Raw genomic sequence first — 225,427 nt, 5'->3', positions numbered from 1 at the left:
GGCCGGGCGGGAGGGCATCGACGAGCTCATCGAGGCCACGCTGGGGCCGATCCTCGACCATGACCGACGCCGCGACGGCGACCTGGCCCGCACGCTCGACGCCTACTTCGAGGCCGGGCGCAGCCCGACCAACGCGGCCGAGGCGCTGCACATGCACCCGAACACGGTGGCGCGGCGGCTCGAGCGGGTGAAGCGGCTGCTCGGCCCGGACTGGCAGCGGCCGGGGCGGGCGCTGGAGATCCAACTCGCGCTGCGCCTGCACCGGATGCTCACCGAGCTCTGAACCGGCTCAACCGGGCGTCGCCCCGGCTCAGCCGGCATAAACCCGGCTCAGCCGGGCGTCGCCAAAGGCTCAGCCGGGCGTCGCCCCGGCTCAGCCGGCATAAACCCGGCTCAGCCGGGCGTCGCCAAAGGCTCAACCGGGCGTCGCCCCGGCTCAGCCGGCATAAACCCGGCTCAGCCGGGCGTCGCCAAAGGCTCAGCCGGGCGTCACCAAAAGGCTGAGCCGGGCATCGCCAAAGGCTCAGCCCGGCGTCACCAGCGCCCGGCGGCCGCGCATCTCGCCGTCCTCCACCATCTGGTGCGCCTTCGCCATCGCCGACAGCGGGAAATGCACCACCTCCCGGGACCGCAACCGGCCGGCGGCCAGCAGCCGGTTGATCGTCCCGGCCGCCTCGGCGAGCTCGGTGGTGGTGGCGTGCGAGATGACGAAGCCGGCGATCGACCGATCCATCGTGTACAGGTCACCGGCCGGCAGCACCGGCCGGGACCGGGCGCCGGCGAGCAGGACGATCCGGCCCCGGGCGGCGAGCCGCGGGACGGCCATCTCCAGGTCGTTGGCGCCGGAGGTGTCCAGATACACGTCGATGCCGGCGGGACAGACCGCCGACAGCCGCTCGCCGAGGTCGTCCGCCGCGTAGTCGATCACCTCGTCGGCGCCCAGGGACCGGCAGTACGCCTCGTCCCGCGGCGCCGCGGTCGCCGCCACCCGGGCGCCCAGCGTCACCGCCATCGTGATCAGCGCGGCGCCGACGTTGCCGCCGCCCCCGCCGACCACCACGGTCTCGCCCGGCCGCAGCCGGCCGTGCACGGCCAGCGCCAGGTAGGCGGTGGCGGCGGGATGGAGCATGGTGACCGCCTCGTCCGGCGCCGCGGGGGGCAGGGGATAGAGCCGGTCGGCCGGCACCACCGCCGCCTCGGCCGCGGCGCCCTGCCGGCCGTCGTGCCCGAGGCTGTTGCACCAGACCCGGTCGCCGGGGCGGAAGCCGGCGGCGCCGGGGCCGGTGCGCGCGACGATGCCGACCAGGTCCCGGCCGACGATCAGGGGCAGCGGGACGGGCGTGCGGAACGTCCCGGCGCGGACGAAGGTGTCGACGTGGTTGACCGTCGTGGCGGTCACCTCGACGAGCACGTCGGTCGGTCCGGGCGCGGGCTCGGGCAGATCGCCGTAGCGGATCTCGCCCGCCGGGCCGAGCCGGTCGACATAGGCGGCCCGCATCCCGGTCACGAGCGACCCTCCGAAAAAGACGAGCGACCCTCCGAAAAAGACGTGCGACCCTCCGAAAAAGACGCGAAAGGCGTGGCATCCGCGCGGAAGAACGACATGCGCATCGAGTCGTCCGCGAAGCGGCTCGGCTCAGGCGGCGCAGCCAGGACGATGCCGAACCGGGTGCGGTAGGCGGCCAGCACGGCGTCGTCGTCGGGCAGGATCTCCACGGTCTGCCGGCCGCCGGCCAGGACGGTCAGCCGGTTGCCCTGCAGCGTGACCCGGCCGTTCTCGGTCGGCAGCGAGCACCACATGTTCTTCAGGAAGGTCGACGCCGGGCTGGTGCGGTACCACCACACGTTCTGCCGGAAGTCCGCGAGCTCGGCCGGCTCGTCGTAGAAGCGGTACTGCAGGACGTCGTTGCGGTACACATCGGTCGCGCCGGGCGAAGGGCGTCGGGTGGTGAACCGGCCCTGGGGATCCTCCGTCGGATCGGGCGTCTCCAGCCGTACGGGCGAAAGACTGCTCTTGCCGAAGCCGATGTCGACCAGCCAGCGATCGCCGGCGCCCGGAAAACGTACGGTCATCATCAGGTGGTTGTGCGGCGCCGTGAACCGGTCGGCGATCCACACCCGGCCCTGGTGCAGGGTGATCGGGAAGCCGAGCGCCCGCAACAGCAGGTAGAAGGCCGTGTTGATCTCGAAGCAGCCGCCGCCGCGCCGCTCCCGGACGATCTTGTCGAGGACGCGCTCGTCCATGTAGATTTCGCGCCCGAGGTGGTAGTCGAGGCTGTCGAACGGCACCGTGAACGAGTGCCTCCGCTGGAGGTCGCGCAGGGCGGCCAGATCCGGCCGGGCCGGACGCTCGGCGCCGATGCGGGCCAGGTAGTCGTGGATCATCTGGTCGGAGAGCACGGCTCAATCCTGCTCGTACGTCATGCGCATCGTGCTGTTCGCGTGCGGGCTCGGCGCCGGTGGGTGGTCGAGCTTGATGCCGAAATGCTTCTCGTACGCGTCCAGGATCGCCTCGTCGCCGGTGAGCCGTTCGATCGTCCGCTCGTCCCCGTCGATCACCACCAGCTTGTTGTCGCGCAGGATGACCCGGCCGTTCTCGGTCGGCAGCGTGCACGACAGGTTCTGCAGGAAGGGGGAGTCGGGCGACGTCCGGTACCACCAGACGACCTGCGCGCCGTCGGCCGGATCGACCGGCTCGTCGTAGAAGCGGAACTGCAACCGGTCGGCCCAGAAGACGTCGGTGGCGTCGGCGGCGACCCGCTTGGTGGAGAAGGTGCCGTGCGGGTCGTGCTGCGGCTCCTCCGACTCGAGCAGCAGGGGGTAGCGGCTGCACCGGCCCAGGCCGACGTCGACCAGCCACCGCTCGTCGCCGATTCGCACCGAGCTGACCGAGTGGTTGTACGGGGGTGTGAACTCCCGCCCGAGCCAGACCCGGCCCTGATGCATGGTGATGTCGAAGCCCAGCGCCTCGAGCAGGTAGTAGAACGAGTTGTTGATCTCGCCGCAGCCGCCGCCCCGGTGCTGGTACACCACCTTCTCGACGACCCGCTCGTCGATGTGGATCTCCTTGCCCAGGTGGTAGTCGATGGTCTCGAACGGCACCGTCAGCGTGTGCCGGGCGTGCAGCAGCCGCAGGGCGGCGGCGTCGAGACGCTCCGGCCGCACGGCGCCGATCCGGTCCAGGTACGCCAGCACCGTCTTCTCGTCGAGCATGTCCTCACCTCCGGATGAGAGCGAATCGGGGAAACAGCCGCGCCGCGTTGGCCCGGTTGACCGCGGCCCACTCGGCCGGGTCGAACGCGCCGAGCCGGGCCACCTCGTGCCCGTTCGCGGCGCCGAACGACTCCGGCATGAACGGGTAGTCGGAGCCGACCAGGATCCGGCCGGCGCCGGCGAACATCCGCAGCGAGGCGAGCGTGTGCCGGCCGCCGCACATCGCGACGTCGAAATGCAGCCGGCGCAGCGCGCTCAGCGGATCGGCCGGCAGCCGGGCGGCCAGCCCGCCGTTGATGACCGGACCGTAGGTCAGCCGGTCCGCGTAGTAGCTGATCCCGCCGCCGCCGTGGGACAGGATTATTGGCAGGTCCGGGAACCGTTCCAGCGTGCCGTTGTAGAGCAGCTGGGCGGCCAGCCGCACGGTCTCGAACGGGAACTCGTACAGGGAGAGCGGCAGGCCGAAGGCAGGCTGCCCGCTCGACGGCGGAATCCCCGGGTGGATGAAGATCGGCGTACGCCGCCGGTCCGCCTCGGCCAGCACCGGGTCGAGCACCGGGTCCCCCGGGTAGAGGCCGTCGTGGTTGGTGAGCATGCCCAGGCCGTCGAGGCCGAGCACGTCGATCGCGTACGCCAGCTCCTCGAGACAGTCGTCCACGTGCGGGATCGGCAGGACGGCGAACGCGCCGAACCGGCCGCCACCGGACGCGACGAACTCGGCGAGGTACTCGTTGAGCCGGCGCGCGAAGGCGCGGGCCCGCGACCGCTCCAGCGGGGGAACGCCCGGCCACAGGTTGACCACGGCCGCGCGAATTCCCTGCCGGTCCATCATCGCCCGGCTGCCGGCCGCGCTCCATTGTGGCCGGTCGACGCCGGTCAGCACCGTGGCGGCGCCCATTTCCCGCAGGGCGGCGGCATAGAAGTCCGGAATGATGTGGTGATGAACGTCGACCGCGTCCGCCCACGGCGGCGCGGATGGCGTGTTCACGGGATTGACATTCACGCACCCATTCTTTCGGCGCGGCAATGCGTTGCCAAGCGGGCCGCGGTTAATGTGTCACCTTTCCGGGGCCGGTTGCCCCGCTCGCTCCGGGTGCCATACATTCGATTCGCTTTATCCGGCCGCAGAGCGGTGAAGAATGGACATTCCGAATGCTGACATTCGAGGGTGACAATCGGCGGATCGGTGTGCTGGGCACCGGTTCCTATCTGCCCGGTCGCGTGGTGACCAACGACGAGGTGGTCGAGCACGCCGGGGTGACCGGCGACTGGGTGTTCCAGAAGACCGCGATCCGGCGCCGGCGCTGGGCCAAGGACGACGAGGCGACGTCCGATCTCGCGATCGGGGCGGCGCGGCTGGCGCTCGCCGACGCCGGCGTCGCCGCGTCCGAGCTCGCGCTCGTGGTCGTGGCCACGTCGACCCCGGACTCGCCGCAGCCGCCCACCGCCAGCGTCGTCGCGGACGAGATCGGGGCGGGCCGCGGCGCCGTGGCGTTCGACGTCAACGCCGTCTGCAGCGGCTTCAGCCACGGCCTGTCCGTGGCCGAGCGCCTGGTCGCGGCCGCCGGTGACGCCCCGGCCCTGGTGATCGGCGCGGACGTCTACTCGCGCATCCTGTCCCCGCGCGACCGCCGGACGGTCGTGCTGTTCGGCGACGGCGCGGGCGCCGCGGTCATCGGCGCCGGCGGGACGCACCGCATCGTGGGCACCCGGCTGGTCGGCGTGGCCGAGGCCCGCGGCCTCATCGGGGTCGCCGCCGGCGGCAGCCGCCTGCCGGCCTCGGAGCAGACGCTCCGGGACGGCTCGCACCACTTCACGATGGACGGCCGCGGCGTGCGCGAGTTCATCGGCGAGCAGGTCACGCCGGGCATATCGGCATTCCTCTCGGCGTACGGGATAAAGCCCCGCGATCTGGCGCACGTGGTGGCCCACCAGGCGAACGGCCGGATCCTGGCCGAGATGGCGGAGAGGCTCGGGGTGCCGTTCGAGCGGTTCGCCACGACCTACGGCGACTACGGCAACACCGGGGCCGCGTCGGTGCCGATCACCTACGACCAGCTGCGCCGGTCGGGCGCCGTCGGGCCCGGTGACCTGATGCTGCTCACCGGGTTCGGCGGCGGGATGGCGATGGGCATGACGCTGCTGCGGGTGGCGGGCTGACCACCTCACGAGGTGTGCCGCAGGGCCGGCTCCGCGTAGCCGGGCGCGGCGAGGACGGCGTGGGCGGCGAGGACGGCGTGGGCGGCGAGGACGGCGTGGGCGGCGGAGGCCAGCGTGGCGTGCCGGTGCCAGCCGCCGTACGAGCGGCCGGTGAAGTCGCGCAGCCCGACCCGGTCCCCGGTCGTCTCCAGGTCCAGGCCGACCCGGCGGACCAGGGCCGTGAGCCGCACCAGCTCGGCCAGGGCGAGGTCGGCGAGGCTGGTCAGCCACAGCTGGGCCGGCGCGGGCGCGCCGCAGGCGGTGAGCTCCACCAGCATCAGCGGGTCGTGCGTCCGCGTGCTCGGCAGCCGCACCGCGACGGTGCCGGCCAGCGTCGGCCGGCCGGTGGTCAGGCCGAAGACCGGCCGCCGGCTCTGCCGGGCCGCCACCGCGAGGTCGCCGGCCGTCTCGACGACCGCACCCCCGGCGGCCGCGAGGCGCAGATCCGCCGGCACGCGGACGAGCACCGGCGCGCCGTTGGCCCGCAGCCGGCGGACCACCGTCTCGGCGTCCATCTCCCGCGCGTCGGCCAGGACCGGGTCGCCGCCCGCCGCGGCCTCGCCGCTCACCTCGAGATATGTCTCGACGGTGCACGCGCCGAGGGACTGCGCGACCAGATCGTCCGGTATCGCGGCCCGGCGCCGGCGCTTCTCGTCCGCCAGCCAGTCCTCGTTGAGATGCAGCCGCCAGTTGACCGGGGCCGCGAAGCCCTCGCCGGCGGCCCAGAGCCCCACCGCGTGCTGCGCGTTGAGCGACTGCCGCAGGCCGGGGGAGTACCGCCGGCCCACGCCCACCGAATGCGTGCCGGCCTTGCGGATCAGCGTCGGGTGCAGCACCCAGGCCCGCCGCGGCGCGACGCGCGAGACGTGGTCGAGCAGGGCGCGGCGGATCGGCATCCAGTCCCAGGTGGAATCGCTGACGAAATGGTGCAGCGCCTGCTCGGCCGCCGGTTCCGCGGATAAGGCCGCGATGTTCCGGATGGATTTACGGCCGGCGGTCATGAGAAGTCCTCGGATATATTCCCGGCCACGCCGCCGCTGATCACTTCGCGGCAGCCCGGCGAGGATCTCCGTGCACAATTCCGTGATCGCTTCGTCCAGGCGCATCGTTCCCCCTCGGCGTCGCCTGCCGCAAACACAATGAGCTTGTGGTGCGGCGCCGGAGATCGTCGAGGTGGTGACGGCACCAGCCTTAGGGCCCGGATGGTTGTCCGGGACGCACGGGCCCGGTTAAATGCGATTCGAGCGGCGAATATGTGACAGAGTTATTGCCTCATCCTCCGTCGGCGATCCACAATGGACAGAAGAGTCCCGTTCCGCTGCGGAATCCGAGGAGTGCGCCGGTGTCGACGACGGTTTCCGTGTTCATCTCCCGCGGAGACCCGTCATGACCGACCCCGGCGATGTGGCGGCCCGCATCGTGGCGCGGGTGGCGTCGCTCCCGGCCGGGCAGCAGCCCCGCTGGGAGGACCGTGCCCTGCTCGGGGCCGCGCGCGGTTTGCTGGCCCGCGGCCCTGCCCTGGTCCGGGTGGCCGACGTCGACGCGCTGCGCCAGGCGCTGGCCCGGGTCGCCGACGGCACGGCCCACGTCATCCAGGCCGGGGACTGCGCCGAGGACTTCGCCGGCATCGGCGCCGACGATGTGATCCGCCGGACCGGCCTGCTCGACGTGCTGGCCGGCACGTTGCAGATGACGACGCGGCGACCGGTCATCCGGGTCGGCCGGATGGCCGGGCAGTTCGCCAAGCCGCGGTCCCGCGCCCACGAGACGGTCGGCGGGCAGGTGCTGCCGGTCTACCGGGGTCACCTGGTCAACGGGCCGGAGCCGGACCCGGCCAGCCGGCGGCCGGACCCACGGCGACTGCTCCAGGGCTTCCGGGCCGCCGAGTCGCTGCTCGCGCACCTCGGGCGGCGCACGCCGCTCGGGGCGCCGCTGGCGGGCGCCCCGGTCTGGGCCAGCCACGAGGCCCTGCTGCTCGACTACGAGCTGCCGCAGGTGCGGGCGGCCGCCGACGGCCGCATCTTCCTGACCTCGACGCACTGGCCGTGGGTGGGCCGCCGCACCAGCCAGCTCGACGGCGCGCACATCGCCCTGCTGGCGGCCATCGCCAACCCGGTCGCCTGCAAGGTCGGCGCGACCACCACGGTGCGTGAGCTCGTCGCCCTGTGCGAACGGCTCGACCCCCACCGGGAGCCCGGCCGTCTCACCCTGATCGCCGGCCTCGGCGCCGGCGCGGCCCCGGACCGGCTGCCCGCGCTCGTGCGGGCGGTGCGGTGCAACGGGCACCCGGTGATCTGGCTGGTCGACCCGATGCACGGCAACACCGTGGTCACGGCGGCCGGCCTGCGAACCCGCTACGTCGAGGCGATGATGCGGGAGATGCGCTTCTTCCGCCACGCGGCCGCCGACGGGGGCGGCGTGGCCGGCGGCCTGCACCTGGCCACCACCCCCGACGACGTCACCGAGTGCGTCACCGACGCGTCCGAGGCGGGCGAGGTCGGCGTCAACTACACGACCCTGTGGGGCCCGCGGCTCAACCCGGCCCAGGCCCGCCTGCTGGTCGGCGCCTGGGCCGCCTGAACGGACCGGAGTCAGAGGCCGAAGCGCTGCCGCAGCAGCTCGCGGTCGACGAACTTGATGGCCGAGGTCATCTGCTCCATGCCCTTCTTGTACGCGGTGGCGACCTCGACCACGCGCAGCGCCTGGTACTCGATGGCGGCGATGTTGTCCTCGTGCACGTTGTTCGCCTCATGACCGGAGACGCTGCACGTGCCGTACGGCGCGCCGTTGTTGGGCAGGCCCAGGACCTCCACGCTCGAGCCGTTGGGGACGATCAGCGAACCCCAGTGGCACAGGCAGTTGTGCAGCGCGAGGATCGCCGCCTGCTGGCCGGCGTGCGGCATCGAGCCCGAGGCGAAGACGCTGACCACCTTGTTGGCCAGGTCGCCGGGAATGGCCCACGGCCCGGAGTGGTCGATGAAGTCGAGGATCTGCGGGGCCGGCAGGCCGAAGTGGACCGGCGTGCCGAACATGATGGCGTCCGACGCCACCAGGTCGGGCATCGTCGCCACCGGGACGTCCACCGTCTCGGCGTTGAGCTCGTCGTACGCCTTGCGGTCGAGCACGAGCGGGTTGGGCAGGTCGGGAACCTTGTAGAGCTGCGCCTCGGCGCCGGCCTTCTCCGCCGCGGCCGCCGCGGCGACCGCGAGCTGGTGGGTGTTCCCGCTGCGCGAGTGGAAGACGATTGCCACCTTGATCACAAGAATGCTCCTCACGGATGGACGATCTACCGGCATCCTGTCGGCGCCGGCCGTCCCCGCAAACGGGGCGATTCATAGTTAGTCATCTCGGCGCGGACCTGACATAGCCGGTCCGCCGCCGTTGACCGGCGCGACCGCGGTCGGCTGCGCTGGCGGGCATGTCGAACGCAACCGAGCTCGCCCAGCTGCTGCCCCTGTTCGAGCATGCCTTCAACTCCCGGGACGCCGACCTGCTCGAGGAGCTCTTCGAGCCCGACGCCCTGCTGATCCTGGCCCCCGGCGAGGTGCTGGCCGGCGACGCCCGCCGGGCCCGCAACCGCGAGGCGCTCCCGCACGCCCTGCCGGTCAAGGCCACCGTCCGCCACCAGTACGTGGCCGGCGACCTCGCCCTCGTGATCAACGATTACGTCCACGAGGGCGAGACCCCCGACGGTCAGCACGTACGCCTGGCGGGCACCGCCGTCGACGTCCTGCGCCGGAGTGCGGACGGCGCCTGGCGCTGCGTCATCAGCAACCCGGCCGGCGTCGGCGGCGCCGGGTAGCTCACTCCCCGCGGTCGCCGAAGAGGGCGGCGTAACGGTCGAGGTAGAGCGGCCAGCCCTGGTCGTGGCCGATGCCGTCGCGCACCGACTCCCAGCCCGGGCCGTGCCGGTCGAGATGGCGGTGCTCCAGCTCGACGCGGGTGCGGTCGGGCGTCTCGGCGGTGAAGGTCACCTCGACCTCGCTGCACCGCCCGGGGTCGGGGTCGACCTGCCACGTCGGGCCGATGTCCCAGCTGAACACCACCCGGTGCGGCGGCTCGTAGGCCAGGACGCGGGCCCACCGGCACTCGCTGCCGTCGGTGCCGCGGTCGTAGATGTGGCCGCCCACCCGGGGCTCGAACACGGTCTCGGCGATCGGCGCCCGCAACAGGTTGTGCTCCGGCGGCTTGAAGTCGCCGAACCGCTCGGTGAACACGGCGAAGGCCTTGTCGATCGGCGCGTCCACCAGGATCTCGCGCCGCACGACGGCGTCGGACTGGGTCATGGGGTCTCCTCTTCGATGACGTTCTGATAGCCATCCAGTGCTCGTCGCCAGAACGTGTCCAGCTGGTCCTTCAGCGCGGCCACGCCGGTGGGATTGAGCCGGTAGATCCGGCGGGTCCCCTCGGCCCGGTCGGCGACCAGGCCCGCGCTCTTCAGCACCTGGAGATGCTGGGACACCGCCTGCCGGCTGATCGGAAGCTCGGCGGCGAGCTCCCCGACCGCGCGCGGCCGCTCGGCCAGGCACCGCACGATGGCGAACCGGCTGGGATCGCCCAACGCTTCCCAGCCCTGATGCTCTCTGTAAGTCGCCACGAACGAAAGCTACGACTTACACAAGGAACGGTCAAGGGTTTCATTCGTCCCGGGTGAGGTGGGCGGGGGCGGCCACCGCCAGGCTCGGCGAGTGTGGGCACCCTCCTGAGCGCCGGGGTCATTCTCATCGCGTACGCCTCGATGTCCGCCGTCCTGGATCGGCGGGGCGTCACCTCGGCGATCGTCTTCGTGGCGGCCGGCCTGGCCGTCGGCGCGGCCGGCTGGTTCGGGACCGGGGCCGAGAGCGAGGTCGCCCAGCGGGTCACCGAGCTCGCCCTGGTGCTGCTGCTGTTCAGCGACTCGGCCCGGCTCGACCTGCGGGCGCTGCGGAACCACCTGGCCTGGCCGAGCCGGCTCCTGCTGATCGGGCTGCCGCTGACCATGCTCCTCGGGATCGGCGCCGGGCTGCTGCTCTTTCCCGGGCTCGGGCTCGCGGGCGCCTTCCTGCTCTCGACGATGCTCTGCTCGACCGATGCCGCGCTCGGCCAGCGGGTCGTGGAGGACCCGGCGGTGCCCGCTCGCGTGCGGCAGGCACTGGACGTGGAGAGCGGCCTCAACGACGGTCTGGCCGTCCCGTTCTTCCTGGTCGCCCTGGACATCTCGCTGGCCGGCGCGCACGGCGGAGTGCCGTCGGCGGTGGCGCGCAACGCCGCCGAGCAGATCGGCTGGGGTCTCGTCGCCGGCGTCGGCAGCGGCGTGCTCGCCGGCCTGCTGTTCCGCCTCGCCGAGCGGGCCGGCCGGATGCACGGCCAATGGGTGCAACTGTTCACGATCGCCACGGCACTGACCGGGTACGCGGCGGCGGTCACGCTCGGCGGCAGCGGCTTCATCGCGGCGTTCCTGGGCGGCATGGCGTTCGGGCACGTGTCCCGCGAGCACGGCCTCCGGGCAACCTCGTTCACCGAGGAGACGGGCAACCTGCTGGCCGCCGTCACCTGGATCGGGTTCGGCGCGGTGGCGATCCGGGCCGTCGGGCCGGACATCACCTGGCGGGTGCTGGCGTACGCCGTGCTCAGCCTGACGGTCGTGCGGATGCTCCCGGTGGCGATCGCCTTCGCCCGCACCGGCGCGCGGTGGCCGACGGTCGCCTTCGTCGGCTGGTTCGGGCCGCGCGGGCTGGCCTCGGTGGTGTTCGGCCTGATCGCGCTCGGGCACGGCATCCCGGACGGCGCCACGGTGCTCACCACGGTCGTCGTGACGGTGGGGCTCAGCGTCCTGTTGCACGGGCTGACGGCACTGCCGCTGGTCGCCGTGTTCCACCGCTGGTACGACAAGGCCGGGGCGGAGGCCGAGGACACCCCGATGCCGCGCGCCCGGCGCAAGGTCGCCGCGGTCTGACGGCTAGCGGCCCAGGTCCCGCACGGCGCGCATCTGGTCGGCCAGCGAGTCCATCACGTTCTGCGCGACCTGCGGATCGTAGGAACCGGGCACCGGCTCGTACCGGTACTGCCAGGACACCGTGTTGCTGAAGGCCAGCACGTGCACGGCGAGCTTGGTGCCATCGCTCGCTGTCAATACATAGGCCAGTTGTACGCGATCCCGCCGCACCCCGGCGAGCGGACCGGCCGCCGTGAACCGGCTCGTCACCGTGACCCGGGTGCCCCGGCAGCCGTCGAAGGCGCCGGCCAGGCGGGCGTACTCGCGGGCGGCGCCGGCCTCGTCGGCGAACCGGTAGCTGAACAGCGAGACGGCCGACGGGCGCAGCTCCCAGAACGTGCCGACTCCGTCGAGCGCCCCGGGCGGGGGCCGGTTGAGCACGCTCGCCTCGAACAGCGGCGCGCAGGCGACCGGCTCGACGCTCCCGGGCTCGGGGACGACCCGGGCGGGTTCGATGACCGAGGCGTCGTTGGTCCCGTCCGAGCGCACCATCCCCGCGTACACCCCTTGCAGGCCGGACCGGGTGAACAGCGGCGCCGGAACCGGCCGCAGTCGCCACGCCGCCAGGCCCCCGGCCGCCGCCAGCGCCACCACGATCAGGGCGACCAGGCCGCGCCGGGAGAGGCGCGGCCGGTCGGAGCCGATCGTGAGGATGTCGGTGGAGGGCTCGGGCGTCACGGACTCACGCTGCCACTAACGGCCGGAACTGGCCAGACTCGCGGCCCGGCCCAGACGCAGGGCCGAGACGAGGAAGAAGATGCCGCCGAGCACGGCGTACCCGGCCAGGTTGCGCAGCGAGGCGTTGTCGGCGCCGGCCTGCAGGGCGAACGAGGCGCCGGCGAGCACCGAGATGCCGCCGCTGAGGATCATCGGCCACGCGCCGCCGAGCGCGCGACGGCCGACGCCGACGGCGAGCTGCACGAGCCCGGCGACGATCGCCCAGGCGCCCCAGACGCGCAGGACGGCCGGGATCCCGGAGGATGCGGCGACGGCCAGGCCGATGGCGGCGAGCGCGCTGATCGCGATGTTGACGTAGAGGCCCCGGGCCCGCGACGAGCGGGCGTCGACGACGGCGGCGGCCACGTCGAACAGCGGGTACAGCACGAGCAGCGTGACGCTCAGCGGGCCGAGGTCGTCGGCCGACGCGAACAGCAGCGCGGCCCAGACGAGGGCGAAGGCGAAGCGCACGAAGTACAGCCGGCGGAGGGGCGCGGCGACGGCGGGTGCGGTGGTGGAGGCGACGGCGGTCATGGCATCCCCGATCAGGTAGACTAACTAGTAACTCTACGAACGAGAATCAGGGATGAGTCGGCCGAAAGCAAGGGGAATGTGAGGTCCGTATCATGGACGCCGTGACGACGCCGGTGCGGGAACGACTCATCGAGGCCGCGTCCGAGCTCTTCTACGCGCAGGGCCTGCGCGCGGTGAGCGCCGACCGGATCATCGAGCGGGTCGGCACCACGAAGGTCACCTTCTACCGCCACTTCCGCACCAAGGACGACCTCGTGGTGGCCTATCTGAACGGCCGGGCCGCGATCGAGCGCGCGGGCGTCGGCGGGGCCATCGCCCGGGCCGGCGGCGATCCCGAGACGGCGTTGCGCCTGATCTCCGAGGGTCTCGGCGCGGTCGCGTGCAGCCCCGGCTTCCGCGGCTGCCCGTTCATCAACGCCGCCGCCGAGTACCCCGACCCCGACGGTCCCGTGCGGCGGGTCGTGGACGAGCACCGGGCCTGGTACCGCACGACGTTCGAGCAGCTCGTCGCGCCGCTCGACCTGCCCGACCGGGCGGCCGTGGCCGACGAGCTGATGCTGCTGCGCGACGGCGCGATGGTCGCCGGTTACCTGGGCGACCCGGCCGCGGCCGGTGGCGCCTTCCTCCGCGGCTGCCGCGCCGTCATCCGAAAGTAGACGAAGTCGTCTACCTCGGCAGCGGCGGGTGGATCACGGCGTGGGCGTGTTCCCGGGCGCTCGCGCCCAGGGCCTGGTTCAGCTCGTGGAACAACTTCTCCGCGGTCACCCCGTTCCAGCCCGGCGGCAGCAACGCCAGCGGCAGGCCCGGGTCGCGGTAGGGCAGGCGTCGCCACTCGGTCAGCATCGGAACGTACGTGGTGAAGGCCTCGAGCCGGGTGAAGGAACGGCCGAGCAGCGACCGATGCTGGCGCAGGAACTCGGCGTACAGGCCGGACAGCTCGTCCAGATCCCACCAGGTGCGGATCTTCGAGCGCAGGTCGCCGAACGCGAGATGGTCGCCGGTGAAGATGTCCACATAGGCGGCGAGCCCGCGGCGCTCGAGGGTGTGCCGCGCCTCGGCCGCGACGTTGCCCGGCGCGATCCAGACGCCCGGCGCCGCCGTGCCGAAGCCCAGCCGGGTCAGCGTGGTGCGCAGCTCGTGCCGCTTCTCCCGCTCCGACTCCGGCACCGAGAAGACGACCAGCAGCCAGCCGTCGCGGGCGGTCGCCCGGGCGCGCTGGAAGATCCGCACGTCGCCCTCGGCCAGCAGCTCGACGGTCGAGGCGGCCAGCGCGTAACCGGCGGCGCCGTCGTGGCGCCGGCTGTCGAGCACGCCGCGGCGCTTGAGCCGGGAGACGGCCGAGCGGACGGCCTGACCGTCCACGCCGAGGTCGGCCATGAGGCGTACCACCGAGGCCACCGACAGCCAGTTGTGCTCGGCCCGGGCGTACAGCCCGAAGAGGGTCAGGATCAGCTGGGCGAGACGGACGTCCCGGCCGGCGGCTGGTGCTGGGGCCGTGGTGGCGTCCGCCGTCATGCGAGGCATATTACGGTCGCCAGCGGACGTGGACCGCGTCGCCGGGGGTGTCCGCGCGCAGCAGCGACAGACGGGGGCGGACGGCGTCGGTGCGGGCGGACGGCGGCCGGCGGCGGCCCGCGGCGAACTGCACCGGCCAGTCGGCGCCGGGGCCCCGGTAATCCTGCTCGGCGGCGGCGTGCAGCGTCCACTGTGGGTCGTAGAGATGGGTGCGACCGAGCGCGCAGAGGTCGGCGCGGCCGGCGAGCAGGAGGGAGTTGACGTCGTCGTACGACGAGATGGCGCCGACCGCGATGACGGCGGCGCCGGTGCCGGCCGCGGCCTCGTGCCGGATCCGGTCGGCGAACGGCGTCTGGTAGCTGCGGCCGTACGCGGGCTTCTCGTCCGCGGTGACCTGCCCGGTGGAGACGTCGATGCCGTGGGCGCCGTGCTCGATGAAGGCGGCGGCGATCCGGACGGCGTCGTCGGTGGTGGTGCCGTCGGGCACCCAGTCGGTGGCGGAGACGCGTACCAGCAAGGGCTTGTCCGTGGGCCACACCGCCGCGACCGCATCGAAGACCTCGAGGGGAAAGCGCAGCCGATTCTCCAGGCTGCCGCCGTACTCGTCGTCGCGCCGGTTGGCGACGGGGGAGAGGAACGACGACAGCAGGTAGCCGTGCGCGCAGTGCAGCTCGAGGACGTCGAACCCGGCCTCGGCCGCGCGCTCGGCCGCCGCCACGAACTCGGCCCGGATGCGCCGCAGGTCGTCGTGGGACAGGGCCCGCGGCGCCGGCGATCCCGCGCCGTACGGGATGGGCGAAGGACCCACCACCTCCCAGCCGCCGGCGGGCAGGGGTTCGTCCATGCCCTCCCACATCAGCTTGGTCGAGCCCTTGCGGCCGGAATGCCCGAGCTGGACGCCGATCCGCGCGGTCGACCGCTCGTGGACGAAATCGACGACGCGCTTCCAGGCCGCGGCCTGCTCGGGGTTCCAGAGACCGGTGCAGCCGGGCGTGATCCGGCCCTCCGGTGAGACGCACACCATCTCGGTCATCACCAGCGCCGCGCCGCCGAGCGCCTTGGAACCCAGGTGGACCAGGTGGAAGTCGTCGGGCAGGCCGTCGACGGCCGAGTACATGTCCATGGCCGAGACGACGACGCGGTTCTTCAGCCGCAACGGCCCCAGCTGGAAGGGCTGGAACATGGCCGGGGCGCCGGCGTCGGAGCCGTCGCAGCCGCGGTCGGCGAACCGGCTCCCGATCAGGTCGGCGAACTCCTCGTCGCGGGCCCGCAGGTTGTCGTAGGTGATGCGGCGGGACCGGGTGAGCAGGTTGAAGCAGAACTCGCTCGGGTCCTGCGCCGCGTAGATGCCGATGTTCTCGAACCATTCCAGCGAGGCCTGGGCGGCGCGCTGGGTCGACTCGACCACGGGCCGCCGCTCGGTCTCGTACGCCTTCAGCGCCGTGCCGAGGTCGGCGTGCTCGTGCAGGCAGGCGGCCAGCGCCAGCGCGTCCTCCATCGCCAGCTTGGTGCCGGAGCCGATGGAGAAGTGCGCGGTGTGCGCGGCGTCGCCGAGCAGGACGACGTTCCCGCTGGTCCACCGGGCGTTGCGGACGGTGGTGAAGCTGAGCCACTTGGAGTTGTTGTCCAGCAGGCGGTACCCGGCGAGCTCGGCGGCGAACAGCTCGGCGATCCGCTTCACCGCGTAGGTGTCGGAGCAGCCCGGCGGGAAGACGGTGCCCTCGGTGGCGTCGAAGCCGGCGGCGCGCCACACGTCCTCGTGCATCTCGACGATGAAGGTGGAGCCGGTGTCCGAGTAGGGGTAGCCGTGCACCTGCATGGTGCCCCACGGGGTGTGCTTGATGAAGAACTGGAACGCCTCGAAGACCTGGTCGGTGCCGAGCCAGATGTACTTGTTGCGGCGTTCGTCGAGCGTGGGGCGGAAGTCGTCCGCGTACCGGGCCCGCACCTGGGAGTTGAGCCCGTCGCCGGCGATGACCAGGTCGTAGTCGCGGCGCAGGTCGTCGGGGTCGGGGGCGGGGGTCCGGAACCGGGTGGTGACGCCGAGGGCGGCGCACCGCCGCTGGAGCAGGCCGAGCAGCTCCTGCCGGCTCATGGCGGCGAAGCCCTGGCCGCCGACGGTGTGGCGGCGGCCGTCGAGGTGGATGTCGATGTCGGTCCACCGGGCGAACCGCGCCGCCATCGTCGCGTAGAACTCGGCGTCGGCGTTCTCGATGCCGCCCAGGGTCTCGTCGGAGAAGACCACGCCGAAGCCGAACGTGTCGTCGGGGGCGTTGCGTTCCCAGACGGTGACGTCGTGGGCGGGGTCGAGCTGCTTCATGAGGGCGGCGAAGTACAGGCCGGCGGGCCCGCCGCCGACAACGGCGATGCGCATCTGCTACCTCCGGACGAGGCCTTCTTGGGCCACGGTGGCCAGGTGGACCCCGTCGCGGGTGAAGAAACGGCCGAGGCCCAGACCGCGGCCGTGCTCGGCGGCGACCGCCTCCTGCGCGTAGAGCAGCCAGCCGTCGGCCGGGCCGGGCCGGTGGAACCACATCGCGTGGTCGAGGCTGGCGGTGACCAGGCCGGGTTCGGCCCAGGGCAGGCCGAGCACGCGCAGGACCGGCTCGAGGATGGTGTAGTCGCAGGCGTACGCGACGGCGGCCCGGTCGCGGTTGGCGGCGCTCAGCCCGGGCACGTCGCGCAGCGCGTCGAACGGCTTGATCCACACTGCCTGGTGCGACGCGCGGCCGCCCTCGACGTCGAGGTAGACCGGGCCGGGCACGTGGCGCATGTCGAAGCTGCGGCCGCCCGACCAATAGGCCTTCGAGTCGTCGGTCATCGTGCCGGCGGCCGGGGCGCCGGGGGCCGTGTCGCGCAGGACGTCGGCGGAGGAGGGGAGATCCTCGGGGGCCGGGATGTCGGCGGGCATCATGCTCGCGTACGTGTCGCCGGGCTCCCCGGTGTGGAAGGAGGCCAGCCCCGCGAAGATCGGCTTGCCGTCCTGGAACGCGCGCACCTGGCGGGTGGAGTAGCCCCGGCCGTCGCGCAGCCGCTCCACCTCGTACCGCACGGCGGCGCCGATCCGGGCCGGGCGCAGGAAGTAGCTGTGCATCGAGTGCAGCGCGCGATCGTCGCCGGCCGAGCGCATCACCGCGGTGGCGGCCTGGGCCACGAGGTCGCCGCCGTACGCCTTGGGCCACGGGCAGGGCTGGGTCGTCCCCTCGTACGCCTCGTCGAAGACCTCGGCCGGGACCGGGGTCAGCGAGATCGCCGCCGTCAGCGTCGCGGAGGTCAGGGTGGTGATCACGCGCGCCGGTACCCGGTGAGCGTGGCGTCCAGCACGTCGGCCAGGTTGACCACCAGGTTCTCCGGCGTGCGGGTGGTGATCCAGGTCAGTTCCTCGGTGGTCGACATGTTGCACTCGACGTGCGGCAGGAACGGCGGCACGAAGACCCAGTCGCCGGTCGCGAGGTCGACGTAGCTGGTGAAATCCTCGCCGTAGTAGATGCGGGCCTGGCCGGACAGCACGTAGCCGCCGGTCTCGGCCTCGCCGTGGTGGTGCGGCAGCGAGCGGAACCCGGCCCGGTTGAGCACCTTGCCGTACCACAGCCGCTTGGCCGGGGTGTGCTGGATGCTCACGCCCGAGATGCGGACCGCGTCGCCGGAGGACATGGTCTGCACGTCCTCGTCGCCGGCCCGGGTCACCACCGGGCCGAGGCTGCCGTCGGGCAGCACGTAGGCGGTGGCGTCGCCCTCCAGTTGGTAACCCTCGTAGTTCATATAGCGATTCTGTCACTGCCGTCATGTAGAGTCCATACTGCCTTTTGTCCCCCCGGAGGAGATTCGCCGATGACCGCCGTTAATCCGCCCTCCCTACCGGCGCCGAGCGGCTACTCGCACGGCACGCTGTCGGGCAACACGCTCTACCTCGGTGGGCAGACGGCCCTCGACGCCGAGATGCGGATCGTCCCGGGCGGCATCGTGCCGCAGTTCCGGCAGGCGTTCGGCAACGTGCTCACCACCCTGCGCGCGGCCGGCGGCATCCCGGAAGACCTGGTCAGCATCACGATCTACCTCACCGACATCCCGGACTACCAGGCCCACGGCAAAGAGATCGGCAAGGTCTGGCGGGAGCTGGCCGGGCCGGTCTACCCGGCGATGGCCGGCATCGGGTGCACCGCGCTCTGGCAGCCCGAGGCGCTGATCGAGATCCTCGGCGTGGCCGTCATCCCCGCCGAGCGCCTGATCTCCTAGCAGCCGTCGTCGAGCAGGTGCTCGAAGCGCAGGCCCAGGTCGGTCACGGCGATCGCGATCGGGGCCAGCGCGGCCCGGGCGTTCGCGGCGACGCACGGGGTGGGCGCCTCCCGCGCCAGCTCACGCAGCAGCTCGTACGCGCGCAGGAGTTTCTGCTCCTCGTCGGTGAGCGGGTTGTTCAGCAGATCCACCGTCATGATCGCTCCGATACGGTCGTGTGCTCGGCGGCCGGGCGCAGGTCGGTGAGGCGTTTGGCCTTGAGCTCGAAGCGGGGCAGCTCGCCGGTCCCGGCCCGCTCGAGGATGAACCGCAGCCCCTCGTGCGCCTCGGCGAGCTCGACCACCAGCACGTCGGCGAGCACGACCCAGGCCGCGTCGTCGAACCGCGGGTGCGGCTCGACCTGGAGCACCACCTCGTCGCGGGCCCCGCGCCGCTCGATGCGGATCTGGAACTCCTCGATCCCGTCGTGCGTGCGCAGGATCGCCTCGATCGCCCCGGGATAGACGTTGGTGCCCCGGACCAGCTTCATGTCGTCGGCCCGCCCGACGATGCCGCCCTCGTAGAGATCCCAGGTGCGGCCGTTGCCGGCGAACGTGGCCGGACGGCGGACCACCAGGTCGGCCGTGCGGTACCGGAGCAGCGGGATCATGCTGCGGCCGAACGACGTGCAGACCCGCTCGCCGCGCTCACCGTAGCCGAGTGGCTCCGCCGTTTCCGGGTCGATGACCTCCTCGAAGAAGTGGTCCTCGATGATGTGGCAGCCGCCGGGCTGGTTCGCCGGCTCGAACATGAAGATCGTCGACACCTCGGTCATGCCGGCGGTGTCGAACGCCTTCGCGCCCCACAGCCGCTCGATCAGCGTCTTCGTCTCGACGATGGAGCCGGCCGGCTCGCCGGACAGCACGAGCCGCTTGACCGCGGACCCGGGCAGGTCGATGCCGAGGGCCTCGGCCTCCTGGGCCATGCGCAGCGCGTAGGTCGGGGTGGTCGCGACGACGGTGGCGCCGAAGTCGGCGATCTGCCGCACCCGGGCGGCGGTGGTCTGCGCGCCGCCGGGGATGGTCAGCGCGCCGACCTTCTCGAGGCCGTTGTGCAGGCCCCAGAAGCCGATGAACGAGCCGTAGCCGAACGCCACGTAACCGATGTCCTCGGGCCGCACGCCGATGCCCCACAGCGCGTACGCCCACATCTCGGCCGCCCACGACCAGTCCTTGCGCGAGTCGAGCGCCCGCAGCGGGGTCCGGCCCGAGGTGCCGCTGGTGGTGTGCAGGCGGATCGCGGCCTCGGGCCCGGCCACCGGCAGCTCACCGTACGGCGGGTGCGCCTCCTGGCTGTCCATCCACTGCTCCCGGGTGAGGAACGGGATGCGCCGTACATCGTCGAGGGTGCGCAGCTGATCGGGGGCGAACCCGGCCGCCGCGAAACTGCGCCGGTAGAAGGGGCTGCGGGCACGCGCCCACTCGGCCACCGCCCGGATCTTGGTCAGTTGCAGGGCGGCCAGCTGCTCCCGGGGCATGCACTCGGTCTTGGGGTTCCAGTACGGCCGTCCGTCGGTCATCACCACGGCACCCGTCCTCTCCGCGTCCCACGTGACGACCAATATTGCATTGCGAACGGTCGTCAGCAAGGCGCAATATTCGTTTGCGCCTCGCTCGGTGTCGCGGTGTGGCCGTACCTAGGGCAGCGGCGCGTCTCCGTTCCGCCAGGCGCCGGCGCCCGCGCTGACGGCCGTCCGAGCCCGGCGCCACTGCTGGCGGGCCAGTTCCGAGGGCGGGGTCTCCATCTGCTCGATGCGGCGGCGGGCGGCGGCGGCCGCGGCGATCGTGGTGATGGCCGCACCGGCGATGCCGATGATCCCGCCGACCACGGTGAGGGCGGCCCCGGTGACGAGCAGCGTCGAAGACATCGGCTTGGTCATCGCGTACCTCTTCCTGTCGGTCCTGGCGTCACTATCGTGCGTGCGACCCCGGCCCGGCCTCATTCCTGCCGGATGAGTCACCCCGCCGCCGCTCCGTCGTTGATCGAATTGATCAACCCCTTCGAGCGCCTTGGATCGACCGATGCGACGTCGTGTGCTTGCCGCCCTGCTCGTGGCTCTCACCTTTGCTTCCCTTGTCAGCCCGGCCGCTGCTGATCCTGCCCAGCCGGCCGTGGTGTCCGAGAACCCGGTCGGCTACACCCCGCATGTGCTGGACGGCGCCGTCTGGGCGATGACCGTCGTCGGCCGCACGGTGATCGTCGGCGGCGAGTTCACGTACGTCGCCGACAGCTCCCGCCGGCACACCTATGCGCGCCACAACATCTTCGCCTTCGACCTGCTCGACGGCACGATCCGCGCGTTCGCGCCGGCCGTCGACGGCGGCGTGCACGCGCTGGCCGCCGGCCCCGGCGACACGGTCTACGCCGGCGGCTCCTTCACCCGGGTCAACGGCGTGCCGCAGCGCGGCCTGGCCCGGCTGTCGCTGAGCGGCGACCGGGTGAGCGCGTTCCGGGCCCGGGTGAACTACGGCGACGTACGCGCGCTGGCGGCCCGCGACGGCCGGGTGTACGCCGGGGGCACGTTCACCGCCGTCGACGGCGTGCGGCGGACCGCCCTCGCCCGCCTCGACGCCACCAGCGGCGCGGTCGACCCCGGCTTCGACGCCCAGCTCTCGGCGCCGGGCATGCGCGACACCTTCGTCGAGAGCTTCGACCTGTCCCCGGACGGCCGGCGGCTGGTGACGGTCGGCGCGCTGCGGCTGGCCGGCCGGACCACCCGGGGCCGGATCGCCATGTTCGACGTCTCCGGGCCGCGGGCGGTGCTGACCGACTGGTACACCGACGCCTACGCGGCCCCGTGCGCCCCCGGCTACGACGCGTACCTGCGGCAGGTGAAGTTCTCGCCGGACGGCTCGTACCTCGTGGTCGTCGCGACCGGGGGCACCTCGTCGCCGCAGAAGCTGTGCGACGCGGCCGCCCGCTTCCAGTCCGGCGGCGCCGGCAAGCACGACCCGGTCTGGGTGCAGCGCACCGGCGGCAACTCGCTGTTCGCCGTCGCGGTCACCGGCACCGCCGTCTACCTCGGCGGGCACCAGCTCTACCTGGACAACCCGTACGGCCACAAGACCAAGCTGCCGGGCAAGCCGCCGGTCTACACCCCCGGGCCGGGCGCGGTCCTGCGCCCCGGCATCGGCGCGGTCGACCCCGCCACCGGGCGCGCGCTGCCGTGGAACCCGACCCGCTCGCGCGGCGTGGGGGTGCGCTCGTTCGTCGCCGTGCCGCAGGGCCTGCTGGTCGGCTCGGACACCGACGAGCTCGGCCACGAGTACCACGGCCGGGTCGGCATGTTCCCGCTGCGTTGAGCCCTCAGCCGGCCCAGAACCCGCACTGGTGCTCGGCGGCGATCCGCGTGCTGACCGTGTTGCCGGTCGGTCGCAGCACCAGCGCGCTCGTCGTGGCCGAGGTGAAGCGCGGCCACGCGGCCTGGCCGGCGACGTTCGGGTCGCCGGAGCGGGCGAACGCGGCCCAGTAGCGCATCATCTGCCGGGACAGCGCGGTCTCGGCCGGGGTCAGTGGCCGGTCGCCGAGGGTGAAGTCGAACAGGTACGCCAGCTCGGCGCTGTGCGCGTCGGACATGTCGATGCCGGGCGGCTGGAAGCCGTACAGGGTCGGCGAGGTGGGGTCGTCGAACTCGTACCGGTAGGTCGGCGTCTTCCCGGCGAGCAGTCCGGCCGTCCCGTCGACGGCGCAGGCGATGCCCGAGTCGGTGGTCACCGCGGCCAGCGCGTAGAACGGCGCCGGGTAGGCCGACAGCGGGTACCGGGCCAGCACCTCGTCGGCCCGGGCGCCGTACGTCGCCCGGATCTGCTCGATGTACTGGGCGGCGGTGAGGTGGGGCCGGTCGATGATGAACAGCTTTCCTTCATCCCGTACGCCGCCGATCAGCACCGGAACGCGGTTCCACCGTCCCTGCTGGATCGCGGTGAACGGCTGTTGCGGCAGCACGCCGGTGCCGTACGTCTCGCCGCGGATCACGACCTTCTGCTCGGCGGCGATGAGGTTGGGCGCCCACGCCGAGCGCAGGCAGGCCAGGACCGTCGCCGGGTCGGTGCAGCCGGCGGCCTCCGCGTACGCCCGCCCCTGCTGTTCCGCGGTGGCCAGCGGCTGGGTGGCGAGGCCGCACCCGAGGCTCTGCATGATCGCCCGCTGGAACAGGCCGCGGGCCGGCGGCGAGGTCATCAGCGTGCAGACCGACCCGGCGCCCGCCGACTGGCCGTAGATGGTGACGTTGCCCGGGTCGCCGCCGAACGCCCGGGCGTTGGCCCGCACCCAGCGCAGCGCAGCGATCTGGTCGAGCGTCGCGTAGTTGCCGGAGTCGAGCGCCGGGATCTCGGCGTCGAGCTGGGGGAGGGCCAGCCAGCCCAGCGCCCCGAGCCGGTAGTTGATGCTGATCACGATGCTGTGGGTGAGCGAGGCCATGGTCTGGCCGCCGTAGATCACGCCGGTGCCCTGGGTCCAGCCGCCGCCGTGGTACCAGACGAGCACGGGCAGCCGGCTGTCCGGCCGGGCGCCGGACGGCCGGTAGACGTCGAGGTAGAGGCAGTCCTCGCTGACCGCCTGTCCCTCCCGGACGCCGGTGGGCTGGAACTGCAGGCAGGCGGGCGCCTGGCGGGAGGCGTCGCGGGTGCCGGGCCAGGCGGCGGCCGGCGCGGGCGGCCGGAACCGCAGGTCCTTGAGCGGCGGGGCGGCGTAGGGCAGTCCGAGGAACCGGTCGGCGCCGGCCGCCGAGACGCCGCGCACCCAGCCGTCGGCCGTGCGCACGGTGGCGGCCGGGGCGTGCCGGTGCGAGGCGGGGACGGACGCGGCCGTGCCGATCAAGGTCACCGCCAATGTGGCGGCCGCCAGCGCCAGGTTGCTTCTGATCGCCATCGAAGCACCTCCGATCAGCTATCGATCAGAGCCTATGGATGCCGGGGTCGTGAACGCAATGGATGGGCCGCCTACTTCGCAACCAGGTAGCGCACGTGGGTGGCCAGCGGCGAGCTGTAGACCTTGGCCACCTTGAGGTCGACGTCGCGGTCGAACCCCTCGAACAGCCGCTTCCCGGCGCCGAGGATCACCGGCGCGGTCGAGATGACGAGCTCGTCGACCCGGCCGGCGGCCAGCGCCTGGCGGATGATGTCGGCGCCGCCGCCGATGGCGACATCGCCGTCACCGGCCGCCTCGGCCGCCCGGTCGAGCGCCGTGTCGAGGTCGTCGACGAACCGGAACCCCGTCTCCTCGGCCGGCTGATCGGCGGTGCGGTGGGTGAGCACGAACAGCGTCCCGGGGAAGGGGTTGGTCCCGCCCCACGCGCCGGACGCGTCGTACATGCCGCGCCCGACGACGCCGGACGCCAGCGTCGCGACCAGCTCGTCGTAGAACTCCTTGTCGGCGCCGTGCATCTTGAAGTCGTGGCCACCGTCGTACGTCCACGGCCCGCCCATCACCCAGTAGTGCAGGCGCTCGCCGCCGCGCCCGAGCCCGAGCTGCGGCCCGTCCCCGGGCCCGGTGACGTAGCCGTCGACCGACGTCGTGATGGATGCGATGACCTTGCCCATGGTTCCTCCTCGGTCGGATGTCGCCAGAACAGACCGGCCGCGGCGCCCGAACTCATCGCTCTAGTACCGGCCGTGCCGGCGGATGTGGTCGTCGAGCATCTCCAGCAGGGCGGTGGTCGCCCGGGGCGGCTCCGGCGTGGCGAGCCGGGCCAGCGCCAGCGTCCACGCGTGCGCGGGCGGGTCGAGGGCGACCGGCACGACCGCGGCGCCGGCCTCGGTGGCCAGGGGTGGCACCAGCGCCACGCCGATGCCGGATTCGACGTACGCGGGAATGGTGGTCACGTCGCTGACCTCGACCGTGATCATGCGGCTGAGGCCGGCGCCGCGGAAGTCGGCGTCGGTGCGGGCGCGGTTGCAGAAGCCGATCGGCAGGTCGATGAACGACTCACCGGCCAGCTCGGCCCGGGTCACCGCCGGGCGGCCGGCGAGCGGATGGCCGGCCGGCACCAGCAGCCGCGGCTGGAACGTGGTGATCGGCTCCAGCGTCAGGCCGGGCAGGTCGGTGCCCTCGACCCCGACGAACGCCACGTCGAGGACGCGCGAGCGCAGGCCGGCCAGCAGCCCGTCGCTGCCGGCGGCGTCGATCCGCAGGCTCAGGTGCACGCCCGGGTGACGGCGGCGGAACTCGCGGACGAGCGCGGGCAGGTCGACGGTGGTGAGGCCGGCCAGGGTGCCGATGCGCAGGCTGCCGGTGACGGCGTCGCGCGTGCCGTCGACCGCGGCGCGGGCCCGGCCGAGCGAGTCGAGGGAGCGGCGGGCCTGGGGCAGCAGCGCGCGACCGGCATCGGTGAGCCCGACCCGGGTGGTGGTGCGGTCGAACAGGGTTGCGCCCAGCTCCCGCTCGAGGGCCCGCACGCTCGCCGACACCGTCGACTGCACGGCGTGGGTGCGCCGGGCGGCCCGGGTGAAGCTCAGCTCCTCGGCCACCGCGACGAAGAACTCGAGCTGACGCTGCTCCATCGACCCACCTTATCGCCGACGGCGATTGAGTCAATCAACACTATTCGTTTCCGGCGAACGCTTGGCGGGGGTAGATCTTGAGGCATGAACGTTTTCCTGACCGGCGCGACCGGCTACCTCGGCTCCGCCGTCCTCTCCGCCCTGGCCTCCGCCGGGCACCACGTGACGGCCCTGGTCCGCGACGAGGCGAAGGCGCGCGGCCGCGGCGCCGAGCTGGTCGTCGGGAGCATCGACGATCACGATCTCGTACGCCGTCTCGCCGCCGAAGCCGACGCGGTGATCGCCACTGCCTCGCCCGGCGACGCCACCAGCGCGACGGTCGAGTCCGCCTTCGCCGACGCGGTCCTCGAAGGACTGCGGCCGGGCGCCACCCTCGTGCGCACCGGCGGGGTCTGGGTGCACGGCTCCGGCGCGGCCATCACCGAGGACACGCCCCGCGACGCGCCCGCCCTGGTCGCCTGGCGGGAGGCGCTCGACACCCGGGTGCTGACGGCCGAGGGCATCCGCTCGGTGCTGATCGAGCCCGGCGTCGTCTACGGCCACGGCGCCGGCATCGTCGGCCTGGTCGTCGCCGCCGCGCGGGACGGCCACCTGGTCGGCCCCGGCACCCAGCACTGGACCACGGTCCACGTCGACGACCTCGCCGAGCTGTACGTGGCGGCGCTGACCGAGGGCGCGACGGGGTCCGTCTACCTCGGCGTGAGCGGCGACAACCCGACCACCCGGGAGCTGGGCGAGGCCGCGAGCCGCCGCCTCGGTCGCGACGCCGGGGTGACGCCGGAGGACCCGGCCGCGCTCGTCGACCGGCTCGGCGGGTTCGGTCAGGCGCTGCTGCTCGACCAGCGGGCGACCGGCGAGAAGGCGCGCCGCGAGCTCGGCTGGAAGCCGTCCCGCCCGACGGCGCTCGAGGAGATCGCGAGCGGCGGCTACGACCGGTCCTGACTGTCCGGATCCTTACCGAGCACGGCGGTGAACGGACCACGCGCTGTTAGCGTGGTCCCTACCGTCCGGCGACGTGGAGATCGGCATGACGACCGAGGTCATCCTGAGAATCGATGAGCGGGACGCCGATCCACAACGGCTTCGCGCCCTGACCGACGCCCTGCGCACCGACCTGCTGATCGACGGCGTCGACGATGCCCGGCTCGTCCGGCGGGACGGCACCGCCGTCGGCGCGCGGGGGTTCGACCCGGAGTCGCTCGGCATGCTGCTGGTCTCGATCCAGGGCTCGGCCCAGGCGCTCCTCCAACTGGTGGCTTCGGCGCGCTCCTGGCTCGGGCGGGGCGACCGGCAGCGTACGGTCGAGTTGACCGTCGGCGATTCGACGCTGATGTTGTCCGACGCGTCCGAGGACCAGCAGGACCGCTTGATCGACGAGTTCATCCGGGCGAGTTCGCGGTCCTGATTCCCGCGCTCCTGATCACCCCGCGGCCTCATCCCGCGCCGAAGCAGACGAACGGCGCCAGGGGATCGGCGCTCGACGCCTCGGCCAGGGCGCGCGCGGGCGAGGTGCCGGCCGCGACCGCGTGGTGGTACTGGGTCATGACCGCCACCGCGCCGGGATGGCTGACCTGGGCCACGCTGGAGACGACGCTCTCCGCGCCGGCGTAGAGCAGCGCCGCCGTGAAGCCGAGGATCTCGTCGCCCGGCCGTACGACCGCCCGGCCGACGTCGCAGGCCGAGAGCGTCACCTGGCGCGGCGCCGCGGCCAGCTGCTCGATGTCGTAGGCCATCAGCGGGCCGTCGACGAGGTCGAGGCAGGAGAACAGCACGTTCTCGCGCTCGTGGTGACCGTGCGCGGCCAGGTGGGCGATGGGCGCGCCGTCCAGCCCGCGAAGCGTGGCCGCCACCGTGGCCTCGGCCCCGGACAGGGTCCGGCTGCCCCGATGGGCCCGCGCCGTCTCCTCGATCTCGATCTCGGCGTACTGGAGTCCGGGCCCGGCGACCAGCAGCGGCGGCGCCTGGGTGTCGCGGGCCGTCGTCTCGGGGGCGACGTGGCGGGCGGCGAGCCAGGCCGAGGCGGACGCCGCGACGGTCACCGGCCGGCCGCGCAGCGGGGGCAGCAGGCCCCACGGAATCGACGACAGCTCCATCGTCGGCACCACGACCAGCTCCCGGTCGGCGAGGCCGAGCGGGAGCACGACCTGCTCGCTCACGGTGGTCACGTTGCGGCGCAGCGATGCCAGGATCACGTCCTCGATCGCTTTGGGCAGGCCTCCCGCGGCGAGCACGTCCAGGTCGGCCACCAGCCGGGCGGCGGCCTCCCGGACGACCGCGTACGGGCCGAGATTGACCAGGCGGACGTCGCGGCCGTCGAGCAGCAGCGCCGTGAGCCGGCCCCGGTGCACCAGGAAGCTCACCATCGCCCGATCCGTCGTGCCCAGCCCGGCGAGCACGGCGGGCAGGCTCGCGACGCGGGTGCTCCGGCCGGGCCCGCCCACCCGCCAGGTCCGTTCCCGGATCAGCCGCTCCAGCTCGGCGCAGCGCGCCCGGGCGGCGGCGTCGGGCGGGCGCTCGGCCGCCGGGGCCCGCATCGTGTAGCGCAACTGGCGCAGCTCGGCCAGGGCGTCGGCGGTCTCCGGGTCGGCCGGCGGGTGCACGGGCGGGATCTGGAACGCCTGGGCGCGGGACCGTTCCGACCAGGCGAAGACCGTGCCCGGCGAGCCGTGGTCGAACGCGGTCTCGAGCCCGGCCGTGGCGAGCTCCCGGCCCAGCGCGGTGACGCCGGCCCGCAGGTCGACGCTGCCCAGGCGGCTGCGGTGCTGCTGCAACGTGGACAGGCCGGTGCGCACCTCGGCGAGGGCCAGCCGGCGCGCGCCGCGGGCCTTGGCCAGCTCGGTGCGGGCCAGGCGGCGCATCAGGGACAGCTCGATCGGCACCGGCGGCGGGACCCGGGGAATCCGCGCCACGAGATCGTGCGCCCGATCGACGTGACCGCCGGCGATCAGCGCGCGCACGCCGACCAGATCGGCCATCTCGGCGTCGGGCAGCAGCTCGACGGCGCGCAACCCGCCGGCGACCTCGAGCGCACGGGTCGCCAGCATCGCCGGGCGGCGGGCGTGCGGCAGGTCGGCCCGCAGCTGGGTCAGCGCCGCCATCTCGGCCCAGGCCAGATTGGACCGGCGCCGGAACCGCCGCTTCGCCCGGCGCGCCCAACCGCCCGCGGCGAGGTGGTCGCCGGCGTGCAGGGCGGCCTGCGCGCGCAGCAGCTCGGCCTCGGCCAGCTCCTGGGTCAGCCGCTGCCGCCGCGCGATGGCGATCACCTCCTCGAGGGTCCGGCCGGCCTCGGCGAAGAGCCCGGCGGCGAGCAGCGCCCGGGCCTGGGCGGCGTGCAGGACGGGGAGGAACCCGGGGGCGTGCCGGAGGTAGAGCGTCTCGGCCTCCCCGAACGCCGCGAGCGCGTGCGGCAGGTTGCCGGCGAGCAGGTCGCAGTAGGCGAGGTTGTGGGTCGCCTTGGCGGCGAGCATGCCGAGCTCGTGCTGGCGGGCCAGCCGCCGGCACCGGCTGAGATCGTCGCGGGCGGCCCGGACGCGGCCCGAGTGCAGGTGGACGGAGGCCCGGTTGAGCAGCGTCGAGCACAGCACCGCGGCGTGCCGGTCGGCCCCGAGCAGCGGAATCGCCCGGTCGAAGCAGGGGATGCTCTCGGTGTAGCGGCCGGTGCGGTAGAGCATGAGCGCCCGCTGCTGGAGCAGGACGCCCTCGTCCGCCGGGTCCACCAGCCCCGCCGCCGTGTCGAGCAGGTCGAAGCCGTACCGGGTATGACCGAGCTCGGTCTCGGCGTAGGCCAGGCTGATCAGCAGGCGCGCCACCAGGGCGTCGCGGGCGGCCTCGGATGCCGGCTCGGCCGTCGCCGGGGGCCAGCCCAGCAGCGTGAGGCCGGCTCGCAGGTGGCGGGCGCCGTCCGACGGGCGGCCGTCGGAGGTCGCCCCCACGCCCTTGGCGTGCAAGCCTCGCGCGACGACGGCGACGTCCACTCGTGTCCCTACAGCTCCACCGCCGGGGTGGCGAAGAGGTTCCCGGGGCCCGGCGCGTGCCCGGCGATGCCGACGAACAGCTGCGCCGAACCGGCGGGCATCCGCTCGACGACGAATCGTCCCTCGTCGTCGGCGGTGCGGTTGAGCCGGTCCGCGCCGACCCGCACCATGATCCGGTGCGCGGCGGGCGGCGCGAGCCAGCCGTCCATCCGGACGGCGTCCTCGGCGATGCCGACGACCCTGATCATCAGGGTGACGAGGGGCGCGGCGAACGTGAAGATCCGGCTGCGATCCTCACCGCGTACGCCCACCTGCAGCGGCGTCTCGTCGACCAGGCGCATCATGTCGAAGTCGATCGCCTCGAGCGCCACCGCGAACCGGATCCGCTCGACCAGGTCGTCCGGTACCGGATCGACCATCGCATACAGCTCGGCGACCTCGTCGAGGACCGCGACGTCCGTGCCGTCGATGGCGCCGCCCGCGTCCGGGGCCGCGAAGTTGGCGTTCATGGCTGACTCCAGTCTGGTTGGTCCGCGAGCAGGGCCCGCAGCTTGGCGAGGCAGCGCCCGCGGGTGGGGCCGATGCTGCCCTTGGGCATGCCCAGCGCGGTGGCGATCGCGGCGTAGTCGGCCCGATCGTGGAAGGCGATGACCTGGATCAGCTGCACACAGCGCTGCGGCAGCTGGTGAACCGCGCGCCAGAGGACCCGGCGGCGCTCGTCCGCGAGAAGGGCCTGCTCGACCGGCGGGCTCCCGTCCGCCAGCGGCTCGAAGACGTCGTTCGTCGCGGGGCGCATACGGCTCTGCGCGGTCGACAGCCGGATGGCCTCGCGGCGGGTGACCGTGGTCAGCCAGCCGAGCAGCGCCTCCGGCGCGCGTACCTGATCGAGGCGGTTGAGCAGCGTGAGCCAGGCGTGCTGGACGACGTCGGCGCAGCTGGTGGCGTCGAGCCCGGTCGATCGGGCGACGCGCCACAGCGCCGGCGTGAACTCGACGATCAGCTCGTCGAAGGCTTCGCGGTCGCCGGCGAGCACGTCCCGGTAGAGCCGGGTGTGGTGCTCGGCCCTCGTGGTCATCATTGGCCCGGGCCCTCGGGTGCGACCGTGTAGCGCGGGTCGCCCTTGACGGTGTTCCACGCCTCGCGGAGGCGCTCCCCCCGGGCTTCGCCGTTGCCCGGCCCGTCCCGCAGGCCGGCGTCGGCACACAGGTTGTCGGCGATGGCGCCGGCGACCGCGGGAGCCGCGAACGAGGTGCCGCTCCAGACCGCGTACATGCTGGTGAAGTCGTCCGGGTCGAAGGTCTGCCGGTCGACGGTGCCGGCGAATGAGTTCTGCGCGCCCAGGAACCTGGGGTAGCTGCTGACCATGGCGACGCCGGACGCGTAGCAGCTCACCCAGGGCGCCTCGTCGCTGAACCGGGCCTTCGACTCGTTCGGATTGAGCGCGCCCACGCTGATCACCGGGGTGCCGTGGGGGTTGTCGAGGCCGGGGGCCAGCGCGGCCGGGAAGAACCGGCGGCTGGTGGAGAAGTTGCCGGCGGCCATGACCACGGCGACGCCGGCTTTGGCCAGCCCTCGCAGCAACGGCTCGAGGGCGGTGGTGACCTTCACTTCCTCGTCGGACTCGTGGAAATAGCCCAGCGAGAGCGACAGGATGTCGATGGCCAGGGAGCCGCTCTCCACTTCCTCGAGGATCCTCGTGAGGGCGAGGAGGAGATCGGCCTCGTGGGCGAAGCCGTCGGGATGCATCACGCGTACGGCGTAGACCTGCGCGCAGGGGGCGAGTTGCCGGATGATGCCGGCGATGAACGTGCCGTGCCCGGCGTGCGTCGAGATGTCGCCGAGCAGCGGCTCCTCGATCGACGGTTTGTCCGCGTAACCCGCGATCGGCAGCCGGGGCACGCCGTTGGCGCCGCCCCGGCGCCCGTCCTCGGCGATCAGGTCCTGCAGCGCCTGGTCGACGATGACCTTCTTCCCCGGGTTGAACGGCCCCTGGCGCTCGTCGACGGGCTTCAGCCACGGGTGATCCGGATCGGTGGCGATCCCGGTGTCCAGAACGGCGACGACCGGGCGCCGGGTGGCGGTCTCGGGGATCGGCGGCCAGGGCAGGTCGGCCAGCGGAACAGTGACCGGAATGCGGCCGCTGATGCCGGGGACCGGCCGGCCGAACAGGTTGCCGAGTTCCGGGCTGCCGTTGCTGGCCGTGTTCGCGCCGACGAGTATCGCGCCGCCGCCGTCCGTGGCCGACCCCACGAGCAGATGGTCCAGCGTCGCGGTCTCCACCACCCGGCGCAGCACCTCGGCCCGTTCCCGCTTCTCGTCGTCGTCCGCCGTCCGGGCCGCCTCCAGTGCGCCCGCCCGCAGCCGCTGGAGCACCGTCCACGCGTCGACGGCCGTCCCGAGGAAGCCGCTCGCGGGCACGATCTCGATCGCGCGGGGCATGCCGGCGAGCGACTCGAGCCGGTCGTACTCCCCGCCCAGCGGCGGTGGCGGCTCGAGGCGGACCCCGATGTCCTTGAGGACCCCGTTGACCGTCTCGGCCGCGTCCGGGCCGATCAGGTTGCCGGGGATGAGCAGGGCCCCGTAGCGGTAGACCGTCGGGCGAAGCTGCGGCTGATCGGCCACGACGGCGGCGTCGGACGGGCGGAGAACGCGGGCGCCGTGCCGTTCCAGGACGGCGTCGGGGATGGCCGGCAGGATGTAGCGGCTCAGCGGGTCGGCCCCGGGACCCTCGGAGGTCTCCGTCTCGCCCGCGGGCGGCGGGACCACGATTTTGATCATCACGACTCCTCGGCCTTGTCTCCGGATAGAGCGATGGAGAGGCTCGCCTGATACACCGTGAGCGCCGATCGTCGAGGCCGAGACCCCGGACGCGCTCATGGTAGGTCGGCCCGGCGCCGTTCCGCCTCCACCGGAGCGGGGTTATCCGGTCGCGAAGTCGCCTATCCGACATCGCCGGGGTGGCCGGCGGGAACATGATCGGATCCGTGCGAAACGGCCTGCGTTACGGCGCTCATCTGCCGCTCATCGACTTCGACGGCCGGGGCTGGCGGCCGGGCAGCATCGGGGCCTATGCGGGGACCGCTCGCGGGCTCGGCTACGACGCGCTCTCGGTGAACGACCATCTCGTGTTCCAGCGGCCGTGGCTGGACGGCCTCATGGCGCTGGCCAGCGTCGTCGAGCAGAGCGGCGACATGCGGCTGGTCACGACCGTGGCGTTGCCCGTCGTGCGCGGGCCGGTGGCGGTGGCCAGGGCGGCGGCCGCCCTGGACATCCTCTCCGGCGGGCGGCTCGTGCTCGGCGTCGGGCCCGGCTCGTCGCGGCGCGACTACGAGGTCGTGGGCGTGCCGTTCGAGGAGCGGTGGTCGCGGTTCGACGAGGCCGTCCGCGTCCTGCGGGGGCACCTGAACGACGAGTCGGAGATCTGGATCGCCAGCTGGGGGTCGGACGCCGGCCTCGCGCGGGTCGCCCGGCTCGGCGACGGCTGGCTGGCGTCCGGATACAACGCGACGCCGGCCGGCGTCGCGAAAGCCCGGGTGAAGCTGGCCCGGCCCGACTTCCCCTGCGCGCTCGCGACACTGTGGACGTACGTCACCGAGGACGACCGGACCGCGGCGGCGCATCTGGCCGGCCTGGCCGAGATGCTCGGACGGTCGGTGGACCAGCTGGCGGACCGGGTGCTGATCGGGCCGGCCGAGCGGTGCGCCGCGCTGCTGCGGGCCTACGCGGAGGCGGGCGTCGGCAGCTTCTTCGTCTGGCCGGTCGCCGACGCCGAGGATCAGCTGGCGCTGTTCATGCGTGACGTCGTCTCGCTGGTCTGACCCCGGGCGATGTCCTGAAGGATCTCGGTCATCGCGTGGACGGCGGGGGAGGGGAAGCCGTCCGCCCGGTGGGCCACGCTGATCCGCCGCACGGGGGCGGCCCCGCGCAGCGGCCGGACCTCGACGCCCGGCATCGTGGTGGCGACCGCGAGGCCCGGGATCACGGCGACGCCCAGCCCGGCGGCGACGAAGGCCTGCACGGCGCGGTAGTCGTCGGAGGCCAGCGACGTCCGCGGCTCGAAGCCGGCCGCCCGGCACGCGTGGCGGACGATGGTGAACCAGGCGCCGGCGGGGTGGCCGCCCACCCACACCTCGCCGGCCAGGTCGGCCAGGCCGACGCCGGCGCGCCGCTTGGCGAGGCGGTGACCGGCGGGCAGCACCGCCCGGTAGACGTCGTCGAACAGCGGGACGTGCCGCAGGCCGGGCGCCTCGTGGTCGTACACCACGGCGAGGTCGAGCGAGCCGTCGGTCAGCCGCGGGCGAGGACGCGACCGGCCTCGGTCAGTTCGACCGGGCGGGTGCCGCGCTCGACCAGGGGCAGGCCGGCCTCCCGCTCCAGGGCCGCGACGTGCTGGCTCACCGCCGACTGGGTGAGACCGAGCGCGTCGGCCGCGGCCGAGAACGAACCGTGCGCCTGCACCTCGCACAGGGCGCGGATCACGAGGTCGGCGCCGCCCTGAACTGTGCGCTGGTCGTGATGGGGGACCGGCTGGGCTATTACCGCGACCTGGCCGAGCACGGGTCCAGCACCCCGGGCGAGCTGGCCGAGCGTACGAAGACCGAGGTGCCCTATGCGCGACGGCGGGCGACCGGGCGGCGGACGCCGGGGTGGCGGACCGCACGCGCTTCGAGGTCGCCGCCGCCACCGGCTTCTCCGGCTCCGGCTACGACCTGGTCACCATGTTCGACTGCCTGCACGACATGGGCGACCCGCTGGGCGCGGCCCGTCATGTCCGGGAGGTCATCGCCCCCGACGGAACGTGGATGATCGTCGAGCCGGCCGCCGGCGACGCCGTCGAGGACAACCTGAACGCGGTCGGGTACGTCTACTACGGCTTCTCCACGCTGCTGTGCACGCCGGCGTCGCTCTCCCGGCCGCCCGGCGCCGCGCTCGGCACCCAGGCCGGGCCCGCTCGCATTCGTGCCGTGACGGCCGAGGCCGGCTTCACCCGGTTCCGGCAGGTGGCGCAGACGCCGTTCAACCACGTCTACGAGGTGCGCCCCTGACCGTCAGAGCCACCCGGCGCGGCGCAGCAGCCAGTAGAGCGTGGCGGCGCCGACCAGCATCAGGAGCATCACGGTCGGGTAGCCGTACTGCCAGGTCAGCTCGGGCATGTCGGGGAAGTTCATGCCGTAGATGCCGCCGATCGCGGTGATCAGCGCGGCGATGGCGGCCCAGGAGGCGATCTTGCGCATGTCGTTGTTCTGATCGACGTTCAGCTGGGTCAGCCGGGCCGACAGCAGCGCGTTGAGCACGTCGTCGAGGGCGACCACCTGCTCGACGGCGGCGATGTGGTGGTCGGCGACGTCGCTGAAGTAGCGGCGGATGTCCTTGGGCAGGTACTGCTTGCCGATCAGGGCGTCGAGCGGGCGCTGCAGCGGGAGGACGGCCGCCTTGAACCGCATGAGCTGGCGTTTGAGCTGGTAGATCTGCTCGACCGTGACCGGGGTGCCGGACCCGAAGACGGCCACCTCGGTCAGGTCGACGTCGGTCTGGATGGCGGCGGCGATGTCGACGTAGACGTCGACGAGCCGGTCCAGGATCGCGTGCACCACCGACCACGGGCCCTGGGCCAGCATCTCGGGGTCGGACATCAGCTCGGTGCGCAGCGAGCTGAGTTCCATGACGGTGCCCTGCCGCACGGTGATGACGAAGTGCGGCCCGACGAAGAGCCGGACGAAGCCGGTGCTGACGATCTCGCTGGTGTCGGTGAGCCGTTCGTGCTCGACGTACTGCGCGGCCCGGATGACGAGGAACATGACGTCCTCGTAGAGCTCGGCCTTGACCCGCTGCTCGCGGTTCAGCACGTCCTCGACCGCGAGCGGATGCAGCCCGAACACCTCGGCGACGCGGGCGAGCGCGGCCCCGGTCGGCTCGTGCAGCCCGAGCCACACGAAGGCGCCCTCCTGGGCGCGGGCCCGCGCGTAGAGCTCCGGCAGATCGGCGGCCGAGCCCGGGCTCTCGACGGGAATCCCGTCGACGAACAGATCGCAGCCCACGATCGCCGTGTGGTCGGCGCGCCGCCGCCCGACCGGCTGGGGCGGCATCCAGGTGCGTCGGTCGTCCAAGGTTCTCGTCACCCCCAGGCCGGAGCCTACTTCGAGCCACCCTGGCGGGGTCACCTGACGGCCTCAGCCCGCCCTTCACGCGCTCGCCGCAAACGGCCGGGGGCCGTCGGCGGCCCTGAACCGCTACGCTCGGGGCCGTCGGCGGCCCTGAACCGCTACGCTCGGGGCCGTGGCCGGCCCTGACTGGTTTCTGCTCGGCGCACCCTGGGACTGCTCCGGCACGCGCCGGGGTGAGGAACGGGCGCCCGATGCGCTGCGCCGCGCCGGTCTCGCCGAGCTGGTCGGCCTCGATGTGGGCGACGCGGCGACCGTCATCTCCAGCGACCGGCGCGATCCGGCCACCGGCGTGCGGGCGCTTCCCGAGACCATCGCCGCCGCGCGTGCGCTGTCGGCCGCGCTGGAGGCCGGGATCCGCGCGCACCCCGGGCGCCGGCCGCTGGTTCTGGGTGGCGACTGCAGCCTGCTCCTCGGGGTCTTCGCCCGGGCCGGCACGCGCGGGCTGTGGATGGCCGACGGCCATCCCGACTACCTCGACGCGCCCTCCTCCGACACCGGCGAGACCGCCGACCTCGAGCTGGCCCTGCTCACCGGCGACGGACCGCCGAGCCTGACCGGGCCGGCGCCGATGGTGGCGGCGGGGCACGTCGCGCTGATCGGTCACCGCACCGCCGGCCTCGACGCCGCGGCCGCCGCGGAACTGGGCCGCCTGCCCGCCGAGGTGTTCACCATCGACGCCCCGGCGCTGGCCGGCGACCCGCACGGCGCCGGAAGCCGCGCCGCCGCGTGGGGCGACCGGCTGCGGATGCCGATGTGGCTGCACATCGATGTGGATGTCCTCGACCCCACGGCCCTGCCGGCGGTGACCTATCCGCAGCCCGGCGGTCCCGGCTTCGACCAGCTCGCGGCCGCGCTCACCCCGCTCGCGCGGTCGCCGCGCCTCGAAGGTGTCAGCGTCGCCGACTTCCGCCCCGACCTCGACCCCGGCGGCGCCGGCGCGAGACGGCTCGTCGGCCTGCTCGACCGCCTGATCCTCCAGCCGGCGTGACCCGAGCGGCGTGACCGGCGCCGCGTGACCCCCGCGGCGTGACCCGCGCCGCGTACGGGCGAATGTGGAACGTTCGGGGGAGATCTCACGTAGATCGCGGCGGATAGTGTCGGGCCGTGACACGGGCGGTGGATCGATGGACGGCCGGGCGGTACGTGCAGGCCGCCGCCGCCGTCGCCGCGCTCGGCACCGTCTGGTGCGTGGCCTATCTGGCCCTCGGCGTCGGCAGCGAGGCGGTCGGCTACGCCTTCATGCCGATCGGCGGCGCGATCGCCGTCGCCTCCGTCCATCACCTGCTGCGCGGCGGCCGCGGCGCCGATCCGGTCGGCCGGCGGTTCTGGCGGACGGTCCGGGTCGCCTTCGGCCTGATCACGATCGGCTACGGCTGGCTGGCCGCGGACATGTTCGCCCACGCCGCCGAGGTCCGCACCCGCAGCATTCCGGTGCCGGCGGCGGCCTTCATCGTCATCGGCATCGTGACCGCGATCGGGGCGGTGGCCCGGGTGCCGGTCGTCGCGACCGGCGGCGTCGAGCGGTGGCGCATGACGCTGGACCGGACGATCGCCTTCCTCGGGTGCTCGGGCCTGCTGTGGTACGCGGGATTGGCGCCGATGCTGTCGGCCCGCGAGCCCTGGAGCCGGCAGGCGATGCTCATCGTCGGGCTCGGTTTCCTGGTCGCGGTCGGCGCCGCGACCAAGGTGTCGTACATCGTGGGCGGTCCGGTCGACCGGGTGGCGATGCGGTTCATCGCGGCCAGCGGCGGCATCACGTCCGGCGTCGTCGCGGTCCTCGCGGTGCGGTTCGGCTACCTCGGCACGGTCCCGGCCCAGGGGATCGTGCTGCCGCTGGCCCCGGTGCTGATCGCGCTCGGCGTCGCCGCTCAGGACCACGCCGATCGCGGGCTGCGGCGCGATCCGGCCCGCCGCAGCGTGTGGCTGCCCTACCTGGCCATGCTGGCGGTGGACGTGCCGCTGCTGACGGTCGCGTTCGGCGCGCCGCTGCGCTGGCCGGTCCGCGTCGTGCTGGTCACCGCCGTCGCGGTGACGGCGCTGGTCGCGGTGCGCCAGTTCCTCGCCAACCGGGAGAACGCCCGGCTGCTGCAGAACACCCGGGCCCAGGAGGAACGCCTTCAGTACGAGGTCAGCCACGACGGCCTCACCGGGCTGGCCAACCGGGCGCTGTTCCGGAACCGGCTCGCGGCCGTGCTGGCCGAGAGTGGCACGGCGACGGTGCTGCTGGTCGACCTGGACGACTTCAAGACGGTCAACGATCTGCTCGGCCACGGGGCCGGCGACCGCGTGCTGGTCTCGGTGGCGCGGTTGCTGCGGGCCGAGACCAAGAACATCGGTCTTCCCGTACGGGTCGGGGGCGACGAGTTCGCGGTGCTGCTGGCCGGGGCCGACGCCGGCGCCGACGCCGAGCGGCTGGCCGAGCGCCTGCTGGACGCGTTCACCCGCCCGGTCAGCGAGCACCGTCTGCTCGTACAGGCCAGCATCGGCATCGCCGTCGCCGGGCCGGACGCGACCGTCGACTCGGTGCTGCTGAACGCCGACGTCGCGATGTACACCGCCAAGCAGCGCGGCAAGGCCGGCGTCGTCCGGTACGCGGACGGCATGCGCGAGCCCCTTCTCGCGCACATGCAGCTCGGCGGGGAGCTGCGCCGCGCGCTGGAGAACGACGAGTTCCGCGTGGTCTACCAGCCGATCATCCGGTTCGACGGCAGCCGGCTGATCGGCGTGGAGGCGCTGATCCGGTGGCACCACCCGACCCGCGGCGTGGTCGGGCCGGCCGAGTTCATCCCGGCCGCCGAACGCACCGGCCTGATCGTGCCGCTGGGCCGGTTCGTGCTGCGCGAGACCTGCCGCCAGGCGGCGGCGTGGCTGGCCGAGTTCGGGGCGGACGCGCTCGAGGAGGCCGGGCTGAACGTGTCCGCCCGGCAGCTGCACGACCCCGACTTCGTGGCCGAGGTGACCGGCGCGCTGGCCGAGAGCGGGCTGCCGTGCGAGCGGCTGGTGCTCGAGGTGACCGAGTCGGCGGTGCTGCGCGGCCAGCAGGTCTCCCGGGCGCTGTACGAGCTCGACGGGATGGGCATCCGCCTCGCCCTCGACGACTTCGGCACCGGCGAGTCGTCGCTGAGCCTGCTGCGCGCCTTCCCGGCCGCGATCATCAAGCTCGACAAGTCCTTCGTGGACGGCATCGAGATCGAGGACGGCCGGCCCGCCGACGCCGCCGCCCGGCAGGCGGTGGCCCGGGCCGTGATCCAGCTGGCTCGCGCGCTCGGCCTCGACACGGTCGCCGAGGGCGTCGAGAGCGCCGCCCAGGTGGCCGTGCTACGCGAGCTCGGCTACACCCTCGGCCAGGGCTTCCACCTGGCCGAGCCGATGACCGCCGACGGCGTGTCCCGCCTGCTGGCCCGCCAGCGCACGCCCTCCGGGGTCACGCGCGCAAGCGGCGCTCGTTGATCTCCCAGGTCAGCACGTAGAGGCGGATCATCTGGGCCAGGCTCTCCTCGGTGTTGAAGGTGAGCACGACGTGCCGGCCCGGGTCGCCGTGCGGGGCGTCGCGGACGGTCAGGACCGTGCCGGTGACGTCGGCCTCGCCCGGTGCGCCGAGCGAGACGGTGGCCCGCACCCGATCGCCGGGGGCCAGGTCCGCGGGCTCGTCGATCCAGCAGCGCAGGCCGCCCTCGCTGATGTCGAGCAGCGCGCCCTCGAAGTGTTCGCCGGCGGTCAGGCGGACCGCGGCGCCGCCCCCGCCGCGGACGTACTCGCGGCGGTTGCTCGGGCGCGGGGGACCGGCCGGCGCGAGCGTCCAGCGGAACGGGGCCTCGTCGGTGAGGGCGACGAGGCGGGCGGGGAGCACGATGCGGGTGCGCGGCGGCGCCCAGAAGACGTCGAACTCGTGGCCGGGCACGAGCATGGCCGGTCCGGTGGTCTCGAGCGGGGCGGCGACGGTGAAGATGTCGCCGTCCACCGACTCGAGGCGGGACCGGAAGTTCACGCCCTCGCCGAGCACGAGGAACATCGGCGTGCCGACGGCGGGCAGCTCGGTGGTGGGGGCGGCCGAGACGATCATGGTTGAGACACCTCGCGGAAGGGGGATCCGATCGAGTGCTCTAATCGGCCGCCGGTGCGGGGACCTGACCATTTCGGTTGCCATCGGGGTCGCGCGGGGGATCGGTCCGTGGACCGGCGGCCCGGGACGACTCCAGTGCGAGCAGCGCCAGGGCCAGCACGATCGGGACGTAGACGTAGGCGTCGGACGGGGCGAACCGCTCGCCGAGCAGCACGACCGAGATGACGACGAGCAGGACCGGCTCGAGGTAGGTGAGCAGGCCGAAGAGGCCGAACGGCAGCAGGCGGCTCGCGGTCAGGTAGAGCACGAGCGCGGCGCTGCTCACCACGCCCAGCGCGGCCACGCCGAAGAGGAGCGCCGGCCGCGCGGCGATCGTGGGGATGCCGGTGCCGTGCGCGAGCAGGAACAACGCCGGCGGGGCCAGGACCAGCAGCTCGAAGTAGAACGCGCCGCCGGTGTCAAGCCCCGAGCGCCGTCGCGCGGTGAAGTAGAGCGGGTAGCCGAGCGCGACCACGAGCGTGACCCAGGAGAGCCCGCCCGCCGAGACCAGGGCCGCGAGCACGCCGGCCGACGCCAGCGCGACCGCGGCGGCCCGCTGCGGCGAGAGCCGTTCGCCCTGGGCGAGGAGGCCGACGACGACCATGACCAGGGGCAGCAGCAGGTAGCCGAGGGCGGTCTCGAGCGCGTGGCCGGACTGCGACGCCCAGCAGAACAGCCACAGCTGGACGCCGAGCAGCAACCCGTCGAGGACGAGGACCAGCGCGAGGGCGGGGCGGCGCCGGAGGCGTACGCCCACGTGGTTGATCTCGCGCCACGCACCGGACATCGCGAAGATGGCCGCCACGATGAGAAGGCTCGTCACGATTCGCACGGCGAAGATGTCGCCGGCGCGGAGCGGCCGGAGCATCGGCGGGAGCAGGAACACCACGCCGAACAGGGCCGAGGCCGAGAGCGAGGCGAGAACGCCACGCCGCGCGTCGCCGGGGTAAGCTGCCATACAACTGATATATCAGAGAGGCGGCCATGAACGCCAAGCCCGGGCAATCGCTCGCCGAGTACGCGACCACCGTGCTGCGCGACCGGCTCATCGTGCTCGAGATCCCGCCCGGCGCGCCGATCAGCGACGAGCTCATCGGCCGGGAGCTCGGCGTCGGCCGCACCCCGGTGCGCGAGGCGGTCAAGCGGCTCGAGGCCGAGCACCTGGTCACCGTCTTCCCCCGCCGCGGCACCTTCGCCGCCGGGATCGACATCACCGACCTCGCCGAGATCTCCGAGATCCGGGCCGAGCTCGAGCCGCTCGCCGCGAGCCGGGCCGCGCGGTTCGCCTCGCCCGGCGCCCGCGAGCACCTCCGCGACCTGGCCGGGCGCCTCCACGCGCTCGACTACGCGGGCGCCTCGCCGACCGACCTGATGCGGCACGACCTCGAGGTGCATCGCGGCATCTACGCCGCCAACGGCAACGGCCACCTGGCCGAGGTCCTCACCCGGTACGACAACCTGGCGACCCGCATCTGGTGCCTGGTGATCGACCGGCTCCCGGACGTGGGCGACCACGTCGCCGAGCACGTCGCGCTGCTGACCCGGATCGCCGGCGGCGATGCCGAGGGCGCGGCCGCCGCCGCCCGCGCTCACGTCACGTCGTTCGAGCGGCTCGTCCGCTCGGTGATCTGAGGGCGGACCTGGGCGCCGTACCGATCGGCGCAGAACTCCGCGAGGCGGTCGGCGAGGGCGGCCAGCGTCGCGGCCGCGTGATGCCGGGGGTCCCAGGCCGCGTACAACCGGATGCGCACCGGGCCCTGCGGGCCGTCGATGGTCAGCGGCACGAGATCGAAGCGGGCGTCGTCGGTGACCACGGCGATCCCTCGTCCGGCCGCGGCGACCGCCTGCGCGACCTGGGCGTCGGACACCTCCACGACATCGCCGTAGGCGACCCCGGCGTCGTCGAACGCGGCATCGAGCAGCGTTCGCGGACGGAAACCCGGGGTGAGCAGCACCAGCGCGCGGGCCGCCAGGTCGGCGACGGTCACCGACTCGCGAGCGGCCCAGGGGTCGTCGGCGCGGACGTAGGCCCACAGCGGCAGCACGGCCAGGGCCCGCGACGCCAGCGACCGGTCGGGTGGACGGGTCACCACCGCGAGGTCGGCGCCCGCGCGTACGGCCGCAAGTGCCCCGCCCGCGCCGAGCTCCCGCACCATCGGCACCGGGTCGGACCGGCCCAGGGTGGCGAGAAACGGCGCCAGCACGTCGGTCAGGGTCGTCGCCGGCACCGCGACGTGCAGCGCGGAGAGGCGGCCCGCGGCGAGGTCGCCGGCCACCCGCTCGAGCTGCTCGGCCTGGCGCAGCAGCGCGCGGACCTCGGGCAGGAAGTCCTCCGCCGCCCGCGACAGCCGCAGCTGCCGGCCCTCCCGCTCGAACAGGCGCAACCCGAGCTGCCGTTCGAGCTGACGCAGCTGCCGCGAGAGCACGGGCTGGCTGACGTGCAGGATCGCCGCCGCCCGGGTGGCCGAACCGGCCTCGGCGACCGTCGCGAAGTAGCGCAGCAACCGCAGATCCATGCTCACGGGGCATGAGAATAGTGCCGAATGAGTCTTGGACGGCAATAATCGCGTGACGCACGCTGGGCCGATGACGACACCTCGGGTCTTCACCGTGGAGAACCCGGCGACCGGCAAGCCGATCGCCGACGTGGCCGACGGCACCGCCGCCGACGCGACGGCCGCCGTCGACGCCGCGGCGCGACGGCTTCCGGCCTGGTCCGCGACCCCGCCGCGGGAGCGCGGCGAGCTGCTCACCCGGGTCCGCGAGCTGATGCTGCGCGACGCCGGCGAGCTGGCCGAGCTGATCACCCGCGAGAACGGCAAGTCGCTCGCCGACGCGCGCGGCGAGGTGACCTACGCCGCCGAGTTCTTCCGGTGGTACGCCGAGGAGGCCGTCCGCCCGCACGGCGATTTCGGCTCCTCGCCCGCCGGCGGCACCCGGACGATCGTGACCCATCGCCCGGTGGGCGTCGCCGCCCTGGTGACGCCGTGGAACTTCCCGGCCGCGATGGCGACCCGCAAGATCGCCCCGGCCCTGGCCGCGGGCTGCACCGTGGTGCTCAAGCCGGCCGCCGAGACGCCGCTGACCGCGCTCGCCATCGCCCGGCTGATCGCCGAGGCGGGCGTGCCCGACGGCGTCGTCACCGTCGTGCCCACCACCGACGCGGCCGGCGTCGTGACCGCCTGGCTGACCGACCCGCGGGTTCGCAAGGTCTCCTTCACCGGATCGACCGGCGTCGGCCGCACGCTGCTGCGCCAGGCCGCCGACCGGGTCGTCAACACGTCGATGGAGCTGGGCGGCAACGCGGCCTTCATCGTGACGTCCACCGCCGACCTCGAGGCCGCGGTCGAGGGCGCGATGATCGCCAAGTTCCGCAACGGCGGCCAGGCGTGCACCGCGGCGAACCGCTTCTACGTGCACGCCGCGGTGGCCGCCGAGTTCACCGCCCGGCTCGGCGCCCGCGTCGAGGCGCTGCGGGTCGGGCCCGCGGACGACGGCAACGACATCGGCCCGCTCATCTCGGCCAAGGCGCTGGCCGGCGTCTCCCGGCTGGTCGACGACGCGGTCGCGCGCGGCGCGGTCATCACCCACCGCGCCGCCGCGCCCGGCGGCGACGGCCACTTCTACCCGCCGACCGTGCTCACCGGCCTGCCCGGGGACGACCCGCTGCTCGGCGAGGAGATCTTCGGGCCGGTCGCGCCCATCGTCGTCTGGGAGGACCGCGCCGACCTGCTCGCGATGGCCAACGACACCGAGTACGGCCTGGCCGCGTACGTCTTCGGCGAGCTCGGCGAGGCGCTGAAGATCGCCGAGTCGCTCGACGCCGGCATGGTCGGCGTCAACCGCGGCCTGGTCTCCGACCCGTCGGCCCCGTTCGGCGGCGTGAAGCAGAGCGGCATCGGCCGCGAGGGCGCCCGGGCCGGCCTCGAGGAGTACCAGGAGGTCCAGTACTTCAGCGTCGTCTGGTGAAACCTCCCGGGGCCGCCCGCAGCAGGGCCCAGACGATCTTGCCGTCGGCCAGCTCGACGTGGCCGAAGTGGGTGGAGAGGGTGGCGATGATGTGCAGCCCGCGTCCGCCGGTACGGGTGGTCACGCTCGCGGCCGGGGCGGGTGGCAGGGCGTGGCTGCCGTCCTTGACCGCGACCCGCAGGTAGGTGCCGGTGAAGCTGACGGTGACGTCGAAGTCCGTGCCGGCGTGGCAGATGGCGTTCGCCGCCAGCTCGGAGGCCACCAGCCGGGCGCCGTCGCGCAGATCCGGCTGGCCCCAGGTCACGCAGGCGTCGCCGACCACGTTGCGGGCGATCCGCACGTTCGCCGGGATCGGGGCGAAGCGCTTCCAGATCCAGAGGGGCGCGGAGGCCTGGGCGGCCAGCGCGGAGCTCTCGTACACGGAGACGTGCTTCCGGAAGGCGGCGAGACCGCCTCGCACCTGCGCGTTCGGAGCGCAGACCAGCAGGGGTACGCCCCAGGTGCGCCGCGCGTCGAGGGTGGCGGTGGCGAAGACGCTCAGCAGGGACGGCACCGCGTTGCCGAGCCCGGACAGGTCCAGCAGAACGGCCGCCGGGCACTCCGCGGCGGCGTTGCCGGTCGCCGTCCGGATCGGCGATATCGCCTCGGCGGTGAGCACGCCGTCGAGCTCCAAGGTGGTCATCCCACTGCTGATGTTCCTGTGGGTCGCAATCCGCATCATCTGTGGTGACTCGCCGTCCTCACCAAACAGCCCGATCCCACCAGGAAACTCCGCGCGGGGCCACACGGCAATCCGGCGTCCCCCGCCTGCGGTGGGCAATTCCAACAACTCCGACAATTCCGTCGCCGAGCGTCCGGGCGCGGGCGCTCGACCCGGTAATAGGGTGGCGGCCATGTACACGATGACGGTGAGCCGGCGCATCAACGTTCCGCGATCCGTGGTCTACCAGGCCCTGCTGGATCCGGCCGCGATCGCCGCGTGGCGGGTGCCGGCGGGGATGACCAGCCGGATCCACGAGTTCGACGCCCGCGAGGGCGGACGTCTGCGGATCTCCCTGACCTATGACGCGCCGACGGCGGTCGGCAAGACCGCCGCCCGGACCGACACCTACCGCGGGCACTTCGCGCGGCTGATCCCGGACGAGCAGATCGTGGAGGTCGACGAGTTCGAGACCGACGACCCCGACATGGCCCGGCCCATCACGGTGACCACCACCCTCACCGACGCCGGCGAGCAGGGCACCGACGTCACGCTCACCTACGAGGGGCTTCCCGACGGCATCCCGCGGGCCGACAACGAGACCGGAACACGCATGGCCCTGGACAACCTGGCCCGGCTGCTGGAGAAGCCCGCGGGCTAGCCGATACGCTCACCGCTCATGGCGCTCCGGATCGACCTGACCTTCGACGCGCGCGACGCCGAGTCGCTCGCCGAGTTCTGGAAGCTGGCGCTCGGCTACGAGGACGAGCCCCCGCCCGCCCCCTTCACGACCCGCGCCGAGTGGGTGGCGTCGTTCGGCGAGGACCCGGACGACGAGGGCGGCGCCGCGTGGCTGCGCGACCCGGACGGCATCGGCCCGCGGCTGGTCCTGCTCGACGTGCCCGAGCCCAAGGTGGCGAAGAACCGGTTGCACATCGACGTCCGCGTGGGCACCGGCCCCGACGCGTGGCCGCGCATCCGGGCCAAGGCCGGCGAGCTGGAGCGGGCGGGCGGCCGCGTGCTCGCGACGTTCGAGGGCCACCACATCGTGATGGCCGACCCCGAGGGCAACGAGTTCTGCGTCGGTTCCTAGGGTCCCCGGCCGGGACTATCGTGGAGATCCGGGCGCAGGCGTACCGAGGAGGCACCGGTGGTCCAACGTCAGGTCCCCAGGCCGGCCGAGATCTTCGAGCTCATGCGGTTCAAGAAGCCGCAGTTCGACGGGCGCACGCGTCGCCTCGAAGCGGCGCTGACCATCGAAGACCTTCGCGCCATCGCCAAGCGCCGCACCCCGCGCGCCGCGTTCGACTACACCGACGGCGCGGCCGAGGGGGAGCTGTCGCTGTCCCGCGCCCGGCAGGCGTTCCAGGACGTCGAGTTCCACCCGAACGTCCTGCGTGACGTCGCGAACGTCGACACCTCGGCCACCGTCTTCGGCGGCCCGTCGGCGCTGCCGTTCGGCATCGCGCCCACCGGCTTCACCCGGCTCATGCAGACCGAGGGCGAGACCGCGGGTGCGGGCGCGGCCGGCGCCACCGGGATCCCGTTCTGCCTGTCCACCCTCGGCACCACCAGCATCGAGACGGTCAAGGAGGCGAACCCGGCCGGTCGCAACTGGTTCCAGCTCTACGTGATGAAACAGCGCGAGATCTCGTACGCGTTGGTCGAGCGTGCCGCCAAGGCCGGCTTCGACACCCTGTTCTTCACCGTCGACACCCCGGTCGCCGGCGCCCGGCTGCGCGACAAGCGCAACGGGTTCTCGATCCCGCCCCAGCTGAGCCTGCGCACCATCGGCAACGCCATTCCGCGGCCCTGGTGGTGGTACGACTTCCTGACCACGCCCAAGCTCGAGTTCGCCTCGCTGTCCTCCACCGGCGGCACGGTCGGCGAGCTGCTCGACGCCGCGATGGACCCGACGATCAGCTACGAGGACCTGCGCGTCATCCGGGAGATGTGGCCGGGCAAGCTCGCGGTCAAGGGCGTGCAGACCGTCGAGGACGCGCGCAAGCTCACCGACTTCGGCGTCGACGGCATCGTGCTGTCCAACCACGGCGGCCGCCAGCTCGACCGCGCGCCCATCCCGTTCCACCTGCTGCCCGCGGTGGTCCGCGAGGTCGGCGCCGACGTCGAGGTCACCGTCGACACCGGCATCATGCACGGCGCCGACATCGTCGCCTGCATCGCGCTCGGCGCCCGGTTCACCCTGGTCGGCCGCGCCTACCTCTACGGCCTGATGGCCGGCGGGCGGCCCGGCGTCGACCGCGCGATCGCGATCCTCGCCGAGCAGATCGTCCGCACGATGAAGCTCCTCGGGGCACACAGCCTCGAGGAGCTCACACCGCGGCACGTCACTCAGCTCGCCCGCCTCACCCCTCGGACGCCGGCGTAAGACCGGGCTGACCGGCGGGTGATGACGCCGGGCCGGGCTCGGCCCCCGCCTGGCCGCCGGCGCCGTGGCCGGGAGTTGTCCCCGCCCGGCCGCTGTCGCCGTGGCCGGGCCACCAGGCCGCGTGGCCGAGCAGCGCGGTCAGGGACGGGACCAGGAACATCGACATGACGAACGCCGAGAGCAGGATGCCGGTGGCGACCGAGAAGCCGATCTGCTGGAGGAACGAGACCGGCGCCAGGGCCAGGACCGCGAAGGTGCCGGCCAGGATCAGGCCGGCCGCCGCGACCGAGGGACCGGCGTGGCGTACGGCCAGGGCCGCCGCCGTCCGCGGCGGGTTGCCGGCCCGCACCTCCTCACGCAGCCGGGCGATCATCAAGATGTTGTAGTCGGTGCCGATCGCGAGCACGAACAGGTACAGGATGATCGGCAGCTGGAAGGTGACCCCGGGCTTGCCGGCCACGCCCTGGAAGAGGTAGATGGCGGCCCCGAGCGTGGCGGCGAAGTTGAGCAGCACCGCGAGCACCAGGTAGATCGGCGCCACGATGCTCCGCAGCAGCAGGCCGAGGATGATCGCGATGAGCAGCGCCGCGACCGGCAGGATCACCGACAGGTCCCGGTTGTTGGCCGAGTTGATGTCCGCGTAGATCGCCGTGGTCCCGCCGACCAGCACCTTGGTGCCGGGTGGCGCGAGGGCGTGCAGGTCGGCCCGCAGGTGGTCGTGGACCAGGGTGATCGCGTCGTTGGAGGCGGGGTTCACGTCGAGCAGCAGGCCGAACCGGGCCACCGTGCCGCCGGCCGCCTTGACCGCCGGCTGGACGCCGCCGACGCCGTTCACCTTGGCGGCGGCCGCCGCGAACTGGTCGAGCTGGGCGGCGGTCAGCTGCCCGCCGTCGGTGGTCGTCAGGTAGGCCTCGGTCGGGTCGAGCGCGCCCTGCGGGAAGCCGCGCTCGAGGTCGGCCGCCGCCTTGGCCGACTCGGTCGTGCTCGGGAACCCGGCCGCGAAGTCGTAGTCGGCCTTGAACAGCAGGACCCCGCCGGCGAGGGCGATCAGCACCAGGCCGGAGGCGATGGCCGCGGCCGCCGGTCGCCGGCCGAGCGCGTCGCCGATGCGTACGAACGCCTTGCCTTTCGGTTCGCGCTTCCAGGCCTTGGAGGGCCAGAACGTGGCCGTCCCGATCAGGCTGACCAGGGCCGGGATCAGGGTGAGACCGGTGATCAGCATGACGAACACGGCGATCGCGAGGGCCGGACCGAGCGACCCGAACCCGCCGAAGCTGGCCAGTAGCAGCGCGAGGAAGGCGACGATGACCGCGGCCGCCGCCGACGTGATGACCTCGCCGACTCGTGCCACCGCGTACACCATGGCGGTCTTCTTGTCGTCGCCGGCGCGGAGCCGTTCCCGGAAGCGGAAGAGCAGGAAGAGGATGTAGTCGGTGCCGATGCCGTAGAGCACGATCAGCAGCAGGGTCTGCAGGCTCTGGTCGACGTTGAAGCCGAACGCCTTGCCGGCCGCCGCGATCAGGTGGGACGAGACCTCGAGGACCACCCCGATGACGAGGATCGGCAGCAGCGCGGCGATCGGGCTGCGGAAGATGAGCAGGATCAGGACGATGATCAGTACGAAGGTGGCCGTGCCGACCACGGTGAAGGCGGTGTTGAAGGTGTCGTTGTTGTCGACCACCTGGGCCACCTGGCCGGTCACGCCGGCGCTGAGCCCGGTGCCGGCCAGCGTTGTCCTGATGACGTCGCGGGTCTTGGTCACCGCGTCCATCTGCCCCTGATTGTCGGTCAGGGCCGCGGTGATCGGCACGTTGATGAGCTGGACGAGCTTGTTCGGCGCCACGGCCTGCGGCCCGGTCAGCGGCTCGCCGATGCCGGCGATGTGCGCGCCGGCGATCGCGGTGGCCAGCGTGCCGGCCCGGGCCTGGTCGGCCTCGGTCAGCGCCCCGCCGTCGGAGCGTTTGACCACGATGATCGCGCTGGATGTGGCCTGTTCCGGGAACGCGGTCTTGGCCAGGTTGATGGCCTGCACCGACTCGTACTTGTCGGGCAGGAAGCTGCCCTGGTCACCGCTGGTGATGTCGGAAAGAGCGGGCAACAGCCCGATGATCAGAAATGCTCCGGCGAGCCAGCCGGCGATGACCCACCAGGCTCGGCGTACGACGAATCGGCCCCATTTGTCGAACATGGACGTTCCTCCCCCGTTTTCGCTGCTCAGGCGACCTTGCGGCGATAGATGGCCATGGCGAGACCGTACGCGACGACGAGCACGCCGGCGCACCAGGCGAGCGCGACCCAGATGTCGCTGCCGACCGGCTGCTGCTCGAACAGCGCCCGGACCGAGTTGACGATGGCGGTGACCGGCTGGTTCTCGGCGAAGGCGCGGACCGGCCCGGGCATCGTCTCGGTCGGGACGAAGGCGGAGCTGATGAAGGGCAGGAAGATGAGCGGGTACGAGAAGGCGGTCGCGCCGTCGGTGGTGGACGCGGACAGCCCGGCGATCACCGCGACCCAGGTCAGGGCGAGCGTGAACAGCGCGAGGATGCCGGCCACCGCGAGCCACGCCAGCAGCCCCGCCGACGTGCGGAATCCGATGAGGAGGCCGACCAGCAGGATGGCCAGCACCGAGATCGCGTTGGACACCAGCGAGGTCAGCACGTGTCCCCACAGCACGGACGACCGGGCGATCGGCATCGAGTGGAACCGTTCGAAGATGCCGCCCTGCATGTCGTTGAAGAGGCGGAAGCCGGTGTACGAGATCCCGCTGGCGATGGCGATGAGCAGGATCCCGGGCATCAGGTAGTTGACGTAGTTGTCGGTGCCGGTCTGGATGGCGCCGCCGAACACGTAGCGGAACAGCAGCAGGAACGCGATCGGCAGGATCGTGACGGTGATGATGGTGTCGGCGCTGCGGGTCACGTGGCGCACCGACCGCCCGAGCATGACACCGGTGTTGCTGAGGACATGTGTGGTCATCGCTGGGCCTGCTTTCCGACGATCGACAGGAAGATCTCTTCGAGGGTGGGCTGCCGTTCGACCCATTCCTTCTTGGCCGGCGGGAGCAGTTGACGCAGCTCGGTCAGGGTGCCGTTCACGATGATCTTGCCCTGGTGCAGGATCGCGATCCGGTCGGCGAGCTTCTCGGCCTCGTCGAGGTACTGGGTGGTGAGCAGGACAGTCGTGCCGCCGCCGGCGAGGCTCTCGATCTCCTTCCAGACCTCGAGCCGGGCCTCGGGGTCGAGCCCGGTGGTGGGCTCGTCGAGGAAGATGACCGGCGGGTCGCCGATCAGGCTCATGGCGATGTCGAGGCGACGGCGCATGCCGCCCGAGTAGGTGCCGACCCGCCGGCCGCCGGCGTCGGTGAGACCGAAGCGCCCGAGCAGGTCGTCGGCGATCTCGCCGGGGTTCGGCACCCGTCGCAGCTTCGCGATCATGACCAGGTTCTCCCGGCCGGTGAGGATCTCGTCGACGGCGGCGAACTGCCCGGTCAGGCTGATCGACTCGCGCACCTGGGCGGCCTCGGACACGACGTCGAACCCGCCGACCGTGGCCGCGCCGCCGTCGGGTTTCAGCAGGGTGGCGAGGATGCGCACCATGGTGGTCTTGCCGGCGCCGTTGGAGCCGAGGAGTGCGAAGACGGTGCCGCCGCGCACCTCCAGGTCGACGCCGTCGAGCACGATGTGGTCGCCGAAGGCCTTGCGAAGTCCGGTCACGGCGATCGCTGTACTGGTCATTGTTTCCCTCCCGGGGGTTTGTCGGTCAGGCGCGGTGGATGGTGATGTCGCCGTACGCCGTGCGCCCGCGGACCTCGACGGTCTCGTCGGCCTCGTCCGGCTTGGTGGCGTCGTCCATGTGGTTGTAGACGTGGCCGAAGCCGGTGCTGACCTCGAACCAGGCGGCGGTGCCGGGGGCGATGCCGATGTCGACCTTCCCGGCCGCGCTGCCGAGCACCACCGAGCCCCGGACCAGCTCGCCCAGGCGGATGGGGCCGTTGGAGGTCTTCACGTCGACGCCGGCGCCGGCGTGCCCGACGTCGATGGCGCCGTTGGCGTTGCGCACCCGCACGTCGCCGGTCGCCGCGTCGATCGTGGTGTCGCCGTTGGAGTTCTTGGCCTCCACCGCGCCGTCGACCTCGCCGACCTGGATCTTGCCCGAGGCGGTGGAGACGTCCGCGTTGCCGGCGATGCTGCCGACGACGACGTTGCCGAGGCCGGTGTGCAGGCGCAGCGGCCCGGTCCGCTCGACCGAGATGTCGCCGGTGGTCCGGAGCCGGCACTCACCGAGCCGCCCGGCGCAGTGGATCTCGCCCATCTGGAAGTGCGCGTCGAGCCGGGAGCCGGTGGGCAGCTCGATGGTGACGTCGACCGACCGGCTCTTCTTGGAGAAGTCGAACAGGCGCTTCGGGCCGGTGATCCGCAGTACGCCGTTGGTGAGATCGACGCGGACCTGCTCGGCCGCCTGCACGTCGGACTCGTCGGACTCGTCGCTCGGGCGGATCTCCACGACGGTGTCGGTGCGGTCGCTCGCGACGACGCGCAGGTCGCCGACGCCGAGCTCGAGAGTGACGGAGATCGATTCGGGTGTGTCGAATTCAGGCATGGTTGTCCCCGCTCATCGTGGGTGGATGGTCTTTTTGCTGGTCAGCGCACCCAGCCGGTGAAGGACTGGGAGCTTCGTTTGGCGGCGGCCCGCGGCTCGGCGCGCGCCCCGCGGTCGGGCTGTTGAAGGCTGCCGGCGGCCGCCCGGACCAGCCAGGCGTTGACCGACCGGCCCTCCTTGGCCGCGGCGTCCTCGATCGCGGTCTTCAGCTGCTCGGGCATGCGCACGTTGATCCGCGCCACCGGCCCGTCCTCGGCGATCACCAGATCGTCGTCCGGGGCGGCCGGGGCCTCGGCCTCGACCCGCTCGGCGGCCGGCACGGTCACGACGAAGCTCGGGTCGCGTCCGCGCAGGCGCAGCTCGACCGACCCCGGCGCCAGGTCTCGGGTGATCTCCTCGGCCGCCGCCGACAGCGCGTCTAGCAGCGTCATCCGGATCGCCGACTCGAGCGAGCCGGTCAGGCGCTCGACCAGCGCACGCGCATCGTCACCGCCGGCCTCGGCCAGCGTGGCGAACTCGCGGCCGAGGCTGTTCACATACGTGGTCAACTCCATGACGCCATCGTGGCACACCAGTGGCACCAACGCAAGGCATCATGGCATCAAAGTGATGCCATGGCGGCATCACGGTGCCATCGCTCAATGGTTACGGGGTGCCTCGGCCCGGGTTTTGATGCCGCGCAGCATGCGCCGCATCATCGCGTAGTCGCCGAATTCCATCAGGAACACGGTGATCACCGTGCCCGGCCGCCGCCAGTCGTAGAAGGTGTTCAGGCGGCTGACCAGCCGGGTCCGGCCGCCACTCATCGGGGTCAGCCGCCAGGACCAGATGCGCGCCCGGCTGCGCCAGAGCAGCCAGTGCGGCGCGGCGAAGCTGTCCACGATGAACGACCGCCGCTCGGAGGGCCTCATCACCATCGGCAGCCACTGGCCTTCCTCGACGTGCTGCAGCTCGGGAACGATGAACCGGACGCTGGGCCGCCCGAAGTTGTCGAGCAGATCACCGGCGTACCAGCCGGCGCGGCCGCAGCCGACGTCTGATGCCGGCGCCGCCGCAGCGGAGCGACGACGTATCGGGGCAGATCGGAGGCGACGGCGGCGAGTTCGCGTACGAGATCGGTTGCCGTCGGAAGCGGCGGTGTCCACGTCTTCTCGGGCATCTTCATACCTTCCGATACTCGGCTAACCGACCGCGACCGCAAGAGCCCTCGTCGCGGGCCGGGCGGTCAGGAGGTCGACCAAACGCCGCAATTCCCCGGATCGGGACGCGTCGAGGAAGGCGCTGAGCAGCCGGTCCCGCTCGGCCGGGTCGACCGGCTGGCGCCGTTCCTCGCGCAGGTGGCGGCGCGCCCGGTGGGCCAGCTGCCGCGCGTTGGACTCGCCGATCGCGAGTGCGTCGGCGACGTCGCGGAACGGGTAGTCGAACGTCTCGTGCAGCACGTAGACGGCACGTTCGTCGGGGGAGAGCCGTTCCATCAGGAGCTGGATCGCGGCCCCGACCTCCTCGCCGCACTCGGCCTGGCCCGCCGGGTCGGTGGTGGTGGCGCCGGAGTCCGGCAGCCATTCCCCGGCGCACACCTCGCGACGGGCGCGGGCCGAGGTGACCGTGTTGAGCGCGAGCCGCCTCGTGACGGTCACCAGGAACGCGATGGGCGACCGGACCCCCGCCCGGTCGGCGGTCTGCCAGCGAACCCACGCGTCCTGGACGACGTCCTCGGCGTCGGCCGTGCGGCCGACGATCTGGTAGGCGACGCCGAGCAGCCGGGACCGGACGCTCTCGAACTCCGTCATCGTTCATCCCCCCTCGCCTCCGAGACTCGTCGCCGGCGCCGGCCGTCGAGTCCGCCAACTCGCCAGCCGGGCTCGCCAGTCACGACCGGCGGGCGGAACCGGGCCTGGCCGGGCCCGGCCGAGCCGGGCCGGGCCGATTGACGTGATCGGAAGGCCCGGATAGCGTCCGAAACGATGTCGACGAGCCCGGTGCTGCACGATCGACGCGACGAGCGCGACGCGCTGGATCGGCTCCTGGCGAACGTGCGGTCGGGTCAGAGTCAGGTGCTGGTCGTGCGCGGCGAGGCCGGGGTGGGCAAGTCGGCCCTGCTGGACTATTTGGTGCGAAGCGCCTCCGGCTGCCGGGTCGCCCGGGCGGCGGGCCACGAGTACGAGACCGAGCTCGCCCACGCCGGCCTGCATCAGCTGTGCGCCCGGTTCCTCGATCTGCGCGACCGGCTGCCGGCCCCGCAGCGAGACGCGCTGGCGGCGGCGTTCGGCCTGAGCCCGGCCCCGGCGCCGGACCGCTTCGTGGTGAGCCTGGGCGTGCTCGGCCTGCTCTCCGCGGCCGCCGACGACGAGCCGCTGCTCTGGGTGGTCGACGACGCCCAGTGGCTGGACAAGGCGTCCGCGCAGACGCTCGCCTTCGTCGCGCGCCGGTTGCTCGCGGAGTCGGTCGGGCTGGTGTTCGCGGTCCGCGAGCCGGTCCAGGTTCCGGAGCTCGACGGGCTCCCCGAGCTCGCGCTCGGCGGACTGGGCGACACCGACTCCCGGGCCCTGCTCGACTCGGCGCTGCCCGGCCGCCTCGATGAGCTGGTCCGCGACCGCATCGTCGCCGAGTCGCGCGGCAACCCGCTCGCCCTGCTCGAGCTGCCGCGGGGACTGACGCCGACCGAGCTGGCCGGCGGGTTCGGGGTGCTCGACGCGACGCCGCTGGCGAACCGGATCGAGCAGAGCTTCCGGCGGCGCCTCGACGCGTTCCCGGCCGAGACCCGGCGGCTGCTGCTGGTGGCGGCGGCCGAGCCGGTCGGCGACGTGTCCCTGCTCTGGCGTGCGGTCGACCGGCTCGGACTCGACGCCGGCGCGGCGGCGCCCGCGCAGTCGGCGGGACTGATCGACCTGCGCGGCCGGGTGCGGTTCCGCCACCCGCTGGTGCGCTCGGCGATCTACGGGACGGCCACCCTGCCCGAGCGGGAGGAGGCGCACCGGGCGCTCGCCGAGGCCACCGACCGCGACCTCGATCCCGACCGCCGGGCCTGGCACCGCGCGCACGCGACGACCGTGCCCGACGAGGACATCGCCGCCGAGCTGGAGGTCTCGGCCGGCCGGGCGGCCCATCGCGGCGGCATCGCGGCGGCGGCCGCGTTCCTCGAACGGGCCGCCGAGCTGACCCCGGAGCCGGCCGATCGGGGCCGGCGCGCCCTCATCGCCGCGAAGGCGACCTTCGAGTCCGGTACGCCGGAGGCCGCACACAAGCTGCTGTCGCTGGCCGGGTTGTGCCCCCTCGACGAGGTTCAGCGCGTGCAGCTCATCCGCTTGCGTGCGCGGATCGCGTTCGCCCTCCGGCGTGGCGGCGACGCCCCGGCGTTGCTGCTCGCCGCCGCCGACCGGCTGGCCCCGCTCGACGGCGAGTCCGGGCGCGAGGCCTACCTGGAGGCCCTCGAGGCCTCGATCTTCGCCGGCCGTCTCAACGACGGCGCCGGCCCGCCGGAGGTCGCCGCGGTCGCCCGGGACGCCCCGCCGGCCCGGCCGCCGGCACGGCCGATCGACCTGCTCCTCGACGGCCTGGCGACGCGGTACACGCGGGGCTACGTCGCGGGCGTGGCGCCGCTGCGCGAGGCCGTGCGGGCGTTCGGGCGCGACGACGGCGGCGACCAGCACGACGCGATCCGGTGGTTCTCGCTGCCCTGGATCGTGGCCGGCGATCTGTGGGACGACGAGGCGTGGCACCGGCTGGCCTCCCGGGCGGTCCGATCCGCTCGCGACGCGGGCGCGCTCATCTCGCTGCCGCTGGCACTGGGGCACCGCTCGGTCGTCCACCTGCACGCCGGCGAGTTCGGCGCGGCTTCGTCGCTGGCCGAGGAGGCCGAGACGATCACCGAGGCGACCGGCAACGCGCCGGCGCACTATTCCGCGCTGTTGCTCGACGCCTGGCGTGGCCGGGCCGGGGCGGCGGAGGACATGGACCGGGACTTCCGGAAGGCCGTCGCGCGGGGCGAAGGACGAGGCATCGGCGGGTACGGGTACGCCTCCGCCGTGCTGTTCAACGGTCTCGGCCGCTACGACGCCGCCCTGGCGAGCGCGCGACCCGCGTGCGCGTACGACGACCTGGGCATTTCCGGTTTTGCTCTGGTCGAGTTGATCGAGGCGGGCGCCCGGAGCGGCGCGCACGAGGAGGCCGGCGCCGCCCTGCGACGGCTCGTGGAGCGCACCGACGCCGCCGGCACCGACTGGGCCCTCGGCGTCCAGGCCTGGTCGACCGCCCTGCTGGCCGACGGCAAGGCGGCCGAGGCCTGCTATCGCGAGGCGATCGACCGGTTGAAGCGCGGGCGGATCGCCATCCATCTCGCCCGCGCCCACCTGGTGTACGGCGAATGGCTGCGCCGCGAGAACCGGCGGGCCGACGCCCGCGAGCACCTGGGCGCCGCCCACGACATCTTCGACCGGGCCGGCGCCGAGGCGTTCGCCGACCGCGCCCGCCGCGAGCTGCTGAGCACCGGCGCGACCGCGCGTAAGCGCACCGTCGAAACGCACGACACGCTCACGCCGCAGGAAGGCCAGATCGCGCGGCTGGCCCGCGAGGGACTGTCCAACCCCGAGATCGGCGCCCAGCTGTTCATCAGCCCCCGGACCGTGCAGTACCACCTGGGCAAGGTCTTCGCCAAGCTCGAGATCACCTCGCGCGGCCAGCTCGGGCGGCTGCCGCCGAGCCGGTTCTGACCGTCATTTGGTGGCGTCGACCGCGGCCAGGATCATCTTGGTGACGTCGTCCGGCCGGGTGATGAGCGTCAGGTGGCCGGCGGTGACCCGGGTGATGCGGGCGCCGGCCCGGCTCGACATCTTCTCCTGCAGGGCGAGCGGGATCACGTTGTCCTGGGTCCCGATCAGCGACCAGGACGGGATCGTCTTCCACGCCGGCGGGCCGGAGACCTCGGTGAACTGGTTCAGGGCGGCGGGCCGCTGGCCGGCGTGCAGAACCCGCGCGTCCTTCTCCTCGACCCCGTTGGCGAAGCAGTCGACGTAGCCCGGGTACGGACCGTTCGGCTCCCAGCGCAGGTAGAGGTCGACGCCGCCGTCGTACGGCACCGGGTTGAAGCCGGCCTCGGTCACGTACGAGCCCGAGGTCCCGACCAGCACGCCCGCGGACTCGCCCTCGTCGGGCAGGAACGCGTCGATGTAGACCAGAGCCTTGACGTTCGGGTTGCCGGTGGCCGCGTTGGTGATGACGATCCCGCCGTAGGAGTGCGCGACCAGGACGATCGGGCCGGAGATCGTCTGCAGATAGCTCTTGAGGTACGCGCCGTCGACGACCGGTCCGCGCAGCAGGTTGGGCGGAGCGAGCACCTGGTGGCCCTCCGCCTCGAGCCGCTCGATCACGGCGGTCCAGGACGAGGCGTCGGCCCAGTCGCCGTGCACGAGAACGATGGTCGGGCGCTGTTCGGTGGACATCGGAACCCCCTTCGGGAAAATGTTGTCCCGATCAGGGTCGCGAGGATCCGGCGGCGTCGAGTCCGCCGGCACGCCAGCGTGGTCGCCAGCCACGCCCGCCGGTCAGTCCCGGAGCGTGGCCAGCTGGTCGGCGAAGCGGGCGATGGCCTGGCGATAGAGCGAGGCCGCCCAGCTCACCCGGGCCACCCCGAGCTCGGCCAGCTCGGCCGGCGACGACGTCTGCGGCAGCCGGATCACGTTCACCGGCCCGTCGACCTCGGCGGTGAACCGGCGCAGCGCGGTCGGCTCCCACAGGCCGATCGGGTAGACGCAGTCGGCCCCGGCCTCGAGGTAGGCGCCCGCGCGGCGCACCGCCTCGGGAAGAAGCTCGCCCTGGACCTCGGGGCCGGCCCCGGCGAGGTGCGGACCGAGGAAGACGTCGACCCGGGCGTTGATCACGAGCCGGTAGTCGTCCTCGGCCGCGGCCCGCCGAACGGCCCGGAGCCAGTCCACCTGCCGTTCGACATCCCGCACCCGGCCGGCGGCGTGGTCGGTGTCCTCGAGGTTGCAGCCCGCGGCCCCGGCCGCCCGCAGGGCGGCCACCAGCTCGGCCGGTTCCAGGCCGTAGCCCGCCTCGGCGTCGACGGTCACCGGCACGTCGACGCCGCGGGCGACCCGCGCGGCCGCACCGAGCATCTCGGCGACGGGCGCGCCCTGGTGATCGTCGTACCCGAGCGCGGCCGCCACGCCGGCGCTGGTGGTCGCGACCACGGGAAACCCGGCGGCCACCACCGCCCGCGCCGTGGCCACATCCCAGGCGTTCGGAAGCAGAAGAGGGTCGCCCGGACGATGCAGCGACCGCAGGCGATCGCAGCGGTTCCGAAGCTCGGTGAACTGCAAGGCCGTCATACGTCGATTCTGCCGCCCTGGCCCGCCGGGGGCGATGGCCGCCGGAACTTGCGGAAGAACTGCCACATGAGCCGGTTGGCGCTGATCTCCTGGGTGACCGTGCCGTTGCCGTTGTCGACCGGGGTGCCGGGCCAGGTGTGCCCGCCGTCGGCGATCGCCTAGAGCACGACATCGGCGCCGCGGTGGCAGCGGGTGGACGAGATCTTCGTGACGTTCGGGCTGACGGTGGCGGTGCGCGGGCCGGACCGGCATCCGTTGATCTCCGCCCACCGGTGCAGGGCGGCCGGCACCGGATAGCCCCAGTACTCGGATCCGCCGCCGAGGTACGGGTGTCTCATGCGAAGGCTCCGAGTTCGGCTCGAGTGGGTGGTGCGGCGCCGGCGCGGGCGACCGTCAGGGCCGCCACGAGCGCTGCGTGCGAGAGGACGTCGCGGATCCGGTCGGCGGTGATCGCCCGCAGCCGGGGGCGGCCGGCCGGGCCGAGAAGGTCGCGCAGCGCGTCGAGCAGGCCGGACATGAACGCGTCGCCGGCGCCGACGGTGTCGACGACGCCGACCGTCACCGGCGGGACCGTCACGTGCGCGCCGGCGGTGACCGCGAAGGCGCCTTTCTCGCCCCGCGTCACGCAGACCATGGCCGGTCCCCGGCGCCATCAGCGCGGCGACCGAGCCGGTGTGCAGGTGCCCGGCGGCCACGTCCGGCGCCACGGCACCCGGCCAGCGCGGCCAGTCGACGGCGAAGTCGTATCGCGCCGAGCCGTCGGGCCGGATCTCGGCGATCGCCCGCGAGCTCGTCCCCGCGATCGGCGCCGGCAGGGTGACGCCCGCGCCGGTGAGGTGGTCGCGCAGCAGGGCGCCGGCCGGGTCGGCGCCGAGGTGGGTCCACAGGGCGGTGTCGTGGCCGAGCCGGGCCAGGCCGACGGCGACGTTGGCGGGGCTGCCGCCGGGCAGTTCGCGCCGGGACGGCGAACAGATGACGTCGAGGATCGTCTCGCCGACGACCAGGAACCGGCTCATCGCAGCGCGCCGTTCGCGCACGCGGCGGCGAGGCCGGGGGCGAGCGGGGCCCGGGGGATCAGCGTGGCCTGCACGGCGTGGTAGAGATCGGGCTTGCCCGGCCACGTCGACGCGGCCGGCCGGTTGACCGGGTCGAGCTCGTGCCACCACGAGCCCCGGTCCCGATCCTGGAAGTGCTCCCGTACGTACGCCGACCAGGTTGTGAACCACAATGCGTAGGCCGCCTCGCCGGTGCGTGAGTGCAACGCGGCGGCCGCGGCGATCGCCTCGGCCGCGACCCAGTGCATCCGCTGACGCACCACCGGTTTTCCGTCCCAATCGGTGGTGTAGACGAATCCGGGCGCGCCGTCGACCGCCCAGCCATCGGCGACGGCCCGGTCGAACAGGGCCTTCGCGGCGGGCAGAAGCGAATCCGTGCCGAGGGCGGCCTCGAGGTGGAGGATCAGGCGGGACCATTCCAGCGCGTGGCCGACCGTCGCGCCGTACGGCTTGAACGGGTCGCGCGGCCGCTCGCGGTGATAGTCTAGGCGGGGGTTCCACCGGGCGTCGAAGTGCTCCGGCAGCCGCCACCCGTGGAGCCGGCCCCAGCCGACCGTCCGCTCGGTGACGCTCAGCGCGCGGCGCAGGCATTCCTTGTCCCCGGTCGCGTCGAACGCCGCCAGCATCGCCTCGACCGCATGCATGTTGGCGTTCAGCCCGCGGTAGTCGTCGAGGCGGCGCCACTCGGTGTCCCAGGCGTCGGCGAACATCCCCTCCTCGTCGTCCCAGAAGCGCCGCACGAGGGTGTCCATCGCCTCGGTGAGGAGTTCCCGCGCGCCCGGACGGCCGGCGAGCGTGCCGGATGCCGCGGCGAGGACGACGAAGGCGTGGTCGTAACCGGACTTGCCCGCGGCCGGGCGTCCCTCGCGGTCGACCGAGGGAAACCAGCCGCCATGGCGGCCATCGTGCAGAACCCCGGCGAGACCGGCCAGGGCCGCGTCGGCGAGCGGTCCACTTTCCGGTACGCCGAGCAGGTCGCCGAGGCTGTAGGCGTGCGCCATCCGCGCGGTGATCCAGGTGTGCACCGGACCGTCGAGATCGGGCGTTCCGTCCGCCCCCAGCCACGCCGCGCCGCCGAGCGGATGGGGGAACCGGCGGCCGAAATCGAGCAGGCGCCCGGTTTCGAGCGAGAGCCAGCCGTGGTCGAGCGTCATGGAGGTCCGTCCGTTCTTTTCCTTGTTCAGCGCGTGCTGTCGCGCTCGACGATGTGGGCCTTCGGGGCCTCGCTCTTCCCGGCGGGCGCCTCGCCGTGCATCGCGCCGAGCATGGCGTCGGCGGCGATCTCGCCGATCCGGCCGACGTCGTGGCTCATGGCGGACAGAGCCGGGACGGACAGCTGGCACTGCGCCGAGTCGTCCCAGGCGACGACCGAGATGTCGCCGGGAACGGTCAGGCCGAGACTCCGGATCGCGGTCAGGCCGCCCAGCGCCATCACGTCGTTGTCGTAGACGATCGCGGTCGGCCGGGGCCGCCGGGCCAGCAATTGCGCGGTGCCGGCCAGGCCGGACTCGTGCGAGTAGTCGCCCTCGAGACTGGTGAAGCTCAGCGCGCGGCCGGCCGCCTCGGCCTCGAAGCCGCCGCAGCGCAGTTGCGTGTGGGCGAACACCCGCGGCCCGCTGACGTGCCCGAGCGCGATGTGCCCGCGATCGGCCAGGAATCCGGCCACCTCACGGGCGAAGCCGGCGTCGTCGGTCCAGACGGCGGGCAGCCCGGCGGCGATCGACGGGTCACCCATCACCACGGCGGGGAGGCCCAGCTCGCGTACGAGATCAACGCGGTTGTCGCCCGGCGCGAGGTCCACCAGGATGACGCCGCCCACCCGCTTTTCCGCCGCCCATTGCCGGTAGGTGGCGCTTTCCGCCGCCCGGTCCGTGACGACCTTGACCAGCACCGAGATCCCGGCCGGCGTGAGCACGCGCTCGAGTCCCTCGATGAACCCGTGGTAGTAGGGCTCCTCGCCGAGCACCCGGGAGGCCCGGGCCAGCACGAGACCGACACGCCGTGTCACTGTCGTTTCCTCAGGTTGGTTGATGGCCCGGCGTTTGCCACTTGCCGCCGGGCCATCGCCGTTTCCACTAGAAGTTGATCTCGCCCTGGTTGTAGACCCGCGGCAGGAAGTACGCGTTCTGGATCTCGGCGTTGCTGTTGTTGCCGCGCAACTGCTCCGACCAGATCATGAAGTACGTCCATTTAGGCTGGCTGTCGAGCAGGGCGCCGGTGGGAACCTTGCCCATCTCGGCGATCGCGATCGGCTTGCTTCCCGCGATCGACTGGATCTGCGAGTAGTCGCCGCTCGACGGATAGTTCTTGTACCAGGCGTCGAGCGTGACGACGTCGACGTAGTTGCTGCCCGGGTAGTAGTTCGCCCAGCCGCCGGCCGGGTTGTCCTGCACGTTCCACACCCAGATCAGGTTGTCCAGGCCCTGGCTGGTGAAGTAGTCGCGCATCTGCTGGTAGAGCTTCAACGACCCGTTGGCGCCGGGCCGGTGGCCCCACCAGTTCCAGCTCTCGTTCATCTCGTGGAAGGGCCGCCAGAGCACCGGGATGCCGGCATCCTTGAGCTGCTTGAGGTACGGGACGACGGTCGCCATCCGGCTGCGCCAGGTGTTGCTGAGCGCCGTGCCGCCCGTGACGATCTGCTGGAACTGCGCGTCGCTGATGCTGGTCTTGACCCCACCGTCGAAGTTGCAGGACGCCCCGACCGTGGGCGAGCAGGCGTGCCAGGTGAGCGCGACCAGCGAGCCGTTGGCCCATTCGGTCTTGGCCTGGTTGATGACGCTCTGCCGGTTGGCGATGTCGTTCGACGTGAACATCATGTCGCCGCCCCAGAGGCCCGGCCACTGCCCGGTGACGTCGTGGACCTGCTTGGTGTACTGCCCGGGCGAGGTGGCGGGTTCCTTGTTGTGCTGACCGCTGACGATGTGGTTCCCGGTGATCGTCTTCAGGTAGTTGATCACCGTGCTCTTGGGCGTCGCGGCAAAGGCGTCCGCGGGGCTGGTGATCGTGATGGCGGCGACGGCCGCAATGGCGGCGACGAGTGTCGCTGTCAGGGCGGATAGGGGGAAGCGGGGGACTTTCATGGGGGAGTGTCCTCCTTCGGGGTGGGGTTTAGGGACCCCGTGCGATGCCTCATGTTCGAGCCCATGTTTCGTGCGTGTCAATAGTTACATTAATAATTTAAGGATGCGGAGGTGCTGGATGGTGGGTGGGGGAAGTCGCTCTGTGTCGGCTCGGGATGGGCTCGAGGTCGGCTGAGGGTCCCCGTTGCGATCCGGTCGCCGTCCTCCATCTCCGTCCTCGTCTCCGCTCCGTCCCCGTCCCTGTCCCCGTCCCTGTCCCCGTCCCGTCTCCGTCCCCGTCCCTGTCCCGTCTTCGTCCCCACCCCGGCACTGGGTGGGGATGAGTTAGCCAGCCGGGTCCGACAGTTTCCGGGCGTCATCCACAGGGCGGGCTGGATGCAGCCGAAAGGCGAGCGGGGGAGCGAGCGGCAGGCGAGCAATAGGCGAGCGGCAGGGTGGCGCTGCGGCGGGTGGCAGGGCGGCAGGGCGGCGGGTGGGAGCGAGCGGCGGGCGCGGCAGGGCGGCAGGGCGGCGGGTGGGAGCGAGCGGGAGCGCGGCAGGGCGCCATGGCGGCGGGCGAGAGCGAGCGGGAGCGCGGCACGGCGGCAGGCGGGAGCGAGGGAGTGGGCGACAGGGTGGCACGGCGGCAGGCGGGCGGGAGGGAGCGGTTGGGAGGCAGGCGGTAGGTCGGACCGAGGAACCTTCCCCACCCCGTGCACTGGGTGGGGACGACTCAACCGCCCGGGTCTGACACTTTCTCGGCGTCGTCCACAGGGACGGCCGGAAGGCAGGTGGCCGGGCGGAGGGCGGAAGAAAGGTGGCCGGGCGGAAGAAAGGTGGCCGGGTGGAGGGCAGGTAGCCGGGCGGAGGGAGGAGGCGAGCTGAGGGCGCCCGGCCAGGATGGAGGCAGGCGGCCGGGCGGGACGCAATTGGCCTGGCGACCGGCAGCCCGAAGGCGCCCGGGAACCGCCCCCTCAATCACCCACCCCCGGCGTATGCCCCGGCGCAACGGAGGCCTGCACCACCAAAGCCGCAGCCCCAATACTGGCCGCATCCCGGGGCTGGGCCGAAAGCTCAACCACAACCCCATGACGGTGCCGAGAATGGGCCGTACTGTCCAAACAGGCGCGCACCCGGCGGGCGAAGATCGAGCCGGCCCGGGCGACCCCCGGGCCGGTCAGGACGAGGCGGCCCAGATCCAGCAGGTTCACCATCGACGTGGCGGCCACGCTCAACCTCTCCGCCGCCTCGTCCAGCACCTGATAAGCCGAAACATCGCCGTTTACCGCGGCTCTGGCTATCGCGTCGTACGCGCTCGGCTCGCTGCCGTCCAGGGGCAGGCGGGCGGCCAGCGCGCGGTCGTCGCGGGCCTCGGCGACTATGGCGCGCATCGATGAGTACTGCTCCACGCAACCCCGGTTGCCGCACCAGCAGGGGCGGCCGTCGTGGTCGATGGAGACGTGGCCCAGCTCGCCGGCGCCGAAGCTTGTGCCTCGGAACAAGGCGCCGCCGAAGACCAGGCCGGCGCCTATGCCGGTGGACAGATAGATGCAGCCGAACGCCTGCTCGCGGGAGACCCGGCGGCTCCAGAACTCGCCCAGCGCGGCCGCCGCCGAGTCGTTCTCGACCAGCACCGGCACGCCGAGCCGGGCCTCCAGCGACGCCCGGTCCTCGCCCAGGTCGGTGCCGGTGCCGGCGGGTGAGACGACGGCCAGCCCTTCGATGCGGTCGCGAGGCAGGTCCAGCCCGGCCGTGAACTCCAGGAACTGCGCGCCCAGGTCCGGCCGCCGGGGCACCACCTCGCGGCCGACCACGCCGCCGGTCAGGTCGATCGCCACGCACGTCAGCGTGTCGGGGCCGAGGTGGAAGCCGACGCCGAAGCGGTTGGCGGCGCTGATCGCGATGAGCTTGCGCCGGCGGCCCAGCACCGAGTCGCTGGAGCCGATCTCGTGGATGATCCCGTCGGCGATGAGGTCGCGGACGATGTTCGAGATCGACGGCTGGGTGAGGCCGGTCAGCTCGGCGAGCTCGACGCGGCTGATGGTCACCGAGGACCGGATGACGTCCACGACGAGGGCGCGGCTCCCGGGCCCGGCCGCGGGCGCTTCTCGACGTGCCACAGGATCTCCAAACGGTAGGACCCCTGTCTACCAGGAACAACGCGGCTAAGACAAAAAATAAATTAGTAATCTAATCTTGACAGCGTTGTCACACCCGTCCCATGCTGGGCGCCTCAAAGCGAGAACCTCGAGCCCACTGGACGGACACCAGCATGATCAATAGACGGCACTTCCTCGGTCTCGGCGCCGCCGCCACGCTCGCCCTCGTCGCCGGCTGCACCGGTGGCGCCGGGAGCGACGACACCACCTCGACCGGCGACTTCTCGGGCGACGTCAAGGGCACGATCACGGTCCTGACCAACCGGACCGATCTGGTCAACACCACGCTTCCGGCGTACGCGAAGAAGTTCGAAGCGAAATACCCGGGCACCACGGTTCAGTTCCAGGGCGTGACCAACTACGAGGGTGACGTCACGACGCAGCTCAGCGGCGGCGATTACGGCGACGTGCTGCTGATCCCGAACAGCGTGGCCCGCGACGAGCTCGGTCAGTTCTTCGAGCCGCTCGGCACCCTCGACGATCTCAAGAAGAAGTACCGCTTCACCGACGAGAAGTCCTACGACGGCCAGGTCTACGGCCTGTCCCTGGGCGGCATCGCCAAGGGCCTGGTCGTCAACAAGAAGGTCTGGGCGCAGGCCGGGGTCACCGCGCCGCCGAAGACGCCGGAGGAGTTCATCGCCGGCCTCCAGGCGATCAAGAAGCTCGGCGTGACCCCGTACTACACGAACTACAAGGACGGCTGGCCGCTCAGCGAGTTCAACAACCAGCGCGGCATCCTCGCCAAGCCGGACATCAACAACACGTTCCCCGAGGACGCGTCGCCGTGGCAGGCGGGCAAGGTCCAGGCGATCACCGACGGCCTGCTGTTCGACATCGTGCACGACGGTCTCAGCGAGAAGGACCCGCTGACGACCAACTGGGAGAACTCCAAGCCGATGATCGCCACCGGCAAGACCGCGGCGATGCTGCTCGGCTCGTGGGCGGTGCCGCAGATGCAGGACGCGGCCAAGACCGCCGGCGCCGACCCGGCCGACATCGCGCTCTGGCCGTTCCCGTACCAGGTGGACGGCAAGTTCCACACCCAGATCACCGGTGACTACGCGGCCGCGGTCAGCAAGAACTCGAAGAACAAGGCCACCGCCAAGGCCTGGCTCGACTGGTTCGTCAACGAGTCCGGCTTCGCGACCGACCAGCAGGCGATCCCGACCCCGGTCAGCGCCCCGATGCCCCAGGTGATCCAGGACTTCCAGAGCGCCGGCGTCGAGCTGCTCGACCTGCCCGCCGCCACCACGAACAGCGGCAAGGAAGACCTGATCATCAAGGAGTCCGAGATCGACCTGACCGGCAACATCTACCGGCAGAAGCTGGTCGACATCGCCCGCGGCGCGGCCAAGGGAAGCAAGGACTCGTACTTCGCCGACCTCGACAAGAAGTGGGGCGCCGCGCAGTCCAAGGTCATGAAGTGACCAGTCAGGTCCTGGAGGGAACCCGGTCCGCGGTCAAGGCGGACCGGGAGCCCCGGCGAAGGAAGCACAGCCCCTGGCTCTACCTGGCGCCGGCGCTCATCCTGCTGATCACCTTCACGTACGTGCCGGTCGGCAACATGATCTGGTACAGCTTCCACAGCTGGGACGGTCTGCGGCCGACGATGGAGCCGGCCGGGCTCGACAACTACGCCCGGGTCTTCACCGACGAGCAGTACTGGCGGGTCTTCCTGGTCAGCCTCTACTACCTCGGGGCGTCGTTCGTGCAGATCGCGATCGCCCTCTACTTCGCGGTCGTCCTGAGCTTCAGCACCCGGTTCCGCAACCTGTTCAAGGGCATCCTCTTCTTCCCGTACCTCCTCAATGGTGTTGCCGTCGGTTTCGTCTTTCTGTACTTCTTCCAGCCCGGCGGCACGCTGGACACCATCCTCGGCGGCCACACCCCGCTCTGGCTGGGCGATCCCGGCATCGCCAACTTCTCGCTGGCGGGCACCTCGGTGTGGCGGTTCACCGGGCTCACGTTCGTGCTGTTCCTCGGCGCGATCCAGTCCATCCCGGGCGAGATCTACGAGGCGGCCGAGATCGACGGCGCGAACCGCTGGCACCAGTTCCGGCACATCATCGCGCCCGGCATCCGGCGGATCATCAGTCTCTCGTTCATCCTGGCCATCTCCGGCAGCCTGTCGGCCTTCGAGATCCCGTTCATCATGACCGGCGGCGCCAACGGCACCACGACGTTCGTCGTCCAGGCGTACCAGACCGCCTTCGGTTTCCGGAAGATCGGCCTCGCCTCGGCGATGGCCGTGGTCCTGCTCGCCATCGTCCTGCTCGTCACGTGGATCCAGCGCCGGCTGGTGCCGGACGAGGAGGTGACCCTCTCATGAGCAAAAGCGGCAAGATGAGCCAGTTCGGCAAGTACGCCTCCCTGGTGCTCGCCTCGCTGGTGGTGATCGTCCCGCTGGTGGTGGTGCTGTTCGCCTCGCTGAAGACGCATGCGGAGTACGGCAGCACCGGCCCGCTCACCCCGCCCCGGAACTGGTTCAACTTCCACAACTTCGCGACCGCGTGGACGAACGGTCACATGCTGCGCGGGTTCGTCAACACCACGATCATCCTGGTGATCTCGCTGGCCGGGACCATCGCGGTGGGCACCCTCGCCGCGTACGCCATCAGCCGTTTCGCCTTTCCGTTCAAACGCCTGGTGCTGGGGCTCTTCCTGGTGGCGGCGCTCGTGCCCGGCGTGACCACCCAGGTGGCGACCTACCAGATCGTCAAGTCGATGGGCCTGGTCGACACCCTCGGGTCGGCCATCGTGCTGTTCCTGGGCACCGACATCGTGTCCATCTACATCTTCATCCAGTTCATCCAGTCGATCCCGCGCAGTCTCGACGAGGCCGCCGTGATCGACGGCGCGTCCCGGTTCACCGTCTACCGCAAGGTGATCCTGCCGCTGATGAAGCCGGCCATCGCCACCGTCGTGATCATCAAGGGCATCGCCATCTACAACGAGTTCTACATCCCGTTCCTCTACCTGCGCTCGCCCGACCTGAACGTCATCTCGACCGCGCTGTTCCGCTTCAAGGGGCCGTACGGCGCGCAGTGGGAGACGATCGCGGCCTGCACGATGATCGTGATCATTCCGACCGTCGTGGTCTTCCTGCTGCTGCAGCGCTTCATCTACAACGGCGTCACCGCCGGTGCCACGAAATGAGAAGGGAAGCGCGCATGCTGCACGCGAAAAACCTCGGCGGCGTCTGGGATCTGCGAGCGGACACAGTGGACCCGCTGCCGGGAACCGTGCCGGGATGCGTCCACGTCGACCTGCTCAACGAGGGCCGGCTGCCGGACCCGTTCCTCGACGAGAACGAGAAGGCGGTCGCCTGGGTCGGGCGCACCGACTGGGAGTACAGCCGGGAAATCGGCTGGGACGGGCCCGCGCACGACCGGATCGACCTGGTCTTCGAGGGCCTCGACACGGTGGCGTCGATCGCGCTGGGCGGGGTCGCTTTCGGCACGACTCGCAACATGCACCGAAGCTTCCGGTACGACGTGACGGCGCTCGCCGGCGCGGACCCACAGCGGCTCAGCGTGCTGTTCACGTCCGCGTACACCGAGGCGGAACGCGTACGTGATCTGCTCGGTCCGCGGCCCAACGCGTACCCGGAGCCGTTCAACTTCATCCGCAAGATGGCCTGCTCGTTCGGCTGGGACTGGGGCCCTACGCTGGTCACCGCCGGCATCTGGCGGCCGGTGCGGCTGGAGGGCTGGAGCACGGCCCGGCTGGCCACCGTCCGTCCACTCGCGACGTTCGACGGCGCCGGCCGGCTCGACCTGACCGTCGACGTGGAGCGCACCCGCGACCGTGACCTGCGCGCCCGCGTGCTGCTCGACGAGATGCCGATCGCGGAGATCGAGCTGCCGGGCGGCGTCACCTCTCACCGACAGAGCGTGGCTGTCGGCGACGTGACGCCCTGGAACCCGCGCGGCCACGGCGAGGCGACGCTGTACGAGCTGACCGTCGAGCTTCTCGACGGCGACGAGGTGCTCGACCGCTGGCAGCGGCGCACCGGCTTCCGCACGGTCGAGCTCGACCGTACCGGCGGCGGTTTCGTCTTCCGGGTCAACGGCTCCCCGGTGCTGGTGAAGGGCGTCAACTGGATCCCGGACGACATCTTCCCGGCCCGGATGACCCGCGCGCGCTACGAGCACCGGCTGCGCGAGGCCGCCGACGCCGGCGTCAACCTGATCCGGGTCTGGGGCGGCGGCATCTACGAGGACCGCGACTTCTACGAGGTCTGCGACGAGCTCGGCCTGATGGTGTGGCAGGACTTCCTGTTCGCCTGCGCCGACTATCCCGAGGAGGAGCCGCTCTTCTCGGAGGTGGTGGCCGAGGCCCGGGAGAACGTGACCCGCCTCGCCCCGCACCCAAGCCTCATCACCTGGAACGGCAACAACGAGAACCTGTGGCTGCATGAGGCCATGGGCTGGGGCGGCGACCATTCCTGGGGCGAGAAGTACTACCTGGAAACGTTGCCGTCGATCGTCGCCGAGCTCGACCCCACCCGTCCCTACCAGGCCGGCAGCCCCTGGCCGGGCCGCACCGACCTGCCCCCGAACGACCCGGACCACGGCACGTTCCACTCGTGGGAGGTGTGGAACCGGGAGGACTACCTGAACTACCGCGACACCGCGCCGCGGTTCGTCGCCGAGTTCGGCTGGCAGGCGCCCCCGGCCTGGACCACGCTGCGCGAGGCGGTCTCCGACGAGCCCCTGCTTCCGGACTCGCCCGGCGTCCTGCACCACCAGAAGGCCGAGGACGGCAACGGCAAGCTGGCCCGTGGCCTCGCCCCGCATTTCGGCTCTTCCGCCAAGGGTGTCGAGGCCTGGCACTACCTCACCCAGCTCAACCAGGTGCGGGCGATCCGCACCGGCGTCGAGCACTGGCGCTCACATTGGCCGCACACCGGCGGCACGATTCTGTGGCAGCTCAACGACCTGTGGCCGGTGACCTCGTGGGCGGCCATCGACGGCGCCGGCCGGCACAAGCCGCTCTACTTCGCCCTGAAGGAGCTGCACGCCGATCGCGCGCTGACCATCCAGCCCCGCGACGGCGGCCCGGTCGTGGCCGTGCTCAACGACCACCCGGCCGAATGGACCGGGCCGCTGCTGGTCGAACGGCAGGACAGCGGCGGCGCCGTCCTGGCCACCGCCACCCAGTGGATCACCGTGCCCGCGCGGTCGGTGACGCTGGTGCCGGTGCCGGCCGCGGTGGCCAGGTTCGGCGATCCCACTTCCGAACTACTCGTCAGCCGGTTCGGCGACGTCCGCGCCCTGTGGTTCGCCGTGGAGGACCGGGAGTTCACCCACGACGATCCCGGCCTCACCGTCGACGTCCACACCGTCCCCGGCGGGCTCGACGTCCACGTGCAGGCGGTCGGCCTCGCCCGCGACATCCTGCTGCAGCCCGACCGCATCCACCCCGAGGCGGTCGCCGACCGGGGTTTCGTCACCCTGCTGGCCGGCGAGTCCGCCGTGTTCCACGTCCGCGCGCCCCTCGACCTCGACCCGGCGTCCGTCAAGGCGCCCTGGGTCCTCACCAACCTCTCGGCGGTGTTGTGATGAACTTTCGACGGTTACTCGGTGCGGCGCTCGCCGTCACCGTCATGACGACCGGGATCGCCGGCCCCGCGGCCGCGACTCCGAGTTCCTTCGTGCAGCGGGCCGGCTCCCGGCTGGTCCTCGACGGCAAGCAGTTCCGCTTCGCCGGGACGAACATCTACTGGCTCGGCCTCGACGAGAACGTCGGCGGCGTCGACTACCCGACGTACTTCCGCATCCGCGATGCCCTCGACACGGCCAAGTCCCTGGGCATGACGGTCGTGCGCAGCCACATGCTCGTGTCGACCGGCAGCGCCAAGACGTTGCTGCCGTCGAAGGAGGCGGGCTTCAACGACGAGGCGTTCCGGACCATCGACTACGCCATCGCGTACGCCGGGAAACTGGGTCTCCGCCTTGTTCTTCCGCTGACCGACAACTGGGCCTACTACCACGGCGGACATGCGGACTTCACCGGCGCGTACGGGTTGCCCGAGTCCGCTTTCTACACCGATCCCCGGGTGATCGCCGACTACCAGGCGTACGTCGCCCACGTCATGCGCCACGTCAACGCCTTCACCGGCAGGCGCCTGGTCGACGACCCGACCGTGATGGCGTGGGAGCTCGGCAACGAGCTCGAGGGCATGACGCCGGACTGGATCAACGCCAACGCCAAGCTGTTCTCGGACTGGGCGCCGCGCCAGCTGATCGCCGCCGGCCGCCGGTTCGACATCGACCCGGACACGCTGGCCGCCCCCGACGTGGACATCGTCGACGTCCACTACTACCCGCCGACCGCCGCGAAGGTCGAGGCCGACGCGGCAACCGTCGCCGCGGCGAGCAAGGCCTACATCGCCGGCGAGTACGCGTCGACGTCCGCGAACGCCGCGTTCTTCCAGCCGCTGATCGGCGACCAGAACGTCACCGGGATGCTGTCGTGGTCACTGTTCGGGCACAACGACCGGTACGGCTACGTCCAGCACGACGACGGCTTCACGTTCCACTATCCCGACGCCGCGGCGCAGGCGGCGTACGCGAAGGCGCTCGGGGGGAAGCCGGCGACCCGGCCGGCCGGCACCCCGCTGATCACCGCGATCGCCAAGGCGGGCGGCTTCAACGTCCTGCAGTGGCGCGGCGCCGCCGGGGCCGACGGCTACCGGGTCGAGCGGCGGACCTCGTACGGCGGCTGGCGGCCGGCCCACGACGGGCTGCTCACCGACGACGACACGCCCTGGCCGGACCGCGCGGTGACCGGCGACGCCTGGTATCGCGTCGTCGCCTTCACCCACGGCAAGCCGGGCACGGTGTCGGAGCCGCAGTATGTCGGCGGCGCCGAGACCGCGGTGACCGACCCGGCGTCCGGCGGCTCGGCCAACCTGGAGACGCGCCCCGATGCCACCTACCCGGCCGACGCCGGCACCGCGTGGGTGAGCTGGAACGTTCCCGGGGCGAGGCGGGCCGCGTTCGAGGTCGTGGGGCCCGGCCGCCCGGAGCTGACGGTGCAGGTGTCGGACGACGGCGCGACGTGGCGGACGGTCCGGTCGCGGGTCGACGGGCACGGTCCGTACACGATCACGGCTTCGACGCCGGCCGGCCACGTGCGCCTGGTCTGGCCCCGGCAGTCGCGGGCCGGCCTCGCCCGGACCACGTTCTGGGCCACCGACCCGGCGCCGGCCGCCCACCGGCCCGGGGCGTTCGCCGTTACCTCGCCGGCCACCGGCGCCACCGGAGTCATCGGGCCGCAGTCCTTCTCCTGGCAGCCGTCCACCGGCGTCGGTTACTACACGCTCACCGTCTCGCGGAACGCGAACCTGACCGACCCGGTGATCAGCGTGACCACCACCGGCACCAGCTACGCCCTCGCGCAGGGCCTCGACGCGGGCACCACCTGGCACTGGAGGGTGCGGGCCACCAACGCGGCGGGCAGCACGACCACGCCGCTCGCGAGCTTCGAGACGAGGGCCCGGCCGACGGCGGCAACGACGATCGACGACTTCGAGGGGTACGCCGACGGCGGCGCGCTGGTCGCGGCCTATCCCCGGAACACCGGGGGCGACGTCATCACCCCCTCGCTGATCGCCGCGGGCACGGGCCACGCCATGCGGCTCGACGTGACCCCGGGAACGGCCGGCTACGCGGGCGTCAGCCGGACCTTCGCCGCCCCGATCGACCTGTGGGGACAGGCCGGCATCGAGCTGGCGCTGGACCGTTCCGGCACCACCGGCAGCATCTCGATCCAGTTCGTCGCGAACGGGCTGTACTGGGAGGCCACCCTTCCGGCCGGCACCCCGTCCGGGGTCGTGCGGGTGCCGTTCTCGTCCTTCGCCCAGCCGTCCTGGGCGACGGTGGGGCCGCTCGACCTGCAGCACTTCACGCAGCTGTCGTTCTACATCGGCGGGAGCGGCGCGAGCCGGCTCGTGGTCGACGACGTGAGGGCGGTCCCCGTGATTCAGTGAGAGGCGACGCCGGCGGTGTGGCCGGGGGAGATCGACGCCTGGACGGCCAGGGCCGCGGCGCCGATGCCGGCCGCGTCGCGCGGTTGCGCGGACAACTCGACGACGACCTCGTGCCGATGCCGGGCGTGGGCCGTCCGGGCGAGGTGTCCGCGCAGCCGGCGGGCGTAGATCGAGCCGGCGACGGCGACGGCCGGCCCGGTGAGGACGACGCGGCCGAGGTCGAGCAGGTTCACCATCGACGTCACCGCCACGCTGAGCCGCTGGGCGGCCTCGTCGACCACGGCGAAGGCGGCCGGGTCGCCACCGACCGCAGCGCGGGCGATCGCGTCGTACGCGCTCGCCTCGCTGCCGCCGAGCGGAAGGCGCGCGGCCAGCGCCGGATCCTCCCGGGCCGCGGCCACGATCGCCCGCAGCGACGCGTATCGCTCGACGCAGCCCCGGTTGCCGCACGGGCAGGGCCGCCCGTCGTAGTGGATGGACAGGTGGCCCAGCTCGCCCGCGTCGAAGCTCGCGCCGCGGAACAGCGCGCCGCCGAAGACCAGGCCGGCGCCGATCCCGGAGTTCAGGTAGACGCTGCCGAAGGACTGCTCGCGGGAGACCCGCCGGCTCCAGAACTCGCCGAGGGCGGCGGCCGCCGCGTCGTTCTCGACCAGCACCGGGATCTTCAACCGCTCGGCCAGGGCGGCGCGGACCGCGGGCAGGTCGGGGCCGTCCGACTCGTGGCCCGGGCGGGCCGTCGGCGCCACGATGGTCAGGCCCTCGATCCGGTCGCGCGGCAGGTCGAGGCCGCCGGTGAAGTCGTCGAACCGGGCGGCGAGCTGGTCGGGCAGGTCGGTGCCGTCGAGCGGGACGACCTCGCGGCCGACCACCCCGCCGGTGAGGTCGATGGCCACGCAGGTGACCGACTCCGGCCCGAGCTGGAACCCGAGCCCGAACCGGTTGGCCGGGTTGATCGCGATCAGCTTGCGCGGCTTGCCCCGGGCCGAGTCGGCCGACCCGGTCTCGTGGATGACACCGTCGGCGATCAGGTCACGCACGATGTTGGAGATCGACGGCTGGGTGAGACCGGTCCGCTCGGCGAGCTCGACCCGGCTGATGGTGACGGCCGACCGAACCACATCCACGATCAGGGCGCGACTGCCCGGCCCGGCAGCTGGCGTTTCTCGACGTGCCATGGCCGTACGGTATCGCCTGGCCGGCGGAGCCGTTTCGTCATGCCCTCAGGAACGTCAGCACGGCGAGGACGCGGCGGTGCTCGCGGTCGTGCGGCATGAGATTCAGCTTGGTGAAGATCGCGGTGACGTGCGCTTCCACCGTCTTGACCGCGAGGTGGAGGTCGGCGGCCACCGCCGCGTTGGACAGGCCCTGGGCCATGAGCGCGAGCACGGCGCGTTCCCGCCCGGTCAGCGCGTCGAGCGGGTCGCGCTCCCGGCGCCGGGCCACCAGCCGGGCGACCAGCTCGGGATCGAGGACCGTCTCGCCCCGGGCCACCCGGCGCACGTCGCTCCCGAACGCGGTCAGATCCGAGACGCGGTCCTTGAGCAGGTAGCCGACGCCACCGTCGAAGTCGGTCATCAGGCGCAGCGCGTGATGGACCTCGACGTACTGCGACAGCAGCATCAGCCCGACCCCGGGCGCGAGCCGCCGGATGGCGGTGGCGGTGTCGATGCCCTCGGATGCGAAGCCCGGCGGCATGCGCAGGTCGATCACCGCGACGTCGGGCGGGTCGGCCCGGACCAGATCGAGCAGCGCCGTCCCGTCGCTCGTCTGGCCGGTGACGGTGAAGCCGGTCTCGGTGAGAATCCGGGCCATGCCCTCGCGGAAGAGCACGGCGTCGTCGGCCAGCATCACCCGCACGGGATCACCGCCCGCAGCCGGGTGCCGGCCGGCCCCTCGTCGATGTGCAGGCGCGCGTCCAGCGTGGCGAGCCGATCGGCCAGGCTCTCCAGGCCGCCGCCGGGCGTCACCGTGGCGCCGCCGCAGCCGTCGTCGCCGACCTCCACGACCAGCTCCGCATCGGTGAGCTGGGCCCGAACGGTGACCAGCCCGGCCCCGGCGTGCTTGGCGGCATTGGTCAGCCCCTCGCTGATCACGAAGTAGGCCGTCGCCTCGACCTCGGCCGGCAGCCGCCGGCCGACGGCCACGGTGAGCCGGACCGGCAGCGGCGAACGGTCGGCCAGGAAGCCGACCGCGGCCTCGAGGCCGTCCTGGGTGAGCACGGACGGATGCAGACCGCGGGCCATCTCGCGCAGCTCGGCGGTGGCCTCCAGCAGCCCCGCTCGGACGGCGTCCGCCTGGGCCGCCAGCTCCGCCGAGCCGGTGGCGTGGGCCTGCCGCACCACCGCGCCCAGCTCCAGGGCCACGGTCACCAGCCGCTGCTGCGCCCCATCGTGCAGGTCACGCTCCAGCCGCCGGCGGGCCGCGTCGCCCGCCGCGACCAGTCGCTGGGCGGCCGCCCGCAGCTCGAGGACCAGGCCCGCCTGAGCGGCCAGGTCGGCGGCCAGGCTCCGCTCGGCGCCGGACAGCGCGTCACCCGGAGCCTTCGTCACCGTGATGACGCCCAGCAGGCGGCCGTCGTGCCGGACCGCCACGGTGGCCGGGTCGGCGAGCCGCGGGACATCGCTCGCCCGCGCGGCGGCGGGCCAGGCCGACACGGCGCGCAGGGCGTCCGGGGGACCGGCCCACAACACCACCTCCCGGGCGCCGACGGCGTCGGCCACCGTGGCGCAGATGCCGTCGAGCAGCAGCCCGGCCGGCCCGGCGAGGTGCGCGGACAGGCGGGCCAGGGCCTCGTACGGCGTGGGCCGGCGCCCGTACACCAGCCGGTCGGCCAGCCGCTGCACGCGCCGGCGCACCGGCTCGAAGGCGACGGCCACGAGCGCGGTGGCGACCAGCGACAGCAGCGTGCTGGAACCGCGGACGAGCTGGCCCGCGCCGACCACGACGGCGGCGTAGCCGACCGTCACCACGGCCGCCATCACGCCGACCACCAGGGACTTGTTGATGACCGGATCGATGTCGTAGAGCCGGTACTTCAGGATCGCCGCGCCGGCCGCGGCCGCCACCAGCGGGACGGTCAGCGTGCCGGCCAGCGGGGAGCCGAACAGGACCAGGCCGAGGACCATGACCACGGCCGACACCGTCACGGCGAACAGGAACCACCGCAGCTGGCGACTCTCGTCGCCGCGGGCCCGGCGGAACCGGACGGCGACGCACACCGCCGCCGTCAGCTGGAACAGCAGATAGGCGACCGGGCGGCAGACCTGATAGACCGCCTCCGCCGCGGCCGAGCCCGGCACCTGCAGCGGATGCGGCGCGACCAGGCCGGTCCGCGCGTATTCGACCGGCCACAGCGCCGACATCAGGGTGAGGACCGACCCGATCGCCGCGAGGATCCCGGCGACCCATCGCCATCCGGCCGAGGGGAGCCGGCCGTCGGGGAAGCCCATCACCGTCACCCCGGCGAGCACCAGGACGAGCGGCAACGGCCAGACACCCAGCCACCCGATCCACGACGCCCCCGGCAGCGGTCCCGGATGCAGGCCGTACTGGCGGCCCGCGAACATCACCGCGTGCGCCGTGCCGGTGGCCACGAACAGCAGGCCCTCGCGGTGGCCGGGCCGGCGGCGGACGACGTACAGCCCGACCGCGGTGAACGAGACCGCGATGAGCGCGTTGTGGAGATTGCCGACATGAAAACCGAGCGCGAACCCGCCGGCGACCATCGCGGCAGTTGCCGCGCCGGCCGCCCGACCAGCCGTTGCGCTCCGGACCACGCTTGTATGGTGCCAGCGCGCCGGCCTCATGTGATCAGGGTTAACCCGGCAATGTCGGCGGGCTGACCCGGATGCCCCGGGCGGCGGCGGGAGGCGAGGGTACCGGAAACATCCCACCCGGAGGCTTCCATGACCACACCGTCCGGCACCCCGATCGACCGGCTGCTCACCGCGTCACTCGTCGTCGCCCCCGTGCTCTACCTGATCGCCGACGGCCTCTACGCGGCCCGCGGCTGGGCCGATCCGAGCGCCGCGGTCGTGCACGTGCTCGCGAGCATCGCGTACACCTTTGTCCTGCTCTGGGTCGTGCAGCGCAGCACCGGCTACTTCGCCGCCGTCCTCCTCGTCGTCGGCGTCATCGGCGTGGCCGGCAGCGTCGCGTACGGGTTCAACACGATCCACGTGTCGCTCGGCGACACCGACCTGGTCGACGCCGGGGGCGCCGCGGTGCTCATCAAGCCGCTCGGCCTGTGCTTTCCGCTGATGCTGCTGCTGTGCGCGGTCGCGATTCGCCGGCCAGGCCCGCAGTGGGCCGCGGCCGCCGTCGCCGTGGCCGCCCTGGCCTGGCCGGTCGCCCACATCGCCAACATCGCCTGGCTGGCGGTCGCGGTGAACGTCGCGCTCGTCGCCGGGTTCGCCGGCGTGGCCGGCCTCCGCGCCGTCAGCCCTGCGGGCCGCCACGCATGAGGCCGGCACGCCGTCAGTAGCCCAGCTCGCGCCAGACCGCCGCGGCCCGGGGGTGCAGGGGCACGTCGAGCGGCGTGGCCGGGGAGTCGGCGACCATGCGGGCCAGCGGCATCGGCGCCTGGTGGACCGGGCCCAGGTCCCAGACCAGGTGGTCCTTGGCGGCGTCGAGGCCGCGGCAGAACTGCTCGACCACCGGGTCGGGCGTGTCGGTGCGGCAGAAGATCGGCCAGCCGCTGTAGTCGACCGTCGGGACGTCGGCCGGCAGCGACGGGTACCGGGACTTGGCGATGACGCCGCGGCGGAAGCCCTGCTGTTCCAGGACTTGCAGGTGTTCGTCGTCCAGGGGGAGCAGGGAGGCGCCGGCGTCGGCGAGGGCGTCGGCCCACAGGACGACGCCCTCCTCGAAGATGGCGTCGATCTCGCCGGACGCGAGCCGGCCGATCCGGTCGGTGTCGCCGCGCATCGGCATCGGCTGGTCGTAGCGCACGCTGCCGCCCCACGACGTGATGTCGGCGAGGCCGAAGCCGTACGCCCGCAGCACCACGTCCACCGAGATGCTCGTCGCGGCGTCGAGCGAGCCCCGCACCGACACCTTCAGCGGGTAGCGCGCGGCCGCGATGTCGGCGAGGCTCGCGAAGCCGAGGCGGTCGGCGACCGCGAAGCCGAGCTGGTCGTCGTGCGGCAGCACCGCGATCGTCGCGACGTCGCGCGGGCGGTCGTAGGCGCCCCGGCCCAGCCGCGCCATGTTCAGCAACGCGACCGGGTTGAGGATCGCGATGTCCAGGCGCCGCTCGTGGATCTCGTCGATCGAGCGGGGATGGTTCGCGCCGTAGAAGGTGAACCGGGCCCCGGGGTCGGTGTGGCTCTCGAAGACCACGGAGACGGCCCGGAGCGGCCATTGTTTGCTGAGCATCATCTCGTGCGCGACGTCGAGCATGAGCAGCGGTCGGATGTTGAGCGGATCGATCGGCGGCAGGCCGGGAAGAATCACGATCGCACCTCCACCGCCGTGGATACCGTGCTCCGGCGAAGGCCGCAAGCCCGCAAGCCCCGCCTCAGAAGCCGAAGACGGGCAGCGCGGGCAGCGCCGGGCGGTCGAGCCACGCGGTGAGCAGGTCGTCGACCGGGGCGCGGGCGAAACGGCGGGCGTGCTCGCGGAACTCGGCGGTCGTCACCAGCCCGTGCTGGTGCTCGGCCACCCACGAGCGCAGCATCGCGAAGAACACCGGGTCGCCGACCTTCGTGCGCAGGGCGTGCAGGGCCAGCGCGCCGCGCTTGTAGACCGCCGGGTCGAACATGCGGTTCACGCCGGGGTCGGTGATGACGATGTTCGCCGGCTGCGTCGCCAGCCGGGCGTGCCACTGGGCGGCGTGGGCGTCCGTCGACGGGCCGCCGGACGCGGCCGACCACAGCCACTCGGCGTAGGTGGCGAAGCCCTCGTTGAGCCAGATGTGCCGCCAGTCGGCGACCGTGAGGCTGTTGCCGAACCACTGGTGCGCCAGCTCGTGGGCGAACAGCCGCTCGTGCGTACGGCGTCCGTCCAGGTGGTTGCGCCCGAAGATGGCCATGCCCTGGGCCTCGATCGGGTCGTCCAGGTCGTCGTCGGCGACCACCACGACGTACTCCCGGAACGGATAGGGCCCGAACAGCCCCTCCATCGCCGTCATGATCTCGCCGTGCCGGCCGAAGTCGTAGTTGAAGACCGGCAGGAGCCGGGACGGGACGGCGGCCCGCTGGGTCACCCCGCCCACCGCCAGGTCGACCAGCTCGTACCGCCCGACCTGCACGCTCATGAGGTACGGCGCGGTCGGCTCGTTCCGCTCGTAGACCCAGGTGCGGGTGCCGGCGCCCCGGCGCCGGGAGACCAGGTCGCCGGTGACCACCACCGTGTACGGCGCCGGCGCGGTCAGCGTGACCAGGAAGCTGGCCTTCTCGGCGGGCCGGTCGTTGCACGGGAACCAGGACGGCGCCCCGTTCGGCTGGCTGGCCACCAGCGCGCCGTCGGTCAGCTCGTCCCAGCCGATGTCGCCCCACCGTCCCGAGATGGGCACCGGCGTCCCGGCGTACCGGATCTCGGTCTGGAAGATCGCGCCGTGGCCGATCGGCCGCTCCGGCTTGATCCGCAGCTTGCCCGCCCGGTGGGTGAAGGTCGCCCGCCGCCCGTCCACCCGGACGTCCTGGACCCGGAACTGGCCGAGGTCGAGGCTGAACCGGGACAGCGACTGGACGGCCCGCGCGGTGATGACCGCCTTGCCGGCGAGCCGGTTGGTCATGACGCGGTAGTCGAGGTCCAGCTCGTAGTGCAGAGCCCGGTATCCGCCGTTTCCGTGCCGCGGGAGGTACGAATCGGCCGAGTGGTCCGCACCCGGTGGGGTCATGTGCCGCTACCCAAGCCTGGTCCGACGGACGGCGGAGTCCCAATTCGCGATCGGATTGCCCAGCCACCGGCTGTCGTCGGGCACCGCGTCGCCCCGGGTGACCAGCGAGCCCGGGCCTACGGTGGTACGCGCGCCGATGCTCGCGCCGGGCAGAACGATCCCGTGCGGGCCGAGCGTCGCGCCCGCGCCCAGGGTCACCTCATCCATGCTCATGATCCGATCATGAAACAGGTGAGTCTGCACCACGCAGCCCCGGTTGACCGTCGCGCCCGCCCCGAGCCGCACCAGGTCGTACTCCGGCAGCCAGAAGGTCTCCAGCCACGCGCCCCGGCCGATCTTCGCGCCGAGCGTCCGCAGCCAGATGTTCAGCAGGGGGGTGCCGGTGGCGAAGCGGAACAGCCACGGCGCGGCGAGCGCCTCGACGAACGTGTCGGCGAGCTCGTTGCGCCAGACGAACGACGTCCACAGCGCGTGGTCGGTGACCCGGAACCGGCCGACCAGCAGCCACTTCGCGGCGGTCGCGGTGAGCGCGGCGGCGATCGCCGCGACCAGCATGACCGGGCCGGCGGCGAGCGCGGCGACCCACGCGCCGGCGTCGTGCCAGATGCGGGCGAGCGTGCCGAGCACGAGGACGGCCAGCACGCCGGCGAGCATCACCGGGACGATCCGGCACAGCTCGATCGCGGCCCGGGCCAGCTTGAGGCGCAGCGGCGGGTCGTAGGTGCGGCTGCTGTCGGCGGCCCCGACGGTGCGGCGCAGCGGCATCGGCGGCGCGCCGAGCCACGACGAGCCCTTCTTCGCCTTGCGCGGCGCCGACGAGAGCACCCCGACCAGGCCCCGCTTGGGCACCGAGCGGCCGGGCGCGGCCATCCCGGAGTTGCCGAGGAACGCCTGCTTGCCGATCCGGGCCGGGGCCACCCGCAGCCAGCCGTGGCTCAGCTCGTAGGTGGCGACCATGGTGTCGTCGGCCAGGAACGCGCCGTCGTCGACCGTCGTCATGGCCGGCAGCGCGAGCACCGTGGAGGCCTCGACGTTGCGGCCGACCTTGGCGCCCAGCAGCCGCAGCCACACCGGCGTGAACAGGCTCGCGTAGATCGGGAACAGCGCCGAGCGGGCCATCCCCATCAGGCGCTCGGTCGTCCAGACCTGCCACGCCACCCGCCCGCGGACGGGGTGGAAGCCGGCCCGCACGCCGAGGCCGAGCAGGCGCACCGCGGCCAGCACGAGCAGGGCGTAGGTCAGGAAGTAGGCGACCGCCGCGACCGGGACGAGGTAGACCGAGACGGCCACGAGGACCAGGGCCGGGAGCACGGCCACCACCGGCAGCAGGCCCAGGAGCTGGGCGGTCAGGCTGTACCAGCCCACCCACAGCCGGGACCGCCGCGCGGGACGCTCGGCCGGCCAGGCGGCCGCGCCCTTGGCGGCGGGGACGGCCGGTGAACCGGCCCAGCGGCGGTTCGCCGGCACGGCGCCGGTGACGGTCGACCCGGCGGCGATGTTCGCGCCCTTGCCGATCCGGGCGCCGGGCATGAGCGTGCTGCGGGCGCCGACCCGGCTGCCCGCGCCGATGCGCACCTTGCCGACCCGGACGACGTCGCCGTCGACCCAGTAGCCGGACAGGTCGACCTCGGGCTCGACCGCCGCGCCGCGGCCGAGCTTCAGCAGGCCGGTGACCGGCGGCGCGGAGTGCAGGTCGACGTCCGGCCCGATGGACGCGCCGAGCGCCTTCGCGTACGTGATCATCCAGCCGGCCCCGGCCACCCCGGTCGCGCCGGTCAGCTCGGCGAGCCGCTCGGCCGCCCACAACCGCAGGTGGACACCGCCGCCGCGGGGGTAGTCGCCCGGGCGCACGCCCCGGAGCAGCGACCGCGCCCCGGCCGCCGCCACCGCGATCCGCCCCGGCGGGCTGAACAGGAGCACCCAGCCGGCCGCGATCCACCACCAGGAGATCTGCGGCGCCCAGGACACCAGCAGGTTGCCGAGGGTCGCGAGGACGGTGACCCAGCGCAGCCCGACGAGCGCGAGCATCGGCAGCATCAGCAGCGCCTGGAACAGCCCGGACCGCAGGGGCGTGGGCCGGACCTCGCGGCGGACGCGCGACGTCGTGTCCAGCGCCTCGATCACCGCCGCCATCTGCGACAGCCGGGGGTTCTGGTAGACGCCGGCCACCGAGACCTGCGGGTGCGCCCGCCGGATCCAGGCCACCAGCTGGGCGGCGCCGAGGCTGCTGCCGCCGCTGCTGAAGAAGTCGGCGTCCGGCGTCGCCGGGCGCACGCCGAGGATCTGCTCCCAGCCCTCGGCGAGCCACGCCTGCGTCGCGGTGAGCTCGGTGTCGCCGCCACCGCCGGCCAGGGGCCAGGGCAGGGCGGCGCGGTCGACCTTTCCGGAGGTACGGGTCGGGAGCTCGGCCACCTCGGCCAGCAGCGGGACCAGCGCGGCCGGGAGCTGCTCGCGGATGCGCTCGGCGGCGGCGACGGCGTCGAACCCGTCGCGCGGCACGACGTAGCCGACCAGCAGCTGGTTGCCGGCCGCGGTCCGCTTCACCGCGGCCGCCGCGCCGGCGACCCCGGGCAGCGCCTGCAGGGCGGCGTCCACCTCGCCCAGCTCGATCCGGCGGCCGCCGAGCTTCACCTGCTCGTCGCCGCGGCCGAGGAACAGCAGCCCCTCGGGCTCGGCGCGCACGATGTCGCCGCTGCGGTACGCCCGCGACCAGCCCAGCGCCGGGAGGGGGGCGAACTTCTCGGCGTCCTTCGCCGCGTCCAGGTAGCGGGCCAGGCCGACGCCGCCGATGACCAGCTCGCCGGTCTCGCCCATCGCGACCGGGACACCGGCCGGGTCGACGACGGTCAGCTCCCAGCCGGCCAGCGGCAGCCCGATGCGGACCGGCCCGTCGCCGGTCATCCGCGCGGCGCAGGCGACCACGGTCGCCTCGGTCGGCCCGTACGTGTTCCAGACCTCGCGCCCCTCGACGGCCAGCCGCTCCGCGAGCTCGGGCGGGCACGCCTCGCCCCCGAAGATCAGCAGACGGACGTCGTCGAGGGCCTCGACCGGCCACAGCGCGGCCAGCGTCGGCACCGTCGACACGGCGGTGATGCGCTGCTCGACCAGCCACGGGCCGAGGTCGACGCCGCTGCGTACCAGCGAGCGCGCGGCCGGCACCAGGCACGCGCCGTGCCGCCAGGCCAGCCACATCTCCTCGCACGACGCGTCGAAGGCCACCGACAGGCCGGCCAGGACCCGGTCGTGCGGGCCGAGCGGGCTCTCCTCGGCCAGGAACAGCTGCGCCTCGGCGTCGACGAAGGCGGCCGCGGCGCCGTGCGAGACGGCGACGCCCTTCGGGGTGCCGGTGGAGCCCGAGGTGAAGATGATCCAGGCGTCGTCGGCCGGGTCCGGGCGGCCGGGGCGTCCGCCCGGGGTTCCGCGCAGCGTCACGCTCAGCTCGTCGCCGATGACCGCGCAGACGCCGGCCTCGCCGAAGACCAGGTCGGCGCGCTCGTCGGGGTCGTCCGCGTCGACCGGGACGTAGGCCGCGCCGGCCGCCAGCACGCCGAGGATGGCCAGGTAGAGCTCCGCGGTGCCGGAGGAGACCCGGACGCCGACCCGGTCGCCGGCGCCGACGCCGTGCTCGCTCAGGCGTGCCCGCAGGGCCTCGACCCGATCGGCCAGCTCGCGGTAGGTCAGCTTGGTGTCGCCGGTGTCCAGCGCGGGGCTCGCCGGATGGGCTCGCACGGTCGCGTCGAGGACGTCGACCAGCGTGCGGCGGACCGGCGCGGAGGAGGACAGGAACAGCGCCGGAGCCGGCGGCGCCTCGGCAATCTCGGGAAGCTCGATCAGCTGCGGATCGGTCGTCACGGTCACCGGGCGTGCACCATCCCTACCTCGCGGTCAACGTCGGCCAGGCGCGTGACAGTCGGCCGCGCGGGGCAGCGTTCAAAGTTACGGGAAGGAAACGGGAAGTGACGGCTCTATGTCGAATTCGTGGCCATGGACACACCCGCGAAGGCCTCACGGACGGAACGGGCCGGTCACCCGGTAGGTGCGGGAGAACCACGACCAGTACTGGGGATTCTTCCGGCAGGCGGCGGCGGTGTGGCACACGGCCGGGTCATGCTGCGCATATTTCAGGAAATATCGTAGCTTCTGGTCCGCGGCTTGGTCGGACTGGTTGGCCGGCAGCCTGGCCACCGGATAGCCGCGGAAGCCGGCCAGCGAGTGCGCGACGGCGTACTGCCGCTGCGCCTCGAACGTGTAGTACGCCGTGTTCAGGTGGTCGGCGTGGTCGCCGTCGGCGTACCCGGCCGAGTAGTCCAGGGTCCGGATCACCGACGGGCGGATCAGCGTCATGAGGTCGGCCAGGGTCGCCCGCAGCGACGGGCCGGTGTAGGCGGCCGATCCGTCGACCGCGTGGATCGTGGCGATGGCGCCCGAGCGCAGCTTGCCGAGGCACTCGTAGTGGTGCACCGGGTACCCGTTCGGGCTGCCGGTCGGCAACCGCATGAACAGCAGCCGCACGTTCCGGCCGGCCAGCGTGCGGGTGTGGATCCGGTGGCCGCCCACGGCCATCGTCGACGAGCGCCAGGAGTCCCGCGCACCCGCCATCGACGCGTACGCCGCCATCGCCCCGGCCTCGCGACCGAGCCAGTACCGCGGTGGCCGGCCGGCGTCGCCCGCGGTCAGGAAGACCACCGTCACGCACCACCGGGCGGCGATGTCCGCGTACGTGTTCGGGTTGATGAACAGCAGGTCGTCGTCCTGGTGCGCGACGACGGCCATGCTGGTGTCGGCGATCGTGCACGACGCCGAGCCCGCGGCCGGTGTGGTCGGGCGAGCGGTGCTCAGGCCGACGACGACGGCGGCGGGAACCAGCACGGCCCCGGCGAGAATCGCGAGGGCCCGCCGGCGGCCGCGTTCCAAGATCGCACGCATCGGCGTGGAGGCTAGCGTGACGGTGCAAGGTGGACGGTGCGCCATTTTGTCGTACCGGGGACGTAGGTTGTCGGCATGACCGAGAACGCCCTGACCGAAGCCGATTTCGCCGCCGCCGTGGCCCGGGCCCAGGGCGCCGCCAAGTCGTATTACGACACCGGCGAGGTGGTGATGACCGACGCCGACTACGACGCGTTGCTCGACCGCATCGCCGCGGCGAAGACGGCCCACCCGGAGTGGGACGACCGCGGCCTCACCACGCGGGTCGCGGCCGGGGTGTCCGGCGGCGGCGACGTGCGGCACCCGGTGCCGATGATGTCGCTCGGCAAGGTCACCGGGGAGGACGACGTGCGCGCCTTCGTGGCGAGCCTCGCCGGCGACCCGTGCCTGGTCGAGGTCAAGCTCGACGGGCTCGCGATCCGGGTGGAGTACGAGTCGGGCCGGCTCGCCCTGGCCGCGCTGCGCGGCGACGGCAGCACCGGCGAGAACGTCACCGCCCAGGTGCTGCGCGGCGTGGCCGGGTTGCCCGCCCGGCTCGGCGCCGGGTGGACGGGCGAGGTCCGCGGCGAGATCTACATGACCGTCGGCGACTTCGAGACGGCGAGCGCCAACCGGGTCGCGGCCGGCGCCAAGGCGTTCATCAACTCGCGCGGCGCGGTCGCCGGGTCGATCCGCAGCGTCGACCGCACCTACGAGACGCCGATGACCTTCGCGGCGTACGACATCTCCGGCGATTTCGCCTCCCACCGCGAGCGCATGGCTCGCGCGGTCGAGCTCGGCTTCCCGGTGGCCGGCCGGCTCGCCACCGGCGAGATCCAGGTCGCCGCCGACGCCGACGCCGCGCTCGCCGCCATCGCGGGCATCGGCGAGCTGCGCCGCGGCCTCGAGTTCCCGATCGACGGCGCGGTGCTCACCGCCGACCTGGAGTCGACGCGCCGCCGGCTCGGCTCCGGCAGCCGCACGCCGCACTGGGCGGCGGCGTTCAAGTACCCCGCCGACACCGGCTCCACGGTGCTGCGCGACATCGAGGTGCGGGTCGGGCGCACCGGCCGCATCTCGCTGCGCGCGGTGCTCGACCCGGTCTTCGTCGACGGCACCACGATCACCTACGCGACGCTGCACAACCCCAAGTTCGTCGAGGAGCAGGGCCTCGCCATCGGTCAGACCGTCGCGGTGTGGCGAGCGGGCGACGTCATCCCGCGGGTCACCGCGCCCATCGGCGAGCAGCCGCACGGCCTCACCCCGTGGGCGCCGCCCGAGACCTGCCCCCAGTGCGGCGAGCCGTGGGACAAGACGAGCCTGCTCTGGCGCTGCCACACCGCCTCGTGCAGCGCCACCAACGCGCTCGAGTACTGGTGCAGCCGCGACGCGCTGGACGTCGAGGGTGCCGGCGAGGCGCTCTGCGTCGCCCTGGTCAACGCCGGCCTGGCCAACGACGTCGCCGACCTCTACGGGCTGACCGAGGAGCAGCTGGCCGAGCTGCCGGTCGGCAACACCAAGGCGGGCGGCGTCGTGCTGCTCGGCAAGCTCAACGCGGCCAAGGTCGTCGCGTCGCTCGAGCACAGCAAGACCCAGCCGTTCAACCGCGTCATCACCGGCCTCGGCATCCGCATGACCGGGCGCAGCGTCGGCCGCTGGCTCGCCGCCCGCTTCAAGACCATGGACGCGCTGCGCGCCGCCACCGTCGAGGAGATCGCCGAGATCGACAAGATGGGCCTGATCAAGGCGCAGCACGTGGTCGACGGCCTCGACGCCATGTCCGGCGTGATCGACCGGCTCGCCGCCGCCGGCGTCACGATGAGCGTCCCCGAGACCGCGGGGGAGAAACCGCTGGACGGCAAGACATACGTGGTCAGCGGCAGCGTCCCGGGCTACACGCGCACCACGGTGAGCGAGCGCATCGAGGAGCTGGGCGGCCGGGCCAGCGGCAGCGTCTCGGCCACCACCACCGCGCTGGTCACCTCCGAGACGACCACGGCCAAGGCGAAGAAGGCGGCCCAGCTCGGCGTCCCGATCATCGACCCGGCCGAGTTCGCCGAGATGCTGGCGGGCTGACCGGGTTCCCTCACCTTCTGTCACGTGACCGGGCGGGACGGGCCGACTTCCATGGAGGCATAGCGGAACACCAAGACGCTGGAGGCCCCGTGACTCCGATCAGTCGACGTACCGCCTTGACCGCCGGCGCGGTTGCCGGCCTTTCGCTTCCCGCCGGCGCCGGCCTGGCTACGGCCCGCGCCGGCACCGTGAAAGCCCTCCTGGCCGGCGACCCGACCGGCGCGTTCGCCGGTTCGAACCCGGTCAACCCGCGCGTGGTGACCCACGTGACGTCGATGCAGGCGGGCCACGGCTGGCAGGCGGCCGGCACCAGCGCCGCCAACCTCAACGACACGACGACGTACGCGCTGGGCAGCCAATGCGCCTCGATCACCACCCGAACCGACGGCGTCGCGTCGACGCTCACCCGGACCGGCCTGTCGCTGAACCTCTCCGGCACCAAGCAGCTCCGGGCGCTGATCCGGGTCGACGGCGTCGACTACCTGCAGGGGCTGAACGTGTACGTGTCGTCGGACGGGATGGCGGCCAACTTCGGCATCATCTACATCCAGTCCGAGACGCCCGATCCGTCCGTACGCTGGCTCAAAGATGGCGAGTGGAAGTGGGTGACCCTGCCCTGGCAGTCGGCGATCGTCACCGGCAGCCCGAACCTCGCCGCCGTCGACTCGCTGCGCATCCGGGCCACGTCCGCGAGCGGCGCCACCTGCCAGGTGCGGCTCCAGGCCATGCAGGTGATCGAGCGCCGGCCGGTCGCCGCGGGCGGGATCGTGTGCTTCACCTACGACGACTCGTACGGCGCCCAGTACTCGATCGCCAAGCGTGACCTGGACAAGTACGGCTGGCCCGGCACCGCGTACACGATCGTCTCCAACGTGCAGGCCGGCGACGGGGGCAACGGCACCTACCTGACCACGGTCCAGCTGCAGCAGATGCGGCGCTGGTCGGGCTGGGAGGTCGGCCCGCACGCGATGACGGCGAGCGACCACAACCGCGGATTCGCCGCGGCTACTAACGCCGCGACCGGCGTCGCGTACGGCAGCAACCCGTTGTCCGCGGCCGAGCTGGACGCCGACATCGCCGACACCGTGCAGTGGTTGATCGGCAACGACCTGACCGACGGGTTCGTCGGGCACTGCTATCCGCTGGGCCGCTACAACGCGGCGGTGCAGCGGCAGATGGCCCGCGACGGGCTGGCCTACGCGCGCGCCATGACCAGCACGGCCACCAGCGCCGAGACGATGCCGCCGGCCGACCCGTACGCGATCCGTTGCTACACCCTCGACAACACCACCTCGCTGACCACCCTCCAGGCCCGGGTGGACGGCGTCGCCGCCCACGGTGGCCTGCTCGTGTTCTGTTGCCACGACATCGTCGCCGCCCCGGCCACGTCGACCCAGTTCGCGACGGCCACCCATGGCGCGCTGGTCGACTACGTCGCCGGCAAGTCCGGCGTGCGCGTCATGACCCTGGGTGACGTGATGCGCTCGGTGACCGTCGGCTCTTGACACTTTCCCATATGGGAAAATATTGTGGCGGGCATGGCACGAGCAGCGACGACGTCGGACACGTTCAACGCGATCGCCGAGCCGCAGCGCCGGGACATCCTGGCGCTGCTGCGCGCGGGCGAGCGGCCGGTGACCGACCTGGCCCAGCAGCTGGGGATGAGCCTGCCGGGGGCGTCGAAGCATTTGCGGGTGCTCCGGGAGGTCGGGCTGGTGCGGGTTCGCGGGGCGGGCAAGCAGCGCCTCTACGGCCTGGACGCCCGCGGGCTGCGGCCGATCCACGAGTGGGTCGGCGGGTTCGAGCGGTTCTGGAACGAGAGCTTCGACCGGCTGGACACCTACGTGCAGGAGCTCAAGCAGACACGGCAGGAGGACTGACCGATGACCGGGGCACGGCAGGAAACGGGGGCGGAGCCGGCGACGGCCGACCGGGAGATCGTGATCTCCCGCGTCATCGACGCCCCCCGCGAGCTGGTGTTCGAGGCGTTCACCGAGGTGCGGCACCTGTCGCGGTGGTGGGGGCCGGAGGGGTTCAGCACGACCACGCGGTCGTTCGCGTTCCAGGTCGGCGCGGAGTGGGAGTTCGTGATGCACGGGCCGGACGGGACGGACTACCCCGAGTGGATCACCTGGACCGAGATCGACCCGCCGGCGCGGATCGCGCTGCGGCACGGTGAGTTCCGCGACGACCCGGACTCCTTCACGTCGGTCCTGACGTTCGAGCCCGATGGCGCGGCGACCCGGATCGTGATGCGCACGGTGTTCCCGACCCGGCAGCTGCGCGACGACGCGGTCGAGAAGTACCACGCGATCGAGGGCGGCCGGCAGACCCTGGGCAACCTGGCGGCGTACGTCGCCGAGCTCGTCGTTCGGAAGGGTGCGGAGGGCTGATGGCCGGCCAGGTGTTCTTCAGCGTGTCGATGTCGCTGGACGGTTTCATCGCGCCCGAGTCGCTCGGGGAGCTGATGGGGAAGCAGTGGGTCGAGCTGCAGGCGTGGGTCTTCCCGCAGCGGTTCTTCCGGGAGAACCTGAAGCTCGGCGGGGGCGGCGAGGAGGGCCGCGACAACGACATCCTGCGGGCGACGTTCGAGCGCACCGGCGCGAGCGTGATGGGCAAGCGCATGTTCGACGCGGGCGAGCCGGCGTGGCCGGAGGAGGCGCCGTTCCACACGCCGGTCTTCGTCGTGACGCACGAGAAGCGTGACCCCTGGGAGCGGCCGGGCGGGACCACGTTCCACTTCGTCAACGACGGCATCGAGCCCGCGCTCGACCTGGCCCGGGAGGCCGCCGGCGACCGCGACGTCCGGATCGCCGGCGGCGGCGCGACGATCCTGCAGTACCTGAACGCCGGCCTGGTCGACGAGTTCTCGATCGCGCTGTCGCCGGTGCTGTTCGGCACGGGGGTCCGCCTGTTCGAGGGCGTGGACGCGTCCCGGGTCGCGCTGCAGCCGGTGCGCGCGGAACCGTCGGCGCGGGTGACGCACCTGACCTACGCGGTGCGCCCCCGATAGCCGTGCCGGTCAGCCGTTCACCGTTCGGCCGGGGTCGGCGGCGCGCAGGTCGTCGTGCGCGCGGGCCAGCCGCACCTGACGCAGGTACGCCATCGGGGTGATGCCGACGTGCTGCCGGAATCCCGCCTGCAGGGCGCGCGTGCTGACCCCGGTGATCTCGGCGAGCGCGGCGACGGTGAACGGCCGCTCGGGATGCGCCCGCATCGCCTCCACCGCTCGCCGCACGGCACGCGGCGCCGGCAACGTAACACCGGCCGGGCCGGCGCTACCGGTTCGCGAACTCGCTCAGCAGATCGGGCGTGAACGCGACGTACCGGGCACGCCCGCCGCGTTTCGCGTGGTACATGGCGATGTCGGCGCGGTGCATGAGGTCGGTCGGGTCGGTCGCCCCCGCGGAGAGGGCGATCCCGATGCTGGCCCCGACCGACACCGCCCGGCCGGCGACGGCCACCGGCAGGCCGATCTCGAACACCAGCCGTTCGGCGACCACCGCCGCCTGGTCCAGGGTGGTGGCGTCGCCGAGCATGACCGCGAACTCGTCGCCGCCCAGGCGCCCGGCGACGTCGGTGGCGCGCAGCAGCGACGTGATCCGGGCGGCGACGCTGACCAGCAGTTCGTCGCCGGCGGCGTGGCCGAGCTCGTCGTTGATCGGCTTGAAGCGGTCAAGGTCGATGAACAGCAGCGCGGCCGGTCGGCGTTGTCCCAGGTGATCGCGGAGGCGATCGAGGAACAGGCCCCGGCTCGCGAGCCCGGTCAGGGCGTCGTGCACGGCGCGGTTGACGCGGTCCAGCGTGTGCGCGTCGGTCAGCGCGAGGCTGACGTTCTCGGCGAAGGCGCCCAGCGTCTGCCGGTCGTGGGCCGCGTACACCCGCTTGTCGCTGTACGAGGCGATGAGCAGGCCACCCACCACCTCGCCGTTCTCGCGCACCGGCGCCGCCATCGACGCCCGCAGCCGGCCGCCGGTGAGCTCGTGGATCACCCGCGAGGTGCCGTCGTAGCCGGTCGCGGTGGCCACGTCGTCGGTGCGCATCGCGATGCCGACGGCGCCGACCTCGGTGAGGGGGAGGGCGGGCAGCTGGGTGGCGGGCAGGCCGAGGGCGGACAGCAGCCGCGCCCGGTCCGGGGCCTCCGGGTCGCGGACCCAGAGCCCGACGATCTCGTCGCCCAGCAGGTCGGCGGCGGCCGACGTGATCATCTCGAGGATCTGCTGGAGCGGATCACGGCGGGAGATGGCCCGCTGGATGTCCGACACGTGCCGCATCAGCCGCTGCTGCTCCCGCAGCGACTCGGCCAGCAGGGCGTTCTCGCGTGCCTGGTGCTCGCTGCGCTCGCGCAGGGCCTGCTCGGCGTGCACGGTGCGCACCATGGTCAGGGACAGCTCGAGCAGGCGGGCCATCCCGCGGACGAGGCTGCGCTCAGCCGCGGTGAACTGGTCCTCGCCCCAGCGGGCGATGATCAGGTGCCCGGGATGGGTGCCCGACCACGCCGCCGAGAAGGCCCGGCAGCGGTCGAGCCCGGGCACGTCGATCCAGTCCCGCTCGCCCCGGGCCACCGCCCAGAGGTCGGCGGCGGGGGCCCGGCCGGCCGGGAAGCCCACCGCCGCGGCCACCTCGCCGTCGACCATGACGGCGCTGACCTCGGCCTCCAGCGCCTGGGCGGCTCGCTCGACGGCTCGCTCGACGGCCGAGCGCTCGTCGAACACCGACGTCATCACCGCGAGCAGTTCCAGAAGCTGCTGGACCTGGAGCGACTCCGCTGCCGGTTGTGTCATGTCATGCAACCGCCAGCACAACCAGGGTCTGGTTGTGGAAGCCGTCGATGCCGCGGGTGCGGGCGATTTCGCCGTACGTGTAGAAGCCCGCATACGGGACCCCGTCGGCGCACTTCGCGAGCGTCGCCCCCTCGCGCCGGATTCCGTCCTCGCCGAGGGTGGCGCGCAGCGCGGCGCAGCTGAAGGTCAGCAGCCCGATCGGGGCCTGGCCGCCGAGGCCGTCGATCGCGGACCGGCACGCGTCCTCGGTGGCGGCCAGGATCGACTGCTCGTCGCCGGTCAGCGGCCAGGTCAGCGCGCCGTGGTCGATGGCGGAGCCGCCGCCGAGGGTGCGTCCCTCCAGGTCGATCTCGGTGCTGAGGTTGCGGGCCTCGACGCCGCTGCGGCGCTGCACCCCGAGCGGGTGGGCGAGCGCGAAGTCCCGGAACGCCTCGGGGTCGGTGTACGCCTCGGCGGGCGCGCCGAGCCGGTCGAGGTAGGTGTCCAGCGCCGGCCGGTCGTCGAGGGTGTGGATCCGGCCGCCCTCGCTCATCGTGACGATCATGGCGTCGCCGACGGGACGGTACCCGTGCCGTACGCCGACCGACAGCGGCGCCTCCGACGCGATGGTGACGGCGACGACGGCGTCGGTCAGCACGCGGTCGTCGCCGAACAGGTAGGAGCCGCTCATCCGCCAGCCGTCCGCGGACGCGCCACCGAACAGCGGAACGGTGGCGCCCAGAACCCCGTACGCGCCGCGCAGGATCTCCTCCTGATCGCGGGTGAACCCGTCGGTGAGCACGAGCAGGACCCGATGGTGTTGGCCGGCCAGCGGCTCGGCACAGCGCGCGACCTCGGCGCCGGCCTCGCGCTGACGGCCCGCCACGCCCTCGGCGACCGTCGCGGAGACGCTGATCCCCGGCCCGCCGATGGCCGTGACCAGCACGGCGCCGTCGGTGGGCCCGCCGGGACCGATCTCGCCATGCGTGGTGCAGCCGACGACCGGCACGCCGGGCGCCACCTCGCGGATGCCGGCCAGCACCGCCGCCGGATCCTGGGTGATGGCGCTGAACACGAGCAGCAGCTTCGGCTCCTCGCCGGTCACCGCCTCCGTCGCGGCCGCGATCGCCGCGGTGCGGCCGTCCGGGTCCTGCGACCGTCCGACACCCATCCAGCGCCGGCCGAGCGTACCTGCGGTCATGCCCGTCACCTCCAGAAACAGCACGTCAAGGGTCTCCATCGGCAGGCCGGCCATCGGCTTGAGCGCTTTCTCAGCGATCGGCTTCCGCCCGTACGCGCGCCCGGGCTTCGTTTTCGGCCATCGGCCGGGCGAACAGGAATCCTTGCCCGTACGCGCATCCCGCCTCCGTGAGCAGGCGGTGCTCCTCCTCGGTCTCCACGCCCTCGGCGACCACGGCGAGCGACAGCGTGGCCGCCATCTGGAGGATGCCGCGCACGAGGTCGTGCTGCTGGGGCGAGGTGGTGATGGTGTCGACGAACGACTTGTCGAGCTTCAGCGTGTCGACCGGCACCCGGTGCAGGTAGCTCAGCGACGAGTAGCCGGTGCCGAAGTCGTCGATGGACACCCTGATCCCGGCCGCCCGCAGGCCCGCGATGTCGGCATGGATCTGGTCCTGCTCGCCGACCAGCAGGCTCTCGGTGATCTCCAGGGTGAGACGGTCCGGGGGCAGGCCGCTGCTCGCCAGCTCGTCGTGCACGCGCGCCACGAAGCCCGGCGTGTGGAACTGCCGGACCGAGACGTTCACGCTCACGTACGGCGCGCTCTGCGGGCTGAGGCGCGCCCAGGAGGCGGCCTCACGCACGGCGGTGTGCAGCACCCACGCGCCGAGCTCGACGATCAGGCCGGATTCCTCGGCGAGGGGGATGAAAACCGCGGGGGACACCATGCCGCGGGTCGGGTGCGGCCATCGCGAGAGAGCTTCGAATCCGACCGTACGCCCGGAGCGCAGTTCCACGATCGGCTGGTAATACAGCCGGAAGGCGTCGTCGGCCAGGGCCCCGGGCAGTTCCGTGCGCAGCTGCATCTCGTCGATGACCTGGTCGTGCAGGGCCGCGTCGTAGCGCCGCCACCGCGGTTCGCCGGCGCTGCGGGCGCTGTCCAGGGCGACGTCCGCCTGCCCGACCAGCTCCTGCGCCCGGCCGGCGTCGAGGGTGGTCGCCACGCCGAGCCGCAGGCGCGCCTTCACCAGGCCGTCGCCGACCCGGAAGCCGTCGCCGGGGGCGGCGACGATCCGCTCGGCCAGCCGGTCGACCGCCTCGACGTCCCCGGCGTCGGGCACGACCACGCCGAACTCGTCCGCGCCCAGCCGCGACACCCGGCCGCCGGCGCCGACCAGCTCGGTGAGCCGCCGGCCGAGCGCGACCAGCAGGCCGTCGCCGGCCTCGTGGCCCATCGTGTCGTTGATCGCCCGGAAGTCGTCGACGTTGAGGACCAGCACGGCGCCGAGCCGGCCGGGCTGGACGGCGGCCACGTCGTCGGTGAAGCGCAGCCGGTTGCCGAGCCCGGTGAGCGGGTCGCGGTTGAGGCGGATCCGGTCGATCATCGTGGCCGCCTGCCCGGCGAGCACCGGCAGCGACTGCTGGAGCTCGATGAGGCTCACGTCGTCGCCGCCCACCAGCAGGTCGCCGATCCGCTGGTCGCCCACCCCGAGCGGGCAGCGCAGGGTCAGCCCGGAGCCGCCGGCCGGGTCGGATTCCAGCTCCATCGGGGCCGGGAACGGCCCGTGCGCGCCGAGCAGCAGCTCGGTCCGGTGCCCGGCGCCGGGCGGCAGCAGCCGGCCGACCGCGTCCCGCAGCACCGTGGTCACCGCGCCGATGTCGGCACACAGCAGCAGCGCCTCGCAGGCCTGGCGCAGCTCGCGCTCGCGGGCCAGGGATTGGCGCAGGCTGGCCGCGACCGCCGACATGCGGGCGAGCACGAGCAGGCTCAGCACCGCCGACACCGCGGCGATCACCACGCCGTCGTGCACCGGTCCGCGCAGCGCCTGGATCAGCAGCGCGGCCGGGGCCAGCAGCGAGGCGACGGTCAGCAACCGGCGCCGCAGCGAGACCTGGGTGCGGGTGAGCACTCGCGGCTCGGTCAGCCGGGCCATCGACGGGTGCAGGACGGCCAGCCCGCCGTTCAGGAAGAACAGCAGCCAGAACAGGTCGGCCGGCCCGCCGAACGCGAAGCCGCTGTTGAGCCGCATCAGCCCGTAGAGCGTGTCGCCGCTCAGCATCGTGACGCCGGAGACGATCAGCAGGGTGCCGCTGAGCGTGCGGACGGCGCCCAGGCTGAGCCGGGCGAGCAGGGCCAGCACCAGCAGGTCGGTCAGCGGGTAGGCGATCGAGACCAGCTTGGCCGGCGGCGGCAGGTCGGCGTGGCTCAGGAACGGCTGGATCAGGAAGGTCCAGGAGAGGAACGCGGCGCCGACGGTGACGATGACCGCGTCGAGCGTGCTCGCCCGGTCGAGGATCGCCGCGCCGGAGCGGGTCAGAACGGTCAGCCCGGCCAGCATCAGCGGCACGTAGGCGCCGAGGAAGATCACGTCGGCCGAGGACGGGAACCCGTCGCCGTTGGTCAGCTGCACGACCGAGCCGAGGGCGAACGACGCGTACGTGGCGGCGAACAGCACCCAGGGCAGCCGCCGGCGCGGGCGGTTGCGCACGATGCCGACGACCATGGCCGCGATCGTGGAGACGATGGCCGGCCCGTAGACGACCGCCGCCGCCGACGGCACGAACAGCCGGACGAGGAAGAGCAGCGCCACCCAGGCGGCGTAGACGCGCACCGTGCGCAGCCGCACGCCGCGCCCGCCGCCGATCAGCCGCGCGGCCTCCTCGACCCGCCGAAACCCGGCGAGCTCCGGCGTCGCGCGCTCGTGCGCGGCGTGACGCTCATCGATGGACAATCGCGAAACCTACCCCGGAGCGCGCGTCATCAACTTCGCTTACCCTGACTCTGATCGGCACGCGCGCCGCACGGCTGAGCGAACGACCCACGGGGGGAACGATCATGAAGTCCTGGCTCGCGGCGGTGGGCGCCGGCCTCTGCCTGACCGCCGTTCTCCCGGCCGCGCCGGCCGCGGCGGCGGGCACCCAGACGATCTACATGAACGCGACCGGCGCCGACACGGCGTCGGGCGCTGACCCGGCCGCCGCGGTGCGGACGCTCGAGCGGGTCGAACAGCTGGTCGCGGCCGGACCGGCCGACCAGGACGTCGAGGTGCGGATCCACGCGGGCACCTACGTGACGCAGGGGACGACCTGGCAGGCGTACCGGCCGGGCCACACGATCTCGTTCCTGCCCGACGATTACGAGATCGGCGGCGGCGCCTCGTCGATCGCCGCCCGTCCGGTCTTCCAGAACGCCCGGGCCGCCGGCTCCAACCGGTACATCGCCGGCTACTGGTTCTACGCGTGCCCGGGCGCGACCGGCGCGCCGCTCGCCGGCGGTGGCGTATCCGGCCTGCGGTTCTACTACCTCCAGGTGCAGAACTACGCGTCCGGCGGCATCTCGCTCGACGGCTCGGCCGGGTCGTGCGGCGGCGGCTACAGCCCGTCCTCGGGGCCGGGCCTGCCCTCGGCCCGGGGCCTCGACGGGAACACCGTGTTCGGCATGGTCTTCACGTCGCTCGGCAACGCCTACACCGGGGGCGCCTGCGGCGACGCCGACTGGCCGCGGTGCGGGTACGGCGGCATCGTCCTGACCGAGTCGTCCGGCAACCGGATCGCCAACAACCACTTCACCGACCTGCGCAACAGCGAGAACAGCTACATCCACGCCATCTACGTCACGCACAAGAGCTCGCGCAACCAGTTCACCGGCAACAACGTGACCGGCGTCAGCAGCGACCCGGTGAAGGTCCGCGACGCCAGCAACTACAACACGTTCGACGCGAACGTCTTCGGCCGGAACGATTTCGTGCGCTCGTCGACGCCGCCGGCGGCGCACTACCTCGAGGAGGTGGACGTCGCCACGGGCCAGTGCTCGTCGTACCACAACCGGTTCACCGACAACGATCTCGGCACCTACCTGATCGGCAGCGCGGCGGCCCTGCCCACCTGGTATCTCCACCCGTCCGGCGCGACCGACCCGGGCGCTCCCGGCTGCCCGCCGCTGCCGGCCGGCGAGACCCGCCTGACCACCGCGAACAACGCCTGATCCCGGGTGGTGGAGACGCGGGAGCTGTTCGCGGCCATCCGGGCCCGCCCCGCCCTGTACGGGCTGGACGGGTCGTTCGGGCAGCACTGCGCCTTCGTCGCGGGCATGGACACCGCGCGGGACGGGCAGCTGCTCACCGGCTTCCGCGAAATGCTCATCACACGCCTGGCCGACGGCCACAACCTGACCTGGCCGGGCCTGATCCGGCGCCTGGCCGGCGACGCCGATCCGGTGCCCCTGCTCTTCGACCTGCTCGACGAGTTCCTCGATCGGCGGTCTCGGCCGGAAGGGCTGGCCCTGCTCTACGACGAGTATCTGACCTGGCTGCGCACGCAGTCCTGGTACGCCGGCTCATAACACCCGGGAGCGCAGCTCCACGCAGCAACGGCCCGCGTGCGGGGCCAGCACCGGCGCCGAGTCGGTCACGCCGAGGCCGTCGACCAGGCCGGACAGGAACGCGTGGTTGAGGCCGCAGACGAGCGCGGTGTGCCGGGCGGCCAGCGCGTGGAACGGGCAGTTGTGCAGCGTGACCGCGCCGGGGTCGGACCTCGGCTCGAAGCCGAGGGCGGCCAGCGCGCCGATCACGTCGGGTCCCGGCGGCACCACCACCGACAGGTCGCGCCCGCGGCGGTAGGCCAGGCGGGCGGCGGCCTCGGCGGCCGGCTGCTCGCCCCCGGCCACCGCCTCGGCCAGGATGTCGGCGATCAGCTCGTAGCGCCGCTCGGGAATGGTCACCGCCAGGCCGTCGCCGGTCGGCTCGTAGACCTTGGGCGCCCGGCCCCGGCCGCGCGCCTGGCCGGCGGGCGCCTCGTAGCGGGCCGCCAGCAGGCCGACCTCGACCAGCTTGTCCAGGTGGAACGCGGCCAGCGCGCGGGACATCGCGGTGGCCTCCGCCGCCTCCTCCCGGCCGACCGGGTGGTCCTGGCGGCGGACGTAGTCGTACAGCGCGCGCCGCGACGGCTCGGAGAGGGCCGTGACGGCGTTCCACCGATCGTCCATGCCGCCACATTATCACCAACCGCGGCTATTGAAATTATCCGTCGCGAAGCGCAGGCTGCTCATTAACGCAAACATGCACTGGTAAAAATGGAGGCGCGATGACGGCGACGGCGGCGGAACGTGTGTACCCGGTCCGGACGGAACGTGACCTGCTCGCCGCCGAGCGCGCGGCCGAGGCGTTCCTGACCGCGGTCGGCGTGGACCTGGGAGCGCCCGGCCTGGACGGGACACCCATGCGGATGGCCAAGGCGTACGCCGAGTTGCTGACCCCGCGAGAGTTCGCGCTCACCACGTTCGACAACGACGAGGGATACGACGAGCTCGTGCTGGCCCGGTCGATCCCGGTGCGCTCGGTCTGCGAGCACCACCTGCTGCCGTTCATCGGCGTCGCCCACGTCGGCTACCTGCCCGGCGATCGCATCCTCGGGCTGTCCAAGCTGGCCCGGGTGGTCGAGCTCTTCGCCCGCCGCACCCAGGTGCAGGAACGCCTGACCAAACAGGTGGCCGACTGGCTCTGCACCCACCTGCGCCCGCGGGGCGTGGGCGTGGTGATCGAGGCCGAGCACCTGTGCATGAGCTTGCGCGGCGTCCAGGCCATCGGCGCGCGGACGGTGACGTCCACGCTGCTCGGCACGCTCCGCGACGACGCCCGCTCGCGGGCCGAGTTCTTCGCGCTGACCGGCCTGGGCGCCGGCTGAACGGGAGAACGACAAGGAGGTCAACCTCATGCGCATCTTCTCCACCATCGGCGCCGTGCTGCTGATCGGCAGCCCGGCCCCGGCCTTCGGATGGACCACCGTCGCCAGCCCCAGCGAGGTGCCCGGCGACAACTACCTGTACGGCGCCGACTCGTCCGGCGCGACCGACGTCTGGGCGGTGGGAGTGGTCTATCCCCCGACCGGCGGCAGCTTCCACGGCCTGGCCCTCCGCTACGACGGGACGGCCTGGCGCTCGGTCCCGCGCACCGGCCTGCCCGGCGACGACACGCTCCGCGGCGTCGACGCGGTCGCGGCCGGCGACGTCTGGGCGGTCGGTGAGCACCGCTCCGGCATCGGCCGCTCCGACACCCTGGCGGCCCACTGGAACGGGACGGCCTGGACGCGGGAACCCACCCCGGACGGCAACCCGGCCGGCATGAACAACGTCTACGGCGTCGCGGCGGCGGGCGGCACGGTCTGGGCGGTCGGCAACTACGTCGACCCGAGCTCGGCCATCAACCGGAAGAAGCTGATCCTGCAACGCACGGCCGGGACCTGGCGCCTTTCCGCGGCGCCGACCGTGGCGGCGTACGAAAGTCTCGCGGCCGTCGACGCCACCGGCCCGGCCGACGCCTGGGCCGTCGGCTCGGCCGTCACCGCGAACGTGAGCGCGCCGCTGGCCCTGCACTGGACCGGCGCCGGCTGGCTCGCGGCGAAACTGCCGGCGCCGACCGGCACCGCGCTGACCGGCGTCGACGCGCGGACCCCCACCGACGTGTGGGCCGTCGGGTCGACCTCGGGCGCCCAGCCCTACGTCGCGCACTTCGACGGCACGTCCTGGCGCCAGGTGGCCACGCCGGCTCTCGCGGGCGGCGGTCAGCTCAACGATGTGGTGGCCCTGTCGGCGTCGTCCGTCGTGGCGGTCGGCCGCTCCGGCGGCGACCCGCTGATCCTGCACTTCAACGGCACGTCCTGGACCCGGGAAACCACGCCGGCCTCGTCGAACCCGTTCCTCACCGGCGCCGCCGCGGCCGGTCCGGGCTCGGTCTGGGCGATCGGGTACCGCTTCGAACTGAGCGCGTACGCGAACCGCACCCTGACCCTGCTCGGGAGCTGACACCCGGAAACGGCCGCCCGGCCGCCGGCATGAGCAGGTCCATGTCGCCGCCGGGTGGCCGTCAGGCCGCCTCCCGGTAGGCCGGCACCCCCAGCAGCTCGTCCACGGTGACGAAGCGATAGCCGCGCTCGAGCAGGCCGTCGACGGTGAGCCGCACCGCCTTGACCGTCTGGCTGCGGTCGCCGACCCGGCCGTCGAACCCGTCGTGGAAGATCAGGATCGTGCCCGGCCGGGTCTTCGCGATCGCGCGCCGGGCCATCGCGGCCCCGTCGCGGTGGAAGACCTCCAGCGGATGTCCGAAGACGCCCGCCACCGGCTCCAGCCGCTCGCGCCGCAGCATGCGCAGCAGGGCCGGCTGGCGGAACAGCCACGGCGTGCGGGCCAGGGCGGGGGAGCGGCCCAGCCGTTCGCGCAGCACCAGCTGGGTCTGGCCGACCTCGCGCCGGAAGGCGCCCGGGCGCAGATACGTGCTGAACCGGTGCGTCAGCGAGTGGTTCCCGATCACGTGACCCGCGGCGGCGATCCGGTCGGTGGTCGCCGGATAGCGCCGCACGCAGCGGCCCACCTGGAAGAACGTGCCCCGGATGCCGCGGCTTTCGAGAAAATCGGCGATCTCGGAGGTGTACGGCTCATTGGGCCCGTCGTCGAACGTCAGCGCGACGACGCGGTCCTCGGGCGCGGCCCGGTAGGGATAGCGGCCGAACACCTGCGACTGCGGGAGCATGAACAGCATGTACAGCGCGTACGCCACCGCCGGTGCCGCGACGAGACCGATCGCGATCACTGGACGCTCGCCGGGACGGGCAGCGGGTGCACGTAGCTGACCGCGGCGCCCGCCTTCGGCCGCGGGCCGGTCTCGCGGAAGGCCGGGGCGGAGCCGATCAGCCGTTTGCCGGTGACCCGGTTCAGCAGATACGCCGACAGGTAGTAGACGAACAGGCATACGACCACGTTGTAGAAGAACCCGCGGTTGAAGCGCCGGCCCGAGGTGTAGGTCGGGTTGGCGTGGTCGTAGATCACGCGGCCCTCCCGGCGCATCCGGCGCAGCAGGTCGAGCTCGTCCCCGCCCTGCGTCATCTTCGTGTCGTAGCCGGTCCAGCGGTCGCGGCGGAAGGCGATGTTGGTGGCCGACACGTACAGGGTCCGGCCGGTCGCGCGGTAGACCGCGTGCACGGCGCCGAACAGCGAGCGGGCGAAGACGCGACCCCAGCGCGGGCCGTCCTGGTATCGGCACGGCCCGACCACCGCCACTACATCGTCGGACTCCCGGAAGTGGCGGTCGATCGTCGAGAGCCAGTCCTTGGCGTACGTGGTGTCGGCGTCGGCCGAGACGACGATCTCGCCGGTGCTCGCCGCGGTGCCGGCCTGGCGGGCGTTGCAGACCCCCGGGGCCGGCTCGCTCACCACGCGGACGCCCAGCTCCCGGGCGATCTCGGCGGTGTTGTCGCTGCAGTTGTTGTCGACGACCAGGATCTCGTACGGGCCGGGGAAGTCCTGATTCTGAAGCGAGATGATCGCCTCGGCTATGTAAGCCGCCTCGTTGTAGCACGGGATGACGACGCTGAACCGGTATGTCATGGCCATCAGCGTCGGTCCCCGGCCGCTCCGAGAACCATCCATGATCACCCCTAGACGGCCCCTGATTTTTGCCCGCTAGGGTCGGAGCCACCATGAGCCTGCAGACCAAAGCCTTCGCCGCCGTGACCGCCCACCTGACGCCCGGGGAACGGCCCCGGGTCGCCGCCCGCGCGATCGTCGGCGCGCTCGACGCCCGCCGCCTCGGCACCGCCGTGACCCGCGGCGTCGTGCCCGGCCTTTCCGGGGCGGTCGCGGACGCGTTCCTCAACACCACCGGCCGGCAGGTCGTCGTGGTCACCGACCAGCGGCTGCTGTTCCTGTCGCAGACCTTCTGGGGTGGCCCGGGCGACAAGCTGCTCGGCAGCGTCCCCCGCGCCCGGGTGTCGCTGGCCGAGTCCAAGTTCGGCGCCGTCAGCGTCCTGCGCCTGGCGTTCACCCCCGCCGGTGGCGTCTCCCTGACCTTCCCCCGCATCGACAGGCCCAGCGCCGAGGCCCTGGCCGCCGAGCTGCTGGCACGGTGAGGCCGACACGGTACGAACGGGGCGGGGTAGTGAGAATCCGTCACGTTGGCTAGAGTCCCGGAGCTTGCACCAACGGGATCTTCAGGATGGGTAATGGCGGCCGACACCACGGTCCGGTTGACAATTCCGGACCACCTCACTGCTCGAACCGGTCAGGCCGCTTCATCGACGACATTCCGGCCGGACATCGGTGGGCTCCGCGCGGTCGCGGTCGTCCTCGTCGTGCTGAGCCACGCCGGCGTGCCGGGGCTCGGTGGCGGGTTCGTCGGCGTCGATGTGTTCTTCGTGATCTCGGGGTTCCTGATCACCGGCCTGCTGCTGCGGGAGCTCACCAAGACCGGGCGCATCTCGATCTCGGGCTTCTACGCGCGCCGGGCCACCCGGCTGCTGCCGGCGTCCACCCTCGTGGTCGCGGCGACGCTGATCGCGAGCTGGCTGTGGCTGCCCGCCGTCCGGTTCGCGTCGATCTCGCTCGACGCGCTGTTCGGCACGTTCTACGGCATCAACTGGCGGCTGGCCGCGATCGGCACCGACTACCTGCGGGCCGACGGTCCGCCGTCGCCGCTTCAGCACCTCTGGTCGCTGGCCGTCGAGGAGCAGTTCTACCTGGTCTGGCCGTTGCTGCTGGCCCTGCTGTGGTCGTGGCGGTCCCGGCGCCGGCCGCTGGCGGTGGCGCTCGTGGCGATCATCGCGTGCTCGCTGCTGGTCAGCATCCTGCAGAGCCGGTCGAACCCGCCATGGGCGTACTTCGGGGCGCACACCCGGGCGTTCGAGCTGGCGACCGGCGCGCTCCTGGCCGTCGGCGCGACGCGGCTGCGGCTGACCAAGACCGCGGGCGCCGTCCTGACCTGGGCCGGCCTCGCCGCGGTGATGGTCGCGGGCCTGACGTTCACCGAGAACACGGTCTTCCCCGGGTACGCCGCGCTGCTGCCGACCCTGGGCACCGCCGCGGTCATCGCCGGTGGCTTCGCCGGATCGCGCGCCGGCGCCGTGCGAGTGCTCGGGACGTGGCCGTTCCAGCAGGTCGGCACCCTGTCCTACGGCTGGTACCTGTGGCACTGGCCGTTCCTGATGATCGGTCCGGCGGCCCTCGGCGTCGAGGCGACGGTGAAGGTGAACCTCGGCCTGGCGGTCGCCGCCCTCGTGGTCGCCCTCATCACGTACCACCTGGTGGAGAACCCGGTCCGCTACCAGTCGTGGCTGCGGGCCCGGTCCCGGCGCGGGATCGGGCTGGGCCTCGCCCTCACCGGTTCGGCGGCGGCCGTCGCGCTGATCGCGTCGAACCTCACGCCGCCGGTGCCGGTGGGTCCCGCGGCGCCCGACACGGTCCGCATCGTCGCCGAGGCGGCCGACCCGGAGGCGGCCATCAGCAAGCTGGTCGCCGGCTCGGCGAACCTCGACCGGGTGCCGAAGAACCTCACGCCAACGTTGGCCGCCGCGAGCAAGGACGTCCCGAGGACGTACGCGGAGAAGTGCGACGGCGCCAAGAACCGGAAGCCGGACCAGTGCATCTACGGTGATCCGCAGGGCGCCAAGGCGATCTACCTGATCGGCGACTCGCACGGCGCGCACTGGTTCCCGGCCCTGGACATCATCGCGAAGAAGCGTGGCATGCGCCTCATCCCGCTCACGCTGAGCGCCTGCCAGGTCCCGTCGGTGCGCGTGATCCACACGGTGACGAAGCTGCCGAACGACAAGTGCGTGGAATACCGGAACTGGGCCCTCGACAAGATTCGCCGGGACCGGCCGGCGATGGTGGTCATGTCGTCCAACAACACCGACGAGGGCGGCCTGGTCGACGCCTCCGGGGCGAAGCTGGCGCGTACGTCCCCCGGTTACGAGGACATGTGGCTGGCCGGGTGGAAGGCGTCGATCAAGAAGGTCGCCTCGCCGGCCACCAAGCTCGTGCTCATCCTGGACACGCCCTGGCTGCAGAAGGGGGCCGCGGACTGCGCCTCGGCCCATCCCGACGCGATCACCCTCTGCGCGCGGCCGGCCGCCCACGCGCTGGCCGAGCCGGCCCGCCGCGTGAAGGTGGAGGCGCTCGCGCGGGCCGCCGGGGTCACCGTCATCGAGCCGAAGCGCTGGTTCTGCACCGACGTGACCTGCCCGGTCGCGATCGGCAACGTGCTGGTCTACTCCGACTCGCACCACATGTCGGCGACCTTCTCCACGGTGCTGGCGCCGGTGCTGGACACCAAGCTGCCCCGCTAGCCGGCGACGATCGGGAGCAGCCGCGGCCCGGCCAGGCGCACGTACGAGCGCTTCCGCCTTGTCGGCCGAGGCGAAGGCTACCAACCGCTATCAGCGCAACCTCAGCGGTCGCCGTCGTCGGCCTCGGGGCGCCAGGGGGTCAGGCGCGGGCGCCAGGCGGGGACGGCGCGGCGGTAGGCCCGGTACTCGTCGCCGAACCTGTCGGTCAAGGTCGGCTGTTCGTAGCCGGCGACGAAACCGACCATCGCGGCCGCGGCCAGCAGGGCGTAGCCGAGCAGCACCGGCCGCCACAGCAGCAGGGCCTGGCCCAGGATCGTCGCGATGACGGCGAGGTACATCGGGTTGCGGACGTAGCGGTAGAGGCCGCCCACGACCAGGTGCTCGGGCGGCGCGACCGGGGCCGGGGTGCCGAGTCCCTCGACCACGAAACGGCCGAAGGCGTAGACCAGCAAGACCGCTGCGGCCAGCAGGATCAGGGCCCCGAGAACGCGTACGGGAAGGAGATGCGCAACCGGCGCGCCCAGCCGCCACCGAGTCAGCAACCAGGGCACGAGACCGGCGACCGTGCCGGGAGCGAGCGCGAAGAAGAGCGCACTGCCGGCCGCGGCGTCAAGCTTGCGCACGGGATCAATCTAACGCGGGGTCACGAGCCTGGTCTCGTACGCGAGCACGGCCAGCTCGCCCGAGCGCCGGCCGGCCGCGGCCCGGTCGGCGAAGGCGTCGACCAGGCGGCGGGTGACGTCGTGGTCGATCAGGGACACGCCCGCCACCACCGAGCGGATGGCCGCGATCAGCTGGTCCTCGGGGGCGTCCTTGAGCAGGAAACCGCCGGCGCCCAGCCGCAGCGCCTCGTAGACGTACTGGTCGAGGTCGAAGGTGGTCACCATCAGGATGCGCGGCGGGCCGGGCAGCGCCATCAGCCGCCGGGTCGCCTCGATGCCGTTGAGGCGGGGCATTCGGATGTCCATGATGACCACGTCCGGCCGGAGGCGCTGGGCGGCCTCGACCGCCTCGACGCCGTCCGCCGCCTCGCCGGCCACCTCGATGTCCGGCTCGGCCCGCAGGATCATCCGGAACCCGGCCCGGACCAGCCGCTGGTCGTCCGCGAGCAACACCCGGATCATGCCGGCACCGGCAGGCAGGCGCGGACCCGGTAGCCGCCGGTCGACGCGGCGCCGGCGTCGAGCGTGCCGCCGTACAGGGCGACCCGCTCGCGCATCCCGAGCAGGCCGAAACCGGGCTCGCCGCCGCCCGCCGCGCCGGCGCCGTCGTCGGAGACCTCGATCCGCAGGGCGGCGGGCTCCACCCGTACGGCCACCGATGCCTTCGTCGCCGCCGCATGCCGGACCACGTTCGTCAGCGACTCCTGGACGATGCGGTAGCCGGCGATGTCCACGCCGGCCGGCAGCGCGTCGAGATCGCCCACCACATCGGCGACCATGGTGAGGCCGGGCCGGCTCAGCCCGGCGATCAGCGCGTCGAGATGCCGCAGGCTCGGTGCGGCGCCAGGTCGGCGTCGGCCGCCGCCCGAAGGAGGCCGAGCAGGTGCCGCATGTCGGTCAGGGCGTGCTCGCCGAGCTGCTCGATGGCGTCGAACGCGGTCCGCGACTCGTCCGGGTCGACCGCCAGCATCCGCCGGCCGCCGCGCGCCTGGAGCACGATCACGCTGATCGCGTGCGCCACCACGTCGTGCAGGTCGCGGGCGATGCGGGCCCGTTCGGCGGCGACCGCCTCGGCGGCGTGCTGCTCGCGCGCCTGCTCGGCGAGCCGGGCGCGCTGCTCGGAGGTGACGGCGGTGTGCCGCAGCCGCCGCATCAGCAGGCCGACCGCGAAGACCGCGCCGCCCTGAAGCCAGGCGATCAGCAGGTTCTCCAGGCCGGGGTAGAGCGACCAGCTGTACACCGACAGCGTGGCGGCGACGATCACGGCGCCGGTCACCGCGCTCCGCAGATCGGGCGCGGCCATCAGCGTCGCGGTGACCGCGTGGGCCGGCGTCGGCGATGAGGCAATGACGACAACCGATTCCCGCGGCGCGGCGATCACCGCCGCCGTCACCGGCCCCTTTCTGCTCATCCTCTCCTTCGCCCAGTCGGCCGAGGGCCCGAAGGTCGCGACGGCCACTCCGGCCGAGATCCGTGCGTGGGGGCTTTCCGAGGCCACCGCCGTACGCGTCGGCGCGCTCGGCGCGATGCTGGGGGTCGTGGTCTGGCTCGTCCTGACCGCCGCCCTGACCCGCGTCATCCGCGACGCCCTGCCCCGATCGCCGCTCGCCGACGTCTTCGCCGGCGCCGGCTACCTGCTGGCCGGGACGCTCTTCCTGGCCGCGGTGGCCGACGCGCTGCCGGTCGTGCTGCCCGACCTGATCGGCGCCCGCCTGGCCACCGTGGACGACGACGTGCTGCGCGGCTGGTACGGCATCACCGGCTTCACCCACCTGATCGGCGACTTCCAGATGGCCTTCATCGCGCTGCTCGTCGGCGCGTTCTCGGTGACCGTCCTGCGCACCGGCGTGACGGCGCGCTGGATCGGCTGGCTCGGCGCGGCGATCACGGTGGCCGCGGCCCTCGGCACGGTCGCGGTCACCACCAACACCGATGCGCTGTACGGCTTCTGGATGGCCGGCATCTTCGGCTGGGCGTTGTGGTGCCCGATCGTGGGTGTGGCGCTCGGGTTGCGCGCCCGCCGCCGAACCCGCGCTCGCGCTCGCGCCCGGGTCGGCGACCGCGAGGCCGCACCGGCGTGACCGACCCGCACGTCGTCTGGCACTGGACGGTCACGGCCTGGCACTTCGCGGCGGTCAAGCCGAACCGCGTCGGCGCCTTCCTGGCCCGGGCGGGCCGGGCCCGCGGCTGGGCGCTCTACCCGGCGAGCAGCGCCGACGCGCTGACCGCGGTGGTGCCGTAGCCCGTGCTCCTGCGGTCGCGGGATACGCCCGGCTGCCGGAGGATGGAGGGGTAACCACAGCGGGAAGGCACCGGCGTGGACGCTACCGAGGACAGTGACTACGTCACCTGGCTGCAGAACAGGTCCATGCTCGCGAAGGCGGAGCAGATCGCCGGGCGGTTCTCCGGGGTCACCGCCATGTCGCAGACCCCGTTCGGGAACCCGAACCCGGCGGCGGTGGGCCGGTCGTCGGTGTGGTTCACCGCCTATCCGCCGTCGATGATCACCAAGCCGGGCCGCAGTTTCCTGGCCACCCTCGGCGACGAGGACCTGTGGCGTGCCTTCGAGGCGATCGGCATCACCGCCGTGCACACCGGACCGCTGAAACGGGCCGGCGGGATCTTCGGGCGGGAGGCGACGCCGAGCGTCGACGGGCATTTCGACCGGATCAGCACCGAGATCGACGAAATCTTCGGCACCGAGCCCGAGTTCCGGCGGATGTGCGACGTGGCCGCCGCGCACGGCGGCGTGGTGATCGACGACATCGTGCCCGGGCACACCGGCAAGGGCCCGGACTTCCGGCTGGCCGAGATGAAGGTCGGCGACTATCCCGGGATCTATCACATGGTGGAGATCCCGCCCGAGGACTGGCATCTGCTGGCGGAGGTGCCGCCGGGGCGGGACTCGGTCAATCTCGGCGCGGAGGCCGAGCGCCGTCTGCAGGAGGCCGGGTACATCGTCGGCCCGTTGCAGCGGGTCATCTTCCAGGAGGACGGGGTCAAGGACACCAACTGGAGCGCGACCGCGCCGGTCACCGGCGCCGACGGGGTCTGCCGGCGCTGGGTCTACCTGCACTACTTCAAGGACGGGCAGCCCACGATCAACTGGCTCGACCCGACCTTCGCCGGGATGCGCCTGGTCATCGGCGATGCCCTGCACTCGCTCAGCCATCTCGGCGCCGGCGCGCTGCGGCTGGACGCCAACGGGTTCCTGGCGGTCGAGCGCAACTCGCGGCCCGGCGAGCCCGCCTGGTCCGAGGGGCACCCGCTGTCCGGGGCGGTCAACCAGCTGATCGCGAGCATGGTCCGCAAGGTCGGCGGATTCACGTTCCAGGAGCTCAACCTGGCGATCGACGACATCAAACAGACCTCCGAACGAGGGCCCGATCTGTCGTACGACTTCGTCAACCGGCCCGCCTACGTGCACGCGCTCGCCACCGGTGACACCGAGTTCCTGCGGCTGACCCTCAACCTGGCGCTGCGCCTCGGACTGCCACCGAGCCGCCTGGTGCACGCACTGCAGAACCACGACGAGATGACGTACGAGTTGGTGCACTTCGCCGGCCCGCACCGGGACGACCTCTTCCCGTTCCGGGGCCGCTCGATACCCGGCGCGGAACTGGCCGGCACCGTCCGCCGGGAGCTGATCGAGCGGCTGACCGGCGAGGCCGCCCCGTACAACGGCATCTTCACCACCAACGGCATCGCCTGCACGACCGCCACCGTGATCGCCGCCGCCCTCGGCATCCGCGACCTCACCGGCCTCGACGCCCGGCAGATCGAGACGATCAAGCGGGCCCATCTGCTGCTGGCCATGTTCAACGCCCTGCAGCCGGGGGTCTTCGCGATCTCCGGCTGGGACCTGTGCGGCATGCTCACCCTGCCCCGGCAGCGGATCCCCGACCTGCTCGCGTCCGGCGACACCCGCTGGATCCACCGCGGCGCCTACGACCTGATGGACTACCGCCCCGAGGCCACCGAGTCGCCGTCGAGGATCCCGCGCGGCGAGGCGCTCTACGGGTCGCTTCCCGAGCAGATCGCGGACCCGACCTCGTACGTCCGCCGCCTGTCCGCCATTCTCGACCTGCGCGACCGGCACCGGATCGCCACCAGCGTCCAGGTCGAGGTCCCGCCCACCGGCCACCCGGCCGTCCTCGCGATGATCCACCGGCTCGACACCGGCCGCATGCAGGCGACCGTCCTGAACTTCTCCGGCGAGGCCGCCACCGCCCGCCCGGCGAGCGAGCACCTGCCCGCCGACGCCCTCACCCTGCAACCGTGGGAGGGAAGGTGCCTGCTCATCGGCCCGCCGTCCGGATCATCGCCCGCGGAGTAGTCGTGAGCGCGGCACGACGACCGCGGGATCGGATCACGTCGGTACGGCTCCGCGGGCGTTGACGTCAACGGTCGTGGAATTTATGGTCGGGGCGGAACTCTTCGCCCGTTGAATTCCTCGTCGACCGCTCGGGAAGGGCGACGTCATGAGCACCTCGGTCATTCAGGTGGAGGGACTGGTCAAGTCCTTCGGGTCGTTCCGAGCGCTGGACGGGCTGGACCTGCACGTCGCCCAGGGTGAGGTGCACGGGTTCCTGGGGCCGAACGGCGCGGGCAAGTCGACCACGATCCGGGTGCTGCTGGGCCTGCTCAAGGCCGACGCCGGTCAGGTGCGGGTGCTCGGCGGCGATCCGTGGCGGGACGTAGTCGGCCTGCACCGGCGGCTCGCGTACGTGCCGGGCGACGTGTCGCTGTGGCCGGGCATGACCGGCGGTGAGGCGATCGACCTGCTCGGCAAGTTGCGGGGCGGGCTCGACGAGGCCCGCCGCAAGGAGCTGCTGGAGCGCTTCGATCTCGATCCGACCAAGCGCGGCCGGCAGTACTCCAAGGGCAACCGGCAGAAGGTCGCCCTGGTCGCCGCCCTCGCCTCCGACGTCGACCTGCTGATCTTGGACGAGCCGACCTCGGGCCTGGACCCGTTGATGGAGGCGATCTTCCAGGAGGAGATCGCCAAGGAGAAGGCCCGGGGTCGCAGCGTGCTGCTGTCCAGCCACATCCTGAGCGAGGCCGAGGCCCTGGCCGACCGGATCAGCATCATCCGCGCCGGAAAGGTGGTGGAGACCGGAACTCTCGACCAGCTGCGCCGGCGGACCCGCACCACGATCCACGCCGTCTTCGCCGAGCCGCCGGCGAGCCTGGACGACCTGACCGCCGTGCACGACGCCCGGCTGAAGGACGGCCGGTTCACCGGCACCGTCGACGCCGGCCGGCTCAACGCCGCGATGGCCGAGCTGAGCCGCTACCCGCTCACCTCCCTGACCGTGGCGCCGCCCTCGCTCGAGGAGCTGTTCCTGCGGCAGTACAACGAAGGCCGGGACAACGAAGGCCGGGACAACGAGAGCGGCGCCGCATGAACCAGACGCTGACCGGAGCGCGGCCGCTGCTGCGCGCCGCGATCAAGCAGGACGCCCGCAACATCGGCCCCTGGATCGTGCTGATCTCCGCGTTGTCGGCGTCGTCGGTGCTGGCCTACGCGTGGGTGTTCCCCGACCTGGCCGATCGGCAGCAGCTGGCGGCCACGCTCGGCGCCAACCCGGCCCTGAGCCTGATCTTCGGGCCGGCCCGTGACCTGCTGACCGCCGACGGTTTCAACGCGTGGCGGGCCGGCGGCCTCGGCGCCTTCTTCGCCGGGCTCATGACGATCTTCATCGTGGTCCGCAACAGCCGCGCCGACGAGGACTCCGGCCAGGCCGAGCTGCTGGCCTCGGGCGTGATGGGCCGGCAGACCCGCCTGGCCGCCGCATTGATCATGGCGGCCCTCGCCTCGGTCGTCCTCGGCGTCGTCTCCTGGCTGCTGACGGTCGCCTGCGGTGGCGGCTGGCTGAACTCCCTGGCCCTGTCGGCGACCTTCACCGCCGCCGGGCTGATCTTCGCGGGCGTCGCCGGCGTCGCGGCGCAGATCGGCTCGGACGCGCGCACCGCCAACAGCATCGCGGTGGCGACCGCGGGCGTCTTCTACATCATGCGCGGCTTCTTCGATGCCAGCGAGGCGCCGGCCTGGACGGGGTGGCTCACCCCGTTCGGCTGGCTCGAACGGGTTCGCCCGGCGACCGGCAACCACGCCTGGCCGCTGTTGCTCGCGCTCGGGCTCGCGCTCGTGCTGGCCGCGGTCGCGCTGGTGCTGCACGCCCGCCGCGACTTCGGTCTCGGCATGATCGCTCCCCGGCGCGGCCCGGCCCGTGGCGGCTGGGCGGCCGGCGTCTGGGGTCTCGCGGTTCGGATCAACCGCGGATCGCTGATCTCCTGGCTGATCGCGTTCGCCGCCCTGGGCACGGTGTTCGGGTTCCTGGCCACCTCCGTCGGCGACATCTTCGCCGACAGCCCCCTGGTCCGCTCCAGCGCGACCACTCAGGCCGGCCTGACCTTCGCGTTCCTGGTCACGATCCTCCAGCTGGTGGGGATCATCGCCGCCGTCTTCGGGGTGCAGATCGTCATGCGCGTGTACGCCGAGGAGGTCGACTACCGCGTCGAGCCGGTGCTCGCCGGGGCGCTGAGCCGGTCGAAGTTCCTCGCCAGCAACGCGCTCGTCGCCTTCGGCGGTCCGGCCGTGGCCCTGCTGATCAGCGGCACCGTCATCGGCCTGATCGCGTCGGCGGCCGAGCCGGACCTCGCCGCCGGAGACGTCATCGGCCAGGCGCTGGCGACGATCCCCGCGGTGTGGACCCTGGTCGCGCTCGCGCTGGCCGCGGTCGGCGCCAACCCCCGGGTCCGGCTGGTGGGCTGGCTCGGCGTGGTCGCCACCTTCGCCCTGACCCTGCTCGGCCCGCTGTTCCGGCTGTGGGACTGGATCCTGGGGATCAGCCCGCTCTGGCACGTCCCGAACGTCACCGCCACCGACCCCGACTGGTCCGGCCTGGCCTGGGTCACGCTGGTCGCCCTGGCGCTGACCGCGGTCGCGTTCGCCGGATTTCGGCGGCGCGACGTCATATGAGCTGCTCCCAGGCGGCCATCGCACAGGTGATGACCGCCTCGAGGTCGTCGCGGGTCGCGCCGTCCCGGGCCTGTATCGACAGCCCCTGCATCACGGTCGTGTAGTAGCGGGCGACCGCGTCGACCCGTTCCGGTGGCGCTGAGAGGTCGCGGGCCAGGCGCTCCCGGATGGTCGCGTACTGGTCGCGGCGGCGGTCGGCGAGGAACTCCCGGATCGCGTGGTTCTCGATCGCTCCGATCGGGGCGGCCAGGATGAGCATGCAGTAGTGCGGCGTGTCCGGCCCGGTGATCTGGTCGGCGGTCGCCCGCAGCATCGCGTGGATCGCGGACCGGGCGGTCGGCTCGTCACGTAGCGCGCGGCGGGGCGGCTCGCCCGAGGTCGTCGCGTAGCGGGCCATGACCTGCCGGAAAAGGTTCTCCTTGCTGCCGAAGCAGGCGTAGATGCTGGCCGAGGCGATGCCCATGGCCTGGGCCAGGTCGTTCAGCGACGTCCCCTCGTACCCGCGCTCCCAGAACAGATCGAGCGCCGCGCGCAGGGCCGCGTCGGGGTCGAAGGTGCGCGGCCGGCCGCGTGTCGCCATCGGGTGCGCCTCCGAAGAGATTTGTTGGTCGATCGCTCAAGATTACCTTGACCGGCGCGGGCACGACCGGGCACCCTTTGTTGGTCGATCGACAAACAAAGTCGACCAACAAAGTCGGCAAACAAAAGGAGCAGCCGTGCGTGCCTTGCAGCAGACGTCCCTGAACGGCCCCCGAGACCTGCGCCTGATCACCGACGCGCCGGCGCCGGCGCCGGGCCCGGGCGAGGTCCTGATCCGGGTCACCGCGGCCGGCGTCAACTTCGTCGACATCTCCCAGGCCCGCGGCGACTTCGCGGGCGGCCCGCGCCCGCCCTACGTGGCCGGCATCGAGGGCGCCGGCGAGGTCACCGCCGTGGGCGAAGGGGTGACCGGCCTGGAACCCGGCGCCCACGTCATCGGCGTCGGCATCAACGGCGGCGCCTTCGCCGAGCAGATGGTGCTGCCCGCGGCCGGGGCGGTCCCGGTGCCCGCGGGCTGGGCCGACGAGCAGGCGCTCGGCCTGGTCGTGAGCTGGCCGACCGCGCTCGCGGCGCTGCGACCGCTGGGCGGCCTCGCGGCGGGGCAGACGGTGGTGATCCATGCCGCCGCGGGTGGGACGGGACAGGCGGCGGTACGGATGGCCAAGCACTACGGCGCGACGGTGATCGCCACCGCCTCGCCGGGCAAGCACGAGGTGGTCCGGGCGCTGGGCGCCGACCACGTCCTCGACTCCCGCGGCCCGGACATCGCCGCCGACGTCCGGCGGCTGACCGGCGGCGCGGGCGCCGACCTCGTGCTGGAGTCGGCCGGCGGCGCCACCCTCGAGGCCAGCCTGGCCGCCGCCAAGCGGGTCACCGGCCGGGTCGTCGTCTACGGCCTGGCCGCCGGAAACGCGACGGTGACCAGCTGGGACCTGGTATACCGGCACCAGGTCCAGGTCGTCGGCCTCAACATCGGCATCCTGATCCAGGCCGCGCCACAGATCTTCGGCGCGGTCATGGGCGAGCTGTTCGGCCTCGTCGCGGCCGGCGTGCTCGGCCCCGGCGAACCGGCCGTGCACGAGCTGGCCGAGGGTCCCAAGGTGCTCGCGGAGCTGGCGGCGCGGGCGACCGTGGGCAAGCTGGCCCTACGACCCTGAGCCCTTGCGGACGATTGATAGCGATAGATATCGTTCGGTCTTGGCGATGTGTGTTCGCTCTTGGCGGGAGGCACGGGGATGACTCGATGGCTGCGAGCGCTCGCGGGCCTGATGCTGGCTGTGGTGACGGTGGCGCCCCTGCCGGAGCAACCGGCCGTCAAACCGGCGGCGGCGGTCCACGCGGTCACCTTCGACGGCTACTCGTTCCTCGTCGACGGGCAGCGGACGTACCTCTGGTCGGGGGAGTTCCACTACTTCCGGCTGCCCAGCCCCAGCCTCTGGCTCGACATCTTCCAGAAGATGAAGGCGGCCGGCTTCAACGCCACCTCGCTCTACTTCGACTGGGGCTACCACTCGCCGCGGCCCGGCGTCTACGACTTCACCGGCGTCCGCGACGTCGATCTGCTGCTGGACATGGCCGAGCAGGCCGGCCTGTACGTCATCGCGCGGCCCGCGCCGTACATCAATGCCGAGGTCGACGGCGGCGGGCTGCCCGGCTGGCTCACCACCAAGGACGAGAAGAATCGCACGAACGACCCCCAATTTCTCGCGTACGCCGATGAATGGCTCACCCGGATCGACCAGATCGTGGCCCGGCACCAGCTGACCAACGGCACCGGCTCGGTCATCGCCTATCAGGTCGAGAACGAGTACTACAACGGCAACGCGGCCGGCCGGCAATACATGCAGCACCTCGCGGACAAGGCCCGCGCCGACGGCATCACCGTGCCGTTGACCGGCAACAACAACGGCACGTTCAACGACGGCGTGGGCCGGCTCGACATCGACGGGCCCGACGCGTACCCCCAAGGTTTCGATTGTTCGAATCCGACGGTGTGGCGGGGCGTGCCGGACATCAGCTACGACCACCCGGAAGGACGGCCGCTCTACACGCCGGAATTCCAGGGCGGCGCCTTCGACCCGTGGGGCGGGCCGGGCTACGACAAATGCGCGCAGCTCATCAACGACCAGTTCGCGAACGTGTTCTACAAGAACAACATCGCGGTCGGCGCGACCGCGCAGAGCTTCTACATGACGTACGGCGGGACCAACTGGGGCTGGCTCGGCATGCCGCAGAACTACACGTCGTACGACTACGGCGCGGCCATTCGCGAGACCCGGCAACTGGATCCGAAGTACGACCAGGACAAGCTCATCGGCTATCTGACCCAGTCGATGCCGGACCTCACCAAGACCGACCGCATCCCGGTGACGCCGCCCGACGACGCGGCCATTGTCGACACCGCGCGCCGCAATCCCGACACCGGCGCCCAGTTCCACGTGTTGAGGCACAACGACTCGACGTCCACCGCGGTCGACAGGACGCACATCGCCATCGACTTCAATGCGCGGGCGACGACGTCCTACACCTATGACGACGCCGACCCGGCGCTGCAATACGCGGGCGCCTGGTCGCACGTGGCCAACGAGAGCTACACCGGAAGCGACTACCAGAAGTCCGAATCGTTCGCCAACGTCGCCGGCGACTCGCTCACCATTCCGTTCACCGGCCCCGCGATCCGCTGGATCGGATCCAAGACCAGCAATCACGGGTACGCCGACGTCTATGTCGACGACGTCAAGCAGGCCACCGTGGATTGCTCCGGCGGCGCCGCCCAGGCCGTTCTCTTCCAGGCGACCGGTCTCGCCGACGGACCGCACACCCTGAAGATCGTGGTGACCGGCACGCACGCCGCCGGATCGTCCGACAACTTCGTCTCGATCGACGCGATCGACCTGCCCCCGGCCGTGGCCACGACCGAACCGGTCTATCCCACCGTGCCGCAGAAGCCGGGAACCGCGATCACCCTGAACGGCCGCGACTCCCGGCTGCTCGTCGCCGACGCCAAGCTCGGCCGGACGCAGTTGCAGTACTCGACCTCGGAGCTGCTCACCCAGGCCGCGATCGGGCCCCGCGACGTGGCCGTCCTGTACGGCGACCCGGGCACCGACGGCGAGACCGTGCTGCGCTTCGCGTCCAAGCCGGCCGTGCAGGGCGCGGTCGAGCAGACCTGGGACCCGGCGACCGGCGACCTGCGGCTCAACTACACGCACGGCGGGCTGACCCGGGTCACGGTGACCGAGCCGGGCCGGCGGCCGCTGCTGCTCCTGCTGGCCGACAAGCCGACCGCCGCGACGTTCTGGCGTCAGGACACGGCGACCGGGCCGGTGCTGGTGCGCGGCACCCACCTGCTGCGGACGGCCACGAGCGTCGCCGGCGGCCGGGTCCTCGAACTGACCGGCGACAACGGAACCGATCCGGCCATCGAGGTGTTCAGCGCGGCGACCACCGTTCGGTGGAACGGCTCGATCGTCTCCCACGGCGCCATTCCCACCGCCGCGCCGATTTCCCTGCCGGCCCTGACCGACTGGAAGCATCGGGCCGAATCGCCGGAGGCGCAGCCCGGATTCGACGACTCGAGCTGGCCGGTGGCCGACAAGACGAGCACGTTCAGCGTCACCGGCCCCGGAACGCTGCCGGTCCTCTACGCCGACGACTACGGATTCCACACCGGCAGCACCTGGTACCGCGGCCGGTTCCCGACCTCGTCCGGCGCCACCGGCGTGTACCTCACCTCCGATTCCGGCGGCCGCGCGCAGGCCTTCTCGGTCTGGGTCAACGGCGCCTTCCTGGGCAGCTCGACGAACGGCGCCGGCAATTTCGCGTTCCCCGCGGGCGTGCTGAAGACCAGCGGCGACAACATCGTCTCGGTGCTGACCGTCAACATGGGTCACGAGGAGGACTACAACTCCAGCAATGGCAACAAGGCGGCCCGCGGGCTCACCGGCGCCTCGCTCCTCGGCGCGCCCACCACGCCGATCACGTGGCGGCTCCAGGGCGTACGCGGGGGAGAGAATTTGATTGATCCGGTGCGCGGGCCACTCGCCACCGGCGGATTGTTCGGGGAGCGGGCCGGCTGGCAGCTGCCCGGGTTCGACGACCGTCATTGGGAGAAGGCCGGCCGGGACACCACTCCGGGCGTCTCCTGGTATCGCACGACCGCCGATCTGCGCCTGCCGAAGGGCCAGGACACCTCGATCGGGCTGACCATCGCCGACGACCCGTCGCATCGTTACCGGGCCGAGCTCTACGTCAATGGCTGGCTGATCGGCAACTACGTCAACTACCTCGGACCGCAGCACAGCTTCCCGATCCCGAACGGCATTCTGCGGACCGCCGGGCGCAACACGATCGCCATCGCGGTCTGGAACCTGGACGGCACGACCGGCGGCCTCGGTCAGGTCTCGCTGACCAATTACGGAAGCTATGCGTCGCCGCTGAAGGTGGCCGGCGTGGCCAGCCCCGGCTATGACGCCCGTCAATACGCCATCCCGCCGGCGCCGAAGGTCCACGTCGATCTCCAGGCGCCGTCCAGCGTGCAGCCCGGTGTGCCGTTCACCGCCACGGCGAAGGTGACCGGCCCGCGGCCCCTCGTCGCGCACGCGACCGCCGTCCTGACCGCGCCCGCCGGCTGGACCGTCGCCGCGACCACCCCGTTCACGTGGCAGGTGACCCCGCCGACCGGCGCCCAGCCGCCGACGGCCGCGATCGCGGTGACCGTCTCCTACCCGGGCGGGACCGCGCGCGACGAGCGCATCGTCGGCGACTACGCGCCGCCGCCCGCGGGCTCGGTCGCGGTGAGCGACCTGCCGTTCCTCTCGGCGACCAACGGCTGGGGCCCGGTCGAGCGCGACACGAGCAACGGCGAGCAGGCGGCCGGCGACGGCAAGCCGATCACCATCGCCGGCCAGGCGTACCCCAAGGGCCTGGGCACCAACGCGGTCAGCGACGTCCAGGTCTACCTCGGCGGCCGGTGCACCCGCTTCACCGCCGGCGCCGGCGTCGACGACGAGCAGAACGGCGCGGGCACCGTGACCTTCGAGGTCCTCGCCGACGGCCGGTCGCTGGCCACCACCCCGGTCCTCAAGGGACGCCAGGCGGCCACCGCGATCGACGTCGACGTCACCGGCGCCCAGGCCCTGGACCTGGTCGTCGGCGACGGCGGCGACGGGAACGGCAACGACCACGGCGACTGGGCGGCGCCCACCCTGACCTGCGGCTGAGGCCGCGTCCTCAGCTCAGCGTCCACCTCTGGTTGGCCGCGCCGGTGCACGTCCACAGCTCGATCGGCGAGTTGTTGGCGGTCGCGGCGCCGGTCACGTCCAGGCAGAGGCCCGACTGCACCCCGGTGATCGTGCCGTCGCCGTTGACGGTCCATTGCTGGTTGGTCTGGCCGTTGCAGTCCCAGATCTCCACCTTGGTGCCGGGCGAGGTCTGGTTGTCGTACGCGTCCAGGCACTTGCCGAGGACCACCAGCTGGCTGCCGCTGCGCGTCCACTGCTGGTTGCCGCCGCCGTGGCAGTCCCAGATCACCAGCTGGGCGCCGTTGGTGGTCGTGCTGTTCGGATCGTCCAGGCACCGGTTCGACCCGGCCCCCCGGATGGTCACCGCGCCGGTGCCGCCGCTCGTGGTGCCGCCCGACACCCGGTACATCACCACGCCGTGCCCCGGCACGCTCGCGCTGATCGCCCCGGCCGTGCTGCGGCTCGTGCCGGCCCACAGGTCGGCCAGCCCGTAGCTGGCCGCGCCGGACTTGCCGATCGCCGACACGCTCGTGGTGATCGTCGCGGTCGCGGCGTTCTCGTTGAACAGCACCACCGACACGTCGCCGTTGGCCAGCGGCTTCGCCAGCACGTCGAGCCCGCCGGACGAGCTGACCATCCGGCCCTGCTTGCCCGCCGAGTCCTGGTCGACGGCGATCACCGCCCGGTTGCCGAGGATCGACAGCGTGGTCGCGCTGGCGTTGACCAGGTTGTTGCCGGCCAGCAGCGGCGCCGCCATCTCCGCCCAGAGGCTGAAGTGCGCACGGTCCTCGGTCGCCGACATGCCGTTGCCGACCTCGAGCATGTCCGGGTCGTTCCACCGGCCGGGCCCGGCATAGCCGGACAGCCCCACGTTCTGGTGGAAGATTGACACCATGCTGCCGAAGCTGGCCTGGATGTCGCCGGTGGTGCGCCACAGGTTGCCCACGTCACCGGCCCAGGTCCACGGCGCGTTCACGCCCCACTCGCAGATGCTGTAGACGATCGGCCGCCCGGTCGCCGCCAGCGCGTCCCGCATCGCCGAGTACCGCGCGATGTACTGCTGGGTCGTGCTCGAGCCGTTGTTGTTGCAGTTGTCGTACTTGAGATAGTCGACGCCCCACGCGGCGAAGGAACGCGCGTCCTGCGCCTCATGGCCGAGGCTGCCCGGGTAGCCGGCGCAGGTCGCCGTGCCGGCATCCTCGTAGATGCCCAACTTCAAACCCTTCCCATGGACGTACGCCGCGGTGCCGGCGATCCCGTCGGGAAACTTGGCGTAGTCGGGCTGCAGGTTGCCGGCCGCGTCCCGGCTCTGCTGCATCCAGCAGTCGTCGATGTTCACGTACTGGTAGCCCGCGCCGGCCAGCCCGGCCGACACGATCTTGTCGGCGGTCTGCTTCACCAGCGACTCCGACACATTGCAGCCGTACGCGTTCCAGTCGTTCCAGCCCATCGGCGGGGTCAGCGCGAGGTTGTTGGGCAGGGCCTGCGCCGGGGTCGCGGTCCGCACGTCGATGCCCCAGCTCGTCACGCCGGCCGCCAGCAGCAGCACCGCGATCCGGATCAGCCAGCGGCGGTTTGTCATCAACATCCGTCGACCCTCATTCCTGCCGGGCTTTTCGCCGGGAGTTAACGCATTCACGTATATCACTATGTAACGAAGGTTGACAGTAGCGCCGGCCGACCGGTCCCTGGCCCGGAGCCGACCAGGGTTCATCACTGGCGCGAGGCGCGCCCGGGACGACCAGGCTCAGGGGTGTCCGTGCAGGTTCCGAGAGAGGCTGTGTCCGAGATGACCACGCTCGATCAGCAGGCCGGCGGCGCCATCCGGCCCTTCACCGTGCAGATTCCCAAAGACGCGCTCGACGATCTTCAGCACCGCCTGGCGGCGACGCGCTGGTCGAGCCGCGAGATCGTCGACGACCGCTCGCAGGGCGTGCAGCTGGCCACGATGCAGGCACTGCGCCAGTACTGGGCCACCGAGTACGACGCGGGCCGGGTCGCGTCCCGGCTGAATGCGCTGCCCCAGTTCACCACCGAGATCGACGGTGTGGACATCCACTTCGTGCACGTGCGGTCCGAGCACGAGGACGCGCTGCCGCTGATCATGACGCACGGCTGGCCCGGCTCGGTCATCGAGATGCTCGACTCGGTCGGCCCGCTCACCGACCCCACGGCCCACGGCGGCGCCGCCGGGGACGCGTTCCACCTCGTGCTGCCGTCGCTGCCCGGGTACGGCTTCTCGGGCGAGCCGGCCGAGACCGGGTGGGACCTCGTGCGTACCGCGCGGGCCTGGGCCGAGCTCATGCGCCGGCTCGGCTACGACCGCTACGTGGCCCAGGGCGGCGACGTCGGCGCCGGCGTCACCGACGCGATCGGCCGGCTGGGCCCGGACGGGCTGGCCGGCATCCACACCAACCTGCTCGTGACGGCGCTCAACGACCCCGCGTCGCTGCCGAACGCGACCGACGAGGAACGGGCCGCGCTGGCCGCCCTCAAGACCTTCCAGACCAGCGGGAACGGCTACTTCGTGGAGATGGCCACGCGACCGCAGACCATCGGGTACGCGTTGCTGGACTCCCCGGCCGCCCTGGCCGCCTGGATGATCGACCACGACACCGACGCGTACTACAAGATCGCCCAAGCCTTCGCCGGCGACCAGCCCTCGGGCAACCTCACCCGCGACCACATCCTCGACAACATCACGGCCTACTGGCTGACCGGCACCGGCACGTCCGCGGCCCGCTCGTACTGGGAGGCCTACGGCCCGGACGGGTCCGCGGCCGGCAGCGCGCCGCTCCCGGACCCGCGCGTCCCGGTCGGCTTCAGCGCCTTTCCCGGCGAGATCTGGAAGACGCCGCGCAGCTGGGCCGAGCAGTCCTACCCCACGCTCAACTACTACGGCGCGGTCGATCGCGGCGGCCACTTCGCGGCCTGGGAGGAGCCGGAGCTGTTCGCGGCGGAGTTGCGGGCCGCGTTCCGTCCGCTGCGCTGACGGCGGCCGCCGCGTTCATCGTGGCCCGCCGCGCTCACCGTGGCCCGCCGCGCTCACCGTGGCCCGCCGCGCTCACCGTGGCCCGCCACCTGGCTGCTTACTCGAGGTGAGCAGAGCGATTGTCGCTCTGCTTACCTATGCGTTCCACTCGGCTGCTTACCTATGCGTTCCACCCGGCCGCTTACTCCAGGTGAGCAGAGCGATTGTCGCTCTGCTTACCTATGCGTTCCACCCGGCCGCTTACTCCAGGTAAGCAGAGCGATTTGCGCTCGCGCTCACCGTGGCCCGTCGCGTTCATCGCGGCCCGGAGTGGCCGGCCGCCGATCGGCCGACCACTCCGGTGCGGCGTCTCACGGCGTCGCGCGGACCGGGCGGCCGATCAGGGCCGGCAGATCCGCCATCGCCGTGAAGATGTGGGTGGCGCCGGCCTCCAGCAGCGCCTTCGGCGGGTGGTGGGCCGGGCTGTCGGGTGGGCAGAAGCCGAAGACGGTCGCGCCCGCGGCGACGCCCGCGGTCACGCCGGGGACCGTGTCCTCGACGACCGCCGCGCGGGCCGGGTCGATGCCCAGGGCGGCCGCCGCGGCCAGGTAGACGTCGGGCGCCGGCTTGCTGTGGGGCTGGTCCATGCCGCTGAACATCTTGCCGGCGAAGACCTGGTCGAGGCCGACCTTGTGCAGTTGTAGCCGCACCTTGCCGAGGTCGGCGCCGCTGGCGCAGGCGATCTTGCCGGCCATCCGGGTGTCGATCTCGTGGACCGCGGCCACCGCTCCGGGGATCGGCTGCAGGGACGCCGCCAGCGCCTCGTTGCGGCGGTCGCGGAAGTCGAGCAGCCAGTCGTCGGTGACCACGAAGCCGGTGTGGGCGGTGATGACGGCGGTCTCGTCGCGCAGCGCCCGGCCGACGAACAGCCGGAAACAGTCGGCCGCGCTGATCTGCCAGCCCAGCTCGTGCAGCATCGCCCGGAGGACACCGTTGGTGATGCTCTCCGAGTCGACCAGCACCCCGTCACAGTCGAACAGGACAGCATCGAACATGGCCGCGACACTACCGGCGCGATCAGGACGGCGTTATGAGGCGCGTCTCGTAGGCGACGACCACGGCCTGGACGCGGTCGCGCAGGCCGAGCTTGGCCAGGATGCGGGCGACGTGCGTCTTCACCGTCGCCTCGGACAGGAAGAGGCGGCCGGCGATCTCGACGTTGCTCAGGCCGTGCGCGACCAGCGTCAGGACTTCGCGCTCGCGGGGGGTCAGCGTGGCGAGGTCGCGGTGCAGGGGCGACTCCCGCGGCTCGGGCGTGGTGAAGCGCTCGACGAGGCGGCGGGTGATGCTCGGGGCGAGCAGGGCGTCGCCGTCGCGGACGATGCGGACGGCGGCGACCAGGTACTCGGGGGTGACGTCCTTGAGCAGGAAGCCGCTGGCGCCCAGGCCGAGCGCGGCGTAGACGTAGTTGTCGAGGTCGAACGTGGTCAGCATGATGACGCGGGGCGGGTCGTCGCCGGCCAGGATCCGGCGGGCGGCCTCGATGCCGTCCATCGCCGGCATGCGGATGTCCATCAGGACCACGTCGGGGCCGGTGCGGCGCACCGCCTCGACCGCCTCGGCGCCGGTCTCGGCCTCGCCGACCACGTCGATGCCGTCGGCCGTCAGAATCATCCGGAAGCCCGCGCGTACCAGCGCCTGATCGTCCGCGATCACGACCCGTAGCGGCTCAGTCATCCATCCTCATCGGGTCGGCAGGGGAAGTTGCGCCTGGACACGGTAGCCGCCGGTGAGACGGGTGGCGGCCTGCAGGGTGCCGCCGTAGACCGCGAGCCGCTCGCGGAGGCCGGCCAGCCCCCGCCCGGTGGAGGTGGCGGACTCCGGGGTCGGCTGACCGCCGGTGTCGGTGACGGTGATGCGCAGCTCGTCCGGCGAGTACGTGACGTCGACCGTGGCGCGGGCGCCCGAGGCGTGCTTCACCGTGTTGGTCAGGGCCTCCTGCACGACGCGGTAGGCGGCGAGCTCGAGGCCGGCGGGCAGCGGGAACCGGTCGCCGCTGGTGGTGACGGTGACGTCGATGCCGGCGTCGCGGACCCGGTCGATCAGCGGCGGTAGCTGGGCCAGGCCGGGCTGCGGGGTGAGGGTGTCCTCGTCGTCGTCCGCCGCGGCCAGCAGGCCCATGACGCCGCGGAGCTCGCCGAGGGCCGCGCGGCCGCCCTCCTCGACGGCCAGCAGGGCGTCGCGGGCGGCCTCGGGGGAGTTGTCGAGGACCTTGCGGGCGGCGCCGGCCTGGATGACCATCATCGACACGTTGTGGGTGACGATGTCGTGCAGGTCGCTTGCGATGCGGGCCCGTTCCTGGCGAGTGGCCTCGCGCAGCGCGTCGACCCGTTCGCGGCGCAGCCGGTCGGCGTGCTTGCGCCAGGTGCGCATGCCGTTGACGGCCAGCCCGATCGGCAGCAGCACCAGGAACGGCACGGTGCCGACCGGGACGATCGGCACCGCGAGATCGTGGAACGAGCTGTAGAGCAGGGCCGCGATCGGCAGCGCGGCCAGCGCCAACATCCGATAGGGGCTGTACGCGGCGGCGCTGTACCCGGCGATCACGCAGGCGTAGAACGACACCCGCAGGATGTCGGTGCCCGGGGACTCGCCGTGCAGCGACAGCACCGTGATGCCGAGGATGACCATGAGGGTCGCCAGCGGGTACCGCCGGCGCAGCAGCAGCGGCAGGATCGCGGCGACGGCGATCCAGCCCGGGCCCTGCGGATCGATCGGCACGGCCTCGTAGGGCGGCAACGGCGCGTGGACCGGATCGGGGACGCCGGGGATGCCGGGATAGGGCACCACCATCGCCCCGTCGCTGGTGGTGTCGAACAGGTGCCCGGTGATGTCGGTGCCGCTGACCGCCGCCACGATGAACAGCGCGACGACCAGGACGTCGAAGGCCCAGTTGCGGCGGGTCAGCCGCGGTTGCGGTCCCTCGCGGCGCAATGCCCGCGCGACCGGTCGCAGCGCCCGGAAACGGCGCCAGCGGGAGGGCGGGGGATCAGCGGTCACCGGCTCATTGTGTCCGGCCGGGGGAAGCGTACGCATCCCTCTCCCGACTACGCCGAAAGGATGACGCCGCCCGGCGAATGCGCTCTCACGGCCGACGCCCGATGTGCCCGGGCGTCCCTAGCGTCCCCAACCATGATTGATGTCGCAGATGTGAGCCGCCGCTACGAGGGTGACCTGGCCGCCCTCGACCACCTCAGCCTGCACGTCGCCGAGGGCGAGTGCCTGGCGCTGCTCGGTCCGTCCGGCAGCGGCAAGTCGACCCTGCTCAACCTGATCGCCGGCCTCGACCGTCCGACCGAGGGCACCGTCACGGTCGGCGGCACCCGGGTGGACCGGCTGAGCGAGGCCGCCGCCGCCCGCTACCGCCGCGCCACCATCGGCCTGGTCTTCCAGTTCTTCAACCTGCTCGACGACCTGACCGTCGCCGACAACGTGCTGCTGCCCGCGCAGATCGCCGGTATGCCCGCCGCCCGGTCGCGCCAGCGGGCCCGCGAGCTTCTCGAGACGCTCGGCATCGACCGGCACGCCGACGCCTACCCCGGCCGCCTCTCCGGCGGGGAACGGCAGCGGGTCGCGGTCGCGCGGGCGCTGATGAACCGGCCGCCGCTGCTGCTCGCGGACGAGCCGACCGGCGCGCTCGACACCGCGTCCGGCGCGGAGGTGCGCAAGCTGCTGGTCGACCTGCACGCCGACGGCCAGACGATCGTCCTGGTCACCCACGACGAGGCCCTCGCCTCGACGGTCGCGACCCGCACCGTGCGCCTGGTCGACGGGCAGGTGGCGGCGTGAGCGCCATCCGGACCGTCGTCCGCGGAGCGCAGCGCCGCCGCGTCTCCACCATCGTGATCATCGCGGCGACGACGATGGCGGTGACCGCGACCGTCCTCGCCGGACTGCTGCTGGCCGCGTCCTCGGCGCCGTTCGCCAACGCGTTCGCCGGGCAGAACGGCGCCCACCTGACCGCGCTCTTCGACGCCAAGAAGACGACCAAGGAGCAGGCCGCCGCCACCGCGTCGCAGGCCGAGCGGGCGGTCGGACCGTTCCCGGTGGCCACGGCCGTCGTCGAGGAGGACCCGCAAACCCCGCCCATCCCGCCGCTGAAGGTCGTCGGGCGCTCGGATCCGAGCAGCGACCCGATCGACAAGGTCACCCTGCTCAACGGCCGCTGGGCGAGCGCGGCGGACGAGATCGTGGTGGCGCGCACCAACGTGATGATCCCCACCGGAACCACCCTGCGGCTGACGAACGGGTCCACGCTGAAGGTCGTCGGCGAGGCCCGGTCGATCAGCCGGACCGCGCAGGGCTGGGTGACCCCCGACGAGGCGGTCGCGCTCGGCCAGACCGGCTGGCAGATGCTCTACCGGTACGCCGACGCGGGCACCGAGGCCGCGATGGCCACCCACAAGTCCGCGCTCGGCCCGGGCGTGCAGGCACAGTCCTGGCTGGAGGTGCGCACGGACGCCGCGCACCGCACCCAGCTCTACGTGCCCCTGCTGAGCGCGTTCGGGCTGATCGGCCTCGCCCTGGCCGCCCTGGTCATCGGCAACGTCACCGCGAGCACGGTCGCCTCGGCCACCCGCCGCATCGGCGTCATGAAGGCGCTCGGCCTGACCCCGGCCCAGGTGGTGCGCGCCTGCCTGGCCCAGGCCCTGATCCCCGGCATGATCGGCGCGGTCCTCGGCATCGTCGCCGGCGACTTCCTCGCGGTGCCGCTGACCTCCGACGTGGCCGACCTGTTCGGCACCGTCCCGATGGCGGTCACCCCGTGGGTCGACGCCGCCGCGATCCTGGCCGCGGTGCTGGTCATCGCCGCCACCGCGGCGCCGGCCGCCTGGCGGGCCGCCCGGCTGCGCACGGTCGATGCCCTCGCCGTCGGCCGCACCCCGCACAGCGGCCGGGGCCGCGTCGCCGCCCGCCTCGCCGCCCGCACCCGCCTGCCGAGGCCGTTCAGCCTCGGGCTCGCCCAGCCGTTCACCCGGCCGGCCCGCCTGCTGGTCATGCTGCTGACGATCGGGCTCGGCACGGCGGCGGCGACGTTCGCCATCGGCCTGGCCATCTCGCTGCGCCACGTCCAGGCCGCCGACCAGAAGCCCGACACCTCGGCCGACGTCCTCGCCGAACCGACGCCGGACAACCCGAACCAGAGCGCCATCATCGCCGCCGAGCCGGGGACCGGGCAGTACTACGGCCGCGGACCGGCCGACATCGCCGTCGACGGCCTGCGCGACGCCGCCCGCGGCACCGTCACCAGCGGCGACGCCAGCTGGGCCGGCTACGAGATGCTCGACGGCCGCTGGTACACCGGTCCGGGCGAGGCCGTCGTCTCGACCGGCTTCCTGACCGCCACCGGCATGCACATCGGCGAAACGGTCACCGGCGCCGGCCACGGGCCGCTCACCCTGGTCGGCGAGGTGTTCGACGGCAGCGCCAACAACCATCTCTACACCGACGTCGCCAGCGTCCCCGGCGTGAAGCCGATCCTGGAGTGGTACATCAAGCTCAAGCCCGGCACCGACCGCGCCGCGTACGTCCAGGCCTTGCAGAACAAGCACATCCCCGCCGAGGTCACCCGCACCGAGGGCCCGGACGGGACGCTGATCGTGCTCGACTCGCTGACCGCCCTCCTCACCGCGCTGCTGGTCTCGGTGGCCGGGCTGGGCGTGCTCAACGCGGTCGTGCTCGACGCGCGCGACCGGGTGCACGACATCGGCGTCCACAAATCGGTCGGGATGACGCCGAAGCAGACGGCCGCGATGGTGGTCGCCTCGGTCGGCATCCCCGGCCTGGTCGGCGGCTTCCTCGGCGTCCCGGCCGGGTACCTGCTCCACCGCTGGGCCCTCCCGGCGATGGCCGAGGGCGCCGGCATCCGCCTACCGCAAACCACGATCGACGTGTACGCCCCGGGCCTGCTCGCCGCCCTGGCGCTGGCCGGCCTGGTCCTCGCCGCCGCCGGCGCGCTGCTCCCGGCCGGCTGGGCGGCCCGGACCCGCACCGCGGTGGCGCTGCGCACCGAGTAGTCCCGGCACGGTGGAACGCCCGGCATCCGACGGGGGCCGGGCGTTCGGCCGGGTCACGAGCGTGGGGCGCCCCGGGTGGCGGCGTTGGCGATCGCGGCGAACAGGCCGACCAGCAAGCGGTCGTACGCCCGATCGGGCAGCACCCAGCGGGCGAGCAGTGCCGCCCGCGCGCCGCGGCCGACCGCGTACCGGGCGCGCGGCCGCCGGACCGTGGCGGCGCGGCCGATCGCGCGGGCCACGACGGACGGGGAGGAGATGCCCCGGGGCTCGGCGGTCAGCGACGCCGCGTACCGGCGGGCGTAGCCGGCATAGGCGCCGTCGCCCGAGGCGGCCAGCAGGCGAACGCCGGCGACCCGGGGGAACTCGGTGTCGATGCCGCCGGGCTGGATCAGGACCACGTCGATGCCCAGCGGCCCGAGCTCGACCCGCAGGCAGTCGCTGAGGCCCTCCAGCGCGTACTTCGTCGCGTGGTACCACCCGCCCAGCGGCTGGTACATCCGCGCGCCGACCGACGAGACGTTGATGATGCGGCCGGCGCCCCGCGCCCGCAGGTGGGGCAGCACGAGCTGGCACAGCCGGGCCGCGCCGAAGACGTTGACCTCGAACTGCCGCCGGGCCTCGTCCAGCGGCACGTCCTCGAGCGCGCCGAACGATCCGTAGCCGGCGTTGTTCACCAGGACGTCGATGCGGCCCGCCTCGGTGACCACGCGATCGACCAGCGCCACCAGGTCGGCCTCGACGGTCACATCGGCGCGCACGGTGTGGATGCCGAGCGCCGCGAGGGGCGCCATCCGGTCCGGGCGGCGGGCGACCGCGTACACCTGGAAGCCGCACTCGTGCAGCCGGCGGCTGGTGGCCGCGCCGATCCCCGCGGACGCGCCGGTGACGATCGCGACCCGGCCCATGCCCGGCTCAGCCGTTCCGATCGAGGTCGATGCGGATCGTCAGCGGGCTCGACGCCATCATCCGGCCCAGCGCCGCATCCCATTGGTGGGGCAGGGTTCGCGAACGGGCGCCGGCGTCGTCGTCGGGCAGCGGCACGGCCGTGCCCGATCGCCACACCCGATCGACTTTCACCCGTACGGCCGAATGCCGTTGAATGTTGCGAACGAAATCGGCCTGGGTTCCGTGGGCGGCGACCAGCCAGAAGGTGTCGCCGATGAGGCCGTTGCCGATCGGGGTGTGCCGGGGGAGCCCGGTGCGCCGGCCGGTCGTCTCGAGCAGCGCGAAGGCCCGGGGCGCGATGCCCTTGCGCAGGGCGAAGCGGGTCAGGCGGTTGTTGAGCCGCTCGACCGACGTGACGATCCGGTACTTGCGCGAGCGCATTGATGCGGTTCTACCACAGCCCTGGCGGATTCGGGCGACCGCGCCGGGTCAGCGTACGGCGGTGACCGTCAATGTGTCTCCGCGCGGGCACAGCAGATAGCCGGGCGTTCCGCGGCAGTCCTGCTCGGCGAAGCGCTCGACGGTGCCGAGCACGGTCCGCCGACCGCTGGCCAGGTCGAGGCGGTTCACCGCGATGCGGCCGGGCGGCGTGCCGGTCCCGCTGAGCAGCAGCAGCGAGCCGTCGGCGCCGGCCGAGAAGGCCTGCTGACCGCCGAACGGGCGGCCGATCGTACGACCGGTGGCGGTGTCGACCAGCACCGTCGTCGCCGAGGCCAGGTTGGCGGCGGCCGAGAGCAGCAGGCGATCGCCGCCGAGGTCCCACACGAAGTTCATGTCCGTGCGCCGCCAGACCTCGCGGCCGGTCGCCGGCTCGTGGCCGGTCACGCCGCGCGCGCCCGCGGTGCAGATCAGCGCGCCGCAGCCGGTGACGTAGCCGATCAGCTCCTCGGTTCGCCACAGCGGGCGGAGGTCGGCGGCGCGGTAGATGGTCGCGACGGTCTGCGCCGATGCCGTGCGGATCACCACCAGGTAGGGGTCGACCGCCCGGAGTGCCGCCGAGTACACCCCGTTCCAGGGAATGCGGCCGCGGTGCCGCACCGCGCCGTCCTCGTAGCCGTAGACGGTGGCGTCGCCGTTGGCGGTGACCGCCACGATCGCGGTGGGCCGGCCGTCCTCGGCGAGCGTGGTCCACTGCTGGGCCGGCGTGATCGCCCGTCGCCACACCTCGTGGCCGTCGCGCAGCCCGACCAGGCGCAGTCCCGTGGTCACGCCGAACTGATCGGTCTCGGCCAGCAGGACGTCGCCGCGCGCCACCGACGGCGAGGCCTCGCCGTCCGACCGCCACAGCTGCTCGCCGGTTGCCGCGTCGAGCGCGATCGTGCCGCGGCCCTCCGGCGCGGAGGGCGCCAGCAGCACGTCGCCGGCCGGGCGCACGCCGTAGTCGGCGGCGTCGGCGCCGGTCGGGGTGCTCCAGCGGGGCTTGCCGGTGGGCAGGTCGTAGGCGGTCACCACGGCCGGCCCGGTGGGGGCGGTCCGGTTCAGGTAGACCGTCCCGCCGTCCAGGGCCAGGGTGTCGCTCGGCCGGAACGCGGCCGTCCAGAGCGGGCGTACGAGAGGCGGCGCCGCCGGGGCCGAGGCGGCCAGCGCCAGCAGGCCGGCGGCGGCGAGCGCGGCCAGCATCAGCCGGAGCAGCCGCGGCACGTTCACCGGGGCGGCGGGCGGCCCGGCGGCTGCACCGGCGACGTCACCGAGGTCGATCAGGGTCATGGTCGGCTCCCTGAGCAGCGATCCTAGGCGGCGAGAGCGCCGGCGAGCGCCTCCGCCAGCCATTGCTCGTACGCGTCGGGTGTCCAGCCTCGGTCGTTCACCAGCAACTCGTACACCTCCGGCGCGATGAGCGTCCAGACGATGTCGCGCGCGCGGCCGGGATCGACGCCGGGGCGCAGGCCGCCGGTCGCGGCGAGGTGGTCGACGAAGCCGCCGGCGCCCACCATGCGCTCCCGGTTGGTGGTCTCGCGGAACTGGGCGAGGTCGGCGTCGCCGCCGCGGGCACCGGCGAGCAGCTTGGCGAGCAGCGGCCCCACGCGCTCGCCGATCCGCCGGGCGGCGAACGCGTACCGGGCGATCTTGTCGCGGGGGTTGGTGGCGGTGAACACGGCCTGGATCTCGGGGCGGTCGATCATCGGGATCGGCTCGTCGTCGCCGGCCAGCGTGACGTCGTACACGTCCTTGATGAGCTCGGCCTTGCTGTGGAACGTCTTGTAGACCGTCTCGACCGAGACGCCGGCGTGCGTGGCGACGTGGCGCATGGTGACCGCCGCGGGCCCGCGCTCGACCAGCAGCTCCCGGGCGGCGTCGAGGACGCGGCGACGGGTGAGCCGCGCCAGCTCGGCCCGGCGGGTGTTGTCGTATACGCGACGAGACATTGAGTACCGCCCCACAGTATCGAATGCTGTTCAACAGTATCCGATATTTGCGGGGAGGCAAAGATGCACACCATCGACAGCGAGATCTGCGTTCGCTCCATGACGATCATGGCGTCCGGTGACCTCGGCGAGCTGGCCGAGGTCGTTCATCCGGAGGCGACCAACCGGGAGGCGAAGGACGAGCCGCCGGCCTGCCGGGGCCAGGGTCCGGCGGCGTTCGCGGCCACCGCCCGCTGGCTGCGGGCCGGTTTCGCGGATCTGCGCTTCGACATCCACGATGTGGTGGCCGCCGGTGACCTGATCGCCTTGCACTGCACCATGTCGGGCCGCCAGACCGGCCCGTTCGTGGCCTACGACGAGCGCGGCGAGGTGGCCCAGGCGTTCCCGGCGACGGGGCGCACGTTCGCGATCACGCAGACCCACTGGTTCCGCATGCGGGACGGCCTGGTCGTCGAGCACTGGGCGAACCGCGACGATCTCGGCCTGGCCGGTCAGCTCGGCTGGGTGCCGCCCAGCCCGGCGTTCCTGTGGCGGATGGCCCGGGCGAAGCGGCGCGCCCGCCGCGAGGCGGTCGCCTAGCCGGCCGGCGAGCCGGGGCCCGGCCGCGTGGCCGTTTCGCCGTGAGCCGGGGCCGCGAGCCCCGCACCCAGCCGCGCGGCCGTTTCGCCCGGCTGAACCCGGCGTCCGATTTCCGCCAGCCAGGCGTGGGCCGGGCGCGGGAGTGTCGAGAGATGACCGATGTTCTCGAGCGTTACCGTCGCGCGGCCGACGGGTTCGGCCGGGTGCTCGCCACGATGCGGCCCGATCAGCTCGGCCGGCCCACGCCCTGCGCCGCATGGGACGTGCGGCAGCTGGTCAACCACATGACCCGCGGCAACCTCAACTACGCGCTGCTCGCCGCGGGCGGCAGCGGCGCCGACTTCCGGGCGATGCGGGACCGGGACGCGCTCGGCGGGCGGCCGCTTCACGCGTACGGCGAAAGTGTGCGCGAGTGCGCGGAGGCCTTTCGCGTGCCGGGCGTGCTCGACCGGGTCCTGGATTATCCGCTCGGGAAGATCCTGGGCCGCCAGGCCCTCGCGATCCGCGCCGCCGACTCGGTGATCCACACCTGGGACCTCGCCCGCGCCCTCGATGCGCCCGACGCCCTCGACCCCGATCTGGTGGCCTGGCTGACCGCCGACCTGGACGCGATCTATGCCGGGCTGGAGGGCGTCGAAAGCTTCTTCGCCGCGCCGCCGGAAGCGGGCGGCGCCGACTCCGCCCAGGCCCGGCTGCTGCGCCGCCTCGGGCGCGACCCCGCCTGACACCGGCATCGACTCGCCGCCCGGCGTCGGCGTGTCCGGCGTGGACGAAAGATCCGACGAGATTATGACCGACAGACATCGGATCTTTCCGCAACCGGAAGTAAGTGATCACTGTCGAAGCAAGCAGCAAGGGAGCCAAATCGGCGGGTTGTGAGACATCGACGGTAGAAGATTGACCGCTACAGACATCCTATGTTAACTCTTCGTCTCAAGCGTGTCATCGATCGCCGCCGCGGGTCGGCCGGCCGCGGACTCCCCCGGAGGGTCATCCACATGAGAGTGCGCAAGCTGTCCCGCGTCGCGGCGGCCGGACTTGTCCTCGCCGCCCTGCTCGTCGCCCACCCGTCCCCGGCGAGCGCGACCCCGACCGACGCCGCCTTCAACGCGAGCACCGGCGCGTTGAACGTCGACTACGCCGGCTATCTCGCCAAGCACGACATCGTCTACAACCGCCCGAACACCAACCCCCAGTACGGACTGACGGTCGGCAACGGCCGCACCGGCGCGATGGCCTGGAGCCAGAACGGCCTCACCATGCAGGTGTCCGGTGTGGACCTGGCCGAGCAGTCCACGTACGCCGCCGGCAACCTCAACCTCCAGCTGGACACCACCGCCACGACGTTCCAGCAACGACTTTCGCTGTACGACGGCACGCTGACCACCAAGTACGACGGCAACCGCACGGTCACCGTGATGGGCGCCCCGAACTCCGAGGTGATGGGCGTCCACGTCGACGGCCCGGCCGGCGGCAGCATCGCGCTGGAGCTGAGCCTGTGGGACATGAACACGGTGCAGAACATCGCCGACGTGCCCGACCTGAACACGTGGCGCACGGTCAGCACGTTCGCCGACTCGACCGGCGCCGGGCTCAGCCGCGGGCAGACCGACGTCAACGGCTTCGGCTACACGTTCGCCGCGACCGTCGAGGGCGCGTCCTACTCGGCGCAGGCCGTCAACGGCACGCGAGTCCGCCTCACCATCACGCCGACGAGCAGCTACACCATCTGGTTCACGGCGGCGAGCCGGATCAACGCGCCCAGCCGCAACTCGGTGGAGCAGGCCCGCAACCAGCTCGCGGCGGTCAAGGCGACCGGCTACGCGACCACGGTCGCGAACTACAGGAACTGGTGGCACGCGTTCTGGCAGAAGTCGTTCGTGCAGTACAACGCGGGCGGCTCGGACTATCTGGAGAACGTCTACTACCTCGCGACGTACACGATCGCGGCCGGCGGCTACGGCAACTATCCGCTGCACTTCATCAACGGCGTGTTCCGCGCGACCCAGGACAACTCCAAGTGGAGCAACGGCTACTGGTACTGGAATCAGCGCGACGTCTACAACTCGTTCTACGCCTCGAACCACGCCGACCTGCTGCGGACGTTCAACAACCTGTACGCCCGCAACCTCGGCGCGCTCAAGGCGTACACCCAGACCCGCTACGGCACCGACGCGCTGTGGGTGCCCGAGACGATGGGCTGGGACGGCAACGCGCGCGGCACGGTCGGCAGCGACTACGTCAACGACATCTACTCGACCGGCACCGAGGCCGCCTACAACATGTACCTGTACTACCGGTACACCAACGACGCCGGCTACCTGCGGGACGTCGCCTACCCGTACATGAGGGACGCGGTTCGCTTCTATCAGAACCGGTTGTCCCGCAACGGATCCCAGTACTACATGGCCAGCTCGAACTCGCACGAGACCTACTGGGACGTGCGGAACGCGATCACCGACCTGGCCGCCGTACGCCTGCTGTTCCCGCTGACCATCCAGGTCTCCACCCAGCTCGGCCTGGACTCGGGTCTGCGCGCCGGCTGGCAGGACGTGCTGAACAACCTCGCGCCGTACCAGACCCAGAACGGCGCCTACCTGCCGCACGACCCGCCGATCGCGCAGACCCGCAACAACGAGAACGTCGCGCTCGAGCTGGTGTGGCCCTACGACCAGACCGGCATCGGGTACGCCGACACGCCGACCGCGGTCACCACCTGGAACGTGCGCCCGTTCCCGTACGGCAACGTCTGGTCCAACGACCACGTGCACGCCGCCCGGCTCGGCCTCGGCGAGCAGGCGTACCAGGGCATGCGGACGATGCTGCAGAAATACCAGAACTACCCGAACGGCATGACCAGCAACACCAACGGCGTCTTCGAGTACCTCGGCATCCACCTGGCCGCGATGAACGAGTCGCTGCTCCAGTCCTACAACGACAAGATCCGGGTTTTTCCGGCGCTGCCCAGCGATGGGAACTTCGTCGGCAAGTTCACCCTGCTGGCCAAGGACGGCTTCGTCGTCAGCTCCGAGCGCGAGACGGGCGAGACCAAGTACGTCGGCATCCGCAGCCAGTTCGGCAAGCAGGCCCGCGTCGTCAACCCGTGGGGCACGCAACCGATCCGGGTGCGTCGCACCTCCGACAACGCCATCCTCACCACCGTCTCGACCGGCGAGGTCAGTTTCGCCACGTCGGCCGGCGCCACCTATGTCGTCGAGAGAACCGCCAAACCACTTTCGGCGTACGCGACGACGACGCTCACCGGCACGCCGAACCAGAACGTGAAATCGCTGTCCGGCACCGCGTCCACGCTCGGAATCGGCACCGGAACCGGCGGCGGCGGTGGCGTCGCGCTTCTCGCCCAGGCCAACGGCAAATACGTCAGCGCACCGGCCAACGGCAACCTCATCGCCGGCGCCACCGCGATCGGCGCCACCGAACGCTTCGACCTGATCGACCTCGGCGGCGGCAACGTCGCCCTCCGATCCCGGGCCAACGGCATGTACGTCTGCGCCGAGAACGCCGGCGCGAATCCCTTGACAGCCAACCGCGCCGCGGCCGGCTCGTGGGAGACGTTCGCCCGGATCGACAACGGCGACGGCACGATCAGCCTCCGGGCGACCGTCAACAACAAGTACGTGGTGGCCGAGAACGCCGGCGCCGCCGCGCTGATCGCCAACCGGGACGCCATCGGCCCCTGGGAAAAGTTCACGCTCGTCAACGGCTAGGAGACTTCCCATGTCGCGACGCCTCACCACGATGCTCTGCGCCCTCGTCCTCCTGCTCATCGCGTCCCCGGCGATCCCCGCGTCGGCCGCGCCCCTCACCAAGGTCCTGGTCTTCTCCAAGACCGCCGGCTTCCGGCACGACGCCATCCCCGCCGGCATCGCCGCCATCCAGAAGCTCGGCAGCGAGAACGGCTTCGCCGTCACGGCGACCGAGGACGCCGCCCAGTTCACCTCCGTGAACCTGTCCCAGTACCAAGCCGTCGTCTTCCTCTCGACAACCGGCGACGTGCTCGACGCCGGTCAGCAGACGGCGTTCCAGTCCTACATCGCGGCCGGCGGCGGCTATGTCGGCGTGCATGCGGCCGCCGACACCGAATACGACTGGCCGTTCTACGGCGGGCTGGTCGGCGCCTACTTCTCCTCGCACCCCGCGATCCAGCAGGCGACCGTACGCGTGGAGGACGCCACCAACCCGGCCACCGCCCACCTGCCGGCCGCCTGGGTGCGCACCGACGAGTGGTACAACTACCGCGCCAACCCGCGGGCCAACGTCCGCGTGCTGCTCAGCCTGGACGAAAGCACCTACTCCGGCGGCACGATGGCCGGCGACCACCCGATCACGTGGTGCCAGAACTACGGCGGCGGCCGCGCGTTCTACACCGGGCTCGGCCACACCCAGGAGTCGTACGCCGACACGAACTTCACCCGCATGCTGCTGGGCGGCATCCGCTTCGCCGGTGGCGCCGTGGCCGCGGACTGCACGCCGCGCGGCAACCCGCAGCCGACCGGCACCGCGCTGCGGGCGAAAGCCAACAACAAGTTCGTCAGCGCCGCCGGCGGCACCCTGATCGCCAACGCCACCACGGCCGCCGAGCGCTTCGACATCGTCACGCTCGCCGGCGGCAACGTCGCCCTGCGGGCGAAGGCCAACGGCCTCTACGTCTGCGCCGAGAACGCCGGCAACAACGCGCTGGTCGCCAACCGCGCCGCCGTCGGCTCGTGGGAGACCTTCGCGCTCATCCGCAACGCCGACGGCACCGTCAGCCTGCGCGCGACGGTCAACAACCGCTATGTCACCGCCGAGAACGCGGGCGCCGCCCCGCTCATCGCCAACCGCACCGCGATCGGCCTCTGGGAGAAGTTCGACCTCGTGACGGGAGCCTGACCCATGCGACTCGCCCGTTCCCTCGCCGCGCTCGTCCTGGGCGTCACCGCCGTGGTCGTGGCGACCACGAGGGCCGACGCCGCCGACATCCCGGCCGCCGACTACCAACAGGTCTCGCTCGCCCGCGGCAGCGCCGAGCTCGGCGAGGCCATGTCGCTGGCCGTCCTGCCCAACCGCTCGGTGCTGCACACCGCCCGCAACGGCGTCGTCCGGGTCACCGACGCGGCCGGCAACACCAAGGTGGCCGCCACCATCCCGGTCTACACCCACGACGAGGAGGGCATGCAGGGCGTCGCCGTCGACCCCGGCTTCGCCACCAACCGCTGGATCTACCTCTACTACTCGCCGCCGCTCAGCACCCCGGCCGGCGACGCGCCCACCACCGGCACGGCGGCCGACTTCAACGCCTGGAAGGGCCACCTCAACCTGTCGAGGTTCACGCTCAACGCCGACGAGACCATCAATCTCGGCAGCGAGGTCGTGATGCTGACCGTCGGCAACGACCGCGGCCAGTGCTGCCACGTCGGCGGCGACCTCGACTTCGACGCGTCCGGCAACCTCTACCTGACCACCGGCGACGACACCAACCCGTTCGAGTCGCAGGCGTTCACCCCGATCGACGAGCGCACCGACCGCAACCCCCAGTTCGACGCGCAACGCTCGGCCGGCAACACCAACGACCTGCGCGGCAAGCTCCTGCGCATCAAACCTCAAGCCAATGGCACGTACGCGATCCCGGCCGGCAACATGTTCCCGCCGGGCACCGCGAACACCCGCCCCGAGATCTACGCCATGGGCTTCCGCAACCCGTTCCGGATGAGCGTCGACCGGCCGACCGGCATCGTCTACCTCGGCGACTACGGGCCGGACGCGGGCGCCGCCGATCCCAACCGCGGGCCCGGCGGGCAGGTCGAGTTCGACCGGATCACCGCGCCCGGCTTCTACGGCTGGCCGTACTGCACCGGCGGCAACACGACCGCCGAGACCTACAACGACTACACGTTCCCGTCCGGCCCGTCGGGTGCGAAGTTCAACTGCGCCGGCGGCCCGGCCAACAACTCGTTCCGCAACACCGGCCTCCCGACGCTGCCGGCCGCGAAACCGGCCTGGATCCGGTACGGCTTCGACTTCACGCCGCCGGAGTTCGGCAGCGGATCCGAGTCCCCGATGGGCGGCCCGGTCTACCGCTACGACCCGGCGCTGAGCTCGCCGGTCAAGTTCCCGCAGTCCCTCGACGGCCGCTACTTCGCCGGGGAGTACGGCCGCCGCTGGATCAAGGCGATCCAGGTCAACAGCAATGGCACGTACGGCGAGATCTCCGCCTTTCCCTGGACCGGCACCCAGGTGATGGACATGGCGTTCGGGCCGGACGGCGCGCTGTATGTGCTCGACTACGGCACCGGAGCCAATGACCAGGCGCTGTACCGGATCGAGTACATCGGCGGCGGCAACCGCAGCCCCGTCGCGGTGGCGGCGGCGAACAAGACCTCGGGACCGACCCCGCTGACCGTCGCGTTCTCCTCGGCCGGCAGCAGCGACCCGGAGGGCGGGGCGCTGACCTACCTGTGGACGTTCGGCGACGGGACCACCTCGACCGCCGCGAACCCCACGAAGACGTACACCGGCAATGGGAATTTCGTCGCGACGCTCAGGGTGACCGATCCGACCGGCCTGACCGGCACCGCCAGCGTCCCGATCACGGCCGGGAACACCGCGCCGACGGTCACGCTGTCCAGCCCGGCCGACGGCACGCTGTTCAGCTTCGGCGACACCGTCCCGTTCACGGTCGGGATCAGCGACCCGGAGGACGGCACGATCGACTGCACCAAGGTGACCGTCACGTACTTCCTCGGCCACGACAGCCACCAGCACCAGATCACCTCGAAGACCGGCTGCAGCGGCACGCTGACGGTGCCGGCCGACGGCGAGCACGACAGCGCCGCCAACATCTACGGGGTGTTCGTCGCCTCCTACACCGACAAGGGCGGGCTGACCGGGACCAGCCAGCGGACCCTGCAGCCCCGGCACCGCCAGGGTGAGCACTTCAGCACCCAGTCCGGCGGGGTGCAGATCGCCGCCCACGCGACCGCCGAGGGTGGCGCGACGGCCGGCTACATCGACAACGGCGACTGGATCTCGTTCCGGCCGTACAACCTGTCGACGGCGACCCGGTTCACGGCCCGGGTGGCGTCGGCCGGCCCCGGCGGGACGATCGAGGTGCGTACCGGATCGCCCACCGGAACCCTGCACGGCACCGTCACCGTCGCGAACACCGGGGGATGGGAGACGTACGTGGACGCCGGCACCGCGCTGACCAACGTCCCGGCCGGTCCCACCCAGCTGTACCTGGTGTTCAAGGGCGGCGCCGGAAGCCTGTTCGACGTGGACGCGTTCACCTTCGACACCGGCGTGCCGGCCGCGGGCTCGACGCTCAAGGCGCTGGTCAACAACCAGTTCGTCGCGGCCGCCAACGCGACCACGGCGCTGATCGCCAACAAGGCCACGGCCGGCGTCACCGAGCGCTTCGACGTGATCGACCTGGGCGGGGGCAACGTGGCCCTGCGCTCGCGGGCGAACAACATGTACGTCTGCGCCGAGAACGCCGGCGCGGCCGCGCTGGTCGCCAACCGGGCGGCGGTCGGACCGTGGGAGACCTTCGCCCTGATCCGTAACGCCGACGGCAGCGAGAGCCTCCGGTCGGCGGCCAACAACATGTACGTGACCGCCGAGAACGCCGGCGCCAATCCGCTGATCGCCAACCGGGCGGCGATCGGGGCCTGGGAGAAGTTCGACCTGAGTTGAGTCAAGGTGTGGTGGCCCGGTCAGTCCCACGGTAGCTGGACGGTGGCCGGATCCACCGTCGTCACCCCGGCGGCGGTGTGCACCTCCAGCCGGGAACCGGTCGGAGCGCCGCGATCGCCGGGCCACCACACCCCCCATACGCCGTGCCGCAGGGTGGCGGTGACGCGCAGACCGTTGGCCAGCACCACGTCGACCTGGGTCACCTTTGGGCCGCTCAGGCCGTACAACTGGAAGGCTTCGATGTTGCTGCTCTCGGTGTTGCCGCCCAGGACGAGCACGGATCCGTTCCGGGGCGGGGTGAACGGCTTGTCGAAGACGGTGGCGGCCATGTGGTTGAGCCCGTCGCGCCCGTCGGCCTTCAAGCCGGACAGGGCGATCAGCGGATCGGAGGCGGTGCCGCTGCCCATCGAGACGTCGACGCAGTACGTGAAGCCGCCGCGCCGGTCGACCAGGACGTCTCGCCGGGCCGCATCCTTCGGGCGGGCGGGGACACCCTGGACGCCCACGCCGCCGACGCCGAGGTCGGTGCACTTCGAGGCCCATTCCTCGATGTCGGTGTCCGGTGCGGTCAGCGGCGGGGCGGCCAGCGGGACGGCGGTCCACGCGGCGTAGGTGGGGGGCGGCGGGTCCGGATAGACGGCGAGCGCGGTGACGCCGATGCCGGTGACTCCCGCGGCGAGCGCGCCGGCCAGAACGAGGCGGCGGGTACGGCTCATGGTCGTCGCCGGCGTGGCCTGCTCCACCAGCATGCGCCGGATGTCGGCCCGGAGCCGCGGTTCGAGGCGGGATCGCAGGTCGGTCATGGCATCTCCGATCGCGGTGCTGAGGTGGTCACCGGGCTGGGCAGCTCCGCCGGGCCGGGTTGCTCCGCCGGGCTGGGTTGCTCCGGCTGGCTGGGTTGCTCCGCCTGGCTGGGCGGCTCCGCCTCGGCGCCGAGGCGGGAACGCGCGCGCGACAACCGCGATCGGACGGTGCCGACCGGCACGCCCAGGGCCACCGCCGCCTCGGCGTAGCTGAGGCCCTGCCAGACGCACAGGACGAGCACGTCGCGGTCGGCCGGCCGCAGCCGCGCGAAGGCGGCCGACAACCGGGCCAGGTGCCGTTCGTCGTCGAGCCGGGCGGCGACCTCGTCGGCATGATCGGGGGCGTCGGCCGGGGGCGTCAGGCGTTCCAGCGCCCGCCGGTGCCGCATGGTGGTCCGCCAGCGATGCTGCATCGTCCGGCGCGCGATCCCGTACAGCCAAGGAAGGGCGTTGTTGTCGATCAGCTCGACCTCGGACCGGCGGCGCCAGGCCTCCAGGAACACGATCGAGACCAGGTCTTCGGCCGCGTCGGCCGAGCCGGTGCGGCGTGCGCAGAAGGCCCGGACCGCCTCGCCGTGCCGGTCGAACAGCACGCCGAAGCACTCGGGCTCGCCCTGGCACGCTCGCCGCCAGAGCTCGCCGTCGCCGGCCCGGGCCACATCTGCCGTGTCGCTCACACCCTCTTATGACCGCCGCGCCGGTCGAGTTCCACGGCGTTCACATCCAGCCGGTGCCGATGATGGACCCGCCGCCGGTGGGGTACCACCAGCTCGTGCCGCCGACCGCATAGTCCATGTGCCGGTTCCAGCGCAGGTCGCCGTTCCGGTCGATGGCGTACATGCGGCCGCCACCGGCGCTGAGCACGGCCTGGTACCCGTACGTCCCGCCGGCCCACCCGGAGCCGACGATCGCGCCCGAGTTGCCGTCCCAGTCGACCGAGGAGCCGGTGTGCGGGGTCTCGTACCGGTACCACCGCATGGTGCCGTCCTGCTCGACCGCCCACAGCGTGCCGTCGCACGCGGTCACGTACACGAAGTTCTGCCATCCGAAGCCGATCTGCAGGCCGCTGCTCGGATGCCAGTAGCCGGTCGATCCCGGAATGCCGACATACATGTGCCAGCGCAGCGCCCCGTCCGTGTCGACGGTGTAGAAGACGCTGCCGCCGTCGGAGCCGAACCCGCCGTGGTTGCTGGCACTGACGATCTTCTTGGTCAGCCGCCAGCCACCGCTGCGGGCCCCGAGGTACTGCGGCGCGCCGCCGTTGCGCCACGCGTTCTCGCCGCCGCTCCAGTAGTAACCCCACACGCCGCCGGAGTCGGTCGCGATGTAGAGGTTGTCGTACTGGATGCCCGCGCTCGCGATCAAGCCGTAGCGACCCCAGCCGGCCCCGCGCGGGTACGGTCCCAGGAACGGTAGGTAGCTGGTGTTGCCGGTCCAGTTGCCGTCGTAGTACATCAGCAGGTCGCCGCCCGGCGTGATGATCGTCAAATTGCCCTGCTGCCCGTTCAGGACGAGGTTCTTGCTCCGGGCCGCGGCCGCCGGGCTGCCGCCCAGCCCGAGGATCCCCACCGCCGCGCCGCCGGCCGCGGCGGCCAGCAGCTCTCGTCTCGTGATTGTCGACATACGCTCACGTCCCCCGTGTTCGCATACCTTGCAACGACGTTTGTCAAAACAAGGTAGCGCCGGTCCGGCCGCTCGGACCGCGGCTGTCGGCGGCCGGACACGGGGTTGGTATCGCGGTATCCGCATCGCGCTCCGGGCCGGCGGCGGCTCAGCGAGGGTTCCGGCCGACCACCAGGATGTCACCGTCCGCCACCGCGACGTCGCGGTCGCTGCTGTTGCCGGTGGCCAGGAGGTGCGCCGGTTCGCGGTGGCCGCCGATCACCTCGATCCGCTGCACCGGTTGCGCCGTGGCGATCGTCGACTCCCGCCGCAGCGCCGTGCCCAGGTGCAGCAGGAAGGTCTCGATGCCCGGCGCCCCGGGGTCCGGCGTCGCGTAGACGCGCCAGGTGAGCTCGTCGACGCGTTCCATGTCGCGGATCCGGAATCCCGTCGCCACCTCGCGGCTCCGCCAGCCCGCGACCGGCACGTGCACGGCGGTGTGGATGTGCACCTGCGCCGCGGCGTCCAGTTGCATCCAGGCCACGAACGGCAGCGCGCCGCCGGCGGTGGAGCCGACCAGGTTGATGTAGTCCGGCGAGCGCGGGTTCGTGGTCTGCAGCTCGGTCCGCGCGACGAGCAGGTGCGACTCCTGGTCCGCGTCGTCGACGCTGGTCCCGAGGTCGACGCCGGTCGCCGACCGCCAGCGCAGGTCGCGGGGCGAGAACGTGGCGTAGTAGATGTTGCGGTGGTACCGGTCGTGCAGGTGTCCCTCGGGACCGCCGCCGGCCAGGGTGTAGACGACCGCGATGCGCTCGGGATGGCCCAGGCCGGCCGGCTCGTGGCGCAGCTGCCCGATGTAGATCTCGTTCATGTTGTCGGCGCGGGCCAGGGGAGCGATGCACCACCGGTCCCCGGTCAGGTCGGCCGAGCTGCGCCAGGTGAGCCCGTGATCGGTCGAGCGCACGTACTTCATCGGGCGGGTGTCGGTCGGGTACGTCTTGTCGAAGTCCCCGGCCGTCTCCCGGATGAACACGAAGATCGTGCCGTCCTGGGTCTTGACCGGCATCGGGTAGGTCGCGCCGAGCCCCTCGGGGATGATCGTGTCGGTCCAGGCGCCGTCGATCGAGTGCGGGCTCGCCGACCGGGCCACCCACAGCTCCTTGTTGTGCAGGCCGCGGAACACCAGCAGGTGCCCGTCGTCGGCCTGCACCAGCGTCGGGTAGTTGTGCGAGTCGCTGTCGCCGTCGGCCACGAAGACGGGCGCCGACCACGTATGTGTCTGGTGGTCGTAGGCCTGAACGTAGTTGTCCTCGTGGACCCCGCCCCAGCTGATGAAGGTCTTGCCGGCCTGCGGGTCGTGGACACCACCGGCGACGGGACGCCGGTCGCTGCGCGCGGCCACCGCCGTGGCGACGGTCGTGACGGTGAACGGGGCAGCGCCCGCGGGAACGAAGGCAACGGGAGCCGCCAGCGCGGCGCCCAGAACGGTTCGTCTCTTCATGGCTCGCCTCACAGGGTGATGATGGCGGCGCTGCCGGCCGCGATGCTGATGTCGAGCACGCCGTGCTCGACCCGGACGGTGTCGGGGGCGCCCGGCCGCAGCAGGCCGCGGCCGTCGACGGTGGCGCCCTGGACCTGGGTGGCGCGGCCGTCGAGGGCGTCGCCGGTCATCCGCAGCACGGCGGCGCCGCGGTCCCGCCCGCCCACGGTGAGCGTCACCCGGACCGGCGCGGCCGTGGTGGCGTCCTTCTGCACGAGGGCGATCCGGGTGTGCCCGTCGTCGCCGCGGACGGCGTACGCGCTGATGTTGCGATCGGTGCCGAGCGAGACCGGCAGGAACCGTCCCGGCCCCATCCGGCGCGCCATCCACAGGCCGTAGTAGATCGGCATGACCTGGTAGACCTGGGCCAGCTCGTACGCCTTGTTGGCGGCGCAGATCGGGGTGTACCGCTGGAACTTGCCGTTCCAGATCGGGTCGTCGCACACCCCGAGGCCGCCGTGGATGTTGACTCCGGCCAGGCCGGCCTGGGCCATCGAGAGGCTGTAGTCGACGGCCCACAGCGCGGACGCGTACCGGTTGCTGACGCCGTCGACGCCGCCGCTGTAGGCCGAGTTGGCCTCGTCGACCCGCATCGGCAGACCGTTCGCGTTCGCGGCGGCGAGGTTCGCCGAGACCGACTGCAGTTGCGCGCTGGTCTGGGCCGGCGACAGCAGCCGGTCGATGGTGATATCCGGGCCGGAGGCGTACTGGTGGACGGTCAGCATCGCCATCCGGTCGTGCTCGTCGGCGGCCAGCGACGCGGCCCAGGCCGACGACGTGCCGGCGGTGTCGGGCCCGGCGATCCGGGCGCGGCCCACGGCGTCGGCGCAGGCCACCCAGTCCGCGTGGTAGGCGGCGTAGTCGTACCCGGCGGGCCGCAGCGCCTTACCCGCCCACTGGTCCGGCTCGTTGCCGCACTCGACGGCGACCAGGCGGCGGCCGAGCAGGCTCGTCATCGTCATCGCCTGGTCGGCGGCGAGCGCCGGATCCCAGCGGCCCACGTTGATGCCGACCTCGGCCTTCCAGCCGGTGGCGTCGAGCAGCCGGCGCAACCGCTGGATGTCGCCGGGCGTGACGATGTCCTCGACCCAGGCTGGCTTGGCGTCGGGCGGCGCCTGCCCGGCGGGCACCCACAGCGTGTCCCGATCCAGGGTGTTGCCGGCGATGCGCAGATTGCTGGCCCCGAGCGTCCGGAACAGCTGCGCGATGTTGCCCTTGCCCGGGTCGAGGTTGCCGATGCCCAGCTCGCGCATCTCGAACGACAGCCCGACGGCGTCGCCGGCCAGCCGCCCGGCCGGGTGAGCCGAGTCGACGGTGACGGTGGCGGTGTCGCCGGCCGCGTCGACGGTGGCGGTGTCGCCGGCAAGCCGCCCAGCCGCGTCGAAGGTGGCGGTGTCGCCGGCCAGCCGCCCGGCCGGGTCGGCCGCGTCGGCGGTGGCGGTGTCGGCCGCGGTGGCCGGCCCGGCCAGGGAGAGAGTCAGGACGGTGGTGACGGCGGCAGCGGCCCATTGTCGGTACACAACGGCTCCTTGGGGAAGAGTTCCTGACGCCACGCGGGAGCGAGGCCGAGGTGGTAGAGGCCGAACCCGCGGGCCCCGGCGTCCTTCAGCCGGTGCAGGTGCGGGATCAGCGCGTCGGGTTCGGTCGGGGCCAGGACGGTGACGTACGCGTCGACCGGCAGCCCGGTGGCGGCCGCCCGCCGGACCAGGTCGGCGGTGGACTCCGTGGTCGGCCAGGCGGGCACCAGCAGCGCGTCGACGTCGTCCGGTGCGGTCGGGGTCAGCCCGGGCGACGGACCGGTGACCCACGGGTCGGGGTGGGCGTGCAGGGTGATCGGGATGCGGGGAAGCGCGTCGATCACCTGGCGGCGCAGCCGGTCGGTGTGCCGGTGGCGGACCGCGAGCAGCGCGGCGAGCACGTCACCGGCCGGCCCCGCCCCGGGCGGGCGGACGGCCTCGGGCGGCGACTCGTCGGGCGGGCGGACGGCTTCGCGCGGCATCGCGCCGGGCGGGCGGGCGGCCTTGGGCGGCGTCGCGCCGGGCGGGCGGACGGCCTCGCGTGGCGTTGCGTCGGGCGGGCGGGAGGCCTCCTGCCGCGCCGCGCCGGGCGGGCGGACGGCTTCGCGCGGCATCGCGCCGGACCGGCGGACAGCCTCGCGCAGCGCCGCGACGACCTCGTCCGGCTCGAGCCCGTCATCCCGCCAGGCGGCGCGGCAGGCCGTGCAACAGCAGATCGACAACAGCTCGGCGGTCCGCGGGGTCCAGGCGCCCTCGGTCTTCTCGTGCTGACCGAGGTGGTTGACGCCAAGCTGGCCGCACGACTCCAGCGAGACGCCGTCGAAGTCGACATCGTGGACAGCCTCGGCCGCGAGCGTCGCCGCGTAGTCCCGGACCTCGGCGTGGGCGGGGCACAACGCGTACCGGTAGATCTCTCCGAAGCAGTTCACCACCGCGACGTCCGGCCGTTCCGTGCCCAGGCGGGTGTTGTGCGTGAGCACGATCCAGGCATTCACCCGTCGCCCGGCTCTTTTCAGCCGGGCCGCCGCCTCCCCGGCGGGATCGGCGGCGGTCATCCAGTCGGCCGGCAGCGGGGTGAGCCGGTGCCCCTGCCATGCCGCCGCGCGCACCGGCCGATACAGCGCGGCATGCCGCGCGTCGACAAGCTGATGGACGGGATGCAGCGGGGTGGCGGCCCGCGTCGAGTGGTAGGCGGCCGCCAGCGTGACGGACGACGGCGCCCGGTCCAGAAAGGCGGGATCACCGAGGACGTCCCACGGGTACGCGTGCCCGGTCACCATCGTGGCCGCCGCTTGGTGTAGCCGGGCTCGAACCGCCGCCGGTACGCCGTGTCGTCACGCTCGACGATGCCGCAGCGCCGGTAGTTCTCGTGCAGCCGGGCCAGCGCGTCCCGGTCGAGCCGCACGCCCAGCCCCGGCGTGTCCGGCACGGCCGCCGAGCCGCCCGAGATGACCAGCGGCTCGGTCACCACGTCGACCCCCGACTGCCACGGCGTGTGCGTGTCCACCGCGTACGTCAGATTCGGCGTCGCCGCCGCGAGATGGGTCATCGCGGCCAGGCTGATCCCGAGATGGCTGTTCGAGTGCATCGACAGGCCCAGGCCCCAGGTCCGGCAGATCGCCGCGAGCTGGGCGGACGCCCGCAGGCCACCCCAGTAGTGGTGATCGGCGAGCACGATGCCGACCGAACCCCGCCGGACGGCCTCCGGCAGATCGGCGAACGCCACCACGCACATGTTGGTGGCCAGCGGCATCGGGGCCAGCGCCGCCACCTCGGCCATGCCGGCCAGCCCGCTGGTCGGATCCTCCAGGTATTCGAGCAGCCCCGCGGTCTGCTCGGCCACCTTCACCGACGTCTCCACCGACCACGCGGTGTTGGGATCGAGCCGCAGCGGCAGCCCCGGGAACGCATCCCGCAGCGCCCGGATCGCCGCGATCTCCTCCTCCGGTGGGAACACCCCGCCCTTGAGCTTGATCGACTCGAAGCCGTACTGGTCGATCATCATCCGCGCCTGAGCCACGATCCCGGCCGGGTCGAGCGCCGCACCCCACTGGTCGGGTTCCGCGTCCGGGTGACCGGTCCACTTATAGAAGAGGTAGGCAGAGAACGGGACACGATCCCGCACCTTGCCACCGAGCAACGCATGCACCGGCCGTTCCGTCACCTGACCCTGCAGGTCGAGCAGCGCCACCTCGAACGGCGACACCACCCGGGCCAGCACCTTCGCGGCACTCGACGGCCCGGTCAGCCCGTGCCGGTCGGGCGCGTCCGCGGCGCCGATCGCCCGCGCCACCCGGCGTTCGAGACCGGCGAGATCAAAAACATCCAGTCCTTCGAGTACGGCGGCAGCCGCGCTCAGCAGTGCGAGGTGGGGCCGGTCGCCGTAGGTCTCGCCCAGCCCCACCCGGCCGTCGGCGGTGACGACCTCGACGATCGACCGCAGCGCCCACGGCTCGTGGACGCCCGCCGAGTTGAGCAGCGGGGGATCGGGGAAGGCGATCGGCGTGACGGTGACGGATCGGACGGTCATCCTTTGATCGCTCCCGAGGTGAGGCCGCGCATGAACTGGCGCTGCAACGCCAGGAACGCGATGACGGAGGGCAGCAGCGCCAGCAGCGCCGAGGCGATCAGGACCCCGGTGCCGACCTGTTCGTCGGCGCGCAGGCTGCGCAGAGCCAGCGACAGGGTGAACTGGCTGGAGTCCTGGGCGACCAGCAGCGGCAGGATGTACTGGTCCCAGATCATGGTGAAGCCGAAGATGCCGATCACGCCGAGCGCCGGGCGGCACAGCGGCAGCACCACCGACCAGAAGACGCGCAGATCGCCGGCGCCGTCGAGACGGGCCGCCTCCTCGAGCTCGACCGGCACCTCCCGCATGAACTCCGTCATCACCAGAATGGAGAACGCCCAGGCGCCGAGCGGCACGATCATGCCGGCCAGCGAGCCGACCAGGTTGATGTGCACGACCGGCACGTCGGCGAGGACCAGCGACAGCGGAATCGCCAGGATCTCCTCGGGCAGCATCATGGTCGACAGGATCAGCAACATCACCAGGCGGAGGCCGGGGAACTGCTTGCGAGCGAGGGCGTACGCGGCGGAGATGCTCACCAGGATCTGCAGGAGCAAGCCGCCGCCCACCACGATCAGCGAGTTCGCGAGATAGCGCAGCACGCCCTGGTCGATGGCGGCGGCGAAGTTGGCCAGGGTCAGATGGTGGGGGATCAGGGTCAGCCGGGTCGGGTCGGTGACCGGGCTGAACGCGCTCACCAGCAACGCCAGAAGCGGGCCGGCGAAGATGAAGACGACCAGCGCGTAAAGGGCCGTCTTGGCGACGATCGCGACCGGGCCACGCCAGGCGTCCAGCCCGAGCGCCGTGTCGAAGCGCCGGCTCATCGTCGGACCGCCCGCACGGCCAGGGTCAGCACGACCGTGGCGGCCAGCAGCAGCATCGAGCCGGCCGCGGCGACGCCGAGCTCGTTGCGTTCCAGGCCGAGCTTGTAGACCAGCGTCATGACCACTTCGGAGGAGCCGTTCGGGCCGCCATTGGTGAGCAGGAAGATCTCGGTGAACACCCGCAGCCCGCGGATCGCGGCCAGCGTGACGACGATCGCGAAGACCGGCCGCAGCGCCGGGAAGGTCACGTGCCAGAGCCGCCGCAACGCCGACGCGCCGTCCGCCGCGGCCGCCTCGTACAGCGTCCGGTCGACGCCGGCCAGCCCGGCCAGGAAGATCATCATGTCGTACGGCGCGCCCCGCCAGATACCGACCGCCATCACCGACCAGAGCGAGGTGTGCGGCGAGTCGAGGTACTGGTGCGGGCCGAGACCGATCCAGCCCAGCACCGAGTTGAGCGCGCCGTCGGCGCCGGGGTAGTAGATGATCCGCCACAGGGCGGCGACCACGGCCATCGCGGTGACGGTCGGCAGGAAGACGGCCGTGCGGATGAACCACAGGTGCCGGGCCGGGCCCTCGAGCAGCAGCGCGAGCAGCAGCCCGACGGCGATCGACCCGATCGTCTCGCCGAGCGCCAGCGTCACGGTGTGCCCGGCCGCCGAGGTGAAGGCCCCGTCGCTCAGCACCTCGCGGTAGTTGTCCAGGCCGACCCAGCGGTCGCCGAGGTAGGGGCGCACCTCGGTGAAGCTCATCTGCACGGCGCGGACCATCGGGACGAACTTGAACGCCGCGAACAGCAGCAGGGCCGGCGCCAGCCACAGCCACGGCGATGCTGCCTTGCGGGTACGGGCGGCGAGGCCCGATCGCGCCGGGCCCGCGGGCGGGGCGGCGCCCGGGCGGGCCGGCGCGACCGGGGTCATCGTCACGCCTTCGCCCCCTGCTTGGTCAGCTCCTGGGAGAAGCCGTCGGCGAGCTTGGCCAGCGCGGTGTCGACGTTCGAGGAGCAGTCGGCGACGATCGCGTTCAGGGTGTCAGCGGCCGCCTGCCGGAACGGGGTCCAGTCCGGGACGATCGGCACGTAGCGGGCGCCGTTCGCATATATGTCGGCGAACAGCTTCCAGCGGGTGTCCTGGCGTACGGATGCCATGTCCACCTTGCTGTTGACCGGCAACCGGACCACGTTGCCGTCGGTGTCGCCGGCCATGCCCAGGGTCTGACCCTCGACCGACGCCGCGTACTCGGCGAACTTGGTCTGGCCGGCCGGGTTGGCGGAGCCGGCCATCAGGTAGACGTTCTCACCCTCGGCGAGCGACACACTCTTGCCGCCCGGTCCCGGCGGGAGGGCGATCACCTCGTACTTGTCCTTGCCCAGGTTCTTGTCGAAGCGGGCCATGTTGTAGGGCCCGGTCAGATAGATGCCACCCTTGCCGGTCTCGAACAGCGGGTGCGCCTGTGTCGTCTCGGCGGTGACCGCGCCCGGCACCACGGTCTTGTCGGTGCAGAACTGCTTCTTGAACTCGGTCACCGCGGCCTTGGCCGGCGCCTGGTCGATCGCCGGGGTGAAAGCGCCGGTCGTGCCGGTGAGGAAGTCGCCGCCGGCCGACCACAGCAACGAGCTGAAGTACCAGGCGGCGTAGCCACGCTTGGTCGAGGCGGGGATGACATAGCCGTACGTGTCGGGCTTGCCGTTGCCGTCGGGATCGGCCGTCGTGAACGCCTTGGCCATCGCGTCGAGGTCGGCCCAGGTCTTGGGCAGCGGGAGCCCGAGCTTCGCCCGCCAGTCCTTGCGGATGAACAGCGCGAAGGTCTGCGCCGAGAACGGGACGGCGTAGGTCTTGCCGTCCGCGCCGGTCGCCGCCTGCCACGACGCGGGCGTGAGATCGGCCTGGCCGGCCAGCGCGTTCTTGTCGACCTCGCGGACCAGGCCCTGCTTGACCAGCCCGCCGAGCCGGTCGGTGTCGTTGATGACGATGTCCGGCAGCTTCTTCTGCGAGGCGGCCTGCTGAAGCTTGGTCTCGAAGTCGTCGAAGAGCGCGGTCACCTTGGTCGGGATGCCGGTCTCGGCGGTGAACTTCGCGGCGAGCTGTTGGTCGGTCTTCTCGGTGTTGGAGCCCGGCGGCTTGCGGACCCAGATCTGCAACGCGGCCTTGGCATCGGTCTTCTGATCGTCGCCGCCACAGGCCGCCAGGCCGCCGGTCGCGAGGATGCACGCGGCGGCGGCCGCAAGCGCTCGTCGAGCAGTCATGTGACTGCCTCCTGTCTACATATATGGACGCTTGCCGAGTAGATGGCATCGGGGTAGGGACAAGCTAACCGTCGGTATGATGGCCGTCAACACTGCTGAAACAATCGATCGTGATGGTGGAGCTCATGCCCAACGCTCGTCCGCACGCCGCCCGGAAGTCGGCACCGCCATCGGCCAGCATCAATGACGTGTCGCCGGTCAAATCGGCCGAGCGCACGGTCAAGATTCTCGAGACGCTGGCCGCGTCGCCGACCCGGCTCACCCTGTCGGAGTTGCAGGAGCGGATGGGCTATCCGCGGTCCAGCCTGCACGCGTTGGTCCGCACGCTGCGCGACCTGAAGTGGGTGGAGACCGACGAGAGCGGTTCGGCCTTCGGTGTCGGCCCGCACGCGCTGCTCTCCGGCACCGCCTACCTCGACCGCGACCCCGCGCTGCGGTTCGCCTACGAGACCCTGGAAGACCTGCGCAGCGAGATCGGCTACACCATTCACTACGCCCGCCGCGACGACGCCCATGTGCTGTACCTGGCCAGCCGCGAGTCGCGCAACTCCGTCCGCCTGGTGTCCCGGGTCGGCCGCCGGCTGCCGGCCCACGTCACCGCGCTCGGCCAGGCCCTGCTCGCCGACCTGACCGAGGCCGAGGTCGACGCGCTGCTGCCCGGCGATCTGCCCGCCGTCACGCCCTACACGATCACCGACCGCCCGGCGCTGCACGCCGAGCTGGACGTGGTGCGCAAGCGAGGCTGGGCCTTCGAGCGCGAACAGGGCACCGAGGGCGTGGCCTGCGTCGCGGTCGCGGTCGGCTACCGCATCCCCGCCACCGATGCCGTGTCCTGCTCAATGCCCAACCACCTGGCATCGGTCAAGCACATGAACGAGGTGGCGGCCGCGGTCATCCGCCACACCGAGGCCCTCGCCCGCACCCTCCGCCGCGAGGGCATCCGCTAGGCATCACCCCCATGCCCCGGGCCGGCGGCGAGTCGCCTGGGTCGGCCCGCTTGGCCCGCGGCGAGTCGCTCGGGGCCGGTCCATGCGGTTGGCCGGCGGTGTGTCGCTTGGGGTCAGCCCATGCAGTTGGGCCGGCGGTGTATCGCTTGGGGTCAGCCCATGCAGTTGGGCCGGCGGTGTGTCGCTTGGGGTCAGCCCATGCAGTTGGGCCGGCGGTGTATCGCTTGGGGTCAGCCCATGCAGTTGGGCCGGCGGTGTGTCGCTTGGGGTCAGCCCATGCAGTTGGGCCGGCGGTGTGTCGCTCGGGGTCAGCCCATGCGGTTGGCCGGCGGTGTGTCGCTTGGGGTCAGCCCATGCAGTTGGGCCGGCGGTGTATCGCTTGGGGTCAGCCCGCGCGCTCGGCCTGCGACGTGTCGCTTGGGCCGTTCCATGTGCTCGGCCGGCGGCGTGTCGCTTGGGTCAGCCCATGCGCTTCGCCAGCGGCCAGTCGCACCACCAGCCGCCGACGCGGTTGAGCTCCGGGTCCTTGACGAAGTCGGGCTCGCCGAACTCGGCGATCCGCTCGGCCGCGAACACCTCGGCGTCGTCCTGCGGGAAGTAGCCGATCGCCTCGCCCTCGGCCAGCGACCACCAGCGGCGGGTGTTGCGGCTGACGCCCCAGACGATGCGGAAACCGGGGGCGGGCGCCGACAGGCAGGCCTCGACCAGGCGCGCGCCGTCGTCCGGCGACAGCCACGTGGCCAGCCCGCGGTTCTGCGGCGGGGTCGGGAACCACAGGCCGATCCGCACACAGATGATGTCGAGCCCGAACCGGTCCACATACAGGTGCGCGAGCTCTTCGATGGCCGCCTTGCTCCAGCCGTAGAGCGTGTCCGGGCGTGGCGGGAGGTCGGCCGGCAGGCCTTCGGGAAAGGCCTCGTCATCGCGTACGTGGAATCCGGCCGCGTGCGTGGAGGAAGCCAGCATGATGCGCTGGATGCCCTCGAGGCGAGCCGCCTCCAGCAGGTTGTACGTGCCCAAGGCGTTGACCCGCAGCACCTCCTCGGCGCCCGCCTCCTTGCTCTGCCCGCCCAGGTGAACGATGGCGTCCACCCCCTTGCAGGCAGCCCGCACCGCGTCGGCGTCCTCGAGCGAGGCGAGGACGACTTCTTCCTCCTCGCCCGTGGCCGGCTGGCCCGCGGCTCGCTCGCCCGCGGCTGGCTGAAGCGCGGCCCGCTCGCCCGCGGCCGGCTGATGCGCGGTCCCCTCGGCCGCAGCCGGCTCGACCACGTCCAGCAGGCGCAGGATCCGGCCCGGAGCCCTCAGCCGCGGCCGGAGCGAGGTGGCCACCTTGCCCGCGCCGCCGGTGATCAGGATGCGTTGCGCCATCGATTCCTCCCGATGCGTCGGTGACGAACGGCGCAGAGCATAGCATCGATCTATCTGACTGGATGGCGTCCACATATCTGTACTTGACCGGCTCGGAGCGACTCTCTACGTTGGGATCCACATCCGCAGGGAAGACAGTGTCCACATATGTAGACGAGGTGTCCATGAAAACGATCGGCTTCATCGGCCTGGGCATCATGGGTATGCCGATGGCGGTGAACCTCGTCCGGGCCGGCTTCGACGTGGCCGGCTACACCCGATCCGGCGCCCGAGGCCTGGTCGCCGTCGGTGGGCGGGAGGCCGCGAGCATCGCCGAGGCGACCGCGGGCGCCGATCTGGTGATCACGATGCTGCCCGACTCGCTCGACGTGGCCGGCGTGGTGCTCGGCCCTGACGGCGTGCTGGCCCACGCTTCCCCGGATCTCCTGCTCGTCGACATGAGCACGATCAGCCCGGCCACCGCCCGGGAGATCGCCGCCACGGCGGCCGCCCGCGGCATCGCGGCCCTGGACGCCCCGGTGTCGGGCGGCGAGCAAGGCGCGATCGAGGGCGCGCTGGCGATCATGGCCGGCGGGACGCCGGAGGCGTTCGACCGTGCCCGCCCGGTCCTCGACGTCCTCGGCACGACCGTCGTGCACGTCGGCCCGCCCGGCGCCGGTCAGCTCGTGAAGGCCGCCAACCAGCTGGTGGTCGCCGGGACGATCGAGCTGGTGGCGGAGGCGATCGTGCTCCTCGAGGCGACCGGAGTGGACGCAAGAGCCGGCCTCGAGGTGATCGGCGGCGGACTCGCCGGCAGCGCGGTGCTGGCCCGGAAGGGCGCCGCCATGCGCGAGCGCCGCTTCGAACCCGGGTTCCGCGTCGACCTGCACCACAAAGATCTCGGCATCATGCTCGGAGCGGCCCGGGAGGCGGGCGCGTCCACCCCACTCGGGGCCCTGGTCGCCCAGCTGATGTCGGCGCTGCGGGCGCAGGGCGACGGTGGTCTCGACCACGGCGCCCTGCTCCGCGGTGTCGAGCGGCTCAGCGGGCGGGCCCATGTCTGACCTGCGGGCCCGGCTTGCGGCCGGCGAGACGCTCTACGGCACCTTCCTCGGCCTCGGCTCCACGCTGGCCACCGAGGCGTGCGCCGTCGCCGGGTTCGACTGGCTGCTGGTCGACCTGGAACACGGCGGCGGCGACGAGCACACGCTGCTGCATCAGCAGGTGGCCGCCGAGGCCCGGGGCGTGCCGATGTTCGCCCGGGTCGAGTCGGCGGAGCGCATCCGCACCGGCCGGCTGCTCGACGCGGGCGTGAACGGCATCATGTTCCCGCGGATGGACTCGGTCGACGACGTCCGGGAGGCCGTCCGGCACACGCGCTATCCACCCCAGGGCGACCGCGGCGTCGCCACCTACAACCGGGTGTACGACTTCGGTCTGCGCCCAGAGGGCCTGGCCACCGCCAACGACCGCGTGGTCGGCATCGTGCAGGTGGAGAGCCGGCGCGCGCTGGCGGTGGTCGATGGGATCGCCGCCGTCGCCGGGGTGGACGTCCTGTTCGTCGGCCCCCGGGACCTGTCGACGGACCTCGGCTGCCCCGGCCGCTTCGACCATCCCGACTTCCGAGACGCCCTCGACCGGGTGCTCGACGCCGCCCGGGAGGCCGGCATCGCGGCCGGCATCCTCGCCGGCGACGAGCGCCAGGCCGCGGCCTACGACGAGCTCGGATTCCGCTTCGTCGGCGTCGGTTCGGACGCCTCCCTGCTCGCCCGGACCGCGTCCACCGCAATGGCAAACCTGCGCCGTGCCACGGCGTCCCGCGCCGTCGGTTCCCCCATCCCCGGTTAGGAAAGGTGCTCGAGATGAGAAAAATCGTCGCCACGGTCGGAGCCTTGGTGGCCGTCGCTGGGCTGACCCTGCTCGGCGTCACGAACGCGTCGGCGGCCGCGCTCGACCCGACGGTCGCGCCCGGCGGCAACTTCAACCTGTCGATCTGGTCGCTGCAGCTACCCGTCGGTTCCCCCGGTGCCCCGACCACCATCCCGTCCTCGCAGCTCAAGGGCGCGAACGGCTACAGCAACCCGGCCTACTTCTGGACCGACAAAACCGACGGCTCGATGACCTTCTGGGCCCCCGAAAAGGGCGTCACCACCCCCAACTCCAACTACGCCCGCACCGAGCTGCGCGAGAACGGCGACTGGGCCCTGGCCGGCAACCACACCCTCAGCGCCCAGCTGCGCATCCCGAGCGTCACCAAGAACGTCTGCGTCGGCCAGGTCCACCTCGGCTCCGGCGGCTCCTCCACCAAACCCCTGCTCGAGCTCTACTACCGCCCCAACGGCGACATCTACCTCGGCACCGAGAACTCCCCCGACGGCGGTCAAACCCTGCACAAGGTCGGCAACGTCGCGCTGGGCGTCAAGTGGACGTACGTCATCAACGTCACCGGCAACAAGATCAACCTGACCGTGAACGGGACGAAGACCAGCTACACGATCCCGTCGTCGTTCAACCCGTACAGGCAGTACTTCAAGGCCGGCTCCTACAACCAGTCCTCCTCGGACAGCACCACCAACGGCGCCAAGGTCAAGTTCTACGCCCTGACCGTCACCCACAGCTGATGTCGGCGGGGACCGGGGCGACCCGGTCCCCGCATCGGGACTGGAGACCCATGAACAGGCGAAGTGTGCTGGCACTTTCATTGGTAGCGGGATTGGGCGCCTGCGGCCGGCGGCCGGGTGGCGGCGACGCCACCACGATCCGGCTCGGCGACGACGTGGCCGAGGACAACCCGGAGATCACCGCCGAACGCTGGTTCGGCGATCAGGTGAAGTCGCTGACCGGCGGCAAGTACGAGGTGAAGGTCTTCCCGAACGCCACGCTGGGCGACTCGAACCGGATGAACGAGCAGGTCCGCACCGGCACGCTGCAGATGGCGAAGTCGTTGTTCAGCAACCTCACGGCGTTCGACAAGCGGCTCGGCGTGCTCTCCTTGCCGTACGCGTTCGCCAAGCCCGACGACGGTTTCGCCGCGCTGTCCGGCCCGCTCGGCAGCGAGTGCAAGAAGATCCTCGACGGCGTCGGCCTGACCGTGCTGTCGTGGTTCTACACCGGCACCCGGAACGTCTACAACACCAAGCGGCCGGTGCACGCCGCCGCCGATCTCAAGGGCCTTCGCCTGCGCGTGCCGCAGAACCCGGTGACCGTCGACTCGTTCAACGCCCTCGGGGCGCAGGCGACGCCGCTGCCGGCCACCGAGATCTACTCCGCGCTTCAGCAGGGCGTGATCGACGGCGCCGAGAACAACCCGATCTACTACGTCTCCAGCAAGCAGGTCGAGGAGGCGAAGCACTGGTCCTGGACCCGGCACCAGCTCGGTGTCGACGTGCTGATGGTGAGCAAGAAGTTCCTGGCCGATCAGCCGGCCGACGTACGGGACGCGCTGGTCCGGGCGGGCGAGCTGACCCAGGATCATGAACGGCAGCTGTGGGAGGCGCAGACCGACGCGTTCGTGAAGAAGGCGCAGGCGGCCGGCGCGACGCTCACCGACGACGTCGACGTGCCGTCGATGCAGGCCGCGCTGAAGCCGGTGTTCGCCAAGTATCAGCCGACGTTCGGCGACCTGATGAAGCTTCTCCCGATCGCATGAAGGCTGTGCTGCGGGTGGTCGCGATCGCCGAGAACATCCTGATCGGGCTCCTGCTGATCGCGATCGTCGCGGTGATCCTGGCTCAGATCTTCTTCCGGTACGCGTTGGCGCAGCCGCTGTCCTGGTCGACCGAGGTCGCCACGGGGCTGCTGCTCTACGTGGCGTTCGTCGGCTTCGCGATCGGGGTGCGGGACAACGCGCACGTCACACTGAACCTGTACGAGCGCCGCCTCTCCGAGCGGGGACGCCGTCTCGTCCGTGCCGTCGAGCTGGTCTTCCTCGCCGGCGTCCTGCTCGCGCTCGGCGTCGGCACCGTGCAGTACATGAGCGAGCAACGGGACGTGACCACGCCGGCCGGTCTGCCGCTGTGGACGATTCTTCTCGCCGTACCCCTCGGCTCGGTGTTGGGAATTTTCCATGCCGTCGTCGAGATCGTCGCGCCGCAGCCCGTGCCGGTCGACGCCGAGCTGGTCGGAGGTGCCGTGTGACCCTCGCCGTCGGCTTTCTCGGCATCGTCCTGCTGATCCTCGGCGGTGTCCCGGTGGTCGCCGCGCTCGGCACGGTCGGGCTGGCCCAGGCGTGGTGGGACGGTCTGCCGCTGTCCGCGGCGGCGCAGTCGGTCTATCACGGCCTGGACAGCTTCACGCTGCTGGCCATTCCGCTGTTCGTGCTCACCGGCGAGATCCTGCACCGCTCCGGCGCCGCCGAACGGCTGGTTCGTTTCGTCACCATGCTGGTCGGCTGGTTGCCCGGTGGCCTGGGGATGAGCGTGGTCGCGTCGACCATGCTCTTCTCCGGGCTGTCCGGATCGGTCAACGCCGACGCGGCGGCGATCGGCGCCACGATGATCCCGCCGATGGCCAAGGCCGGGTACCGGCGTCCCTGGGCGGCGGCGATCGTCGCCGCCGCGTCGGGCACCGGCATCCTCATCCCGCCCTCGATCACCATGATCGTGCTGGGGACGGTCGCGCAGATCTCGATCCGCGACCTGTTCCTCGCCGCGCTCATCCCGGCGGCCGTCGTGGCGATCGCCAAGGGACTGGTCATCTTCTTCTACGCCAAGCACGGCGAGCCGACCGGCGAGCGGGTCCAGGTCACCGCGTCGGCGCTCGTCCGCTCCGGGTTGTCCGCGGCACTCCCGCTCGGCGCCCCGGTGATCATCCTCGGCGGCATCCTGGCCGGCGTCTTCACCGCCACCGAGGCCGCCGCGGTCGCCGTTCTCTACGCCACGCTGCTCGCGATCGGCTACCGCAGCGTGTCCCGCGCCGACTGGCAGACGATCCTGGTCAACGCCGGGCGCATCTCCGGCGTGGTGCTGTCCCTCGTCGGGGTGGCGCAGCTGCTCGCGTACATGCTGGCCTACGACCAGGTCGGCGTCGAGCTGGCCGACTGGACCAGCCAGTTCACCGGCAACTACCTGATCTTCGTCACCATTCTCATGGTCATCTTCTGGATTCTCGGCGCGCTGCTCGACGGCATCCCGGCCCTGGTCGTGCTGATTCCGCTGTTCCTGCCGCTGGCCGCCCAGGCCGGCATGGGCGAGCTGCATTTCGCCATCTTCAGCCTGGCGGTGTTCGGCATCTCCCTGGTCACCCCGCCGCTCGGCTCGGCCAGCTTCATCGTGACCGGACTCGCGAAGATCCGGGTGGTCGACCTGATCCGCCCCATGCTGCCGTTCATGGCCGTCATGTTCGGGACGATTCTCGTCCTGGCCTACGTTCCGGCCTTCTCCGAGTGGTTGCCGTCCCTGGTCCGCTGACCCGCGCCGGTCAAAGGCGCAGGCGGTTGGCGCGGTTCAGCGTCTCCTCGGGGGCCTCGTCGATGGCGGGGTCGTCGCCGGCGAGGTCGAGATCTTCGACCAGGCGGCCGTCGGTGAGGCGCAGCAGGCGGTCGCAGCGGGCGGCCGCCGAGCGCTCATGCGTGGCCAGCAGCACGGTCAGCCCGCGTTCGTCGCGCAGGCGCAGCAGCAGGTCGAGGATCTGGGCGCTGTTGGCGGTGTCCAGATTCCCGGTCGGCTCGTCGGCTAGCAGCAGCCGCGGCTCGCCCATCAGCGCCCGGGCGACCGCGACGCGCTGCTGCTCCCCGCCGGACAACTGGCCGGGCAGCGCCCGCTCCCGCGCGCCCAGCCCGACCGAGTCGAGCAGTTCGCGAGCGCGCGCGGTCTTGTCGTACGGCACCCGGAACGGCAGCACCGGCGCGATCACGTTGTCCAGCGCGGTCAACGCCGGCAGCAGGTGATAGCGCTGGAAGACGAAGCCGACCGTACGCCGATAGGCCGCGAGCCGCCCCCGGCCCAGTGCCGTGACGTCGGTGTCGCCGACCCGCACCACACCGCGGTCGGCGGACTCGACCGCGCCGATGAGGTTGAGCAGCGTGGACTTGCCGGATCCGCTCGAGCCGGTCAGCGCGGTGACGCTGCCGGCCGCGATGTCGACGGTGACGCCGTCGATCGCGGTGAGCCTCTCCTTGCCCGCCGGGAACGTCTTGACCAGGCCGTCGAGGTGAACGGGTGCGCCTTCGATCATGTCTACTCCACGGCCAGGGCTCGGGCGGCGGGCATGCGCTGCACCAGCAGCGCGGGAACCAGGGCGGCAATGGTGGCCGCGACCGTGCCGGCGGCCGCGGCCAGCGCGGCGGCGACGAACAGCTGAGAGGGCAGCTCGCCGGCCAGCCAGGCCGCGGCCGCGAGCCCGGCGCCGGCGCCGGCCAGCGCGCCGATCAGGCCGATGCCGAAGCCCTCGGCGGCGACGAGCCGGGTCAGCGCCGCCGGCGTCCAGCCCATGACCCGCAGGGCGGCCAGCTCGGCGGCCCGCTCCCGGATGTTGAGGTAGAGCACGTCGGCCACGGCCAGCGCGCCGAGCAGCACGGTGGTGTTGACGGCGACGGCGTCCACCCCGCGGACGTCCAGGGAGACCGCATCGCCGAGCAGCGTGCCCACGATGGCGCCGCGGAACGCCAGCGTGGTGGCCACGAGCACGGTGAGCGCGGCGATGCCGATGGCGAGCGCCGTCGCACCCAGCAGGGTGCGTCCGGGCGTACGGGTCACATTGGCCAGGCCCATCGCCGTCACCGACCGCGCCGCCCGCGCCCGGCGCGGCGCCCTCGCCGCCGGTCGCAACGTCTCGGCCGGCCGCAGCCGCGCCGCCCGGGCCGCCGGAACGCCGCCGGCCAGCAGCGCCAGCCCGACCGCCACCGGCACCGCCAGCAGCGCCTGACCGACGCTGACGCCGATGCCCAGCGCCGCACCGAGCGGCCCCATGAGGGCCAGCGACAACAGCCCGGCGACGAGTCCGATCAGGGCGATCTCACCGAGAACCGCGCCGGCGATCCGGCGCGCCGGCCAGCCGAGGGCGACCAGGACGGCCAGCTCGGCGCGCCGGTCGCGTACCCCGGCGGTGACCGCGTTGACCAGGAACAGCGCGCAGACCAGCAGGACCAGCACGAACAGCACGGCGCTCTTGCGGTCGACGGCGTTGACGATGGCGGTGGCCGCCCCCTTCTTCGACCAGCCCTCGGTCAGCAGCAACGCGGGACGCCCGTACTTCCCGGCCGCCACCTCGACGCGCTGCGGCGCCGGTGACGCGCCGTAGGTGACGTCCACGTCGAGGCCGGTACGCGCGGCGATCTCCTGCGCGACGACCCGGACCCGCTCGCGGGACGTGGCCGAGAAGCCGTCGGCGTCGGCGACCCGCACGCGGACGGCGCTGATCGGGGCGGCGGCGGCCTGGCGGGCGTCGGTGCGGCTCAGCGTCTGGGTCAGCGCCTCCACCGTGGTCAGCAGCAGGGGAGGGGAGGCCAGGTAGCCGGCCGGGTTGCCGTCGGGCAGCAGCGACCGGCCGCCGAGCAGATCCCGGCTGCGGGCGTCGGCGCCGGCCGACCCGGGCGGCTCGTACGTCTCGAGCGGCACCCGGGACAGGGCGCTGAACCCGGTCATCCGCTCCGGATCGAAGGTGCCCACCACGCGGAGCGCGTCGATGTCCTGCCCGGTGCGGCTCACCCGTCGCACGGCTCGGAACGAGGTGTCGTCGATCTGCCACGGCACGGTGAGCCCGGTGGACGAGAGCTGATAGGCGGAGGTGTCGGTCGGCGTGGTGCGGGCGGCCAGCGTCCCGTCCGGGCCGCGGTCGTAGGTGACCGGCCCGGTCTGCACCAGGTGCTCCAGCTCCAGGCCGCCGGGCCCGGTGAGCAGGGTGGACAGCACGTTGCGGTAGCTCTCGGGCGCATCGCTGACGGCCCGGCCGGCCTGCGTCGCCGGCAGCGCGTCGAGCGTGGCGGCAAGGCTCTCCGGGGCCGCGGCCGGCGGCTTGGCGCTCAGCCGGGCGCGGGACAGGGCGACGGCGAGGGTCTCGTCGGCGTACGCCCGGCCGGCCGCCACCGCCGGCACCGTGTGCCCGAACTCGGTCGCCGCGGTGCCCTCGTGCGGGGCGAGGTAGCGCCCGGCGTCGACCGCGCCGCCCAGCCCGACCAGCTTGTCCTCGGCGGCCGGGTCGACGGCCGCCAGCAGCATCGGGATGTGGGTGGACACGGTGAGGACCAGCTTGGCGTCGGCCGTGGTGCCGCCCGCGCCGTCGTCGGTCTGGAAACGGCCGTCCGGCAGCAGGCGGATCACCTGCATGTCGGCGCGGTCGCGGTCGGTGGTCAGCGTCGACCGGACGGCCGGGTCGAGCTCGGTGCAGATCGGCTTGCCCTGCTCCAGCACGGCGAGCTCGCCGCCGCACAGGTCTTTCCCGCGGCGCACCTCGCCGCCGGTGAAGTGCGCCTCGTCGTCGCCGTAGCCCTCGATGATCGGCCACGACACCGGGTGCTTGGTGACGTAGACGTACATCGGGCGGCCGGTGGCGCGGCTCAGCCCGCGGTCGGCCAGGAACGTGCGGTCGAGCCGCACCACCTGCCGGTCGGCCGTGCGGTCGACGGCGGCGGTGAGATCCAGGCGCGCGTGCAGCAGCATGTTGACGTAGCCCGCCATCGCGATCGGCGCCGCCACCTCGACCCCCGGCACCGCGCCGATCCGGGCGTACTGCCCGGTGGTGATGCCGCCGAAGATGCCGGACAGATAGTTGGGGCGGACCAGCGCGGACGCGTCCTCCAGCGGGGTGCGGGCGCCGTTGGGGCGGACCAATATGTCGTACGCCGCCCGGCTGTTGCCCTGGATCGTGCTGGTGACCTGCAGGCGGGCCGCCCGGGTGGTGCCGGTCAGCACGGTGAAGCCGGTGGTGGCGATCAGGATGCCCAGCAGCAGCGTTACGGCCCGTGCGGGACGCCCGCGGAGGTGGGCCCAGATGAAGCGCGACACGCTCACACAGTGCCGCATACATTGTGACAATGCAATGGGTACGATCGAGCCATGCCGATCCAGCACGCGGTGCTCTCCCTGCTCGCCGACGGGCCGAGTTACGGCTACGAGCTGAAGAGCGCTTTCGAGGCGGCGGTCGGCCCGCAGTGGGGCCCGCTCAACATCGGTCACCTCTACCAGATCCTCGACCGGCTGCTGCGGGACGAGCTGGTGAGCGCCGAGCGGCACGCCCAGCAGGTCAAGCCCGACCGGGTCGTCTACTCCATCACCGGCGCCGGCCGCGCCGAGCTCGAGGAGTGGCTGGGCGCGCCGAGCCCGCGCAGCGGGGGATTCCGCGACGACTTCTTCCTCAAGATCACGGCCGCGGCCCGCTCCGGCGAGCCCGGCACCGTGCGGCGCGCCCTCAGCGCCCAGCGTGCGCACCTGCTTCGCGAGCTGCGCAACCTCGACGCGCTGCGCCGCAAGAACGACGATCGGGTGGTCGGCCTGCTGCTCGCCGCCGCGATCCGGCACGTCGAGGCCGACCTGGCGTTCGTCGACGACGCCGAGGCGACGCTGCTCGACGGCGAAGCGGCGTCACCGCGACCGGCGCATCCGGCCGCGCCGCGGGTCGACGTGCGAGCGGCCGAGCCGCCGGCCGCGCGTCCGGCCGCTTCGGCGGCCGCGCACCCGGCCGAGCCGGCCGCGCATCCGGCCGCTTCGGCGGCGGCGCATCTGGCCGAGCCGGCCGCGCATCTGGCCGAGCCGGCCGCGCATCTGGCCGAGCCGGCCGCGCATCCGGCCGCGCCGCCGGCCGACGTGCGAGCGGCCGGCTGACCCGAGGTGCTCGCCGCGTTTGAGCGGGCCTCGTCGCAAGGCCGGGAGGTGTCCGGTCCCTACCGGCATGGAACAAGCCCTGGAATCGAAGGCCGGCGTGCGGAACGGCAGGGTGGCCGGCCGCCTCGGCGGAACCCGAGGGCGGAACGATCAGGCTGAGCGGCGCCCGTTCGGGAAAATGGCGAGGACTACTCGAATTACGGCGTGGGCAAACGCCAAATGGCGGCCCGCTGAACCAGTCGGGCCGCCATCGGTAAAGCGTCGATCAGATAGCGCGGATGTTTTCCGCCTGCGGGCCCTTCTGGCCCTGCGTGACGTCGAACTCGACCCGCTGGTTCTCGTCGAGGCTGCGGAAACCGCTCGCCGAGATCGCGGAGAAGTGGGCGAAGACGTCGGGGCCGCCGCCGTCCTGGGCGATGAAGCCGAAGCCCTTGTCACCGTTGAACCACTTCACGGTACCTGTAACCATGTCTGCTCCCTCGCAGGCTGTTCGGGGTCGCACTGTGCAGACCCCGCACGCCGCCGCGTTGATCACCCGCGCCGAACCGACACGAAGAAACGAAAAAAGCGCCCGGATAGGTTCAGATAACCCATCAGGCGCCGAAAACGTCTACGGAAATCAAAACTGCAACGACGCCAACCTAGCACAGAATTCGTAACCCAGGCGAGCGACCTCGTCACAGCCGAGCGCCGGGTGGTGCGGGTAGAGTTGGAACTGGATCAGCTCGTCAAGATTTTTTCACCGATAATTCCGGCGCGCTGACGGGATCGTTGCCGCCCCACCCAACTTCACCGGCCACGAGCGGGCGGATCGTCCCCGACGTGGTCACGATGATGCCGTTGCGGCAACACTCAGAGGAGACCGATGTCAGCGCCACACTCGTCCGCCGTCGCGGTATCGACGTCACGAGAGCCCACCAAGACTCTTCGGGAGAAGGGCTCGGACAGCTTCCACGCCGCGCTGGCCGCGATCTTGGCCGCCGGGCTCGACGCCGCCCTCGAAGCGGATGACTACCCCCGAGCGATCACCTTGATCAACCGCGGCTTCGCGGAGGGGACGCCCCAGCTGGGCTGCGAGCTCCTCTGCCGGGCCATCGCGGTCGTCGGCCCGGCCCGAACGTGGACGGTCCAGCTCGCCCCCCTGACCCACGTGCGGCCGCGTCCCGGTTCCCTGGACTGACCCGCGACTCCCCGGGGCAGATCCGAACCGGATGCCCCGGGCCACCCGACCGGCTGGTGCGCTCCCGCGACGGAGTCACCAGCCGTCTTGGCCCACGCCCGGGATGAGTGACACCAGCCCGTCTTGGTCGAGGCTCCCGGGCGAGGTCAGCAGCCGTCACGGTCCACGCCCCGGGGTGAGGTCACCAGCCGCCCTGGACGAGGCCGAGCAGGCCGGAGGCCGGGTCGGCCACGGAGCTGACGTTGGCGATCACCAGGACGACCGGGGCCAGCGTCAGCACCGACCAGAGGATGGGGATCACCGGTCGCTGCCGTCGTTTCGCGAAGCGGCGCCAGGACGCCACCGCCAGGCCGGCCACGATGATCACCAGGACGGCGGCGATCACCGCCATGGCCGCGTGGTAGCGGACGAACTCGTCGATCATGGCCTGCAGCGCGGGCGAGAAGTCGTCGCCGGCGGCCAGTTGCCGGCCGGCCTCGGTGAGCGCGCCGGTGAGCTGCGAGGTGGCCGGGCGTTCCAGCAGCATCGGGAACAGCGAGCCGAACGGGGCGACCATGCCCTGGATGTTGGCCATCACGGTCACCGTCGCCAGCAGGCCGAGCGCGACGACCGCCGTCATCGCCGTGACCAGGGCGGCGCCGGTGAGCGAGCGCCGCAGCCGGACGCCGAGCACGATCAGCACGGCCAGCACCAGGGCGGCGATCAGGCCCTTGATCAGGTGGTAGCGGAACCAGTAGCCGACGACCTCCCGCAGCGGCGGCGGCAGCGTCGGACCGGCCGCCTGCCAGTAGCCCACGAAATCTTGGTGAACGGCGGTCACCAGCCGGCGATGGCTGGGGAAGTTGTTGCCGGCCAGCGGGCCCGGCAGCAGGACGAAGGCAGCGATCAACAAACCGACAAGCGCCGTAAGAGGGGCAAAACGTCGTGCGATGGACACAGTGGTCTCCTTCAACCGGGGTTTCCAGGGGTTACTGCCGGCCGCGCAGGTAGGTGAGGACGGCCAGGACTCGTCGGTTGGTGTCGTCGCTGACCGGCAGGTCGAGCTTGGTCAGCACGTTGCCGATGTGCTTGCCCACGCCGGCCTCGGTCAGCGTGAGCGCCCGGGCGATCGCCGCGTTGGAGTGGCCCTCGGCGACCAGCGCCAGCACCTCCTGCTCGCGCGGTGACAACTGCGCGAGCGGGTCGTGGCCGCGCAGCATCAGCTGGCGAACCACCTCGGGGTCGACCACCGTGGCGCCGGCGGCCACCCGGCGGAGCAGCTCGGCGAACTCGGCGACGTCGGCGATGCGGTCCTTGAGCAGGTAGCCGATCGCCCGGCCGTCGCCGGAGGCGAGCAGCTCGCCGGCATAGCTCTGCTGGACGTACTGACTGAGCGCCACCACCGGCAGTCCGGGACGGGCGGTGCGCAGGGTCACGGCCGCGCGCAGCCCCTCGTCGGTGAAGCCGGGTGGCATGCGCACGTCGGTGACCACCAGGTCGGGCGCGGCCTCGCCGACCGCGGCCAGCAGGGCGGGCGCATCCCCGACCGCGGCCACGATCTCGAAGCCGAACCGGGGCAGCAGGCCGGCCAGTCCCTCGCGCAGCAGCACGGAGTCTTCGGCGATCACGACCCGCATGGCAGCTCCACCCGGACGATCGTCGGCCCGCCGGCCGGACTGGACAGCAGCAACCGGCCACCGGCCGCGGCCGCCCGGTCGGCGAGGCCGGTCAGCCCGGACCCGCCCGCCGGATCGGCCCCGCCCGCGCCGTCGTCGCGCACCTCGGCGGTGAGCAGCGGGCCGTCGCGCCGGACGACGATCCGGCACTCGGTGGCGCCGCCGTGCCGGGATGCGTTGGCGAGGGCCTCGGACACCGCGGCGAAGGCGACCGTCTCGACGCCGGACGGGAACCGGCCCGGATCGGCCGTCACGCGCATCCGGAGCGGGCTGGCCGCCGCGAGCTCCTCGACCGCGGCGCGCAGGCCCAGCTCCCGCAACGTGCGCGGACTGATGCCCCGGACCAGCTCGCGCAGCTCGACCATCAGGGTCTTGGCCTGCTGGTGGGCGGCGGCCACCGCCTCGGCCGCGGGCGAGTCGCCCGGCAGCTCGTGCCGGGCCAGGCCGAGCTGCATGGTCAGGCTGATCAGCCGTTGCTGGGCGACGTCGTGCAGATCGCGCTCGATGCGGCTGCGCTCGGCCTCGAACGCGTCGGCCAGCCGGGCCCGCGACCGGGTCACCTCGGCCAGCTCGGCGCCGTCGTGGTCGGGCTCGCCGGCGAGCAGCAGCCGGGCCAGCGCGGCGTGCGCGCCGCCGAGGACGGCGGTCAGGTAGAGCCCGACCGGGATCAGCACCAGGCCGAGCGCGAGCCGCCCGAGCACGTTGCCGGTCGAGTCGACCTCCGCCAGCCGGTGGTTCACCGCGATAGGGGTGGAGACGACGAGCGCGGCGGCCACGCCGAGCACGCCCAGCCACACCGGGGCGATCAGCACCAGCAGCAGCGCGTAGGCGACCGCCCGCCAGGTGACCATGTCGGTGTAACGGCCGGCCCGGCGAGCCGCCGGCACCGGGACCGGGACCGGGTCGACCAGCCGCAGCCGGCGGCGCTCGAGGGGCGCCAGGGCGAGTGCCAGCCGCGGGCCGCCCACCGCGAGCAGGCCCAGGCCGAGAAGACCCAGCCCCGCCGCGGCCAGCAAGGGGATCGTGCCACCCTCGCGGGCCACCCGGACGGCGGCGGCCAGGGCGGCCACCGGGGCGGCCAGCGCGAGCCAGATCAGCCCGACGGCGACGGCGCTGGTCGACGCATAGGCGAGCGCCCGCCAGGGCCACGCCGTCGCCAGGTAGCGAGGGTGCCGCACGGCCCGCAGAAGCGTCATGCCGACAAGTCTGGCGAACGCGGGCGGGCCCAACCAGCGCACCAGCAATAGTCTTCGGGTAGGGCCAGCTATACCCCGGACGCCATGCGGGCGGTTCTCGTCTCCTGGTACGGGCAGCCGAGCCGGCCGAAGACGATCGAGAGCCGGACGAGCTCCGCACGGTCGCCGGCGGCGATGGCGGCGGCCCGCTCGACCATGGCGGCGGCGATCGGGTTGTCGCGGACGGCGTGCCGGCTCCGCTCGACGCGGGCGGCCGCGTCGGCATGGTGGTCGAGCACGGCGGCCTCCGCCCACAGCGCGGCGTACCACGGCCGGCACGGCCCGATGCCCACGACCTGGAACGGCTCGGAGTCGTCGATGTCGGCCGCGAGCCGCCGCACCGCGGCCGCCGGGTCGTCACGATGGAGAGCGAGCAGGCCGTCGAACACCGGAGGCCAGCCCAGAACACATCCGGCGAGGTCGTCGGCGTCGGCGCCGAGCTCGATCGTCCGGCGGATCCAGGCCGCGCGCCGGTCGTCGTCGCCGAGCATGCCGTGCACCATCGCGACGGCGTAGGCGCCCCGGGCCAGGTTGCGGGCGACCGGCCGCCCGGCCCGTTCCCAGCCGATGCGGAAGCGCTCGCCGGTGCGGACGACGTCGTCGAAGTGGCCGGCGAACGCGTCGACGAGCAGCCGCCGGCACATCGCCAGGTGGTCCTCGTCGCGATAGAAGGGCAGACCGGCGAGCGTCCGCGCGCCGGCGGCGGCGCCGGCCAGGTTGCCGGCGGCGAGCTCCGCCTCGACCGCCATGAGATGCCCGTCGCCGAACTCGAACCCGCTCAGCGGGTCGATGGTGAGCGTGCCGAGCACCTCGAGCCGGCGGCGAGCGACCTGCCTCGCCTCGGCGATGGCGTCGCCGGCCAGCTTGGTGGCGGTCAGCAGGTCGAGGGCGATGCTGTGCATGACCCCGTCGCCGGCCCGCTCGGCGAGCTCGACGGCCTCGCGGGCGTCATCCTGAGCGCTCAGGTCACGCCACCCGGTCACCAGGGCGAACGCCGCCCGGGCGCGGGGGGAGTCGTCCGACAGGGCGAGCGCCTCGGCGACCAGCGCGTCGGCTTCGGCGGGCGAGTGCGGCGTGGCCATGATGCCGGGCGCCCGGTTGATGTACATCGCCATCGTCGCCAGGTCCTGGGTGGCGCCGGCCCGGTCGCCGGCCGACGTGGCGGCCCGGGCCGCCGCCCGGAACAGCCGCAGGGCGTCGTCGCCGGCGAACCGGCTGGCCGCCGCGCCCGCGGCCAGCCGGAGATGGTCCGCCCGCCCGGCGAGCTCGGCGGCCCGCTCGTACCGCCGCTGTGCCTGCGCCTGCCGCCCCCGGAGAAACAGCAGCCCGGCAAGATCGGCGGCCAGCTCGGCCGCCGGCTCCCGGCGCTTGACGTCGCCGGCCGACCACGTGACCGCCGCGTCGACGTCGTCGACGACCCGGTCCAGCCGGGCGCACCAGTCCTCGTCGATGTCGGCGGTGTCCCGGCGGCGGAGAGCGGCGACGGCCGCGCGGCACCACCGGTCGTGGCCGTCCCGGATCGGCGCGAGCTCGCCCGCCTCGTCCAGCCGCTCCATGCCGTACTGGCGGATCGTCTCCAACGCCCGGTACCGGGTCGGCTCGCCGCGCTCGACGACGAGCAGGCTGTGCTCGGCCAGCCGGGCCAGCCCGTCCACGACCTCCGCGAACTCGTGCTCGGCGCCCGCGACGGCGCAGGCGGCGTCGACGTCGAACCACGAGGCGAACACGCTCACCCGGCGCAGCAGGGCGCGATCGGCGGACGAGAGCAGGTCGTAGCTCCAGCCGACGGCGTCGCGCAGCGAGCCGTGCCGGTCGGCCGCGCGGGTCCCGGCGGTCAGCACCCGCAGCCGGTGGCCGAGGCCGGATTCCAGCCCGTCGAGCCCGAGCGCGGCGAACCGGGCCGCGGCCAGCTCGATGGCCAGCGCCATGCCGTCCAGCGCCCGGCACAGGGCGGCGACACGCCCGGCGTCCAGGGGCGCCGGGTCGTCGAGCACGGCGGCCACCCGGGCGGTGAACAGGTCGACGGCGTCACCGCCCCCGGCGGCGACCGACAGTCCCGGTACGACGTACACCCGCTCGTACGGCAGGAGGAGCCGGGTCCGGCTCGTCGCCAGCACGGTGATCTCCGGGCACCCGGCCATGATCCGCTCGATGCAGTGCCGGACGCCGTCGAGAACGTGCTCGCAGTTGTCCAGGACGAGCAGCGCGTCGCTGCCGGCGAGCACGGCCACCAGCGCCCGCTCGATCGACATCGTCCGCTGCTCGGGAACGCCGACCATCTCGGCGACCGCCGGGACGACCATCGCCGGGTCCGTCACGTGGACCAGGTCCAGGAACCAGACGCCTTCCCGGCGGGCCGGCGCGATCTCGGCGGCGACGCTCAGCGCGAGCCGGGTCTTGCCGATCCCGCCCGGGCCCGTCGCGGTCACCAGGCGGTGGCCGGCGAGCGCCGCGATCAGCGCCGCCCGCTCGCCGGAGCGGCCGATGAACGGCGTGACGGGCAGCGGCAGGCCACGACGGCCGGATTTGACCAGAACGTGCCGGGCCAGGCTGCGGCGATCGGGGAGTTGCAGCTTCCGGAGCATCGCCGAGACGTGGCTCTCGACGGTGCGCGCCGAGATGAACAGCTCATCGGCTATCTGCGCATTCGTCAGATGCCGGGCAATCAGCGCGAGGATCTCGGCCTCTCGCGCCGTGACCTCCGTGCCTTTGCCCGAACCGCCCGAACCCGCCGTCGTCACACCGTCCAGTGTCGCTCCCCGTCCGTCCGTGCCGGGCACGGGTGTCCCAGATCCGTGGTGGGCACGGATGTGCCGGGCCCTCAGCCCGGCGAACCTCGTCGGTACGCGCATTCGCAGCCCGCGGATCCACCACCGTCGAGGAGACGATCCATGACCAGCACCGACAGCGCCACCCGCAACGGCGTCGACACCGCGACCCTCTTCGCGACGGTCGACGCCGTACGGGCCGACACCGGTCTCGCCAAGTTCCAGTTCCGGGCCACGAACCGCTGGCTCACCGGAACCCACAACCAGTCCACGATCCACGGCTTCCACGGCGCGAAGCAGGAGATGACCCACCGGGAGCCGTTCACCTTCGACGCCGACCACCCGCCGGTGCTGGTCGGGTCGGACCAGGGCCCGACCCCGGTCGAGTACCTGCTGCACGCCCTCGCCGCCTGCCTCACCGCGGGCATCGCCAATGTCGCCGCCGCTCGCGGGGTCGCCCTGACCGAGGTCTCCTCGACCGTCGAGGGCGACATCGACCTGCTCGGCATCCTCGGGCTGTCGGACCAGGTCCGCAACGGATACCAGCAGATCAAGGTCGATTTCACGGTACGGGGTGACGACCCGGAGAAGCTGCGCGCCGTCGTCGAGCAGTCGTGCCGCCGATCGGCCGTGTTCGACGTCGTCACCAACGGCGTGCCGGTCGCCGTCACGGTCCACACCGACTGACCCGGTCCGATCCCGATTTTCGCAGCGAGGGGAGCCCGCCGATGCCACGCACGGACTCGGTCATCATCGGCGCCGGCCACGCGGGCCTGGCGATGAGCCGCTGCCTGGCCGACCGTGGCCTGGAGCACGTCGTCCTGGAGCGCGGCTCGGTGGGCGAGCGCTGGCGAACCGCCCGGTGGGACAGCTTCCGGCTGCTGACCCCGAACTGGCTCACCCGGCTGCCGGGCTGGGCCTACGCGGGGCACGAGCCGAACGGGTTCATGACGGCCGGCGAGTTCGCCGACCACCTGTCCCGGTACGCCCGCTCGTTCGACGCCCCGGTCCGGCACCGCACGCCGGTCACCCGCGTCGAGCGCACACCGGCCGGGTTCCGGGTCCACACCGGCCGGGACGAGTGGACGACCCGGAATGTGGTCATCGCGACCGGGTATCACAGCCGGGCCGCGGTGCCCGCCCTCGCCGCCCGGCTCGCGCCCGAGTTCGCCCAGCTCACCGCCGCGCGCTACCGGTCGCCGTCGCGGCTGCCCGGGGGCGGGGTCCTCGTCGTCGGGGCCTCCGCCTCCGGCGTTCAGATCGCCTACGAGCTGGCCCTCGCCGGCCGGCCGGTGGTGCTGGCGGTCGGCGGTCACACCCGGCTGCCCCGCCGGTACCGCGGCCGGGACATCCTCTGGTGGCTGGACCGGATCGGCGCGCTGGACCGCGACATCGACGACGTGCCGGACGCGGCGGCGGCCCGGGCCGAGCCCTCGCTGCAGATCGCCGGCACCTCGGACGCCCGCGGAGTCGATCTCGGCGTGCTGCGGGCGGCCGGCGTGACGCTGACCGGCCGGCTGCGCGCGCTGGACGGCGCCGTCGCCCGGTTCGCGGATGACCTGGCCGCCGGCATCGGGGCCGCGCAGCTGCGGCTGACCCGGGTTCTGCGCGACATCGACCATTACGCCGACGCCACGCCGGGCGCCGCGGCCGGGCCGGCCGACCCACCACCGGAGATCGCCGTTCCGGCGGCGCCTTCCGAACTGGACCTCCGGCGGGCCGGCATCGCGACGGTGGTCTGGGCGACCGGCTACCGGCCCGCATACCCCCTGCTGGCGCCCGCCGCGCTCGACCACGGCGGCCAGATCCGCCACCGCCGCGGCGTCACCGCGGTCCCCGGGCTGTACGCGATCGGTCTGCGCTTCCAGAGCCGGCGGAAGTCGACGTTCATCGACGGCGCCCGCCACGATGCCGCCTACCTCACCGACCGCATCACCGCCCGCCGTGTGCCGTGCCCGGCGGGTGAACGATGATGCCGGCCCACGACGCCATCGTCGTCGGCGCCCGGGCGGCGGGCGCCGCGACCGCGATGCTGCTGGCCCGGCAGGGACGGCGGGTGCTCCTGGTCGACCGCGACCGGTACGGCGCCGACACCCTCTCGACCCACGCACTCATGCGGGGCGGCGTGTTCCTGCTGTCCCGATGGGGTGTCCTCGACCGGGTCGTCGACGCCGCCACGCCGCCGGTGCGGCAGACCCGCTTCGACTTCGGCGCCGACACGGTGACGCTCACCATCAAGCCGGCCCACGGCGTCGACGCGTTGTACGCGCCGCGCCGCACCGTGCTCGACCGGGCGCTGGTCGACGCCGCCGGGGCCGCCGGCGCGGACATCCGGTTCGGCGTCGGCGTCACCGGCCTGCTGCGCGACGAAACGGGCCGGATCGCCGGGATTCACGGCCGTGACCGGACCGGCGCCACGTTCACCGCGCGCGCCCCGCTGACCGTCGGCGCCGACGGAACCCGATCCGTCGTCGCCCGTGAGGTGGGCGCCGCCACGCTCCGGACCGGCACCGGGGCCGGCGCGGTCCTCTACGGCTACTGGACCGGGCTCCCCGTGGACGGCTACGAGTGGTTCTACCGGCCCGGCCACAGTGCGGGCTTCATCCCGACGAACGGCGGGCAGGTCTGCGTCTTCGCCGGGATACCGGCCGGCCGGTTCACCGGCGGTGACCTCCGGGCCACGTACGACCGCCTGCTCGATGCCACCACCGGGGGCGCCGCCGGCCGCCTGGCGCGGGCCCGTCCTCCCGACCGGCTGCACACCTGGGTCGGCCGCCCCGGCTACGTCCGGCAATCCCACGGCCCGGGCTGGGCGCTGGCCGGCGACGCCGGATCGTTCCTCGACCCGCTCAGCACCCACGGGATCACCGACGCCCTGCGCGACGCCGAGATGCTCGTCCGAACCTTCGACGACCTCGAGGAGTACGCCGCCACCCGGGCCCGCGTGCACGACGCCATGTTCGACGTGGTCGACCGCATCTGCGGCTACCGCTGGGATCTTCCCGAATTGCGCAGGGACCTGCTCGAGCTCAGCTCGGCGATGAGCATGGAGCTGGGACTGGTCGCCGAGCCGATACCGGAGACCGGATAGCGAGCGGAGCTGCTGGCATGCTGGTCACATGGTGGACAGGTCCCCGCGCGACCGGCCGGTGCCGGCCTGGGTGGCGCCGGTCTTCGCCGTGCTCGGCGCGGCCACGGTGCCGTGGACCGCCTACCTGGCGATGACGCTGCCGGCGCAGGCCGGCTCGCAGCACTATCGCCTCGCCTGGGTGGGCTTCGACGTGATGCTCATCGTCGTTCTGCTGGCCACCGCCCGGCTCGCCTGGCGCGGCTCGCCGCACATCGGGCTCCTGGCCGCCGCGGCCGCGACCATGCTGGTCGTGGACGCCTGGTTCGACGTGACCACCTCGCCGCCCGGCGCCGTGCCGCCACCCCTGCTCTCCGCCGTGCTTCTCGAGCTGCCCCTCGCCGCCGTCTGCGGCTGGATCGCCCTGCATGCCGATCAGGTCGTCGAGCGCCGCCGGCGCCGCCTGGACCGGCGTGCCGCGACCGCGGAGGACCGGGACGGTCCCGGCCGGTAGGGTCCGCACATGGCACTGGGTGTGCTCGCGGCCGTGGCGTCGGCGCTCTGCTACGGCGTCGCCTCGGTGCTGCAGTCGAAGGCGGCACGGGTCGATCCGGCCCGGCCCGGGGAGCTGCCGCTCTACCGGCTGGTCGTCCGGGGCCTGTTCGTCGCCGGCGTTCTGCTCGACGTCGCCGGTTTCGCCGCGCAGTTCGTCGCGCTCCGGATCGTGCCCGTCTTCCTCGTCCAGGCCGCGCTGGCCGGTAGTCTCGCCGTCACCGCCGCGGTGGCCGCCGTCGTTCTGAATCTCCGGCTGGGACGCTCGGACTGGATCGCGATCGGCCTGGTCTGCGCCGGCCTCGCCGCGCTGGGATTGTCCGCCGGCGCCGAGGGCGCCGCCCGCACCGGTGTCGGGTTCCGCGGCGGACTGGTCGTCGCCACCCTGCTGTTCGCCGCCGCCGGCTGGGCCGCCGGCCGGCTGCCGGAACCGGCCGGATCGGCGGTGATGGGCCTGGTCGCCGGTCTGGGATTCGGCGTGGTGGCGCTCGCGGCCCGGGCGTTGCCGAGCCTGAAGCCGGTGGATCTGCTCGCCGACCCGGCGACCTACGCGATGGCCGTCGGCGGCCTCGTCGCCTTTCTCTGCTATGCCCGCGCCCTGCAACGGGGCGTCGTCACCGCCGTCACCGCGACGCTCGTCGTGGGCGAGACCCTGCTGCCCGCGATCATCGGCATCCTCGTCTTCGGCGACCACACCCGGCCGGGGGCGATGCCGATCGCGGTCGCCGGTTTCGCCGCCACGCTGATCGGCGCCGCCCGGCTGGCCCGCTTCGGCGACGTCGGCCAACCGGACGAACAGCCACCGCCCGGCGCGGTTTCGTCCCGATAAGACGCCGCTGAAGACGCCGCTGAAGACGCCGCTCACCCCGGCGAGCGCGAATCGGGCGACTCGGCATCGGAGGCAGCCGCGACGCCGGTGAGGTGCGGCTTGCCGGCCACCCCGTCGGCGATCCAGCGCCGGGCCCGGGTCACCCGGCCGTGCCATCGCCGGTCCCGGCGCAACGCCCGCCGCAGCTTCCGGGACCCGGGCCGGTAGAACCGCCGCGCCCACGGCGAGGACGGCCGGGCCAGCCGGATCGCGCCGACGAACGCGAACACCGGCGCGAGGATGCCGATCAGTCCGGTCCAGACCTTGCCCTTGGCCAGCGTGATCAGAACCAGCATGGCGTTGAGCAGCATAGTCGTGGTGATGTCCCAGCGGCTCGCCCGCTCGCCGGCGGAGAGGTCGTCCATGCCCAGCGGCGCGGCGCCGAGCACGAGCATGCCGATCAGCGCGACGGCGAGGAACACCGCGTCCACCGACCGGCGGCCGGCCTCGGTCCAGTAGACGTCCCGCAGGTGCAGCACCAGGGCGAACTCGTCGAGCACGAGCGCGGTGCCGACGCCGAACCCGGCGGCGACGCAGCTGCGCCAGAACAGCGTCGACGAGAACGGCGCGAACGACGCCACGCCGCAGACCGTCATCAGGCCGATCCCGAAGACGACGTGGTGGATGTGCACGCCGCCGCTGCTGATGTTCCCGGGCCACCAGGAGACGCCGGCCCGGATCATCCGCACGCTCAGCCGGATGCTCAGGAACGCCACGACGAAGCCGATGAACAGCAACAGCAGCGGTTGTTTGCCGGGCGCCAGGACGTGGTCGTGGTAGCCGGCCTCGAGCCAGTGCACGGCTAACCCGGGCGGACCATCGGAAAGAGCACCGTGTCCCGGATGTTCTTCCCGGTGATCATCATGATGAGCCGGTCGACGCCCATGCCCAGCCCGCCCGAGGGCGGCATCGCGTACTCCAGGGCGCGCAGGAAGTCCTCGTCGAGCTCCATCGCCTCGGGGTCGCCGCCGGCGGCCAGCAGGGACTGCGCGGTGAGCCGGCGGCGCTGTTCGACCGGGTCCACGAGCTCGGAGTAGGCCGTGCCGATCTCGGCTCCGAAGCAGACCAGGTCCCAGCGCTCGGCGAGTCGCGGGTCGTCGCGGTGGGCCCGGGTCAGCGGCGAGACGTCGATCGGGAAGTCCCGGTAGAAGGTCGGCTCGACGGTGCGGCCCTCGACCAGCTCCTCGTACATCTGCAGGAGCAGCTGGCCGGTTCCCCAGCCGGGCGCGTACGGGACGGCCGCTCGCTCGCAGTGTTTGCGCAGCTGGTCGGCCCCGGTGTCGGCGGTCACCTCCTCCCCGAGCGCGGCCGAGATCGCGTCGTTCACGGTGACGCTGCGCCAGGCGCCGCCCAGGTCATGGGCGGTTCCGTCGCGGACGACGGTGGTGCCGCCGGACACCGCCCGCAGCACCTGCTTGATCATCTCCTCGGCGAGCGACTGCATCCGGTCGTAGTCCCAGTACGCCGCGTAGGCCTCCACCATGGTGAATTCGGGGTTGTGGGTGGCGTCGGCGCCCTCGTTGCGGAAGTTGCGGTTCAGCTCGAACACCCGCTCGGCGCCACCCACCATCAGCCGCTTCAGATAGAGCTCCGGGGCAATACGGAGATAGAGCCCCATGTCGTACGCGTTGATGTGGGTGAGGAACGGACGGGCGTTGGCTCCGCCGTGCACGTTCTGCAGGATCGGCGTCTCGACCTCGAGGAAGCCGTGCTCGTGCAGGTGGTCCCGCACCGCGCGCACGGCGGCCGGCCGCAGGTGCAGCATGCGCCGGGCCTCCTCGTTGGTGATCAGGTCGAGGTAGCGCTGCCGCACCCGGGCCTCGGGATCGCTCAGCCCCCGGTGCTTGTCGGGCAGCGGCCGCAGGCACTTGGCGGTGATCGTCCAGCGGTCGGCGAAGACCGACAGCTCGCCCCGGCGGGAGGTGATCACCTCGCCCTCCACGCCGACGTGGTCGCCGAGGTCGACGTCCTGGCGCCAGGAGCGCAGCGCGTCCTCGCCGACCCCCTCGAGCGCGATCATCACCTGCAGGACGCCACTGCCGTCGCGCAGGGTGGCGAAGCACAGCTTGCCCGCCGTCCGGTAGAGCGTCACCCGCCCGGCGACGCCGACCCGGTGCCCGGTCCGGGTGTCCGGCGGGAGGTCGCCGAACCGCTCGCGGATCTCCCGCATCGTCGCGGTCCGCGGAAAGCCGGCCGGGTACAGCTCGGCGCCGTGGGCGCGGAGCCGGTCGTACTTGTCCCGCCGGACCCGGACCTGCTCGGGCAGCCCGGCGAGCTGACGGGCCAGTGCCGCGGCCAGCGGGTCCTGGTCCCGCTCGCCGTCGCCGGCCGCCGCCATCAGCGCCGCCACCTCGGCGCCGCCGGCGGTCGCCGAGGTCAGCGGGCTCACGTCGGGCCGGGCCGGGCGGCGGATGCGCAGCCGCATCGGTGACACGAAGCCCTCGGCGATGGCGAACGCGACGCCGATGCGCAGCAGGTCCCGCCGGTCGGCGAAGCACAGGTACCGGGGATACCAGTCGGGCTGGTACTTGGCGTTCGCGCGGTACAGCGACTCCAGCTGCCACCAGCGCGAGCCGACCAGCAGCAGGCTTCGCCACAGCCGCAGCACCGGTCCGGCGCCGATGCGCTCGCCCTGCTCGAACGCCGCCCGGAACATGGCGAAGTTCAGCGAGATCCGCTCGACCCCCAGCAGGCGCGCGTGCTGGATGAGCGACGTCACCATGAACTCGTTGACGCCGTTCTCCGCGCTCCGGTCGCGCCGCATCAGATCCAGCGACAGCCCCCGGTCGCCCCACGGCGCGAACGACAGCAGCGCCCGGCGCACCCCCGCGGCGTCCAGGCACTCGACCAGCACGCAGCGTCCGTCGGCGGAGTCGCCGAGCCGGGACAGCGCCATGGAGAAGCCACGCTCGGTCTCGGTGTCCCGCCACCGGTCGGCGTCGTCGACGACCGCCGCCAGGTCCGCGTCGTCGATGTCGGCGTGGCGCCGGATCCGCACGGTGTGACCGGAGCGCTCGACCCGCAGCACGGCCTGCCGCACGACCCGCATGGACCGCCCGTCCAGGCTGAAGTCCCGGACGTCGATGACCGCCTCGTCGCCGAGCTCGAGGGCGCCCAGGCCGGCCGCGACGTACGCCTTCGCCCCGGCCTCGCCCGCGCCCATCACCGCCGGGGCCCACCCGAAATACTTGGCCTCGGCCAGCCAGGCGTCGATCGCGCCGGCCCAGCCCTCGGGGGCGCCGATCGGGTCGCCGGCGGCCAGGCTGGCGCCGCCCACCACCCGGTAGGCGACGCCCGCCCGATGACCCGGCGACCAGATCACCGTCTTGTCGCGACGGGTGGCGAAGTAGCCGAGGGAGTCGTTCTCGCCGAACAGCGCCAGCCGCTCCCGGATGCGGGCCTCGTCGTGCGGGTCGAGCGAGCGGCGGGCCTGCCGGGGGCGCAGCAGCACGGCGACCGCGATCAGGAAGGCCAGCCCGCCCATCAGCCCGCAGAGGAACGTCACCCAGCGCGGCCCCCGCCCGACGATGCCGGTGTCGTCGGCATCGCCCAGACCGCCGAAGACGTGGTTGACCGCCCAGGCCAGCCGGTCGCCCTCGGTCGCCAGGGTGCCGGGCGCGACCCGCAGCAGCAGCCAGCCGATCAGGACGCCGAGCGTGAGCAGCCCGACCAGGACGCCGAGCGCCTTCCAGCCGTTTCCGCGCTCGATCCGGGCCGTGAACTGGCGCCGGGCCGCCACCAGGAACACCGTCGCGGCGGCGGTGACGATCAGGGCGGGCAGATAGGCGAACTGCCCGCTCACGGTCTGCCCGAGCCGGGTCAGCACGGTCGGGACGGCGAGCAGCACCAGCACCAGCCACCAGGCGGCCCGCAGGCGTCGGCGGCAGGCGCCGGCCAGCAACGAGAGCACGATGGCGTACGCGAGGTTGGGCGTCACCGTGATCGAGAGGTACTCGACCGCGACCCGCGGCCAGTGCAGCGGCCGGCGAAGGAACGGGAACACGGCCAGCAGGGCGGAGAAGGCGGCCACGAACCCCAGGTAGTACGCCAGCAGATCGGGGACTCGCTCCAGCCTTCGACGGCGCCGCTCCAGGCGCGGTCTCGTGCTCACCGTCGACGCTTCCATCCGGGCCCCCTCGGCCGGCAAGGCCGGGCGGTCGCGCCGGCGCAGCGGCTCTTCCGGTGAATATCCACCCTCGTCACGGCCATGGGAATCGGCCGGGCGGAGATTTCCCTGGATACGCCGCCGGAACGGCACGAGTGCTGATCTTGCGGGATCCCGCAATCCCGGGTCGATGGCCGGCCTATTCCTGGCCCGCCGCCCGGACGATGTGATTGAGTGCGGTCGCGCCACATCTGACCCGGAGGCTGTCCATGGTGGAGGAAAGGTTGCCGAGGATCACCCTCTCGGAGCGGGAGCAGGAGCTCGTCTCGCTCCTCTCGCAGGGGCACACCGACCAGGAGGCCGCCGAGCGCCTCGGGATCAGCCCCCGGTCGGTGACGTACGTCCTGCGCAGCCTGATGGACCGCTTCGGGGTCGACAACCGCTTCCAGCTGGGACTGGCGCTGGGACTGCGCCGGGAAGGACCGGCGCAGCCGAGCGCCGAGGCGAGACCGGGGGATCTCCGATCATGACGAGCGCCGCGTTCGCCCGTTCGCTCGTGCCGGTGCTGCGGATCGGCACGGCGGTGCCGTCGCTGGTGCGGTGGGGCGCCTCGCCCGACGCCGACCTCGTCTACCGCACGCTGGTCACGTTCGGCCCGCACACGCGGCGCGGCCTCGGCACGGAGCTGTCGATGCCGGCGCGCCGCATCGGTGACGCGCTGGCCGAGCTCGAGGTCTCCGGCGCGGTGACGGTTGCCGGACACGAGAGCGACTCCCGCCGTACGCAGCAATGGTCCGCTCTTGATCCCGAGCAGGTGATCGCCGCGCTGCGCCGTCGCCGGATGCGCCTGCTCGACCAGCGCGCCGTGGCCGAGTCGCACCGGTGGGTCGTCGCCGGCCTGCGAGCACGGCTGGGGTCGCTCGCGCTGCCGCTCTCGATGCCGGCGTTCGGCGGGCAGCTGACCGATCAGGTGCGTTATCTGCCGAGCCGGGAGCTCACCCGGATGCGGTACGGCGAGCTGCTGTGCGGCCGCCGCGAGACTCTCACGATCAACCCGGAGCAGGCCTTCGACGCCGAGTCGGCGCGAACCGGGGCCGCGTTCGACCGGCAGCTGATCGCGCAGGCCACCCGCATGCGCGTGCTCGGGGTGCCGCCGGCCGACTGCGACGCGCTGAGCCCGCCGGACTCGTACCACCCGGCCTACCAGGTGCGGGAGACGCTCGAGGTGCCGTTCAAGCTGATCGTGCTGGACCGGGCGGTCGCGCTGCTGCCGGCCGACCCGGAGCGGATCGAGCGCGGCTATGTCGAGGTGAGCCATCCGCAGGTGGTGCTGGCGCTCACGGACCTGTTCGAGAAGCACTGGCGGGAGGGCCGCGACCCGAGCGTCGGCGCCGTCCTGCCGATCCGGCTGACCGCCCGCGAGCAGGCCATCGTGGACCTGCTCGCGCTCGGGCACACCGACACGACGACCGCGGCGCACCTGCGGATCAGCGCCCGGTCGGTCACCAATATCCTTCGTCGGCTCATGGACCGTCTCGGCGTGGAGAACCGGTTCCAGCTCGGCCTCGCTCTCGGGGCCATGCGTGCCGCCAGCCCGCCGCACCTGCTCGGTGCGGCGGCCGTCGATAGTTCCTCCGATCAGGATCAGGCCTCATGACCAAACGTTTCGTCGCCGCCATCCTGGCGGCGCTGGCCATAACGACCGTCGCCGCCGTGGCGCCGGCCTCAGCTGCCCCGGCGGAAACCGCGGTGGCGCCGGCTTCGGCCGCCACCACCCTCTGGCCGTACCCGCAGGGGTGCGCCACGGTCACCCTGGACAGCGAACGCGGGGTGTACCGTCCCGACTCCATCTTCTGGCAACCCTGGTTCGACGCCACGTTGCGCGGCACCTCCAAGCCCTGCCGCACGGGCGGCGGCGCGGCCGCGCTGGCGATCACCCAATATCACGTACGCGACGGGGTCACCGTCGCCTCGATGAGCACGCCCTGGCTGGCCGCCGCGTCGGGCACCACGGCGTTCTCCCGGTTCGGGCGGATCGAGCCGGACGTGGCCGCCCTCTGCGTCAGCACCGGCCTGACCGAGCAGGGCAGCGCCGTGCGGGCCCGCAACGCCGTCTGCGTCCGGCCCCAGCGCAACGGCGCCGACCACCTGGTCACCACGTTTCCCCGGGTCGCGCTGACCGACCCGCTGGTGACCGCGCCGCTGAGCACCTACCCGACCGGCGCGGCGGCGACCGGGCCGATCTGCACGTCCGAATGCCTGGTCTCGTCGTACATCACGTGGCCGGCCGGGCCGCGGGAGAACACCCGGGACACCCCGATCAGCGGTCCGACCATGCCGCTCTACCCGTACGAGCCGGATTGTCATTTCCTCTCGGTCTCGGACACGTTCGCCGGGCCGTCGGACCAGAACGTCAACGGCTTCGACGTCTGGATGGCCGTCGACGCCGGCTCGTGCGACGAGGAATCGCAGCCCTATCTGCGCGTCGTCCGGTACTGGCCGGACCGGGGCATCGTCATGCTGCCGTGGGACATGAGCCAGAGCCCGCTGGAGAAGGGCGCGCAGGTCAACGAGAACACCGTCGCCCTCTGCGTCACCTCGGGGATCCGGGAACGGGCCGGGGCGCTCTACGGCGTACACGACGAATGCTGGCGAGTCACCAAGCCGGCGCCGGACCGGTATCGCCTCGTCCCGATCAGCCCGACCGACCCGCGGGTGAGCAAGCCGTTGTTCAGCAACATTCCGGTGCCGGACCCGGACGAGCCGCCGGGCGTCTGCGCCTCTTGTCTTTGATCGCAACGGGGGAAGACGGGCAGCGCAACGGCGCGCTGCCCGTCTTTATTGCTGGTCGGGCGGTTGCCAGGACAGCACCGGATCGGTCTGTTTGAGCACCAGGTTCGGCCCGAGCCGGCCGGCCAGCGACATCGCCGCGTCGCGCAGGCCGGCGGCGACCGGGTTGGCGAGGCCGGCGAGCTTGGCGATTCGCCGCGAGGCGGAGGCGATCGCGGTCGTACGGGGTACGCGTTCCGCCGAGTACCGGTCGAGATCGGGCGCGCGCAGGGCCAGCACGTACGCGTCCTCGATGGCCTGGCACGCGCCCTGCCCGAGGTTCGGCGTCATGGCGTGCGCCGCGTCGCCGAGCAGCGCCACCCGGCCCGAATGGAACCGCGGCGGCACCGTGCCGAGACAGCGGATGTCGGTGCGGATCACCTCGCCGGCCGCCGCGATCAGCTCGGGAATCGGCGCGTGCCAGCCGCCGAACAGCCGGGTGAGCAGCGCCTTCTCATCCGGGGCGGACCCGCCGGCGGGGGCCGGTGCGGTGGCGTAGCAGTAGAGGCGGCCGTCGCCGAGCGGCACGATGCCGAACACCTGACCCCGGCCCCAGCTCTCCGACGGCACGAAGCCGGACGGCGGCTTGCCGACGATGAACCGCCAGCTGGTCACGCCGGTGTGGACGGGGCCCGGCAGCGAGGGGAACAGAGATTTCCGGACGGGGGAGTGGAGCCCGTCGGCGGCGACCACCAGATCCGCCTCGTGCGACCCGTCCGCGGCCACCACCCGCCCGGCGCCGGCGTCCACCTCGGTGACCGGGACGCCGAGCCGGACCGTGCCCGGGGCGAGCGCGTCGGCCAGCAGCGTGATCAGCGCCGCCCGGTGCACCGCGATCGTGGGAAGGCCGTACCGCCGTTCGGCCGCCGTCGCGTCGACCCGCGTGATGAACCGGCCGTCCGGTTTCCGGATGCCGGCCGCGCCCTGGAGGGCGGCCATCTCCCGCAGCCGGTCGGCCACCCCGAGCCGGGCGAGCACCCGCAGCGCGTTGGGCTGCACGGCCAGTCCCGCACCGACGTTCTCGAGGGCCGTCGCGCGCTCCAGCAGCCGCACGTCCCAGCCCCGCTGCTGCAACGCCAGCGCCGCGGCCAGGCCGCCGACGCCGGCGCCGATCACGGTCGCCTGTGGCATGACGCCATTATCGCGTCGAGCCGCCATCCGGCCGCGCCATAATCGTCGTCATGACCGTTCCCGCGGACGTCGCCGCCAGCAAACACATCAGCCTGATCACGTACCGCCGGAACGGCACGCCCGTGCCCACCGCCGTCTGGCACGTCCCGCAGGGCGACTCCCTGACCACCGTGTCGCTGGCCGACGCCGGAAAGGTCAAGCGCATCCGCAACAACGCCGAGGTCGGAGTCGTCCCCTGCGACATCCGGGGCCGGACCGCCCCCGGCGCCCAGGTCGTGCCGGCGACCGCCACCCTGCTCCCGGCGTCCGAGACCGAGAGCGCCCGCCGCCTGATGGAGAGCCGCTATTTCACGGCCCGCGTCGGCGGGTTCTTCACCCGGCTTCTGCACATCAAGCGGCCACCGGGCATCGGCATCCGCGTCACCTTCTAGAGCCACGCGCCGGGCCGGCCGCTACTCGTACCGGTACTTCAGCGACTCCGCCTCGACCCGCTCGATGTCGGCGATCGTCAGCTCCGGCATCCGCAGCTGGGCCAGCGTCACCTCGGCCGAGGTCGGCTGGGCGTCGGCCGGCAGCCACCGCTCGGGCTTCCAGGCCCCGCTGCGCAGCAGCGACTTGGGGCAGTGCGGGTAGACCTCCTCGATCCCCAGCACCAGCGCGCTGGCCGGCGGCTTGCCCACGGCGGTCAGCTGCGAGAGCAACTCCGGGCGGGTGGAGACGCAGGCCCGGCCGTTGACCCGGAGCGTCGTGGTGCGTCCCGGGATGACGAACAGCAGCCCGGCCCGCCCGGTCGCGATGACGTTCTGCAGGGTGTCGAGCCGCTTGTTGCCGGTCGCGTCCGGTACCGCCAGCGTCCGGTCGTCCAGGACGGCGACGAACCCGGCGGGGCCGCCGCGCGGGGAGACGTCACAGTTGCCCTCGCCGTCCACGCTGGCCACGAAGACCAGCGACGAGCAGGCGATCAATCGCCGGGTCTGCTCGGTGAGCTCGGTCATCTGCTTCCGTACGGCCGCCTCGCCGGGCAGCTCGTAGACCCGGCGCAACGCCTCCCGGTCGGACACGGCGTCGTGGCGCAGCGAGTCGAAGACACTGGTGCCGATGGCTGATGTCATGACGCCGACCCTAGAGCCGGCCGGCCTCGGTGGCGATCCGGTTTGGCGCCGTCGAGGGCACAACCCGGCCGGGTTGTGCCCTCGTGAAGGCCGGATCAGGCCGGGTTCAGGACCGAGCAGAAGTTGTTCGAATCGATCCGGACGGCGTAGAGCGTTCCGTACCAGCCGATGTTGCTGTTCGGCATGACGCAGTCGGTTCGCGGCGGCGAGCCGTTCATCGAGTAAAGGTAGTAAAGGACGTCGTCATTGCGGGTGTTCACCAGCGACAGAAGGCCGCTCCGGGCGTGCGGAAGGTACTGCCAGTAGTTCGTCACGTCCTGGTAGCGCCCGACGATTCCGCTGGCGTTCATGGGCCCCGAATAGACGCAGGCGTACGGGTAGTTGCATCCCCAGGCGCTGGTGGCAAAGGACGGCGCCGGGCTCACGAACAACCCGACGACCATGGTGAACGTCGTGAGGGCAGCAACCAGCACCCTGGACTTTCGCTTCAAGGATTCCCCCATACATAGGCGTCGTACGTAGACGGAATCCAAGCATGCAAATCTCGCGATGGGCAGGGGATTGCGGTTTACCGCAACTCGTCAGGCGCCGGCGGATTCCGCGAGCGCCTGGGCGTGCCGGCGGGTCGCCTCGCCGGCCGGGAAGAAGCATTCGATGCGCAATTCCTGAAGGGTCACGTCCTGCGCCGTGCCGAGCGTCGTCACCGTCGAGAAATAGTCGAACTCGCGACCGTCGCGGGCGTATCGGATCGGCACGACCGGCAGCGTCGGCACGGTCGGATCCAGCGATCTCAGCGATGCGGGCACGTCCGGGTACGCGAGAACCTCGCGCAGGATGCTCCGGGCCCGGTCGTCGGTGGCGCCGCCGACCGCTTCCCGCCGCACGCGGCGGACCAGGGCCTCGCAGACCTCGAGCCAATTGCGCACGTACGGTCGCACGCCGTCCGGATGGAACATGCGGCGCAGCACGTTCGGCGGTCCCGGCGCCGGCCGTTCCCGCCCGGCCTGCAGGAAGGCGAAGAAGCGACCGGCCGCGGCGTTGGTGCGCCGGATGTTCCAGTCCCGGTCCATGACCAGCGCGGGGTAGGGCTCCTGCTGGGTCAGGATCGCGTCGAGCGCGTCCCGGACCGCCGCCAGCTCGGGACCGTCCAGCGCCGACTCGCGGTAGATCGGGGCGAAGCCGGCCGCGAGCAGGAGGCTGTTGCGTTCCCGCAGCGGCACGTCCAGCACCTCGGCGAGCTTCAGCACCATGGCCCGCGACGGGCTAGACCGGCCGGTCTCGATGAACGACAGATGCCGGAGCGAGACCACGGACTCGGCGGCCAACGCCAGCTGGCTGAGGCCGCGGGCGTTGCGCCAGCGCCGGATCAAGGCACCGACCTCGGACATCACGCCAGTATGCCCTGGTTTTCCCAGACGTACGGCCGCAGCCGTTCCTCGATCGGCAGTTCGGCGACCGTCGCCGCGTAGTTGGACATCGTCGAGATCGCCACGGCCGTGACGACTTCGAGGATCTGGTCGCGGTCGTACCCGGCGGCGAGGAAGGCCTCGGTGTCGGCCTCGTCCAGATGTCCCCGCTTGGCGATCAGCGCACGGCTGAGGGCGGACAGAGCGCCGAGCCGGCCGGCCGGAAGCCGCCGCTGCCGGATCGCCTCCACATCGGCCGGCGGCACGCCGTCCTCGAGCGCCTCGAGCGTGTGAAAGGCCGCCGCCCAAGCGGATTCGTTGGCCACCGCGTTCGACAACAGCAGCACCTGCCGCTCGGCCGGGGTGAACGTGCCGTCGCCCCGGAAATGCCCGAACGCGGAGAAGAACGAGCTCATCAGGGGCGCCGAGTTGGCCATGGCCGCGGCCGCGTTCGGAATGAAGCCGAACGTCTTCTGAAGCTGCGCGAGAGCCTGCTTGGCCCCGTCCGGCGCCGTGTCGGCGGTGTGCATCGGGTAGGTCGTCATGCCGACGACTGTGCGCCCGCGCCGGCGGCGAAACAATTCCCTCCGAGGTAAACCCGCTGCTTACGGGTGGGCCGGCTTCGACGGGGTGTAGAGCCACGCCGTGAACAGCGGGCCGAGGTCGCGGCCCGCGACGCGCTCGGCGTGGGCGATGAACTGCTCGGTGGTCACGTTGCCGTTGCGGTGGATCTGGGCCCACGAACGCAGGATGCGGAAGAACGTGCGGTCGCCGACGGTCAGCCGCAGGGCGTGCAGCGTCATGGCGCCCCGGTTGTAGACGGCGCCGACGAACAGGTTCGGCGGGCCGGGGTCGGCGACCTTCGTCCTCCAGAGCGACGACGTCGCCGGCGTCGCGTACGCCTTCTCGAAGATCTGCTGCGCGGTGCCCAGGCCCTCGTGCTCGCTCCAGAGCCACTCGGCGTAGGAGGCGAAGCCCTCGTTCAGCCAGATGCCCCGCCAGCGCTCGAGCGCGACGCTGTCGCCGTACCACTGGTGAGCCAGCTCGTGCACCACCACGCTGTCGCCGTCCTCCTGGGTGTCGAAGTCCTGCGGCGTGTAGATCGGGCGGCCCTGGTTCTCCAGCGCGTAGTCCCACTCGCCGTCGGCGTCCACGATGCCGCCGGCCGCGCGGAACGGGTACGAGCCGAAGTAGCTGGACAGGAACCGCAGGATCTCCGGCTCGAGGCGGAACGACTTCACCACCCGGTCGTACGTGGCCTTGGGCAGCGCCGGGTCGATCGCGTCCAGGAACTTGATCCCGTCCTGCCGGTAGGACCTCACGTCGTACCGGCCGATCGCCGCCATGGCCAGGTAGGTCGCCATCGGCTCGACCTGCTCCCAGCGCCACGTCGACCACCCGTGGGCGGTCGAGCGGCCGGCCGGGACGCCGTTGGAGATCGCCTGCAGGTCCTTCGGGACGGTCAGCGCGATCGAGAAGGAGGCCTTGTCGCTCGGGTGGTCGTTGGACGGGAACCATGCCTGCGCCACATCGGGCTCGCCCAGGATGACCACGCCGTCGTCGGTGGTGAAGGCGCCGCCGTCGCCGAGGTCGGGGTCGCGGATCACGGTGGGCACGCCGTCGTAGACGATCCTGGTGTCGAACAGGTGCCCCTTGCCCAGCGAATGGCGCGGCGTCACGGTCAGCTCGGTGCCGGCGCGGGACCACTTCGCCGGGCGGCCGTCCACGACCACCGACCGGATCGTCAGGCCGTCGAGGTCGAGGTTGAACGCCGACAGGCGCTGCGTCGCCAGCGCCCGGATCCGCACGACACCGGCCAGCGCGTCCGAGCTCGGCGAGTATCGGATCGCCAGGTCGTAGTGCTGGACGTCGTAGCCGCCGTTGCCGTCCAGCGGATAGTACGGATCGCCCGCGCCGGGCGCCCCGGGCGATGCCGGCGCCGAGGCGGCCTGAGCGGGCGTGCCCGCGAGCACGAGGGACGTCGAGGCCACCAGGGCCAGAGCGAGGGCCAGCTTTCGCGCCATGAGGACAAGCTATCGGTATCGGCCGATCAACGGGAGCGTCACAACCATCCCGCTTCGGTGGCGATCCGGATGGCGTCGACGCGGTTCCGGGCGGCCAGTTTGGTCATGGCCGACGCGAGGTAGTTGCGGACCGTGCCGTACGACAGGAAAAGCTCCGCCGCGATCTCCCGGGGCTCGGCCCCGGCCGCGTACCGCTGAAGGACCGCGGTCTCCCGGGCCGTCAGCGGGGTCGGCCGCTGCCGAAGCGCGGCCGCGGCGGACGTGGGATCGATGACCGGCTCGCCCGCGGCCACCCGCCGGATCGCCGCGATCAGGTCGGCGGCCGGAGTGTCCTTCAGGAGGAACCCCTTGGCGCCCGCGTCGAGCGCCGCGCGCAGGTTGCCGGGGCGGTCGAGGCCGGTCAGGATCAGGACCGCGCAGGCCGGGACCTGGCGGCCCAGTTCGGCGGTGGCGGTGATGCCGTCCACCCGGGGAAGGTCGATGTCGACCACGGCCACGTCGGGGTGGTGCTCCAGCGCGGCCGGGACGATGCGGTCGCCCGACGACACCTCCGCCACCACGTCGAGGTCGTCCTGCAGCCGCAGCAGGGCGGACAGCGTCTCGCGCAGGATGCCGGTGTCCTCGGCGAGCATTACTCGTACCACCGCGTTCCCCTCGTTACGCCGGGCCGGCCGGCAGCTCGACCATCATGACGAAGGTGCCGCCCGTGCGCCGGGTGGTGAGGACGCCGCCGCATCCGGTGACGCGCGTCCGCAGGTTGTCCAGGCCGTGGCCGGTCCAGCTCGTCGACGGAGGCGCCGACACGGCGCCGTCGTTGCTGACCCGCAGGCGAACCCGGCCGTCGCCGGACTCGACGGTGATCGCGCACTGCCGCGCCTGGCTGTGCCGGAGGATGTTGGTGATCGCCTCCCGCAGGACGATGGCGAGGACGTTGTCCACGGCCGGCGGCACGTCCCGGCCGCCCTCGGCGACGCGGACGTGGACCGCCGCCGACGCGAGCACGTCGGTCGCGAGCGCCAGCTCGGTGCCGAGGGACAGCCGCGGGCGCTCGCCGGCGATCCGGGCGGTGTCGGAGCGAACCGTCGCGCAGACGTGGAGCAGTTCGCCGAGCTCGCGCGCCGCCCGGGCGTCGTCGCGGCCGATCAGCGCCGCCACCAGGTCGGACTTCAGCGCCAGGGTCGACAGCCCGAGCCCGAGCAGGTCGTGGGTGTCGCGCGCCAGGCGCAGCCGTTCCCGCACGGCGGCGACGGCGGCCAGGTCCGCACGGCGGTGGTCGAGCTGCACCGCCAGCCCGGCCAGCCGCGACAGGCCGTAGACCATCAGCCCGAAACTGGCGCTGATGGCGGCGGTGTAGACGGCCCGGAGGACCAGCGCCGGGGTCAGCGGGCCGTCCGCGGCCGGCAGCAGCAGAAAGAGGGCCGACACGCTCCCGACGGCGGTGCCGAACCACACCCACCGCCAGGCGCCCGGCAGCAGCAGCAGCCCGGACGCGGCGAGGAAGGCGACGAAGATCAGCCCGTACGAGCCCACGAGCAGGACCTGCACGTAGGTGAGGACGACCTGCAGGGCCAGGGTGTACGGCCAGTGCCGCGGCTTGCTGCGACCGGTGCCGGCGCCGGAGTGGCGCCACTGCACGGCGAGGATGCCCAGCGAGACGACCACGGCCACGACTACCGCGGCGGCCAGGTGCTTCTGCTGGGCCGGCGGGGTGCCCGGCAAGGTGACGTTGAGCAGGTTCTGCGTGGCGAACAGGGCCACGACGGCGACCAGCACGGCCCGCGCGGTCCGGGGCGCGGTCATCGTCGGCGCCGGCTCGTACTTGGCGCCGCGGACCGCTTCGGCGGCGTGCAGGCGCCGGCTCTCGGCCGCGGCCTGCCGGGCGATGACGCCGGCCGCCGCGATCTCGCCCCGGGCGTCCTCCGGCGTCGTCGACAGCCACCGCAGCGCGGCCCGGGCGTGCTGGGCCACCTGCTGAACCCGGTCCCCGATCAGCAGCCGTAACCGCTCCTGCGCGGCCAGGCGCTCCCGGTCGACCGCGGCCGTCGCCAGCTCCTCCTGCGCGGCCCGCAGGTCGTGGGTCAGCCGTGACAGCCGGGACAGGCCGAACAGGCCGAGGGCGACGTCGGCGAACGCGACGACCACCCAGACCCCGGAGTTGACCGCCGGCCGGTACGGAACCCCGACGACCTGCACCCAGAGCGTCGCTTCCACCGCCAGCAACGCGCCGAGCAGCAGCCAGGACCGCGGCGCCGGGACCAGCAGCAGGACCAGGCCGCCGAGCAGACCGGACATGCCGGCCACCCAGCCGTTGCCGAACAGGACGAACGGCACGTAGGTCAGCACCGCCTGGACCGCGAGCAGCCACCAGCGCCACCGGGTCCAGGCGTGGCCGGCGACCCCGGTGACGTACCAGACCGGCACCACGAAGAGGGCGGCGACGAACGGGAGATATCCGTACGTCCGGTGCACCGCCGCGTCGGCGCACCGGGCCAGCAGGAGGGCGCCGAGGAAGCCGAGCGAGACGAGACGGGTGCGGACGACGCCGGACCCGGCCTCCGGCGAGTCACCGGCGGGCGTGAGCGATTCCCGCTGCGTATCGGGCGCGCTCACGACGGTCACGCCGTCCGAGTCTAGGTGGGCACGGCGTCCCGGCCGCCGTGCAGATTGCACGTCCTCGGGTGCGGACCGCACCCGGACCGGTGCGCGGCGCACTACCGGGGCCGATCGCTCGCGCGGGACCGTGCTTGCCGTACCGCCGAATGATCGAAGGCCGTGTCGGATGCGGCCCGGGCTGTTCGTAGTACGGACGAGGCCGCCCACGGGGTGCGCCCGACGCGCAGAAGAGAAGGACATTCCTCATGACGACCTTGACGGAACCGGAAACGGTCACCGCACGCCGCTCCCGCCGCGGGATGTGGGCGATCCTGGGCCTGGTGCTGCTGGCCGACGGCCTCGACGTGATCGACGCGATGGTCACGAACGTCGCCGCGCCCACCATCGCCCGCGAGCTCGACGGCGGCGCCAGTCTGATCAAGTGGCTGGGAGCGGCGTACATGCTGGCCATGGGTGTTCTGCTCGTGGTCGGCGGGCGGCTGGGCGACAAGTTCGGCCAGCGCCGGCTCTTCCTGATCGGCATGGGCGGGTTCACCGTGGCCTCGGCGGTCGCCGGGCTCGCACCCGATCCGGCGTCGCTCATCGTCGCCCGGGTCGTTCAGGGAGCGTTCGGGGCGCTGCTCATCCCGCAGGGCATGGCGATCATGACGAAGGCGTTCGACCGCGACATGCTCGGCAAGGCGTTCGGGCTGTTCGGCCCCGTTCTCGGCCTCGCCGGCGTCGGCGGCCCGGTCCTGGCCGGGTTCGTCATCAGCGCCGACCTGTTCGGCCTGTCCTGGCGCCCGATCTTCCTCATCAACCTCGTCCTCGGCGGCGCCGGGCTGGCCGTCGCCGCCCGGATCCTGCCGCGTGACGACGGCGACCGGTCCACCGTCGTCGACGGCTGGGGCTCCGGCCTGCTCGCGGTCAGCATGGTCGGACTGCTGTACGGCCTGGTCGAGGGCTCGTCCGACGGCTGGCGCGCCGGCCCCGTCGTCTCGATCACCGTCGGCGTGGTGTTCTTCGGCGCGTTCGCGTACCGGCAGCGCACCGCGACCCACCCGCTCGTCACGCCCTCGCTGCTGAAGAACCGGGGTTTCACCTCGGGCATGCTCGTCGGCCTGACCGTCTTCGCCGCCGGCACCGGCCTGATCTTCGTGCTGTCGCTGTTCATGCAGGAGGGCCTGCACGCGAGCGCCCGCGACGCCTCGCTCGGCCTGGTGCCGCTCACTGTCGGGATCATCGCCGCCGGGTTCGCCGCCATGGGCGGCCTGGTCGCCAAGTTCGGTCGCGCCCTGGTCTTCGTCGGCCTCGCCGTCATCCTCGTCGGCTGCGGATGGTTGCTGGCCCTCGTCGATCGCTCCGGGACCACCCTGAGCCTGTGGGCGCCGGCCCCGGCGTTCTTCGTCATCGGCGTCGGCATCAGCCTCTGCTTCGCCACGATCCCCACCGTCGCCCTCGGCGACGCGAGCCCCGAGGAAGCCGGCAGCGCCAGCGGCTCGCTCAGCTCGATCCAGCAGCTCTCGTCCGCGATCGGCTCGGCCGCGGTCACCACGGTCTTCTTCCAGGCCGCCGGCACCGGCTACGGCCACGCGATGAAGATCAGCCTCATCGTCGTCCTGGCCGTCACCGCCCTCAGCATCCCGGTCGTGGCCCTGATGCCCCGCACGGCGCCGGCCGAACCCGGGCAGTGAGCAACCGGCCGAGCCACCCGCGCAGTTGTCGCCGCCGAGAAGGCTTTGCATAGGGTTGTCGCCATGGAACCTGATCCGTTCGAGTCCGAAGCAGGCTTCGCCGTCCTGGGCTTGCGGGCGGAACTGCTTCGTGCGCTGACCAACCTCGGCTACGAAGAGCCGACGCCGATCCAGCAGGAGGCGATCCCCCCGCTGCTGGCCGGCAACGACCTGGTCGGCCAGGCCGCGACCGGCACCGGCAAGACCGCGGCGTTCGCGCTGCCCGTACTGCAGGGGCTGACCGGCGGCGGGCGGGACGCGGGACCGGCGGCGCTCATCCTGGTGCCGACCCGCGAGCTGGCCGAGCAGGTGTCGCAGGCGGTCCACCGGTACGGCCGTGACCTGGGCGTCCGGGTGCTGCCGGTGTACGGCGGGCAGCCGATCGGGCGTCAGCTGCAGGCCCTGCAGCGGGGCGTGGACGTCGTGGTCGGCACGCCCGGGCGGGTCCTCGATCACATCGAGCGGGCGACACTGCGGCTCGGCGATGTGCGTACCGTCGTGCTCGACGAGGCCGACGAGATGCTCGACATGGGGTTCGCCGAGGACATCGAGGCGATCCTCGCCGAGACGCCGGAGAGCCGGCAGACCGTGCTGTTCTCGGCGACGATGCCGCCCCGGATCGACAGCATCGCCCGGCGCCACCTGCGTAACCCGGTGCGGATCACGATGGGCCGCAAAGGGGTCGAGCCGGGTGAGCTTCCGCTGGTCCGGCAGAGCGCCTACATCGTCGCCCGCGCGCATCGGCAGGCCGCTCTCGGCCGGATCCTCGACGTGGAGGCGCCGTCGGCGGCGATCGTCTTCTGCCGCACCCGGGAAGAGGTCGACCAGGTCACCGAGGCCCTGAACGGGCGCGGGTACCGCGCCGAGGCGCTGCACGGCGGGATGAGCCAGGACCAGCGGGACCGGGTCATGGGCCGGCTGCGGGGCGGGAGCACCGAGCTGCTGGTGGCGACCGACGTGGCGGCCCGTGGCCTCGACGTGGAACAGCTGACCCACGTCATCAACTTCAACGTGCCGGCGGCGCCCGAGGCGTACGTGCACCGCATCGGCCGGGTGGGGCGGGCCGGGCGGGAGGGCTCCGCCATCACCCTCGCCGAACCGCGGGAACAGCGGATGCTCAAGGCCATCGAGCGGCTGACCGGGCAGCGCATCACGCTGGAGAAGCTTCCCACGGTCACCGATCTGCGGGCCCGGCGGCTGGAGCTGACGCGTACGGCGTTGCAGGCAAGCCTGGAAACCGACGACCTCGAGCGGTTCCGCGTCGTGCTCGACTCCCTGTCCGACGAGTTCGACGTCGAGAACATCGCCCTCGCCGCCGTGAAGCTGCTGCACGAGGCGGCCGGCGGCGACGTCGATGACGACGAGATCCCGTCGCCGGAGTTCTCGCCCCGGGAGCGCAACCCCCAGACCCGGGACGCGCGCCGAGGCGGCCCGCCTTCCCGGGGGTCGGACGCGGGCGTGACCCGCTTGTTCTTCGGCATCGGCCGGCGGGCCGGGCTGCGCCCTCAGGACCTGGTCGGCGCGATCGCCGGTGAGTCGGGCCTCAGCGCCCGCGAGATCGGCGCCATCCAGATCACCGACCGTTTCTCGCTGGTCGAGGTGCCGGAACAAGCCGCCGACATGGTCATCGCCGCCATGCAGCGCAGCACCATCCGCGGCCGTCGTCCGACGGTGCGCCGGGAACGCTTCGTCCGGTAGAAACCCGAACCCGCTCCGGCCAGTTACCCGCGTTGTGCCGGGCTTCCGCCGAGTCGAGCGTTAGGTGCATGAATCCCGCACCCAAGCGCCTTCTGCTCGGCGCCTCCCTTGCCACCGTCCTCACCCTGGGCGTCAGCCCGCCGGTCGCCGGTCAGGCGGCCGACCGGTTCACCGTCGACTGGCAGCCGTGCCCGGCCGCGCCCACCAAACAGTGCGGCACCATGCAGGTCCCGCTCGACTGGTCGAAGCCACGCGGCGCGAAGATCGCGGTCGCCGTCGCCCGGCGGCCCGCGGACGATCCGGCCCGGCGCATCGGCACGCTGTTCTTCAACGCCGGCGGACCGGGCGACGGCGAGGTGAAGTACGTGGTGAACGACGACGCGTACTTCTCGCCCACGCTGCGCGCACGGTTCGACATCGTCGGGGTGGACCCGCGGGGGACCGGCAACGGCGACACCATCCGGTGTGACCTGCCGGCCATCACGCCCTCGTACACGATGTTCCCGCGCACCGAGCGAGAGTTCGACGCCATGGTCCGGTACAACCGGGAGTTCGGGCTCAGCTGCGTGCGCGGCACCGGGCCGCTCCTGGGGCACACCGACACGATCAGCGTCGCCCGCGACCACGAGGCCGCCCGGGCCGCGCTGGGCGTCGACCGGGTGAGCTGGCTCGGCATCTCGTACGGCAGCCAGCTCGCGGCCAACTACGCCGAGCTGTTCCCGAACCGCACCCGCGCGATGGTGCTCGACTCGGCGCTGGAACACAGCATGCCGGAGAACCAGCAGCTCGCCGACGAGATCCTCGGCGTCGAGGCCTCCTTCAACCGGTTCGTCGCCTGGTGCGGCACCACGCCGGAGTGCGCGCTGCAGGGGCAGGACGTCGGCGCCATCTACGACCGCCTGGTGGCCGGCGCCGAACGGCACCCGATCCCGGTCGACGGCGCGCTGCGCCCGGTGACCAGCGAGGACATCCGGATGCAGACCATCCGGCTGCTGGTCTTCAAGGAACCGGCCCTGAGCGGACCGGACGGTTCCTGGGGCGGTCTCTCGCGGGCCATCGCGCACGCGGCCGACGGGGACGCCTCCGGATTCGCCCTGCCGCCGGTCCAGTACCTGCAGGACGACGTGGAGACCCACGGGGCCATCGGCTGCATGGAGTACGTGCCGCAGGTGCACACGTGGAGCGAGATGCAGCAGCGCCTGCGGCTCGGCCGGCAGCTGGCCCCGCATCTGCAGGGCGCCGCCGAGACCTGGCAGGTCATCCGATGCGTCGGCTGGCCCGTCCCGGTGGCGAACCCACCCCGGTTGCTGCACGTGCGGGGCGTGTCCACGCTGATCGTGCACTCGGTCTTCGACCCGTCCGACCCGTACAAGTGGGCGCTCGGCCTCGCCGCTCAGATTCCCGGCAGCGCCCTGCTCACCCGCACCGGTGACGGGCACACGTCGTACCACACCTCCGAGTGCGCCCGCGCCGCCACCGATCAGTACCTGATCCGCCCGCAGGCGCCCGCCGACCGGGTTTGTGAGGGCTGATGTTCACCGTCGTCCGGATCGTCGTCGCCGGGGCCGTGGCCCTGGCGGCGACCGGCGCGGCGTGGCAGGCGGTCGCCGCCCGGCGCGACCGCCGCCGCTTCCCGCCGCCCGGCCGGATGGTCCCGGTCGGTGGTCACCGCCTGCACCTGCAGGTGACCGGCGCGCCGACGGCCGCGCCCACGATCGTCCTCGAGGCGGGCATGGCGTCGATGTCGGCCAACTGGGCCTGGGTGCAGCAGGAGCTGGCCGCGCAGTTCCGGGTCGTCTCCTACGACCGGGCGGGACTGGGCTGGAGCGAGCCCGGCACCGGGCACGTGGACGCCGGAACCAGCGCCGCCGAGCTGCACACCGCTCTGGCGGCGGCCGGCTGCCCGCCCCCGTACGTGCTGGCGGGTCATTCCTACGGCGGCCTGGTGGTCCGGGCCTTCGCCGATCGTCATCCCGACGAGGTCGCCGGCCTGGTGCTGGTCGACGCGTCCCACCCGCGGCAGTGGACGCAGATCCCCGCGTCGCGGGGTGGGCGCACCGTGGCCTGGGCCAACCGGTTCACCGCGGCGCTCGCGTGGGTCGGGCTGCTGCGCCTGTTCCGCGCCGAACGGCCGTACATCGAGGGTCTTCCCGCCCGGCAGTACGCCGAGATGCGCGCCTATCTGGCGCGGCCGGACGGCTGGCTCGCCGGAGCCGCCGGTCTGCTCGCCTGGGACCGGCAGTCGCGTGGTCAGGTCGATGCCGCCCGCGACCTCGGGAACCTGCCGCTGATCGTGCTCAGCGTGACCGAGCAGAGCCGCTACGGCGACGTCCTGACCCGGCTCCAGAACGAGCTGGTCTCCTTGTCCACCAACAGCCGGCACGTCACCGTGGCCGGCGCGACCCATTACACCCTCGTGTCCGAGAAGAGGTACGCCGACGTGGTGACCGACGCCGTCCGGGAGGTCGCCCGCCCCTTATGAGCGCCGATCAGTCCGGGCGCAGCGCGCTCGTGGCCGGCCGGCCCGCGTGGGTCGAGGCGAGCACCCCGCCCCCGGTGTGCGGCACCAGGTCGTACGCGGTCTCGCCGTGCACCGCCAGGTCGAGGCCGCCGTGCTCCTCGTCGCGCGGCACCCGGAACCCGACCGTGCGCATCAGGATCGTGGCAATCAGCCAGGTCACCCCGAACGAATACGCCGCCACCGTGACCGCGGCCAGCGCCTGCCGCCCGAGCAGCCCGGCCCCGCCGCCGAACAGCAGCCCGCGCGGTCCGCCGGTCACCGTGGCGGTGGCGAGCACCCCGATCAGCACCGTCCCGACGAACCCGCCGACCCCGTGCACCCCGGCCACGTCGAGCGAGTCGTCGTAGCCCAGCCGCTGCTTCAGCCCGACCATGTAGCCGCAGACGACACCGGCCACCACCCCGACCACGATGGCCCCGAGCGGGCTCACCGAGCCGCAGGCGGGCGTGATCGCGACGAGCCCGGCGACCGCGCCCGACGCCGCGCCGAGCGTGGTGGCCTTGCCGTCCCGGATCCGCTCGACCATCAGCCAGCCCGCCAGCCCGGCCGCGCCCGCGACCTGGGTGTTGAAGAACGCGACCGCCGCCGACCCGTTCGCGGCCAGCGCCGACCCGGCGTTGAAGCCGAACCAGCCGAACCAGAGCAGGCCCGCGCCCAGCATCACCAGCGGCATGTTGTGCGGCCGCATCGGGTCGGAGCGGAACCCGATGCGCGGCCCGAGCACCAGCGCCAGCGCCAGCCCGGCCGAACCCGAGTTGATCTCCACCACGGTGCCGCCGGCGAGGTCGAGGATGTGCAGATGGCGGGCGATCCAGCCGTCGGAGGTGAAGACCCAGTGGGCGACCGGCGCGTAGACCACGGTCACCCAGACGGCCACGAACGCCACCCAGGTGCCGAACTTGGCCCGGTCCGCGATCGCGCCGCTGAGCAGGGCCGCGGTGATGATCGCGAACATCAGCTGGAACGCGGCGAACACCATCGTCGGCACCGAGCCGGTCATCGTGTCCGGGCCGATCCCGGTCATCCCGGCAAACCGGAGATCGCCGATCAGGCCGCCGCCGGCGTCCGGCCCGAACGCCAGCGAATAGCCGTACGCCACCCAGACCAGTGTCACCACGGCCAGGCAGACAAAGCTCATCATCAGCATGTTGAGGGTGCTCTTCGCCCGCACCATGCCGCCGTAGAACAGGGCCAGTCCGGGCACCATCAGCAGCACCAGCGCGGCGCTGACCAGCAACCAGGCGGTATCACCGGCGGACATGCGACCTCCAGGAGCCAGGGTTCACCGAATCGGCCGCGCTGCCGGGCCCCAGCCTCACCAATCCCAATTTCGTACGCGCGAAGGCTCTGTTTCCGGCGTGTTACAGCGGTAACGCCTCAGCCGCGCAGGAACAGCAGCACCGCGAGCACCCGGCGGCTCTCGCTGCCGGTCGCCGGCAGCCCCAGCTTGCCGAAGATGCTGGACACGTACTTCTCCACCGCCCGCAGCGTGATCACGAGCCGGTCGGCGATGCCCTGGTTGGAGTTTCCCACCGCCATGAGCTCCAGCACCTCGCGTTCGCGCGGCGTCAGCCGTTCGAGCGGATCGTCGCGGCGGCGGCGGGACAACAGGGTGGACACGATGATCGGGTCGATGGCCGAGCCGCCGGCCGCCACTCGCTGGATCGCGGCCAGGAACTCCGGCACGTCACTGATCCGGTCCTTGAGCAGATAACCCACGCCGTCCGCCGAGTCGGCCAGCAGCTTCATGGCCAGCCCCAGCTCGACGTACTGGGACAACACCAGAACACCAAGCGTCGGGTACGCGGCGCGGAACTCGATCGCGGCCCGCAGGCCCTCGTCGGTGTGCGTCGGGGGCAGCCGGATGTCCACGACGATCACGTCGGGCAGGTCGACCTTCAGGTGCGACCGCAGCTGGTCGGCGTCCCCGCAGCGGGCGATCACGTCGAACCCGGCGTCGGTCAGCAACCGGGCCAGGCCCTCGCGCAGCAGCACGCTGTCCTCGGCGAGCGCTACCCGCATGGCAGCTCCGCCCGTACCCGGGTGCCGCCGCCGCGAGGCGTCCACACCCGCAGCCGGCCACCGAGCGCCTCGACCCGGTCGGCCAGCCCGCGCAACCCGGTGCCGCGCTCGGTGTCGGCGCCGCCGACGCCGTCGTCGACGACCTCGACCACGATCTGGTCGCCGGTGCGGGTCACCTCGACGGTGGCCGAGGACGCCTGGGCGTGCTTGCCGACGTTGGCGAGGCTCTCGCACACCACGAAGTACGCGGCCACCTCGACCGCCTCCCGCACCCGGCCGTCGAGGTCGACCCGCAGCCGCACCGGCACCGGCGCCCGGGCCACCAGCGACTCGACCGCCACCGCCAGCCCGTGGGCGCTCACCACCGCCGGATGCAGGCCGCGGGCGAGGTCACGCAGTTCGGCGAGCGACACCGCGATCTCCGAGCGGGCCTCGGCCAGCAACGCCTTCGCCTCCGCGTCCTCGCCGAGGCGGCCCTGCAGCACGCCGAGGTTCAGCGACAACGCGACCAGCCGCTGCTGAGCACCGTCGTGCAGGTCGCGTTCCAGCCGTTGCCGTTCCCGCTGACCGGCCTCCAGCACCCGGGCCCGGGAACCGCGCAGCTCCTCCACGTTGGCCCGCAGCTGCGCCTGCAACCGGCCGCTGCGCAGCGCGATCGCGGCCGCGGCGCTGACCGCGTCGAGCAGCGCCGGCTCGTCCCGCAGGGCCGGATCATGCACCAGGGCGGCCATCGGCTCGCCGTCCTCGTCGATCAGGGTGACCCGGCTGCGATCGGCCGGCAGGTCGACCGCACGGCCGTCCTGATCGGCCCAGGTGCCGAACGGCGGAAGCCAGTACAGCAGCGACAGCGACGGGTCGCGCAGCGCCGCCGCCAGGGGCGTGCGCAGGTCCGCCGGGTCGCCGCGCAAGGCCACCACCAGCTCGCCGACCGCGGTCCGGGCCAGCCGGGCCTGCAACAGCCCGGCCAGGAACGCGACCGGGGCGACGCCGAGCAGGAACAGGCCGATCCGCTGCACCACCGGGAACGCCGGGCCGCCGAACACCCCGACCACGAGCAGGACGGCGATCGTCACCAGGCCCACCGCGAACGAGTCGACCAGCAGCGTCAGCGAGCGGCGCAGCGGGCGGCCGCGGACGCGCCGGCGGACCGTGAGCAGGCCGACGCCGGCCAGCGCGACCCCGCTGACCACCACCAGCTCGATGCGGTACAGCAGCATCGCGGCGTCCGGCCGGTCGGCGACGGTCAGCCGGTGCGGCGTGAGACCGCCCAGCGTCATCGCCGTGACCTGGGCGCCGAGCGCCGCCACGTACCCGGTCCCGATGATCAGCTTCTCCGCCCGGCCGTGCAGCCGGCCGGTCGGGTAGGTCACGAAGACGTGCACGATCAGCACCAGCGGCAGCACGTCGAGCGCCTGGCCGACGGTGTGCAGCACGGTGTCCTCGGCCGCCCAGATCAGGCTGCCGGCCAGCGCGGCGAAGCCGGTGAGCACCATCAGCGGGCCGAACTGGTTGTGGGGGCGGCATCGCCAGGCGACCAGGCCGCTGACCGAGTACGCCAGCACCAGCCAGCTGATCGTGATCAGGTGGACCGCGTCGACGCCGCTGCGCACGCCGAGCAGCAGGATCCAGCCCAGCGCCGTGGCCAGCACGGCGCTGAGGACGGTCAATGTGGCGTTGGTCGGGCGGAGCATGGGTCACCCCCAGCGTCGGCGTAGACGCTACGCCCCCACCGGGCACCTTGGACACCAGAAAACCGGCCATTCGATCGGCCAGCGCACCGCCTTACCGCCGCCTCCCCGGCCTGCGAGCGTGAGGGAAACCCCAGGAGGTTCCCATGTCCGCAGTCGCCACCCGCACATTGATCACGGCCGCCGCCCTGGCGGCGACGCTTGCCGCCGGCACCGCCCCGGCCGTCGCCGGCGGGCCCGGCGCCCGGCTGCAGTCCGCGCTGGACGCCCTGGTCGCGGCCGGCCCGCCCGGTGCGATCCTGCTCGACCGCCACGACGGCCGCACCATGCGGCTGGCCAGCGGCTACGCGGACGTGGCGACCGCCGCGCCGATGCGCACGACCGACCGGTTCCGGGCGGCCAGCCAGATGAAGTCCTTCACCGCCGTGCTGGTGCTGCAACTCGTGCAGGAACATCGGCTCGGGCTCGACGATCCGGTGGACGGGCTGCTGCCCGGGGTGATCCCGCACGGCTACGGCCGCGGGGTGACCGTCCGGCATCTGCTGCAGAACAACAGCGGGCTGTTCAACTTCAACAACGACCCCCGGGTCCTCGAGCCGTACCTGGCCGGCGATCTCGAGCACGTGTGGCAGCCGGCGCAGCTGCTGGCGATCGCCTTCGAGCACGAGCCGTCGTTCCCGCCGGGCGCCCGCTTCGAGTACTCCGACACCAACTTCTTCCTGGCCGCGTACGTGGTGGAGGCCGTCACCGGGCGCAGCTTCGACCACGAGCTGCGGGCCCGGATCCTGCGCCCGCTGGGTCTGCGTGGCACCGAGCTGCCGACCGGCTCGGCGATCGGCGGACGCCACGCGCACGGCTACTCCACGATCCCCGGCGTTCCCGGCGACGTCGACGTCACCGCCCTGTACCCGTTCGCCTGGGCGGCGGGCGGCCTGACCTCGACCGCCGACGACTCGGCGGCGTTCTACCGGGCGCTGTTCGGCGGCCGGCTGCTGGGACCGGCCATGATGCGGGAGCTGAAGACGACGATCCCGGTGACCGACAGCGACCTGCCCAGCCGCTCCGGGCTCGGCGTCCAGCGGTGGACGCCGTGCGGCGTGGCCTGGGGACACAGCGGTGACGCGCCCGGCTACCTCGTCTACACCTGGATCAGCGCCGACACCCGCGACGAGACCGTCCTGATGATCAACAAGGATGGGCCGTCGCTCAGCCCGGCCGCCGGCGCCGCGTACAACGCCCTGCTCGACCGCGCGTTCTGCGGGCGATGACCATGACCGCCACCGCCGGCACCGCCCCGCCACCGGCGCCACCGCGCCGCGGCCGCCGCACCGGCCGGGTGATCCGCGCCCGGCTCGGCCTCGCCGGATCGGCGTTCGCCGTCCTGTTCTACTGCGCCTCGCTCACCCCGTCGCTGCTGCCCCGGGCCTGGTACCTGCAGGGCATCGTGAGCGGGCTGACCGCCGCGATCGGGTACGGCGTGGGCGCCACCCTGGGCAAGCTGGTACGCCTGGGGTGGCGGCGCACCTACCCGCGGGCCACCCGGATCGCCTGGCGGGTGCTGCTGATCGCGGCCCCGATCGCCGGCCTGCTGATGCTGGCGCTGGGCACGAAATGGCAGCAGGAGCTGCGGGGCCGGCTCGACATGGAGCGGATGGCCACGTACGACATCGTCCGGATCGTCGCCGTCAGCGTGCTGACGTTCCTGGCCCTGCTGCTGATCGCGCGGCTGCTGCGGCTCGGCGCCCGGCTGCTCGCCACCCTGCTCGGCCGGTGGATCCCGCGGCCGATCGCCTACGCCGCCGGGTTCACCGTGGTCGCATACCTGAGCATCGGGTTCGTCAACGGGTTCCTGCTCGACAACCTGCTCGCGGTCGCCGACCAGACCGCGTCGCTGACCAACGGCGGCACGTCCGACGGCGTCCACATGCCCGGCTCGGCACTGCGCTCCGGCAGCCCCGCGTCGGCGGCCCCGTGGCGCACCCTCGGCCGGCAGGGCCGCGAGTTCGTCGGCACCGGACCGACGGTGGCGCAGCTGACGGCGTTCCACGGCCGGCCCGCCCGGGAGCCGATCCGCCTCTACGCCGGCCTCGACTCGGCGGCGTCGGCCGAGGCCCGGGCCCGCCTGGTGGTCGAGGAGATGGACCGTACCGGCGCCTTCGATCGTTCCGTGGTCGGCGTCGTCACGCCGACCGGAACCGGCTGGGTGGACCGCAACGTCACCGACTCGCTGGAGTACATGTACGGCGGCGACACCGCCCTGGTGTCCATGCAGTACTCGTACCTGCCGAGCTGGATCTCGTTCCTGGTCGACCAGTCCAAGGTGTCGGAGTCGGCAACCGCCCTGATCGGCGCGGTGCACGCCCGCTGGGCGGCGATGCCGGCGGCCACCCGGCCGAAGCTGCTGCTGTTCGGCGAGAGCCTCGGCTCGTTCGGCACCGAGACCGCGTTCACCGACCCGGCCGGCCTGACCAACGGCGCCGACGGCGTCCTGCTGGTGGGGCCGCCGTTCGCCAACCCGATCCGGCGGAACCTGGTCGCCGGCCGCGAGCCCGGCAGCCCGATCTGGGACCCGGCCTTCTCCTCCGGCACGGTCGAGTTCGCCCGGCAGCCGGCCGACCTGAGGGCCCGCATCGGCACCCCACCCGCGGTGGTGTACCTGCAGAACTCCTCCGACCCCATCGTCTGGTGGAGCCCCGACCTGATCTTCGAGCGCCCGCAATGGCTGAGCGCGCCCCGCGGCCCCGACGTGTCCCCGGACATGCACTGGTACCCGCTGGTGACGTTCTGGCAGACCGCGGTCGACCAGGTCATCGCCATCAACGTCCCGGCCGGCCACGGGCACGTCTACGGCTCCGGCGTGGTCGACGGCTGGGCCGCGCTGGCCGCTCCGCCGGGCTGGACGGCGGACGACACCGTACGGCTGCGGGCGCTGCTCGACGTGCCGCGCTGAGATGTGCCGGCTCCGGGGGCGGCCCTCGGACCCCACGGTGCGGTGCTCGCGCCCCGGCGGGCCGGTCGCGGATGGGGGCTTGGGTGCGCTTCGCTGCGCGATCCTTGGGCCCGTGCCCCCGACCGGGTCGTGGTTTCGTGACGCCTTGCTCAACGACAGGCCGTTAACGATCGATCGGACACGGTTCGAGTCTCGTCCGCCCCACGATGATCTTCTATGCGAACCGGCGACGAGGCGTCCGCATGGCGATCATGCTTGTCGTGTGCCTATAGTCATGGGTGTGGCTGAGCATCTGATGGGAGCCGGTGAGATCCGCGACCGCCTGGGGCCGCTCAGTCGCCAGCGCGTCTACCAAATCACCACTGCCCCGAGCTTTCCGAAGCCCTACGACGAGCTACAGATGGGCAAAGTCTGGCGTATCGAAGACGTCGAGGCCTGGATCACTCGCATGCAGGACGAGCGAGAGAACGGCCGAAAGCGGCGGGGTCCGCGGCGCGTCAATGGGACGCGCGAGGCTGATACCGACGGAGGGATGGGACACGACGTTTAGCTGGGCGCCATACGGGCGTATGGTGATTCTATGGCGGTGAAGAAGGTAACGGTGACGCTTCCGGAGGAGCTAGTCGAGGCTCTCGGTTCGGCTGCGCGTGAGGATGGGGTACCACTGTCGCGGCTGGTGGCGAGCGCGGCGGAGAGTGAGCTGCGGCGGCGAGTAGGACGAAAAGTTGTGTCCGACTGGCAAGCCGAGCACGGGGCGTTCACGCTTGAGGAACTCGCGGCAGCACGGGCCGAGATGGCTGCGGCGGACGCAGAAGCTTTTGACGTATCCGGGCCCGCGGCAGCGTGAGTATCCCGTACGTGTACGACGCCGGTGTACTGCTGGGCGTCGACGGCAACGACCGGCGTATGTGGGTGATTCATCACCTGGCGATCGAAGAGGGGCGCCGTCTGCTCGTCCCCGCCGTCGTCGTGGCACAGGCCTGGCGTGATGCCCGCCGCCAGGTGCATTTGGGCAGATTCCTGCACAGCTGTGAGATCCTCCCGATCGGTACGGAGACGGCGAAGGCGGCCGGGGTTCTGTGCGGTAAGGCCGGCACTCGTGATGTCGTCGACGCCGTGGTTGTCACGGTGGCGCTGGCCTACGGCGCGATCGTGTTCACCAGCGATCCGGGCGACATCATCCACCTGGGGGCTGCGGCGGAGGTCAAGCCGGGGTTGGTCGTACGCCGGGTGTGATCTGTCCGCGCCGGGGCATTCGCCGGCTGGCCGGTTAGCCCTTGTCGCCGCTGCGACCGGCGCGCCAGCTGGTCAAATGTACGGCCAGCGGACTGCCGGAAACGACGATGCGGTGGTTCGCATAGTGCAACGTCCGGCCCACCGACAACACCTGAACTGGGCAAACGTGAATCCCGATGTGCGGTACCCGAGCCCCCGGCTGTCCATCGGGTAACAAACGCCGTCTTTCAGTGCACGCCAGGCACGGGCCGTCGTCGTCGGCGAACTCGACGACAGGCAGTTCCGGCAGGCTGAGTCGAGGCGCGACGTGGTCGTCCGCGTCCGCCACCCAGGTTGTCGCCCATACGAGCCGACATCCGAAATGGAGATGCCCGGGGTGGACTGCGAAGTCCCTCCCCGGGCAAACGATCAACTGATGGTGACGCGATCGATGTCGGGCGCCCAGTCCGAGGGGTTGGCGAACGTGATCGTGTTCGCCGTTCCGGGCGCCGCGGTGACGGTGATCTGGACCGCCGCGACGGTGTTCCAACCACCTGTGGCCGGGAACGCCACGGAGGTCGCCACGCCGCCGTTGATCTGGACGGTGGCATTGCGGGCTACGGCGCTGGCGTAGTAGACGGTGAGTGTCTTCGTCCCGCCGCCGGCGCCGCTGACTCCGTTGACGGTCAGCTTGCCGCCGTTGCCGACATAGCCGACCTTGGCACTGCCCGAGCAGCCGGTGCAGGACACGACCACGGCGGTGCCGGCCAGGGTGTTGCCGGCCGCCTCGGCCTCGTAGCTGGTGGGCGTCGTGGCCGCGCTGGTGGTGACGGTGATTGATGGTGAGGCTGCGGATACGTTGCCGGCCGCGTCGTACGCCTTCACCGTGTAGGTGTACGCCGTCGACGCGGTCAACCCGGTGTCGGTGTAGCTCGTCGCGGTCGACGTGCCGACCTGGGTGCCACCGCGCAGAATCCGGTACCCGGTGACTCCCACGTTGTCCGTGGATGCCGTCCACGACAGCGCCACCGTGGTCGCCGTGTGGCTCCCCGACACCAGCCCGGACGGCGCGCTGGGTGCCGCCGTATCGGTGCCGGCGCCGCTGGTGGACAGGGTGATGGACGACGACGGCGCGGATACGTTGCCGGCCGCGTCGTACGCCGCCACCTGGTAGGTGTACGACGTCGACGCCACCAGTCCGGTGTCGGTGTAGCTGGTTCCGGCCGACGTGCCCACCACCGTGCCGTTGCGCAGCACCTGGTAGCCGGTCACGCCGACGTTGTCGGTGGCCGCGTTCCACGTCAACGCGATCGAGCTCGCCGTGTGGCTGGGCGACGCGAGACCGTTCGGCGTCGCCGGTGCCGACGTGTCGGCGGAGCCGCTGCCGGTGGAGACTGCTGTCGACGGCGATGCCGCCGAGACGTTCCCGGCCGCGTCGAACGCCTTCACCGCGTACGTGTAGGTCGTGGATGCCGTCAGACCGGAATCGGTGTAGCTGGTTCCGGCCGACGTGCCCACCACCGTGCCGTTGCGCAGCACCTGGTAGCCGGTCACGCCCACGTTGTCCGTCGACGCGGTCCACGACAGCGCCACCGTGCTCGACGTGTGGCTCGGCGACGTCAGGCCGGTCGGTGTGCTCGGCGCGGTCGTGTCGCCGCCGCCCCCACCGCCCGTACCGACGGTCATCGAGCCGAGGCCCAGCCAGCCGTCCGCGTTCTGGGTCGCGTTGGCGAACCGCAGCTTCTTGGCGCCGGCGCTGGTCGCCTCCAGCGGGTTCCTGACCCGCATGACCAGCTGGTAGCTGCCACCGGCCACCGCCGACAGGTCGACGGCCGACTGGAAGTACTGCGGGTAGCCGTAGTCGAGGTAGGTCGGATCGGACCCCACACCCCAGTCCGGGAACGCGCGGATCTTCAACGGCATGACGGTACGCAGATCCCACGAGGTGTCCCACGTCTTGACCACGGTGCCGCTGCCGTTCTTCAGCCCGAGAGTGACCGCCCAGGGGTAGTAGAACGGCGCCACTCCATCGTTGGTCATCTGAACACCGACATTGGCCGTACCACTTGCGGTGTCTTTGAAGTAGGAATTCTTGACACTGAGGTTGTAACCCATCAGCCGCACCGCGTCGGCGACATGGGGATCGGTCGGCGAGTAGGCCAGGCTGCCCTGGTTGATCTTCCAGGTGGTGTGCTCGAGCTCGATGCAGGCCTTGATGTTGTCGACCGACCCGGATCCGTTCGGCCAGGACGAGAACGCCGACGTCTGGATCTCCGGTCGGACCTCACCGCCCATCGAGTCGGTGATCCACTTGTTCTCGGTGCCCTCATTGAGGTCGAGCTGCAGCTGGGCGTATGACGCGCCGCCGAGGGACTGCGGGAGTGTGACCCCGGCCGGCGGACTGCCCTCCCGGTAGCAGAACGAGTCGTCGTGGTAGCCGATGTCGAGGTTGTTCGCCGCACCGCCGCCGGACGTGGGGTAGCGCACCTCGAGCTTCGTCTTCTGAAACGCGTTGTCGTACGCCTGGATGATCTGTGCCGCGTGCGCGTCGGTCGGCATGTAGTTCGGGAGGCCGTCGCCGGTGTCGGTGTCGTACGGCCAGGTGTGCCATTCGCCCCACAGCCCCACGATGCCCAGGTTGATGAACCCGATGCGGGGGTCACCGTCATAGCGGGCGCCGTACGCGGCGATGAAGTTGCTTACGGCATTGAGCAGGTACGCGCTGTCGTAGTCGGGGCTGGTCGTGCCCCAGCTCGCGTTCGTGCGGTAGGTGACATGCCCGTCGAAGCAGTGCGGTATGGCGTTGGCCGGGTGCGAGCCGGTGCCGCCGGGGTACTCCATGTAGAAGCGAATCGCCGCCTGGTTGCCGTACGTCGCGATCTCGTTGAGCGCGGCGTCGAGAACGCTCCAGTTGTAGGTGTTGCAGTTGGCCGAGTCGGTCATGACCTCGGACAGGCCGAAGTAGCTCCACGTCAACGAATGGGGGAAGCCGTTGTTCTCCTCGCCGCCGGGTGCGTAGTAGTCGGCGAAGCCTTTCAACGGGTTGTCCAGCGCGCCGGGCGCCGAGGTGAGGGCGTGGACCTGCAGGGACGGGTCGGGGGTTGCCGGCGCCGCGGGACGGGCCGGCACGCCGTGGGGGACCACGGTGAACGCGGCGGCCGGGTTCGCGGGCAGGACCGCGACGGCGGTGCCGAGGGCAGCGGCGCTTACCGCAAGCAATGCCGCCAGGCCACGCCGGGATGGACGAATGCGCATGGAAGCCAGCTCCTTGGGGATGAGGGGCAGACGGGGGTACGGGGTGGATCGGCCGGCCGGCTCTGCGTTCAGGTGATCCAGGCCCGGCCGACGGTCGGCGAGCCGTCCACGGTGCGCGGGGCGGCGGCACCCGGGAGCGGTGCGGTCATCGCGGTGGACTCCTCATGACTGTGTCGCTCGCAATACGATGAGGTGTTGACAAAATTACGAAGGACCTCAGCATTATTAGGGCGCTGGCCGCCCAGTGGCAAGAGTCACAAGGGGACCGGAGTCAATCGGGCAAGGCGGCCGGTGACGACACTGATCGGCCGGGCCTCGGACCGTGGCACGGCGCCGAGTCAGGCGGTTCCGCCGGCGGCCAACGCCCCGCTTCTCCGTGACCGGCTATCGCCTGCTGAAGGTCTCGCTTCGGGAATGCCCCGGAATGGGACGCATCAGGTGCTGCGGTCCCGTCAATGCGGAGTCGACGGCGAACCGCAGTCAGGGTCAGGTCAACCGGCCGAAATTCCATTTCGGCGGCGAAAAGAGATCAACGCCTCAATCGCGGCGAAGCCGACCTTTCCGCGACGAGCGCGACCCGACCTGATGTCGGCAGATTCGCCCGGTGGCCGCCCAGCAGGCGGCGGCCCAGCACTACGCCGCCCAGCAGGCCGCGTACGGCGGCGCACCGCAGTCAGGCGTTCACCTCGAGCCGGGCGCCAGCGTGCTGAGCCGACATCCGAGTCAGAACGGTACGGGGCCGCTGCCGGTGAGGGTCATCAGGATCTGCGTCGCGAGCAGCTTTCGGACGCCGGTGACGGAGACCGACCCGATCTGGTCGTACGGCAGTTCCAACGAAAGCCCCTCACCCGCGTTGCGGACGTCCACGCTGTTCTGGTCCGGACGGAACGTGCCGCCCCAGCCCTCGATACCTCCGCGCTGATTGGTGCTGAGCGAAGCCATGCCGGACACCTGGGTGCCGCCGGCGAGGGTCAGCCTCGCCGGACCGGAGTACGTGGTCATGTGCTCAACCGTAGCTGGGACGCCCGCGGCGGTGCGGCCCACCCACAGGTGACCTGGCGCTGAACGGAGGTTCTCGGGCACGAGCCGGTGCCGAACGGCGAAGCCGGGAACTCAGGAAACGTTGCGATTATAGGGTCGCACCTGCCCCGGAAGAGCGCCCTTCTCCTCGGTGCCGTAGCTGATGATCCGCCGGGCCCGGACCCGGATGATGGGGTCGCCGCTGCCGTAGGCCGAGTCGGACGGCTTCTCGATCGCCTCGGCGGTGCCGCGGATCTCCAGGCAGCGCACCTTCCACGGGCTGATCGAGGGCAGGTCGTCGACGACGAACGCGACCTGCCCGTTCGCGGCGACGTTGCCGTATTTGCGGCTCGACGGCAGGTTGTGGCCGCCGATGTCGATCGTGCCGAGGACATGGTTGTAGCGGAACCCGACCGGGCTGTTCTGCAGGGTGCCGTCGGGGCGCAGGGTGGCCAGGCGTCCCAGCGACTGCTCGTCGAGGTAGGCGATCTCCGACTCGGTGAAGGTCATTTCGACAGGCTGCAAGTTGAACCTGAGTCGAAGTCAAGGGGCCGCGCGGAGCTGGCTCAGCCACTCGATGCCGAGCCGGTGGCCGTCGGGGAACTGGTCGTCGCGATCCCAGCGCCACGTGGTGATCATCGCCAGCATGAGGGTCCGGCAGTCGCGGAGCAGGTGCTCATCGACGCCCGGGTAGTGGCCGGCGACCTCGTCGGGCGCGTGGGCCAGGTCGAACTCGATCGGTCCCCGGCAGCACGTCTCGAAGTCGATGAAGAGCGGGCCGGTCGCGGTGGCGAGCAGGTTGCCCGGGTGCGGTTCGCCGTGCAGGAGTTGCTCGGGCCGGCCGCCGGCGCTGACCGCCCGGCGCAGGCGGTCCAGCGTGCCGGCGAGAAAGGCCCGGTCCGCGTCGGTCAGCTTCGGCGTCCGGGCGGGATCGGCCACGAGCGCCTGGGCCTCGGACACCCGGTCCGTGAAGTGCGGGGTGGGCAGGTCGATCCGGCGCATCCCGGCGTGCAGGCGCGCGAGCGCTCCGGCGTACTCCGCGGGTGGGATCGTCGGCGTAGTCACCGGTTCGTAGTACGTCCACAGGGTGACCTGGAAGTCGTCCCGGACGAAGACCTCGGGGGCGATCAGCGCGGCCACCGGGCTTCCGGCCTCGGCCAGGCGCCGGGCGATATCCACTTCAAACGGGACGCCCTGATGCGCCGCCGGCGCCACCCGGGCCAGCACGTCGCCGGGCCGCAGACGCAGGGTGAGCTTGTTCGAGTTGTGCAGGACGACGGCGTCGTGGGCGGTCAGGCCCAGCGACGAGGCGATCGACATGGCTGCCTGTGTCGCCCGCTGGGCCTCGTCCGCCTGCATCAAAGCAATCTACCTGGACGAAGAACGGGTGAGGAAAGGCTTCCAGGCGGCCCGGTCGGCGACGATCAGGACCAGCGCGACGACCGCCCAGGCCGCCCCCTCGTACCACTCCTGGCGGGACAGGTCGGCGCCGCGGTAGCCGAGGTCGGTCATCGTCAGGAAGCCCTGGGCGTTGTGGAACAGCAGAACCAGCAGGACGCTGCCGCCGGTCCGGTTGAACAGCCAGACGTACACGAAGGTGATGACGAACGTGGTGATCAGGCCGGCCGGGCCGATGTCGCCGAGCAGCGGCAGGTGCCAGAGGGCGACCAGGACGCCGAGGACGGCGGCGGAGGCGAGCGGGGACAGGTCACGCTGCAGCCGGGGCACCGCGAACCCGCGCCACGCCGGCTCCTCGGCCATCGGGCCGTCGAGGGGGTTGACCAGGCGCACGAGGAACGCCAGCGCGAAACTGCCCCACCCCAGGCCCGTCCACGATGGATCGGGCGCGCTGTTGAGCGCCGACACCCCGAAGCGCAGCGCCACCGGGAGCAGCAGCGCGAAAGCGTAGAAGTACCACGGCACCCGCCACCGGATCATCCGCCGGCCGAGGTCGCGGAAGCCCGCCCGGCCGTCCGCGACGGCGATGACGATCAGCGCCGCCAGCAGCGCCCCGACCGCGTTGAAGGCCTGCCGCGGCCACACGTCCATCCGATACAACGGCCAGGACCACCAGGCGAGCACGTACGCGAGGACGAAGAAGCTGGTCAGCCGGTGTCGCGCGATCCAGTCGGCGATGCCCGTCCGCGTGCTCGGGCGCGGGCCACGGTGTTCCGGCATGTCCTGGATGACCCGAGTCTTCATGGTGACGCTCCTCGCGCGGCGGGGGATTGATCCGACTCCCCTCACGGTTTCAGCGCGGACGGCACGCCGGAAGCCGGTGCGCTGGCGGACGGGACGGCCGGTTTTCTGGTGTACGGCGCACCGCCGCCCCACATGCCAGAAAACCGCCTTACGGTCACCGTCGCCGGCGGCGAGCGTGGGATGCGTACCCCATCAATTCTCTTTCGGACAGGTGAATCCCATGTCGAAACGCACCGTCGTCGCGCTGACCGCCTTCGGCCTCCTGCTGCCCGTCGCCGCCTGCACGGGCGGCTCCACCACCTCCGAGAAGGTCGACTATCAGATCGACGAACCGGTCACCGCTCTGGTCATCGGGGCGCGCGCGGCCGGCGTCGAGATCAAGACCGGGAACGGCCCGGTGACCGTCACCGAGGAGTACCGCTACTCCAAGGGCAAGCCGGCCACCGCCCATCAGGTCGAGGGCGCCACGTTGCGGCTGACCGAGTCTGGTTGCGACGACGACGACGCCCGGTGCGAGGTCCGCTACCGCATCCGGGTGCCGGCGGCGATGTCGGTGGAGATCACCGCGCACGCCGGCGCGGTCGACGTCGACGGCCTGGCCGGGGCGATGCACGTCAGCACCGAGGCCGGCGCGGTCGAGGGCCGGGCTCTCACCAGCGACGAGGTGACCGTGAAGACCGAGGCGGGCGCCACCTCGCTCGAGTTCGTCGAGGCGCCGGCGCTGATCCGCACCACCAGCAACGTGGGCGCCGTCGAACTGCGGGTGCCGCGCTCCGAGGCGTACGCGGTCGACGTTCACACCGGAGTCGGCGGCGGCAGTGTGAGCGTGACCAAGGACCCCGCCTCGGCGCACCGCATCGAGGTGCGCTCGGAGGTCGGGACGGTGTCGGTCGAGCCGCTGTCGTAGCGCGCCGTCGTGGCGTCTAGCCTGCGCACATGGCGCAGCTGCGGGGCAAGACCGTCCTCATCGCCGGGGCGTCGACCGGCATCGGCCGCGAGGTGGCCCTCCAGGCGGCCCGGCGCGGCGCGGCGGCCGTGGTCGTCACCGCCCGCCGCGCGGACCTCCTGGACACCCTCGCCGAACAGATTCGATCCCTGGGCGTCCGCTGTTGTGTCACGCCGGTCGACGCCACCGACGCGGCCGCGGTCGAGGCCTCGCTGGCCGCCGCCGAGGCCGACACCGGCCCGATCGACGTCGCTCTGCTGAACATCGGCGCCGGCCCGGACTGCCATCTCGCGACCGCCACCGCCGAGCAGATCACCGCCGTCATGCGCATGAACTACGACGTGACGGTGAACTACCTGGCGCCGCTGACCGCTCGGATGCGGGGGCGGGGAGGGCTCATTGCCCACACCAACTCGCTGGCCGGCCTGATCGGCGTACCCATGCAGGGCCCGTATTCGGCCGCCAAGGCCGCCGCCCGCATCCTGCTCGACACCTACCGCACCGAACTGCGCGGCAGCGGCATCCGGTTCCTCGCCATCTACCCCGGTTTCGTGGCCACCGACCGGACGCGCGACGACGGCATCCCGGCCCCGTTCGAGATCACCACCGAGCAGTGCGCCGCCCGCGTGATCCGCGCCCTCGAGTCCGGCCGCAACGACATCGCCTTCCCGTGGCCGACGGCCACGCTGACCCGAGCCATGCGACTTCTGCCCAAACCACTGGCCTCCCGCATCATGCTCAGCTTCGTCCCGGCGGGCTGGCTGAACGGGGAGGGGCCGCCAAAAGACGTCTGACGTCAGGCGAGCGCGAGCAGCCATTCGGCGTTCAGGACGACGTCGTCCCAGCGGTCCCGGGTGGCGCAATAGCCGATCGAACCAAGACCGATGTGGATCCGGTACGCGCGCAGCGCCGCCGGATCCGGGTTCCAGCGCCGCCCGATCGCCGCCTCGATGTCGACCGCGAACCACTGCGGGTGCCATCCCCAGCAGTACAGCAGCCAGGCGGCGTCGTAGAGCGGATCCCCGAAGCTGGCGCTGCCCCAGTCCAGGACGCCCGAGATCCGGTCACCCTGGACCAGCACGTTCCGCTCGAGCAGGTCGTCGTGGATCATGCGGCGCTCGTCCGGCAGGCCCGGCGCGAGCCGGCGCAGCGTGGCCAGGCCCCGTTCGAACGGCTCCAGGCCGACGTCGGACGCGGCCAGGGCGGCCTTCCAGCCCGGCACTCGCGGCGTCTCGTGTTCGGCCGCGAGCAGGTATTCCGGCCAGGAGCGGAAGGGAGCCGTCCGGGTCTGATCCCAGACGCCGTAGCCACGGCCGCCGATCTCGATCCGGCCGATGGCATCCATGACGTCGAACAGGTCGGGCAGGACGGCTTCGAGGGCGCCCGCGTCGAGATGGTCGAGCGCCGTGCCGGTCAACCGCTCCGAGAGGGCGTACGCCCACCCGCCGGCCTCGCCGCGGACGGTGACCGCCGGCACCGGCAGCACGCCCCGCACGGCCGCGCCGACCGCCTCGTCCTTAGCGAAGTCCCCGCCGTGCCGGCTGACCCGCAGCACCATGGCCCGCCCACCGACGGTCAGCGCGTACGCCGTGGACCAGGCCCCGGCCGCCAGCCGCTCCGGCGCGCCCGCTTCGCCGAGCACGGCCCGGGCGACCCAGCCGGCCACCTGATCGGGATGATCCATCCGACCACGGTAGCCGGAAGGGCCGCACGCGCGAGGGCAGGTGCTCAGCGCAAACCGGCCGATCAGGTGTGGCTCTTCCAGAACAGCCGCTCGGAGCGGTCCGGGTCGTCGACGATCCGGCAGGTGGCGTCGATCCACATCGTGGCCCGCGTTCCGAGCGTGTAGGCAGGCCATCGCGGCACGTGCGCGGCGGTGGGCCGGCCGTAGCGGGCGAATCCGGCCCACAGCTCGCTCATGTGTCGTGCGGTCGCCCGTTTGCCCGGCAACTGGCCGGCGCCGACGTTGGCGAACTTCATCGGGATGTCCGAGGCGTGCGGCGAGCCGAGCGGGAAGTTGGTGCCGGGCACCACGGTCGGGTCCGGGTAGGCGAGCTGGTACATGAACACGGGCGCGGCGTGCTGGGCCGCCTTGGCCTCGGCGATCTTGATGGCGTCGCGCCAGATCGGCGACGTGGTGATGGCGAAGTAGAGCTGGGCCGGGGTGGCCGTGGGCCGTGACCGGTGGAAGGTCCGGATGATGCGGTCGAGCTCGGCGCCCTGGTATGTGCTGGCGAGCGCCGCGCGCAGGCCGGCCTCGTCGATGGTGAAGATGTCCGGCGGCCCGAAGAGGCTGAAGAACACCGTCTCGTCGCGGCAGGTGCCGACCATCAGCGGCTTGCCGGCCGAGAACGGCGCGGGGCCGCCGGCGAACGGGTGCCGCGGGATCACGTGGCCGTCCACGAACGCCCCGAAGCCGGGCAGCGGGCCGGGATCGCCCCACGGCGCCTCCCCGTTGGCGGCCTCGGACTGCTGGATCTCGAGCAGCCGCGCGGCCGGAATCTCGTACAGGCGCGGAATCTCGGCCTTGGTCAGACCCAGCAGGGAGAGGGTCCGCTCGGCGCGGGCGGTGGCGCCGTCGCGGGTGGCGAACCGCAGCGGCGCGGCGCTTTCGATCGAGGCCTTGTGGAACAGGGGCGCGGCGGCCGGCATGGTGTAGACGGCCGCGGTCTTGGCGCCGCCGCCGCTCTCGCCCCAGACCATGATGTTGCCGGGATCGCCGCCGAAGTTCTCGATGTTCTCCCGCGTCCAGCGCAGCGCGGCGAGGATGTCCAGCATGCCCGGGTTGGCGGGGTGGTCGCCGCGGGCGAGGTCGCCGAGGAAGAGGTAGCCGAGCAGGCCGAGCCGGTGGTTCGACTCGACCACGACCACGTCGTGGAGCCGGGCCAGATGGGTGCCGTCCTGACCGGTGGCCGAGCCCGAGCCGATCATGTAGCCGCCGCCGTGGTTGTAGAACATCACCGGGCGCCGCCGGTGGTCGGCGGCGGGGGTCCAGACGTTGAGGTAGAGGCAGTCCTCGGACGGCGCCGGCATGCGGTTGCCGGGCCCCATCTCGGCGCCGGGCGCCTGGAACGCCGGGTGGGGGAAATCCACCGCGTCGCGTACGCCGGACCAGCTCTTCGGGGGCGCCGGCGCGGTGAATCGGAGCCGGCCGAGGGGCGGTGTGGCGTAGGGGACGCCGAGGAACTTGAGGATGCCGTCCACGCGCCGGCCGCGTACCCGGCCGTACCGGGTTCTCGCCTCGTCGGTCCGGACGGCGGTGCCGTTCGCTCGGGCCGGCGACGGCAGGCTCAGCGCGGCGGCCGCGGAGAGCGACCCGCCGATCAGAGCGCGGCGGCTCATGCCTGACTTGGCCATGGGATCTCCTCCTGGGGAGTCGGGCCGGGAACAACGGAGGCCACTTCCTCGGGTCGCAGCTTCAGGGCGCCGGCGGCGGCCGAGTCGCGGGCCGTCTCCACGCGGGTGGCGCCGACCACCGGATCGGCGCCGATCCCGGCCGAGAGCAACCAGGCGAGCGCCACCCGCGCGGCCGAGACACCACGGGACCGGGCGATGCGTTCCACGGCCGCGGACGAATGCGTCCCGGAGCCGCCGAGAGGCGAGTACGCGAGGAAGCGGACGCCGGTCCGCTGGCATTCGTGAAGCACGTCGATGCCGCCCGGCGAATACAGCGACAGACGGTTCTCGACGGCGTCGATCGCGTAGTGCGGGCGGATGCGCCGCAGGTGATCGACGGTGACGTTCGAGATGCCGATGGCGGCGATCTTGCCCGCGCGGCGCAGCTCGTCGAGGGCGCCGACGCTCTCGGCAATGTCGACGGCGGGGTCGGGCCAGTGCAGCAGGTACAGATCGATGGTCTCGCGGCCGAGCGCCCGCAGGCTCCGGTCGCAGTCGGCGCGCAGCGCCTCCGGCCGGCCGTCCACGCCCCACGTGCCCGGGCCGCTCCGGAAGTGGCCGCCCTTGCTGATCACTCGGCCGCGGGTCCCGAGGACGCGGCCGAGCAGCTCCTCGTTGTGCGATTCCACGGAATCCGGCGTGTAGGCCCGCGCCGTGTCGAACTCGTCGATGCCGCTCGACCACGCCGCCTCGATCACCGCGGCGGCCGTGCCGTCCGGGATGTCGTTCAACGAGAAGGCGGCGCAGCCGAGGACGATCGCCACGAGGAGCTCCTTCCCAGCGGAGGGTCAGGGACGCAGGACGGTGATCTCGTAGGTGCCGCCGCACACGTTCAGCCGGGCGTAACCGCCGGCGGCCGGCGCGTGGACGATCCGGCCGTCGACCAGGATCGTGCTGTGCCTGCTCGCCGGGACCGCGATGGTGCCGCTGGTCGAGCGGGGCGCGGTCACGCGCAGGTCGAAGCGGTGGCCGGTCGACGACCAGCCGGCGGTGATGTCGCCGTACCTGGTGGGCACGACGCCCCGGGCCCAGGCCAGCTTTCCGGGCCGGGGCTGGACGGTCCAGGTGGCGTAGCCGGCGCCGGCCGGGCTGACGCCGAGGACCTGCTGGGTGAGCTGGACGGTGGGGGAGGCGGCCCATCCATGGGCCAGGCTGGCGGTCGTACGGTTGACGCCGCCGTCGTTGTTCTTGAACTCCCACAGACCGCCGGTGTAGAGCGGGTTGCCCGGGTCGACCATCGGCCCCCAGGTGCGCCGCATCAGGGCCAGCGCGCCGTCGACGTCGTCGACCGCGAACCGGCCGGCGGTCTCCATGCCGTTGCCGAAGGGCTCGATCGTGTGCCCGGTCGGGTCCTGCAGACCGGGACCCAGGATCGCGCCGTACGGCGTCCAGAGTGTCTTCAGCGCGGCCAGCACGCTCGCACGCCGGTCGGCGGGGACGAAGCCGTACTGCAGCGCGAGGGCGTTCGCGTCTTCGACCAGCACGTCGGGGTGGTCGGTGCTCTGCCCGTACGCGCCCAAGGTGGGGTTCCACAGCGTGGCGTTCACCGCGGTCCTGATGGCGTCGGCGGTGGCGTCGTAGCCGGTGGCCGCGTCGGCCGAGCCGACGGCGCGTTCGAGCCAGGCCATCTCGCGCAGCAGGATGTAGTGGTCGATCGAGTACTTGGTGACCTGACCGGTCTGGGTGGCCTGCCAGAAGTCCCGGTCGTTGGAGGCCACCAGGTGGCCGGCGGTCAGGAACGTGTTGTTGTACGCCAGCTCGCGTCGCAGGCTCGGCAGCAGCGTCAGGATGTAGTCGCGATCGCCGGTGTAGCGGAAGTAGTCGATCGCGGCCCGGGCGCCGTAGCCGGAGTAGTTGTCGGAGTAGAACAGCGGCGACCCGGCGGGCGAGGTGCGCTTGGCGAAGTCGGGGGAGCCGGGCAGCGCCCCGTCGGCCCGCTGGGTGGCGAACAGCGCGTCGAGCGAGGACCGCAGATAGGCGGCGCCGACGTCGCCGAGCGTGCTGAGGATCGTCGGTCCCTGCACGAGCAGGTCGCCGGTCCAGATGCTGCGGTCGCGCTTGGCGCCGTCGTAGATGCGCGCGTCGGGCAGCCCGTTGAGGCCGGGCAGTTTCATGTCGAGCTGCAGCGTGTAGGCGCCGGCGTACCACATCCGGTTGAGCTGGTCGTCGCTGGACAGGAACCAGCCGCGGTAGTCACGCGCGGTGGCCCGGTAGGCCTGGAAGTCGACGCCGAGCCCGGCGAGCGCGACGGTGCCGGGCGTGGTCAGGGTGAGCAGGATGAACCGGAAGCCGCCGTGGAAGCCGCCGGCGATCCGGCCGGGCGCGGTGACCGGAAGCGTGTCGGGGCCGCCGACGCCGGCGAGGCCGCGGGACTCGTCGGACGCGGGGGCGCCGGGGGACGTGGCGACGGCGGCGCCGGCGGCGACCGCCTGGTCGAGCGGACGGTCCAGGTCGGCGGTGCGTGCGGTGGGGTCGAAGCCGATGACCGTACGGGTCTGGGCGCCGCCGAAGGTGATGGCGTTGCCGACCTCGAGGCCGGCGGTGGCGGCGACCGTCACCCGGGTGGCGCCGGCCGGGGCGTCCACGGTCGTGGTGGTGGCCGCCGGCCGGCGCAGGAACTGCCGGGCCTCGCCGGTCACCAGCGACAGCGTCACGGGTCCGCCGACGCTCGCGACGTCCAGGTAGGGCGTGCCGGCGATGTCCTTGCCGAAGTCGAGGACGACCGAGGCGGGCGTCTGGCCGGCCACGGTGGTGAGGGTGGCCGGCCGGCCGTGGCCACGGACCAGCGCGCCGGGATGCGACACCTGGCCGCGCCCCTCGGCGCCGACGGGCGTGACCTGGGCCGTCGCGGGGCCGAGGACGTAGGACTGCCAGGGGCGGGTCGACGCCGAGGCGGCCGCCGGCGTGGTGGCGAGGCCGGTGGCCAGCACCAGCCCGGCGGCGAGCGGGGAGAACGAGGCGAGACGGTGCATGCCGTTCCTCTCTCGGAAAGCGCTTGTAACGTTTCATCGATAGGCTCGAAAGCGTGAGAAACGTTTCCCACATGTTTCCCCGACGATAGGCATCGACGGAGATGGGGGTCAAGGGGTGTAGGAGGATTGCCGGTAGTCAGCCGTGAATAACGTTATTCAAAAGGAGCCGCGGACGTACGCCGGACGACGAGCGTGGGGGAGAGCTTGACCTGGACGGTCCGGCGGTCGCGGTCGGTGATCCGGTCGACCAGCAGGCGGGCCGCGTTCGCGCCCATCTGCCGGCCGTCCTGGTCGACGCTGGTCAGCGAGATCGGGCCGAACGCGGCGAGGGCGCTGTTGTCGTAGCCGACCACCGAGATGCCGGCGGGCACGGACAGGCCGGCCTCGGCGACCGCTTCGAGGGCGCCGAGGGCGACGACGTCGGCGCCGGCGAAGATCGCGGTGGGCCGGACCGGCCGGGCGAGCAGCTGCTGGGCGCCGAGGTAGCCGCCCTCGTGCGTGTAGCTGGTGGAGGCGATGTCGATCTCGTCCGCCAGGCCGCGGGCGCGCATCGCCTCCCGGTAGCCGTTGGCCCGCTGGGCGTTGGGCATCTCCAGCAGGCGTACGGGATCGGTCTCGTGATGTTCGATGTGGGCGATGCGGCGGTGGCCCAGCTCGGCGAGGTGGTCGACGATCAGCGCGGCGCCTCCGATGTCGTCGTCGTTGACCGTGTCGTAGGTGGCCGAGGAGCCGTGGCGGCCGACGACGACGGTGGGCACGGTGCGCGCGACCGCGTCGAGGCGGGTCTTGGACGACACCGGCGCGATGAGGACCAGGCCGTCCATGCTGCGGTCGATCATCGCCTCGATGACCCGGGCCTCCTCCTTCTCGCCGTTGCAGCCGGGCGCGAGCAGCACCTGGTAGTCGCTGCCGCCGAGCTGGGCGGTGATGCCGTCGAGGATGTCGGCGAAGAACAGGTTGCGCAGCTCGGGCAACATCACCCCGATGGTGTACGTCTGCCCGCGCAACCCTCGTGCGGCGGCCGACGGGCGGTAGCCGAGCTCGGTGATGGCCTGTTGCACCTTGGCCCGCATGGCCGGGCTGGCGCCGTACGCGTTGCGCAGCACCTTGGAGACCGCGGTGGTCGACACCTGAGCGTGCCGCGCGACGTCGACGATCGTGATCCGCCGGGGCGCTGGTTTCGGCACCGGGACTCCTCCGTGCTCGGGCGATCGGGCTGGCTGGCATGAGCGTACTGATCAGGCGGCGTTCTCGGCATCTCCTGGTAAACGTTACACAGTTTGAGCCTTGACGTTGCTCGGCTGCCGCCCCTATGGTCGGCGAAACACGATGGAAAACGTTACCCACGCCACACGGTCGGCTGGGACGTGCCGGGCCCCTCGCGCAGCTTCTCGCGGGCCGCCCGGACGCACGACATGAAACGCTTCAACGAAGTGGGTTCCCCGTGACGATCGATACGAAAGCCCCACCCGCGGCCCGGGTCGCGCCGGCCACACGCTCGCGACGCCGGACCGCTCCGCCCTGGTGGTTCGTCGTTCCCGCCATACTGCTGTTCGCGTTCGTGGTGCTGGTGCCCAGCGCCCGCGGCGTCTACTACGCCTTCACCGACTGGGACGGCCTCGACCCCTCGTTCTCCTTCGTCGGCCTGCGCAACTTCGCCGACATGCTCGACGACCCGACCGCGCGGCAGGCGATCTGGCACACGATCCTGCTCGCGGTCGCCATCACCGTGATCCAGAACGGGATCGGGCTGCTGCTCGCCCTCGGCGTCAACACGATGATCAAGACCCGGAACGTCCTGCGGGTGCTGCTGTTCGCCCCGGCCGTGGTCACCCCGATCGTCACCGCGTACCTGTGGCGCAACCTGCTCGGCCCGGACGGCGCGGTCAACAGCCTGCTCGGCGCCGCCGGCCTGCGCTCGTGGCAGCAGGACTGGCTCGGCGACCCGCATCTGGCGCTGTGGATGATCGTGCTGGTCATCGTCTGGCAGTTCGCCGGATACTCGATGGTGATCTTCCTGGCCGGCCTCCAGTCGATCCCGCGGGAGATCTACGAGGCCGCCGCGCTCGATGGCACCGGCCCGTTCCGCCGGTTCTGGTACGTGGTCCGCCCGCTGCTCGCGCCCGCCATCACGATCAACCTGATGTTGTCGATCATCGGCGGGATCAAGCTCTTCGACCAGGTCTACGCGCTCACCGGCGGCGGCCCCGGGCACGCGACCGACACCATCTCCACCCTGATCTACAAGGACGCGTTCACGCTCGGCGAGTTCGGCTACAGCATCGCCCTGGCCGTCGTGCTGACCGTCATCGTCGCGATCGCCTCGGCCGGCCAGTACACGGTGCTGTCCCGCAACGAGAGGGCGGCGTCGTGAACCGCTACACCAAGCGCACCTTCCTGCTCGAACTGGCGATGGCCGCCGTCGCGATCGTCTTCGCCTTCCCGGTGTACGTGCTGGTCAACCTCGCCCTGCGCCCCTCGTCGGACACCTCGTCGCCGATCCACCCGACCACGGCGCCGACGTGGGCGAACTTCGGCCAGGCCTGGCAGCAGGGCGGCCTCGGCGGCGCCCTGATCAACAGCCTCGTGGTCACCGCGGTCAGCGTGCTGATCATCCTGGCCGTGTCGTCGCTGGCGGCCTATCCGCTGGCCCGGTCGACCGCACACTGGTCCCGCGGCACGTTCCTGCTGATCATGCTCGGGCTGATCCTGCCGTTCCAGCTCGCCTCGCTGCCGCTCTACCAGACGATCCGCGACCTGGGGCTGCTCGGCTCGGTGTGGGCGCTGGTGCTGTTCTACGCCGGCCTCCAGGTCCCGTTCACCACGTTCCTCTACGTCGGCTTCCTGCGGGCGCTGCCCCGCGACTTCGAGGACGCCGCCGCCATCGACGGCTGCACCTCACTCGAGAGCTTCCGCTACGTCGTCCTCCCGATGCTCAAGCCGATCACGGTGACCGCGCTGGTCCTGAACGCGGTGAGCGTGTGGAACGACTTCTTCACCCCGCTGCTCTACCTCAGCGGCAGCACCAACCAGACGATGCCGGTCGCCATCGCCGGCTTCTTCGGACAGTACGTCTCCGACTGGAACCTCGTCTTCGCCGCCCTGCTGATCAGCATCGTGCCGGTTCTGGCGGTCTACCTCGCCCTGCAACGCAGCATCATCAACGGCTTCGCCGGCGGACTCAAGGGATGACACCGCACCTCCGACAAAGGACAAACTGATGAGAAAACTCGCGTTCGTCGCCGCATTGACCACCGTCACCCTCGCCGCCGCCTGCAGCGGTGGCACCAACGCCACCTCCGGCAAGAGCGACAACAAGACGCTGACCATCGCCTCGGTCGACCAGGGTTCGATCGAGAAGGTGGTCGACGCGTTCAAGGCCGCCAACCCGGGCGTCACCGTCAACCTCACGACCGCCGGCGCCGACCAGTACCAGCAGCAGATCCGCACCCAGCTGGCGTCCGGGACGGCGCCGGACGTGATGACCGTCTGGCCCGGCAACGGCAACCCCGGCGCCACCTACGTGCTGGCCAAGCCGGGCTATCTGCTCGACCTCTCCGATCAGCCGTGGGCGTCGCAGCTGCCCGACTCGTTCAAGACCGTCGCCCAGTACGACGGCAAGACGTACAACGCGCTGTTCGGCCTCAACGGCATCGGCGCCGTCTACAACGACGACGCCATGAAGAAGGCCGGCCTCACCCCACCCGGCACCTGGACCGAGCTGCTGAGCTTCTGCAAGGCCGCCGCCGGCAAGGGGACTCCCGCGTACGCGCTCGGCATCCAGGACAACTGGGTAACCCAACTCGTCCTGTACGCGCTGGTCGCCACCACGGTCTTCGGACCGGACAAGGACTTCGCCACCAAGATGGCCGCCGGCCAGGCCACCTTCGCGAGTTCGCCGTGGACCACCGCGATGGCCAAGTACCAGGAGATGAACAAGGCCGGCTGCTTCCAGAAGAACCCGCTCGGCACCAGCTACGAGGCCAGCCAGACGCTCGCCGCCACCGGCAAGACGCTCGGCATCGTGCAGGGCAACTGGGTCGTCGCCCTGCTCAAGGGCAAGAACCCGGGCGGCAGCTTCAGCATGCGGGCCCTGCCGGCCACCGACGACCCGGCCGGCTTCCTGATGCCCGCCGCGGCCGGCGCCGGCTACGGGGTGAACGCCAAGGCCAAGAACAAGGAGCTGGCGCTGAAGTTCATCACCTTCGTCATGTCGCCCGCGGGCATGAAAGCCTTCAACGAGGCCCAGGGCAGCCTGCCCACCCTCGCCGGCGCCGGCACCACCGTCGACCCGGGCCTGACCGAGCTGACGACGTACGTCAAGGACAACAAGACGGTGCCGTTCATGGACCAGCTGTGGCCGAACGCGAAGGTCCAGCAGACCATGCTGAGCGGCCTGCAGGAGATCTTCAGCAACCAGTCCACCCCGGACAAGGTGCTCGCCGCCATGGATCAGGACTACAAGGCCGGATCCTGAATCCACGCGGGTGCTGACCGCGCTGCGCGACACCGGGATGACGGCGCTGGTCACCCTGCACCACTTCACGCTGCCGCGCTGGTTCGCCGCCCGCGGAGGATGGCTGGCGCCGGACGCGATCCCGACGTTCACCGACGGCGGCGACTGGCTCGGCGTGCAGTACTACCGCCAACAGTGCGTCGACCCGGGCTCACCCACCCGGTTCGGGACGCCGCCACCGGGCCACCGGCTGACCCAGATGGGCTGGGCCGTGTACCTGCACTGGTCCGCCTTCGACAACTTCGAGTGGAGCGAGGCGCTGCCTCCGGCCCGGCGTGAGATCAGGAACTCGCGCTGGGGGGTCCTGACAAGCCCTCCCAGTAACCCCTCCCGGAGGGCTTTCATGGGTGAGGCGGCGTCCCCCGGTGAAGTTGGTGAGGTTGATCTGTGCGTCAGGTGACGGTCATAAGACGTGAGCCCGCTGCCACGGTGGCTCCCGCGCGCCGGTTGTTGCCGGTGTTGCTGGTGATGCTGGTGGTGTTCGGGCCGATCTCGATGGACCTGTACCTTCCGGTGCTTCCCGCCCTGACCGTGGAGCTCGGCGCGGTGCCCTCGGCGGCGCAGCTGACGATGACGACGTGCCTGATCGGGCTGGCCGCGGGGCAGCTGATCGCCGGGCCGCTGTCGGACCGGTTCGGCCGGCGTCGGATCCTGATCGCCGGGATCGCGGCGTACATCGTCACGTCCCTGCTGTGTGCGCTGAGCCCGACGATCGAGCTGCTCGTGCTCGCCCGGCTGGTGCAGGGCCTCGCCGGCGGCGCCGGCATCGTCATCGCCTCGGCCGCCGGGCGCGACGTGTACTCCGGCCCCCGCCTGATCCGCTTCTACGGCCGGCTGACCGTGATGGGCAGCAGCGCGGCGATCGTCGGCCCGCTGCTGGGCGGGCAGCTCGCGCGGCTCACCGACTGGCGGGGGCTGTTCGTGGCTCTCGCCGCGATCGGCGCCTTCCTCTTCGCGGTGACGCTGGCCGCGTTCCCCGAAACCCTCGCAGGCGCTCACCGCACGACGGGTGGCCTGGCCCAGACCGGCCGCGACTTCCGGGTCCTGATCGGTGACCGGGTCTTCGTCGGCGCGGTACTGAACCTGGGCCTGGTGTTCGCCGCGCTGTTCGCCTACCTGGCCGGGGCGACGTACGTCCTGCAGGGCCACTACGGGCTCTCCCCGCAGCAGTACTCGTACGCGTTCGGCCTCAACTCGGCCGGATCGGTGGTGTTCGGATTCCTCGCCGCCCGTGCCGCCGAGCGGTGGAGCCTGCGCGGCACCCTGTACGCCGGCCTGGCGACGGCCGCGACCGGCGCGCTCGGCCTCCTGCTGGCCGGGCTCGTCGACGTACCCGTCGTGGTCGTCCTCGCCTCGTTGTTCGCGCTGGCCAGTGGCGGGTCGATCACCAGCACGCCGTCGACCACCCTGGCCCTGGCCGAGTATCCGCGGATGGCCGGAACCGCCTCCTCGCTGCTCGGCGTGGTGCGGTATGGGTTCGGCGGCATCGCCGCGCCGCTGGTCGGCATCGCCGGCGCCGGCGCCATCCTGCCCCTGGGGATCGTCACCACCGTCTGCGTCGCCCTGGCCGCCATCACCTTCGCGACCCTGGCAAGTACCACCTGACCCCTCTGTCCGTTCATCACCCGACCACGAGGACAACGTCATGCGAGCAACCATCATTCACGGCCCCGGCGACGTACGCGTCGAGGAGCGCGACAAGCCCGCGATCCAGGAGCCGACCGACGCGATCATCAAGGTGGTGGCCGCCTGCGTGTGCGGGTCGGACCTGTGGGCCTACCGCGGCGCCGAGAACGTCAAGGAGCCGACCGCGATGGGGCACGAGTACGTCGGCGTCGTCGAGGCCGTCGGCCAGGCCGTCACCGGCATCGAGCCCGGCCAGTTCGTGGTCGGCTCGTTCTTCGCCTCCGACAACACCTGCGAGATCTGCCGGGCCGGCTACCAGTCGGGCTGCGTCCACCGGCAGGGCGTCCGCGGCGCCCAGGCCGAATACCTGCGGGTTCCGCTGGCCGACGGCACGCTGGTGGCCACGCCGGAGCACCCGTCCCCGGGGCAGATCGCCTCGGTGCTGGCCGCCTCCGATGTGCTCGGCACCGGCTGGTTCGCCGCCGTCGCCGCCCAGGCCGGCCCGGGCAGGACCGTGGCGGTCGTCGGCGACGGGGCCGTCGGGCTGCTCGGCATCCTGTCGGCCCGGCAGCTCGGCGCCGAGCGGATCATCGCGATGTCCCGGCACGCCGACCGGCAGGCCCTGGCCCGCGAGTACGGCGCGACCGACATCGTCACCGAACGCGGCGACGACGGCGTGGCCAAGGTCAAGGAGCTGACCGGCGGGCTCGGCGCGCACTCGGTCATCGAGGCGGTCGGCACCCAGGAGTCGATGATGCAGGCCATCCGCGCGACCCGGCCCGGCGGTCACGTCGGCTACGTCGGCGTCTCGCACGGTGTCGAGCTCGACGGCCGGGAGCTCTTCTTCTCCCACGTCCACCTGCACGGCGGACCCGCACCCGTACGCGAATATCTCCCGCATCTGATCGACCTGATCCTGCGGGGCACCATCGACCCGGGCCGGGTCTTCGATCTCGAGCTGCCCCTCGACCAGGCCGCCGAGGCCTACCGGGCGATGGACGAGCGCCGCGCCATCAAGGTCCTCCTGCGTCCCTGACGAGAACACCCGAGCCGAGGCGCGATGAGCGAGGCTGCACGACCTCATGTTCTCGTCGCGCCGCTCGAGGTCAGGAGCATCTTCCCGCGTGATCGTCGGCTTCGGCCCGCCCACCCGGTCTACTCCCGGGCCGGGCAGACGCGCAGCGGTGGCGGGGCCGGGATGCGGGCCGGCGGGGAGCAGTCGAACCGCTGGTCGATCAGCGCCCGGACCTCGGGGGACGACCGGTCGAGATTGAACCAGCCGGTCTGCAGGACCAGGTATCTGGCGTCGCTGTCCTCGGTCAGGCAGCGCATGTTGTCGGCGTAGCTGGGGCGGGTGCGCATCCGCGGGGTGCCGGCCGCGCGCTGCAACCACAGCGGTGACGGGTATCGGCAGCTTGTCGGGTTGCCCATGCCGTGGTTGACGGTGCCGTAGGTCAGGTACAGCACGTGGCTGTCCGGGCCGAGCCGTTTGCTGAGGGCGACCAGGGCCGCGTCGGACGAGCGGCCCACGCGGACCTGGTAGTCGTAGGTGGCGAACGTGTACGGGAAGCCCGGCAGCACGGGCGGCAGCAGCGCGAAGCAGAGCGCGAGCACGCCGACGGGCCACGGCACCGGCACCTTCGACCGGTCGGCGAGGAACCAGGCGGCGATCGCCAGGACAAGAGCGCCGAGCTCGTACGCCCAGACCACCGGCCCGGCGTGGGCCAGGCGCCAGGAGGCGGGCTGGTGCAGCAGCACGAGGCTGAGGACGGTGACGAGCACCGTGGCGGCGGCCAGCGGCAACCGGACGCCGGGGCAGAGCGCGAAGGCGGCGCCGCACACGCCGGCGGCGAGCACGACGGTCGACGCGAAGTGGTAGTTGAAGAACTCGCCCTGCCCGTACGCCGGAGCCAGCGACAACGCGCCCGCGACGACGGCGATCAGCAGGCCCGTCCACAGCCGGCGGCCCGGCTCGCGGCGGACGATCGCCACCGCCGCGGCCGGCGCCAGCGCCACGACCGGGCTGAGCACCGCCAGATCACCGACGGAGAAGCGCAACTTGCGCAGGTCGTCGAGGTGGATCCCCTGCGGCCGGCTGTGCACGAGGTTCGCCAGGTCGCTCAGCCAGGTCCACTCCCACGGCTGGAAGTGCTTGGTCAGCACGTACCAGAGCGCGACGAAGATGACCGTGGACAGCGCCGTCCACGCGGCGCGGCGCCGGTCGAGCACGAAGATGACGATCAGGGCGATCAGCGCGATCGGGAAGGTGGACGCCTTGACCGCCACGACCAGTGTCGCGGCCGGGCCGGCCAGCAGCGCGCCGAGCCACGGTTGCCGGGGCGCGAGCGCGGCGCCGATGGTCAGCACGGCGAGGAGGGCGGCGACCCAGTCGGGCTCGAGGAAGTGCCAGGGCGGCGCGATGAGCAGCGCCAGGCCGGTGGCGGCCGCGATCCCGGCCGCCGTCCGCGGTCCGGCGAAGCGCCGGACACCGAGGAACAGCACGGCGATGACGGCGACGATCACGACGTACGTCTCGATCCGGATCACCAGGTTCGCCGCGTTCGACGACGTTCCCCCGACGACCACGATCCGGCCCTTGTCGAGCACGGCCATCAGCAGTTTGTAGGCGAGCGGCCGGGAGACGAAGATGTCCCAGATGCTGACGCCGCCCCGGCCGGCCGTCTCGATGCCGCCGAGGGCGTAGCGCACATCGCCGTTCAGATCCGGCCGGGCGGCCACGGTGATCGCGGCCAGGGCTGCGAGCGCGGCCGTCGCCGCGCCGACCGTCCGCGCCGTTCTCCCGTGCAACGTGTTCATCAGACTCTCTCGGTGACGAGGTGATCGAGACGAGGTTAGCGGCCATGGCACCCTCCGTGACCCCGGCGTCACCGAAAGATCATCCCAGGTGAGGGCGCATCGTGGCCATCCACGAATTCGGGCAAGCCACGCGGTCCACCCAGGTAGCCTTTGACCTGGGGATCTGTGACGCGTGGGAGGCGATGGCCGTGGGCCCCGGGAGGGTTGCGGAACGGCCGGAGGAGCTCCCGGTACGCCGAGGTCTCTGGGTGTACGCGATCACGGTGGTCGCGGTCGCGCTGGCCATCGTGCCGATCGCCGGCCACCGCCTGGCCGTTCACCCGAACCTGATCATCGCGTTCTTCGTCCTCATGGCGTCGGCCGATCTGCTGACCGCCCATCTGCTGGTGCAGCAGTTCCTGGCCGACGGCCGGCCGGCGACGCTGGGCCTCTCGTCGGCGTACCTCTACTCCAGCATGATGATGGTGCCGTACGCCGTCGTCTTCACCGGGATCCAGAGCTCGGGCGCCGGCTCGGACTGGGCCGAGGTCTGCTCGCCGTGGCTTTCTCTGCTCGTCTTCTGGGGTTTCCCGGTGCTGGTGGCCGCGCAACAGGGCATCGTCGCGGCGCTCCCGGCCCGGTTGCGCGAGCGGGCCCGGCGCCGGCGGCGGCTCGCCGCCGCGGTCGTGGCCGCCGCCGTGCTCGCGCTGGTGGTCGCGGTGACCGGCCTCGTCGTCGGCGCCCCGGACCGGCTGCCCCGGCTCTATCAGAGCGGTACCCAGACCCCGGCCGGTCGATGGATGGTGTGGGTGGCTCTCCTGGCGACGGCGAGCGGTGTGCTGGTGGTGACCAGGGGCCTGCGCCGCCGGCCACCGGTGGAGCGGTGGGTGGTGGTGGCGATCAGCTCCTCCCTGGCCGGCGCGATCCTGTACCTGGCCGCCCCGCACCGCTACACGCTCGGCTTCTACGCGGCCCGGGTGGCCCTGCTGGTCTCCTCCGGCGTGGTGCTGGTGGCCCTGCTCGCCGAAACCGCCAGTCTCTATCGCCGGCTCTCGGGAGCCCATCAGGATCTCGACCGGGCGCACCGCGAACTGAGCCGCCGGGCCGCGGACCTGGAGGCCGCGGGCAACTGGAAGAGCGACGTCATCGCCACGCTCACCCACGAGATCAACCAGCCTCTCGCCGTGATCTCGGCCTACTCCGAGGAACTGACTCAGGAATGGGCCACCATCACCGAGGACGAACGGCGCGCCGCCGTCCAGGCGCTGGGCGACCGGGTCGACCAGTTGCTCGACATGGCCGCGCACCTGCTCGTGCTCTGTCGCGCCGAGCCGGGCGAGATCCATGCCCAGCCCGTCGCCCTGCCGGTCGAGCAGGCGCTGACCCGGGTCACCGACAACCTGACCAAGCAGGCTCGTACGCGAGTGAGCGTCAGCTGCTGCCCGCCCGGCGCGGCCGTGTGGGCCGACCCGGTGCACACGCACGAGGTGCTGACGAACTTCGTCACGAACGCGGTCAAGTACAGCCCCGGCGACATCCACGTGTCGGCGGCCCTCGACGACACCGGCAACGAGGTCAGGTTCGCCGTCACCGACGAGGGCAACGGCGTGCCACCGGACTTCGTCGCCCACCTGTTCGACCGCTTCACCCAGGCCGCGAAGCCGTGCGGAGAGAGGACCGGCGCCGGTTTCGGGCTGTACCTGTCCAAGCTGCTCGCCGAGGCCAATCAGGGACAGGTCTGGTACGAGGACGTCGTCCCGCACGGCAGCCGCTTCGTGCTGCGCCTGCCCCGCGCCCAGCGGAGCCCCGGAACACCGGCGTCGCCGGCCCTGGCCCACCGAGAGCGCTGACCGCCGCGATCAGGGGACGACCACCACGCCGCCGCGCACGCCGCCCCGGGCCAGCCGGTCGTGGGCGGCCGCCGCCTCGGCGAAGGGGTACACGCCGGCGACCCGGAGCGGGATGTCGCCGCTCGTGACGAGCTTGACCAGGTCGCTCAGCCGGGAGCCGTCCGGCGTCACCTCCAGTGCGAACGTCCGGATTCCGCGGACCGGTTCCGGGCGAAGCGGAGGCGACGCCGCCACGTAGCCGCCGCCGTCCCGGATGAGATCCAGCAGCGCGGAGCCGATCACCGCGAGGTCGATGACCGCGTCGAACGTCCCCGCCGGCTCGTCGGCGCGGGACCGGAAGCGTGCGCCGAGCGACTCGACGAACTCGCGGTCGCCGTCGCCGGCCAGTCCCGTGGCGTGCAGGCCGGTCGCCCGGGCCAGCGCCAGGACGAACCCGCCGACCTGGCCGGCGGCGCCGGTGACGAGCACGGTCGAGCCCGCCGGGAGCGCGAGCAGGTCGAGGGCCTGGGCGGCGGCGAGGCCGTTGGTCGGCAGGGTCGCCGCCTCGGTGGCCGGGACGCCGTGCGGCGCGGCGGTGAGCCCGGCGGCGTCGAGCACCACGTACTCGGCGTGGGCGCCGACCGTGGTCTGCAGCCAGGGCGAGAAGCCGATGACCGGGTCGCCGACCGTGAACTCGCCGACCGAGGGGCCGACCTCGTCCACGGTGCCGGCCACGTCCCACCCCGGCGTGTAGGGCAGGGCGGTCGGCAGCGGCGCCGGGAACCGGCCGGCGCGGACCATCAGGTCGACCGGGTGCACGACGGACGCGGCGACCCGCACCCGCACCTGCCCCGGTCCGGGCTCGGGCACCGGCACGTCGGCCACGTGCAGGACCTCCGGGCCGCCGAACTGTGCATACCTGACTGCGCGCATCGTCGTCTCCTTCATCGGACCGCTTGATCATCACGAACGTACAAATCGAGGGCACCAGAAGTAAGTAGGTACCGT

Annotated in this window: 204 protein-coding genes and 1 pseudogene (1 of these 205 only partly in view); 88 read left to right on the top strand and 117 right to left on the bottom strand. The window is 72.3% G+C overall.

Annotated features, from left to right (window positions below; translation table 11 throughout):
- Window positions 1–283, top strand: the 3' end of a protein-coding gene (locus ACZ6TB_RS24270; RefSeq protein WP_465557216.1) for a helix-turn-helix domain-containing protein. It extends 1,763 nt beyond the left edge of the window; only the last 283 of its 2,046 coding nucleotides appear in the window; its start codon lies off the left edge, out of view; it ends in the stop codon at window positions 281–283.
- A gap of 240 nt (window positions 284–523) precedes the next feature.
- Here the strand turns inward: ACZ6TB_RS24270 and ACZ6TB_RS24265 are convergent, their stop codons facing one another.
- The 4 genes from ACZ6TB_RS24265 to ACZ6TB_RS24250 are packed head-to-tail and all read right to left on the bottom strand — an operon-like array spanning window position 524 to window position 4,201.
- Window positions 524–1,498 carry an NADPH:quinone reductase gene (locus ACZ6TB_RS24265; protein ID WP_465557247.1) on the bottom strand — a complete coding sequence of 325 codons (975 nt, stop codon included), beginning with the start codon at window positions 1,496–1,498 and terminating at the stop codon, window positions 524–526.
- A 5-nt stretch (window positions 1,499–1,503) separates the two neighbouring features.
- Window positions 1,504–2,400, bottom strand: a complete 897-nt coding sequence (locus ACZ6TB_RS24260; protein WP_465557214.1) for an arylamine N-acetyltransferase family protein — start codon at window positions 2,398–2,400, stop codon at window positions 1,504–1,506.
- Window positions 2,401–2,403: 3 nt separating this feature from the next.
- Window positions 2,404–3,213 (bottom strand): arylamine N-acetyltransferase family protein, encoded by an 810-nt coding sequence (locus tag ACZ6TB_RS24255; protein WP_465557212.1) that lies wholly within the window; start codon window positions 3,211–3,213, stop codon window positions 2,404–2,406.
- A 4-nt stretch (window positions 3,214–3,217) separates the two neighbouring features.
- Window positions 3,218–4,201, bottom strand: coding sequence for an amidohydrolase family protein (locus ACZ6TB_RS24250; protein ID WP_465557210.1), 984 nt, complete (start codon window positions 4,199–4,201; stop codon window positions 3,218–3,220).
- A gap of 164 nt (window positions 4,202–4,365) precedes the next feature.
- Between ACZ6TB_RS24250 and ACZ6TB_RS24245 the strand changes: the two genes are divergently transcribed.
- Window positions 4,366–5,373 (top strand): 3-oxoacyl-ACP synthase III family protein, encoded by a 1,008-nt coding sequence (locus ACZ6TB_RS24245; protein ID WP_465557208.1) that lies wholly within the window; start codon window positions 4,366–4,368, stop codon window positions 5,371–5,373.
- Window positions 5,374–5,378: 5 nt separating this feature from the next.
- On the opposite strand, the gene ACZ6TB_RS24240 is transcribed toward ACZ6TB_RS24245, so the two are convergent.
- Window positions 5,379–6,518: an IS701 family transposase gene (locus ACZ6TB_RS24240; RefSeq protein ID WP_465557206.1), complete on the bottom strand. Its 1,140-nt coding sequence runs from the start codon at window positions 6,516–6,518 to the stop codon at window positions 5,379–5,381.
- 280 nt (window positions 6,519–6,798) lie between these two features.
- Here ACZ6TB_RS24240 and ACZ6TB_RS24235 point away from each other — a divergent pair, with 280 nt between their 5' ends.
- Entirely contained in the window at window positions 6,799–7,992 is a 1,194-nt protein-coding gene (locus tag ACZ6TB_RS24235) for a 3-deoxy-7-phosphoheptulonate synthase (RefSeq protein ID WP_465557204.1), read from the top strand.
- Window positions 7,993–8,003: 11 nt separating this feature from the next.
- On the opposite strand, the gene ACZ6TB_RS24230 is transcribed toward ACZ6TB_RS24235, so the two are convergent.
- Window positions 8,004–8,687: a flavodoxin family protein gene (locus ACZ6TB_RS24230; RefSeq protein ID WP_465557202.1), complete on the bottom strand. Its 684-nt coding sequence runs from the start codon at window positions 8,685–8,687 to the stop codon at window positions 8,004–8,006.
- A gap of 143 nt (window positions 8,688–8,830) precedes the next feature.
- Here ACZ6TB_RS24230 and ACZ6TB_RS24225 point away from each other — a divergent pair, with 143 nt between their 5' ends.
- Window positions 8,831–9,214 carry a YybH family protein gene (locus ACZ6TB_RS24225; RefSeq protein WP_465557200.1) on the top strand — a complete coding sequence of 128 codons (384 nt, stop codon included), beginning with the start codon at window positions 8,831–8,833 and terminating at the stop codon, window positions 9,212–9,214.
- A gap of 1 nt (window position 9,215) precedes the next feature.
- Here the strand turns inward: ACZ6TB_RS24225 and ACZ6TB_RS24220 are convergent, their stop codons facing one another.
- Together ACZ6TB_RS24220 and ACZ6TB_RS24215 are read right to left on the bottom strand one after the other, a co-directional pair.
- Window positions 9,216–9,698: an SRPBCC family protein gene (locus ACZ6TB_RS24220; RefSeq protein WP_465557198.1), complete on the bottom strand. Its 483-nt coding sequence runs from the start codon at window positions 9,696–9,698 to the stop codon at window positions 9,216–9,218.
- On the bottom strand, window positions 9,695–10,009 hold the full coding sequence (locus ACZ6TB_RS24215) for an ArsR/SmtB family transcription factor (protein ID WP_465557196.1): 315 nt from the start codon (window positions 10,007–10,009) through the stop codon (window positions 9,695–9,697). Before ACZ6TB_RS24215 ends, ACZ6TB_RS24220 begins: the two co-directional genes overlap by 4 nt.
- 93 nt (window positions 10,010–10,102) lie before the next feature.
- On the opposite strand from ACZ6TB_RS24215, the gene ACZ6TB_RS24210 reads away from it, so the two are divergent.
- Window positions 10,103–11,347, top strand: a complete 1,245-nt coding sequence (locus ACZ6TB_RS24210; RefSeq protein ID WP_465557194.1) for a cation:proton antiporter — start codon at window positions 10,103–10,105, stop codon at window positions 11,345–11,347.
- A gap of 3 nt (window positions 11,348–11,350) precedes the next feature.
- On the opposite strand, the gene ACZ6TB_RS24205 is transcribed toward ACZ6TB_RS24210, so the two are convergent.
- Together ACZ6TB_RS24205 and ACZ6TB_RS24200 are read right to left on the bottom strand one after the other, a co-directional pair.
- The gene (locus tag ACZ6TB_RS24205; RefSeq protein WP_465557192.1) at window positions 11,351–12,064 is read right to left on the bottom strand and encodes a hypothetical protein; all 714 of its coding nucleotides are present in this window, start codon (window positions 12,062–12,064) and stop codon (window positions 11,351–11,353) included.
- Window positions 12,065–12,079: 15 nt separating this feature from the next.
- Window positions 12,080–12,637, bottom strand: a complete 558-nt coding sequence (locus ACZ6TB_RS24200) for a hypothetical protein (protein WP_465557190.1) — start codon at window positions 12,635–12,637, stop codon at window positions 12,080–12,082.
- 101 nt (window positions 12,638–12,738) lie between these two features.
- On the opposite strand from ACZ6TB_RS24200, the gene ACZ6TB_RS24195 reads away from it, so the two are divergent.
- The gene (locus ACZ6TB_RS24195; protein ID WP_465557188.1) at window positions 12,739–13,293 is read left to right on the top strand and encodes a TetR/AcrR family transcriptional regulator; all 555 of its coding nucleotides are present in this window, start codon (window positions 12,739–12,741) and stop codon (window positions 13,291–13,293) included.
- A 10-nt stretch (window positions 13,294–13,303) separates the two neighbouring features.
- On the opposite strand, the gene ACZ6TB_RS24190 is transcribed toward ACZ6TB_RS24195, so the two are convergent.
- The 4 genes from ACZ6TB_RS24190 to ACZ6TB_RS24175 are packed head-to-tail and all read right to left on the bottom strand — an operon-like array spanning window position 13,304 to window position 17,914.
- Window positions 13,304–14,152, bottom strand: a complete 849-nt coding sequence (locus ACZ6TB_RS24190) for a PaaX family transcriptional regulator (RefSeq protein ID WP_465557186.1) — start codon at window positions 14,150–14,152, stop codon at window positions 13,304–13,306.
- 10 nt (window positions 14,153–14,162) lie between these two features.
- Entirely contained in the window at window positions 14,163–16,526 is a 2,364-nt protein-coding gene (locus tag ACZ6TB_RS24185) for a bifunctional salicylyl-CoA 5-hydroxylase/oxidoreductase (protein WP_465557184.1), read from the bottom strand.
- 3 nt (window positions 16,527–16,529) lie between these two features.
- The gene (locus tag ACZ6TB_RS24180; protein WP_465557182.1) at window positions 16,530–17,441 is read right to left on the bottom strand and encodes an acyl-CoA thioesterase; all 912 of its coding nucleotides are present in this window, start codon (window positions 17,439–17,441) and stop codon (window positions 16,530–16,532) included.
- Window positions 17,438–17,914 carry a cupin domain-containing protein gene (locus ACZ6TB_RS24175; protein WP_465557180.1) on the bottom strand — a complete coding sequence of 159 codons (477 nt, stop codon included), beginning with the start codon at window positions 17,912–17,914 and terminating at the stop codon, window positions 17,438–17,440. The genes ACZ6TB_RS24180 and ACZ6TB_RS24175 overlap by 4 nt, the downstream gene beginning before the upstream one ends.
- Before the next feature lie 69 nt (window positions 17,915–17,983).
- Here ACZ6TB_RS24175 and ACZ6TB_RS24170 point away from each other — a divergent pair, with 69 nt between their 5' ends.
- A complete protein-coding gene (locus ACZ6TB_RS24170) occupies window positions 17,984–18,388 on the top strand; it encodes a RidA family protein (RefSeq protein WP_465557178.1) in 405 nt (134 codons plus the stop codon).
- Here ACZ6TB_RS24170 and ACZ6TB_RS24165 read toward each other — a convergent pair.
- The 3 genes from ACZ6TB_RS24165 to ACZ6TB_RS24155 all read right to left on the bottom strand — a co-directional run bounded on the left by ACZ6TB_RS24165 (window position 18,385) and on the right by ACZ6TB_RS24155 (window position 20,306).
- Window positions 18,385–18,585: a DUF6052 family protein gene (locus ACZ6TB_RS24165; protein ID WP_465557176.1), complete on the bottom strand. Its 201-nt coding sequence runs from the start codon at window positions 18,583–18,585 to the stop codon at window positions 18,385–18,387. The two genes, ACZ6TB_RS24170 and ACZ6TB_RS24165, sit on opposite strands and share 4 nt — an antisense overlap.
- The gene (locus tag ACZ6TB_RS24160; protein ID WP_465557174.1) at window positions 18,582–19,946 is read right to left on the bottom strand and encodes a phenylacetate--CoA ligase family protein; all 1,365 of its coding nucleotides are present in this window, start codon (window positions 19,944–19,946) and stop codon (window positions 18,582–18,584) included. Before ACZ6TB_RS24160 ends, ACZ6TB_RS24165 begins: the two co-directional genes overlap by 4 nt.
- 117 nt (window positions 19,947–20,063) lie before the next feature.
- On the bottom strand, window positions 20,064–20,306 hold the full coding sequence (locus ACZ6TB_RS24155; protein WP_465557172.1) for a hypothetical protein: 243 nt from the start codon (window positions 20,304–20,306) through the stop codon (window positions 20,064–20,066).
- A 142-nt stretch (window positions 20,307–20,448) separates the two neighbouring features.
- On the opposite strand from ACZ6TB_RS24155, the gene ACZ6TB_RS24150 reads away from it, so the two are divergent.
- Window positions 20,449–21,729, top strand: coding sequence for a delta-60 repeat domain-containing protein (locus tag ACZ6TB_RS24150; RefSeq protein WP_465557170.1), 1,281 nt, complete (start codon window positions 20,449–20,451; stop codon window positions 21,727–21,729).
- 4 nt (window positions 21,730–21,733) lie between these two features.
- Here ACZ6TB_RS24150 and ACZ6TB_RS24145 read toward each other — a convergent pair whose 3' ends face one another.
- The 3 genes from ACZ6TB_RS24145 to ACZ6TB_RS24135 form a co-directional block, all read right to left on the bottom strand.
- A complete protein-coding gene (locus ACZ6TB_RS24145) occupies window positions 21,734–23,296 on the bottom strand; it encodes a carboxylesterase/lipase family protein (RefSeq protein ID WP_465557168.1) in 1,563 nt (520 codons plus the stop codon).
- A gap of 71 nt (window positions 23,297–23,367) precedes the next feature.
- Window positions 23,368–23,967 carry a dihydrofolate reductase family protein gene (locus tag ACZ6TB_RS24140; RefSeq protein ID WP_465557166.1) on the bottom strand — a complete coding sequence of 200 codons (600 nt, stop codon included), beginning with the start codon at window positions 23,965–23,967 and terminating at the stop codon, window positions 23,368–23,370.
- 60 nt (window positions 23,968–24,027) lie between these two features.
- The gene (locus tag ACZ6TB_RS24135) at window positions 24,028–24,927 is read right to left on the bottom strand and encodes a LysR family transcriptional regulator (RefSeq protein WP_465557164.1); all 900 of its coding nucleotides are present in this window, start codon (window positions 24,925–24,927) and stop codon (window positions 24,028–24,030) included.
- 84 nt (window positions 24,928–25,011) lie between these two features.
- On the opposite strand from ACZ6TB_RS24135, the gene ACZ6TB_RS24130 reads away from it, so the two are divergent.
- Window positions 25,012–25,869, top strand: coding sequence for an NAD-dependent epimerase/dehydratase family protein (locus tag ACZ6TB_RS24130; RefSeq protein WP_465557162.1), 858 nt, complete (start codon window positions 25,012–25,014; stop codon window positions 25,867–25,869).
- An 85-nt stretch (window positions 25,870–25,954) separates the two neighbouring features.
- Window positions 25,955–26,332, top strand: a complete 378-nt coding sequence (locus ACZ6TB_RS24125) for a hypothetical protein (protein ID WP_465557160.1) — start codon at window positions 25,955–25,957, stop codon at window positions 26,330–26,332.
- 28 nt (window positions 26,333–26,360) lie between these two features.
- Here the strand turns inward: ACZ6TB_RS24125 and ACZ6TB_RS24120 are convergent, their stop codons facing one another.
- Genes ACZ6TB_RS24120 through ACZ6TB_RS24105 form a run of 4 tightly spaced genes read right to left on the bottom strand, consistent with a single transcriptional unit; the run spans window position 26,361 to window position 31,679 of the window.
- Complete coding sequence (locus tag ACZ6TB_RS24120; RefSeq protein ID WP_465557158.1) at window positions 26,361–28,901, bottom strand: CHAT domain-containing protein; 2,541 nt, start codon at window positions 28,899–28,901, stop codon at window positions 26,361–26,363.
- A gap of 8 nt (window positions 28,902–28,909) precedes the next feature.
- Window positions 28,910–29,410, bottom strand: coding sequence for a hypothetical protein (locus tag ACZ6TB_RS24115; RefSeq protein ID WP_465557156.1), 501 nt, complete (start codon window positions 29,408–29,410; stop codon window positions 28,910–28,912).
- Entirely contained in the window at window positions 29,407–29,979 is a 573-nt protein-coding gene (locus ACZ6TB_RS24110) for an RNA polymerase sigma factor (protein ID WP_465557154.1), read from the bottom strand. The genes ACZ6TB_RS24115 and ACZ6TB_RS24110 overlap by 4 nt, the downstream gene beginning before the upstream one ends.
- Complete coding sequence (locus ACZ6TB_RS24105; protein WP_465557152.1) at window positions 29,976–31,679, bottom strand: S8 family peptidase; 1,704 nt, start codon at window positions 31,677–31,679, stop codon at window positions 29,976–29,978. The genes ACZ6TB_RS24110 and ACZ6TB_RS24105 overlap by 4 nt, the downstream gene beginning before the upstream one ends.
- 206 nt (window positions 31,680–31,885) lie before the next feature.
- Here ACZ6TB_RS24105 and ACZ6TB_RS24100 point away from each other — a divergent pair, with 206 nt between their 5' ends.
- Entirely contained in the window at window positions 31,886–32,719 is an 834-nt protein-coding gene (locus ACZ6TB_RS24100; RefSeq protein ID WP_465557150.1) for an LLM class flavin-dependent oxidoreductase, read from the top strand.
- Here ACZ6TB_RS24100 and ACZ6TB_RS24095 read toward each other — a convergent pair.
- Together ACZ6TB_RS24095 and ACZ6TB_RS24090 are read right to left on the bottom strand one after the other, a co-directional pair.
- On the bottom strand, window positions 32,677–33,162 hold the full coding sequence (locus ACZ6TB_RS24095) for a LysR substrate-binding domain-containing protein (protein WP_465557148.1): 486 nt from the start codon (window positions 33,160–33,162) through the stop codon (window positions 32,677–32,679). The genes ACZ6TB_RS24100 and ACZ6TB_RS24095 overlap by 43 nt on opposite strands.
- A 26-nt stretch (window positions 33,163–33,188) precedes the next feature.
- Window positions 33,189–33,458, bottom strand: a complete 270-nt coding sequence (locus ACZ6TB_RS24090; RefSeq protein ID WP_465557146.1) for a helix-turn-helix domain-containing protein — start codon at window positions 33,456–33,458, stop codon at window positions 33,189–33,191.
- Window positions 33,459–33,547: 89 nt separating this feature from the next.
- Between ACZ6TB_RS24090 and ACZ6TB_RS24085 the strand changes: the two genes are divergently transcribed.
- On the top strand, window positions 33,548–33,946 hold the full coding sequence (locus ACZ6TB_RS24085) for a class I SAM-dependent methyltransferase (RefSeq protein ID WP_465557144.1): 399 nt from the start codon (window positions 33,548–33,550) through the stop codon (window positions 33,944–33,946).
- Window positions 33,947–33,949: 3 nt separating this feature from the next.
- On the opposite strand, the gene ACZ6TB_RS24080 is transcribed toward ACZ6TB_RS24085, so the two are convergent.
- On the bottom strand, window positions 33,950–35,008 hold the full coding sequence (locus ACZ6TB_RS24080) for a magnesium and cobalt transport protein CorA (protein WP_465557142.1): 1,059 nt from the start codon (window positions 35,006–35,008) through the stop codon (window positions 33,950–33,952).
- 169 nt (window positions 35,009–35,177) lie between these two features.
- Here ACZ6TB_RS24080 and ACZ6TB_RS24075 point away from each other — a divergent pair, with 169 nt between their 5' ends.
- Window positions 35,178–36,053 carry an arginase family protein gene (locus ACZ6TB_RS24075; protein WP_465557140.1) on the top strand — a complete coding sequence of 292 codons (876 nt, stop codon included), beginning with the start codon at window positions 35,178–35,180 and terminating at the stop codon, window positions 36,051–36,053.
- A 116-nt stretch (window positions 36,054–36,169) separates the two neighbouring features.
- Window positions 36,170–38,515 carry a putative bifunctional diguanylate cyclase/phosphodiesterase gene (locus ACZ6TB_RS24070; RefSeq protein WP_465557138.1) on the top strand — a complete coding sequence of 782 codons (2,346 nt, stop codon included), beginning with the start codon at window positions 36,170–36,172 and terminating at the stop codon, window positions 38,513–38,515.
- On the opposite strand, the gene ACZ6TB_RS24065 is transcribed toward ACZ6TB_RS24070, so the two are convergent.
- On the bottom strand, window positions 38,490–39,128 hold the full coding sequence (locus ACZ6TB_RS24065) for a PilZ domain-containing protein (RefSeq protein ID WP_465557136.1): 639 nt from the start codon (window positions 39,126–39,128) through the stop codon (window positions 38,490–38,492). The two genes, ACZ6TB_RS24070 and ACZ6TB_RS24065, sit on opposite strands and share 26 nt — an antisense overlap.
- A 40-nt stretch (window positions 39,129–39,168) precedes the next feature.
- Window positions 39,169–40,125, bottom strand: coding sequence for an EamA family transporter RarD (rarD, locus tag ACZ6TB_RS24060; protein WP_465557134.1), 957 nt, complete (start codon window positions 40,123–40,125; stop codon window positions 39,169–39,171).
- A 26-nt stretch (window positions 40,126–40,151) separates the two neighbouring features.
- Here rarD and ACZ6TB_RS24055 point away from each other — a divergent pair, with 26 nt between their 5' ends.
- Window positions 40,152–40,799: a GntR family transcriptional regulator gene (locus ACZ6TB_RS24055; RefSeq protein ID WP_465557132.1), complete on the top strand. Its 648-nt coding sequence runs from the start codon at window positions 40,152–40,154 to the stop codon at window positions 40,797–40,799.
- Here the strand turns inward: ACZ6TB_RS24055 and ACZ6TB_RS24050 are convergent.
- Entirely contained in the window at window positions 40,757–41,683 is a 927-nt protein-coding gene (locus ACZ6TB_RS24050; RefSeq protein WP_465557245.1) for a LysR family transcriptional regulator, read from the bottom strand. The two genes, ACZ6TB_RS24055 and ACZ6TB_RS24050, sit on opposite strands and share 43 nt — an antisense overlap.
- A gap of 70 nt (window positions 41,684–41,753) precedes the next feature.
- On the opposite strand from ACZ6TB_RS24050, the gene ACZ6TB_RS24045 reads away from it, so the two are divergent.
- The gene (locus ACZ6TB_RS24045; RefSeq protein WP_465557130.1) at window positions 41,754–43,136 is read left to right on the top strand and encodes an NAD-dependent succinate-semialdehyde dehydrogenase; all 1,383 of its coding nucleotides are present in this window, start codon (window positions 41,754–41,756) and stop codon (window positions 43,134–43,136) included.
- On the opposite strand, the gene ACZ6TB_RS24040 is transcribed toward ACZ6TB_RS24045, so the two are convergent.
- Window positions 43,120–43,818, bottom strand: a complete 699-nt coding sequence (locus ACZ6TB_RS24040; RefSeq protein WP_465557128.1) for an ATP-binding protein — start codon at window positions 43,816–43,818, stop codon at window positions 43,120–43,122. The two genes, ACZ6TB_RS24045 and ACZ6TB_RS24040, sit on opposite strands and share 17 nt — an antisense overlap.
- Before the next feature lie 211 nt (window positions 43,819–44,029).
- On the opposite strand from ACZ6TB_RS24040, the gene ACZ6TB_RS24035 reads away from it, so the two are divergent.
- From ACZ6TB_RS24035 to ACZ6TB_RS24025, 3 genes are read left to right on the top strand one after another with little or no spacing between them, the layout of a single operon-like run.
- Complete coding sequence (locus ACZ6TB_RS24035; RefSeq protein ID WP_465557126.1) at window positions 44,030–44,497, top strand: SRPBCC domain-containing protein; 468 nt, start codon at window positions 44,030–44,032, stop codon at window positions 44,495–44,497.
- A gap of 18 nt (window positions 44,498–44,515) precedes the next feature.
- Window positions 44,516–44,929 (top strand): VOC family protein, encoded by a 414-nt coding sequence (locus ACZ6TB_RS24030; RefSeq protein ID WP_465557124.1) that lies wholly within the window; start codon window positions 44,516–44,518, stop codon window positions 44,927–44,929.
- Window positions 44,930–44,986: 57 nt separating this feature from the next.
- The gene (locus ACZ6TB_RS24025; protein ID WP_465557122.1) at window positions 44,987–46,225 is read left to right on the top strand and encodes an alpha-hydroxy acid oxidase; all 1,239 of its coding nucleotides are present in this window, start codon (window positions 44,987–44,989) and stop codon (window positions 46,223–46,225) included.
- Here ACZ6TB_RS24025 and ACZ6TB_RS24020 read toward each other — a convergent pair.
- From ACZ6TB_RS24020 to ACZ6TB_RS23990, 7 genes are all read right to left on the bottom strand, one after another.
- A complete protein-coding gene (locus tag ACZ6TB_RS24020; protein WP_465557121.1) occupies window positions 46,203–48,413 on the bottom strand; it encodes an MMPL family transporter in 2,211 nt (736 codons plus the stop codon). The two genes, ACZ6TB_RS24025 and ACZ6TB_RS24020, sit on opposite strands and share 23 nt — an antisense overlap.
- Window positions 48,414–48,439: 26 nt before the next feature.
- Window positions 48,440–49,201 carry an ABC transporter permease gene (locus tag ACZ6TB_RS24015; RefSeq protein WP_465557119.1) on the bottom strand — a complete coding sequence of 254 codons (762 nt, stop codon included), beginning with the start codon at window positions 49,199–49,201 and terminating at the stop codon, window positions 48,440–48,442.
- The gene (locus ACZ6TB_RS24010; RefSeq protein WP_465557117.1) at window positions 49,198–49,959 is read right to left on the bottom strand and encodes an ABC transporter ATP-binding protein; all 762 of its coding nucleotides are present in this window, start codon (window positions 49,957–49,959) and stop codon (window positions 49,198–49,200) included. Before ACZ6TB_RS24010 ends, ACZ6TB_RS24015 begins: the two co-directional genes overlap by 4 nt.
- Window positions 49,960–49,984: 25 nt before the next feature.
- Entirely contained in the window at window positions 49,985–50,824 is an 840-nt protein-coding gene (locus ACZ6TB_RS24005; RefSeq protein ID WP_465557115.1) for a DUF4097 family beta strand repeat-containing protein, read from the bottom strand.
- 41 nt (window positions 50,825–50,865) lie between these two features.
- The gene (locus tag ACZ6TB_RS24000; protein ID WP_465557113.1) at window positions 50,866–51,378 is read right to left on the bottom strand and encodes an Arc family DNA-binding protein; all 513 of its coding nucleotides are present in this window, start codon (window positions 51,376–51,378) and stop codon (window positions 50,866–50,868) included.
- A gap of 84 nt (window positions 51,379–51,462) precedes the next feature.
- Window positions 51,463–51,969: a hypothetical protein gene (locus tag ACZ6TB_RS23995; protein WP_465557111.1), complete on the bottom strand. Its 507-nt coding sequence runs from the start codon at window positions 51,967–51,969 to the stop codon at window positions 51,463–51,465.
- Between the two features lie 36 nt (window positions 51,970–52,005).
- Entirely contained in the window at window positions 52,006–52,614 is a 609-nt protein-coding gene (locus ACZ6TB_RS23990; RefSeq protein ID WP_465557109.1) for a sigma-70 family RNA polymerase sigma factor, read from the bottom strand.
- 174 nt (window positions 52,615–52,788) lie between these two features.
- Between ACZ6TB_RS23990 and ACZ6TB_RS23985 the strand changes: the two genes are divergently transcribed.
- On the top strand, window positions 52,789–55,533 hold the full coding sequence (locus ACZ6TB_RS23985; protein WP_465557107.1) for a helix-turn-helix transcriptional regulator: 2,745 nt from the start codon (window positions 52,789–52,791) through the stop codon (window positions 55,531–55,533).
- A gap of 3 nt (window positions 55,534–55,536) precedes the next feature.
- Here ACZ6TB_RS23985 and ACZ6TB_RS23980 read toward each other — a convergent pair whose 3' ends face one another.
- The 9 genes and pseudogenes from ACZ6TB_RS23980 to ACZ6TB_RS23940 form a co-directional block, all read right to left on the bottom strand.
- Window positions 55,537–56,262, bottom strand: a complete 726-nt coding sequence (locus ACZ6TB_RS23980; protein ID WP_465557105.1) for an alpha/beta fold hydrolase — start codon at window positions 56,260–56,262, stop codon at window positions 55,537–55,539.
- Between the two features lie 102 nt (window positions 56,263–56,364).
- Window positions 56,365–57,150 (bottom strand): isocitrate lyase/PEP mutase family protein, encoded by a 786-nt coding sequence (locus tag ACZ6TB_RS23975; RefSeq protein WP_465557104.1) that lies wholly within the window; start codon window positions 57,148–57,150, stop codon window positions 56,365–56,367.
- A gap of 158 nt (window positions 57,151–57,308) precedes the next feature.
- Window positions 57,309–57,488, bottom strand: a complete 180-nt coding sequence (locus ACZ6TB_RS23970; RefSeq protein WP_465557249.1) for a hypothetical protein — start codon at window positions 57,486–57,488, stop codon at window positions 57,309–57,311.
- Window positions 57,485–57,784: a PfkB family carbohydrate kinase gene (locus ACZ6TB_RS23965; protein WP_465557102.1), complete on the bottom strand. Its 300-nt coding sequence runs from the start codon at window positions 57,782–57,784 to the stop codon at window positions 57,485–57,487. Before ACZ6TB_RS23965 ends, ACZ6TB_RS23970 begins: the two co-directional genes overlap by 4 nt.
- Before the next feature lie 193 nt (window positions 57,785–57,977).
- Window positions 57,978–58,166 (bottom strand): annotated as a pseudogene (locus ACZ6TB_RS23960) (PfkB family carbohydrate kinase); the annotation flags it as partial.
- Window positions 58,163–59,359 (bottom strand): AGE family epimerase/isomerase, encoded by a 1,197-nt coding sequence (locus ACZ6TB_RS23955; protein ID WP_465557100.1) that lies wholly within the window; start codon window positions 59,357–59,359, stop codon window positions 58,163–58,165. The gene ACZ6TB_RS23955 and the pseudogene ACZ6TB_RS23960, both read right to left, overlap by 4 nt.
- 26 nt (window positions 59,360–59,385) lie before the next feature.
- Window positions 59,386–60,213 carry a LacI family DNA-binding transcriptional regulator gene (locus ACZ6TB_RS23950; RefSeq protein WP_465557098.1) on the bottom strand — a complete coding sequence of 276 codons (828 nt, stop codon included), beginning with the start codon at window positions 60,211–60,213 and terminating at the stop codon, window positions 59,386–59,388.
- 67 nt (window positions 60,214–60,280) lie between these two features.
- Window positions 60,281–61,285 carry a glycosyl hydrolase gene (locus ACZ6TB_RS23945; RefSeq protein WP_465557096.1) on the bottom strand — a complete coding sequence of 335 codons (1,005 nt, stop codon included), beginning with the start codon at window positions 61,283–61,285 and terminating at the stop codon, window positions 60,281–60,283.
- 953 nt (window positions 61,286–62,238) lie between these two features.
- On the bottom strand, window positions 62,239–63,384 hold the full coding sequence (locus ACZ6TB_RS23940; RefSeq protein ID WP_465557094.1) for an ROK family transcriptional regulator: 1,146 nt from the start codon (window positions 63,382–63,384) through the stop codon (window positions 62,239–62,241).
- 152 nt (window positions 63,385–63,536) lie between these two features.
- Here ACZ6TB_RS23940 and ACZ6TB_RS23935 point away from each other — a divergent pair, with 152 nt between their 5' ends.
- Genes ACZ6TB_RS23935 through ACZ6TB_RS23915 form a run of 5 tightly spaced genes read left to right on the top strand, consistent with a single transcriptional unit; the run spans window position 63,537 to window position 71,419 of the window.
- Complete coding sequence (locus ACZ6TB_RS23935) at window positions 63,537–64,850, top strand: ABC transporter substrate-binding protein (protein WP_465557092.1); 1,314 nt, start codon at window positions 63,537–63,539, stop codon at window positions 64,848–64,850.
- Window positions 64,847–65,752, top strand: coding sequence for a carbohydrate ABC transporter permease (locus ACZ6TB_RS23930; RefSeq protein WP_465557090.1), 906 nt, complete (start codon window positions 64,847–64,849; stop codon window positions 65,750–65,752). Before ACZ6TB_RS23935 ends, ACZ6TB_RS23930 begins: the two co-directional genes overlap by 4 nt.
- On the top strand, window positions 65,749–66,579 hold the full coding sequence (locus ACZ6TB_RS23925; RefSeq protein ID WP_465557088.1) for a carbohydrate ABC transporter permease: 831 nt from the start codon (window positions 65,749–65,751) through the stop codon (window positions 66,577–66,579). The genes ACZ6TB_RS23930 and ACZ6TB_RS23925 overlap by 4 nt, the downstream gene beginning before the upstream one ends.
- A gap of 14 nt (window positions 66,580–66,593) precedes the next feature.
- On the top strand, window positions 66,594–68,987 hold the full coding sequence (locus ACZ6TB_RS23920; RefSeq protein ID WP_465557086.1) for a glycoside hydrolase family 2 protein: 2,394 nt from the start codon (window positions 66,594–66,596) through the stop codon (window positions 68,985–68,987).
- Window positions 68,987–71,419 (top strand): hypothetical protein, encoded by a 2,433-nt coding sequence (locus ACZ6TB_RS23915; protein ID WP_465557083.1) that lies wholly within the window; start codon window positions 68,987–68,989, stop codon window positions 71,417–71,419. The genes ACZ6TB_RS23920 and ACZ6TB_RS23915 overlap by 1 nt, the downstream gene beginning before the upstream one ends.
- Here the strand turns inward: ACZ6TB_RS23915 and ACZ6TB_RS23910 are convergent.
- The 3 genes from ACZ6TB_RS23910 to ACZ6TB_RS23900 are packed head-to-tail and all read right to left on the bottom strand — an operon-like array spanning window position 71,413 to window position 75,195.
- Complete coding sequence (locus tag ACZ6TB_RS23910) at window positions 71,413–72,594, bottom strand: ROK family transcriptional regulator (RefSeq protein ID WP_465557082.1); 1,182 nt, start codon at window positions 72,592–72,594, stop codon at window positions 71,413–71,415. The two genes, ACZ6TB_RS23915 and ACZ6TB_RS23910, sit on opposite strands and share 7 nt — an antisense overlap.
- Window positions 72,595–72,631: 37 nt before the next feature.
- Window positions 72,632–73,276 carry a response regulator gene (locus ACZ6TB_RS23905; RefSeq protein ID WP_465557080.1) on the bottom strand — a complete coding sequence of 215 codons (645 nt, stop codon included), beginning with the start codon at window positions 73,274–73,276 and terminating at the stop codon, window positions 72,632–72,634.
- On the bottom strand, window positions 73,267–75,195 hold the full coding sequence (locus tag ACZ6TB_RS23900; RefSeq protein WP_465557078.1) for a histidine kinase: 1,929 nt from the start codon (window positions 75,193–75,195) through the stop codon (window positions 73,267–73,269). The genes ACZ6TB_RS23905 and ACZ6TB_RS23900 overlap by 10 nt, the downstream gene beginning before the upstream one ends.
- Window positions 75,196–75,324: 129 nt before the next feature.
- Between ACZ6TB_RS23900 and ACZ6TB_RS23895 the strand changes: the two genes are divergently transcribed.
- Window positions 75,325–75,882 carry a hypothetical protein gene (locus tag ACZ6TB_RS23895; protein ID WP_465557076.1) on the top strand — a complete coding sequence of 186 codons (558 nt, stop codon included), beginning with the start codon at window positions 75,325–75,327 and terminating at the stop codon, window positions 75,880–75,882.
- 13 nt (window positions 75,883–75,895) lie between these two features.
- Here the strand turns inward: ACZ6TB_RS23895 and ACZ6TB_RS23890 are convergent, their stop codons facing one another.
- The 4 genes from ACZ6TB_RS23890 to ACZ6TB_RS23875 form a co-directional block, all read right to left on the bottom strand.
- Window positions 75,896–76,873, bottom strand: a complete 978-nt coding sequence (locus ACZ6TB_RS23890; RefSeq protein ID WP_465557074.1) for a TAXI family TRAP transporter solute-binding subunit — start codon at window positions 76,871–76,873, stop codon at window positions 75,896–75,898.
- Window positions 76,874–76,937: 64 nt separating this feature from the next.
- The gene (locus tag ACZ6TB_RS23885) at window positions 76,938–78,260 is read right to left on the bottom strand and encodes a M1 family metallopeptidase (protein ID WP_465557072.1); all 1,323 of its coding nucleotides are present in this window, start codon (window positions 78,258–78,260) and stop codon (window positions 76,938–76,940) included.
- Between the two features lie 6 nt (window positions 78,261–78,266).
- On the bottom strand, window positions 78,267–82,118 hold the full coding sequence (locus tag ACZ6TB_RS23880; RefSeq protein ID WP_465557070.1) for a Pls/PosA family non-ribosomal peptide synthetase: 3,852 nt from the start codon (window positions 82,116–82,118) through the stop codon (window positions 78,267–78,269).
- Between the two features lie 147 nt (window positions 82,119–82,265).
- Complete coding sequence (locus tag ACZ6TB_RS23875; protein ID WP_465557068.1) at window positions 82,266–83,186, bottom strand: PIG-L family deacetylase; 921 nt, start codon at window positions 83,184–83,186, stop codon at window positions 82,266–82,268.
- Between the two features lie 75 nt (window positions 83,187–83,261).
- Here ACZ6TB_RS23875 and ligA point away from each other — a divergent pair, with 75 nt between their 5' ends.
- From ligA to ACZ6TB_RS23850, 5 genes are all read left to right on the top strand, one after another.
- Window positions 83,262–85,241, top strand: a complete 1,980-nt coding sequence (ligA, locus tag ACZ6TB_RS23870; RefSeq protein ID WP_465557066.1) for an NAD-dependent DNA ligase LigA — start codon at window positions 83,262–83,264, stop codon at window positions 85,239–85,241.
- Between the two features lie 89 nt (window positions 85,242–85,330).
- The gene (locus ACZ6TB_RS23865; protein ID WP_465557064.1) at window positions 85,331–86,746 is read left to right on the top strand and encodes a polysaccharide deacetylase family protein; all 1,416 of its coding nucleotides are present in this window, start codon (window positions 85,331–85,333) and stop codon (window positions 86,744–86,746) included.
- A gap of 33 nt (window positions 86,747–86,779) precedes the next feature.
- Window positions 86,780–87,121 carry an ArsR/SmtB family transcription factor gene (locus ACZ6TB_RS23860; protein ID WP_465557062.1) on the top strand — a complete coding sequence of 114 codons (342 nt, stop codon included), beginning with the start codon at window positions 86,780–86,782 and terminating at the stop codon, window positions 87,119–87,121.
- Window positions 87,122–87,124: 3 nt separating this feature from the next.
- Window positions 87,125–87,634, top strand: a complete 510-nt coding sequence (locus ACZ6TB_RS23855) for an SRPBCC family protein (protein ID WP_465557060.1) — start codon at window positions 87,125–87,127, stop codon at window positions 87,632–87,634.
- Window positions 87,634–88,254 carry a dihydrofolate reductase family protein gene (locus ACZ6TB_RS23850; protein WP_465557058.1) on the top strand — a complete coding sequence of 207 codons (621 nt, stop codon included), beginning with the start codon at window positions 87,634–87,636 and terminating at the stop codon, window positions 88,252–88,254. Before ACZ6TB_RS23855 ends, ACZ6TB_RS23850 begins: the two co-directional genes overlap by 1 nt.
- Before the next feature lie 9 nt (window positions 88,255–88,263).
- Here ACZ6TB_RS23850 and ACZ6TB_RS23845 read toward each other — a convergent pair whose 3' ends face one another.
- The 4 genes from ACZ6TB_RS23845 to ACZ6TB_RS23830 all read right to left on the bottom strand — a co-directional run bounded on the left by ACZ6TB_RS23845 (window position 88,264) and on the right by ACZ6TB_RS23830 (window position 93,915).
- A complete protein-coding gene (locus ACZ6TB_RS23845; RefSeq protein ID WP_465557057.1) occupies window positions 88,264–88,458 on the bottom strand; it encodes a helix-turn-helix domain-containing protein in 195 nt (64 codons plus the stop codon).
- Window positions 88,459–88,519: 61 nt separating this feature from the next.
- On the bottom strand, window positions 88,520–90,025 hold the full coding sequence (locus tag ACZ6TB_RS23840) for a diguanylate cyclase domain-containing protein (RefSeq protein WP_465557055.1): 1,506 nt from the start codon (window positions 90,023–90,025) through the stop codon (window positions 88,520–88,522).
- Between the two features lies 1 nt (window position 90,026).
- A complete protein-coding gene (locus tag ACZ6TB_RS23835) occupies window positions 90,027–91,205 on the bottom strand; it encodes an FIST signal transduction protein (RefSeq protein ID WP_465557053.1) in 1,179 nt (392 codons plus the stop codon).
- A 70-nt stretch (window positions 91,206–91,275) separates the two neighbouring features.
- The gene (locus tag ACZ6TB_RS23830; RefSeq protein WP_465557051.1) at window positions 91,276–93,915 is read right to left on the bottom strand and encodes a putative bifunctional diguanylate cyclase/phosphodiesterase; all 2,640 of its coding nucleotides are present in this window, start codon (window positions 93,913–93,915) and stop codon (window positions 91,276–91,278) included.
- 104 nt (window positions 93,916–94,019) lie between these two features.
- Between ACZ6TB_RS23830 and ACZ6TB_RS23825 the strand changes: the two genes are divergently transcribed.
- Together ACZ6TB_RS23825 and ACZ6TB_RS23820 are read left to right on the top strand one after the other, a co-directional pair.
- Entirely contained in the window at window positions 94,020–95,168 is a 1,149-nt protein-coding gene (locus ACZ6TB_RS23825; RefSeq protein WP_465557049.1) for a hypothetical protein, read from the top strand.
- 9 nt (window positions 95,169–95,177) lie between these two features.
- A complete protein-coding gene (locus ACZ6TB_RS23820) occupies window positions 95,178–95,525 on the top strand; it encodes a hypothetical protein (protein ID WP_465557047.1) in 348 nt (115 codons plus the stop codon).
- Here ACZ6TB_RS23820 and ACZ6TB_RS23815 read toward each other — a convergent pair.
- Complete coding sequence (locus ACZ6TB_RS23815) at window positions 95,520–96,167, bottom strand: helix-turn-helix transcriptional regulator (RefSeq protein ID WP_465557045.1); 648 nt, start codon at window positions 96,165–96,167, stop codon at window positions 95,520–95,522. The two genes, ACZ6TB_RS23820 and ACZ6TB_RS23815, sit on opposite strands and share 6 nt — an antisense overlap.
- A gap of 98 nt (window positions 96,168–96,265) precedes the next feature.
- Here ACZ6TB_RS23815 and folE point away from each other — a divergent pair, with 98 nt between their 5' ends.
- Both folE and ACZ6TB_RS23805 read left to right on the top strand, forming a co-directional pair.
- Complete coding sequence (folE, locus tag ACZ6TB_RS23810; protein WP_465557043.1) at window positions 96,266–96,865, top strand: GTP cyclohydrolase I FolE; 600 nt, start codon at window positions 96,266–96,268, stop codon at window positions 96,863–96,865.
- Between the two features lie 28 nt (window positions 96,866–96,893).
- Window positions 96,894–97,982 carry a hypothetical protein gene (locus ACZ6TB_RS23805; protein WP_465557041.1) on the top strand — a complete coding sequence of 363 codons (1,089 nt, stop codon included), beginning with the start codon at window positions 96,894–96,896 and terminating at the stop codon, window positions 97,980–97,982.
- A gap of 61 nt (window positions 97,983–98,043) precedes the next feature.
- Here the strand turns inward: ACZ6TB_RS23805 and ACZ6TB_RS23800 are convergent, their stop codons facing one another.
- Window positions 98,044–98,766 (bottom strand): polysaccharide deacetylase family protein, encoded by a 723-nt coding sequence (locus ACZ6TB_RS23800; RefSeq protein ID WP_465557039.1) that lies wholly within the window; start codon window positions 98,764–98,766, stop codon window positions 98,044–98,046.
- Entirely contained in the window at window positions 98,763–99,560 is a 798-nt protein-coding gene (locus ACZ6TB_RS23795; protein WP_465557037.1) for a glycosyltransferase family 2 protein, read from the bottom strand. The genes ACZ6TB_RS23800 and ACZ6TB_RS23795 overlap by 4 nt, the downstream gene beginning before the upstream one ends.
- 92 nt (window positions 99,561–99,652) lie before the next feature.
- On the opposite strand from ACZ6TB_RS23795, the gene ACZ6TB_RS23790 reads away from it, so the two are divergent.
- Both ACZ6TB_RS23790 and ACZ6TB_RS23785 read left to right on the top strand, forming a co-directional pair.
- On the top strand, window positions 99,653–100,081 hold the full coding sequence (locus ACZ6TB_RS23790) for a hypothetical protein (RefSeq protein ID WP_465557035.1): 429 nt from the start codon (window positions 99,653–99,655) through the stop codon (window positions 100,079–100,081).
- Window positions 100,082–100,174: 93 nt separating this feature from the next.
- Window positions 100,175–102,295 carry an acyltransferase family protein gene (locus ACZ6TB_RS23785; protein WP_465557033.1) on the top strand — a complete coding sequence of 707 codons (2,121 nt, stop codon included), beginning with the start codon at window positions 100,175–100,177 and terminating at the stop codon, window positions 102,293–102,295.
- A 101-nt stretch (window positions 102,296–102,396) separates the two neighbouring features.
- Here the strand turns inward: ACZ6TB_RS23785 and ACZ6TB_RS23780 are convergent, their stop codons facing one another.
- Genes ACZ6TB_RS23780 through ACZ6TB_RS23765 form a run of 4 tightly spaced genes read right to left on the bottom strand, consistent with a single transcriptional unit; the run spans window position 102,397 to window position 104,260 of the window.
- The gene (locus ACZ6TB_RS23780) at window positions 102,397–102,918 is read right to left on the bottom strand and encodes a methyltransferase family protein (protein ID WP_465557031.1); all 522 of its coding nucleotides are present in this window, start codon (window positions 102,916–102,918) and stop codon (window positions 102,397–102,399) included.
- 9 nt (window positions 102,919–102,927) lie between these two features.
- Window positions 102,928–103,419: a response regulator gene (locus tag ACZ6TB_RS23775; protein ID WP_465557029.1), complete on the bottom strand. Its 492-nt coding sequence runs from the start codon at window positions 103,417–103,419 to the stop codon at window positions 102,928–102,930.
- Window positions 103,416–103,724: a sensor histidine kinase gene (locus ACZ6TB_RS23770; RefSeq protein ID WP_465557027.1), complete on the bottom strand. Its 309-nt coding sequence runs from the start codon at window positions 103,722–103,724 to the stop codon at window positions 103,416–103,418. Before ACZ6TB_RS23770 ends, ACZ6TB_RS23775 begins: the two co-directional genes overlap by 4 nt.
- A 41-nt stretch (window positions 103,725–103,765) precedes the next feature.
- Window positions 103,766–104,260 carry a histidine kinase gene (locus tag ACZ6TB_RS23765; RefSeq protein WP_465557025.1) on the bottom strand — a complete coding sequence of 165 codons (495 nt, stop codon included), beginning with the start codon at window positions 104,258–104,260 and terminating at the stop codon, window positions 103,766–103,768.
- Window positions 104,261–104,303: 43 nt separating this feature from the next.
- Here ACZ6TB_RS23765 and ACZ6TB_RS23760 point away from each other — a divergent pair, with 43 nt between their 5' ends.
- From ACZ6TB_RS23760 to ACZ6TB_RS23740, 5 genes are all read left to right on the top strand, one after another.
- Window positions 104,304–105,038 carry a hypothetical protein gene (locus ACZ6TB_RS23760; RefSeq protein ID WP_465557024.1) on the top strand — a complete coding sequence of 245 codons (735 nt, stop codon included), beginning with the start codon at window positions 104,304–104,306 and terminating at the stop codon, window positions 105,036–105,038.
- Window positions 105,035–105,199 carry a hypothetical protein gene (locus tag ACZ6TB_RS23755; RefSeq protein WP_465557022.1) on the top strand — a complete coding sequence of 55 codons (165 nt, stop codon included), beginning with the start codon at window positions 105,035–105,037 and terminating at the stop codon, window positions 105,197–105,199. The genes ACZ6TB_RS23760 and ACZ6TB_RS23755 overlap by 4 nt, the downstream gene beginning before the upstream one ends.
- 75 nt (window positions 105,200–105,274) lie before the next feature.
- Window positions 105,275–107,293 carry a maltose alpha-D-glucosyltransferase gene (treS, locus tag ACZ6TB_RS23750; protein ID WP_465557020.1) on the top strand — a complete coding sequence of 673 codons (2,019 nt, stop codon included), beginning with the start codon at window positions 105,275–105,277 and terminating at the stop codon, window positions 107,291–107,293.
- Window positions 107,294–107,438: 145 nt separating this feature from the next.
- Window positions 107,439–108,365, top strand: coding sequence for an ABC transporter ATP-binding protein (locus tag ACZ6TB_RS23745; protein ID WP_465557018.1), 927 nt, complete (start codon window positions 107,439–107,441; stop codon window positions 108,363–108,365).
- Complete coding sequence (locus ACZ6TB_RS23740) at window positions 108,362–109,942, top strand: ABC transporter permease (protein WP_465557016.1); 1,581 nt, start codon at window positions 108,362–108,364, stop codon at window positions 109,940–109,942. Before ACZ6TB_RS23745 ends, ACZ6TB_RS23740 begins: the two co-directional genes overlap by 4 nt.
- Here ACZ6TB_RS23740 and ACZ6TB_RS23735 read toward each other — a convergent pair.
- The gene (locus ACZ6TB_RS23735) at window positions 109,935–110,522 is read right to left on the bottom strand and encodes a TetR/AcrR family transcriptional regulator (protein WP_465557014.1); all 588 of its coding nucleotides are present in this window, start codon (window positions 110,520–110,522) and stop codon (window positions 109,935–109,937) included. The two genes, ACZ6TB_RS23740 and ACZ6TB_RS23735, sit on opposite strands and share 8 nt — an antisense overlap.
- Before the next feature lie 136 nt (window positions 110,523–110,658).
- Between ACZ6TB_RS23735 and ACZ6TB_RS23730 the strand changes: the two genes are divergently transcribed.
- Both ACZ6TB_RS23730 and ACZ6TB_RS23725 read left to right on the top strand, forming a co-directional pair.
- Window positions 110,659–111,639 carry an NADPH:quinone oxidoreductase family protein gene (locus ACZ6TB_RS23730; protein ID WP_465557012.1) on the top strand — a complete coding sequence of 327 codons (981 nt, stop codon included), beginning with the start codon at window positions 110,659–110,661 and terminating at the stop codon, window positions 111,637–111,639.
- A 78-nt stretch (window positions 111,640–111,717) separates the two neighbouring features.
- Entirely contained in the window at window positions 111,718–115,704 is a 3,987-nt protein-coding gene (locus ACZ6TB_RS23725; RefSeq protein WP_465557010.1) for a beta-galactosidase, read from the top strand.
- A gap of 10 nt (window positions 115,705–115,714) precedes the next feature.
- Here ACZ6TB_RS23725 and ACZ6TB_RS23720 read toward each other — a convergent pair whose 3' ends face one another.
- Window positions 115,715–117,313 (bottom strand): glycoside hydrolase family 27 protein, encoded by a 1,599-nt coding sequence (locus ACZ6TB_RS23720; RefSeq protein WP_465557008.1) that lies wholly within the window; start codon window positions 117,311–117,313, stop codon window positions 115,715–115,717.
- A gap of 201 nt (window positions 117,314–117,514) precedes the next feature.
- On the opposite strand from ACZ6TB_RS23720, the gene ACZ6TB_RS23715 reads away from it, so the two are divergent.
- Window positions 117,515–118,717, top strand: coding sequence for an epoxide hydrolase family protein (locus tag ACZ6TB_RS23715; protein ID WP_465557006.1), 1,203 nt, complete (start codon window positions 117,515–117,517; stop codon window positions 118,715–118,717).
- 350 nt (window positions 118,718–119,067) lie between these two features.
- On the opposite strand, the gene ACZ6TB_RS23710 is transcribed toward ACZ6TB_RS23715, so the two are convergent.
- The 3 genes from ACZ6TB_RS23710 to ACZ6TB_RS23700 are packed head-to-tail and all read right to left on the bottom strand — an operon-like array spanning window position 119,068 to window position 121,756.
- Window positions 119,068–119,751, bottom strand: coding sequence for an HAD family hydrolase (locus ACZ6TB_RS23710; RefSeq protein WP_465557004.1), 684 nt, complete (start codon window positions 119,749–119,751; stop codon window positions 119,068–119,070).
- 22 nt (window positions 119,752–119,773) lie between these two features.
- Entirely contained in the window at window positions 119,774–120,433 is a 660-nt protein-coding gene (locus ACZ6TB_RS23705; RefSeq protein ID WP_465557002.1) for a response regulator, read from the bottom strand.
- Window positions 120,434–120,439: 6 nt separating this feature from the next.
- The gene (locus ACZ6TB_RS23700) at window positions 120,440–121,756 is read right to left on the bottom strand and encodes a sensor histidine kinase (RefSeq protein ID WP_465557000.1); all 1,317 of its coding nucleotides are present in this window, start codon (window positions 121,754–121,756) and stop codon (window positions 120,440–120,442) included.
- Between the two features lie 132 nt (window positions 121,757–121,888).
- Between ACZ6TB_RS23700 and ACZ6TB_RS23695 the strand changes: the two genes are divergently transcribed.
- Both ACZ6TB_RS23695 and ACZ6TB_RS23690 read left to right on the top strand, forming a co-directional pair.
- Window positions 121,889–122,545, top strand: a complete 657-nt coding sequence (locus ACZ6TB_RS23695; RefSeq protein WP_465556998.1) for an ABC transporter ATP-binding protein — start codon at window positions 121,889–121,891, stop codon at window positions 122,543–122,545.
- Window positions 122,542–124,773: an ABC transporter permease gene (locus tag ACZ6TB_RS23690; RefSeq protein WP_465556996.1), complete on the top strand. Its 2,232-nt coding sequence runs from the start codon at window positions 122,542–122,544 to the stop codon at window positions 124,771–124,773. The genes ACZ6TB_RS23695 and ACZ6TB_RS23690 overlap by 4 nt, the downstream gene beginning before the upstream one ends.
- Window positions 124,774–124,826: 53 nt before the next feature.
- Here the strand turns inward: ACZ6TB_RS23690 and ACZ6TB_RS23685 are convergent, their stop codons facing one another.
- The 4 genes from ACZ6TB_RS23685 to ACZ6TB_RS23670 are packed head-to-tail and all read right to left on the bottom strand — an operon-like array spanning window position 124,827 to window position 128,084.
- Window positions 124,827–125,678 (bottom strand): oxidoreductase, encoded by an 852-nt coding sequence (locus ACZ6TB_RS23685; RefSeq protein ID WP_465556994.1) that lies wholly within the window; start codon window positions 125,676–125,678, stop codon window positions 124,827–124,829.
- 7 nt (window positions 125,679–125,685) lie between these two features.
- The gene (locus ACZ6TB_RS23680) at window positions 125,686–126,099 is read right to left on the bottom strand and encodes a nitroreductase/quinone reductase family protein (RefSeq protein WP_465556992.1); all 414 of its coding nucleotides are present in this window, start codon (window positions 126,097–126,099) and stop codon (window positions 125,686–125,688) included.
- 48 nt (window positions 126,100–126,147) lie between these two features.
- Window positions 126,148–127,425 carry an outer membrane protein assembly factor BamB family protein gene (locus tag ACZ6TB_RS23675; RefSeq protein ID WP_465556990.1) on the bottom strand — a complete coding sequence of 426 codons (1,278 nt, stop codon included), beginning with the start codon at window positions 127,423–127,425 and terminating at the stop codon, window positions 126,148–126,150.
- A 23-nt stretch (window positions 127,426–127,448) separates the two neighbouring features.
- The gene (locus ACZ6TB_RS23670) at window positions 127,449–128,084 is read right to left on the bottom strand and encodes a TetR/AcrR family transcriptional regulator (RefSeq protein ID WP_465556988.1); all 636 of its coding nucleotides are present in this window, start codon (window positions 128,082–128,084) and stop codon (window positions 127,449–127,451) included.
- 63 nt (window positions 128,085–128,147) lie between these two features.
- Between ACZ6TB_RS23670 and ACZ6TB_RS23665 the strand changes: the two genes are divergently transcribed.
- The 5 genes from ACZ6TB_RS23665 (at window position 128,148) to ACZ6TB_RS23645 (ending at window position 136,358) form a co-directional block, all read left to right on the top strand.
- Window positions 128,148–128,663, top strand: coding sequence for an ester cyclase (locus tag ACZ6TB_RS23665; RefSeq protein WP_465556986.1), 516 nt, complete (start codon window positions 128,148–128,150; stop codon window positions 128,661–128,663).
- A 152-nt stretch (window positions 128,664–128,815) separates the two neighbouring features.
- The gene (locus ACZ6TB_RS23660) at window positions 128,816–129,388 is read left to right on the top strand and encodes a TIGR03086 family metal-binding protein (protein ID WP_465556984.1); all 573 of its coding nucleotides are present in this window, start codon (window positions 128,816–128,818) and stop codon (window positions 129,386–129,388) included.
- Between the two features lie 273 nt (window positions 129,389–129,661).
- Window positions 129,662–132,391 carry a fascin domain-containing protein gene (locus ACZ6TB_RS23655; protein ID WP_465556982.1) on the top strand — a complete coding sequence of 910 codons (2,730 nt, stop codon included), beginning with the start codon at window positions 129,662–129,664 and terminating at the stop codon, window positions 132,389–132,391.
- A gap of 10 nt (window positions 132,392–132,401) precedes the next feature.
- Window positions 132,402–133,556 carry a ThuA domain-containing protein gene (locus tag ACZ6TB_RS23650; protein ID WP_465556980.1) on the top strand — a complete coding sequence of 385 codons (1,155 nt, stop codon included), beginning with the start codon at window positions 132,402–132,404 and terminating at the stop codon, window positions 133,554–133,556.
- A gap of 3 nt (window positions 133,557–133,559) precedes the next feature.
- On the top strand, window positions 133,560–136,358 hold the full coding sequence (locus ACZ6TB_RS23645) for a carbohydrate-binding protein (RefSeq protein WP_465556978.1): 2,799 nt from the start codon (window positions 133,560–133,562) through the stop codon (window positions 136,356–136,358).
- Between the two features lie 20 nt (window positions 136,359–136,378).
- Here the strand turns inward: ACZ6TB_RS23645 and ACZ6TB_RS23640 are convergent, their stop codons facing one another.
- From ACZ6TB_RS23640 to ACZ6TB_RS23595, 10 genes are all read right to left on the bottom strand, one after another.
- The gene (locus ACZ6TB_RS23640) at window positions 136,379–137,161 is read right to left on the bottom strand and encodes a hypothetical protein (RefSeq protein WP_465556976.1); all 783 of its coding nucleotides are present in this window, start codon (window positions 137,159–137,161) and stop codon (window positions 136,379–136,381) included.
- Window positions 137,158–137,838: an RNA polymerase sigma factor gene (locus tag ACZ6TB_RS23635; RefSeq protein ID WP_465556974.1), complete on the bottom strand. Its 681-nt coding sequence runs from the start codon at window positions 137,836–137,838 to the stop codon at window positions 137,158–137,160. The genes ACZ6TB_RS23640 and ACZ6TB_RS23635 overlap by 4 nt, the downstream gene beginning before the upstream one ends.
- A gap of 40 nt (window positions 137,839–137,878) precedes the next feature.
- Window positions 137,879–138,784, bottom strand: coding sequence for a tachylectin-related carbohydrate-binding protein (locus ACZ6TB_RS23630; RefSeq protein WP_465556972.1), 906 nt, complete (start codon window positions 138,782–138,784; stop codon window positions 137,879–137,881).
- A gap of 148 nt (window positions 138,785–138,932) precedes the next feature.
- Entirely contained in the window at window positions 138,933–140,264 is a 1,332-nt protein-coding gene (locus ACZ6TB_RS23625; RefSeq protein WP_465556970.1) for a BNR-4 repeat-containing protein, read from the bottom strand.
- An 8-nt stretch (window positions 140,265–140,272) separates the two neighbouring features.
- Window positions 140,273–141,823: a glycosyl hydrolase family protein gene (locus ACZ6TB_RS23620; RefSeq protein WP_465556968.1), complete on the bottom strand. Its 1,551-nt coding sequence runs from the start codon at window positions 141,821–141,823 to the stop codon at window positions 140,273–140,275.
- Window positions 141,781–143,100 (bottom strand): hypothetical protein, encoded by a 1,320-nt coding sequence (locus ACZ6TB_RS23615; protein ID WP_465556966.1) that lies wholly within the window; start codon window positions 143,098–143,100, stop codon window positions 141,781–141,783. The genes ACZ6TB_RS23620 and ACZ6TB_RS23615 overlap by 43 nt, the downstream gene beginning before the upstream one ends.
- Window positions 143,094–144,350 carry a glucarate dehydratase family protein gene (locus ACZ6TB_RS23610; protein WP_465556964.1) on the bottom strand — a complete coding sequence of 419 codons (1,257 nt, stop codon included), beginning with the start codon at window positions 144,348–144,350 and terminating at the stop codon, window positions 143,094–143,096. The genes ACZ6TB_RS23615 and ACZ6TB_RS23610 overlap by 7 nt, the downstream gene beginning before the upstream one ends.
- Window positions 144,347–145,213 (bottom strand): carbohydrate ABC transporter permease, encoded by an 867-nt coding sequence (locus ACZ6TB_RS23605; protein ID WP_465556962.1) that lies wholly within the window; start codon window positions 145,211–145,213, stop codon window positions 144,347–144,349. Before ACZ6TB_RS23605 ends, ACZ6TB_RS23610 begins: the two co-directional genes overlap by 4 nt.
- Entirely contained in the window at window positions 145,210–146,133 is a 924-nt protein-coding gene (locus ACZ6TB_RS23600; RefSeq protein ID WP_465557243.1) for a carbohydrate ABC transporter permease, read from the bottom strand. The genes ACZ6TB_RS23605 and ACZ6TB_RS23600 overlap by 4 nt, the downstream gene beginning before the upstream one ends.
- Before the next feature lie 2 nt (window positions 146,134–146,135).
- Window positions 146,136–147,458: a sugar ABC transporter substrate-binding protein gene (locus ACZ6TB_RS23595; protein ID WP_465556960.1), complete on the bottom strand. Its 1,323-nt coding sequence runs from the start codon at window positions 147,456–147,458 to the stop codon at window positions 146,136–146,138.
- A 125-nt stretch (window positions 147,459–147,583) separates the two neighbouring features.
- Between ACZ6TB_RS23595 and ACZ6TB_RS23590 the strand changes: the two genes are divergently transcribed.
- Window positions 147,584–148,405, top strand: a complete 822-nt coding sequence (locus tag ACZ6TB_RS23590) for an IclR family transcriptional regulator (protein WP_465556958.1) — start codon at window positions 147,584–147,586, stop codon at window positions 148,403–148,405.
- Between the two features lie 459 nt (window positions 148,406–148,864).
- Here ACZ6TB_RS23590 and ACZ6TB_RS23585 read toward each other — a convergent pair whose 3' ends face one another.
- A complete protein-coding gene (locus ACZ6TB_RS23585; protein ID WP_465556956.1) occupies window positions 148,865–149,773 on the bottom strand; it encodes an NAD-dependent epimerase/dehydratase family protein in 909 nt (302 codons plus the stop codon).
- A gap of 164 nt (window positions 149,774–149,937) precedes the next feature.
- Between ACZ6TB_RS23585 and ACZ6TB_RS23580 the strand changes: the two genes are divergently transcribed.
- From ACZ6TB_RS23580 to ACZ6TB_RS23555, 6 genes are read left to right on the top strand one after another with little or no spacing between them, the layout of a single operon-like run.
- Window positions 149,938–150,816 (top strand): NAD(P)-dependent oxidoreductase, encoded by an 879-nt coding sequence (locus ACZ6TB_RS23580; RefSeq protein WP_465556954.1) that lies wholly within the window; start codon window positions 149,938–149,940, stop codon window positions 150,814–150,816.
- On the top strand, window positions 150,809–151,600 hold the full coding sequence (locus ACZ6TB_RS23575; protein WP_465556952.1) for an HpcH/HpaI aldolase family protein: 792 nt from the start codon (window positions 150,809–150,811) through the stop codon (window positions 151,598–151,600). The genes ACZ6TB_RS23580 and ACZ6TB_RS23575 overlap by 8 nt, the downstream gene beginning before the upstream one ends.
- A 14-nt stretch (window positions 151,601–151,614) precedes the next feature.
- A complete protein-coding gene (locus ACZ6TB_RS23570; RefSeq protein WP_465556950.1) occupies window positions 151,615–152,373 on the top strand; it encodes a polysaccharide lyase family 7 protein in 759 nt (252 codons plus the stop codon).
- 50 nt (window positions 152,374–152,423) lie between these two features.
- On the top strand, window positions 152,424–153,401 hold the full coding sequence (locus ACZ6TB_RS23565) for a DctP family TRAP transporter solute-binding subunit (RefSeq protein ID WP_465556948.1): 978 nt from the start codon (window positions 152,424–152,426) through the stop codon (window positions 153,399–153,401).
- The gene (locus tag ACZ6TB_RS23560; RefSeq protein ID WP_465556946.1) at window positions 153,398–153,889 is read left to right on the top strand and encodes a TRAP transporter small permease; all 492 of its coding nucleotides are present in this window, start codon (window positions 153,398–153,400) and stop codon (window positions 153,887–153,889) included. Before ACZ6TB_RS23565 ends, ACZ6TB_RS23560 begins: the two co-directional genes overlap by 4 nt.
- A complete protein-coding gene (locus ACZ6TB_RS23555) occupies window positions 153,886–155,160 on the top strand; it encodes a TRAP transporter large permease (protein WP_465556944.1) in 1,275 nt (424 codons plus the stop codon). Before ACZ6TB_RS23560 ends, ACZ6TB_RS23555 begins: the two co-directional genes overlap by 4 nt.
- Window positions 155,161–155,170: 10 nt before the next feature.
- Here ACZ6TB_RS23555 and ACZ6TB_RS23550 read toward each other — a convergent pair whose 3' ends face one another.
- Window positions 155,171–155,926, bottom strand: coding sequence for an ABC transporter ATP-binding protein (locus tag ACZ6TB_RS23550; RefSeq protein WP_465556943.1), 756 nt, complete (start codon window positions 155,924–155,926; stop codon window positions 155,171–155,173).
- 2 nt (window positions 155,927–155,928) lie between these two features.
- On the bottom strand, window positions 155,929–158,694 hold the full coding sequence (locus ACZ6TB_RS23545; protein WP_465556941.1) for an FtsX-like permease family protein: 2,766 nt from the start codon (window positions 158,692–158,694) through the stop codon (window positions 155,929–155,931).
- Between the two features lie 51 nt (window positions 158,695–158,745).
- On the opposite strand from ACZ6TB_RS23545, the gene ACZ6TB_RS23540 reads away from it, so the two are divergent.
- Window positions 158,746–159,510, top strand: coding sequence for a PadR family transcriptional regulator (locus tag ACZ6TB_RS23540; protein WP_465556939.1), 765 nt, complete (start codon window positions 158,746–158,748; stop codon window positions 159,508–159,510).
- A 265-nt stretch (window positions 159,511–159,775) separates the two neighbouring features.
- On the opposite strand, the gene ACZ6TB_RS23535 is transcribed toward ACZ6TB_RS23540, so the two are convergent.
- A complete protein-coding gene (locus tag ACZ6TB_RS23535; protein WP_465556937.1) occupies window positions 159,776–159,979 on the bottom strand; it encodes a cold-shock protein in 204 nt (67 codons plus the stop codon).
- Window positions 159,980–160,375: 396 nt separating this feature from the next.
- On the opposite strand from ACZ6TB_RS23535, the gene ACZ6TB_RS23530 reads away from it, so the two are divergent.
- Window positions 160,376–160,690, top strand: a complete 315-nt coding sequence (locus tag ACZ6TB_RS23530) for a hypothetical protein (protein WP_465556935.1) — start codon at window positions 160,376–160,378, stop codon at window positions 160,688–160,690.
- Window positions 160,691–160,871: 181 nt separating this feature from the next.
- Here the strand turns inward: ACZ6TB_RS23530 and ACZ6TB_RS23525 are convergent, their stop codons facing one another.
- The 4 genes from ACZ6TB_RS23525 to ACZ6TB_RS23510 form a co-directional block, all read right to left on the bottom strand.
- Window positions 160,872–161,582: a hypothetical protein gene (locus ACZ6TB_RS23525; protein ID WP_465556933.1), complete on the bottom strand. Its 711-nt coding sequence runs from the start codon at window positions 161,580–161,582 to the stop codon at window positions 160,872–160,874.
- Between the two features lie 76 nt (window positions 161,583–161,658).
- A complete protein-coding gene (locus ACZ6TB_RS23520; RefSeq protein ID WP_465556931.1) occupies window positions 161,659–162,306 on the bottom strand; it encodes a response regulator transcription factor in 648 nt (215 codons plus the stop codon).
- Window positions 162,294–163,541: a sensor histidine kinase gene (locus tag ACZ6TB_RS23515; RefSeq protein ID WP_465556929.1), complete on the bottom strand. Its 1,248-nt coding sequence runs from the start codon at window positions 163,539–163,541 to the stop codon at window positions 162,294–162,296. Before ACZ6TB_RS23515 ends, ACZ6TB_RS23520 begins: the two co-directional genes overlap by 13 nt.
- A gap of 68 nt (window positions 163,542–163,609) precedes the next feature.
- Window positions 163,610–166,321 carry a LuxR C-terminal-related transcriptional regulator gene (locus ACZ6TB_RS23510; RefSeq protein WP_465556927.1) on the bottom strand — a complete coding sequence of 904 codons (2,712 nt, stop codon included), beginning with the start codon at window positions 166,319–166,321 and terminating at the stop codon, window positions 163,610–163,612.
- Between the two features lie 150 nt (window positions 166,322–166,471).
- On the opposite strand from ACZ6TB_RS23510, the gene ACZ6TB_RS23505 reads away from it, so the two are divergent.
- From ACZ6TB_RS23505 to ACZ6TB_RS23485, 5 genes are read left to right on the top strand one after another with little or no spacing between them, the layout of a single operon-like run.
- The gene (locus ACZ6TB_RS23505; protein ID WP_465556925.1) at window positions 166,472–167,035 is read left to right on the top strand and encodes an OsmC family protein; all 564 of its coding nucleotides are present in this window, start codon (window positions 166,472–166,474) and stop codon (window positions 167,033–167,035) included.
- 41 nt (window positions 167,036–167,076) lie between these two features.
- Complete coding sequence (locus ACZ6TB_RS23500; RefSeq protein ID WP_465556923.1) at window positions 167,077–168,321, top strand: FAD-dependent oxidoreductase; 1,245 nt, start codon at window positions 167,077–167,079, stop codon at window positions 168,319–168,321.
- Window positions 168,321–169,439 carry an NAD(P)/FAD-dependent oxidoreductase gene (locus tag ACZ6TB_RS23495; RefSeq protein ID WP_465556921.1) on the top strand — a complete coding sequence of 373 codons (1,119 nt, stop codon included), beginning with the start codon at window positions 168,321–168,323 and terminating at the stop codon, window positions 169,437–169,439. The genes ACZ6TB_RS23500 and ACZ6TB_RS23495 overlap by 1 nt, the downstream gene beginning before the upstream one ends.
- A 28-nt stretch (window positions 169,440–169,467) precedes the next feature.
- Complete coding sequence (locus ACZ6TB_RS23490) at window positions 169,468–169,929, top strand: hypothetical protein (RefSeq protein ID WP_465556919.1); 462 nt, start codon at window positions 169,468–169,470, stop codon at window positions 169,927–169,929.
- 9 nt (window positions 169,930–169,938) lie between these two features.
- Window positions 169,939–170,796, top strand: a complete 858-nt coding sequence (locus ACZ6TB_RS23485) for a DMT family protein (RefSeq protein ID WP_465556918.1) — start codon at window positions 169,939–169,941, stop codon at window positions 170,794–170,796.
- Window positions 170,797–170,828: 32 nt separating this feature from the next.
- Here ACZ6TB_RS23485 and ACZ6TB_RS23480 read toward each other — a convergent pair whose 3' ends face one another.
- Both ACZ6TB_RS23480 and lysX read right to left on the bottom strand, forming a co-directional pair.
- Window positions 170,829–171,635, bottom strand: coding sequence for a hypothetical protein (locus ACZ6TB_RS23480; RefSeq protein WP_465556916.1), 807 nt, complete (start codon window positions 171,633–171,635; stop codon window positions 170,829–170,831).
- A gap of 2 nt (window positions 171,636–171,637) precedes the next feature.
- A complete protein-coding gene (gene lysX / locus ACZ6TB_RS23475) occupies window positions 171,638–174,961 on the bottom strand; it encodes a bifunctional lysylphosphatidylglycerol synthetase/lysine--tRNA ligase LysX (RefSeq protein ID WP_465556914.1) in 3,324 nt (1,107 codons plus the stop codon).
- A 263-nt stretch (window positions 174,962–175,224) separates the two neighbouring features.
- On the opposite strand from lysX, the gene ACZ6TB_RS23470 reads away from it, so the two are divergent.
- Genes ACZ6TB_RS23470 through ACZ6TB_RS23460 form a run of 3 tightly spaced genes read left to right on the top strand, consistent with a single transcriptional unit; the run spans window position 175,225 to window position 177,733 of the window.
- Window positions 175,225–175,470 (top strand): helix-turn-helix domain-containing protein, encoded by a 246-nt coding sequence (locus ACZ6TB_RS23470; protein ID WP_465556912.1) that lies wholly within the window; start codon window positions 175,225–175,227, stop codon window positions 175,468–175,470.
- On the top strand, window positions 175,467–176,597 hold the full coding sequence (locus tag ACZ6TB_RS23465; RefSeq protein ID WP_465556910.1) for a helix-turn-helix transcriptional regulator: 1,131 nt from the start codon (window positions 175,467–175,469) through the stop codon (window positions 176,595–176,597). The genes ACZ6TB_RS23470 and ACZ6TB_RS23465 overlap by 4 nt, the downstream gene beginning before the upstream one ends.
- Window positions 176,594–177,733 carry a hypothetical protein gene (locus ACZ6TB_RS23460; protein ID WP_465556908.1) on the top strand — a complete coding sequence of 380 codons (1,140 nt, stop codon included), beginning with the start codon at window positions 176,594–176,596 and terminating at the stop codon, window positions 177,731–177,733. The genes ACZ6TB_RS23465 and ACZ6TB_RS23460 overlap by 4 nt, the downstream gene beginning before the upstream one ends.
- 45 nt (window positions 177,734–177,778) lie before the next feature.
- Here the strand turns inward: ACZ6TB_RS23460 and ACZ6TB_RS23455 are convergent, their stop codons facing one another.
- Complete coding sequence (locus ACZ6TB_RS23455) at window positions 177,779–178,900, bottom strand: FAD-dependent monooxygenase (protein WP_465556906.1); 1,122 nt, start codon at window positions 178,898–178,900, stop codon at window positions 177,779–177,781.
- A 50-nt stretch (window positions 178,901–178,950) separates the two neighbouring features.
- Between ACZ6TB_RS23455 and ACZ6TB_RS23450 the strand changes: the two genes are divergently transcribed.
- Complete coding sequence (locus tag ACZ6TB_RS23450) at window positions 178,951–179,331, top strand: PPOX class F420-dependent oxidoreductase (RefSeq protein WP_465556904.1); 381 nt, start codon at window positions 178,951–178,953, stop codon at window positions 179,329–179,331.
- A 21-nt stretch (window positions 179,332–179,352) separates the two neighbouring features.
- Here ACZ6TB_RS23450 and ACZ6TB_RS23445 read toward each other — a convergent pair whose 3' ends face one another.
- The 7 genes from ACZ6TB_RS23445 to ACZ6TB_RS23415 all read right to left on the bottom strand — a co-directional run bounded on the left by ACZ6TB_RS23445 (window position 179,353) and on the right by ACZ6TB_RS23415 (window position 186,061).
- The gene (locus ACZ6TB_RS23445) at window positions 179,353–180,012 is read right to left on the bottom strand and encodes an MSMEG_1061 family FMN-dependent PPOX-type flavoprotein (protein ID WP_465556903.1); all 660 of its coding nucleotides are present in this window, start codon (window positions 180,010–180,012) and stop codon (window positions 179,353–179,355) included.
- 95 nt (window positions 180,013–180,107) lie between these two features.
- Complete coding sequence (locus ACZ6TB_RS23440; protein ID WP_465556901.1) at window positions 180,108–180,485, bottom strand: hypothetical protein; 378 nt, start codon at window positions 180,483–180,485, stop codon at window positions 180,108–180,110.
- A gap of 108 nt (window positions 180,486–180,593) precedes the next feature.
- Window positions 180,594–181,400 (bottom strand): helix-turn-helix domain-containing protein, encoded by an 807-nt coding sequence (locus ACZ6TB_RS23435; protein WP_465556899.1) that lies wholly within the window; start codon window positions 181,398–181,400, stop codon window positions 180,594–180,596.
- The gene (locus tag ACZ6TB_RS23430) at window positions 181,400–181,963 is read right to left on the bottom strand and encodes a carboxymuconolactone decarboxylase family protein (protein WP_465556897.1); all 564 of its coding nucleotides are present in this window, start codon (window positions 181,961–181,963) and stop codon (window positions 181,400–181,402) included. The genes ACZ6TB_RS23435 and ACZ6TB_RS23430 overlap by 1 nt, the downstream gene beginning before the upstream one ends.
- A gap of 60 nt (window positions 181,964–182,023) precedes the next feature.
- Window positions 182,024–183,442, bottom strand: coding sequence for a M1 family metallopeptidase (locus ACZ6TB_RS23425; protein WP_465556895.1), 1,419 nt, complete (start codon window positions 183,440–183,442; stop codon window positions 182,024–182,026).
- 38 nt (window positions 183,443–183,480) lie between these two features.
- A complete protein-coding gene (locus ACZ6TB_RS23420) occupies window positions 183,481–184,086 on the bottom strand; it encodes a response regulator transcription factor (protein WP_465556893.1) in 606 nt (201 codons plus the stop codon).
- A gap of 13 nt (window positions 184,087–184,099) precedes the next feature.
- Window positions 184,100–186,061, bottom strand: a complete 1,962-nt coding sequence (locus tag ACZ6TB_RS23415; protein ID WP_465556891.1) for a sensor histidine kinase — start codon at window positions 186,059–186,061, stop codon at window positions 184,100–184,102.
- 239 nt (window positions 186,062–186,300) lie between these two features.
- Here ACZ6TB_RS23415 and ACZ6TB_RS23410 point away from each other — a divergent pair, with 239 nt between their 5' ends.
- The 4 genes from ACZ6TB_RS23410 to ACZ6TB_RS23395 all read left to right on the top strand — a co-directional run bounded on the left by ACZ6TB_RS23410 (window position 186,301) and on the right by ACZ6TB_RS23395 (window position 191,947).
- The gene (locus tag ACZ6TB_RS23410; protein ID WP_465556889.1) at window positions 186,301–187,728 is read left to right on the top strand and encodes an MFS transporter; all 1,428 of its coding nucleotides are present in this window, start codon (window positions 186,301–186,303) and stop codon (window positions 187,726–187,728) included.
- 63 nt (window positions 187,729–187,791) lie between these two features.
- Window positions 187,792–189,465, top strand: coding sequence for a DEAD/DEAH box helicase (locus ACZ6TB_RS23405; protein ID WP_465556887.1), 1,674 nt, complete (start codon window positions 187,792–187,794; stop codon window positions 189,463–189,465).
- A 68-nt stretch (window positions 189,466–189,533) separates the two neighbouring features.
- Entirely contained in the window at window positions 189,534–190,997 is a 1,464-nt protein-coding gene (locus ACZ6TB_RS23400) for an alpha/beta hydrolase (protein WP_465556885.1), read from the top strand.
- Complete coding sequence (locus ACZ6TB_RS23395; RefSeq protein ID WP_465556883.1) at window positions 190,997–191,947, top strand: alpha/beta fold hydrolase; 951 nt, start codon at window positions 190,997–190,999, stop codon at window positions 191,945–191,947. Before ACZ6TB_RS23400 ends, ACZ6TB_RS23395 begins: the two co-directional genes overlap by 1 nt.
- A gap of 7 nt (window positions 191,948–191,954) precedes the next feature.
- Here ACZ6TB_RS23395 and ACZ6TB_RS23390 read toward each other — a convergent pair whose 3' ends face one another.
- The 3 genes from ACZ6TB_RS23390 to ACZ6TB_RS23380 all read right to left on the bottom strand — a co-directional run bounded on the left by ACZ6TB_RS23390 (window position 191,955) and on the right by ACZ6TB_RS23380 (window position 195,699).
- Window positions 191,955–193,247 carry an ammonium transporter gene (locus tag ACZ6TB_RS23390; RefSeq protein WP_465556881.1) on the bottom strand — a complete coding sequence of 431 codons (1,293 nt, stop codon included), beginning with the start codon at window positions 193,245–193,247 and terminating at the stop codon, window positions 191,955–191,957.
- 116 nt (window positions 193,248–193,363) lie between these two features.
- Window positions 193,364–194,008, bottom strand: a complete 645-nt coding sequence (locus ACZ6TB_RS23385) for a LuxR C-terminal-related transcriptional regulator (protein WP_465556879.1) — start codon at window positions 194,006–194,008, stop codon at window positions 193,364–193,366.
- Entirely contained in the window at window positions 193,999–195,699 is a 1,701-nt protein-coding gene (locus tag ACZ6TB_RS23380) for a sensor histidine kinase (protein ID WP_465556877.1), read from the bottom strand. Before ACZ6TB_RS23380 ends, ACZ6TB_RS23385 begins: the two co-directional genes overlap by 10 nt.
- Before the next feature lie 143 nt (window positions 195,700–195,842).
- Here ACZ6TB_RS23380 and ACZ6TB_RS23375 point away from each other — a divergent pair, with 143 nt between their 5' ends.
- The 5 genes from ACZ6TB_RS23375 (at window position 195,843) to ACZ6TB_RS23355 (ending at window position 199,882) form a co-directional block, all read left to right on the top strand.
- The gene (locus ACZ6TB_RS23375; RefSeq protein ID WP_465556875.1) at window positions 195,843–196,964 is read left to right on the top strand and encodes a serine hydrolase domain-containing protein; all 1,122 of its coding nucleotides are present in this window, start codon (window positions 195,843–195,845) and stop codon (window positions 196,962–196,964) included.
- The gene (locus ACZ6TB_RS23370) at window positions 196,961–198,646 is read left to right on the top strand and encodes an alpha/beta hydrolase (protein WP_465556873.1); all 1,686 of its coding nucleotides are present in this window, start codon (window positions 196,961–196,963) and stop codon (window positions 198,644–198,646) included. Before ACZ6TB_RS23375 ends, ACZ6TB_RS23370 begins: the two co-directional genes overlap by 4 nt.
- Before the next feature lie 280 nt (window positions 198,647–198,926).
- The gene (locus ACZ6TB_RS23365; RefSeq protein ID WP_465556871.1) at window positions 198,927–199,196 is read left to right on the top strand and encodes a hypothetical protein; all 270 of its coding nucleotides are present in this window, start codon (window positions 198,927–198,929) and stop codon (window positions 199,194–199,196) included.
- A gap of 30 nt (window positions 199,197–199,226) precedes the next feature.
- Window positions 199,227–199,493 (top strand): ribbon-helix-helix domain-containing protein, encoded by a 267-nt coding sequence (locus ACZ6TB_RS23360; RefSeq protein WP_067497482.1) that lies wholly within the window; start codon window positions 199,227–199,229, stop codon window positions 199,491–199,493.
- A gap of 11 nt (window positions 199,494–199,504) precedes the next feature.
- Entirely contained in the window at window positions 199,505–199,882 is a 378-nt protein-coding gene (locus tag ACZ6TB_RS23355) for a PIN domain-containing protein (RefSeq protein ID WP_465556869.1), read from the top strand.
- A gap of 408 nt (window positions 199,883–200,290) precedes the next feature.
- Here the strand turns inward: ACZ6TB_RS23355 and ACZ6TB_RS23350 are convergent, their stop codons facing one another.
- From ACZ6TB_RS23350 to ACZ6TB_RS23330, 5 genes are all read right to left on the bottom strand, one after another.
- A complete protein-coding gene (locus ACZ6TB_RS23350; RefSeq protein ID WP_465556867.1) occupies window positions 200,291–203,116 on the bottom strand; it encodes a fibronectin type III domain-containing protein in 2,826 nt (941 codons plus the stop codon).
- Between the two features lie 723 nt (window positions 203,117–203,839).
- Window positions 203,840–204,118: a hypothetical protein gene (locus ACZ6TB_RS23345; protein WP_465556865.1), complete on the bottom strand. Its 279-nt coding sequence runs from the start codon at window positions 204,116–204,118 to the stop codon at window positions 203,840–203,842.
- 111 nt (window positions 204,119–204,229) lie between these two features.
- Window positions 204,230–204,646, bottom strand: coding sequence for a PPOX class F420-dependent oxidoreductase (locus ACZ6TB_RS23340; RefSeq protein ID WP_465556863.1), 417 nt, complete (start codon window positions 204,644–204,646; stop codon window positions 204,230–204,232).
- Between the two features lie 33 nt (window positions 204,647–204,679).
- On the bottom strand, window positions 204,680–205,495 hold the full coding sequence (locus tag ACZ6TB_RS23335; protein ID WP_465556861.1) for a phosphotransferase enzyme family protein: 816 nt from the start codon (window positions 205,493–205,495) through the stop codon (window positions 204,680–204,682).
- A gap of 9 nt (window positions 205,496–205,504) precedes the next feature.
- Complete coding sequence (locus ACZ6TB_RS23330) at window positions 205,505–206,338, bottom strand: CPBP family intramembrane glutamic endopeptidase (protein WP_465556859.1); 834 nt, start codon at window positions 206,336–206,338, stop codon at window positions 205,505–205,507.
- A 220-nt stretch (window positions 206,339–206,558) separates the two neighbouring features.
- Here ACZ6TB_RS23330 and ACZ6TB_RS23325 point away from each other — a divergent pair, with 220 nt between their 5' ends.
- Both ACZ6TB_RS23325 and ACZ6TB_RS23320 read left to right on the top strand, forming a co-directional pair.
- A complete protein-coding gene (locus tag ACZ6TB_RS23325) occupies window positions 206,559–207,245 on the top strand; it encodes a DUF4097 family beta strand repeat-containing protein (RefSeq protein ID WP_465556857.1) in 687 nt (228 codons plus the stop codon).
- Between the two features lie 29 nt (window positions 207,246–207,274).
- Window positions 207,275–208,078, top strand: coding sequence for an SDR family NAD(P)-dependent oxidoreductase (locus ACZ6TB_RS23320; RefSeq protein WP_465556855.1), 804 nt, complete (start codon window positions 207,275–207,277; stop codon window positions 208,076–208,078).
- 2 nt (window positions 208,079–208,080) lie between these two features.
- Here the strand turns inward: ACZ6TB_RS23320 and ACZ6TB_RS23315 are convergent, their stop codons facing one another.
- From ACZ6TB_RS23315 to ACZ6TB_RS23295, 5 genes are all read right to left on the bottom strand, one after another.
- Window positions 208,081–208,968: a phosphotransferase family protein gene (locus tag ACZ6TB_RS23315; RefSeq protein ID WP_465556853.1), complete on the bottom strand. Its 888-nt coding sequence runs from the start codon at window positions 208,966–208,968 to the stop codon at window positions 208,081–208,083.
- A gap of 62 nt (window positions 208,969–209,030) precedes the next feature.
- Entirely contained in the window at window positions 209,031–210,641 is a 1,611-nt protein-coding gene (locus ACZ6TB_RS23310; protein ID WP_465556851.1) for a carboxylesterase/lipase family protein, read from the bottom strand.
- Window positions 210,623–211,444 carry an aldo/keto reductase gene (locus ACZ6TB_RS23305; RefSeq protein ID WP_465556849.1) on the bottom strand — a complete coding sequence of 274 codons (822 nt, stop codon included), beginning with the start codon at window positions 211,442–211,444 and terminating at the stop codon, window positions 210,623–210,625. Before ACZ6TB_RS23305 ends, ACZ6TB_RS23310 begins: the two co-directional genes overlap by 19 nt.
- A 24-nt stretch (window positions 211,445–211,468) precedes the next feature.
- Window positions 211,469–213,652, bottom strand: a complete 2,184-nt coding sequence (locus ACZ6TB_RS23300; protein ID WP_465556847.1) for an alpha-L-rhamnosidase C-terminal domain-containing protein — start codon at window positions 213,650–213,652, stop codon at window positions 211,469–211,471.
- A 152-nt stretch (window positions 213,653–213,804) separates the two neighbouring features.
- Window positions 213,805–214,839 (bottom strand): LacI family DNA-binding transcriptional regulator, encoded by a 1,035-nt coding sequence (locus tag ACZ6TB_RS23295; protein ID WP_465556845.1) that lies wholly within the window; start codon window positions 214,837–214,839, stop codon window positions 213,805–213,807.
- A gap of 257 nt (window positions 214,840–215,096) precedes the next feature.
- Between ACZ6TB_RS23295 and ACZ6TB_RS23290 the strand changes: the two genes are divergently transcribed.
- The 6 genes from ACZ6TB_RS23290 to ACZ6TB_RS23265 are packed head-to-tail and all read left to right on the top strand — an operon-like array spanning window position 215,097 to window position 220,830.
- Complete coding sequence (locus tag ACZ6TB_RS23290; RefSeq protein ID WP_465556843.1) at window positions 215,097–216,026, top strand: carbohydrate ABC transporter permease; 930 nt, start codon at window positions 215,097–215,099, stop codon at window positions 216,024–216,026.
- The gene (locus ACZ6TB_RS23285; protein WP_465556841.1) at window positions 216,023–216,844 is read left to right on the top strand and encodes a carbohydrate ABC transporter permease; all 822 of its coding nucleotides are present in this window, start codon (window positions 216,023–216,025) and stop codon (window positions 216,842–216,844) included. Before ACZ6TB_RS23290 ends, ACZ6TB_RS23285 begins: the two co-directional genes overlap by 4 nt.
- 28 nt (window positions 216,845–216,872) lie before the next feature.
- A complete protein-coding gene (locus tag ACZ6TB_RS23280; protein WP_465556839.1) occupies window positions 216,873–218,129 on the top strand; it encodes an ABC transporter substrate-binding protein in 1,257 nt (418 codons plus the stop codon).
- Window positions 218,130–218,139: 10 nt separating this feature from the next.
- Complete coding sequence (locus ACZ6TB_RS23275) at window positions 218,140–218,568, top strand: hypothetical protein (RefSeq protein ID WP_465556838.1); 429 nt, start codon at window positions 218,140–218,142, stop codon at window positions 218,566–218,568.
- A gap of 29 nt (window positions 218,569–218,597) precedes the next feature.
- Window positions 218,598–219,773 (top strand): multidrug effflux MFS transporter, encoded by a 1,176-nt coding sequence (locus tag ACZ6TB_RS23270; RefSeq protein ID WP_465556836.1) that lies wholly within the window; start codon window positions 218,598–218,600, stop codon window positions 219,771–219,773.
- A 40-nt stretch (window positions 219,774–219,813) separates the two neighbouring features.
- Complete coding sequence (locus tag ACZ6TB_RS23265; protein ID WP_465556834.1) at window positions 219,814–220,830, top strand: zinc-dependent alcohol dehydrogenase family protein; 1,017 nt, start codon at window positions 219,814–219,816, stop codon at window positions 220,828–220,830.
- 119 nt (window positions 220,831–220,949) lie between these two features.
- Here ACZ6TB_RS23265 and ACZ6TB_RS23260 read toward each other — a convergent pair whose 3' ends face one another.
- Window positions 220,950–222,611, bottom strand: a complete 1,662-nt coding sequence (locus ACZ6TB_RS23260; RefSeq protein WP_465556832.1) for a hypothetical protein — start codon at window positions 222,609–222,611, stop codon at window positions 220,950–220,952.
- A gap of 248 nt (window positions 222,612–222,859) precedes the next feature.
- On the opposite strand from ACZ6TB_RS23260, the gene ACZ6TB_RS23255 reads away from it, so the two are divergent.
- Window positions 222,860–224,440, top strand: a complete 1,581-nt coding sequence (locus tag ACZ6TB_RS23255; RefSeq protein ID WP_465556830.1) for a sensor histidine kinase — start codon at window positions 222,860–222,862, stop codon at window positions 224,438–224,440.
- Window positions 224,441–224,449: 9 nt separating this feature from the next.
- On the opposite strand, the gene ACZ6TB_RS23250 is transcribed toward ACZ6TB_RS23255, so the two are convergent.
- Complete coding sequence (locus ACZ6TB_RS23250; RefSeq protein WP_465556828.1) at window positions 224,450–225,352, bottom strand: NADP-dependent oxidoreductase; 903 nt, start codon at window positions 225,350–225,352, stop codon at window positions 224,450–224,452.
- Between the last annotated feature and the right edge of the window lie 75 nt (window positions 225,353–225,427).

The sequence above is a fragment of the Actinoplanes sp. NPDC051537 genome (assembly GCF_055586105.1).
This window is presented reverse-complemented; position numbering and strand designations above follow the sequence as displayed.

Coding starts and splice junctions, on each gene's coding strand:
- ACZ6TB_RS24265 (WP_465557247.1), bottom strand. CDS start 1,498: ATGCGGGCCGCCTATGTCGACCGGCTCGGCCCGGCGGGCGAGATCCGC.
- ACZ6TB_RS24255 (WP_465557212.1), bottom strand. CDS start 3,213: ATGCTCGACGAGAAGACGGTGCTGGCGTACCTGGACCGGATCGGCGCC.
- ACZ6TB_RS24245 (WP_465557208.1), top strand. CDS start 4,366: ATGCTGACATTCGAGGGTGACAATCGGCGGATCGGTGTGCTGGGCACC.
- ACZ6TB_RS24240 (WP_465557206.1), bottom strand. CDS start 6,518: ATGCGCCTGGACGAAGCGATCACGGAATTGTGCACGGAGATCCTCGCC.
- ACZ6TB_RS24235 (WP_465557204.1), top strand. CDS start 6,799: ATGACCGACCCCGGCGATGTGGCGGCCCGCATCGTGGCGCGGGTGGCG.
- ACZ6TB_RS24225 (WP_465557200.1), top strand. CDS start 8,831: ATGTCGAACGCAACCGAGCTCGCCCAGCTGCTGCCCCTGTTCGAGCAT.
- ACZ6TB_RS24220 (WP_465557198.1), bottom strand. CDS start 9,698: ATGACCCAGTCCGACGCCGTCGTGCGGCGCGAGATCCTGGTGGACGCG.
- ACZ6TB_RS24200 (WP_465557190.1), bottom strand. CDS start 12,637: ATGACCGCCGTCGCCTCCACCACCGCACCCGCCGTCGCCGCGCCCCTC.
- ACZ6TB_RS24190 (WP_465557186.1), bottom strand. CDS start 14,152: ATGACGGCGGACGCCACCACGGCCCCAGCACCAGCCGCCGGCCGGGAC.
- ACZ6TB_RS24185 (WP_465557184.1), bottom strand. CDS start 16,526: ATGCGCATCGCCGTTGTCGGCGGCGGGCCCGCCGGCCTGTACTTCGCC.
- ACZ6TB_RS24175 (WP_465557180.1), bottom strand. CDS start 17,914: ATGAACTACGAGGGTTACCAACTGGAGGGCGACGCCACCGCCTACGTG.
- ACZ6TB_RS24170 (WP_465557178.1), top strand. CDS start 17,984: ATGACCGCCGTTAATCCGCCCTCCCTACCGGCGCCGAGCGGCTACTCG.
- ACZ6TB_RS24165 (WP_465557176.1), bottom strand. CDS start 18,585: ATGACGGTGGATCTGCTGAACAACCCGCTCACCGACGAGGAGCAGAAA.
- ACZ6TB_RS24160 (WP_465557174.1), bottom strand. CDS start 19,946: ATGACCGACGGACGGCCGTACTGGAACCCCAAGACCGAGTGCATGCCC.
- ACZ6TB_RS24155 (WP_465557172.1), bottom strand. CDS start 20,306: ATGACCAAGCCGATGTCTTCGACGCTGCTCGTCACCGGGGCCGCCCTC.
- ACZ6TB_RS24150 (WP_465557170.1), top strand. CDS start 20,449: ATGCGACGTCGTGTGCTTGCCGCCCTGCTCGTGGCTCTCACCTTTGCT.
- ACZ6TB_RS24145 (WP_465557168.1), bottom strand. CDS start 23,296: ATGGCGATCAGAAGCAACCTGGCGCTGGCGGCCGCCACATTGGCGGTG.
- ACZ6TB_RS24140 (WP_465557166.1), bottom strand. CDS start 23,967: ATGGGCAAGGTCATCGCATCCATCACGACGTCGGTCGACGGCTACGTC.
- ACZ6TB_RS24135 (WP_465557164.1), bottom strand. CDS start 24,927: ATGGAGCAGCGTCAGCTCGAGTTCTTCGTCGCGGTGGCCGAGGAGCTG.
- ACZ6TB_RS24130 (WP_465557162.1), top strand. CDS start 25,012: ATGAACGTTTTCCTGACCGGCGCGACCGGCTACCTCGGCTCCGCCGTC.
- ACZ6TB_RS24125 (WP_465557160.1), top strand. CDS start 25,955: ATGACGACCGAGGTCATCCTGAGAATCGATGAGCGGGACGCCGATCCA.
- ACZ6TB_RS24115 (WP_465557156.1), bottom strand. CDS start 29,410: ATGAACGCCAACTTCGCGGCCCCGGACGCGGGCGGCGCCATCGACGGC.
- ACZ6TB_RS24110 (WP_465557154.1), bottom strand. CDS start 29,979: ATGATGACCACGAGGGCCGAGCACCACACCCGGCTCTACCGGGACGTG.
- ACZ6TB_RS24105 (WP_465557152.1), bottom strand. CDS start 31,679: ATGATCAAAATCGTGGTCCCGCCGCCCGCGGGCGAGACGGAGACCTCC.
- ACZ6TB_RS24065 (WP_465557136.1), bottom strand. CDS start 39,128: ATGATCGTCTCGGCCGCCCCCACCACCGAGCTGCCCGCCGTCGGCACG.
- rarD (WP_465557134.1), bottom strand. CDS start 40,125: ATGGCAGCTTACCCCGGCGACGCGCGGCGTGGCGTTCTCGCCTCGCTC.
- ACZ6TB_RS24055 (WP_465557132.1), top strand. CDS start 40,152: ATGAACGCCAAGCCCGGGCAATCGCTCGCCGAGTACGCGACCACCGTG.
- ACZ6TB_RS24050 (WP_465557245.1), bottom strand. CDS start 41,683: ATGGATCTGCGGTTGCTGCGCTACTTCGCGACGGTCGCCGAGGCCGGT.
- ACZ6TB_RS24045 (WP_465557130.1), top strand. CDS start 41,754: ATGACGACACCTCGGGTCTTCACCGTGGAGAACCCGGCGACCGGCAAG.
- ACZ6TB_RS24040 (WP_465557128.1), bottom strand. CDS start 43,818: ATGACCACCTTGGAGCTCGACGGCGTGCTCACCGCCGAGGCGATATCG.
- ACZ6TB_RS24035 (WP_465557126.1), top strand. CDS start 44,030: ATGTACACGATGACGGTGAGCCGGCGCATCAACGTTCCGCGATCCGTG.
- ACZ6TB_RS24030 (WP_465557124.1), top strand. CDS start 44,516: ATGGCGCTCCGGATCGACCTGACCTTCGACGCGCGCGACGCCGAGTCG.
- ACZ6TB_RS24020 (WP_465557121.1), bottom strand. CDS start 48,413: ATGTTCGACAAATGGGGCCGATTCGTCGTACGCCGAGCCTGGTGGGTC.
- ACZ6TB_RS24015 (WP_465557119.1), bottom strand. CDS start 49,201: ATGACCACACATGTCCTCAGCAACACCGGTGTCATGCTCGGGCGGTCG.
- ACZ6TB_RS24010 (WP_465557117.1), bottom strand. CDS start 49,959: ATGACCAGTACAGCGATCGCCGTGACCGGACTTCGCAAGGCCTTCGGC.
- ACZ6TB_RS24005 (WP_465557115.1), bottom strand. CDS start 50,824: ATGCCTGAATTCGACACACCCGAATCGATCTCCGTCACTCTCGAGCTC.
- ACZ6TB_RS24000 (WP_465557113.1), bottom strand. CDS start 51,378: ATGGAGTTGACCACGTATGTGAACAGCCTCGGCCGCGAGTTCGCCACG.
- ACZ6TB_RS23990 (WP_465557109.1), bottom strand. CDS start 52,614: ATGACGGAGTTCGAGAGCGTCCGGTCCCGGCTGCTCGGCGTCGCCTAC.
- ACZ6TB_RS23985 (WP_465557107.1), top strand. CDS start 52,789: ATGTCGACGAGCCCGGTGCTGCACGATCGACGCGACGAGCGCGACGCG.
- ACZ6TB_RS23980 (WP_465557105.1), bottom strand. CDS start 56,262: ATGTCCACCGAACAGCGCCCGACCATCGTTCTCGTGCACGGCGACTGG.
- ACZ6TB_RS23975 (WP_465557104.1), bottom strand. CDS start 57,150: ATGACGGCCTTGCAGTTCACCGAGCTTCGGAACCGCTGCGATCGCCTG.
- ACZ6TB_RS23970 (WP_465557249.1), bottom strand. CDS start 57,488: ATGAGACACCCGTACCTCGGCGGCGGATCCGAGTACTGGGGCTATCCG.
- ACZ6TB_RS23965 (WP_465557102.1), bottom strand. CDS start 57,784: ATGGTCTGCGTGACGCGGGGCGAGAAAGGCGCCTTCGCGGTCACCGCC.
- ACZ6TB_RS23955 (WP_465557100.1), bottom strand. CDS start 59,359: ATGACGCTCGACCACGGCTGGCTCTCGCTCGAAACCGGGCGCCTGCTC.
- ACZ6TB_RS23945 (WP_465557096.1), bottom strand. CDS start 61,285: ATGAAAGTCCCCCGCTTCCCCCTATCCGCCCTGACAGCGACACTCGTC.
- ACZ6TB_RS23935 (WP_465557092.1), top strand. CDS start 63,537: ATGATCAATAGACGGCACTTCCTCGGTCTCGGCGCCGCCGCCACGCTC.
- ACZ6TB_RS23925 (WP_465557088.1), top strand. CDS start 65,749: ATGAGCAAAAGCGGCAAGATGAGCCAGTTCGGCAAGTACGCCTCCCTG.
- ACZ6TB_RS23920 (WP_465557086.1), top strand. CDS start 66,594: ATGCTGCACGCGAAAAACCTCGGCGGCGTCTGGGATCTGCGAGCGGAC.
- ACZ6TB_RS23915 (WP_465557083.1), top strand. CDS start 68,987: ATGAACTTTCGACGGTTACTCGGTGCGGCGCTCGCCGTCACCGTCATG.
- ACZ6TB_RS23910 (WP_465557082.1), bottom strand. CDS start 72,594: ATGGCACGTCGAGAAACGCCAGCTGCCGGGCCGGGCAGTCGCGCCCTG.
- ACZ6TB_RS23895 (WP_465557076.1), top strand. CDS start 75,325: ATGACCACACCGTCCGGCACCCCGATCGACCGGCTGCTCACCGCGTCA.
- ACZ6TB_RS23885 (WP_465557072.1), bottom strand. CDS start 78,260: ATGACCCCACCGGGTGCGGACCACTCGGCCGATTCGTACCTCCCGCGG.
- ACZ6TB_RS23875 (WP_465557068.1), bottom strand. CDS start 83,186: ATGCGTGCGATCTTGGAACGCGGCCGCCGGCGGGCCCTCGCGATTCTC.
- ligA (WP_465557066.1), top strand. CDS start 83,262: ATGACCGAGAACGCCCTGACCGAAGCCGATTTCGCCGCCGCCGTGGCC.
- ACZ6TB_RS23860 (WP_465557062.1), top strand. CDS start 86,780: ATGGCACGAGCAGCGACGACGTCGGACACGTTCAACGCGATCGCCGAG.
- ACZ6TB_RS23855 (WP_465557060.1), top strand. CDS start 87,125: ATGACCGGGGCACGGCAGGAAACGGGGGCGGAGCCGGCGACGGCCGAC.
- ACZ6TB_RS23850 (WP_465557058.1), top strand. CDS start 87,634: ATGGCCGGCCAGGTGTTCTTCAGCGTGTCGATGTCGCTGGACGGTTTC.
- ACZ6TB_RS23845 (WP_465557057.1), bottom strand. CDS start 88,458: ATGCGGGCGCATCCCGAGCGGCCGTTCACCGTCGCCGCGCTCGCCGAG.
- ACZ6TB_RS23840 (WP_465557055.1), bottom strand. CDS start 90,025: ATGACACAACCGGCAGCGGAGTCGCTCCAGGTCCAGCAGCTTCTGGAA.
- ACZ6TB_RS23835 (WP_465557053.1), bottom strand. CDS start 91,205: ATGACCGCAGGTACGCTCGGCCGGCGCTGGATGGGTGTCGGACGGTCG.
- ACZ6TB_RS23825 (WP_465557049.1), top strand. CDS start 94,020: ATGAAGTCCTGGCTCGCGGCGGTGGGCGCCGGCCTCTGCCTGACCGCC.
- ACZ6TB_RS23815 (WP_465557045.1), bottom strand. CDS start 96,167: ATGGACGATCGGTGGAACGCCGTCACGGCCCTCTCCGAGCCGTCGCGG.
- folE (WP_465557043.1), top strand. CDS start 96,266: ATGACGGCGACGGCGGCGGAACGTGTGTACCCGGTCCGGACGGAACGT.
- ACZ6TB_RS23805 (WP_465557041.1), top strand. CDS start 96,894: ATGCGCATCTTCTCCACCATCGGCGCCGTGCTGCTGATCGGCAGCCCG.
- ACZ6TB_RS23795 (WP_465557037.1), bottom strand. CDS start 99,560: ATGACATACCGGTTCAGCGTCGTCATCCCGTGCTACAACGAGGCGGCT.
- ACZ6TB_RS23790 (WP_465557035.1), top strand. CDS start 99,653: ATGAGCCTGCAGACCAAAGCCTTCGCCGCCGTGACCGCCCACCTGACG.
- ACZ6TB_RS23785 (WP_465557033.1), top strand. CDS start 100,175: ATGGCGGCCGACACCACGGTCCGGTTGACAATTCCGGACCACCTCACT.
- ACZ6TB_RS23775 (WP_465557029.1), bottom strand. CDS start 103,419: ATGATCCGGGTGTTGCTCGCGGACGACCAGCGGCTGGTCCGGGCCGGG.
- ACZ6TB_RS23765 (WP_465557025.1), bottom strand. CDS start 104,260: ATGGCCGCGCCCGATCTGCGGAGCGCGGTGACCGGCGCCGTGATCGTC.
- ACZ6TB_RS23760 (WP_465557024.1), top strand. CDS start 104,304: ATGACGACAACCGATTCCCGCGGCGCGGCGATCACCGCCGCCGTCACC.
- ACZ6TB_RS23745 (WP_465557018.1), top strand. CDS start 107,439: ATGAGCACCTCGGTCATTCAGGTGGAGGGACTGGTCAAGTCCTTCGGG.
- ACZ6TB_RS23740 (WP_465557016.1), top strand. CDS start 108,362: ATGAACCAGACGCTGACCGGAGCGCGGCCGCTGCTGCGCGCCGCGATC.
- ACZ6TB_RS23735 (WP_465557014.1), bottom strand. CDS start 110,522: ATGGCGACACGCGGCCGGCCGCGCACCTTCGACCCCGACGCGGCCCTG.
- ACZ6TB_RS23725 (WP_465557010.1), top strand. CDS start 111,718: ATGACTCGATGGCTGCGAGCGCTCGCGGGCCTGATGCTGGCTGTGGTG.
- ACZ6TB_RS23720 (WP_465557008.1), bottom strand. CDS start 117,313: ATGTTGATGACAAACCGCCGCTGGCTGATCCGGATCGCGGTGCTGCTG.
- ACZ6TB_RS23715 (WP_465557006.1), top strand. CDS start 117,515: ATGACCACGCTCGATCAGCAGGCCGGCGGCGCCATCCGGCCCTTCACC.
- ACZ6TB_RS23710 (WP_465557004.1), bottom strand. CDS start 119,751: ATGTTCGATGCTGTCCTGTTCGACTGTGACGGGGTGCTGGTCGACTCG.
- ACZ6TB_RS23705 (WP_465557002.1), bottom strand. CDS start 120,433: ATGACTGAGCCGCTACGGGTCGTGATCGCGGACGATCAGGCGCTGGTA.
- ACZ6TB_RS23695 (WP_465556998.1), top strand. CDS start 121,889: ATGATTGATGTCGCAGATGTGAGCCGCCGCTACGAGGGTGACCTGGCC.
- ACZ6TB_RS23685 (WP_465556994.1), bottom strand. CDS start 125,678: ATGGGCCGGGTCGCGATCGTCACCGGCGCGTCCGCGGGGATCGGCGCG.
- ACZ6TB_RS23680 (WP_465556992.1), bottom strand. CDS start 126,099: ATGCGCTCGCGCAAGTACCGGATCGTCACGTCGGTCGAGCGGCTCAAC.
- ACZ6TB_RS23675 (WP_465556990.1), bottom strand. CDS start 127,425: ATGACCCTGATCGACCTCGGTGACGTCGCCGGTGCAGCCGCCGGGCCG.
- ACZ6TB_RS23670 (WP_465556988.1), bottom strand. CDS start 128,084: ATGTCTCGTCGCGTATACGACAACACCCGCCGGGCCGAGCTGGCGCGG.
- ACZ6TB_RS23665 (WP_465556986.1), top strand. CDS start 128,148: ATGCACACCATCGACAGCGAGATCTGCGTTCGCTCCATGACGATCATG.
- ACZ6TB_RS23660 (WP_465556984.1), top strand. CDS start 128,816: ATGACCGATGTTCTCGAGCGTTACCGTCGCGCGGCCGACGGGTTCGGC.
- ACZ6TB_RS23655 (WP_465556982.1), top strand. CDS start 129,662: ATGAGAGTGCGCAAGCTGTCCCGCGTCGCGGCGGCCGGACTTGTCCTC.
- ACZ6TB_RS23650 (WP_465556980.1), top strand. CDS start 132,402: ATGTCGCGACGCCTCACCACGATGCTCTGCGCCCTCGTCCTCCTGCTC.
- ACZ6TB_RS23645 (WP_465556978.1), top strand. CDS start 133,560: ATGCGACTCGCCCGTTCCCTCGCCGCGCTCGTCCTGGGCGTCACCGCC.
- ACZ6TB_RS23640 (WP_465556976.1), bottom strand. CDS start 137,161: ATGACCGACCTGCGATCCCGCCTCGAACCGCGGCTCCGGGCCGACATC.
- ACZ6TB_RS23630 (WP_465556972.1), bottom strand. CDS start 138,784: ATGTCGACAATCACGAGACGAGAGCTGCTGGCCGCCGCGGCCGGCGGC.
- ACZ6TB_RS23625 (WP_465556970.1), bottom strand. CDS start 140,264: ATGAAGAGACGAACCGTTCTGGGCGCCGCGCTGGCGGCTCCCGTTGCC.
- ACZ6TB_RS23615 (WP_465556966.1), bottom strand. CDS start 143,100: ATGGTGACCGGGCACGCGTACCCGTGGGACGTCCTCGGTGATCCCGCC.
- ACZ6TB_RS23610 (WP_465556964.1), bottom strand. CDS start 144,350: ATGACCGTCCGATCCGTCACCGTCACGCCGATCGCCTTCCCCGATCCC.
- ACZ6TB_RS23605 (WP_465556962.1), bottom strand. CDS start 145,213: ATGAGCCGGCGCTTCGACACGGCGCTCGGGCTGGACGCCTGGCGTGGC.
- ACZ6TB_RS23600 (WP_465557243.1), bottom strand. CDS start 146,133: ATGACCCCGGTCGCGCCGGCCCGCCCGGGCGCCGCCCCGCCCGCGGGC.
- ACZ6TB_RS23595 (WP_465556960.1), bottom strand. CDS start 147,458: ATGACTGCTCGACGAGCGCTTGCGGCCGCCGCCGCGTGCATCCTCGCG.
- ACZ6TB_RS23590 (WP_465556958.1), top strand. CDS start 147,584: ATGCCCAACGCTCGTCCGCACGCCGCCCGGAAGTCGGCACCGCCATCG.
- ACZ6TB_RS23585 (WP_465556956.1), bottom strand. CDS start 149,773: ATGGCGCAACGCATCCTGATCACCGGCGGCGCGGGCAAGGTGGCCACC.
- ACZ6TB_RS23580 (WP_465556954.1), top strand. CDS start 149,938: ATGAAAACGATCGGCTTCATCGGCCTGGGCATCATGGGTATGCCGATG.
- ACZ6TB_RS23575 (WP_465556952.1), top strand. CDS start 150,809: ATGTCTGACCTGCGGGCCCGGCTTGCGGCCGGCGAGACGCTCTACGGC.
- ACZ6TB_RS23570 (WP_465556950.1), top strand. CDS start 151,615: ATGAGAAAAATCGTCGCCACGGTCGGAGCCTTGGTGGCCGTCGCTGGG.
- ACZ6TB_RS23565 (WP_465556948.1), top strand. CDS start 152,424: ATGAACAGGCGAAGTGTGCTGGCACTTTCATTGGTAGCGGGATTGGGC.
- ACZ6TB_RS23560 (WP_465556946.1), top strand. CDS start 153,398: ATGAAGGCTGTGCTGCGGGTGGTCGCGATCGCCGAGAACATCCTGATC.
- ACZ6TB_RS23550 (WP_465556943.1), bottom strand. CDS start 155,926: ATGATCGAAGGCGCACCCGTTCACCTCGACGGCCTGGTCAAGACGTTC.
- ACZ6TB_RS23540 (WP_465556939.1), top strand. CDS start 158,746: ATGCCGATCCAGCACGCGGTGCTCTCCCTGCTCGCCGACGGGCCGAGT.
- ACZ6TB_RS23535 (WP_465556937.1), bottom strand. CDS start 159,979: ATGGTTACAGGTACCGTGAAGTGGTTCAACGGTGACAAGGGCTTCGGC.
- ACZ6TB_RS23530 (WP_465556935.1), top strand. CDS start 160,376: ATGTCAGCGCCACACTCGTCCGCCGTCGCGGTATCGACGTCACGAGAG.
- ACZ6TB_RS23520 (WP_465556931.1), bottom strand. CDS start 162,306: ATGCGGGTCGTGATCGCCGAAGACTCCGTGCTGCTGCGCGAGGGACTG.
- ACZ6TB_RS23515 (WP_465556929.1), bottom strand. CDS start 163,541: ATGACGCTTCTGCGGGCCGTGCGGCACCCTCGCTACCTGGCGACGGCG.
- ACZ6TB_RS23505 (WP_465556925.1), top strand. CDS start 166,472: ATGACCAGCACCGACAGCGCCACCCGCAACGGCGTCGACACCGCGACC.
- ACZ6TB_RS23500 (WP_465556923.1), top strand. CDS start 167,077: ATGCCACGCACGGACTCGGTCATCATCGGCGCCGGCCACGCGGGCCTG.
- ACZ6TB_RS23495 (WP_465556921.1), top strand. CDS start 168,321: ATGCCGGCCCACGACGCCATCGTCGTCGGCGCCCGGGCGGCGGGCGCC.
- ACZ6TB_RS23490 (WP_465556919.1), top strand. CDS start 169,468: ATGGTGGACAGGTCCCCGCGCGACCGGCCGGTGCCGGCCTGGGTGGCG.
- ACZ6TB_RS23485 (WP_465556918.1), top strand. CDS start 169,939: ATGGCACTGGGTGTGCTCGCGGCCGTGGCGTCGGCGCTCTGCTACGGC.
- lysX (WP_465556914.1), bottom strand. CDS start 174,961: ATGGAAGCGTCGACGGTGAGCACGAGACCGCGCCTGGAGCGGCGCCGT.
- ACZ6TB_RS23465 (WP_465556910.1), top strand. CDS start 175,467: ATGACGAGCGCCGCGTTCGCCCGTTCGCTCGTGCCGGTGCTGCGGATC.
- ACZ6TB_RS23460 (WP_465556908.1), top strand. CDS start 176,594: ATGACCAAACGTTTCGTCGCCGCCATCCTGGCGGCGCTGGCCATAACG.
- ACZ6TB_RS23455 (WP_465556906.1), bottom strand. CDS start 178,900: ATGCCACAGGCGACCGTGATCGGCGCCGGCGTCGGCGGCCTGGCCGCG.
- ACZ6TB_RS23450 (WP_465556904.1), top strand. CDS start 178,951: ATGACCGTTCCCGCGGACGTCGCCGCCAGCAAACACATCAGCCTGATC.
- ACZ6TB_RS23445 (WP_465556903.1), bottom strand. CDS start 180,012: ATGACATCAGCCATCGGCACCAGTGTCTTCGACTCGCTGCGCCACGAC.
- ACZ6TB_RS23435 (WP_465556899.1), bottom strand. CDS start 181,400: ATGTCCGAGGTCGGTGCCTTGATCCGGCGCTGGCGCAACGCCCGCGGC.
- ACZ6TB_RS23430 (WP_465556897.1), bottom strand. CDS start 181,963: ATGACGACCTACCCGATGCACACCGCCGACACGGCGCCGGACGGGGCC.
- ACZ6TB_RS23425 (WP_465556895.1), bottom strand. CDS start 183,442: ATGGCGCGAAAGCTGGCCCTCGCTCTGGCCCTGGTGGCCTCGACGTCC.
- ACZ6TB_RS23410 (WP_465556889.1), top strand. CDS start 186,301: ATGACGACCTTGACGGAACCGGAAACGGTCACCGCACGCCGCTCCCGC.
- ACZ6TB_RS23405 (WP_465556887.1), top strand. CDS start 187,792: ATGGAACCTGATCCGTTCGAGTCCGAAGCAGGCTTCGCCGTCCTGGGC.
- ACZ6TB_RS23400 (WP_465556885.1), top strand. CDS start 189,534: ATGAATCCCGCACCCAAGCGCCTTCTGCTCGGCGCCTCCCTTGCCACC.
- ACZ6TB_RS23395 (WP_465556883.1), top strand. CDS start 190,997: ATGTTCACCGTCGTCCGGATCGTCGTCGCCGGGGCCGTGGCCCTGGCG.
- ACZ6TB_RS23390 (WP_465556881.1), bottom strand. CDS start 193,247: ATGTCCGCCGGTGATACCGCCTGGTTGCTGGTCAGCGCCGCGCTGGTG.
- ACZ6TB_RS23385 (WP_465556879.1), bottom strand. CDS start 194,008: ATGCGGGTAGCGCTCGCCGAGGACAGCGTGCTGCTGCGCGAGGGCCTG.
- ACZ6TB_RS23380 (WP_465556877.1), bottom strand. CDS start 195,699: ATGCTCCGCCCGACCAACGCCACATTGACCGTCCTCAGCGCCGTGCTG.
- ACZ6TB_RS23375 (WP_465556875.1), top strand. CDS start 195,843: ATGTCCGCAGTCGCCACCCGCACATTGATCACGGCCGCCGCCCTGGCG.
- ACZ6TB_RS23370 (WP_465556873.1), top strand. CDS start 196,961: ATGACCATGACCGCCACCGCCGGCACCGCCCCGCCACCGGCGCCACCG.
- ACZ6TB_RS23360 (WP_067497482.1), top strand. CDS start 199,227: ATGGCGGTGAAGAAGGTAACGGTGACGCTTCCGGAGGAGCTAGTCGAG.
- ACZ6TB_RS23350 (WP_465556867.1), bottom strand. CDS start 203,116: ATGCGCATTCGTCCATCCCGGCGTGGCCTGGCGGCATTGCTTGCGGTA.
- ACZ6TB_RS23345 (WP_465556865.1), bottom strand. CDS start 204,118: ATGACCACGTACTCCGGTCCGGCGAGGCTGACCCTCGCCGGCGGCACC.
- ACZ6TB_RS23340 (WP_465556863.1), bottom strand. CDS start 204,646: ATGACCTTCACCGAGTCGGAGATCGCCTACCTCGACGAGCAGTCGCTG.
- ACZ6TB_RS23335 (WP_465556861.1), bottom strand. CDS start 205,495: ATGCAGGCGGACGAGGCCCAGCGGGCGACACAGGCAGCCATGTCGATC.
- ACZ6TB_RS23330 (WP_465556859.1), bottom strand. CDS start 206,338: ATGAAGACTCGGGTCATCCAGGACATGCCGGAACACCGTGGCCCGCGC.
- ACZ6TB_RS23325 (WP_465556857.1), top strand. CDS start 206,559: ATGTCGAAACGCACCGTCGTCGCGCTGACCGCCTTCGGCCTCCTGCTG.
- ACZ6TB_RS23320 (WP_465556855.1), top strand. CDS start 207,275: ATGGCGCAGCTGCGGGGCAAGACCGTCCTCATCGCCGGGGCGTCGACC.
- ACZ6TB_RS23315 (WP_465556853.1), bottom strand. CDS start 208,968: ATGGATCATCCCGATCAGGTGGCCGGCTGGGTCGCCCGGGCCGTGCTC.
- ACZ6TB_RS23310 (WP_465556851.1), bottom strand. CDS start 210,641: ATGGCCAAGTCAGGCATGAGCCGCCGCGCTCTGATCGGCGGGTCGCTC.
- ACZ6TB_RS23300 (WP_465556847.1), bottom strand. CDS start 213,652: ATGCACCGTCTCGCCTCGTTCTCCCCGCTCGCCGCCGGGCTGGTGCTG.
- ACZ6TB_RS23280 (WP_465556839.1), top strand. CDS start 216,873: ATGAGAAAACTCGCGTTCGTCGCCGCATTGACCACCGTCACCCTCGCC.
- ACZ6TB_RS23265 (WP_465556834.1), top strand. CDS start 219,814: ATGCGAGCAACCATCATTCACGGCCCCGGCGACGTACGCGTCGAGGAG.
- ACZ6TB_RS23260 (WP_465556832.1), bottom strand. CDS start 222,611: ATGAACACGTTGCACGGGAGAACGGCGCGGACGGTCGGCGCGGCGACG.
- ACZ6TB_RS23250 (WP_465556828.1), bottom strand. CDS start 225,352: ATGCGCGCAGTCAGGTATGCACAGTTCGGCGGCCCGGAGGTCCTGCAC.